The organism is Pseudoalteromonas rubra, from assembly GCF_001482385.1.
GTDB lineage: Bacteria > Pseudomonadota > Gammaproteobacteria > Enterobacterales > Alteromonadaceae > Pseudoalteromonas > Pseudoalteromonas ardens.
Genome location: NZ_CP013612.1, coordinates 634,385 through 865,070 on the forward strand (window position 1 = coordinate 634,385; position 230,686 = coordinate 865,070).

191 protein-coding genes and 2 pseudogenes (2 of these 193 cut by a window edge) are annotated in these 230,686 nt (G+C 46.0%); 102 read left to right on the top strand and 91 right to left on the bottom strand.

The features are described 5' to 3' along the window. From AT705_RS21850 to AT705_RS21865, 4 genes are all read right to left on the bottom strand, one after another. Positions 1-288, bottom strand: the 5' portion of a protein-coding gene (locus tag AT705_RS21850) for a DUF3192 domain-containing protein (RefSeq protein ID WP_058798457.1). Its footprint begins 99 nt before the window's first position; 288 of the gene's 387 nt are visible here — the first part of the coding sequence; the start codon lies at positions 286-288; its stop codon lies beyond the left edge, outside the window. A gap of 57 nt (positions 289-345) precedes the next feature. Beyond that, on the bottom strand, positions 346-1,125 hold the full coding sequence (xni, locus tag AT705_RS21855) for a flap endonuclease Xni (protein ID WP_058798458.1): 780 nt from the start codon (positions 1,123-1,125) through the stop codon (positions 346-348). A 69-nt stretch (positions 1,126-1,194) separates the two neighbouring features. Then, complete coding sequence (gene ppnN / locus AT705_RS21860) at positions 1,195-2,538, bottom strand: nucleotide 5'-monophosphate nucleosidase PpnN (RefSeq protein ID WP_058798459.1); 1,344 nt, start codon at positions 2,536-2,538, stop codon at positions 1,195-1,197. Between the two features lie 14 nt (positions 2,539-2,552). Beyond that, on the bottom strand, positions 2,553-4,085 hold the full coding sequence (locus AT705_RS21865) for a GGDEF domain-containing protein (RefSeq protein WP_058798460.1): 1,533 nt from the start codon (positions 4,083-4,085) through the stop codon (positions 2,553-2,555). Between the two features lie 183 nt (positions 4,086-4,268). Between AT705_RS21865 and AT705_RS21870 the strand changes: the two genes are divergently transcribed. Further along, positions 4,269-6,044, top strand: a complete 1,776-nt coding sequence (locus AT705_RS21870; protein WP_058798461.1) for a M61 family metallopeptidase — start codon at positions 4,269-4,271, stop codon at positions 6,042-6,044. A gap of 62 nt (positions 6,045-6,106) precedes the next feature. On the opposite strand, the gene AT705_RS21875 is transcribed toward AT705_RS21870, so the two are convergent. From AT705_RS21875 to hisG, 10 genes are all read right to left on the bottom strand, one after another. Continuing rightward, positions 6,107-6,658: a YkvA family protein gene (locus AT705_RS21875; protein ID WP_049865621.1), complete on the bottom strand. Its 552-nt coding sequence runs from the start codon at positions 6,656-6,658 to the stop codon at positions 6,107-6,109. Between the two features lie 212 nt (positions 6,659-6,870). Then, positions 6,871-7,425: a hypothetical protein gene (locus AT705_RS21880; protein WP_058798462.1), complete on the bottom strand. Its 555-nt coding sequence runs from the start codon at positions 7,423-7,425 to the stop codon at positions 6,871-6,873. A 36-nt stretch (positions 7,426-7,461) separates the two neighbouring features. Further along, positions 7,462-8,073: a bifunctional phosphoribosyl-AMP cyclohydrolase/phosphoribosyl-ATP diphosphatase HisIE gene (hisIE, locus tag AT705_RS21885; protein WP_058798463.1), complete on the bottom strand. Its 612-nt coding sequence runs from the start codon at positions 8,071-8,073 to the stop codon at positions 7,462-7,464. Then, a complete protein-coding gene (hisF, locus tag AT705_RS21890) occupies positions 8,070-8,843 on the bottom strand; it encodes an imidazole glycerol phosphate synthase subunit HisF (RefSeq protein WP_058798464.1) in 774 nt (257 codons plus the stop codon). The genes hisIE and hisF overlap by 4 nt, the downstream gene beginning before the upstream one ends. Beyond that, positions 8,825-9,559, bottom strand: coding sequence for a 1-(5-phosphoribosyl)-5-[(5-phosphoribosylamino)methylideneamino]imidazole-4-carboxamide isomerase (hisA, locus tag AT705_RS21895; RefSeq protein WP_058798465.1), 735 nt, complete (start codon positions 9,557-9,559; stop codon positions 8,825-8,827). The genes hisF and hisA overlap by 19 nt, the downstream gene beginning before the upstream one ends. Before the next feature lie 10 nt (positions 9,560-9,569). Then, positions 9,570-10,160, bottom strand: a complete 591-nt coding sequence (gene hisH / locus AT705_RS21900; protein ID WP_058798466.1) for an imidazole glycerol phosphate synthase subunit HisH — start codon at positions 10,158-10,160, stop codon at positions 9,570-9,572. Continuing rightward, positions 10,157-11,218 carry a bifunctional histidinol-phosphatase/imidazoleglycerol-phosphate dehydratase HisB gene (gene hisB, locus AT705_RS21905; protein WP_058798467.1) on the bottom strand — a complete coding sequence of 354 codons (1,062 nt, stop codon included), beginning with the start codon at positions 11,216-11,218 and terminating at the stop codon, positions 10,157-10,159. The genes hisH and hisB overlap by 4 nt, the downstream gene beginning before the upstream one ends. Before the next feature lie 2 nt (positions 11,219-11,220). After that, positions 11,221-12,279 (bottom strand): histidinol-phosphate transaminase, encoded by a 1,059-nt coding sequence (hisC, locus tag AT705_RS21910; RefSeq protein ID WP_058798468.1) that lies wholly within the window; start codon positions 12,277-12,279, stop codon positions 11,221-11,223. Next, a complete protein-coding gene (gene hisD, locus AT705_RS21915; protein WP_058798469.1) occupies positions 12,276-13,568 on the bottom strand; it encodes a histidinol dehydrogenase in 1,293 nt (430 codons plus the stop codon). Before hisD ends, hisC begins: the two co-directional genes overlap by 4 nt. 6 nt (positions 13,569-13,574) lie before the next feature. After that, positions 13,575-14,474, bottom strand: a complete 900-nt coding sequence (gene hisG / locus AT705_RS21920) for an ATP phosphoribosyltransferase (protein WP_049863375.1) — start codon at positions 14,472-14,474, stop codon at positions 13,575-13,577. A 348-nt stretch (positions 14,475-14,822) separates the two neighbouring features. Here hisG and AT705_RS21925 point away from each other — a divergent pair, with 348 nt between their 5' ends. Next, positions 14,823-15,050: a hypothetical protein gene (locus tag AT705_RS21925; protein WP_058798470.1), complete on the top strand. Its 228-nt coding sequence runs from the start codon at positions 14,823-14,825 to the stop codon at positions 15,048-15,050. Between the two features lie 50 nt (positions 15,051-15,100). Here the strand turns inward: AT705_RS21925 and AT705_RS21930 are convergent. Together AT705_RS21930 and AT705_RS21935 are read right to left on the bottom strand one after the other, a co-directional pair. Continuing rightward, positions 15,101-15,717, bottom strand: a pseudogene (locus AT705_RS21930) (2OG-Fe(II) oxygenase). Positions 15,718-16,034: 317 nt separating this feature from the next. Beyond that, positions 16,035-16,949, bottom strand: coding sequence for an IS5 family transposase (locus AT705_RS21935; RefSeq protein ID WP_058795759.1), 915 nt, complete (start codon positions 16,947-16,949; stop codon positions 16,035-16,037). A gap of 626 nt (positions 16,950-17,575) precedes the next feature. Here AT705_RS21935 and AT705_RS21940 point away from each other — a divergent pair. The 4 genes from AT705_RS21940 to AT705_RS21955 all read left to right on the top strand — a co-directional run bounded on the left by AT705_RS21940 (position 17,576) and on the right by AT705_RS21955 (position 22,717). Beyond that, positions 17,576-19,498, top strand: a complete 1,923-nt coding sequence (locus AT705_RS21940) for an ATP-dependent DNA helicase (protein ID WP_058798471.1) — start codon at positions 17,576-17,578, stop codon at positions 19,496-19,498. Then, positions 19,488-20,174 carry a tRNA (adenosine(37)-N6)-threonylcarbamoyltransferase complex dimerization subunit type 1 TsaB gene (tsaB, locus tag AT705_RS21945; protein ID WP_058798472.1) on the top strand — a complete coding sequence of 229 codons (687 nt, stop codon included), beginning with the start codon at positions 19,488-19,490 and terminating at the stop codon, positions 20,172-20,174. Before AT705_RS21940 ends, tsaB begins: the two co-directional genes overlap by 11 nt. 47 nt (positions 20,175-20,221) lie before the next feature. Beyond that, positions 20,222-20,509 carry a hypothetical protein gene (locus AT705_RS21950; RefSeq protein WP_058798473.1) on the top strand — a complete coding sequence of 96 codons (288 nt, stop codon included), beginning with the start codon at positions 20,222-20,224 and terminating at the stop codon, positions 20,507-20,509. Positions 20,510-20,671: 162 nt separating this feature from the next. Further along, positions 20,672-22,717 carry an EAL domain-containing protein gene (locus AT705_RS21955; protein WP_237113876.1) on the top strand — a complete coding sequence of 682 codons (2,046 nt, stop codon included), beginning with the start codon at positions 20,672-20,674 and terminating at the stop codon, positions 22,715-22,717. Between the two features lie 42 nt (positions 22,718-22,759). On the opposite strand, the gene AT705_RS21960 is transcribed toward AT705_RS21955, so the two are convergent. Then, positions 22,760-24,061 carry an alkaline phosphatase gene (locus tag AT705_RS21960; RefSeq protein ID WP_058798475.1) on the bottom strand — a complete coding sequence of 434 codons (1,302 nt, stop codon included), beginning with the start codon at positions 24,059-24,061 and terminating at the stop codon, positions 22,760-22,762. Between the two features lie 137 nt (positions 24,062-24,198). Between AT705_RS21960 and AT705_RS21965 the strand changes: the two genes are divergently transcribed. From AT705_RS21965 to rnd, 3 genes are all read left to right on the top strand, one after another. Beyond that, positions 24,199-25,083: an alpha/beta fold hydrolase gene (locus AT705_RS21965; RefSeq protein WP_058798476.1), complete on the top strand. Its 885-nt coding sequence runs from the start codon at positions 24,199-24,201 to the stop codon at positions 25,081-25,083. Positions 25,084-25,205: 122 nt separating this feature from the next. Then, entirely contained in the window at positions 25,206-26,855 is a 1,650-nt protein-coding gene (gene fadD / locus AT705_RS21970; RefSeq protein ID WP_058798477.1) for a long-chain-fatty-acid--CoA ligase FadD, read from the top strand. Positions 26,856-26,895: 40 nt separating this feature from the next. Continuing rightward, a complete protein-coding gene (gene rnd, locus AT705_RS21975; protein ID WP_058798478.1) occupies positions 26,896-28,029 on the top strand; it encodes a ribonuclease D in 1,134 nt (377 codons plus the stop codon). A gap of 51 nt (positions 28,030-28,080) precedes the next feature. On the opposite strand, the gene minE is transcribed toward rnd, so the two are convergent. The 3 genes from minE to minC are packed head-to-tail and all read right to left on the bottom strand — an operon-like array spanning position 28,081 to position 29,862. Next, entirely contained in the window at positions 28,081-28,344 is a 264-nt protein-coding gene (gene minE, locus AT705_RS21980; RefSeq protein WP_010381216.1) for a cell division topological specificity factor MinE, read from the bottom strand. A gap of 1 nt (position 28,345) precedes the next feature. Beyond that, a complete protein-coding gene (minD, locus tag AT705_RS21985; RefSeq protein ID WP_010381217.1) occupies positions 28,346-29,155 on the bottom strand; it encodes a septum site-determining protein MinD in 810 nt (269 codons plus the stop codon). A gap of 5 nt (positions 29,156-29,160) precedes the next feature. Continuing rightward, on the bottom strand, positions 29,161-29,862 hold the full coding sequence (gene minC, locus AT705_RS21990) for a septum site-determining protein MinC (protein ID WP_058798479.1): 702 nt from the start codon (positions 29,860-29,862) through the stop codon (positions 29,161-29,163). A 143-nt stretch (positions 29,863-30,005) separates the two neighbouring features. Here minC and AT705_RS21995 point away from each other — a divergent pair, with 143 nt between their 5' ends. After that, complete coding sequence (locus AT705_RS21995) at positions 30,006-30,287, top strand: YcgL domain-containing protein (protein WP_058798480.1); 282 nt, start codon at positions 30,006-30,008, stop codon at positions 30,285-30,287. After that, positions 30,280-31,299: a lytic murein transglycosylase gene (locus AT705_RS22000; RefSeq protein ID WP_058798481.1), complete on the top strand. Its 1,020-nt coding sequence runs from the start codon at positions 30,280-30,282 to the stop codon at positions 31,297-31,299. The genes AT705_RS21995 and AT705_RS22000 overlap by 8 nt, the downstream gene beginning before the upstream one ends. A gap of 74 nt (positions 31,300-31,373) precedes the next feature. Here the strand turns inward: AT705_RS22000 and AT705_RS22005 are convergent, their stop codons facing one another. The 4 genes from AT705_RS22005 to AT705_RS22020 form a co-directional block, all read right to left on the bottom strand. Continuing rightward, positions 31,374-32,372: a cytochrome d ubiquinol oxidase subunit II gene (locus AT705_RS22005; protein WP_058798482.1), complete on the bottom strand. Its 999-nt coding sequence runs from the start codon at positions 32,370-32,372 to the stop codon at positions 31,374-31,376. Next, positions 32,365-33,708: a cytochrome ubiquinol oxidase subunit I gene (locus tag AT705_RS22010; protein ID WP_058798483.1), complete on the bottom strand. Its 1,344-nt coding sequence runs from the start codon at positions 33,706-33,708 to the stop codon at positions 32,365-32,367. Before AT705_RS22010 ends, AT705_RS22005 begins: the two co-directional genes overlap by 8 nt. Positions 33,709-33,834: 126 nt before the next feature. Further along, positions 33,835-34,380: a GbsR/MarR family transcriptional regulator gene (locus AT705_RS22015; protein WP_046005214.1), complete on the bottom strand. Its 546-nt coding sequence runs from the start codon at positions 34,378-34,380 to the stop codon at positions 33,835-33,837. Between the two features lie 170 nt (positions 34,381-34,550). Further along, positions 34,551-35,141: a carboxymuconolactone decarboxylase family protein gene (locus AT705_RS22020; RefSeq protein ID WP_058798484.1), complete on the bottom strand. Its 591-nt coding sequence runs from the start codon at positions 35,139-35,141 to the stop codon at positions 34,551-34,553. Positions 35,142-35,222: 81 nt separating this feature from the next. Between AT705_RS22020 and AT705_RS22025 the strand changes: the two genes are divergently transcribed. Next, entirely contained in the window at positions 35,223-35,804 is a 582-nt protein-coding gene (locus AT705_RS22025; protein WP_237113841.1) for a MarR family winged helix-turn-helix transcriptional regulator, read from the top strand. A 7-nt stretch (positions 35,805-35,811) separates the two neighbouring features. On the opposite strand, the gene AT705_RS22030 is transcribed toward AT705_RS22025, so the two are convergent. Together AT705_RS22030 and AT705_RS22035 are read right to left on the bottom strand one after the other, a co-directional pair. Beyond that, positions 35,812-36,270, bottom strand: a complete 459-nt coding sequence (locus AT705_RS22030) for a nuclear transport factor 2 family protein (protein ID WP_058798486.1) — start codon at positions 36,268-36,270, stop codon at positions 35,812-35,814. A gap of 79 nt (positions 36,271-36,349) precedes the next feature. Continuing rightward, positions 36,350-36,547, bottom strand: a complete 198-nt coding sequence (locus tag AT705_RS22035) for a hypothetical protein (protein WP_208856786.1) — start codon at positions 36,545-36,547, stop codon at positions 36,350-36,352. A gap of 303 nt (positions 36,548-36,850) precedes the next feature. Between AT705_RS22035 and AT705_RS22040 the strand changes: the two genes are divergently transcribed. Both AT705_RS22040 and AT705_RS22045 read left to right on the top strand, forming a co-directional pair. Beyond that, the gene (locus AT705_RS22040) at positions 36,851-38,455 is read left to right on the top strand and encodes a sensor domain-containing diguanylate cyclase (RefSeq protein WP_058798488.1); all 1,605 of its coding nucleotides are present in this window, start codon (positions 36,851-36,853) and stop codon (positions 38,453-38,455) included. Positions 38,456-38,727: 272 nt separating this feature from the next. Continuing rightward, the gene (locus AT705_RS22045; protein WP_058798489.1) at positions 38,728-41,298 is read left to right on the top strand and encodes a putative bifunctional diguanylate cyclase/phosphodiesterase; all 2,571 of its coding nucleotides are present in this window, start codon (positions 38,728-38,730) and stop codon (positions 41,296-41,298) included. Between the two features lie 43 nt (positions 41,299-41,341). On the opposite strand, the gene hemH is transcribed toward AT705_RS22045, so the two are convergent. Continuing rightward, entirely contained in the window at positions 41,342-42,364 is a 1,023-nt protein-coding gene (hemH, locus tag AT705_RS22050; protein ID WP_058798490.1) for a ferrochelatase, read from the bottom strand. A gap of 219 nt (positions 42,365-42,583) precedes the next feature. On the opposite strand from hemH, the gene AT705_RS22055 reads away from it, so the two are divergent. Beyond that, positions 42,584-44,134: a methyl-accepting chemotaxis protein gene (locus AT705_RS22055; RefSeq protein ID WP_058798491.1), complete on the top strand. Its 1,551-nt coding sequence runs from the start codon at positions 42,584-42,586 to the stop codon at positions 44,132-44,134. Here AT705_RS22055 and AT705_RS22060 read toward each other — a convergent pair. Continuing rightward, complete coding sequence (locus AT705_RS22060; RefSeq protein ID WP_082669112.1) at positions 44,131-45,465, bottom strand: HD domain-containing phosphohydrolase; 1,335 nt, start codon at positions 45,463-45,465, stop codon at positions 44,131-44,133. The genes AT705_RS22055 and AT705_RS22060 overlap by 4 nt on opposite strands. Positions 45,466-45,574: 109 nt before the next feature. Between AT705_RS22060 and AT705_RS22065 the strand changes: the two genes are divergently transcribed. The 9 genes from AT705_RS22065 (at position 45,575) to AT705_RS22100 (ending at position 57,675) form a co-directional block, all read left to right on the top strand. After that, positions 45,575-46,117, top strand: coding sequence for a heme NO-binding domain-containing protein (locus tag AT705_RS22065; RefSeq protein ID WP_058798493.1), 543 nt, complete (start codon positions 45,575-45,577; stop codon positions 46,115-46,117). A gap of 96 nt (positions 46,118-46,213) precedes the next feature. Further along, a complete protein-coding gene (locus AT705_RS22070) occupies positions 46,214-47,182 on the top strand; it encodes a sensor histidine kinase (RefSeq protein WP_058798494.1) in 969 nt (322 codons plus the stop codon). A 98-nt stretch (positions 47,183-47,280) separates the two neighbouring features. Next, a complete protein-coding gene (locus AT705_RS25990; protein ID WP_082669113.1) occupies positions 47,281-47,466 on the top strand; it encodes an ATP-binding protein in 186 nt (61 codons plus the stop codon). Between the two features lie 512 nt (positions 47,467-47,978). Further along, entirely contained in the window at positions 47,979-51,104 is a 3,126-nt protein-coding gene (locus tag AT705_RS22075; RefSeq protein ID WP_058798495.1) for a glycosyl hydrolase family 18 protein, read from the top strand. A 52-nt stretch (positions 51,105-51,156) separates the two neighbouring features. Continuing rightward, entirely contained in the window at positions 51,157-52,593 is a 1,437-nt protein-coding gene (locus tag AT705_RS22080) for a lytic polysaccharide monooxygenase (protein ID WP_058798496.1), read from the top strand. A gap of 81 nt (positions 52,594-52,674) precedes the next feature. After that, positions 52,675-55,140: a glycosyl hydrolase family 18 protein gene (locus tag AT705_RS22085; RefSeq protein WP_058798497.1), complete on the top strand. Its 2,466-nt coding sequence runs from the start codon at positions 52,675-52,677 to the stop codon at positions 55,138-55,140. A 140-nt stretch (positions 55,141-55,280) separates the two neighbouring features. Then, entirely contained in the window at positions 55,281-56,078 is a 798-nt protein-coding gene (locus AT705_RS22090; protein WP_058798498.1) for a substrate-binding periplasmic protein, read from the top strand. Positions 56,079-56,081: 3 nt separating this feature from the next. Then, positions 56,082-56,504, top strand: coding sequence for a hypothetical protein (locus AT705_RS22095; RefSeq protein ID WP_058798499.1), 423 nt, complete (start codon positions 56,082-56,084; stop codon positions 56,502-56,504). A gap of 4 nt (positions 56,505-56,508) precedes the next feature. After that, a complete protein-coding gene (locus AT705_RS22100; RefSeq protein WP_058798500.1) occupies positions 56,509-57,675 on the top strand; it encodes an anhydro-N-acetylmuramic acid kinase in 1,167 nt (388 codons plus the stop codon). Here the strand turns inward: AT705_RS22100 and AT705_RS22105 are convergent. Next, positions 57,640-58,164, bottom strand: a complete 525-nt coding sequence (locus AT705_RS22105) for a hypothetical protein (protein ID WP_058798501.1) — start codon at positions 58,162-58,164, stop codon at positions 57,640-57,642. The two genes, AT705_RS22100 and AT705_RS22105, sit on opposite strands and share 36 nt — an antisense overlap. Positions 58,165-58,286: 122 nt before the next feature. Beyond that, the gene (locus AT705_RS22110; RefSeq protein WP_058798502.1) at positions 58,287-59,426 is read right to left on the bottom strand and encodes a Na/Pi symporter; all 1,140 of its coding nucleotides are present in this window, start codon (positions 59,424-59,426) and stop codon (positions 58,287-58,289) included. Between the two features lie 300 nt (positions 59,427-59,726). Between AT705_RS22110 and AT705_RS22115 the strand changes: the two genes are divergently transcribed. The 3 genes from AT705_RS22115 to AT705_RS22125 all read left to right on the top strand — a co-directional run bounded on the left by AT705_RS22115 (position 59,727) and on the right by AT705_RS22125 (position 64,193). Continuing rightward, positions 59,727-61,724, top strand: a complete 1,998-nt coding sequence (locus AT705_RS22115; RefSeq protein WP_237113842.1) for a sensor histidine kinase — start codon at positions 59,727-59,729, stop codon at positions 61,722-61,724. A 70-nt stretch (positions 61,725-61,794) separates the two neighbouring features. Continuing rightward, a complete protein-coding gene (locus tag AT705_RS22120; protein WP_058798504.1) occupies positions 61,795-63,597 on the top strand; it encodes a DUF885 domain-containing protein in 1,803 nt (600 codons plus the stop codon). An 89-nt stretch (positions 63,598-63,686) separates the two neighbouring features. Continuing rightward, a complete protein-coding gene (locus tag AT705_RS22125) occupies positions 63,687-64,193 on the top strand; it encodes a YcgN family cysteine cluster protein (protein ID WP_049864771.1) in 507 nt (168 codons plus the stop codon). Between the two features lie 19 nt (positions 64,194-64,212). Here the strand turns inward: AT705_RS22125 and AT705_RS22130 are convergent, their stop codons facing one another. Next, positions 64,213-65,298: an MBL fold metallo-hydrolase gene (locus AT705_RS22130; RefSeq protein ID WP_058798505.1), complete on the bottom strand. Its 1,086-nt coding sequence runs from the start codon at positions 65,296-65,298 to the stop codon at positions 64,213-64,215. 134 nt (positions 65,299-65,432) lie between these two features. Here AT705_RS22130 and AT705_RS22135 point away from each other — a divergent pair, with 134 nt between their 5' ends. Continuing rightward, positions 65,433-65,699, top strand: coding sequence for a hypothetical protein (locus AT705_RS22135; RefSeq protein ID WP_058798506.1), 267 nt, complete (start codon positions 65,433-65,435; stop codon positions 65,697-65,699). A 64-nt stretch (positions 65,700-65,763) separates the two neighbouring features. Here AT705_RS22135 and AT705_RS22140 read toward each other — a convergent pair whose 3' ends face one another. Together AT705_RS22140 and AT705_RS22145 are read right to left on the bottom strand one after the other, a co-directional pair. Then, positions 65,764-66,714 carry a carbohydrate kinase family protein gene (locus AT705_RS22140; protein WP_058798507.1) on the bottom strand — a complete coding sequence of 317 codons (951 nt, stop codon included), beginning with the start codon at positions 66,712-66,714 and terminating at the stop codon, positions 65,764-65,766. Next, positions 66,714-67,904, bottom strand: coding sequence for an AGE family epimerase/isomerase (locus AT705_RS22145; protein WP_058798508.1), 1,191 nt, complete (start codon positions 67,902-67,904; stop codon positions 66,714-66,716). The genes AT705_RS22140 and AT705_RS22145 overlap by 1 nt, the downstream gene beginning before the upstream one ends. A 170-nt stretch (positions 67,905-68,074) precedes the next feature. On the opposite strand from AT705_RS22145, the gene AT705_RS22150 reads away from it, so the two are divergent. The 16 genes from AT705_RS22150 (at position 68,075) to AT705_RS22230 (ending at position 88,457) form a co-directional block, all read left to right on the top strand. Then, positions 68,075-69,346: a sugar MFS transporter gene (locus AT705_RS22150; protein WP_058798509.1), complete on the top strand. Its 1,272-nt coding sequence runs from the start codon at positions 68,075-68,077 to the stop codon at positions 69,344-69,346. Between the two features lie 189 nt (positions 69,347-69,535). Next, positions 69,536-71,887, top strand: coding sequence for a GH92 family glycosyl hydrolase (locus AT705_RS22155; RefSeq protein WP_058798510.1), 2,352 nt, complete (start codon positions 69,536-69,538; stop codon positions 71,885-71,887). A 41-nt stretch (positions 71,888-71,928) separates the two neighbouring features. Further along, positions 71,929-72,639, top strand: a complete 711-nt coding sequence (locus AT705_RS22160) for a basic secretory protein-like protein (RefSeq protein ID WP_058798511.1) — start codon at positions 71,929-71,931, stop codon at positions 72,637-72,639. 223 nt (positions 72,640-72,862) lie between these two features. After that, positions 72,863-74,752: a methyl-accepting chemotaxis protein gene (locus tag AT705_RS22165; protein WP_058798512.1), complete on the top strand. Its 1,890-nt coding sequence runs from the start codon at positions 72,863-72,865 to the stop codon at positions 74,750-74,752. A 187-nt stretch (positions 74,753-74,939) separates the two neighbouring features. Then, positions 74,940-75,692 (top strand): DUF3450 domain-containing protein, encoded by a 753-nt coding sequence (locus AT705_RS22170; protein ID WP_058798513.1) that lies wholly within the window; start codon positions 74,940-74,942, stop codon positions 75,690-75,692. A 46-nt stretch (positions 75,693-75,738) separates the two neighbouring features. Continuing rightward, positions 75,739-77,073: a MotA/TolQ/ExbB proton channel family protein gene (locus AT705_RS22175; RefSeq protein ID WP_420492129.1), complete on the top strand. Its 1,335-nt coding sequence runs from the start codon at positions 75,739-75,741 to the stop codon at positions 77,071-77,073. Positions 77,074-77,075: 2 nt separating this feature from the next. Continuing rightward, complete coding sequence (locus AT705_RS22180) at positions 77,076-77,603, top strand: MotA/TolQ/ExbB proton channel family protein (protein ID WP_010381299.1); 528 nt, start codon at positions 77,076-77,078, stop codon at positions 77,601-77,603. Between the two features lie 21 nt (positions 77,604-77,624). Then, on the top strand, positions 77,625-78,035 hold the full coding sequence (locus tag AT705_RS22185; RefSeq protein WP_010381303.1) for an ExbD/TolR family protein: 411 nt from the start codon (positions 77,625-77,627) through the stop codon (positions 78,033-78,035). Between the two features lie 9 nt (positions 78,036-78,044). Beyond that, positions 78,045-78,650, top strand: coding sequence for an energy transducer TonB (locus AT705_RS22190; protein ID WP_010381305.1), 606 nt, complete (start codon positions 78,045-78,047; stop codon positions 78,648-78,650). A gap of 18 nt (positions 78,651-78,668) precedes the next feature. Beyond that, positions 78,669-79,973, top strand: coding sequence for a tetratricopeptide repeat protein (locus AT705_RS22195; protein ID WP_058798515.1), 1,305 nt, complete (start codon positions 78,669-78,671; stop codon positions 79,971-79,973). Positions 79,974-80,145: 172 nt separating this feature from the next. Continuing rightward, positions 80,146-81,873: a hypothetical protein gene (locus tag AT705_RS22200; RefSeq protein ID WP_058798516.1), complete on the top strand. Its 1,728-nt coding sequence runs from the start codon at positions 80,146-80,148 to the stop codon at positions 81,871-81,873. 90 nt (positions 81,874-81,963) lie between these two features. Beyond that, positions 81,964-84,651 (top strand): TonB-dependent receptor plug domain-containing protein, encoded by a 2,688-nt coding sequence (locus AT705_RS22205; RefSeq protein ID WP_058798517.1) that lies wholly within the window; start codon positions 81,964-81,966, stop codon positions 84,649-84,651. Between the two features lie 600 nt (positions 84,652-85,251). Further along, complete coding sequence (gene asd, locus AT705_RS22210; protein WP_058798518.1) at positions 85,252-86,364, top strand: aspartate-semialdehyde dehydrogenase; 1,113 nt, start codon at positions 85,252-85,254, stop codon at positions 86,362-86,364. Between the two features lie 485 nt (positions 86,365-86,849). Beyond that, on the top strand, positions 86,850-87,221 hold the full coding sequence (locus AT705_RS22215; RefSeq protein ID WP_058798519.1) for a hypothetical protein: 372 nt from the start codon (positions 86,850-86,852) through the stop codon (positions 87,219-87,221). Between the two features lie 664 nt (positions 87,222-87,885). Next, positions 87,886-88,092: a hypothetical protein gene (locus AT705_RS25430; RefSeq protein WP_157576951.1), complete on the top strand. Its 207-nt coding sequence runs from the start codon at positions 87,886-87,888 to the stop codon at positions 88,090-88,092. 68 nt (positions 88,093-88,160) lie between these two features. Then, complete coding sequence (locus tag AT705_RS22230) at positions 88,161-88,457, top strand: hypothetical protein (protein WP_058798522.1); 297 nt, start codon at positions 88,161-88,163, stop codon at positions 88,455-88,457. Between the two features lie 532 nt (positions 88,458-88,989). Here AT705_RS22230 and AT705_RS22235 read toward each other — a convergent pair. Further along, the gene (locus AT705_RS22235; protein ID WP_058798523.1) at positions 88,990-90,456 is read right to left on the bottom strand and encodes a KAP family P-loop NTPase fold protein; all 1,467 of its coding nucleotides are present in this window, start codon (positions 90,454-90,456) and stop codon (positions 88,990-88,992) included. Between the two features lie 511 nt (positions 90,457-90,967). On the opposite strand from AT705_RS22235, the gene AT705_RS22240 reads away from it, so the two are divergent. The 4 genes from AT705_RS22240 (at position 90,968) to AT705_RS22255 (ending at position 99,062) form a co-directional block, all read left to right on the top strand. Next, positions 90,968-94,153, top strand: a complete 3,186-nt coding sequence (locus AT705_RS22240) for a M43 family zinc metalloprotease (RefSeq protein ID WP_058798524.1) — start codon at positions 90,968-90,970, stop codon at positions 94,151-94,153. Positions 94,154-94,837: 684 nt separating this feature from the next. Beyond that, on the top strand, positions 94,838-96,631 hold the full coding sequence (locus AT705_RS22245; protein ID WP_058798525.1) for a S8 family peptidase: 1,794 nt from the start codon (positions 94,838-94,840) through the stop codon (positions 96,629-96,631). Positions 96,632-96,880: 249 nt separating this feature from the next. Next, on the top strand, positions 96,881-97,729 hold the full coding sequence (locus AT705_RS22250) for a DUF417 family protein (RefSeq protein ID WP_058798526.1): 849 nt from the start codon (positions 96,881-96,883) through the stop codon (positions 97,727-97,729). A 124-nt stretch (positions 97,730-97,853) separates the two neighbouring features. Further along, entirely contained in the window at positions 97,854-99,062 is a 1,209-nt protein-coding gene (locus AT705_RS22255) for a tyrosine-type recombinase/integrase (RefSeq protein ID WP_058798527.1), read from the top strand. 765 nt (positions 99,063-99,827) lie between these two features. Here the strand turns inward: AT705_RS22255 and ydiJ are convergent. Further along, complete coding sequence (ydiJ, locus tag AT705_RS22260; protein ID WP_058798528.1) at positions 99,828-102,878, bottom strand: D-2-hydroxyglutarate dehydrogenase YdiJ; 3,051 nt, start codon at positions 102,876-102,878, stop codon at positions 99,828-99,830. Between the two features lie 148 nt (positions 102,879-103,026). Between ydiJ and AT705_RS25070 the strand changes: the two genes are divergently transcribed. Next, complete coding sequence (locus tag AT705_RS25070; protein WP_082669116.1) at positions 103,027-103,233, top strand: PGPGW domain-containing protein; 207 nt, start codon at positions 103,027-103,029, stop codon at positions 103,231-103,233. A 51-nt stretch (positions 103,234-103,284) separates the two neighbouring features. Here the strand turns inward: AT705_RS25070 and ppsA are convergent, their stop codons facing one another. Further along, on the bottom strand, positions 103,285-105,660 hold the full coding sequence (gene ppsA, locus AT705_RS22265) for a phosphoenolpyruvate synthase (RefSeq protein WP_058798529.1): 2,376 nt from the start codon (positions 105,658-105,660) through the stop codon (positions 103,285-103,287). A gap of 140 nt (positions 105,661-105,800) precedes the next feature. Between ppsA and ppsR the strand changes: the two genes are divergently transcribed. Beyond that, entirely contained in the window at positions 105,801-106,610 is an 810-nt protein-coding gene (gene ppsR / locus AT705_RS22270; RefSeq protein ID WP_058798530.1) for a posphoenolpyruvate synthetase regulatory kinase/phosphorylase PpsR, read from the top strand. A 33-nt stretch (positions 106,611-106,643) separates the two neighbouring features. On the opposite strand, the gene AT705_RS22275 is transcribed toward ppsR, so the two are convergent. After that, positions 106,644-107,999 carry a class II 3-deoxy-7-phosphoheptulonate synthase gene (locus tag AT705_RS22275; protein WP_058798531.1) on the bottom strand — a complete coding sequence of 452 codons (1,356 nt, stop codon included), beginning with the start codon at positions 107,997-107,999 and terminating at the stop codon, positions 106,644-106,646. Between the two features lie 1,619 nt (positions 108,000-109,618). Here AT705_RS22275 and AT705_RS22280 point away from each other — a divergent pair. After that, on the top strand, positions 109,619-110,491 hold the full coding sequence (locus AT705_RS22280; protein WP_058798532.1) for a DNA replication terminus site-binding protein: 873 nt from the start codon (positions 109,619-109,621) through the stop codon (positions 110,489-110,491). Between the two features lie 3,427 nt (positions 110,492-113,918). On the opposite strand, the gene AT705_RS22285 is transcribed toward AT705_RS22280, so the two are convergent. Next, positions 113,919-115,133 (bottom strand): hypothetical protein, encoded by a 1,215-nt coding sequence (locus tag AT705_RS22285; RefSeq protein WP_049863272.1) that lies wholly within the window; start codon positions 115,131-115,133, stop codon positions 113,919-113,921. Between the two features lie 701 nt (positions 115,134-115,834). On the opposite strand from AT705_RS22285, the gene AT705_RS22290 reads away from it, so the two are divergent. The 7 genes from AT705_RS22290 (at position 115,835) to AT705_RS22320 (ending at position 124,456) form a co-directional block, all read left to right on the top strand. Next, on the top strand, positions 115,835-117,067 hold the full coding sequence (locus AT705_RS22290) for an AAA family ATPase (protein ID WP_058798533.1): 1,233 nt from the start codon (positions 115,835-115,837) through the stop codon (positions 117,065-117,067). 16 nt (positions 117,068-117,083) lie between these two features. After that, the gene (locus AT705_RS22295) at positions 117,084-118,046 is read left to right on the top strand and encodes a hypothetical protein (protein WP_058798534.1); all 963 of its coding nucleotides are present in this window, start codon (positions 117,084-117,086) and stop codon (positions 118,044-118,046) included. A 155-nt stretch (positions 118,047-118,201) separates the two neighbouring features. Then, positions 118,202-121,297: a DEAD/DEAH box helicase gene (locus AT705_RS22300; RefSeq protein ID WP_058798535.1), complete on the top strand. Its 3,096-nt coding sequence runs from the start codon at positions 118,202-118,204 to the stop codon at positions 121,295-121,297. Between the two features lie 240 nt (positions 121,298-121,537). After that, positions 121,538-121,744: a hypothetical protein gene (locus AT705_RS22305; protein WP_049863268.1), complete on the top strand. Its 207-nt coding sequence runs from the start codon at positions 121,538-121,540 to the stop codon at positions 121,742-121,744. Next, positions 121,745-122,437, top strand: coding sequence for a response regulator (locus tag AT705_RS22310; protein ID WP_058798536.1), 693 nt, complete (start codon positions 121,745-121,747; stop codon positions 122,435-122,437). Positions 122,438-122,555: 118 nt separating this feature from the next. Beyond that, on the top strand, positions 122,556-124,013 hold the full coding sequence (gene rmuC / locus AT705_RS22315) for a DNA recombination protein RmuC (protein ID WP_058798537.1): 1,458 nt from the start codon (positions 122,556-122,558) through the stop codon (positions 124,011-124,013). Positions 124,014-124,114: 101 nt separating this feature from the next. Beyond that, entirely contained in the window at positions 124,115-124,456 is a 342-nt protein-coding gene (locus AT705_RS22320; RefSeq protein ID WP_058798538.1) for a hypothetical protein, read from the top strand. A gap of 250 nt (positions 124,457-124,706) precedes the next feature. Here the strand turns inward: AT705_RS22320 and AT705_RS22325 are convergent, their stop codons facing one another. Beyond that, on the bottom strand, positions 124,707-125,186 hold the full coding sequence (locus AT705_RS22325; RefSeq protein ID WP_058798539.1) for a hypothetical protein: 480 nt from the start codon (positions 125,184-125,186) through the stop codon (positions 124,707-124,709). 609 nt (positions 125,187-125,795) lie between these two features. Between AT705_RS22325 and AT705_RS22330 the strand changes: the two genes are divergently transcribed. Continuing rightward, complete coding sequence (locus AT705_RS22330; RefSeq protein WP_058798540.1) at positions 125,796-126,068, top strand: hypothetical protein; 273 nt, start codon at positions 125,796-125,798, stop codon at positions 126,066-126,068. A gap of 184 nt (positions 126,069-126,252) precedes the next feature. Here the strand turns inward: AT705_RS22330 and AT705_RS22335 are convergent, their stop codons facing one another. Together AT705_RS22335 and AT705_RS22340 are read right to left on the bottom strand one after the other, a co-directional pair. Next, positions 126,253-128,349 carry a tetratricopeptide repeat protein gene (locus AT705_RS22335; RefSeq protein WP_058798541.1) on the bottom strand — a complete coding sequence of 699 codons (2,097 nt, stop codon included), beginning with the start codon at positions 128,347-128,349 and terminating at the stop codon, positions 126,253-126,255. Between the two features lie 549 nt (positions 128,350-128,898). Next, positions 128,899-130,503 (bottom strand): isocitrate lyase, encoded by a 1,605-nt coding sequence (locus AT705_RS22340; RefSeq protein WP_058798542.1) that lies wholly within the window; start codon positions 130,501-130,503, stop codon positions 128,899-128,901. A 232-nt stretch (positions 130,504-130,735) separates the two neighbouring features. Between AT705_RS22340 and AT705_RS22345 the strand changes: the two genes are divergently transcribed. The 3 genes from AT705_RS22345 (at position 130,736) to AT705_RS22355 (ending at position 134,635) form a co-directional block, all read left to right on the top strand. Continuing rightward, positions 130,736-132,907, top strand: a complete 2,172-nt coding sequence (locus tag AT705_RS22345; protein WP_058798543.1) for a malate synthase G — start codon at positions 130,736-130,738, stop codon at positions 132,905-132,907. A 156-nt stretch (positions 132,908-133,063) separates the two neighbouring features. After that, positions 133,064-133,456: a hypothetical protein gene (locus tag AT705_RS22350; protein WP_058798544.1), complete on the top strand. Its 393-nt coding sequence runs from the start codon at positions 133,064-133,066 to the stop codon at positions 133,454-133,456. A gap of 285 nt (positions 133,457-133,741) precedes the next feature. Beyond that, on the top strand, positions 133,742-134,635 hold the full coding sequence (locus AT705_RS22355) for an HvfC/BufC family peptide modification chaperone (protein WP_058798545.1): 894 nt from the start codon (positions 133,742-133,744) through the stop codon (positions 134,633-134,635). 11 nt (positions 134,636-134,646) lie between these two features. Here the strand turns inward: AT705_RS22355 and AT705_RS22360 are convergent, their stop codons facing one another. The 4 genes from AT705_RS22360 to AT705_RS22375 form a co-directional block, all read right to left on the bottom strand. Beyond that, positions 134,647-135,330, bottom strand: a complete 684-nt coding sequence (locus AT705_RS22360) for a DUF2971 domain-containing protein (RefSeq protein ID WP_237113844.1) — start codon at positions 135,328-135,330, stop codon at positions 134,647-134,649. Between the two features lie 36 nt (positions 135,331-135,366). Further along, the gene (locus AT705_RS25825; protein ID WP_237113845.1) at positions 135,367-135,519 is read right to left on the bottom strand and encodes a hypothetical protein; all 153 of its coding nucleotides are present in this window, start codon (positions 135,517-135,519) and stop codon (positions 135,367-135,369) included. Positions 135,520-136,040: 521 nt separating this feature from the next. Then, positions 136,041-136,487, bottom strand: coding sequence for an Hsp20 family protein (locus tag AT705_RS22370; RefSeq protein WP_010381388.1), 447 nt, complete (start codon positions 136,485-136,487; stop codon positions 136,041-136,043). A 618-nt stretch (positions 136,488-137,105) separates the two neighbouring features. Next, on the bottom strand, positions 137,106-138,683 hold the full coding sequence (locus AT705_RS22375) for an alkaline phosphatase D family protein (protein ID WP_058798547.1): 1,578 nt from the start codon (positions 138,681-138,683) through the stop codon (positions 137,106-137,108). A 202-nt stretch (positions 138,684-138,885) separates the two neighbouring features. Between AT705_RS22375 and AT705_RS22380 the strand changes: the two genes are divergently transcribed. Together AT705_RS22380 and AT705_RS22385 are read left to right on the top strand one after the other, a co-directional pair. Then, complete coding sequence (locus AT705_RS22380; protein WP_058798548.1) at positions 138,886-139,650, top strand: substrate-binding periplasmic protein; 765 nt, start codon at positions 138,886-138,888, stop codon at positions 139,648-139,650. A gap of 86 nt (positions 139,651-139,736) precedes the next feature. Continuing rightward, positions 139,737-141,188, top strand: coding sequence for a metallophosphoesterase (locus AT705_RS22385; protein ID WP_058798549.1), 1,452 nt, complete (start codon positions 139,737-139,739; stop codon positions 141,186-141,188). 45 nt (positions 141,189-141,233) lie between these two features. Here the strand turns inward: AT705_RS22385 and AT705_RS22390 are convergent, their stop codons facing one another. From AT705_RS22390 to AT705_RS22400, 3 genes are all read right to left on the bottom strand, one after another. Further along, positions 141,234-142,316: a hypothetical protein gene (locus tag AT705_RS22390; protein WP_058798550.1), complete on the bottom strand. Its 1,083-nt coding sequence runs from the start codon at positions 142,314-142,316 to the stop codon at positions 141,234-141,236. Positions 142,317-142,407: 91 nt separating this feature from the next. Continuing rightward, positions 142,408-145,929 (bottom strand): hypothetical protein, encoded by a 3,522-nt coding sequence (locus AT705_RS22395; RefSeq protein ID WP_058798551.1) that lies wholly within the window; start codon positions 145,927-145,929, stop codon positions 142,408-142,410. A gap of 304 nt (positions 145,930-146,233) precedes the next feature. Beyond that, positions 146,234-146,728 carry a DUF6702 family protein gene (locus AT705_RS22400; RefSeq protein WP_058798552.1) on the bottom strand — a complete coding sequence of 165 codons (495 nt, stop codon included), beginning with the start codon at positions 146,726-146,728 and terminating at the stop codon, positions 146,234-146,236. A gap of 435 nt (positions 146,729-147,163) precedes the next feature. Here AT705_RS22400 and AT705_RS22405 point away from each other — a divergent pair, with 435 nt between their 5' ends. From AT705_RS22405 to AT705_RS22420, 4 genes are read left to right on the top strand one after another with little or no spacing between them, the layout of a single operon-like run. Further along, on the top strand, positions 147,164-147,394 hold the full coding sequence (locus AT705_RS22405) for a hypothetical protein (RefSeq protein WP_058798553.1): 231 nt from the start codon (positions 147,164-147,166) through the stop codon (positions 147,392-147,394). Positions 147,395-147,447: 53 nt separating this feature from the next. Further along, positions 147,448-148,668 (top strand): exonuclease SbcCD subunit D C-terminal domain-containing protein, encoded by a 1,221-nt coding sequence (locus AT705_RS22410; protein WP_058798554.1) that lies wholly within the window; start codon positions 147,448-147,450, stop codon positions 148,666-148,668. Next, entirely contained in the window at positions 148,665-152,321 is a 3,657-nt protein-coding gene (locus AT705_RS22415; RefSeq protein ID WP_058798555.1) for an AAA family ATPase, read from the top strand. Before AT705_RS22410 ends, AT705_RS22415 begins: the two co-directional genes overlap by 4 nt. A 9-nt stretch (positions 152,322-152,330) precedes the next feature. Further along, a complete protein-coding gene (locus tag AT705_RS22420) occupies positions 152,331-152,996 on the top strand; it encodes a class I SAM-dependent methyltransferase (protein WP_058798556.1) in 666 nt (221 codons plus the stop codon). Position 152,997: 1 nt separating this feature from the next. On the opposite strand, the gene AT705_RS22425 is transcribed toward AT705_RS22420, so the two are convergent. Next, complete coding sequence (locus tag AT705_RS22425) at positions 152,998-153,576, bottom strand: DUF6942 family protein (protein ID WP_237113846.1); 579 nt, start codon at positions 153,574-153,576, stop codon at positions 152,998-153,000. A 206-nt stretch (positions 153,577-153,782) separates the two neighbouring features. Here AT705_RS22425 and AT705_RS22430 point away from each other — a divergent pair, with 206 nt between their 5' ends. Both AT705_RS22430 and AT705_RS22435 read left to right on the top strand, forming a co-directional pair. Continuing rightward, positions 153,783-155,705: an alkaline phosphatase PhoX gene (locus AT705_RS22430; RefSeq protein ID WP_058798557.1), complete on the top strand. Its 1,923-nt coding sequence runs from the start codon at positions 153,783-153,785 to the stop codon at positions 155,703-155,705. Positions 155,706-155,770: 65 nt separating this feature from the next. After that, positions 155,771-157,435: a hypothetical protein gene (locus AT705_RS22435; protein WP_058798927.1), complete on the top strand. Its 1,665-nt coding sequence runs from the start codon at positions 155,771-155,773 to the stop codon at positions 157,433-157,435. A gap of 769 nt (positions 157,436-158,204) precedes the next feature. Here AT705_RS22435 and AT705_RS22440 read toward each other — a convergent pair. The 5 genes from AT705_RS22440 to AT705_RS22460 all read right to left on the bottom strand — a co-directional run bounded on the left by AT705_RS22440 (position 158,205) and on the right by AT705_RS22460 (position 163,374). Continuing rightward, positions 158,205-158,801 carry a rod shape-determining protein gene (locus tag AT705_RS22440; RefSeq protein ID WP_157576953.1) on the bottom strand — a complete coding sequence of 199 codons (597 nt, stop codon included), beginning with the start codon at positions 158,799-158,801 and terminating at the stop codon, positions 158,205-158,207. A 167-nt stretch (positions 158,802-158,968) separates the two neighbouring features. Further along, complete coding sequence (locus AT705_RS22445; protein ID WP_208856787.1) at positions 158,969-159,826, bottom strand: SDR family NAD(P)-dependent oxidoreductase; 858 nt, start codon at positions 159,824-159,826, stop codon at positions 158,969-158,971. Between the two features lie 126 nt (positions 159,827-159,952). Beyond that, positions 159,953-160,807, bottom strand: coding sequence for an AraC family transcriptional regulator (locus AT705_RS22450; RefSeq protein ID WP_058798558.1), 855 nt, complete (start codon positions 160,805-160,807; stop codon positions 159,953-159,955). Positions 160,808-160,839: 32 nt separating this feature from the next. Further along, complete coding sequence (locus AT705_RS22455) at positions 160,840-161,337, bottom strand: SRPBCC family protein (protein ID WP_058798559.1); 498 nt, start codon at positions 161,335-161,337, stop codon at positions 160,840-160,842. 297 nt (positions 161,338-161,634) lie between these two features. After that, positions 161,635-163,374 carry a M12 family metallopeptidase gene (locus AT705_RS22460; RefSeq protein WP_058798560.1) on the bottom strand — a complete coding sequence of 580 codons (1,740 nt, stop codon included), beginning with the start codon at positions 163,372-163,374 and terminating at the stop codon, positions 161,635-161,637. Positions 163,375-163,919: 545 nt separating this feature from the next. On the opposite strand from AT705_RS22460, the gene AT705_RS22465 reads away from it, so the two are divergent. After that, entirely contained in the window at positions 163,920-164,282 is a 363-nt protein-coding gene (locus AT705_RS22465; RefSeq protein WP_237113847.1) for a hypothetical protein, read from the top strand. A gap of 13 nt (positions 164,283-164,295) precedes the next feature. Here AT705_RS22465 and AT705_RS22470 read toward each other — a convergent pair whose 3' ends face one another. The 3 genes from AT705_RS22470 to AT705_RS22475 form a co-directional block, all read right to left on the bottom strand. Further along, complete coding sequence (locus AT705_RS22470) at positions 164,296-164,730, bottom strand: hypothetical protein (RefSeq protein WP_058798562.1); 435 nt, start codon at positions 164,728-164,730, stop codon at positions 164,296-164,298. Further along, positions 164,720-164,893: a hypothetical protein gene (locus AT705_RS26040; protein ID WP_335339074.1), complete on the bottom strand. Its 174-nt coding sequence runs from the start codon at positions 164,891-164,893 to the stop codon at positions 164,720-164,722. The genes AT705_RS22470 and AT705_RS26040 overlap by 11 nt, the downstream gene beginning before the upstream one ends. 93 nt (positions 164,894-164,986) lie before the next feature. Further along, positions 164,987-166,840: a TonB-dependent receptor gene (locus AT705_RS22475; RefSeq protein ID WP_335339075.1), complete on the bottom strand. Its 1,854-nt coding sequence runs from the start codon at positions 166,838-166,840 to the stop codon at positions 164,987-164,989. Between the two features lie 188 nt (positions 166,841-167,028). Here AT705_RS22475 and AT705_RS22480 point away from each other — a divergent pair, with 188 nt between their 5' ends. Next, the gene (locus tag AT705_RS22480; protein WP_058798563.1) at positions 167,029-167,886 is read left to right on the top strand and encodes a LysR family transcriptional regulator; all 858 of its coding nucleotides are present in this window, start codon (positions 167,029-167,031) and stop codon (positions 167,884-167,886) included. A 182-nt stretch (positions 167,887-168,068) separates the two neighbouring features. On the opposite strand, the gene AT705_RS22485 is transcribed toward AT705_RS22480, so the two are convergent. The 3 genes from AT705_RS22485 to AT705_RS22495 all read right to left on the bottom strand — a co-directional run bounded on the left by AT705_RS22485 (position 168,069) and on the right by AT705_RS22495 (position 170,867). Further along, a complete protein-coding gene (locus AT705_RS22485; protein WP_157576954.1) occupies positions 168,069-168,548 on the bottom strand; it encodes a hypothetical protein in 480 nt (159 codons plus the stop codon). 109 nt (positions 168,549-168,657) lie between these two features. Beyond that, entirely contained in the window at positions 168,658-169,467 is an 810-nt protein-coding gene (locus AT705_RS22490; protein ID WP_058798565.1) for a hypothetical protein, read from the bottom strand. Between the two features lie 53 nt (positions 169,468-169,520). Further along, on the bottom strand, positions 169,521-170,867 hold the full coding sequence (locus AT705_RS22495) for an amidohydrolase family protein (protein ID WP_058798566.1): 1,347 nt from the start codon (positions 170,865-170,867) through the stop codon (positions 169,521-169,523). Positions 170,868-171,103: 236 nt separating this feature from the next. Here AT705_RS22495 and AT705_RS22500 point away from each other — a divergent pair, with 236 nt between their 5' ends. The 5 genes from AT705_RS22500 to AT705_RS22520 all read left to right on the top strand — a co-directional run bounded on the left by AT705_RS22500 (position 171,104) and on the right by AT705_RS22520 (position 174,122). Beyond that, positions 171,104-171,511, top strand: a complete 408-nt coding sequence (locus tag AT705_RS22500) for a GNAT family N-acetyltransferase (RefSeq protein WP_058798567.1) — start codon at positions 171,104-171,106, stop codon at positions 171,509-171,511. A 14-nt stretch (positions 171,512-171,525) separates the two neighbouring features. Then, a complete protein-coding gene (locus AT705_RS22505) occupies positions 171,526-171,948 on the top strand; it encodes a VOC family protein (RefSeq protein ID WP_058798568.1) in 423 nt (140 codons plus the stop codon). Between the two features lie 99 nt (positions 171,949-172,047). Continuing rightward, positions 172,048-172,650 carry a hypothetical protein gene (locus AT705_RS22510; protein ID WP_058798569.1) on the top strand — a complete coding sequence of 201 codons (603 nt, stop codon included), beginning with the start codon at positions 172,048-172,050 and terminating at the stop codon, positions 172,648-172,650. A 168-nt stretch (positions 172,651-172,818) separates the two neighbouring features. After that, entirely contained in the window at positions 172,819-173,208 is a 390-nt protein-coding gene (locus AT705_RS22515) for a disulfide bond formation protein B (protein WP_058798570.1), read from the top strand. Between the two features lie 107 nt (positions 173,209-173,315). Beyond that, complete coding sequence (locus AT705_RS22520) at positions 173,316-174,122, top strand: PhzF family phenazine biosynthesis protein (RefSeq protein WP_058798571.1); 807 nt, start codon at positions 173,316-173,318, stop codon at positions 174,120-174,122. A 38-nt stretch (positions 174,123-174,160) separates the two neighbouring features. On the opposite strand, the gene AT705_RS22525 is transcribed toward AT705_RS22520, so the two are convergent. Both AT705_RS22525 and AT705_RS22530 read right to left on the bottom strand, forming a co-directional pair. Further along, complete coding sequence (locus tag AT705_RS22525; RefSeq protein WP_058798572.1) at positions 174,161-177,289, bottom strand: efflux RND transporter permease subunit; 3,129 nt, start codon at positions 177,287-177,289, stop codon at positions 174,161-174,163. Next, the gene (locus AT705_RS22530) at positions 177,286-178,377 is read right to left on the bottom strand and encodes an efflux RND transporter periplasmic adaptor subunit (RefSeq protein WP_058798573.1); all 1,092 of its coding nucleotides are present in this window, start codon (positions 178,375-178,377) and stop codon (positions 177,286-177,288) included. Before AT705_RS22530 ends, AT705_RS22525 begins: the two co-directional genes overlap by 4 nt. Before the next feature lie 77 nt (positions 178,378-178,454). Between AT705_RS22530 and AT705_RS22535 the strand changes: the two genes are divergently transcribed. Further along, positions 178,455-178,757 carry a hypothetical protein gene (locus AT705_RS22535; RefSeq protein WP_157576955.1) on the top strand — a complete coding sequence of 101 codons (303 nt, stop codon included), beginning with the start codon at positions 178,455-178,457 and terminating at the stop codon, positions 178,755-178,757. 4 nt (positions 178,758-178,761) lie between these two features. On the opposite strand, the gene AT705_RS22540 is transcribed toward AT705_RS22535, so the two are convergent. The 4 genes from AT705_RS22540 to AT705_RS22560 form a co-directional block, all read right to left on the bottom strand. Beyond that, the gene (locus AT705_RS22540) at positions 178,762-179,469 is read right to left on the bottom strand and encodes an SDR family NAD(P)-dependent oxidoreductase (protein WP_058798575.1); all 708 of its coding nucleotides are present in this window, start codon (positions 179,467-179,469) and stop codon (positions 178,762-178,764) included. Positions 179,470-180,167: 698 nt separating this feature from the next. Next, positions 180,168-180,500 carry a DUF3325 domain-containing protein gene (locus AT705_RS22550; protein WP_058798577.1) on the bottom strand — a complete coding sequence of 111 codons (333 nt, stop codon included), beginning with the start codon at positions 180,498-180,500 and terminating at the stop codon, positions 180,168-180,170. After that, a complete protein-coding gene (locus AT705_RS22555; protein WP_058798578.1) occupies positions 180,497-182,068 on the bottom strand; it encodes a PepSY-associated TM helix domain-containing protein in 1,572 nt (523 codons plus the stop codon). The genes AT705_RS22550 and AT705_RS22555 overlap by 4 nt, the downstream gene beginning before the upstream one ends. A gap of 2 nt (positions 182,069-182,070) precedes the next feature. Further along, positions 182,071-182,367, bottom strand: coding sequence for a hypothetical protein (locus tag AT705_RS22560; RefSeq protein WP_058798579.1), 297 nt, complete (start codon positions 182,365-182,367; stop codon positions 182,071-182,073). A gap of 233 nt (positions 182,368-182,600) precedes the next feature. On the opposite strand from AT705_RS22560, the gene AT705_RS22565 reads away from it, so the two are divergent. From AT705_RS22565 to AT705_RS22585, 5 genes are all read left to right on the top strand, one after another. Beyond that, positions 182,601-183,170, top strand: coding sequence for a uracil-DNA glycosylase family protein (locus AT705_RS22565; protein WP_058798580.1), 570 nt, complete (start codon positions 182,601-182,603; stop codon positions 183,168-183,170). A 159-nt stretch (positions 183,171-183,329) separates the two neighbouring features. Further along, a complete protein-coding gene (locus tag AT705_RS22570) occupies positions 183,330-183,695 on the top strand; it encodes a hypothetical protein (RefSeq protein ID WP_010384455.1) in 366 nt (121 codons plus the stop codon). Between the two features lie 130 nt (positions 183,696-183,825). Next, a complete protein-coding gene (locus tag AT705_RS22575; RefSeq protein WP_058798581.1) occupies positions 183,826-184,116 on the top strand; it encodes a YciI family protein in 291 nt (96 codons plus the stop codon). Between the two features lie 254 nt (positions 184,117-184,370). Beyond that, complete coding sequence (locus AT705_RS22580) at positions 184,371-185,174, top strand: SDR family oxidoreductase (protein WP_058798582.1); 804 nt, start codon at positions 184,371-184,373, stop codon at positions 185,172-185,174. Between the two features lie 106 nt (positions 185,175-185,280). Continuing rightward, positions 185,281-185,769, top strand: coding sequence for a DUF2314 domain-containing protein (locus AT705_RS22585; protein ID WP_058798583.1), 489 nt, complete (start codon positions 185,281-185,283; stop codon positions 185,767-185,769). A 144-nt stretch (positions 185,770-185,913) separates the two neighbouring features. On the opposite strand, the gene AT705_RS22590 is transcribed toward AT705_RS22585, so the two are convergent. Continuing rightward, entirely contained in the window at positions 185,914-186,396 is a 483-nt protein-coding gene (locus tag AT705_RS22590; protein ID WP_058798584.1) for a GNAT family N-acetyltransferase, read from the bottom strand. Between the two features lie 101 nt (positions 186,397-186,497). Between AT705_RS22590 and AT705_RS22595 the strand changes: the two genes are divergently transcribed. Further along, the gene (locus AT705_RS22595) at positions 186,498-187,427 is read left to right on the top strand and encodes a LysR family transcriptional regulator (protein ID WP_058798585.1); all 930 of its coding nucleotides are present in this window, start codon (positions 186,498-186,500) and stop codon (positions 187,425-187,427) included. A gap of 84 nt (positions 187,428-187,511) precedes the next feature. On the opposite strand, the gene AT705_RS22600 is transcribed toward AT705_RS22595, so the two are convergent. Then, complete coding sequence (locus tag AT705_RS22600) at positions 187,512-188,447, bottom strand: LysR family transcriptional regulator (protein WP_058798586.1); 936 nt, start codon at positions 188,445-188,447, stop codon at positions 187,512-187,514. Positions 188,448-188,589: 142 nt separating this feature from the next. Between AT705_RS22600 and AT705_RS22605 the strand changes: the two genes are divergently transcribed. Further along, the gene (locus tag AT705_RS22605; RefSeq protein WP_058798587.1) at positions 188,590-189,213 is read left to right on the top strand and encodes an FMN-dependent NADH-azoreductase; all 624 of its coding nucleotides are present in this window, start codon (positions 188,590-188,592) and stop codon (positions 189,211-189,213) included. 68 nt (positions 189,214-189,281) lie between these two features. On the opposite strand, the gene def is transcribed toward AT705_RS22605, so the two are convergent. The 3 genes from def to AT705_RS22620 all read right to left on the bottom strand — a co-directional run bounded on the left by def (position 189,282) and on the right by AT705_RS22620 (position 191,413). Beyond that, positions 189,282-189,797 (bottom strand): peptide deformylase, encoded by a 516-nt coding sequence (def, locus tag AT705_RS22610; RefSeq protein WP_058798588.1) that lies wholly within the window; start codon positions 189,795-189,797, stop codon positions 189,282-189,284. A gap of 81 nt (positions 189,798-189,878) precedes the next feature. Next, complete coding sequence (locus AT705_RS22615) at positions 189,879-190,847, bottom strand: GlxA family transcriptional regulator (protein ID WP_058798589.1); 969 nt, start codon at positions 190,845-190,847, stop codon at positions 189,879-189,881. Positions 190,848-190,867: 20 nt separating this feature from the next. Next, positions 190,868-191,413, bottom strand: a complete 546-nt coding sequence (locus tag AT705_RS22620; protein ID WP_058798590.1) for an isochorismatase family protein — start codon at positions 191,411-191,413, stop codon at positions 190,868-190,870. A 235-nt stretch (positions 191,414-191,648) separates the two neighbouring features. Here AT705_RS22620 and AT705_RS22625 point away from each other — a divergent pair, with 235 nt between their 5' ends. Continuing rightward, positions 191,649-191,834, top strand: coding sequence for a hypothetical protein (locus AT705_RS22625; RefSeq protein WP_010384442.1), 186 nt, complete (start codon positions 191,649-191,651; stop codon positions 191,832-191,834). Positions 191,835-192,034: 200 nt separating this feature from the next. On the opposite strand, the gene AT705_RS25435 is transcribed toward AT705_RS22625, so the two are convergent. The 5 genes from AT705_RS25435 to AT705_RS22645 form a co-directional block, all read right to left on the bottom strand. Continuing rightward, positions 192,035-192,361, bottom strand: a complete 327-nt coding sequence (locus AT705_RS25435) for a hypothetical protein (RefSeq protein WP_157576956.1) — start codon at positions 192,359-192,361, stop codon at positions 192,035-192,037. 141 nt (positions 192,362-192,502) lie between these two features. Then, entirely contained in the window at positions 192,503-193,120 is a 618-nt protein-coding gene (locus AT705_RS22630; protein ID WP_058798591.1) for an SCO family protein, read from the bottom strand. Beyond that, the gene (locus AT705_RS22635) at positions 193,113-193,514 is read right to left on the bottom strand and encodes a hypothetical protein (RefSeq protein ID WP_058798592.1); all 402 of its coding nucleotides are present in this window, start codon (positions 193,512-193,514) and stop codon (positions 193,113-193,115) included. Before AT705_RS22635 ends, AT705_RS22630 begins: the two co-directional genes overlap by 8 nt. A gap of 4 nt (positions 193,515-193,518) precedes the next feature. Next, positions 193,519-194,076, bottom strand: coding sequence for a hypothetical protein (locus AT705_RS22640; protein WP_049865330.1), 558 nt, complete (start codon positions 194,074-194,076; stop codon positions 193,519-193,521). Further along, the gene (locus tag AT705_RS22645; RefSeq protein ID WP_058798593.1) at positions 194,073-195,281 is read right to left on the bottom strand and encodes an MFS transporter; all 1,209 of its coding nucleotides are present in this window, start codon (positions 195,279-195,281) and stop codon (positions 194,073-194,075) included. Before AT705_RS22645 ends, AT705_RS22640 begins: the two co-directional genes overlap by 4 nt. A gap of 159 nt (positions 195,282-195,440) precedes the next feature. Here AT705_RS22645 and AT705_RS22650 point away from each other — a divergent pair, with 159 nt between their 5' ends. Then, entirely contained in the window at positions 195,441-196,400 is a 960-nt protein-coding gene (locus tag AT705_RS22650) for a LysR family transcriptional regulator (RefSeq protein WP_058798594.1), read from the top strand. Here the strand turns inward: AT705_RS22650 and AT705_RS22655 are convergent, their stop codons facing one another. Next, the gene (locus tag AT705_RS22655) at positions 196,401-197,162 is read right to left on the bottom strand and encodes an isocitrate lyase/PEP mutase family protein (RefSeq protein WP_058798595.1); all 762 of its coding nucleotides are present in this window, start codon (positions 197,160-197,162) and stop codon (positions 196,401-196,403) included. Positions 197,163-197,302: 140 nt separating this feature from the next. Between AT705_RS22655 and AT705_RS22660 the strand changes: the two genes are divergently transcribed. The 3 genes from AT705_RS22660 (at position 197,303) to AT705_RS22675 (ending at position 200,861) form a co-directional block, all read left to right on the top strand. Continuing rightward, a complete protein-coding gene (locus AT705_RS22660) occupies positions 197,303-198,193 on the top strand; it encodes a LysR substrate-binding domain-containing protein (protein WP_058798928.1) in 891 nt (296 codons plus the stop codon). A gap of 344 nt (positions 198,194-198,537) precedes the next feature. Continuing rightward, positions 198,538-199,521 (top strand): permease, encoded by a 984-nt coding sequence (locus AT705_RS22670; RefSeq protein WP_058798597.1) that lies wholly within the window; start codon positions 198,538-198,540, stop codon positions 199,519-199,521. An 80-nt stretch (positions 199,522-199,601) separates the two neighbouring features. After that, entirely contained in the window at positions 199,602-200,861 is a 1,260-nt protein-coding gene (locus AT705_RS22675; protein WP_058798598.1) for an FAD-dependent oxidoreductase, read from the top strand. On the opposite strand, the gene AT705_RS22680 is transcribed toward AT705_RS22675, so the two are convergent. The 3 genes from AT705_RS22680 to AT705_RS22690 all read right to left on the bottom strand — a co-directional run bounded on the left by AT705_RS22680 (position 200,858) and on the right by AT705_RS22690 (position 207,960). Continuing rightward, the gene (locus tag AT705_RS22680) at positions 200,858-201,199 is read right to left on the bottom strand and encodes an ArsR/SmtB family transcription factor (protein WP_058798929.1); all 342 of its coding nucleotides are present in this window, start codon (positions 201,197-201,199) and stop codon (positions 200,858-200,860) included. The genes AT705_RS22675 and AT705_RS22680 overlap by 4 nt on opposite strands. Before the next feature lie 115 nt (positions 201,200-201,314). Further along, complete coding sequence (locus AT705_RS22685; protein WP_058798599.1) at positions 201,315-202,442, bottom strand: FAD-dependent oxidoreductase; 1,128 nt, start codon at positions 202,440-202,442, stop codon at positions 201,315-201,317. Between the two features lie 202 nt (positions 202,443-202,644). Next, positions 202,645-207,960: an alpha-2-macroglobulin family protein gene (locus AT705_RS22690; RefSeq protein ID WP_058798600.1), complete on the bottom strand. Its 5,316-nt coding sequence runs from the start codon at positions 207,958-207,960 to the stop codon at positions 202,645-202,647. Between the two features lie 176 nt (positions 207,961-208,136). On the opposite strand from AT705_RS22690, the gene AT705_RS25920 reads away from it, so the two are divergent. Both AT705_RS25920 and AT705_RS25925 read left to right on the top strand, forming a co-directional pair. Next, on the top strand, positions 208,137-208,550 hold the full coding sequence (locus tag AT705_RS25920) for a DUF4437 domain-containing protein (RefSeq protein WP_167552018.1): 414 nt from the start codon (positions 208,137-208,139) through the stop codon (positions 208,548-208,550). 31 nt (positions 208,551-208,581) lie between these two features. Then, a pseudogene (locus AT705_RS25925) lies at positions 208,582-208,962 on the top strand (DUF4437 domain-containing protein); the annotation flags it as partial. Positions 208,963-209,013: 51 nt separating this feature from the next. Here the strand turns inward: AT705_RS25925 and AT705_RS22700 are convergent. Next, positions 209,014-209,370 (bottom strand): RidA family protein, encoded by a 357-nt coding sequence (locus AT705_RS22700; protein ID WP_010384425.1) that lies wholly within the window; start codon positions 209,368-209,370, stop codon positions 209,014-209,016. 256 nt (positions 209,371-209,626) lie between these two features. Between AT705_RS22700 and AT705_RS25930 the strand changes: the two genes are divergently transcribed. From AT705_RS25930 to AT705_RS22720, 5 genes are all read left to right on the top strand, one after another. Then, positions 209,627-209,836: a DUF2589 domain-containing protein gene (locus tag AT705_RS25930; RefSeq protein WP_208856788.1), complete on the top strand. Its 210-nt coding sequence runs from the start codon at positions 209,627-209,629 to the stop codon at positions 209,834-209,836. Next, complete coding sequence (locus AT705_RS22705) at positions 209,818-210,249, top strand: DUF2589 domain-containing protein (protein ID WP_208856789.1); 432 nt, start codon at positions 209,818-209,820, stop codon at positions 210,247-210,249. The genes AT705_RS25930 and AT705_RS22705 overlap by 19 nt, the downstream gene beginning before the upstream one ends. A gap of 75 nt (positions 210,250-210,324) precedes the next feature. Further along, positions 210,325-210,825, top strand: a complete 501-nt coding sequence (locus AT705_RS22710) for a DUF2589 domain-containing protein (RefSeq protein WP_058798602.1) — start codon at positions 210,325-210,327, stop codon at positions 210,823-210,825. Positions 210,826-210,849: 24 nt separating this feature from the next. Further along, positions 210,850-211,455, top strand: a complete 606-nt coding sequence (locus AT705_RS22715; protein WP_058798603.1) for a DUF2589 domain-containing protein — start codon at positions 210,850-210,852, stop codon at positions 211,453-211,455. A gap of 3 nt (positions 211,456-211,458) precedes the next feature. Beyond that, on the top strand, positions 211,459-211,680 hold the full coding sequence (locus tag AT705_RS22720; RefSeq protein ID WP_058798604.1) for a hypothetical protein: 222 nt from the start codon (positions 211,459-211,461) through the stop codon (positions 211,678-211,680). A gap of 59 nt (positions 211,681-211,739) precedes the next feature. Here the strand turns inward: AT705_RS22720 and AT705_RS22725 are convergent, their stop codons facing one another. The 6 genes from AT705_RS22725 to AT705_RS22750 all read right to left on the bottom strand — a co-directional run bounded on the left by AT705_RS22725 (position 211,740) and on the right by AT705_RS22750 (position 219,379). Beyond that, positions 211,740-213,188: a dihydrolipoyl dehydrogenase gene (locus AT705_RS22725; protein ID WP_058798605.1), complete on the bottom strand. Its 1,449-nt coding sequence runs from the start codon at positions 213,186-213,188 to the stop codon at positions 211,740-211,742. A gap of 79 nt (positions 213,189-213,267) precedes the next feature. After that, complete coding sequence (locus AT705_RS22730; protein WP_058798606.1) at positions 213,268-213,996, bottom strand: glutathione peroxidase; 729 nt, start codon at positions 213,994-213,996, stop codon at positions 213,268-213,270. 196 nt (positions 213,997-214,192) lie between these two features. Continuing rightward, on the bottom strand, positions 214,193-216,373 hold the full coding sequence (locus AT705_RS22735) for an ATP-binding protein (RefSeq protein WP_157576958.1): 2,181 nt from the start codon (positions 216,371-216,373) through the stop codon (positions 214,193-214,195). A gap of 69 nt (positions 216,374-216,442) precedes the next feature. Next, complete coding sequence (locus AT705_RS22740; RefSeq protein WP_058798608.1) at positions 216,443-217,462, bottom strand: AraC family transcriptional regulator; 1,020 nt, start codon at positions 217,460-217,462, stop codon at positions 216,443-216,445. Further along, positions 217,462-218,241 carry an SDR family NAD(P)-dependent oxidoreductase gene (locus tag AT705_RS22745; protein WP_058798609.1) on the bottom strand — a complete coding sequence of 260 codons (780 nt, stop codon included), beginning with the start codon at positions 218,239-218,241 and terminating at the stop codon, positions 217,462-217,464. The genes AT705_RS22740 and AT705_RS22745 overlap by 1 nt, the downstream gene beginning before the upstream one ends. Before the next feature lie 109 nt (positions 218,242-218,350). Then, positions 218,351-219,379: a hypothetical protein gene (locus AT705_RS22750; RefSeq protein WP_058798610.1), complete on the bottom strand. Its 1,029-nt coding sequence runs from the start codon at positions 219,377-219,379 to the stop codon at positions 218,351-218,353. Positions 219,380-219,637: 258 nt separating this feature from the next. Between AT705_RS22750 and AT705_RS22755 the strand changes: the two genes are divergently transcribed. Further along, the gene (locus tag AT705_RS22755; protein WP_082669119.1) at positions 219,638-220,423 is read left to right on the top strand and encodes an MBL fold metallo-hydrolase; all 786 of its coding nucleotides are present in this window, start codon (positions 219,638-219,640) and stop codon (positions 220,421-220,423) included. Here AT705_RS22755 and AT705_RS26045 read toward each other — a convergent pair. Next, positions 220,420-221,328 (bottom strand): GNAT family N-acetyltransferase, encoded by a 909-nt coding sequence (locus tag AT705_RS26045; RefSeq protein ID WP_082669120.1) that lies wholly within the window; start codon positions 221,326-221,328, stop codon positions 220,420-220,422. The genes AT705_RS22755 and AT705_RS26045 overlap by 4 nt on opposite strands. Positions 221,329-221,967: 639 nt before the next feature. Here AT705_RS26045 and AT705_RS22765 point away from each other — a divergent pair. Further along, positions 221,968-222,438 carry a GNAT family N-acetyltransferase gene (locus tag AT705_RS22765; RefSeq protein ID WP_010384413.1) on the top strand — a complete coding sequence of 157 codons (471 nt, stop codon included), beginning with the start codon at positions 221,968-221,970 and terminating at the stop codon, positions 222,436-222,438. Positions 222,439-222,710: 272 nt separating this feature from the next. Next, on the top strand, positions 222,711-223,088 hold the full coding sequence (locus AT705_RS22770; protein WP_058798611.1) for a response regulator: 378 nt from the start codon (positions 222,711-222,713) through the stop codon (positions 223,086-223,088). A 64-nt stretch (positions 223,089-223,152) separates the two neighbouring features. Here the strand turns inward: AT705_RS22770 and AT705_RS22775 are convergent, their stop codons facing one another. Then, positions 223,153-225,321 carry a M3 family metallopeptidase gene (locus AT705_RS22775; protein WP_058798612.1) on the bottom strand — a complete coding sequence of 723 codons (2,169 nt, stop codon included), beginning with the start codon at positions 225,319-225,321 and terminating at the stop codon, positions 223,153-223,155. Between the two features lie 171 nt (positions 225,322-225,492). Here AT705_RS22775 and AT705_RS22780 point away from each other — a divergent pair, with 171 nt between their 5' ends. Next, positions 225,493-226,062 carry a DJ-1/PfpI family protein gene (locus AT705_RS22780; protein WP_058798613.1) on the top strand — a complete coding sequence of 190 codons (570 nt, stop codon included), beginning with the start codon at positions 225,493-225,495 and terminating at the stop codon, positions 226,060-226,062. Here the strand turns inward: AT705_RS22780 and AT705_RS22785 are convergent. Beyond that, the gene (locus tag AT705_RS22785) at positions 226,059-226,934 is read right to left on the bottom strand and encodes a LysR family transcriptional regulator (RefSeq protein WP_058798614.1); all 876 of its coding nucleotides are present in this window, start codon (positions 226,932-226,934) and stop codon (positions 226,059-226,061) included. The two genes, AT705_RS22780 and AT705_RS22785, sit on opposite strands and share 4 nt — an antisense overlap. Positions 226,935-227,032: 98 nt before the next feature. On the opposite strand from AT705_RS22785, the gene AT705_RS22790 reads away from it, so the two are divergent. Further along, positions 227,033-228,424 carry an MATE family efflux transporter gene (locus tag AT705_RS22790; RefSeq protein ID WP_058798615.1) on the top strand — a complete coding sequence of 464 codons (1,392 nt, stop codon included), beginning with the start codon at positions 227,033-227,035 and terminating at the stop codon, positions 228,422-228,424. A gap of 36 nt (positions 228,425-228,460) precedes the next feature. Here the strand turns inward: AT705_RS22790 and AT705_RS22795 are convergent, their stop codons facing one another. Next, positions 228,461-230,686, bottom strand: the 3' portion of a protein-coding gene (locus AT705_RS22795) for an ABC transporter permease (RefSeq protein ID WP_058798616.1). 162 nt of this gene lie beyond the right edge of the window; the window shows 2,226 of its 2,388 coding nt (coding positions 163-2,388); its start codon lies beyond the right edge, outside the window; it ends in the stop codon at positions 228,461-228,463.

Below are 230,686 nucleotides of genomic sequence, written 5' to 3' on the forward strand. Positions count from 1 at the left end.
AATCCCATCCGGTTTTACCAGCTGCGTCCTGTAAAACACTATCTGCACTACTTGTTCACCTTCTGACTTTACATAGGTCAGGTCCGGGCTTCCGAGTGTTTCTAATACCTCATCTAGCTCGACAGTCATGTCGGGCTTTAGCTTGCTGATATAACGTTTGTTAAAGGCTTCGCGGTCCTGCCAGATCATGGCTTGCGGATCATCTTTATAGAAATTAATGACCAGGTACACTATGACCCCATATACGGCGAGGCCAAGAAAAACGTATTGTAAAACCTTTTTAATCATTGAAATACACCAAAAACTCCCAAACCTAGCGTAACGGAAGCGTTGCAACACAACAAGCTATTTGCGCTCAATAACCCGGAGTTGACTTAAATTAAAGCCGAGATTGATGTCAGTTTGTAGTGAAACGAGCGTTTTGCTTAAAATAAAGTTATCTAAATCTTGTTCCAATTTACGTCGTGTTGCAGGTGCAAGCGTCGGGGCATTGAGTGCATGCTCAACCTGACCAAACTCTGAGATTAATTCAATAGCCGTTTTTTTCCCGATCCCTTTTACGCCAGGGATGTCATTGGTTTTATCGCCCATTAATGCCCACAGTTCGGTCAATGCGTTATACGGAACAGAGAACTTTTCTAAGATCTCACTGTGATCAAAGTAAGATTTTGAAAAGTAGTTATAAATTTCTATATTTTCCGAACTCAGAGGGAGAAAGCCTTTATCTGTCGAAACAATAACGGAATGCACTTTGTTGTGACTGGCCTTGCTAGCTAAGGTGGCAATGATGTCATCTGCTTCATCCTGATCGGGGAAAAAAGCGGTGACACCGCATTCCTTAAACCCCTCAGAAATTAGAGCGAGGTTTTGTCTAAGTGGCTCCGGCATGGGTTTTCTGCTGTGCTTGTAATTTGCATAATAATGATAGCGCCAGCTGCGCTCACCATCAAAAACCGCAATAGCATGGGTTGGCTCAATGCGTTTGAGCAGCTTTTTACAGGCGTTATGGACGCGCGCCTTGCATGATTGCATGATTTGCTTTTCACTCACGCCCTGTTGATCGACGTCAACTGCATAAATTCGGCGGATTAGGTTTAGCGCATCAATAAGAAGTAATTTTGCCATGGGTGTTGTTAGTGGTATTTCATTGAGGTTAAGAGAGCGGTAGGGTAAGGCTGCACCTTACCCTGTTAGTTAAGCTTTGATTTTATAGCAGGGCACATAGGTGCTGCCGGGTAATTTCATTCTGCCTTGTGCGACAAACGCGCGTAGTAGCTTGTCCATGTCCGTCATCAAAGAGGCATCGCCACTCAAAATATAAGGGCCTTGTTGCTTAATAGCTGTTATACCTTGCTCTTTGACATTGCCTGCCACAATACCAGAAAACGCTCTGCGCAAGTTGGCGGCGAGGTTCTGTTTTGGCTGGTCCAGATGAAGATCCAAATTTGCCATGTTTTTGTGCGTCGGTTCGAATGGCTGCTGGAACTGGTCTTCAATTTTCAGAGTCCAGTTAAAATAATAGGCATCGCCTTCGGCTTTGCGGTAGTCGCGGACTTTTTCCATACTCTGGCTTAGCTTCTTTGCAACCAGTTCGGGTTGATCTACCAGCACTTCGAATTTGCTCAGTGCTTCTTTACCCAGAGTTTTTTCAATAAAATTACACAATTCGTCAAAGTACGCTTTTGAAGAGCTTGGGCCTGTTAAAATGACCGGTAGCTGCTGCTTAGCGTTGTCTGGATGAAGCAAAATGCCAAGTAAATACAGTAGTTCCTCGGCTGTTCCCGCGCCACCTGGAAAAATAATAATGGCATGTGCGCTTCTGATAAATGCTTCCAAACGCTTTTCAATATCCGGCAGGATCACCAATTCATTGACTATGGGGTTAGGCGGCTCGGCGGCAATGATACTGGGTTCCGTCAGGCCGAGATAGCGGTTACTGGTGATCCGCTGTTTAGCATGTCCTATCGTGGCACCTTTCATTGGACCTTTCATGGCGCCAGGTCCACACCCTGTGCATATATTTAAGCCTCGTAAGCCAAGTTGGTAGCCGACTTCTTTGGTGTATTTGTATTCTTCTTCATTGATTGAGTGACCGCCCCAACACACCACCATATTCGGGTCTTTATTGACCTCAAGTGCGTCTGCGTTACGCAGTATGTCAAACACCATATGAGTAATGGCTCTGGGGTCCGTGATCTGCTCTTCGTGACGCTGGTAGATAAACAGAATGTCCCGGATAACCGAAAAAATATGTTCATGTATCCCGGCAATAATTTTTCCGTCGACAAATGCGGATTCCGGTGGGTTTGTTAGTTCTATCTTTATCCCACGCTCTCGGGCAAGTAGTGTGATATCAAAATCCTGATACTTGTTATAAATTTCATAGCTTGAGTCGGTATGACTGCCTACATTAAGTACTGCTAATACACAATTTCTAAATAGTCGGTATCTTTCTATGGTCGATGACTGTTGAAGCAGGTCAACTTCCAGTTTCGAGAGTAAGTTAAGTACACCTGTTGGATTTAACTGTACATGCATAGGCAATCTCCTTGTTATTCTCGCAAGCAAAGTTTGTCTCTGCCGCTGTTTTTAGCCTCATACAGAGCTTCATCGGCACGATCAAAGGCAGTCAGTTTTGAGTCACCTTCTTTCAGCTGGGTTGCCCCTAACGAGATAGTGATCCTCACTTCTTTGTCTTTAAAGCGAAATGGGATCGATTTAACGGTTGCGCGTATCTTCTCAAGCGGTGCATAAGCCGCTTCAATTGGCATTCCCGGCATAAGGATAACGAATTCCTCGCCACCGTAGCGCGCAATGAAATCGGTTTTTCTAATGGACTTTTTCAGCGCCCTGGCGATAACTTGAAGTGTTTTATCTCCTGCACTGTGGCCGTATTTGTCATTAATCGATTTAAAGTGATCGACGTCCACTACAACCAAAGTAACGTCGTTGCTTTGGATTTCAAATAAATGGAACTCCTGACTGTAACGATCGTCAAATGCCGAGCGATTAGGGAGCTTGGTCAGTCCGTCTAACAAGCTTTTGAATCTCTGTTCATTCAGTCGCTTTTTATACGTGTTTACTTTGTTTTCGAGTACATTGATGCGGCTGTTAATGGCATCAAAGCTTTCCAGTAAGGCTTGCTTATCGCGACGCTCAATGGTTTCTCTTTCCACCAAATCTTTGCTTATTTGGGCAAGCTCATCATCGACTAACCCCTTGAGCTCAGAAATTGAGGACGCCTTTTGGGTGTTTTCGGTGAGGCGCTTTATCTTCGACTCGATGCGTACGTTTAATGCATTGAGCTCTTTATTGATCGACTTGGAATGACTGGTGGTATCGACAATTGACTTGTGTAGCTCTTCCAGAGTCTGGTTTAACGAGACCAAGAAACCCTGGGCTGATTGTCTTTCCCGCGCGATTGACTTGGCAAAAATGCGGATCACCGCAATGGCGTTTTCCAGTAAAGAATCTATGCTCGAATCTGTTGAAATACGCTGCTTTATCGCTTTTACTTCATCGGCTACATCATCTTCAAACACCAGTTCGTTAGTTAGGCCTAATAATTCTGTGGCCAATTCCGGGTCATTATGTTGTGTCGAGGTATCAATGTCATATTTAGCATCGAAGACTTGAAGGTAGAACTGCAGTAACTTGTCAAGCAAAGGTACGAATTCTGGGATAGCGTCAATATCACCCAATTCATTATCCAGCAAACTGCGCAGCTTCCTGCGAGTGTCTTCTGGCACCCCACGCAGCTTCTGTAACTGCTTTCCTGCGGTTTGTATGTGGGTTACTAAACTACGATGGTTGGCAGAGTTGGTGCTATCAAGCTGTTTTAATTGTGCACTGGTGTTTTCAATAAGCGGGGCCAGATGCTCAAAGTCCATCCCCTTTGCCAACGCACTGCGATATTTTGCCAGTAAGTTGTCGAGAGACACATCCTGTCCTTTACAACCTAGTGTCAGTTTGGATGCAAATTCTGTCAGGGTATCGACCTGCTGCTTTCTCGCTTCTTCCAACGCCTTTCTAGCTTCAATCGCTTGTGATAGTTTTTTCTCTAATCGCGCAGTTTTATCAGTCACAGAAACCTAATATCTTTTTGTTTTAACCTACTCATTAGCAAGTTTACATCAAATTACTGATAAATGTGGAAGATTTTAGGGCATAGAACCACCTATTTTGGCTGTTGACTCATCGTTTTTGATGGCCTGATATCAGACTTATTTGTTAGTTTTACACCCTATTAGTCATTTTATTGAATCATTATGAAAAAAACCTGTTCCCTGCTCATTGCGTTGAGCACCTTACCAGCCTTCGCTGACGTTGAATACACGCTGAAAATAACTCAGCCAGAGCATCACCTTGGTGAAGTAGAAGTGACCTTTCCCAAAAGTGCCCAGGCGCACATGGATATTAAGTTAGCGGACTGGCGGACAGGACGATATCAAATCCTAAATTTGGCTAATGGGATCCGTGCATTTGATGCGACTGATGCGCAAGGACGTGAACTGGAATGGCATAAAGTAGATAAAAGTACCTGGCGAGTACATCTTGACAGCCCGACACAAGTGACAGTCAATTACCAGGTGTATGCAAATGAACTCGGACTCAGAGCGAGGCATATTGACGACAGTCATGCTTTTGTTGATGCGTCCGGCTTTTTTATGTTCAGCGAGTCATTCCGTGATGAACCTCTGACCGTTGAGATGAAGGTACCGGACCAATGGCGTTCTGTGTCGGGTATGGATTTCGCGGGTAATAAGCATCGTTTTAAAGCTGCCAACTTTGATGTGCTGGTGGATTCGCCAATAGAGTCGGGCTTGAATCAGCTTCATAAATTCCGGGTAGATGGCCGCGACTATGAGCTGGTTATCTGGGGGGAAGGCAATTATGACGTTGATCTGATGCTCAGCGATCTTAAGAAGTTAGTGAAAACGGGTACTCTGATCTGGCAGGATTACCCGTATGAACGCTACGTTTTTATGGTGCATGCGACCAGTGGTGCACGAGGCGCAACTGAGCATCTGAACTCTACTATCATTCAGCGCCACAGAGATGCATTTGCCAAACGCGATGATTACATCGGCTTTATTTCGACTGCGGCACACGAATTTATTCATACCTGGAATGTTAAAAACTATCGTCCGGCTGGATTGGTGCCTTACGACTATATAAACCCTAATTACAGTGATTTACTTTGGCTGGCAGAAGGGTCAACCAGTTACCTCGAAGACTTCCTGCTGCTAAGTGCCGGGATCATTACTCATGAAGAGTATTATAAAGGGCTGACTAAGCGTATTAATCGTCACCTGAACACCCCAGGCAGAGAGATACAGAGCGTTGCTCAAACCAGCTTCGACAAGTGGATAAATCAGGGCGGCGACCATGGTAAAAACTTCAGTACCAACATTTACTCAGAAGGTGCGTTAATTTCCATGATGCTGGATATTAAGTTGCTGGATGACAGTGAAGGGGAGGTGAGTTACCGTGATGTCCATACCTTACTGGCTAAGCGTCATGAGTTACCCAAGTCATTTGACAGCCAGGATGTGATCAATATCCTCAATGAGATCAGTGGTCAGGATTATAGTGCGTGGTGGAAACACAACGTCGACACGCCATTTGTGCTGGAAGTTGACGCGTTGCTAGACAAAGTGGGGCTGACTTATCGTCATCCTGTTTCCAGTGAGGAAGTGGCTGGCTTTGACGGTCAGGCAGTACCTAAAGGTCAACTACTCGAATTACAGCATGTTGCCAGAAGTGGTAATGCCTGGCAGGCAGGGTTAACCAGCGGTGACAAGCTGGTGGCATTTAACAAACACCAGGTACGAGATACATTAGATAACACATTAGCGCTGTTCGCGCCCAAAGAGAAAGTTACTGTTCACTTTATACGTCGTCACAAACTGATGTCGACAGAAATTACGCTCAGTGCCGCACAATCGAAGCCAAAGCAGGTTGCTGCGGTATTGCAGCCGACAAAACGTCAACAGCAGCTATATTTGGCTTGGATGGGGGTACCGCACCCGAATGCACAGTAGTTGATATAGTTTGACTAGACACAAAAAAGGGAGCATGTGCTCCCTTTTTCGTTTCGGTATAATTACATGATGCGAGAAAAGAAGCGTGACTTCTTGGTGTTAGAGCGATTACGGCGCATTGAAGAGCGAATTTGAGAACGAGTACCCGCTAACCAGCTTTCGCGGTCAACTTTAGCGGCATCGCCCCGGCGTGCTTCTTCTGTAGCGCGGAAACCACAGAATTGGCGGTAAGCACTCAAATCTAAAGACAGTTCCTGTAAAACCAGCTCGATCATGATGGCATCGTCGATATATCCAAGTACTGGTACATTGTCCGGGACTATATCTTCAGGTTCACTGAAATAAGCCAGAGACAACATGATTTCGCGCTTTTCATCTTCAGGCATTTGCCATTCTTCGTCTTGCACCGCGTCAATCAGTGCGGCAAGTGACATCATACGCGTACGCACAAACTCAGGTAGTTTTGATTTTTCCATGTTGTTGACCAAGTCTTTGGCCTTGCTGATGATTTCGTCGTCGCTTAAACCCTGGCTCTTTTCGATGGTCGCATGCATCATGCTACGAAAGTGCGCCAGGTCGGCATCGGATAATTCAAAGTTGATTTCAATTGACACTGGATTCTCCCTGAGGGTTTTGATTTTTATTGTGATGTCTGAAGTTAGGTGCTTATTACTAAGTTGTCAACTCACCTGAACTGCTAACAACACTATGCCACTTTAGGTACTAATATTTAAGACCTAGGCAAAGATTTATTAAAGAATGAAGCGTGTTTGTTGTCAAATTAGACAATACCTGGGCAGATGATAAACACCTGCCTCATGTGTTGCTACCTGGAGATTTCCAATGCAATAACCCAGGGGGTTTTGCGGTCCAAGCCTTTACCTCGTCTGAGCGTGATTTTTGCTTCAGAGGCGTCACTGGTATAATGCAGGGTATTGTTTTTTTCTTCTGTATTTTGCCATGTTGCGCCCAGGCAGCTGTTTAACTGTTGTGCTACGTTATCAAATAATGTTGCAGCATCAGTCTCGGTGCTGAATGACTTAGTACATTCGTAGGCGACATTGCCGTTGTTGTACTGGTTTATCTGGCAGCTGTTGGCGATTAAATGTGCCTTGGGTTGCCATGCGCTCATTAAGGGGGAGTCGACTTTGCTGCCTTTTAGCTGAGCAAAATCATTCTGAGTGCTTTGTGTTAACGCAAGTACTTTTTCACACTCGTTCATGGTGTCAACGTGCTGCTGAACATCATCAGGAAGTTGCTGGCATGCAGCGAGTGAAAGTAGTGCGACAGGGAGAATAAGATGGCGATTGACCATGGCTATGTCCTTCATTTTAATTTTCGAGCCAGCTGAAACAAAAAGTGCATCAGCTGGCTTGAGCATATCATGAACTCATAGCAGGTCGAGCAAAACTCAGCTTTATTTATGACGTTCGTTCAGTGTCTCTATAACCTGCTCAAGTGATAAGCCGCTGCGTTGCAATAATACTATCAGGTGATAGAGCAGATCAGCAGATTCATTGCGTAATTCATCCTGATCTTGTTTCATGGCAGCCAATGCCACTTCAACTCCTTCTTCACCGACTTTTTGACAGCTTCGGCTGAGATCTTTCGAAAACAAAGCTGCTGTATAGCTTTGCGCAGGATCGGCGTCCTTTCGTTCGCAAATGACGCGTTCAAGCTCTGAAAGAAAAGCGATGGCGGGGCGAGCTTCGTCAAAGCAGCTTTGTGTGCCCAGGTGGCATGTTGGCCCGGCAGGATCAGCAAGTAACAGCAAGCTGTCGCGGTCGCAGTCGGTATACGCTGAGACCAGTTTTAACACATTGCCTGACTCTTCACCTTTGGTCCATAAGCGCTGTTTAGAGCGGGAGTAAAAGGTAACCAGACCTTTTTCGAATGTTGTACTGAGTGCGGTCTGATCCATAAAGCCCTGCATCAGAATAACACCGCTTTGTGCGTCCTGGACAATGGCCGGAATTAGAGACATTTTGTCGAAGTCCAACGTATTTAAGTTATCTGGAGTGAGTTTCATAGTCTGCTCGCTACCTTGTTATCTACTAAATATTGTTTGAGCGCATCAATTTCAATGACCTGCTTGTGAAAAACGCTGGCTGCCAGCGCCCCGTCTACATTCGCCTGTTGAAAAACATCAACGAAATCCTGCATTGAACCTGCACCGCCAGACGCAATCAAAGGGAAATCACATTGTTTGCGAATATTACTTAGCTGCTCAATGTCATAGCCTTTTCTGACTCCATCCTGATTCATGCAATTCAGCACTATTTCTCCTGCGCCCAGCTCCTGCACACGCTGTACCCACTCACTGGTTTTATATCGAGTCTGGCTAGCGCTGTTGGGGTCGCCCGTTAACTGATAAACCAGATACTCTCCTGAACTGGCTTCGTAAAAGCTATCTATACCAACCACTACGCACTGCTTGCCAAACTCGTCGTGCAGCTCTTTGATAAGCTCCGGCCTGGCGATTGCCGGGCTGTTGATAGAGACCTTATCAGCGCCTTGCTCGAGCACTTTAGCCGCATCTTCCACAGACTTAATGCCACCTGCAACGCAAAAAGGAATGTCGATGTGGCGCGCGATATCTCGAACCCAGTTTACATCCAGTAAGCGCTTTTCAACGCTGGCACTGATCTCATAAAATACCAGTTCATCGGCGCCGGCCTGGCTATAAAGCGATGCAAGCTCCAGAATTTCACCGACTATTTCGTGCTGTTTGAATTTAACGCCTTTGACGACCTGGCCATTTTTTACATCGAGGCAGGGAATTATGCGCTTTGATAGCATGCGATTGCCTCCTCAACAGTAAATGCACCATCAAGCAGAGATTTGCCTAAGATGATCCCACTCACGCCCAGTTCAATGAGTTGACGAATATCTTCAAGGCTACTGACCCCACCAGATGCCTGAACTCTGACACTTGGACTATGAGCGACTATTTCTTGATAAAGCGTAAAAGACGGACCTGTCATCGTGCCATCTTTACTGATGTCCGTACATAGAAAGTCGTACACACCCAGCGCCAGGTAAAAATCAATGAGTTCAAACAGGCTCAACTGAGATTCTTCAAGCCAGCCGTGAGTCGCAACAGCCCATCCCGAAGCGCTACGTTTGACATCGAGTGCAATGACAAAACGCTCTGCACCAAACTCTTCAATCCAGGCGGCAACTTCTTCTTTACTGTCGACCGCCATGGAGCCAATGACAACTTGTTGCGCACCGGCTTTAAGCCATTGCTTTACATCATCATACCGGCGTATGCCGCCGCCTACCTGGTAAGGGGCGGATAACGCAGCAGTGGCCTGTTGGATCTGTTGCCATTGTTTTTTTTGTGGATCGCGGGCACCTTCCAGGTCCACAAGGTGAAGCTTAGCAGCGCCTGAGTCCTGGTATTCTTTTAAACGCTCAGCCAACTCAAAAGGGTAAAACTGTGCGGTGTCATACTTGCCCTGATACAGGCGTACAATTTGGTTTTGTAATACATCTAATGCAGGAATGATCATAGTCTTATCCTTATAATTGCCAGTTCAGGAAGTTATTGAGTAATTTAGCACCCACTTTGGCACTTTTTTCCGGGTGAAACTGCATGCCTGCATAGTTATCTTTGGCAACGACTGCAGAGAAGCGTGTACCATATTCACTTGCAACCAAGGTATTGGCATTGCAACTATGCGCAAAGCTATGCACAAAGTAGACTTGATCGTCCGGGGTGAGCCCTTGCGTTAATGGGTGTGTCTTGACCAAAGACAGCGTATTCCAGCCCATATGAGGACTGGTTAATTGCCCTGTTTCAAGATGACGCACTTCCCCGGGAATACGGCCCAGGCATTTAACATGGCCTTCTTCGGTTTGTTCGCAAAGTAGCTGCATACCAAGGCAAATCCCCATAAGTGGCTTTTGGTAGTCAGCGATAGCCTGATCCCAACCTTGATCACGCAGGCGTTTCATCGCGACAGAGGCATGTCCGACACCAGGTAAGACTGCACGCTCAAATTGCTTTAGTTGCGCCGGGTCGCGGATCACTTCCGGGTTAACACCGAGCCGCTCAAAGGCAAATCGGACCGAGTTAATATTGGCACACCCTGTGTTGATAATGGCAATCATAAGCACCCCTTAGAACTGGCGGTTTGCTGGCTGGTATCTTTTGCGATGGCCATGCGCAGCGCGCGTGCAAAGACCTTAAATAGGCCCTCGACCTGGTGGTGACAATTTCCTTCGCTCACTGACAGGATCAGGCTGATGTTGGCATTATCGGCGAGTGATTTAAAGAAATGCTCGACCATTTGTACATCCAGGTCGCCGACTTTTTCGCGGCTAAAGTCAGCATTTAACACGAATGAAGCTCGACCAGACAAGTCAAGCTGACACTCGGCTTTGCATTCATCCATTGGCAGCGCGAATCCGTAGCGCGCAATTTGCGATTTAGTGCCCAGTGCTTGTTTGAGTGCTTGTCCTAGCGCAATGCCGATATCTTCTACCAGGTGGTGCTCATCGATGTGCAGATCACCACTTGCTGATATAGTCAGACCTATATTTGAGTGAGTGCGGATCTGATCCAACATGTGGTCAAAAAAGCCAAGGCCTGTACTGATAGAGCCGGTACTGTTTTGATCAAGATTAAGCGCCAGGCTGATCTGTGTTTCTTTGGTGTTGCGCTGCACCGCTGCCTGACGGTTCTGTGTCGTCAGACGGGTGACAATTTCTGGCCAGTTATCGTCGTATAGAATGCCTTCTATACACAGGTTGTTGGCCAGTTGAATGTCAGTTTGTCTGTCACCAATCACATAGGAGTTGGCCAAATCAACTTTTCCAGAGCGCATCAGATTGGTTAACAACCCTGTTTTAGGCTTTCGGCATTCACAGTTGTCTTCGTCAAAGTGCGGACAAATTAAAACCTCGTCGAAGCGGATCCCCTGACTGGTAAAAATCGCCATCATTTGATTGTGCGGCAGGGCGAAATCTTCCTCTGGAAAACTCTCTGTACCCAGTCCATCCTGATTTGAGACCATGACCAGCTTATAACCGGCAGCCTGAAGTGAGAGTAGGGCCGGGATGACGTTTGGCAGCAGTGCCAGCTTTTCCAGACTGTCTACCTGTTTATCAGTAACCGGCTCCTCAATTAGGGTGCCGTCTCGGTCGATGAATAAATATGGAGTACTCATTGTTATTGTTCTGCCTGTGGTTGTGTCAGCCAGCGTCTGACTTGTTCTAATTCCTGCTCGCTACCAATTGAAATACGTAGCCAATTATTTTCCTCGAAGAGGGTAAAAGGGCGCATGATCAAACCCGATTGCATTGCCTGGTCAATATCGCTTTTTTGACGAACCTGGACGGTGATGAAATTGCCTTCACCAATCATCACTTTGGCAATTTTGTCAGAGCCTCCAAGTAGTTCAGTGAGCTTTTCTTTGGCTTTATTTAGAATGCTCACCTGGCGACGCATCTGGGTAATTGCATCTGGGGTTAGTGCTTCTTGTGCGATTTGAGCGACAACTGCCGACACTGGATAAGGTGCGATAACCTTGCGAACAGGTGCAAGGACCTCCTGTGAGGCAAGCATAAAGCCGGTTCTGAGCCCGGCAAGGGCAAATGCTTTTGACAAGGTACGTAGTACCACCAGGTTATCGAAATCAGATAACAGATTCACGGCAGTTAACTGTTCGCAAAACTCAATATATGCTTCATCTACCACAACTAGTGCTCTATTTTTCAAAGCCGCCGCAATTGCAGCGATTTTATCTGTGCCTATTGTTGCGCCCGTCGGGTTATTGGGATTACAGATGAAAACCAGTTTTGCGTTGCCTACAGCGCCTGCAATCTCTGCGGCGCTACCTTGTTGCAGAAGGGTTTGTTCAAGTGCAGTAATGCCGACATTGTGTGTATCCGCCGTTACCTTATACATACCATAAGTGGGCAAGAATAAGGCAATAGAGTCCTGGCCCGGTGTGCAATAAGTGCGTACTAATAGCTCGATACCCTCATCAGCGCCGCGTGTCATTAACACTTGTTCCGGACTCAGCCCACAATAGCTTGCATAAGCGTTGATCACGGCCACTGGCTGCGGGTCCGGATAACGGTTAAGCGCATCAAAGTTGAGGCTCACGCGTCGTGAATACGGACTTTCGTTGGCATTCAGCCAGGTTGTGCCGGTGAGCTTTTCACTCTTTGCCGAACTATATGCATTCAGCGCAGCAATGTTCTCTGGTAATTCAATTTGACTCATGCGTTATTCTCCAGCCTGATTTTTACAGCATTGGCGTGGGCATCCAGACCTTCGGCCTGCGCCAGGGGTAAGATGGCTTTGCTCAGTTTCTGTAAACCCCCTTTACTGATTGTCTGTTGCGTATAAGTACGATAAAAGTCGAGCAGGTTAAGGCTTGAGTAGCAACGACTGTAGCCATAAGTCGGTAACACATGGTTCGTGCCCGACGCATAATCACCCGCAGACTCAGGTGTATAATCTCCGACAAATACCGAGCCTGCATTTTTGACTAACGGTAAATAAGGCTCTGGTTCGCCGAGCTGCAAGATAAGGTGCTCAGGACCATACTCAGCACTCACCGCAAATGCTTGTTCCATATCAGCGACTAAAATCAGGGTACTGTTGTCCAATGCTTGTTTTGTGATATCGGCACGGCTGAGCTGAGATAGCTGTCGGTTCAGCTCGCCCTGTACTTCAATGATAAGTTTTTCACTGTTGCTGAGCAGGAGCACCTGTGAGTCGGGCCCGTGCTCAGCTTGTGATAACAGATCAGCTGCAACATAGGCTGGGTTCGCGCGTTCATCGGCGATAACCAACACCTCTGACGGACCTGCTGGCATATCAATCGCGAACCCGGGTAAAGACTGTGATAGCAATTGTTTGGCCATAGTGACAAACGCATTTCCAGGGCCAAACACTTTATCTACCTTTGGCACACTTGACGTGCCAAGTGCCATCGCCGCAACAGCTCCGGCACCACCGCTTTCGATGATTGTGCTTATCCCGCATTTTTTAGCCGCATACAAAATTGCCGGATCAATTTGTTGAACACCGTTGACTGGGGTACACAGTACAATAGTTTGTGCACCTGCCAGTTGCGCACACACACCTTGCATCAGCACAGAAGAGGGGAGTGGTGCGCTGCCTCCCGGCACGTATAAACCAACTGCGTCGATAGGCTGATACTTCAGCTCACAAATAACGCCAGGCTGTGTTTCGAGACGCTTCTCTGTTGGCACTTGCAATGCGTGAAATGCACGAATATTGCTGTATGCCTGATCGATTGCCTGCTTTAGTTCCGGCGAAATTGCATCTTCACTGGATTGTATTGCTTCAGCTGATACCAGCAACCTGGGCTGCGTGCGTTTATCGAACTTGCGGGCGTATTCAAGCAGTGCTTCATCCCCATTTAGTTCGACATCTGCAATGATTTCGGTTACCACTTGCTGAAGTTCGTCACTGATTGTCACTGCCGGACGGGCGAGTGCTGCCTGTTGCTGTGCCCGGTTAGCCTCATTCCAGATCAACATGCGTTGTTACTCCATCATTTTTTCGATTGGCATTACAAGAATGGAGTTAGCACCCAGGGATTTAAGCTCTTCCATGGTTTCCCAAAACAATGTTTCACTGCTGACCATGTGCAGGGCAACATAGTCCTCGCTACCGGCGAGTGCTAACAGAGTTGGCTGACCTGTACCAGGGAGCAAAGCACAAATTTCATCCAGGCGCGCTTTTGGTGCGTGTAGCATGATGTATTTGCTCTCTTTTGCCTGCTTTACACCACGCAGGCGAGGCATGAGTTTGTTGATGAGCGACAGTTTGTCATCGTCATTGAGATTAGCGTTTTGGATCAGGCAGGCATTTGACTCCAAAATGGTGTCTCCCTGCATCAGGCCGTTAGCTTCCAGTGTGGCACCGGTAGAGACCAGATCGCAAATGGCGTCTGCCAAGCCCGCACGTGGTGCAACCTCAACAGATCCTGTTAGCATCACCACGCTGGCTTCAATTTGCTCTTTTTCCAGGTACTGCTTAAGAATTTCGGGATAGGTGGTGGCGATGCGTTTGCCATTGAACCAATCTTTGTCTTGTATGCCCAGTTCCTGAGGCCATGCCAATGCCAGGCGACAATAGCCAAAGTCGAGTTTCGCCAGTTTAGTCACTTCGCTGGGTTGCTGGTTACGCTGGCGCTCAGCCTGAGTTTCTACCAGCACGTTTTCACCGACAATACCCAAATCACAGACTCCGTCCATGACCAACCCCGGAATATCATCATCTCGGACCCTCAGTACATCGATTGGCATATTGGTTGAGTGGGCGATCAAACGCTGCTCACGCAGATTTAGTTTAATCCCGAGTTGTTTAAGCAGTGACTGGCAGTCTTTGGAAAGTCGGCCAGATTTTTGAATGGCAATTCGTAAACGGTTGTTGGTGTTCATAATTTATTTCCTAAGTTTAAAAACTAAAAGCCCCGAGGGAACCTCAGGGCGAAAATAAATTATGTTGAGTGCTTGTTCGCCGGAGGTTCCTTGAAGGAATAACCCACCAGCGAAATACCTGACAGGTTATCCCGGTGTATGATGGTGATGATGGATAGCTGTCAGTGTAAATAGCATGTCAAATTCTCTTACTGTTTGTATAAAACGTGATGCGCATTGAGCGCTCAAAATGTATTTATAGATAAACACAGGTAACGAATTGCACGCAAGTACTTTTTTGCATAAATTAAAGAATAAATTATAACTGTCGATAATAAAGGCATGAAATACCACATAAAGAGGTGGGTTATGGATGCATTTAAACCATTTCTGGCACCGATTGTCAGATTGCAGGTGAGCCACGATGGACCGTTTAAAGTTGCAGGTGTGCTCGACAACCGGGCTGAAAAAATTAAACGTAAAAAGCACTTAATTGAGATGGAACGGCAGAAGCACAAAGAAGAAGATGCACGCAATAAAGACGAAGATCAGAGTGAAGTCGACGACGAAGAGCAGCATTTGGATACCTGGGCCTAACAATATTTAATGCCCGGTTAAGGTGTTTCCGCCGGGCTTAGAGCATGTTTTTATTTTGGAGGGTCTATTTTTCCTGCAATGGAGGTATTTACCCTGAACCATCCCGCGACAGAATATCTGTCTCGGTTTGCCGGGAGCACTTCTTGAGGAAACTCTCCACTTAGAAACAGCACCAGAGTACCATGCAATGGAACCACCTTGCTCCCCTCAAGGTCACTTTCTTTCCAATAGAGTACCATATTCTCCAGCATCATCAGGGCCCCAGCCCGAGTTAAGATAAGTAACCAGTGACAACACTCGGTTCGTCTCCCCTTGAAATGCGTCTTAATGGCGTTTGTAATAACTGCCGCTGGCGTAATGGGCAAAATGACTTTCAAACGAAAACCGTCCCATGAATAGCGACGGTTCAGGAACTGTTGTAGGTGACTGGTCCAGTCCAGCCACCGCTGGCCGGTCTCAGACTCACCTTTTATCCAGCAAATTTCGTCTGTCCGCACAAAGTCATTGTGTAAAAAGTAATCGCCCGGCCTATGCCTGCTTGTTCATATTTCTGGGTACTTATGCTGTGCTGATAGGCCAGTAAATCGTCCACCAGATCGCAAGGTATCGCACCTGGGCGAATACTATAACCCTGGCTTATCAGATCATTGGCTACGAGTGAAAACAATGTTTCATCTGTTGGAGAGTCGTCGTGTTTGGCACGAAGATCGGCTTAAGCGGACAACCTAGTTTCCTATAATGGTCGTAGCAAATTTCAATAGAGTGTCATAAAGCGAAATAGAAGACAGTGTCTTAACTTCAATGGCTCTGGGCTCTTGGCTTGCTGCCTGCTTTGTTGCGCGCATCTTAACGATCTTTTACTTGCTGGCAAGTAAAAGATCTCTGCCTGAGTATAAAGGGGTATAATATGTCGAAAATAGGGAGAATTGTTATGAGCGTGGGCCTTGTTGATCAAATCCAGATAACTTAGGTAACACCGAGATTTCAACTGCTTCCCTGATATTCAGGCATACCTAGCCCAGTCATTCTATTGAGTACTTTCACTTTGATCATCGCTTCAGTGTGTTGCTGATTGAATCCACGACTGACCAGCTTGTCACCCATTAGCTGTTTGTATCGGTACATTGCCGTTTCCGCCAGTGAACGTTGGTGGTAGTTCACACATTTTTTCCACTCACTGCTGCCTATATGCTTTGTTAAAATGACCGCGCTGTTGCGAGCATGTCCACCCTCCCACAACTGCGCGTTACTCCTTGGTGGGATCACTGCTTCGGCCTTTTTAGCTGCTACTTCGGCATAACAGCCTCTGGTATCATAAGCACCATCTGCTTTAACTGAGCTGATCTTCCTGCGCAATGGTCTGAGTAGGTCACCCAAAACTTCTGAATCAGCTACAGACACTGTGGACAACTCAGCGCCTACGATTTGGTGTGTATCTGGATCAACTGCCAGGTGTAGCTTTCGCCATGTTCGGCGCTTGTTTGCACCATGTTTTCTTGCGTGCCACTCACCATTTCCGTACACCTTCAAACCAGTGCTATCAACCACAATATCAATGCCTCCGGATGCACTGGAGTGTGGCCTATAGCGAACTGCCAGCTCTGCACTACGCTTGCACAAACAGCTATAAGTTGGCGTATCCAAATCAAGCTTCATCATTGATATTAATGAGGAAACAAAACCCTGTGCAGCTCGAAGAGACAAGCGAAATACAGCCCGTAAAGTCAGGCAGGTCTCAATCGCCAGCTCTGAGAAATGATTAGCTCGGCCTTTACCGCCGTGATGTTGCGTGTTGTTCCACTGTTCAATCGCATCCTCGGAAAACCAAAGTTGGATGTTACCTCTGGCGATAAGGGCTTTGTTATATTCGCGCCAGTTGATGATACGCTTTTCTTTCAAAGTTCAGTCTCGGTGTTTGCTTTTGAGATCTGATCACACAAGGCTAAATTAGTTCAATGATTTAGGAAACAACGCCGCTGAATTAGGAAAAAGTTATGACACTATCATTATTGAATCAAATGTCCCGCTAAAAGAAGTTGTAATTGGTTGGGCTAATTCTAAATGAAACTTATAGCGCTTAATATGTTCTTTTACCTGGAACTATATCTCAGTTAAAATTTCGGAATATTTATTGCCTAAAGCCAGCAGTAGCTGGTTTTTTTATGTTAAAATCATAGGGTTTATAACCTGAGATACTAAGCTTGCCTAGTGAAATTCTCCTTTCAAGGAATTAGGTCTTGCTTCAACCTATTGTAAAACTTGGCTATCTCAAAGGCGAAAAGCCACCTGGGTCATAAAAGTGAATTGGCGCCGTATATTGACAGAACTCAACTATTCTAGGGCTGTAGAGCCAGGTACCTCTTTTCTCGGAGTACGTGTAATGTGGTATAACAACACTCCAGGTGCACCAGAGAATACAGAACTTAAAGAATCTGACGGACCACGATACACAACCATGCCTACTTGCGCTTGCCCCTTATCCACCATAGAATTGCCTCGCCCAGTCATTAAGCAGCGCATTAATTTTGTCTATCACTCAGTATTTTTCAGAAAATGGTCCCCTGGCACACCACTTTAACGGTTATCAGCCAAGACAACCTCAAATCGATATGGCCGAAGCCATAGATCAGGTGGTCAAAGAGGGTGGACAGTGTGTGGTGGAAGCGGGCACCGGGACAGGTAAGACATTTGCTTATCTGGTTCCTGCACTTCTGAACGATAAAAAGGTGATCATCTCAACCGGCTCAAAAGCTCTGCAGGAGCAGCTGTATCATAGAGATTTGCCGGAGCTACTTAATGCGCTTGGCAAAGGCCGTAAGGTTGCTTTGTTAAAGGGTAGAGCGAATTATCTGTGTACTTATCGGCTGAATGAACATGTGGCCCATGTGCCAAGTGACGACCCCGATGTGATGCACCAGCTGGCCATGGTTGCTAAGTTTGCTACTGAAACACAAAGCGGCGACCTCGCAGACTGTGTGGGTATTGAAGAAGACGCCAAAGTACTGCCTTATGTTAACTCGACTGCGGACAACTGCTTAGGTAAGGATTGTCCGGATTTTGCCGACTGTTATATACGTAAAGCCCGATTAAAAGCGACGGAGGCCGATCTGGTTGTGATTAATCACCATTTGTTTTTTGCTGACATGTCGGTGAAAGAATCGGGGTTTGCAGAGTTAATGCCAACCGCAGATACCTACATTTTTGATGAGGCGCATCAGCTTGGTGAAATTGCATCTGATTACTTTGGTGAGTCAATCAGTACTAAACAGCTACAGGCGCTCATTAATGATTTAAGGTTGATTTACCGAAGTGACATTCCGGATATGTTGCAACTGGGCAAAACGCTGAATAAGTTGGAGACCAGTGTAGCTGATCTGCGACTTGTGTTTGGGGGGGATGGTGCAAGGGGAGACTGGCGAGAAAAGTTGCAGGACAAAGTGATCTGCGATGCGCTGCACAGGGTTATCAGTAATCTGGACTTTTTATATCAGGTGCTTAAGTTGTGCCTCGACCGCTCTGATAAGATAGAACATCCGCTGGAGCGGGTTTTGTCGTTTAAAGGACAACTCGACCGGGCCTTTGATGTTACTCAGTCGGGCTTTAGTTATTGGTTCGAAACCACCCGTCGTTTCCTGACAATTCATATCACGCCGTTGGATGTTTCTAATCGATTTAAAGACATGATGGCTAAAAGCGAAGCGAGCTTTGTGTTTACCTCTGCAACTTTATCGGTGGACAATAGCCTCGCGCACTTTAACGCCAGTTTGGGCCTGGCACCAGATCATCAGGCCATCGTCGACAGCCCGTTTGACTATGAATCGCAGGCCATGCTTTGTCTGCCCCGTTATCTGCCTGAAACCAAAGATGAAATGATGCCGCATGCGTTGGTTAAAATCGCTAAGCAAGTGATCAATGCAGCCCAGGGTCGTACGTTTTTGCTTTTTACCAGTTATCGAGTGATGCACTTGGTTTATGAAGGACTGAGTACTGCGACAGAATACCCGGTGTTTATGCAAGGGCAAGCATCAAAGCGGATTATTCTGGAGCAATTTGTCCGCCATGGTAATGCGGTTTTAATGGGCACTGCGTCTTTTTGGGAAGGGGTTGATGTACGTGGTGATACGCTGAGTTGTGTGCTTATAGACAAGCTGCCGTTTACTTCGCCGGATGATCCGTTATTGCAGGCTCGGATGAAAGACGCCCAATTGCAGGATAAGGAACCATTTGATGAAATTCAGCTGCCTCTGGCTGTTATTGCGCTAAAGCAGGGGGTTGGGCGCCTGATCCGTGATAAGACAGACAAAGGTGTACTAATTATTTGCGATAATCGTCTGGTTACGCGAAAATACGGTGAAACCTTTATTAAAAGTTTGCCTCCCATGTCACGTACTCGCGATTTGGATAAGGCGTTGTCATTTTTAGAGAATATTGACCAGCATGAAATATAATTTGCTTGCCCTGGATGCTTCAACGGAAGCTCTTAGCCTGGCGTTGTCGTACAACGGCAACCTGTATCGCCACTTTGAAGAGTGCCCTCAGCAACATAGTCAGAAAATATTGCCTTTAGTCGAGCAACTGTTTACTGAAGCAGGTTGTCAGCTTAAAGATCTGGATGGTCTGGTATTTGGCCGTGGACCAGGCAGTTTTACTGGGGTACGTATCGGAGTCGCTGTTGCCCAGGGGTTAGCGTATTCCGGAAACTTGCAACTGGCAGGTGTTTCGACGCTTCAGGCAATGGCACAACAGGCATTTGCGCAAACCCAAGCAAAGCAGGTTTTGGTTGCGATTGACGCGCGTATGGGTGAGGTTTATCTTTGTCATTATACCCGTTCGGATAATAATCAGGCGATTGCCTTGGGTGAAGAAAGAGTGATTAAGCCTGAGCTTATTGACGGTGAATTTGAAGGCGTACTTGCAGTCGGCACTGGCTGGCAGACCTATTCGGATGTCGCTGAAAAGCTCGGTCTCGAAGTACATAATGATATTACGCTGCCGCATGCTGAATATATGTTAGATACCGGCATTGCGCAGTTTGAAGCCGGTAAGGTTGTTAATGCTGCAGACGCTCAGCCCCGGTATGTTAGGGATACAGTGACGTGGAAGAAGTTGCCCGGACGCGAGTAACGGGCTAACCTTATACTGGTGCATTGGGTTTTTGGTGATATAGACTGATGAAAATCAACCAGCTTGTTCAAAATCAGGATACTTATCAACTGAGACAGTCGGTTGTTAAACCTGCTGTGAGCGACACCCAAGCACCAGTTCGGCAAGCTGCTAAACTCAAATACTCCGATGCGGGTGTCGCACTGGCCCAGCAGTATACTGATGACAAAAGAGATGTCATCTATGATCAGCCTAACTTTAAAACCAGTGTTGCTATACAATCCTATAGTGCAATTCAAAACCAAGAACGGCGAAGCGAAGTTCAGTCACTACTTGGAGTCAGCATTTACGCCTGACATTTTACCTAATCGTTCATAATTACTCTTTGTCTTAATAAGTGCCTCTCTGCGGCCCGTTTCTCGGCTTGAATATTTTTCAGCAAAAATTTAGTCAATTCATTTGTTTTAATCTGCTTTTGGAGTAATGTTAAAAGAAAATAACAATTTATGGTCACGCGTTTGCTGAACAGATTTAACCAGTTTGCACTCAAGCTTTCTTCAAATACGGTTGTTTTGTCGTTGCGCGAAGGTTATATCGCGCTCATCCCATTTTTTATTGTTGCATCAGTAATTACTCTTCTAAACCAGTGGCTTGGAGATGACCTAAGTAAATTAAAGTATCAAGCGCTTGGTGACTTTAATACGCTGGTGTGGGGGATTTTCCCGTTACTTACACTCATTTCTTTCAGTTACTATCTGTCGAAGAACCTTAAAATACACACCATCGCTGGGCCTGTCTTAGTGCTGGCTTGTTTCACAGCGACGACAGGTTACATTGAGATCAGTCAGGGAGCGCTCAATATAGTGCACCGTAATGGTATGCTATATTCTCTACTAATGCCGGTTCTGTGTTGTTACCTGCTGGCTTATATTGAGCGGATCCGCTGGTTAAGATTGGTAGGGATTAGCTCGATTAGTCTGTTTTTGCGTAAACACCTTAATTTGATCATTCCTTATATTCTCGTCACCGCGATCATTTTGTTAGTTATTCCTCTATTCGATCATTTCACCGGTCAGCTTCATAGTACCTTGAAACTGCTTAATCCTACCTGGAGTGTATTCGAGAAAATTTCGGCGCAGCTGATCTTTTCACATTTACTGTGGTTTATTGGTGTTCATGGCGATAACACATACCATTTGTTGGTGTCGGGCGAGTTAACCGATTATCTGGTGTTACCTCAACTTTCGAGCTACGACTTCTATACCTGCTTCGTTATTATTGGTGGTACGGGCTGTATCTGGGGCCTGATCATTGCGTCTTTGCTACTTAAAAATGCACGTCATGAGCGAAGCATAGCAATGATTGCTTCGCCGCTTGCGTTGTTTAACATCAGTGAGGTGATGCTCTATGCTTTGCCTATTGTCTTTAATCCTTATCTGCTTATCCCATTTTTGCTGAGCCCTTTATTAAATGCGTTAATTTCCTATGTGTGTATTTCAACTGGCGTTATCACACTGGCACCTGCAATGGATATTCCCTGGTTTACGCCTGTGTTTATCAGTGGCTGGTTATTGACGCAAAGTATCAGTGGGGTTGTACTTCAAATCCTATTAATTGCACTCAATGCTGTTTTGTATTATCCATTTTTAAAATTTAACCGGGATCACAACTTGTCCGGTAAGGCGTTGGATGTGTTACTTAAGCGATTTACGACTGGCAGATTGATAGAGGCGGGGGCAGAAAGCCTATACACTCGCTCGCAACGTGAAGAGCAAATCAATGTACACAGCTTGAAGGAAGTGACGGATGCGCTTAACCGGGGAGAATTGATGTTGTTCTATCAGCCAAAAATAAATCCTTACACGAAGGAAGTTGTTGGCTTTGAAGCCTTGTTGAGGTTAAAAGAGGCGGATGGACAGATTCAGGGCCCCTGGTTTTTAGCAACGCTGGAGCAACACTCGCTGCTACATATCATAGATAACTTTGTTATCGATCAGCTTGAAGTAGACCTTGAGCAGTTTGCCAGAGCAGGGTTCAGGCCCAAAGTCAGTTTTAACATCTCGCCTCAAAATCTGCTAACCGGCGGGTATAAACGCATCGTGAAGGCATTTGCGGATTATCCAGGTCAGATTGAGGTTGAATTACTTGAGTCCAGTTACATCGAGGATTTTAACAGGACGGTTGATGTGGTTAATTTGCTTCGTGAGCATAAGATAGCGTGCGCTATGGATGATTTTGGCACGGGCTACTCTTGTCTATCCGTTTTATCAAAACTCAATATTGATACGATTAAACTAGACCGAAGTTTGTTGCCCGAGAGCTATAACTGTAAATCTGTATCTTTATACACCAATCTTTCGGAGATGATCGCTAAACTCGGCTTCCAGCTGGTGGCTGAAGGCGTAGAGACAAAAGAAGAGGAAAATCTGGTTAAACAGTCGCAGGTAGACTGTGTGCAGGGATTCCTATATTACAAAGCTATGCCTATAGAGGATGCTATGGGGCTGCTAAATACCCAGGCTAACGGCAACGAACATGAAATGATTCGTGATCCCACAACTTGAGTAAGCGGATCAGTGATGATGATCCGCTTGACCGTATGCTTGTTATTTCTCTATGTAGGAGATCAGCTTATCGGCAATTTGCGTGTTGTTCAGAGAACCAATGAATGCATCGCGTCCTTCGCCATAGGCAAATACCTGTACATCGATTGCTGTGTGCCCCTTGGTTGTCCAGCCAGTATAGCTGGCATCATTGATGATTTTATTTGCTGCTTTATATAAGGCCTCTTTTGAGTCCTTTTGTGCTTTGATAAGCGCCTTCTTGGTGTCTTCGTCAAAGGGCAAACCGGTCAGCTGAGTCCAGAACTTGGCCATTTGCTTAGGTTTCGCCTCTGAAATAGTATTGGTAAGCTCTTTCACTGAGGCTTTCGCTTTTGCAACAACATTTGTCTTCCATTGATATACGCCATTGCTCCCCAGCGTCAGGCCGCCGGTAGAGTGATCAGCAGTCACAACCAATATTGTGTCAGGATTTTTGTCTATATAGGCCTTAGCTGCGGTGATTGCGCCAGCGAAATCGTCCATTTCTTTCATCGCACAAGCGATGTCATTTGCATGTCCACACCAGTCGATCTGACTGCCTTCAATCATAACAAAGAAGCCTTTTTCATTGTTTTTGTCTAACAAATCCAGGGCTTTATTAGTCATTGTGGTCAGTCGCTTAGGTTCCTCACTGTCTATTGCATGAGGAAAAGCAACCTCTGCGAATAAACCCAGTGCCGGAAGGCGGCTGAGTGAATCAAGCTTGTCAAACGCGTCAGCATACTGGTAACCGGCTTCTTTGAATTCGCTGACCAGGTTTCTGTCATCACGAATAAAGTACTTGGTACCACCACCTAGCAGCAAGTCGACGGGTAATTTACCAGCAATTTTGTTGTCAATATAATCATCTGCAATTTCGTCATAGTTACGTCTTGATTCATTGTGTGCCGCGAAACTTGCTGGTGTGGCGTGGTTTATCTGGGATGTTGCCACGAGTGCTGTTGTCATGCCTTGCTCTTTGGCAATTTCCAACATAGTTTTAAGAGATTGCTTATGTGTATCTACCGCAATTGCTCCGTTGTAGCTTTTTTCGGCTGTACTGAGCGCCGTTGCGCCAGCTGCGCTGTCTGTCACCACGGTATCGTCGTCTGGATAGGTATGCGCCATGCCCACCAGGATAGAGTCAAATACAGTCGGTTCAACGAATTTGGTCGCTTTATCGTCCTGCATATAACGATAGGCTGTAGTGAAGGCTGGCCCCATACCATCACCAATCATATAAATGATATTCTTTGGTGCAGCAAATACTGAGTTTGATAAGGTACAGCCCAGGGCAAACGCCAGAGCGCTAATGTTGCGTGTCATAAATGATCCTTAATGTTCCCGTATTTTTGCTCGTATTGGCAATGAGTCAACCATTGTGAGGACAGTGATTAGTACTTTGCACGCGAGCTATAATGCGTAGAATATTAATGTAATACGCTCAATAAGAATATGAATTTATGTTGATTACTATTAAAAACAAGATAAAACAAGGACGGGTGGGTGGGTTCGCCTACCAGGAAGTGGGAGAGGGGGAGCAAGTTGTCCTGATGTTGCATGGCTGGCAGGATAACAGCAACAGCTTTTTGCCGTTGTTAGATAAGTTGCCACACCGTGCGCTAGAGGCGTTTAAGTTTATTGCGTTAGATTTCCCGGGTCATGGTAGTTCGGACTGGCGAAGTGCCGACGCGCATTATTATTTTGTAGAATATGTTTATGATGTTTTGGCTTTTCTTCGCGCTAAGCATATTGAGTGTTGCCATATCGTCGGGCATTCGATGGGGGCTTTGGTTGGTGGTTTGTTCACCAGCCTGTATCCTGAAAAAGTAAATACACTGACATTGATAGACGGTATTGGACTATTATATCAAAGTGATAAAAACGCTAAGCAACAGTTGCTTGATGCATTTGCAGCACGGCAGGTAGTTGAGCAAGTTAACGAGACAACTTTGCGCCTGTTTGCTGACAAACAAGCTATCATCAAAGCACGGCTTAAAGTTAGCGATTTCAACGAAGAAATTGCTGCTATATTAATGGAGCGAAACATTGAAGAGCTTGAGGAGGGCGCGCGCTTAACGACGGACCCAAAATTAAAGCTACCTTCTACAACGCGTTTTTCACGTGCTCAGGCGCTATCGCTGTTGCAAGGTGTGAAAACGCCCGCTTTGGCAATTATGGGGGCGTCTGGGTACGCACAAATGAAGCATAGCTTAGGGCAGTTTTCTGAATGCTTTGAAGCGTTTACATGTATAGAGGTTGCAGGTGGACACCACTGTCACATGGAGAATCCGGAACAAGTGTTAGAACAGGTTTTAACACATATAAAACATCCCGGCGTTTCCTGATTGTATAATTGTGTCAAATGTGGGACTATCTGAGCTTTAGAGTATTTACTCAATTGTTTGTGTGCCTTAATTGTATTAAGGTAAGACCAATATAAAAAATAACGAGAACACAGGAGCTTAGAGTGGAAAAAATCTGGCTAAAGCGCTACCCCGAAGGGGTGCCGGAAACAATCGACCCAGAACACTACAACTCGCTGCTTGAACTATTCGACAAAAGTTTTAGAGAGTTTGCCCAGTTACCGGCTTTCAGTAACATGGGTAAAACAATGACTTACCAACAAGTTGATGAGGCTACCAAGGCAGTTGCCAGTTATATTCAAAATACCCTTAAATTAGGTAAAGGGGACAAAATAGCGGTGATGATGCCAAACCTGCTGCAAACCCCCATCACCATTTTGGGGGTGTTACGAGCTGGTTGTACGGTGGTCAATGTGAACCCCTTGTACACAGTGCGAGAGCTTGAGCATCAGCTTAATGACTCAGAAACAAAAGCAATCTTCATATTGGCAAACTTTGCACATACACTCGAAAAGGCACTGCCAACGACGGGCGTCAAACATATAGTGGTGACGCAAATTGGCGACATGCTAGGTGGCATCAAGAAGCACTTAGTCAATTTTGTGGTTAAAAAGTTTAAGAAAATGGTGCCTGATTATGACTTGCCGGACGTAAAGCCTTTTGCACAAGCGATAAGTGCTGACCCCAGCCAATATAAAGTACCTGAGGTGGCACTAACAGACTTGGCATTTCTCCAGTATACGGGTGGTACGACCGGAGTTTCCAAAGGTGCAATGCTGACTCACGGCAATATGGTTGCGAATTTGGAGCAGGTTTCTGGTTGTCTTGATAAAGTACTGGATAAGGGTCGCGAAGTAGTCGTGACTGCGTTACCGCTTTATCATATTTTTGCACTGACAGCGAACTGCCTTACCTTCATGAAGTATGGTGGCCACAACCTATTGATCACAAACCCGAGGGATATGCCTGGCTTTGTTAAAGAGTTATCAAAATACCCCTTCACCGTCATGACTGGCGTAAATACTTTGTTTAACGGTTTACTTAACACGCCAGGGTTTTCCGACCTGGACTTTTCAACACTGAAGGTGTCGCTTGGTGGTGGTATGGCTGTGCAGCGACCAGTTGCTGAGCGGTGGCAAAATGTGACAAAGAGCAAGCTTATGGAAGGCTATGGCCTGACAGAGTGTGCGCCTTTGGTTACTATTTGTCCATGGGACATTGATGGCTATAATGGTTCAATTGGATTACCGGCACCCAGTACGGATCTGAAAATCATTAATGATCAGGGTGAAGAGATGCCGCTGGGCGAGCCAGGAGAGCTTTGTGTTAAAGGTCCTCAGGTCATGGCTGGCTACTATAATCGTCCGGACGCAACAGCTGAATGTTTGCAGGATGGCTGGTTCGCAACAGGTGATATTGCTATTTATGATGAAGAAGGCTTTTTCTACATCGTAGATCGTAAAAAAGATATGATTTTGGTCTCTGGTTTTAACGTGTTCCCTAATGAGATTGAAGAAGTCGTTGCAATGCACGATGGTGTGTTGGAAGTGGCAGCTGTCGGTGTGCCGCATGAAGTCAGTGGCGAACAGGTGAAAGTTTTTGTTGTGAGAAAGGATCCATCTTTGACAGAAAAAGATATAATAAGTCATTGTCGCGACAAGCTAACCAATTATAAAGTCCCTAAATTGGTCGAATTCAGAGATGAATTACCGAAGACCAATGTCGGCAAAATATTGCGTAGGGCATTAAAGTAAAGAGAAACCGGCGAAAGCCGGTTTTTTATAGGGAGTAAATGTGCAGTATCAATTTATCCAACATCAAACTGAGCTTGATGCTTTTACAGCGAAACTGACAGATAGCGATGTGCTTGCGATAGACACAGAGTTTATGCGCCGAAGAACTTTGTATCCAGAAATCGCGTTGATCCAGGTTTATAACGGTGAGCATCTTGCCCTGATAGACCCATTAAGTGAGCTCGATTTTTCAGGGTTATGGCATTTACTTCGGGATGAACAGATCGTAAAAGTACTTCATTCTCCCTCTGAAGATATCGAGGTATTCCAGAAGTTTGCAGGATTTGTACCCGCACCACTGTTTGATACGCAGTTTGCATTGCAGCTGCTTGGAGAGGGGAATTGTGTCGGATTCGCCAATATGGTGAAAATGATGCTGGATGTTGAACTTGATAAGAGTATGTCCAGAACTGACTGGCTCAAACGTCCATTACAGGCAAGCCAGCTTGAGTATGCTGCGGCGGATGTATTTTACCTGCTCCCTTGCTATGAAAGTCTCAGCAAAAAGGTCGCTGAGAAAGGGTTGTCGGATATCGTGACCTCTGAGTCCCAACTGATTGCCCAAAAGCGTGCTTTCAGGACGCCGGACGCTTATCTATATTTAAGTGTAAAAAATGTCTGGCAATTAAAACCTCGGGACCTGGCTGTATTACGTGAGCTTGCAAGTTGGCGACAAAATAAAGCCGAGAAGAAAAACCTGGCACTTAACTTTGTACTTAAAGAACAAAATATGGTTGAGATTGCAAAACGTCGGCCATGCTCGCTGAACAGCCTTCGTAATGTACCTGGTGTGGAACAAATGGAAGTAAACCGCTCTGGTAAGGAAATTCTGGCGTGTATTGAAGCTGGTAAAGCTGTACCAGAAGCTGATTTACCAAAACGGGTGCAACGATTGATTGATTTCCCCGGTTATAAGGGGGCTGCTAAAGAAATAAAACAATCGATAGCTGAAGTTGCTAAACAACAGGGGATCCCGCTGGATGTATTTGCTTCTAAGAAGCAAATTAATCAGGTGATAGGGTGGAACTGGAAACTAGATGATGCGCAAAGAAATAAGTTTATGAAGCCAGATTTGTTTTTGGGCTGGCGTGATAGTCAGTTAAAAGATGCACTTTCTAAATGGCAGGTTGAGTAGAGATTTAAGATACAAAAACGCCGCACATTGTGCGGCGTTTTTGTATGCGTGTTACTTTTGTTCGTCATCCGGAAGCGTTACATTAAGCTCTAATACAGCTAAATCGTCTTCGTTTTGCTCAAACTGAACATTGACCGCATCCGAGTCAACTTTGACATACTTACGGATAACTTCGAGTATGTCTTGCTTTAACTGAGGCAGATAATCGGGGGTGCCACGCTTGGAGCGTTCATGGGCAACGATTATTTGTAGCCGCTCTTTAGCCAGCGAAGCGCTGGACTTTTTCTCGGATCGAAAATAATCAAGTAAAGACACATTAACCTCCAAAAATCCGCTTTAACAGTCCTTTCTTTTCAACGTTCAAAAATCTGAAGTCGATGATTTCACCCAATAAGCGATTGATAGCATCGCTGTATGCCTGTCCTGCATCTGATTCTGTATCTAGGATAACAGGTTGTCCCGAGTTAGATGCATTTAAAACGGCTTTAGACTCTGGGATCACACCGAGTAAGTCGATTGCCAGGATCTCCTGAACATCTTCCACCGACAACATGTCGCCGCTTTCAACACGCTCTGGATTATAGCGGGTAAGTAGTAGGTGCTCTTTTACTGGTTCCAGACCATCTTCTGCGCGTTTTGATTTGCTTTGTAAAATCCCAAGAATGCGATCAGAGTCTCGAACGGAAGAAACTTCTGGGTTAGTTGTTACAATCGCTTCATCGGCAAAGTACAGTGCCATCATCGCACCGGCTTCGATGCCTGCAGGGGAGTCGCAGATAATAAAATCAAAGTCTTCCGACATTTCTTTTAATACACGTTCAACGCCTTCTTTTGTCAGGGCATCTTTGTCGCGAGTTTGTGACGCAGGTAAGATATAGAGTTTTTCAACGCGTTTATCTTTGATCAGCGCCTGATTAAGGTTTGCCTCACCATTTATGACGTTTACAAAATCATAGACGACGCGACGTTCGCAGCCCATGATGAGATCTAAGTTACGCAGGCCAATATCAAAGTCGATAATGGCTGTTTTGTATCCTTTAAGCGCAAGACCTGTGCCGATCGCTGCACTTGATGTGGTTTTACCTACACCACCTTTACCTGAAGTTACGACAATAATCTTTGCCATCTGAATTATCCTTTGACCAATGCTGTTAATTCTAATGATTCGTTATTTTGTGAAATCTGGCAGGCCTTGCTCCAGTGCTCACCCTGAAGAGAGTCACTGATCCAATAACTGCCGCCGACTGAAACAAGCTCTGCTTCAAGTTTCTGACAGTAGATACTCGCCTCATGATTTCCTTGCGCACCAGCGATAGCACGGCCTCTGAGCGTGCCATAGATGTGAATATTGCCATCGGCAATGACCTCTGCACCGTGGCTGACTGCGCCAAGTACAATGAGATCCCGGTCCTTCGCGTAAATTTGTTGCCCGGAGCGTACTGTGCCATTAATGACCTGAGCACCAAGATAGACTTCTTTTTCGACTATTTGTGTGTCTTGGCTATCCTGGGTAACAGGTTTAACATCTTTAGTATAGTTTAATACAGATAAGCCAATTTCTTTGGCTTCTGCATTGTGCTGTTCTGTACCGTTACAAATACCAACCGGGTTTAATGCTAACGCCGCAAGAATACGTTTCAAATCGCTGAGCACTATGCTCTGCTCCCGGACGTCTGCAAGATTGATTACGATGGGTGCTCCTTTAAAAAACTTAGGAGCTTGGGAAATTTTATCACTCAGTTGCTGTTTTACATTACCAAGGTCGGCATCGAAGAGGTGTAAAACTGAGAGAGTAAACAGGTTTCCCTTCAATTCAAAAGACTGTGTAGACATAAGCGCTCAATACCAGTGCGAACTCTGATTAATATTGTTCTGACCCCGTACTCTGTACGTTTGAGAGTCGCAAAACTTTCCAAATATTATATAGGTCATGGTATAGTGCTGCTCTCAGATTAGCAAGATTTTATAGGGTTATAATGCTAGCCGCAGTATATAAAAGTAGTAAAAAAGCCGATACCTATCTTTTTATTGAAAAACGAGACGATTTTAGCAAAGTCCCTGACCCTTTAATGGCTACTTTTGGTACGCCAATATTTGTAATCATTGTGGATTTAGCAAAACGCAAGAAACTCGGTACTGCTGATTTAAGTAACGTTAAGCAGAAATTAATCGAAGATGGGTTTTATTTGCAGCTGCCACCTCCACAAGAAAATCTTCTGGACGAATTAAAAAGACAAAACGGAGTAAAAAGTGACTAAAACACTATCCGCATTATTAGTATCTTTATGTCTGGCATCGCAAACCGTTAAAGCGGATGAACAGGCGCGTTTCGACAGTTATGTAGAAGTTTTAAAGGCTGAAGCGCTTGAGCGTGGTTACACACCCGCGCTGATAGAAGCGGCGTTCAGCACAGTCAAATTCAAAAAGAAAGTCATTAAACAAGATAAGAACCAGCCAGAGATTGTTGAAACGCTGGAAACTTATCTGCCTAAGCGCGTACCAGATTGGAAAGTCAAGCGTGCACGTAAGCTGTATAAAGAAAACAAAGAGCTGCTGGATAGGATCAGCAAAGACTTTGGTGTGCAGGGGCGCTTTATCGTTGCACTGTGGGGTCTTGAAAGTAGCTTTGGCCGGGTTCAGGGCGGCTATCCAGTGATCAGCTCACTGGTTACATTGGCATTTGATGGTCGCCGAGAAGCGCTGTATAAACGACAGTTATGGGCTGCACTGGACATTCTTAAAGATGGCCATGTAAATGTTGACAATTTCAAAGGCTCCTGGGCTGGTGCAATGGGGCAATCGCAGTTTATGCCAACGTCATTCAACTCTTATGCCGTTGACTACAACAAAGATGGCAAGAAAGACATCTGGACAAGCAAAGAAGATGCTCTGGCATCCATAGCAAATTACCTGAAGAGTGTTGGTTGGAATGACAGTCTGACCTGGGGCCGGCAGGTAAAGTTGCCGGAGGACTTCCCTAGCCAGTACGTCCTCAAGCGAGGTTCAAAAAATCACAAGCAATGGCTTGAGTTTTGGCGAGACTCTGAACGCTCACTACAAGAGTGGCAAAGTCTGGGCGTCAGACGTGCTGATGGCACAGATTTACCAAAAGTGAATATTAGCGCAGCTTTGGTGATGCCTGATGACATGAATGGCCGTATGTATTTGGCGTATAATAATTACAAAGCACTGATGAACTGGAACCGCAGTTATTACTTTGCCACCAGTGTAGGGTATTTATCAGACCGCATTGGCTATCCGAAAATTTAGTTTTTAATTAAACGAGCCAAATAAAAAAGGCAGCGTGCGGGCTGCCTTTTTGGTTGGGCTAATGCAAGTGAAAATCAGTAGTAGCTCAGGTCCTGTGTCTTTCCCCAGAAAACCCGATAAGAGAATAGTGTGTAGCCAATTATCGCCGGTACCACTAGTACGACGCCGTATAGCATAAAGGTAAGTGCAGACGGGTCAGCAAGTGCCTTATATATGGTTAATTCACCTGGGACGACATACGGGAAAAAGCTGTAGAGTAGACCAAAAAAGCACAGCAAAAATATCACCACCGTGATAGCAAAGGGCAACCAGCACCCTTGGTTTGGTGTATGTTTGAGCTTGACCAGAACCCTGTCCTGAAGCACAAAAAGTACCATGCAGATAAGAGGCAGTGGCAATAGTAACAGGCTTATTTCGGTGCCAAACCAGCGCGTCTGAACGTAAGTGTTAATAAGTGGGTTTACCACAGAGACTGCTAATACGCCCAGTAAAGCAATGAGATTACTCACCCGGCACCACCGGATAGCCGAGTTTTGTATCTCACCTTCGCATTTCATGATCAACCAAGCGGCACCTATTAAGGTATAAGCTGCTATGACACCAACCCCGCTTAGTGCTGCAAATAGATGGCTTGCCAGACTGTGTTCAAACGACATCACATACAGACCCAGCATATATCCTTGTGAAAATGCGGTGATCAGGCTGCCCAGTTTGAAGCAGCGATCCCAAGTTTCACGGTAGCGTGTTTTGGCCTTGGCACGAAAGTCGAACGCGACGCCCCTTAAAATCAAACCCAGCAACATAAAAGCGATAGGCAGATACAGTGCCTGCAGTATAATTGAATGTGCGGTAGGGAAGGCGATGAGCGCCAGGCCGACAGCCAGTACCAACCAGGTTTCGTTGGCGTCCCAAAATGGGCCAATAGAGGCGATCATCGTATCGGCAGCGGGTTTATTTTTACCCGGTAACAATATACCAACGCCCAAATCATAGCCGTCGAGCACAGCGTACACTATGATGGCAAGGGCCATGAGTGCGCTGTAAAACAAAGCAAGATAGTCAGCACTATACATATTGACCTCCCTGAACTGGTGTTGTCTGGTACTCTTCAACTTCCACGGCATTGCGTGCTGTATAGAACAAGGTTTTAATATACGCTGTGAGTAGCACAGCATAGACAGTGAGATAACCCACTAATGTAAGCAGCACATGCTCTCCAGGGACACTAGTGACTAATTCTTCAATTTTTACTAGTCCATTGACCATAAAAGGTTGGCGTCCTATTTCTGTGACGTACCAGCCTGCTAAAGTTGCAATCCAGCCGGAGAACGTCATAGCAACTAGTATTTTTAGTTGCCAATCTGGCAGCGTTGAACGCCGCCACAATGTGTAGCGGGCCACGGCAGCGACAAGGATCATGAGTACGCCAATCCCTACCATTATCCGAAATCCAAAAAAGACAGGCTTAACCGGTGGGTGTTCACCTTTAAACTCGTTCAGGCCTTTAATTTCACCATCCAACTCATGAGTCAGAATCAAACTCGCCAGGTTAGGAATAGCCACTTCGAAATGGTTCGTTCGGGCAGTTTCATCAGGTATTGCAAATAGCAGTAAAGGCGCGCCTTGTTCTGTCTCCCAGACCCCTTCCATTGCGGCAACTTTTTGGGGCTGATGTTCAAAGGTGTTCAGTCCATGAAGGTCACCAACAAACATCTGCAGTGGTGCCAGCAGTGCAGCAACGCTTAGTGCAACCTTCAAAGTCAGTTTGGGTGCATGTTTGTGATCGTTTTTTAACAGCCGATAGGCGCTAATGCCTGCTACGAGAAATGATGCTGTAAGTCCGCTGGCCAGGAGCATATGAGAAAAGCGATAACCAAATGATGGGTTAAAGATGATCTCAAACCAGCTCTGGGGGTAGAACACCCCATCTACCAGTGTGTATCCAGTGGGCGTTTGTAACCAACTGTTTAAAGAGAGTATCCAGAATGCAGACAGGGTGGTGCCTACCGCCACAATGAGAGTCGAAAAGGTATGCAGACGCGGGCTTACGCGTTTCATACCAAACAACATTATGCCCAGAAAGGTGGCTTCCATAAAAAAGGCGGTGAGCACTTCATAGCCAAGTAAAGGCCCGGCTATATTGCCTATGCGTTCCATAAATCCGGGCCAGTTAGTACCAAATTGGAAAGACATAGTAATGCCGCTCACCACGCCCAGTGCGAAAGTGAGGGCAAAAATTTTAACCCAAAATCGATAGGCTCTGAGCCACACCTGTTCGCCGGTTCGATCGTAACGGAATTTAAAGAAAACCAGGAACCAGGCTAAGGCTATGGTTATGGTTGGAAAAAGAATATGAAAGCTAATATTTGCCGCAAATTGAATACGCGACAACAGTAGGGTATCAAGCATGACGCACCTCGCATATTATATCAGCGCATGCTACGCCTGGGTTAGGCAAAGCAGCCTGGCCGACACGACTGTGTTGCGCGGGGACGAGCCGCGCATTGTAAAGAAATCCTTTTCAAAGCTACTCAGTCAGGATTTTCTGAGTAGCTTATCCTTCAAATCAATCACTTTGCTAACAGATGAACCCAGTTTCATTAAGGATTGCAGTTGTTCAGGCGTAAGCCGTTGCAATTCGGCTGACCACTTTGTCACTGTCTCTAGCAGGTCATGGATAGACTGCATTTGCTCCTGAGCGTATTTTTCTTCTGGTGAATTTGCGCTGTCCAGGATCTGGTCACGCAACAAGGTCAGGGTAGGGTCAATCTCGCGCTTGCGGCGCTCTTCAAAAACTCGGTTTGCCAGGTCCCAGATACTGCCGTTAGGCGAGTAATACTCTTTTCGGTCTCCTGGGATATGGTGGACTTTAACCAGTTGCCATGATTGCAGCTCTTTGATACCCATACTGACATTGCCACGGGAAATCTTGAGCGCTTCTGCAATTTCATTAGCAGTTAGAGGCTTTTCATTGATAACCAGCAAGCCAACCATTTGGCCAATGGTACGATTGAAGCCCCAGCGGCTTCCCATCTCTCCGCAATGGAGAACGAAGTTTTCGATTTTAGGTGATAGCTGCATTTTTAAAGTTTCAGTAATTATTGAAACTTTAATATATAGTGCGTTTTGATTTGGATCAACCCAAATATTCAACTAATTTAATTGCAGTAGAGGCAGGTAAAAATGGGAAGCAGACATACGCTGCTTTCCCATCGGTTGAAGGATGTTCGTTTTAATCCTGAACTGGAGGGCTATTTGGTGTGTTTGCCTGTTTCCCAGCGTTCATTAAGTAGCGTTTCTCCGGCATCAATGGCGCCGGCTTCCAGCGTAGTCGCCATAGAATCATTCCAACGATTGAGATAGCCAAATAGGGCGATAACACCCAATATTTCGACGATTTCACCATCATCCCAGTGCGCCTGCATCGCAGATTCAATGTTCTCATCGACTGCATTAGGAACACTGGAGGCAGCCAGTGCAAACTCAAAAGCGGCTTTTTCAGCGTCATTAAACACATCACTTTCCCTGAATTGCCAAATCTGAGCCAGCCTTTCATCGCTGCCGCCGTAGCGTTGTGCCGCTAAGATAGTATGGGCTTCGCAGTAACGGCATCCTGTGTTGGCGCTGGTGATATAGCCAACCAGTCTTTTTAACTCTGAGGTGACCCGGCCATGGTTTTCCATGACGGCTTTATTCAGATTAATGAATGAACGGGCAATTGCCGGGCGGATTTGCATGGTCAACACGCTGTTAGGACAAAAACCAAGCGTTTCGTTGAAAAACTTGGCTAATTCTGCTACTTCCTGATCGTGCTCTTGTGACAAAGGCTTAACTAAAGGCATACTGGTCTCCTGTAAATGTTCATTATGTTGCATATGCAACAACTATATGTGTAGAGGTACAAATTGTCCAGTGACAATGATATGAAAAATGCCATTGCTAACAGAAAACGTGCGTTGGCAGTAACAAATCCACATAAAGAAGCACTTGATCTGGTTGAGCATGTGCCATTTCAGGTGGCGGTAGTTAGTAACCTGTTATCACTCGATAGGGACCCTGTGATCCGTTCTTTGACTGAGCTGAATACCAGAGAGTTGCGAGTACTGTTGAACGTTGGCTCTTACGGGCCTATCACAGCAGCCGAAGTGAGCTATCAGTCCCGGCTGGACCCCTACTCAGTAACGCGTGCTGTCAATGCCTTACTAAAGCTTGAATTGGTGTGCGCAATGGAACTAACTGGCAAAAGTAAACCCGTAGTATTGACGCAAGCAGGTGAAAAAATCTATCGGGAAGTTACGGTTCATGTGCAGAAAAGAGAAGCAATGCTTACCGAGCATATGTCCGATGATGAAAAGGCACAATTAAGTGCCTTACTGATGAAGTTAGAACTAACCGCAGAAGAAATACTCGCCAATGAAGTCACCGAAATGGAAGCCAAGGGACAAGCAGTGACTCGTGATCATAAGGAAATGCAACGCTGGTATAAACGCAGCAGACAGAGCTAGCTTATTGCTACAAGATATCCATACGGTCGATTTCGACTCTTCGGCTGCTAAAGCGACATTGGCTTGTGTCGTAATCAAATTTATCTAAGTAACGGCCGCTGATGATTTTTGTTGTCGTCGGCTGTGCATTATTTTTTAGTAGTAAAATAAAGTGAGATTCCCCGGCAAGTGTATCGTTTTGGCGAAACTGACGAGAAGAAGTCATCATATGAACGGTTCGTGTGTTACTGCGCGCTTTATTGAAACGGTCGACAATTTCAGTCTTGTTGCCGAGTGAAATATTAAGTTTCTCGACGGTAAAGCGTGCATTATCTGTGAAAAGTGCAGCATATTGACCCTCGTTTCCTTTATCGCGTACTTCCGGGTAGCTATAGACGAGGTCCTGACAGGTTTTTACGTGGGTGGGTTGCTCATAAGTGGTGCATCCACCCAGTAAAAAAAGTATTAGCAGCGAGCGACGATACATGTACAAGGTCCTGTTATAAAATTGTGACTGGATGATTACACAGTTTTATTCAGACGCCAAGTGCTGGGGTAAAAGAGGGTTAATGTTTTTTGTGAGCGGCTTTGCTGGTATTCTTTAATGCCTCGCGTGCTGCAATCATGCGATACCCAAGTGCGCATGCTATATAGGCAAGTACTAATGCACTGCCGGTAAGCAGAGCGTCTTTATCCTGAACAAACATCCACAGCATAGCTAAGGCAATACTTGCGAAAGTAAAGTGTGTGACGAGTGGGTTCATTCGGGTTTTCTTTTTCATTTCGGTAAAACTGAGTTGCTTAAATATCGAACATATTATAAAGCACAGTGCTTAAACATGATAGTAATTTACGTTTTTTATTTCCCTCTATAGTCAAAAAGTGCTGTTTGTTCGCTCGTTTCTCATCCTTTGAGCGATCTACGTTTATGTGCTCAGCTTGTCTGTTGTGATTAAAGGTATGTGTAAGTGGTTTAGGCACAGAGTTTGACCCAGAATAAGTTCTTGCTCCTGCAATATTTTACAATGATGTACGTAGTCATGTTCGTGCTGAAGTTGGAGGGAATAGTGAAAATCATCCGTCGCTGGAAGTTAGACCTGAAACAGCTCATATTATTGCTGGTCAGTGCCGGTATCGCGTTAGCTGTATATAGTGCATTGATGGCTAGCTATCGTGTGCACGAACGAGCTTTTATTAAAGACACACTTGCCGCGAATCAGGCATACGCAAAAAAGCTGGCTACGGTTACAGAGCTATTTTTGCAGTCACTTAATAGTCAGTTGCGCGTTAGTGCTGGCCACATTGCCAATCATTTTGACGATAGCCATGCTATCGATGTTGAGCTTGCGCGCTTGCTAACCCAAACTAACAGTTTTGATTCCCTGGTTGTTATTAATGCACAGCGTAAGATCATTTCGGCTCAGCCATCGAGCCTGGCGCTCAAAGGCCTAACATTAGACCCTTCGCTGTCTTTGCCGATTGAGCTGCAGCAACCCCATATTCTTGATCCTTTCGTCTCGCCTGCCGGCAACTTGTTGGTGAGCCCAACATTTCCGATTTTTAGCTCTGATGGTACCTATCTCGGTTTTATTGCAGGGGGAATTTACTTGCAAGGTGATACCATATTAAATCAATTACTGGGTACTCATCATGCTTCTGAGCACTCTTATGTTTATGTGGTAGATAAAAATAAAAGGCTGATCTATCACAAAGATAATAATCGAGTAGGGGAGCATATTCAGGGTAATGTCGCGATCAATGCTGTACTGAGTGGTCAATCAGGTGCCGTTGAGGCGCTAAATAGTCAAGGCGTGGACATGCTCGCAGGGTTTGCACCCGTATCCACCACAGGGTGGGGAATAATCAGCCAACGTGCTCTTACTAGTATCGTTGCTGAGTTAGATTTGACCCACACTAACGTATTGTATTCCACTTTGCCGTTTGCGTTGGCTATTTTCGTAGTGACCTTGTGTGCCGGGTTCCTTATTGCCAGGCCTTTGGCGCAGCTCGCACAAAATGTTAGCTCACTGAGTCCCGGGAATCTGCGTTGTATCGATGAAACACCGGCCTGGTACTTTGAGGCAGCAAACCTAAAATCCGCGATCCTGAACAGCTCTGAGTTGTTGGGGCAGGAGATCAGGGAATTGGAAGAAGACAGAAAAATGGATCCGCTCACTAAACTCAATAACCGACTGGCAATGCAATTATGGTTGGATAATGTTAAAAGCATGCATTATCAATTTTCAGTTATGGCACTGGATGTTGATCATTTTAAGTCAGTCAATGATGAGTTTGGCCATGCTGTAGGAGATGAGGTTCTGTGTGCTTTGGCCGGTGTGATGAAAAAAAATGCGCGCAGTCATGATTTTGTTTGTCGAAGTGGGGGAGAAGAATTTTTGATCTTTATGCCATTTGTAGACGCAAATCGCGCATTTAGCATAGCAGAGCGGTTACGTATTGCGATAAGCGAACACGCCATGCCTTTGTCCAGACCTGTGACAGTGTCGATTGGCATTGCTTGTTGGCCTGCACACAGTAAAAGCATAGATGAAACACTTAAAATGGCAGATAAAGCACTTTATCAGGCTAAAAACAAAGGCCGCAATCAAACTTGTCAGGCCAAGCTCACACCACATGCCGCGAACCATGATGTCGCGCGTCACGCAGTTTAGCGCTTATTTTTGTAAACATTATTCGGTTTTACTAAGGAGTGTTTGAACCTGATCCCGTGTTGTGGTATGAATAATATCATACAGCTGGTCAGACTAGGTTTGTGACTAATCCTTATTTGACTTTGTAGAGCACAGGGATAGACGATGCTAAGAAATAAGTTCGATTTATTGATCTGTATCGAGAACAAGTCTTGCTTTTAATTCTATCATTGCAATTTGTTAAAATACCTGTTGATATTGAAAACAATAAAATATAAGAACTTAGCCGAACAATGACTTTTTCATTTAGTACATTTTACAATTTGTGTAGTAGTGAGGCGCGATATGAATTAGCGCTCGATTTGATCTATGAGAAGTTCAAGCCAGCTCATTGTTTGATTGGCAAATTCATTGATGCCGATACGCGGGTCAAAACGGTTGCCTATTCTGTTGATGGTAATCGCTCAAACGATATTATCTACGACCTCGAAGGAACGCCCTGTAATGACGCTAAAACCAGTCAGGGGGTATGTTCTATCAGCTGCAATCTTCAGCAAATGTACGCAGAAGACGAAATCCTAAAGATTTTTAATATTGATGGATATCTCGGCGTGACGTTGCGGGCACTGGATCATAAGCCAATTGGTATTATGGTTTGTCTTTTTGATGAAAAAGTGACCGTTAGCGACGAAGATAAGCATTGGTTCCGCGAGCTCAGTTTACTTGTAGGGGCTGAGTTAAATCACAACCTTGAAATTGCGGCCCAGCAAATACTCGTTAAACAACTGGCAAAGGGAGAGCGGATCGCTAAGCTCAGCTCCTGGAGCTGGAATATTAGCCGGGATAAGCACATATTCAGCCATGAAATGCGTCGCCTTTTGCAGCATCGTGAAGAAACATTAACCCTTGATGACTTTACGAACTGTTTAACAGAGGCCGATCAAAAGCGACTGAGAGTCATTATACAAAAGCTCAGAACGGGTCACCTTGATTACATTGACGTTAATGTGGCGCACAAGAAGCGTACTAATTTACGTGGGCTGTATCGCATTATCGGTCGCGTCGAGCAGTGTGATGAGCAACGTGATGAGCGTGTTTTTAGCGCTACGGTCCAGGACGTTTCTTATATTTATTCATTGAACAAACAGCTTGAACTGACCAACGTGGTATTTGAACACGCCACTGAAGCCATCATGATCACTGACGGTGAAAACAAAATCATAATGGTAAACCGTGCCTTTGAGCGCCTGACCGGGTATACCGGTCATGAGTTGATGGGGCGTGACCCTTCAGTACTGTCCTCAGGGCAACATGGTGACGATTTCTATCATCAGATGTGGAATAGCCTGATGAGTGCAGGTTGCTGGAAGGGCGAGATATTTAACCGCCGTAAAAACGGTCAGATCTTTCCAGAAGAACTGACGCTTAGTCTGGTGAAGGATGAGCAAGGAGAGATAGTCAATTATGTTGCGATTTTCCGTGACATCACCGAGTGGAAGCGCAACGAAGCACAACTTATGTTTTACGCTAATCACGAGCCTTTGACTGCGCTGCTCAATCGTCGCTGTTTTATTGATATTGTTGAAGAGAAAATTTCAGCCAGTCGTAGCCTGCACACACCCTGTTCTTTGTTGTTTATCGGTCTGGATCATTTTAAAGAAGTGAATGATATTTATGGTCCGGAAATAGGGGATAAAGTGCTGGTGTCAGTGGCAAAAAGGTTACGAAATGGGATCAGAGAAAATGACACAATTTCTCGCTATGGCGGAGATGAGTTTGCTATTTTACTCGACAACACAGACGTTAAAAGTGCATTACAGGTTGCCAAAAAGCTCAGCGATAAGATAAAACAGCCCTATGTCTTTAACGACTTGACGGTAGAGCTCAGTGCGAGCACTGGCATAGCGCAGTTGGAAAACCGGGGCCGGATCACGGCAGCTAAGTTTATTCGTAATGCTGCCCATGCGCTGGAAAGTGCCAAGAAAACACATCGCGGGCACGTCGCACTTCACAATGCCGCAATTCAAAATGCCTATCTGAATAAAATTAAGCTCAAAGATAAACTCAAAGCGGCGCTTAAAGCCAATTTACTGACTGTCTATTACCAACCCATTGTTGATGTGCAGCGCGGTAAAATTGTCAAATTTGAAGCGCTTGTCAGATGGTTTGATGATGAGCAGGGCATGGTCTCACCGGGCACCTTTATTCCGATTGCTGAAGAGTTCGGTTTGATTCATCTCATAGGCCAGTTTGTGCTTGAACAAGCTTGTCAGGATTTAAAAGCGATACATTCACAAGGCTATGATGAAGTCAGTATTTCGATTAACCGCTCTGTTAATGAATTCAAAACCAGTAACGATCAGTTTAAGCTGGTGACAGAAGCGATTGAAAAAGCGCAAGTACCCTATGACAAAGTGACGCTGGAAGTGACAGAGTCTATGGCAACGAATCGTTATACCTGGGAACTGTTATCGAAACTGAGAGCGCAAGGCGTCAAAATTGCGCTAGACGATTTTTGTACAGGCTACTCTTCGCTGAGCCACTTGGTAGAAAATCAAGTTGATTATCTCAAAATAGACAAGTCTTTTGTCGACAGCCTGATGGCAGACAGAAATAAGAAGGTGATGATAAGTTGTTTGCTGAATTTAGCTCAGGAGTTAGGCATTAAAGTCATTGCGGAGGGCGTTGAGTCTCAGAGTCAGCTTGTCATGCTGGAGCAGTTAGGGTGTAACCATATCCAGGGCTTTTATTACAGCCCGGCTCAGCCACTATCCGCTTGCTTACGCCTGCTACAGGAATTCAACTCAGGTCAGGTATTCAATGACGAGCTTATCTATATAAGTAAATCATCACAACAGCATTAAAAAATAAGGGGCCAAATCGGGCCCCTTTTTTTTATGCATTTTTCTATCTAATATATGGTTTTAGGATATCAAACAAAGCCGCTAAGTGATCGTCTCTGTCATTGAGTGCTGGAATATAGTGGTAAGTTTCACCACCCGCTTCGATGAAGTACTCTCGGTTTTCTTCTTCAAGTTCTTCAAGTGTTTCCAGGCAGTCCGCACTAAATGCAGGACTGAGAATAGCAATTTCTTTGACACCCTGAGAAGCCAGTTCTTTCAATGTCACGTCCGTATAGGGCTGTAGCCATTCCTCCCGGCCAAACCGGCTTTGGAAAGTCGTCATTACTTTGTCTTTGTCTAACTTGAGCTGCTCGCACACAAGTCGAGTGGTTTGCTGACAAAAGCAATGGTAAGGATCGCCGTTATTGAGGAATCGTTTCGGTGTGCCATGATAAGAAAAAAGTAGCTTCTCTGGCAGGCCATGTTTGTCTATATGTTCTTGTACTGAGTTCGCCAAGGCGGTGATATAACTTGGTTGTTTATGATAGCCATTGATAAAGCTCAGACTCGGAACCCAACGCCAGGTCTTCAATACGTTCGCAACCGCGTCGAACGTTGAGCCTGTCGTTGCACTGCTGTATTGTGGGTAAAGCGGGAACACAACGATGTTAGTGATCCCTTTTGAACGCAGTGCTTCAAGGCCGCTCTGAATAGACGGATTACCATAGCGCATTGCCATGACCACCTCGACATTGTCGTAGTTTTGCTCTTTTAGTAGTGCGCTGAGTTTATTACACTGATCTTGTGTAATTTGCACCAGAGGTGAGCCGTTTTCGGTCCAAATACTGGCATAGGCCTTAGCGGATCTGCTGGGTCTGACTCTTAAGATGACGCCGTGCAGTATTAACCACCATAGCGCTCTGGGCAGCTCTACGATACGAGGATCAGATAAAAACTCTCGAAGATAATTTCTTAGTGCAGGTGCATTTGGTGCATCCGGGCTGCCCAAATTGGTTACCAGAACGCCGATTTTTTCGTTAAATCTGTTCTCGTGTGGATTATCAGTAATGGCAGAAAGCTTTGGCACTCACGGCTCCTTTGGTGTGTTCTGTTAGCCTTGCTATTTTACATAAAAGGCTAGAGTGAAAAAACGATTTTCGGTTATACGTACTTGGCGTTGCTTTGGATCTAGTTATTTTTTCCTAAAAAAACGGCAAAATATAGATTTGTTGTTGCAAAAACAGCGCATTAGTCGTATTTTCTCGCTTCGCAGAAACAATTGATAGCATAGAATTCGAGTTTAAAGATGCGATTAAATCACCCCGTCACCAATCAGGAAAAACGCTTTTCCGCTGACACCCGACTAATTTCAGTGACCGATCTGAAAGGCACAATACTTGACTGCAATGAGCATTTTGTTGAAGTCAGTGGGTATGCCAAAGATGAACTAATTGGCCAACCACATAATTTGGTTCGCCACCCGGATATGCCCGAAATCGCCTTTAAGACCATGTGGGATCAATTAAAGGCGGGTAAACCCTGGATGGGGCTGGTTAAGAACCGTTGTAAGAATGGCGACCATTATTGGGTGAATGCGTATGTCACGCCAATGACGGAAGGTGGAAAAATTATTGGCTACGAATCTGTCCGAAGTTGCCCGGACCGTGAGTCTGTCACTAGAGCCGAAGCACTCTACAAACGGGTAAAATCAGGTCAACGTGATAAAGTGAAATTGCCAAAACTGCGTGCAATTTGGCCTTCACTGGCAGTACTCACTGCACTCTTTTTATATCTGTCTGTGAGTGAAATGCTTGGATTTGGCTGGCTAATGGCTAACACTCTAGCTTTGTTTGCCTATAACACATACCGCGATAACGAGCAGTTGGGCAGGATTGATAAAGTGATGTCACACAGTTTTTGTGATGATATTGCCACTCAGGTTTATTCTCCCTGGAGTGGTAAAATGGCTCAACTACACGTCAAGCTGCTTAGTGAGCGCGCGCACCTGGATACTATTATTACGCGTATTGAATTCGCGGCTAAGGGGGTCGCTGGTGGTGCAAAAGAGAGTAACAGCAAAAGTATTGAAACCTCTCAATGCCTGGCAAAGCAGCAACTCGAAACTGAGCTGGTTGCAACTGCGATGAATGAAATGGCAACTACCATCAATGAAGTCTCGCATAGTGTCCAGGCAAGTTCAGAAGATGCTAAAGGAGTACTCGTATTAGCCCAGGAAAGTGCACGCAGCTCTGAGGAGACCCGCGCTTCAATAGAAAGTTTGGGAGCAACCGTTGTAGATATCAAGGACTCAGTGTTAGGTGTGGCAAAACAAACATCTAAAATTGCTGAAGCGGCACAGATCATTGAGCAAATTGCTGAACAAACTAATTTGTTGGCTCTGAATGCTGCAATCGAGGCGGCAAGAGCCGGGGAGCAAGGTAGGGGCTTTGCTGTAGTTGCCGATGAAGTACGTCATTTAGCGCAAAGGACGCAGGAGTCGACAAAAGAAATCCATGCAATCATCGAACAGCTGACACAAAGTACTCAAAGTGCCGAATTTATTGCAAAGCGGGGAGAAGATGAATCTCACCAGGGCATTGAGCAGCTTTCACACTCTTCTCAAAAGTTAGAGGGGATTTATCAACTGATAGAGAAAATTAGCGCGAGTAGCATGCAAATTGCCACTGCTGTGGAAGAGCAAGCAACGGTATCTGAGGATATTAATCAGCAAGTGGTGAGCATTGCAACACTCGCCAACACAAGCGTAAATAGTTCAAATGAAATGCATGTGATCAGCGAAGAGCTGACCACAGTAGCAAATGATATGTATGAACTTGTTGTCAGATTTAAACGCTAGTTTTTAATCAGAATTCTAAATGGGGTTGGTTTTTGTGATTCAAGCTGCTGCAGTTTAGTGGCCGTTGCAGCGGTAAAAACATGCCCCTTAGGTAACAGCATTATGCCTTTGTGGCTATGGATGGCCAGGCCCAGTTCCATGCCTGGCTTGAGTTTTTTCGCATCAATGATATTCATTGACCCTACCTGCTCTGTGCCTGCTCCGTCAGTTTGAACAGATTGCTCTAATGCTGCGACTACCTTAGGGTGGTAAAAAGAGCCACTGTACATTTTTATCATTTCCAATGCATGAGCGTGCTGTTCTTGTTCTGGGTTCTTGGTTTTTAGCAGGTGTTCTACGTAATCCCTGACTGCCGCAAGAATGTGGGCGCCGATGGGGATTTCCTTGCCTTTTAAGCCTTTCGGGATGCCTTGCCCGTTATACTTTTCATACTGATGATAGATAGCTTCGCCAACATCACTCAGATGCTGTGCCGGCATTAGCATCAGCTGCGCGGTTGCAGGGTGCGTGAAGAATAATTTTCGTTGCTGGGGACTTAACTGTTCGACAGGCTGATTATAAAGGGCTGGATCCATTGCCAGCAGTCCTACTTGCGCCAAGTAACCAGCCATCTTAGTCAGTTGTATGACTTTCTCACTAAGCCCAAGTTTATGGGCAACCAGGCCACAAAGGTGTGCAATGTGTTTTGCCAAGTCGGCATTGATATAGGGATTAGCATTTATAAAATTGTACAGCAGTTCTACGGTAGCTTTATGTTCATCTTGTTCTCGTTTGTTAGCCGTTTCAAGTTGGCGAAGTACTGTTCTGATCTGCGCGGTGCGCTTTTCTACTAACTCTTCGAGATTACCATTAAGCATCCTCAGTTGATCGTTTTGTTTGCTAACCTCTTCCTGAAGAGCGAGGTTGTATTGTTTAAGGCGATATTTCTCGGCCGCATCTTTAATAACATGGATAAGGGCTTCATTCTGCCAGGGCTTTTGTAGAAAGTTATGGATCCCGCCTTCATTTATGGCTGCGATCGTCGAGTCCATATCTGCGTAACCGGACAATAAGATACGTTGTGACTGGGGCGACACCTCCCTCGCTTTGGTCAGGAATTCAACGCCATCCATTTTCGGCATTCTCATGTCTGAGATGATCACTTCAAATTCATTATCCTCAAGTGCTTTAAGCGCGAGTTCTCCGCATTCGAATATGGCCACTTGCATACCTGCCATACCCAGTGTTCTTCTAAGTACTTTAAGTACGCCCGGCTCATCATCCAGGCACAAAACTCGTATGGGCCCGGACGGAGGCTTAGCAATTTCAGGTTTTTGGCTGTGTTCCATCATAAATCAATGACGTAAAGCAATAGGTAATATAAAAATTAGTCTAAACTTTGTTTTATAACAATTCCAGCAGCGAGTTTGGTGTTAATTCATTTGGAGTAAGGAGTGAACAATGAAAGGCATAATATTCCGTAGTTTAGAAGAACTGGTCATCGAAAACCTGGGTATGAGTGCTTGGAATGCACTGTTGGACGAGCACAGTCCGGCACATCGTAGTTATGTTTCTGCTGTCTCTTATCCGGATGAAGAATTGTACGCGCTGGCAAATGGCGTTGCAGAAAAAATGGCCTTACCTTTGCCTGATGTATTAAGTGTATTCGGGCGCTTTTTGTTTGGTTCATTGGCTGCCAAACATACCGCAGTGCTTGCCGAGCTGGATACATTTGAGAAGTTGATTATGGCAATAGACAGTGTGATCCATGTAGAGGTCGCTAAGTTATATGATGAGCCGAATCTGCCAAAGATTGAAGCGACGATTGTAAATGATTCAGAGATATTAGTAGATTACCGTTCACCCCGGAAGCTTGGATTCTGTGCCGAAGGGCTGATTTATGGTGCGGCAGATTACTTTAACAAGCAAATAGAAATATCGCATAATCGATCTGTTACGCAAAGCGGTGAACATACCCAGTTTGTGGTGAAAATTCTAGCGTGAGAACTAAAGGTATGATTTGGTGTATGGGTCAGTTCTGGCTTTTCCTGCTACACAATTGCTGCAGGGAGCTCCCACGGTAGAGTAAAAGAGGTGAATATGTCGCAAAGTGACAACGAATATTATAAGGCGTACCACAGAGAAAAGCAGGCCCGTGATGAGCTTGAAACGCTATTAGAGGACAAAACGCGCTCTCTATATCTTGCCAATCAAGAGTTAGAAGCTAATCTGACGCAGTTAAAACGACAGCACGCAGCTATTTTACAGAGTGAGAAGATGGCGACGCTCGGTGTTATGTCTGCGGGCGTTGCGCACGAAATCAATAACCCTCTGGCTTATGTTAACAGTAATGTGGCTACACTGGGGCAAGTCGCTAAAGGCGTTGCGGAGCTGATTAATACAAGTCAGCAATTTTCAGACAATGCCATTGAGCAAGAGGCGTTCAAAGAAGCATTTATGAAACTTGAAGCACAATATCAATTGGGTTTCTTTGCTGAAGATGCAGAAGATCTCATCGAAGATTGCCAGGACGGTTGTCGGCGTATCGCAACCATCGTCGGTAGTTTATTGGATTTCGCCCGGCCCAAAAACAATGAATTTGTTATGGCTGATATGACTGAAGCGATAGACAGTGCGCTCGGCCTGCTTGCCAATCAGCTTAAGCATATCGAACTCATTGTAGAAAAAGTTGATATCCCGCTTAGTTATTGCAATCTTGCCGCGTTAAATCAGGTGATCATCAATTTATTGATGAATGCTAAATACGCTTGTGAGCAAGGGAAAGCGCAGGGTAACTGTCCAAGCCCTCAAATCAAATTGGTCGTCAGGCCTGCGACAGAGAAGATCCTGATCGAAATTATAGATAACGGTACCGGCATAGAAGAAGACAAACTGCCGCATATCTTCGAACCCTTTTTTACCACTAAGCCAGTCGGACAGGGTACTGGTATGGGTCTGGCAGTGGTGTATGGGATTATCTCAGAGCACAAAGGCACCATTAATATTGAAAGTAAACGTAATGAAGGCGCCAAAGTCACACTGACACTGCCAGTCATCATCGCCAGTTAATCACGCAAATTGTCCAAGTCCCTAAATCAAACTGGTCTTCAGGCCTGTGACAGAGCAGAGCCTAATCGAAATTATTGATAATGGTACTGGCATAGAGGATGACAAATTACTGCATATCTTCGAACCCTTTTTTTACCACTAATCCTGTCGGGCAGGGTACTGGTATGGGTCTGGCTGTTGTGTATGGGATTATCTCTGAGCACAAGGGCACTATTAATATTGAAAGTAGGCTTAATGAAGGCACCAAAGTCACACTGACACTGCCAGTCATCATCGCCAGTTAATCACGCGCATAGTCTCACCATACGGTTTCTATCCCTTCAAATGTGTTCTGAACACTTCTTTGTACCCTATTGAGGGCTAAATCATGCCTTTGTTACTGTGTTAACGTTGACGTTAACGTGATGTTATTGGTCCGACCTGGGGAGTTTCTTATATAACCATTGGTTATAAGTTATGCTCAAACATGATCTTCAGATTTTCATCAAAAAGATAAGAAAAACTTATCCGAACACATAAGTTTTTCTTTTCAATGTTTCTGATTTATTTCTAACTGATTGTTCTTTATGCAATAGCAATGAATATACGGACTGTAATATATGAATTTAACTCATTTAATGGAGGTCGGGTCAAAATGAGAAAAAGTCCATTCATTTGAATAATTGCTAGGTAAAAAGGATGGTTTACGAGGTTTTGTTGGTTAAAAAGTAGTCGTGCTTACGTTGACGTACTTCATTTCTATGTTAGCTTTACTTTAAAAATGTTAATCACTAAAACAGTAAAGGTTGAAGAAAGTATGAAAACGAGAAACAAATTCAAGATGGCACTGCAGCTCAGCGCAATCGCTATTGCTATAGGCTCAACACATGCTAATGCGTATGACTGTACTGGTCTAAATCCATGGCAATCTGGTAATGCCTATACCGGTGGTCAGCAGGTCGAGCAAAATAATAATGCTTATGAAGCCAACTGGTGGACGCGTTCTGAGCCTGCAACGAACTCTGGTGACTGGCAGGAGTGGACTTGGCTGGGTTTGTGTGACAACGCTGTCGAAAATAAACCACCAGTAGCCAGTAACTTACAGCCAGTTTCCGGCACTGAATTCGTTGCTAATGACAGCGTTGCCATTAGTGTGAAAGCGGTAGATTCAGATGGTACTGTGAGTAAGGTTGAGTTTTTCGTTGACGGCAGCCTGATTGCCACTGACGTAAGCGGCACCGCAGATATGTTTGATGCGCAATGGAACGCCAGTGTGGGTACGCATGATATCAGCGCAACAGCTTATGATGATAAAGGTGCAGCATCAAACGTATTGACCAGCCAGGTGGTTGTAAAACCAGCCGATACTGGTAACAAAGCACCAGAAGCACAGCTTGTTATTAAGAGTCAGCCAGCGGAATTGACTGTGGGTTCTCAGGTCGTATTTGGCTTGTCTGGCAGCGATACGGACGGTCAGGTGACCAAGTTGACGTTTACGGTAGATGGTGTTGATGTTGTAACTACCAACGGCAGTGCAACGGACCACACATGGACAGCGCAGCAACTGGGTCCGGTTTCATTTACTCTGACAGTGACAGATGATAAAGGAGCAACGGCAAGTGTTTCTCAATCTCTGACCGTTGTTGAGCAGGGGCAGGGGGGACGCGACGACTGTAAACCTGAAGGTTTGTTCCAAACACCTGGTGTGAATACACCTTACTGTACTATCTATGATGTCGATGGCCGTGAAAAAATGGGTACAGACCACCCTCGTCGGGTAATCGGTTACTTCACGAGCTGGAGAAACGGTGCCAATGGCCAGCCTTCTTACCTGGTGAATGATATTCCATGGGACAAAATAACCCATATTAATTACGCTTTTGCTCATGTCGACGCGAACAACAAGGTTTCAATTGGCGACCCAGCCGCACCAGGCAACCCGGCTACAAATATGGAATGGCCAGGCGAAGCGGGTGCTGAGATGGACCCGGCCTTACCTTATAAAGGTCACTTCAACTTACTTAACAAATATAAGAAACAACATCCGGATGTTAAAACACTCATCTCTGTAGGTGGTTGGGCGGAAACCGGTGGCTACTTTGGTACCGATGGCAAGCGCGTTAACAGTGGTGGCTTCTACACTATGACTACCAATTCTGATGGAAGTGTTAATCAGGCTGGTATCGATGCGTTCGCGGCAAGTGCAGTTGAGTTCATTCGCACCTATGGCTTCGACGGTGTCGACATTGACTATGAATACCCGACTTCAATGAACGACGCAGGTCACCCAGATGACTTCCCAATTTCTAATGCACTACGTGCAGGGCTAAATGCCTCATATCAGGTATTGATGAAGCGTTTACGTGAAGAGTTAGACAAAGCCGGTCAGCAGGATGGCAAACACTATATGCTAACCATTGCATCACCTTCTTCTGGTTATTTGCTGCGTGGTATGGAGACCTTCCAGGTTACTAAGTATCTGGATTACGTCAACATTATGTCTTATGACCTGCATGGTGCTTGGAACCAACACGTAGGCCACAATGCTTCTTTGTTCGATACTGGTGAAGATTCAGAACTTAAAGCATGGAACGTTTACGGCACTGCTGAGTTTGAAGGCATCGGTTACCTGAATACTGATTGGGCTGTTAAGTACTTCCGTGGTGCGCTATCGGGCGGTCGTATTAACATCGGTATTCCTTACTATACGCGTGGTTTCAAAGATGTTCAGGGTGGTACTAATGGACTGTGGGGTCAGGCTGCATTCCCTGATCAGGCAAACTGTCCTCCGGGCACCGGCAAAGGTGAGAAGAATAAGTGCGGTAATGGTGCTGTGGGTATCGATAACCTTTGGCATGACAAGAATGACGTAGGCCTGGAAGTACCTGCCGGATCTAACCCGCTGTGGCATGTTAAGAACCTGCAGTCTGGTGTATTGGGAAGCTACCTTGCTGACTATGGTCTGAACCCAGTTACAGACCCTGAAGACGCATTGACTGGCACATATGCGCGTCATTATGACTCTGTTGCTGTGGCGCCTTGGTTGTGGAACGCAGAGAAAAAAGTGTTCTTGTCTATTGAAGACGAAGAGTCGATGGGTACCAAAGTTGACTACGTTATCAACAATGGCCTGGGCGGGATTATGTTCTGGGAACTTGCTGGTGACTTTGACTACGATGCCGCGAAAGGTGAGTACTTCATGGGGTCGAGCCTGACAACGCTTGCATACAACAAGTTTAACCAGTCTGGTGCGCCTTACGATATTCATCCGGGGAATGTGAACTTTCAGGTTCCTGCGGAATCTGTTGATGTCACCTTCACTGCCAAAGATTTTCCTCTAGGGGATGATAACTATCCAATTGCACCAACGTTTGCGTTTACCAACAACTCTGCCATTGACTTGTCAGGCGCGAAGATCACCTTTGATGTTCCAGTTGCAACATCGGCAATCTTTAAGTCGAACTGGAATGCGCAAGAGAAACTGGGTATGGCAGTTGAAGCGAATGCCTCTAACGCTGCCGGCAACAACATTGGTGGATTTGAAAATGAGTTCCACCGTTTCTCAATAACTCTGGTAGACGAGTGGGGCAACATTCCGAAGTCGTTCGCACCGGGTGAAACGGTCAATGCACAGGTAATGTACTACATGCCTATCACAGGTCCTGTTAACTTTGTTGCCGAGAAAGATGGTAAACGTTACGCATTTAAGTTCGAGTATCCGAAATTGCCAGATGCAAAACCAGGTGATGGTAATGGCGGTCCAATCACAAGCTGTGAAGGTGTGCCTATCTCTCAGATTAAAGTATACCCAGAGTTTCCTAAGGGAACTCATGCTGCTCAGGGTGACTTAATCATCGATGGAAATGGTGTTTACAAAGCGAAGTGGTGGAGCAATAAACAGCCATCGGTCAGTTCGGATTACACCAAGGTTTGTAGTTTGTAACCAACCCAATTTCAAAGGACAGGGGCTTCGGCCCCTATGATAGAGGCAAACTATGAAAACGTATAAATTATTATCACAACAGAGCGCAATCAGTGCATTGGTATTATCAGCTCTGTGCTATAGCGACCTGGCTGCAAGCCATGGTTACATGGATTTCCCGCTTGCAAGGCAGGCAATTTGTGAAGACCAGGGAGGGTACTGGTGGCCAGAAGATGGTTCAAATATCCCCAATGCTGCGTGTCGGGCAGCTTACCTGGAGTCTGGCTACGTACAGTTTATTCAGGAACACGAATTCGCCGTCAATACGCCTGATTACAACAACCAACAGGCAGTAGAGAAGAACATACCAGACGGCACGCTCTGTGCGGCAGGTTCACATGAAAAGCGCGGTATGAACTTACCGTCAGCCGATTGGCAAAAGACAGATGTTCGTCCTAATGCAAATGGAGAGCTGGCGATTCGCTTTCATGCGACGACACCGCATAACCCCAGCTTTTGGAAGTTTTATCTGACCAAGCCTGGGTTTAACCCGGCGACGGATGTCATGACCTGGGGCAGTATCGACCTGATCACAGAGATCGGCAACGTGGATTTCGTGAAAGATCCGGATGGTAAACGTATTTACGAAATGACCATTCAGATACCTCAAGGTCGCAGTGGCGACGCGATTTTGTATACGCGTTGGCAGCGCAATGATGTCGTTGGAGAAGGCTTTTACAACTGTAGCGACATCAACATAGTTTCTGATTCGCAGCCTACCGACTGGTACGCAGCTGGCTATTTTGTCAGCCGGGGTCAGACGGCTAACGCTGGCGACCTTGTCTGGGCGCGCGTTTTTGACCAAAACGGCCAGGAAATTGTCAAACATTCCTTAGCGGTAACGGCGCAAAACCAGGCCAACTGGGAGAGCGTATTGGCAGGGCAGCTGAATGCAACCTATGCCAATGATGTTCAGGTGGGTGTCAAACAGGCTAATGGCGACGTGTTATTTGATGAAGCGAATTTGCTCAGTAATCAAGTGTTCGTAACGGATGCGGCGTACACCTATAACCTCACTATCGTACCTAAGGCGCCAAACACGCCGCCTACGGTTCATCAACCAGACCCGGTTGTGATGGATGAGAATGCCCAAGTACAGGTACATGTGCATGCCTTTGATGATGAGCAGACCGAGCTAGTCTACAACTGGACACTGCCAGCCGGGCTCTCGATGGCAGGCAGCGGCGCAACTATCTCGATACAAAGTGGCGAAGTGTCAGCAGACACGCAATACACAGTGTCGGTTGCTGTATCAGATGGTGAATTAGTTACTTCCATAGACTTCACTGTCACGGTTAAGGATGTACCCGTATCAACTTTTCCTCAGTGGAAGGCCTCTAAAACTTACGTAGGTGGCGATAAAGTCTCTCATGGTAATAAAAATTACGAAGCCAAATGGTGGACGCGTGGAGAAGAACCAGGAAAAGCACAAGTCTGGAAAGCACTCTAGTCAGACAAAAAAGTTTTAAGCAGTACCAATAACTCACCCCTCGGGGTTTGGATATAACATGTAAATAAGGTTGAGAAAGTAATGAAAATTAAACAGATAAGTACAGCGATAGGCTTAGCACTCATGAGCGGTTCAGTGTTGGCTGCACCTTCAACACCTAGCTTGAGCTGGGAGCCACAAGTGTATTCATTTGTAGATGTTGTACTCGATGGAAACGGGTCATACAAAGACTTGGTAACTGCTAAAGATAAAGTCGATATTCAGATTAAATGGAATGCCTGGAGTGGTACAGGTGGTGATAGCTATAAAGTCTACTTTGACAATCAGCTTGTAAATGAAGGTACGTTAACTGCCGGCACTAAGAGCGGTACTATCACTTTCCCTTATATGCAATCTGGTCGCCACACCCTGTATGTTGAATTGTGTGATAGCACGGGCTGTGCAAGAAGTGCTGGTAAAGAGATAGTGATTGCCGATACAGACGGTGGTCACCTTGAGCCACTACCTATGGATGTTAACCCGAATAACCGTAATAACGGTACAATCCCGGGTAAAGTAACAGGTGCTTACTTTGTAGAGTGGGGAATCTACGGCCGTGACTTTGACGTTACCAACATTCCTGCTCAAAACCTGAGTCACCTGCTGTATGGATTTATTCCAATCTGTGGTGCGAACGAGTCGCTGAAAGAAATTGAAAATGGTAACAGCTGGCGCGCATTGCAAAAGGCTTGTGCTGGGACAGCAGATTATGAAGTCGTCATTCACGATCCTTGGGCTGCTGTGCAGAAAACACTGCCTGGAGTGAATCAAAACGACCCGATCCGTGGTACATATGCTCAGCTGATGGCACTAAAACAGCGTTACCCTGATCTGAAGATTTTGCCTTCCGTTGGTGGTTGGACGCTTTCGGACCCGTTCCACGGTTTTACAACTAAAGCAAACCGTGACGTTTTCGTTGCTTCAATGAAGAAATTCCTGAAAACCTGGAAATTCTATGACGGCGTAGACATTGACTGGGAATTCCCAGGTGGTGACGGTCCAAACCCTGATTTGGGCGACCCGGTCAATGATGGTCCTGCATATATTGCGTTGATGGCTGAGCTACGTGCCATGCTTGACGAGCTGGAAGCCGAAACTGGCCGTACCTATGAATTGACATCTGCAATCGGTTCAGGTTACGACAAAATCGAAGATGTCGACTATCAGGCTGCTCAGCAGTACATGGATTACATCTTTGCAATGACGTATGACTTTTACGGCGGCTGGAACAATGTTACAGGTCACCAGACTGGACTATATTGTGGTTCGCACCTGAGCCAGGACGAATGTAATGGCACTGGTTTAGATGATAATGGTGAGCCGCGTAAGGGCCCAGCTTATACAGCCCACAATGCGGTACAACTGTTGCTTCAACAGGGGGTTAATTCCAAGAAAATTGTTATGGGTGCTGCAATGTATGGCCGTGGCTGGGAAGGTGTGCTAGACCAGAATACCACTATCCCAGGTAACCCAATGACTGCACCTGGCAATGGTAAATACGCTGGTTCAACCTCTGAGGGAGTTTGGGAACCAGGTATCATGGATTATAAAGCCATTGCTGCTAACCTGGTTGGTCCAAATGGTACAGGTCTGAATGGATTTGAAGTAGGCTATGACGATCAAGCCGAAGCGGCTTACGTGTGGAATCGCAGCAATGGTAAATTGCTGACGTTCGATAGCGCGCGTTCTGTCGAAGCGAAAGGCCGCTACGTTAACTTGTATGACCTGGGAGGTTTGTTTGCCTGGGAAATTGACGCAGATAATGGTGATATTCTAAATGCAATGTACGATGGCCTGACTGGTGGCGTGCCAGTTAATAAGCCGCCAGTTGTATCTGTAGACAGCAATGTTGTTGTGCAATCAGGTGGCTCAATCACAGTGACTGCAACTGCGTCTGACCCAGATAACCAGCCTCTGACTTACGCATGGAGTGCGCCAAGTGCTCTAACGCTGACTAACGCAACGACTACTTCAGTCGGTGTAGCGGCGCCAGTGGTTACGCAAGATACCGAGTATACTTTAACGATTGCTGTATCTGATGGCGAAGCGACTACAACGCGCAATGTTACTGTGTTGGTTAAAGCGCCTTCAACAGGTAACGATGCGCCAGTTGTGTCTCCAATCGCAGCAGTATCACTTGCGGAAAACACCAGCACATCAGTACAGGTAAGTGCAACGGATCCAAATGGTGATGCACTCACCTACACTTGGTCTGCAAGCAATGGCCTGACTGTCAGCGGTCAGGGTGCGAACGCCACAATTACAGCTCCTGAAGTAACGCAGGATACAACTTACCAAGTGACCGTTGCTGTATCTGACGGAACTGCGACGACTACCGCGTCATTTGATGTCACCGTGACTGATTCTTCAGTAGGTGCAGATCCTTGGGATAGAAATAAAGTCTATGTCGGAGGCGACCGCGTTAGCTACCAGGGTAACTTGTACGAAGCCAAGTGGTGGACTCGTGGTGAAGAGCCTGGTAAAGCGATGGTGTGGAAAGCACTATAAGTATGTTGATATCAGAGGCCGGGTTTGGCTCTGATTGACCAAGGGATTGGCCAACAATAACCAATAAAGGCGCTTCGGCGCCTTTGTTTTCTTCCAGATATCCTTCATAATCTAGCTAATATTAATGATAGTTAGACATTGTGCATTTATTTTTGTTCTTGTTTTTCCTGCCCATCATTGCTTTTGCCAGTGAGCAATGCGATACACGTTACAAGGTCGGTGTTGGTACCAGTTGGCCACCCTACGTGATGTATCGCGACACAGTGCCTTATGGTCTGGATGTAGATATCACTCGAAAGGTGTTCAGCAAAGCCAAGTTATGTATCGATTTTGTCCAGTTACCGTCATCCGCCCGGGGGATCACTGAGTTATCCAAGGGGTTCATTGATATCTTGCCTTCCGCCAGCTTTAATACGCAAAGGGCTGAACTGGCTTTTTTTAGCCAGGCCTACCGTCGTGAGAGAATGCGCTTGTTCACCCGCAAGGAACAGGTTAAAGAAGTGAGAAGTTTAACTGAACTATTCGCTTCAGAGCACACCTTTGTGTCTAATCCCGGTGCTTACTACGGTAAAGAGCTCGAGCAAATTTTAAAAATTGCCTGGTACAGAGAGCGTTTGCTTGAGGTACCGAGTATCAATCAGCGCATGCAACTGGTCAATCGCAGGCGTGTCGACTTTATGATAGAAGATGAGTTTTCGGGTTTTTACTACATAGAGAAGCTCGGTTTTGAGCAGATGCGAATACATCCTTATGTAGTAAACGACAATGCGATTCATTTTATGTTAAGCCGAAAATCATTTAATAAGCAACAAATAGATGAAATTAATGCTGCTATCGAGGCCCTGAAAGACGAGATAGCTGATTTAATTGGACAATACGGCATCAATACAGAGGCTCGACCAAAAAGTGCGAGCCTTGAGTCATTTTACGGAGTGTAATGTATGCACAAAACTGGCTTGATAATGAGTTTAATGATGATGGTTTCGGCCTCGGTTTATGCCAGTGATCTTAAACCTTATCGTTTTGACAGCATGCAAATGAACCTTGGCGCTTTATTTTTTGACCGGGCAGATCGCATGAAGCCGGCAAAAAGTGACTTTAAGGTTAACCGCAGTGTGGCAATGTCGAACGACGATGGACACCGTGCTGTGATACTCAGCCTTGAAAATCTTTCATCGGGCAGACGTATCCTCGAACCTGAACAGCTTATGGTGATTTATGCTGATGGTACTGCATTGCGGGTTAATACATTGCCGAAAAAAATTCTGCTCGAGGGCTATGAAAAACGTAATTTTACACTGGAATTGGGCGTCAATGATTATCCTGTCGTGGCAGTAGTGGCCGCCAATAACGAAGGATATTAATGTCATGGGACTTAAACAAATTAGTCAGCTCCACGCAATCTCAACCAAACCTGTGCGCAGAATTCTGGGGTTGATGAGCGGCACTTCCCTCGACGGCCTGGATCTGGCCTTGTGTGAGGTGACTGGCTCAGGTACAGAAACACAATGTAAGCTGCTAAAATTCGAAACCTACTCCTACGGCAGCGAATTTAAAAACAAGGTTCGGGCAGTTTTTGCCAAAGAAACCATTAACCTAGAATACCTCACCTTACTTAATCCCTGGATAGGGCAATATCACGCAAAATTAATCAACAAAACTTTGTCACAGTGGCAAGTAGACAGGTCAGAGATAGATTTAATAGCCAGCCATGGCCAGACCATATTTCATTGCCCACATCACCAGCATGGACATGTTGATTTTGCGGACGGGACTTTGCAGTTAGGAGACGGAGATCAGGTTGCAACGCATACACAGCTCATAACAGTATCAGACTTCAGGCAAAAGCATATTGCAAAGGGGGGCGAGGGTGCGCCACTGGCACAATATGGCGACTACTTGTTATATCAAAGTGCGCAAGTACACCGGGTTTTATTAAACCTTGGTGGAATAGCAAATTTCACTGTGCTGCCAAGAGGTGGCCAGGTTCACGATGTGCAATGTTCAGACATTGGGCCGGGCAATACGCTTATGGACGCGTTTTGTCAGCGTCATTTTGATGTGCCTTTCGATGAAGACGGACGGTTAGCCGCAAAGGGAGAAGTCTGCGTAAGTTTACTCGATTTGCTAAAAACCATACCTTTTTTTCATTTCAACACCCCAAAGACAACCGGGCCTGAGGTGTTTAATCTTACCATGCTGGAAGACATACGGGCCAAATGCCCTGAGCGACTGTCTTCTTATGACGTGCTCGCTACACTCAATGAGTTAACTGTCTGGTGTGTGCTGGAACATATACAGCGTCTTAAGTTGGATGGTCCCGTGCAACTGATAGTCAGTGGTGGTGGTGCACACAATACACTTCTTATCAGTAAGGTTAGGTCTGGACTATCGGGTGATTATGAGGTGTCTGAGCTGTCGCAAGACGGAGTGTGTGTTGACTCCAAAGAAGCGGCATTATTTGCGGTCCTGGCTAATGAATGCGTGGCTGGTAGTGGATCATTTTCGTTCGGTAAGATAAGCCTGCCTGGTTGAGCCTAGCAGGTTATTAAATTCTGTACGCAGATATTGGATGAAAACCTGAAACACTCCGCCTGCATGCCTTGCGTTGTTTGCCGTAACCTGGTCTTGATTTTCATTCGGATGTATTTCACGGGGTAGGTACGCCATGTAATCCATGCTGTTTTTTACGCGTTGTTTGTAGCCCAGTAAACTCAATTGCAGATTATACGAGCCACTTTTTCCAGCCCCGCTCAGGCGTATTTCAATGGTACCAGTCATAATATCTTTTTCTTTAAGCTTTACCATGCCTACAAAGTCTACGTCACGGTTGCCCTGGTGATTAGCCGTAATGCGGATCTGATTGCCTGACACTGCATCCTGTGGTAGCTGACACGACACGACCAATTGGTCCTGCTCGATGTAAAACTCAAGTTGATCGAATGGTGAGCCTTGCTCAAGGAAAAACAGCTGTTGGGCTTGGTCCTGTATATCAAAAGTCAAAGACCGTTTACGTGTATTCATGATTCTGCCGAAAGATTAAACCGTTGCTATTATGCCGGGGTTATATGTCAAAAATATTAAAAAGGGCTCGTACGTGAGCCCTTTTTACGAGTAACGAATTACTCGTTGCTTTGTCTGCTAGGTTATTTGATTGCAAGCATCAACAGGCCAGGCAAGACAAAGAAGGAACCTAGTACATAACCAAATGCCGCAGATTTATTACGTGTTCCAATGCGTGCCAGTTTCTCGGCCAATTGCAGCGGGATTTCACGAAGCAGTGGCAAGCCGTATATCAGGCCAACAGCAAATACGTTAAACATAACGTGAACCAATGCAATCGTCAGTGCAACTTCTGCATTCGGACCCGTGATAGACGTAGCAGCAAGTAATGCTGTGATAGTAGTACCAATGTTTGCACCCAGTGTGAATGGGTAGATTTGACGCGTGGTGAATACACCGCTACCTGCCAGAGGGATCATCAGGCTAGTTGTGGTTGATGAAGACTGAACCATCACGGTTACAGCTGCACCTGAACTGATGCCCGCGATTGGACCACGACCAATTGCACTGTGCAGAAGCTCTTTTGCACGGCCAACAAGTGCTTTCTTAAGTAGTTTACCCAGGGTGGTTACTGCGAATAAGATCATGGCAATACCAACTACAACCATTGCAATACCTACAGCTTTACCGTCAAGGAAACTTACTGCGTCTTTAACCAGGCCAACTGCAGGCTTTACAAGCGGTTTGATGAAGTTATAGCTTTTCAGAGATAAGTCTGCGTCACCAACGAACAGGTGCGACAGTGCTGCTGAGAATTTTTCCAGCAGACCAAACATAATTTCCAGCGGCAGGAAAATCGCGACTGCAAACAAGTTAAAGAAGTCATGCACTGTTGATGCGGCAAATGCACGTTGGAACTCTTCTTTATCACGAATATGACCAATTGAGACCAGTGTGTTAGTTATAGTGGTACCAATGTTAGCACCCATGATCATAGGAATGGCGATGCCCAATGGCAGACCACCTGCAACCAGACCGACAATAACTGAAGTAACAGTAGACGAAGACTGAACGAGCGCGGTGGCAAATGCACCCAGCATTAGCGCGACAAATGGGTTCGTTGCGAATGCGAAGATTTCTTTAGCACCTTCTGTGCCGCCTGAAGCTAATTTGAAACCACCACTTACGGTGCCAACAGCAACTAAAACAAGATAGACCAGTAATGCAATTGCGGTCCAATTTAAGATCTTTGCAACAAGAGAGGTTTGATTTTGTTCACTCATGATTTTACTCAGTTATGTCTGGCCAAACTATGTGGCACTTTGATGACGTTTTTATTTCAGGGCGGATTAAAACAAAGTTATATGACAGAAATATTTCAATGCGATTGCCATTTAACCAGGTACACAAAGTTAAAGGCGACAGTTTGACACTTTGTCTATGAAGAATTTATAGATTTTTTTTTAAGTTTCTAATAATTGGTGCTATTTTGGATTTCGTAATAGTGTTACATTAGTTTACATTAATCGCAGGGCGATACGTAAATTCGTCCTGACTCCACATTTCATACACGATTTAGACCTATGATAGTTACAAATGGTTACCGAGTCTTGTTCATGCATTTTATCTCAATGCTTTTAATAGCGAGCTTTTTGTTTGTAGGTCATGCCACTAGCGCAGAACACCAGCAAAGATTTGTCATTGACGACACTACCACACAGATCACTTTGAATAACGCCACCTTTTTTTATGATTATGACAGGCAAATTAAAGCGCCTGGCGATATATCCGAGTTTCTCCCGCAATTTGTCCCCCTGAACAAGATTGATAAGCGGCCTCAACATAAACTCTATTCTAAATGGGTGTCGCTGAAACTCGACAATCAATCAAGTTCAGCGGATTGGGTACTCTCATTTGGTTTTGCCAGATTGCCCAAACTGGTGGTTTATCAGGTGGACGGGGGGGAGTTTGAGCAGGTGCTGTCACAGGATGAAGACGCGAAGTTTGATGAACGGCCAGTTCAGGACCCGCAAATGTACTTACCATTAGACTTGAAACCGGGTCACAGCGAATTCTTGATTGAGTACCAAACGTTTGCAAATGCACCAGCTAATTTGCGTTTACACTCCAATGCTAACTATTTATCCACGTCACAACTCAGCATACTTACCAATGCCAGCCTGGCCGGTGTCGTTGCTGCCATTTTGCTAATCGTCATTGTTAACCTGGCCTTCAACCGCAATACAACCAATGTCTTCTATGCTATGTGGACTTTGTTATTTTTGCTTATTGTGATTGATATGGCGGGCTTCTCATTTCAGTATTTTTGGCCCAATCATGGCTTTTTCAGTGGCCAATTCTCAATAGCACTGATGGCAATAGTTCCCATATTTCACCTGTTGTTCGTACGTGGCTTTTTACAGCTAAAACACTATCACCCGACGCTTAATACTGTTTACGTCTTGGGAACATGGCTTTATATCATTCTGGTACCCACCGCTTTGTATCTTGAAAGTGTGTATTACAACTTACTCGCCAGTACCTTTGTTATCCCACTGTTTGTGTATACCTGCATATGGAGTTTCAGACAAAAAGGGCCCGGAATGCGCACCTTTACATATAGTCTGATTAATCACCTGCTATTTCTAAATGTGCTTACCATAGTTGGGGCGAGTTATGGAAATCTGATTGACGTGTTTGAGATCACGTCCTTCATTAAAGTGGGCTATCTAATAGAAGTGCTGTTATTTACTGTCGCTCTTGCATTGCAACATAAATCACTTCAGGGACAGTTAGTCAAACATCTGGAGCAACAGGTTAATGCCCTCAACCGCACCGTTGATAGTGAAAGGCAGGTGGTGAATGAGCAGGTGAATCAGCTAAAAGCCAAAGAAGAACAACTTTTCACCGACCTGTCGCATGAATTACGTACACCACTAACAGTGATGAAAATCCAGGTAGAGTCTTTGCAATACAATATTGTCGAAAATGTCGAAGATTCTTATGCCAAATTAATGACAAAAATAGACGAGCTTCACAAGTTTATCGATCAGTTGATGCTGGTGACGGGCGATAGAGACGTTGCGAGTATTCTCAATAAAGAACAAGTAAAAGTGGCGCACTTTATCAATGAAACCTTCCAAACCTGTATGACCTATGTGGATCCCAAAAAAGCGCGACTTGAAGTGGTAAATAGGCTCGACCCACACTTTACGATGCAGTTTGATAAACGCTCTATCGGCAACGCCATTTTGGAAGTCGTGAAAAATGCGCTGAAGTATGGTGGTGAAGGTGTAGACATTAAAATGAGCGCGATGGTCACAGAGCAAAATCTGGTACTTAGAATTGAAGATTCGGGTATGCCCTTGTCCTATGATGCACACAGGCAGTTGTTTCAGCCTTTGTTCCGGGAAGAGGCGTCACGAAGCTCGCTGAGTGGGGGTAAAGGCATGGGCTTGGCGGTGTGCAAGAAAATTGTAGAGTGTCATGGTGGTAAAATTGATTCGCACAATAGCCTGCTGGGAGGATTGTGTATTGAAATTATCCTGCCTACCGCAGAGACAGACATGGCTTTGGTATAGAAAATAGTTGTAATCTGCTTTATGTCTGGCAGACTGCGCTGCGATATAGACTAAGAGTAAGGTTACAGACATGATAAAAAAAACCCTGATAGCGCTCATCGTTGGTTTTGCACTGACTGGATGCGAAGTAACATCCGTTAATGTGCAGTCTCAACAACATAGTGTTGAGCAAGCCGAAGCGAATACGCAGATGATGACGCTTGCACAGGCCTACTTCGATGAAAGCATAACGCTCAGCCCGTTATCAGCCACTTTTTTTGGTATGTCTGAGTACAACGATAAGTTTGAGCTACCGCTTGGACCTGATAGTTTAGCGCAGTCACGCGCATTCACGGCTCGATATCTTGCTCGGCTGGAGTCGCTTGACCGAAGTAAACTCAGCGGCCAGGCAAAACTATCCTACGATATTCTCCATTATGAGCTGGTGCAAAGCAAAGCAGCTGAACAGTTTGATGATCAGTTTATGCCCATTGACCAAATGTACGGTCCACATCATGTATTTGCAGCCATGGGATCTGGTGAAAGTGCGCAGCCTTTTAAAACGGTTGATGATTATAGCAATTTTCTTAAACGCGCAGACGGCTTTGTTATCTGGTTGCAGTCTGTGCAGGCTATGATGATTCAGGGTATTGAGCGTAAGGTTGTATTACCACGTGCCATTACGGCCAAAGTTATCCCCCAGTTTAGCACACATGTTGTCGATAGAGCGGAAGACACGGTTTTCTGGGGACCAATAAAGAATCTCCCTGAATCATTTTCTGATGAAGAAAAACGTCAAATTACGCAATCCTACAAACATTACATCGAGCGCACTCTGATACCGGCGTATCAAGACATGGTGAGTTTTTTAGAGACAACTTATTTGCCTGCATCCAGAACGTCAGTGGGTTATAGCGATTTACCGAATGGTCAGGCCTGGTATCAGCACTATATTAAAGAAAATACCACGCTTGACATGACCGCAACCGAAATCCACCAGCTGGGTCTGAGCGAAGTTAAGCGTATTCGCGACGAGATGAGCAGTGTTAAAGAGCAAGTGGGTTTCGAGGGAGACCTTCAGGCATTTTTTGAGCATCTGCGGAACAGTGAAGAGTTCTATTTTCAGTCTGAGGCCGAGTTAATAAAGGCATATGAAGACGTGAAAAAGAAAATCGATGCACGCGTTCCTTTATTGTTTGATATTAAGCCAAAGGCTGATTATGTCGTTAAGCCTGTTGAAGCTTTCCGTGCAGCGTCTGCCGCTGGGGCATCCTATGAGAGTCCTGCTCCGGATGGCTCAAGACCCGGTGTTTTTTATATAAATAGCCACAATTTAAAGGCACAACCTAAGTTTATAGTTGAGACGTTATCCATCCATGAAGCAGCACCTGGGCACCATTTTCAATTGGCGTTGCAGCAGGAAATTGATGATTTGCCAGAGTTTCGTAAATTCGGTGGCTCAACGGTGTTTGTCGAAGGCTGGGCATTGTATGCTGAAAGTCTGGGTAAAGAGCTGGGATTGTTTACCGACCCGTACCAGTGGTACGGACGATTGTCTGACGAACAGTTGAGAGCGATGAGGCTTGTGGTGGATACAGGTTTGCATGCCAAAGGCTGGACACGTGCTCAGGCCATTGATTTTATGCTTGATAACTCTTCGATGGCGAAAAGTGATGTAGAAGCAGAGGTAGAGCGTTATATCGCCTGGCCCGGGCAGGCCGTGTCTTACAAAGTAGGCCAGTTTAAGATCAGACAGCTCAGAGAGTACGCCGAGCAAGAGTTAGGTGAACGGTTTGATATTCGTGCCTTTCATAATCAGGTTCTGATTGATGGCGCTGTCCCTATGCCTGTTTTAGAAGCCAAAATTCAGCGCTGGGTTGAATCCCAGAAGTAGTCCCTCCGGGCAGAAACAGGGCAGTTTTGCGCTGGCCTGTTTCTTCTAGTACAATTTGCGGCCCTTAAATATGTGGCAAGTTCAGCGTTATGAATACAACTCCTTTTTGGATAGAAAAATCACTTGAAGAAATGAACCAGCAGGAGTGGGAAGCCATTTGTGATGGTTGTGGTAAGTGCTGTCTGCATTCCTTTATAGATTCAGACGAAGAAGAGGAAGAACAATTTAGTAGCACTGACGTACTTAGGGAAGGGGAAGAGCTACTTTACACCGATGTGGTGTGTCAATACAGTGATGCAAATACGTGCGCCTGTACGCGATATACTGAGCGTCAGACACTGGTACCATCTTGCGTGCAGTTAACCAAAGATAACCTTAAGGACATCTTTTTTATGCCACAATCTTGTAGCTACCGTAGGTTGCACGAAGGACGTGGTCTCGCAAGCTGGCATCCATTGCTTCACAATGGCTCAAAACAGGCAATGCATGACGCCGGGATTAGTATCCTGGGCAAAGCCATTAGTGAGAATGACGTAGATCTTGAAAATGATTTCGAAGATCACATCGTTACCTGGCCTGAGCAGGATACAGATTAATACCTGTTTGTGACTTTGGCTAGAAAGTCACACTCTCTCCTTCATTGAGTATGTAGATAGGGCGCGTTGGTGCCAGCGTTTGTTTTACGTGAAGTAGCCGAAACAGCGCAGAGTGGGAGGTTAAATCTCCCATTTTCCAGCTCATATTGCCATATCCCCAGGGCACCACCTGCTTACAGTTAAGATCATCGGCGGCTGCTAACATATCTTCCGGCGTTAGGTGAACATTTCTATACCAATTACCATATTCCTCATGGTGATACGACGCGATTGGCAGCAGACAAACATCAATATCCCCATATTTCTTTTGTATGTCTTTGAAGTGAGCAGAGTAGCCAGTATCTCCTGCGTAGAACAATGTTTTTCCCTGATACTCGAATAGCCAGCCACCCCACAATGTTGCGTCGTTGTCTTCGGTTAGGTAGGGGACAATCACCCGGCTGCTAAAATGGTGTGCAGGCACAAAGTGCACGGTGAGCGCATTTTGCTGAGCACTTGCATACCATGCCATCTCGTTAATCTTGTATCCGCCATCAGCAAAGTAATCGGCAAATCCGAGTGGGGTATAGTAGGTTGGCTGAGTTCCTAAGGCTGCTATATCTGCTTTATTGAAGTGATCGTAATGTATGTGGGAATATACCACACCTGTTAGATTGTCCAACTCAGAGCTCACCGGCCACTCTGGCTCAGTGCGATAAAATCCCCCGGTTAACTTAAAACCTAGGTCAATTGGCCAATCAAACTGTTCACTCACAGGGTCTACGAGTATTTGCTGTCCATCAGGCATAGTTAGCAAAAAACTCGCATGTCCCAGCCATTTGACCTGAAAGCCGTACTTACTTTCGACATTAGGTTGCTCACCTACGTAGGCACATTGCTCCATATTGTCCTGGCATTCAATGAATGGGGTGTCAGGGTAACAGGATTCTTCACAAGTATAGGGGTAGTTTTCTGGCTGTTTATAGAGATTGGCAAATCGGTCTGTATATCCTTCCGTGGTTTTATATTTGACCACTGTGTGTTCTGATTGCGTGATCTCAACCTGATTTGCGATACAGGCGCTCAGGCAGATAGTCAAAGGAAGCACTACATAGGTTTTGTTCATGAATCGGTTCTTTTCTTATTTTTTTACTGTGATACGCTTGCGCCTAGCATAGCATAATTGATCAGCACTAAATCAAACGCTTAGATGTAAGCAGGTATGAATGTACCTGTGCTTTTTGTCGACGAGAGTAGAGAATGGACAGAGTTGCGCCAGAAACCTGGTATGCGGTTGGGTTATTTTTTTCGCTTATTTTGGGACCTTTTATTGTTGGCTGGGGTGTAATGAAGATATATCGCCGATATCGCCCAAAAACACCATCAATGCAGGATCAAAGTTATGTGTCTGTGGTTGCTCAGCTGAGTGCGCAGCGGGATGGTTTTTTTAGACTCTATCTGGTTGGCCTTATAATTTGCTCACCACTTTTCTACTATGTTTACACCGAATATCTGATCCACATTTGAAGTCCAGGTGTCAGGTTAGTACATATGAATAAAGGTGCTTCCATGCACCTACTCTCACAAATCTTTATGTAACATCTTTATGCCCAGGTAAAGAATTGAACGCCCCGTAACGGGTCACTGCATAAGCACCGCAGCGGCTGGCATATTCGACAGCTGAGTTTACGATGTCCGGATCGCCCAGCAATGAATTGATGGCCTGGTTTTGTTGCTGGCGAATGAGCGTTGCCAGTAACCCTCCTACGAATGCATCTCCTGCTGCCGTGGTGTCGACCGCTGTGACATCAGGGACATTGACACTTCCTTCAAATGAGCGTCCATAAAATCGAATCGGATTGCCGCCATCTGTAATGACGAGCAATTTTACGTTTGCAGCCATAATCGCGTCGATGGTATGCGACTGTGGTAGGCTCGTATGACTTTGGGTATTTAAAAACTCGAGCTCTTCAAGTGACAGTTTCACAATATCTGCGTTGGAAATAACATGCCAGACACGCTTTGAGCAATGTGCCAGGGAAGCCCACAGGTTTTCTCTCAGGTTCATGTCAAAGCTGGTGGCCATTCCTTTTGCGCGTGCCTGAGTCAAGGCAGATATGGTTGTTTTGTAGATGTTGCTTTCAGTCAGGCTATTACTACAGACATGTAACAATGAATGGGTGTCAAACATCTTGCTGTCAAAGTCATCCGCGCGAAATAGCAGATCAGCCGCTGGCGGGCGATAGAAGCTGAAGCTCCTTTCTCCGGAATTATCCAAAGAAACAAACGCAAGTGCGGTTTTTGCTTTATCTGTGCTGATCAGGTAATCACAATTTACCTGATTATGCTGCAATTCACGTTTGATAAACTTGCCAAACATATCATCACCAACCATACCACAGAAGCTCGCTGAAACCCCCTGACGAGCTACGGCCACTGCGACATTTGCAGGCGCTCCGCCTGCATATTTAGTAAAAGATTCAGGCTCTTTACCATCAGACAGAAAATCTATCAGGGCTTCACCAAAACAGACTAAACTCATTATTTCTCCTGCCCAAGCTGCTTAGCTCTCAGTACTTCGTAACAAGCCCCCATGGTGTGATAGTCGGTTTTGCCAGCAGGACTTTTTTCGTTGCTGTACTTCTCGTTACGACTGTTCAGGATCCTGTACCAGGCACCATGTTCATGGTCTATCATATTGTCCCAGCAATACTGCCATATTTTGTCGTACCACTGCCAGTAGCAATCTTCGCCCGTAGCGTGAGCAAGCAGAGCGGCGGCGGCAAAGCTCTCAGCCTGAACCCAAAAATACTTGTCAGCGTCGCAGATACTCTTGTCTGGCGCAAATCCATAGAATATTCCGCCATGCTCTTTGTCCCAGGCTGTTTCTAGTGCGGCGTCAAACAGGTAGCGTGCACGCTCTATCATCCAGTCTTGTGGCATGTGCCTATGCAGGATTAGGAGTAACTTGCTCCACTCGGTCTGGTGGCCTGGTTGAAACCCCCAGGGGCGAAAAAGGTGTTTGGGATTATCCAGGTTATATTCCCAGTCGATCTGCCAGTTCTCAGTGTAGTGTTCCCAAATAAGGCCATCAGCCAACTCTGCCTGTTTTACTGTCATTGTGAATGCCAGGGTGTGAGCGCGTTCGAGAAATTTGTTGTCATTAGTGGCCTCAAAACACATTAATAGCGCTTCGCACATGTGCATATTGGCATTCTGACCACGATAAGGGTCTGCAATACTGAAGTCGCCGTTATACTCGTCGAGGTATAGCTGGTAATCGCTTTGAAAGTATTTCTCTTCTAACAAACACCAGACGGACTCAATGGTGTCTGTGGCTGACTCAATTCCCGCCTTAAGTGCGACGGCATTAGCAAGCAGCACAAAGGCAAGGCCATAACAATGATTGGTGGTGTCTTCAGCCTGTTTTTTATTGATGACCCAAGCATATCCACCATTTGGTTGCTTATGCACCGTCTCCAGAAAATCCAGACCGTTACGTACCTGATTCAGATATTCAGGCTCTTGGGTCTGCAAAAAGGCCATCGCATAATTGAAGACAAACCGGGTACTGGAAACCAGATGACGAGCATGCTGATTGTAAACGGTGCCATCGTCCAGAAAATAGTGGAAGAAGCCACCACTGGGGTTGATACATTGAGGGTGGTAAAAGTCCATTGTCCGGTTAATATGCTTAAGTAAGAAATCGTCGTTTTTGAAATTTATAGACATAACCTTTCCAGTCTGTGGTTATTCTGCCTGAGTCTAGTGACTTGGCGGTACTCTCTTTGCATCTTACTTTAGCACCATCAAAAATAAATTGGAACGGTCCAATAAAACATTTGTGATTTTTCTGTAACAGTGTGTAGAATCACTGAATCCTTTAACACGGAGTATTCCAAGTGAGCGAAATCAACACTAACCAAAGTTATGTTGCCAGTGGAGATGCAAAGAACAACAACTATTTGTTACCACTGACCGCAATGACCACCCTGTTTTTTCTATGGGGATTCATAACCGTACTTAATGATGTACTGATCCCGCGTCTCAAAGCGGTGTTTGACCTGAGTTATACCGAAGCCATGCTTGTTCAGTTTTGCTTCTTTAGCGCCTATTTTATTGTCTCTTTACCAGCTGGTGCTTTTCTAAAACGGTATGGCTACAAAAATGGTGTATTAACCGGCCTTGTTGTTGCAGCGGCTGGCTGTCTTTTGTTTTATCCAGCGGTTGTCGTACATGAATACTGGTTATTCCTGACTGCTTTATTTGTATTGGCTTCAGGTATTACGGTTTTGCAGGTGTCTGCAAACCCATATGTTGCAGCACTAGGCCCGGAAAAAACCGCGTCCAGTCGATTAAATTTGGCGCAAGCGCTGAATTCTCTGGGTACTACGGTCGGTCCGGCTGTTGGCGGTATGCTGTTGTTTGGTGCCGGCGCGAGCATGGCGACAGATGCGAGTGCTGACTCTGTTAAAGTCCCTTATCTGATACTGGCAGGAGCCTTGTTGCTGATAGCCGCAGTATTTGCATTTCTTAAACTACCAACAATTGAAGCGCACACAGAAGAGGGGGATTGTAAAGCACGTGGTCACAAGTTAACTGAAGCACCCCATCTGGTTATGGGTGTGGCTGCCATATTTTGTTATGTTGGTGCTGAAGTTGCGATTGGTAGCTTCCTGGTTAACTATTTTGCAGAGCCTTCGATCGCCGGTATGGAAGAGCATACCGCAGCAAAATATATATCTTATTACTGGGGTGGTGCTATGGTTGGCCGCTTTATTGGCTCTGCCGCTTTGCAGAAAATCTCTCCTTCTAAAGCGCTGATGTTTAATGCTATTGCAATCATTGCGCTGTTGCTGCTCACTATGTCAACCGATGGTAAACTGGCTATGTTTGCAGTACTTGCGGTGGGTTTGTTCAACTCAATCATGTTCCCGACTATTTTTTCTATTGCCATCGAGGGACTCGGGTCACTAACCAGCAAAGGTTCAGGTTGGTTGTGTCTGGCGATTGTAGGTGGAGCGTTGGTTCCTCTGGCTCAGGGTCTGGTTGCAGACAGCGCTGGTATACAGATCAGCTTTGTTGTTCCTATGGTTTGCTACGTATTTATTGCATGGTATGGCCTGAACGTGGTGTCTCTATACAAACAGTGGCAGCAAAAAGTCGATTGCTAACCATCACCTTTTTAAGCCGGCCTCAGTGCTGGCTTTTCACCTTCTCAGCTCATCATTTTTAACTTCTCACTTTTTATCTTCGCAATTATTTCTTATCCTGTTTCTATTGAATACGTATTCATTTGCGGTGTAAGATAGTGCTAATTGGAACGGTCCAAATAATTACAATTAGGTATTAAGGAGAGGTGCATGTATCGCATCGTATCAGTAGCGACTATGGCTACTTTGATATCTGTCTCATCACTGGGGATGGCAAAAGAGTCAAACACGCAGTGGGTAGACCCATTTATAGGCACCGGCGGAGACGGTCATACGTTTCCTGGTGCGGTTGTCCCTTTTGGTATGGTTCAGCTCAGCCCTGACACGGATAACCCTATGCGTGGGGTATCACCGCAGCCCGAGATTTACAAGCGGTGCGCAGGTTACCACTATGATGACACCACCATAGTTGGTTTTTCTCATACGCACTTTTCTGGCACGGGCCATTCGGATCTTGGTGATTTGCTGGTTATGCCTATCAGCGGGGAGGTTAAAACTGATCCTGGCACCGCAGAAAACCCAGATGCGGGCTATCGTTCACGATTTTCGCACGATCAGGAATGGGCTGAGGCAGGTTACTATGGGGTAGAGCTGCAAGATTATAATATCAAGGCCGAATTAACGGCCAGCCCCCGTGTAGGCATGCACCAGTACACCTTCAAAAATGGTGGCGAGGGTCATGTTCTGTTTGACCTGACCAGTGCAATATATAATTTTGAAAACAAAGTGATTTGGAGTGATATTCGCAAGATCAATGACACCACACTGGTTGCTTATCGGGCAACTAACGGGTGGGCGCGCAATCGCCAGATGTACTTTGCTATTGAGTTTTCTCAGCCAATAGATAGCTACCGTTTCATCAATGAAGACAACATGCGCTATCGTTGTATGGGTTGCCTTGGTAAGGAAAAGCACTCAACGATTGAAAACAAAGCAGTTAAAATGACAGCAGGCAAAGCGGTTAAATTCGTAGCCAGTTTTGACAATGTAGAGAGCAAACCGCTGCAAATCAAAGTGGCGTTATCTGCTGTCAGTCGTAGTAATGCACTCGAAAACCTGACGGCGGAGATCCCGCACTGGGACTTCAACAAAGTTCGCAAAGCCGCCAGTGCGCAATGGGCATCGTATTTAGATAAAGTCGACGTTGAAGGCACTCGCTCTGAAAAGCGTCAATTTTATACCGCACTTTACCACGCATTGCAGGCACCTAGTCTTTATCAGGACGTGAATGGGCAATATCGCGGTGTAGATGGCGAAATCCATGATGGTAAGGATTTCGAACATTACACGCTTTACTCGTTGTGGGATACCTATCGTGCGTTACATCCGCTGCTGACCTACATAGATCCAAACAGGGTCTCGGGTATGATCCAGTCAATGCTGGTGCACTATCAGCAAAGCTACGAAAAAATGTTACCTATCTGGTCATTCCACGCACACGAGACCTGGACCATGATTGGTTATCACGCTGTTTCTGTTATTGCTGATGCTTATCTTAAGGGGATCCGCGATTACGATGTTGAACTGGCTGTAGAGGCCATCATTAACACTGCAAACAACCCGGTTTATGATGCGATCCCGGAATATAAAAAGTACGGCTATGTGCCTATGGATGTGTTGCCTGAATCCGTTTCTATTACGCTGGAATACGCCTATGACGACTTTGCTATTGCCAGAATGTTCGAGGCAATGGGTAAAAGTGAGCAGGCTAAGCACTACTACGCCCGAGCAATGAGCTATAAGAATGTTTTTGACCCAAAAAGTGGCTTTATGCGCGGTCGTGATAGCCAGGGCCGCTGGGATCCTGAATTTAATGCATTTAAAGCTAAGTACATGGGACCATTTACAGAAGGTAACGCAATGCAGTACAGCTTTTATGTGCCTCAGGACGTTGCCGGTCTTATTGAATTAATGGGCGGGGATGAGGCATTCACGCAGCGACTGGATGAATTGTTCGATACGCCGCTGTCACATGACATGATTAAAGAGCACGAGGACATTGCGGGCCTTATCGGTAATTACGCACACGGCAATGAGCCTAGCCATCACATCGCTTATTTATATAACTATGCGGGCAAGCCATGGAAAACCCAGGAACGTATCCGCCAGATCATGGATACACTGAGTTCAGACAAGCCTGACGGACTTGCCGGGAATGACGACGTTGGTCAAATGTCTGCCTGGTATATTTTCTCTGCAATGGGCTTTTATCCTGTAGCGCCGGGCGACCTTGCTTACGCGATTGGTGCGCCTCAGACGCCTAAGGTCACTCTGAAGCTGGCAAATGGCAAGCAATTCACGACCACAGCAGTGGGTTTGAGCGACACCAATAAGTACATTCAGTCAGTCACTCTCAATGGCAAAGCGCTGCAACGCAGTTACCTGACTCATGACGATATCATGGCTGGGGGAGAGCTTAAATATGTTATGGGTGACAAACCGAATAAACAATGGGGCAAGACTGATACAGCCAGACCGCCTTCTTTGTCAGAGTATAAATAATGAAAGCGTTTAGGATATGTCAGATAGCCTGTGCACTATTCATGTCGGCGTCACTCTGTGCTTCTGAGATAAACACTCAGCTAAAGCCGCTTGCTTTTGATGCTGATATCGCATGGCAGCGGTTTAGGCTGCCTAATGTGACAATCAGAAATTTCAGCGAATCAAGCCCCGCGATTTGGCAGTATGTTGATATCAGGTTGGTAAGTCAGATTTCATATAATGTTGCGAGGCTACTTTATAAGGATATGTCTGTTGCACCTCAGCTGCCTGAAATTGAAATCATCCTGGAAGACATGAAAGGGGTTGCGTACAAAGAGGGGGATTTTAATGGTGCAAAAATACACATCAGCGCTCAATACCTTGCGAAATTTGCCGAAGGTAAGTCGCAACAAGCATTGTATGATGAGTTGATTGGTGTGTTGTACCATGAGATAGCACATGCTTACCAATTTGATGATAACAACTACAAAGAAATAGGTCCCGTGATAGAGGGAATTGCTGATGTGGTCCGTATGAAGGCAGGGTACGTTGATCCGAGCTTTCGTAATGCAGGCGGTAACTTTGACTCAGGATACAAAACCACCGCGTTTTTTATTCACTGGCTAGAAACAACCGGCCATCCGCATCTGTTGGTTGATTTGAATGGACAGCTAGACCCTAATGATGACAAACAGTGGAGCTGGGAGACGTTCTCTGAGCACTCAGGGATTGATTTGTCGCTTAGCTGGAAGGCGTATCAATCAGAGCTTTAGCACTTTTTGATAATTATTGTGTGTCATACAAAGGTGAGAAATATCTCACCTTTTTTCGTTCCCGACGTTGACACTTGTTTAATAACCGCTCAACTGAAAAATAAATCGCGAAAACAAGTGTATAATTGACTTAAGGCAGCAAAAGTTTCGCCGATAAGGTAAGACAAACTCGTTAAGATTTGGTAAAACAAATTTGTATTAGCAGAATTAACACAGGATCCCCATGTTTAGTGCGCTTAAATTTACAACTAAAATAACACTGGCCGCTTCATTGGTGCTGGTGATCGTGCTCTCCCTTTTTACGGTGAACAACTTTATTCTGATGCGCTCGCAAACTCAGGCTCAGCTGACTCTGGTATTGCAGGAAATCTCCGAGTCCGTGTCGCAAAATATTGCAAACTGGCTGAATGACAGGCTGGATATTGTCAGTTCAGTAGCCAGCGGTCATCGTCGTGATGATTCAACCGCAGATATATTGCGCCGGGTTCAAACTGCACATGAAGCCGGACACTTTAAAAATACCTTTATTGGTACGCCAGACGGCCAGTTCGTCCTGAACGATACAACGGTGGTGTTACCAAGCGACTTTGATGCCACTCAAAGGCCCTGGTATAAACTGGCAGAACGTAAAAGAGATACCGCATTTACGACCCCTTATATAGATGTAACCAGTAATGAGCTGACCATTACGGCTGTGGTGCCTATTATGAACAATGGTCGCTTCTCTGGTGTTGCCGGTGGCGACATAGATATGGTCACCATCACTGATATCGTCAATGAAATTGATTTTCTTGGTTATGGATATGGCTTTTTGCTAGACGCCGAAGGGCGGATCCTGAGCCATCCAGACACGCAGCTGAATGACAAACCAATGGTGGATTTATTCGGTACTAAATTGCCGCTCACTGAAGCGTTCGCAGAATTAGAAATCGACGGAAAAGAAAAGCTCGTTTCCTTTGTGGCCATGCGCGGCATTAACAATGTTGATTGGTATTTAGGCGTAGTGATAGACAAAGAGATTGCTTATAGCTCTGTTGCATCATTTCGCAATATGGCGCTAATTTACATGCTGGTCGGTGTTGTGGTGATAGTGGTGATGTTACAACTGTTGCTTAAATACCTGATGCGACCTATGGTTCACCTGAATGAAGCAATTAAAGACATAGCACAGGGTGAAGGTGATCTGACACGTCGGCTGGATGTAGAAAACAACGATGAATTTGGTGAGCTATCGAATTATTTCAATCTGTTTGTAGATAAAATTCACGAGAGTATCTCCAAAGTCAAAGAAACCACACTGGCACTTGAGCAGGTTATGGCAGGGTTGCAATCCCAAACTCAGGGGGCGCTGGACATTTATACTGAGCAAACCAAGCGTACCGATAGTGTCGCTACTGCAATTAACCAACTGTCATCCAGTGCGGTTGAGATTTCTAATAGTGCCAAGCATGCGTCTGAACTTGCCACTGAAGCAAACAGTCTGTCGAGTCAGGGTCAGGTTGCGTTAAATGCCAACATTGAAGAAATTGGTTCTCTCAGCGCTAAAATGCAAAAAGCGCAATCCACAATCGATGGTCTGGATAAACTGACCGCAAGCATAGGTCAGGTCTTAGAAGTCATCAAAGGGGTCAGTGAGCAAACTAACCTGCTGGCACTCAATGCAGCGATAGAAGCGGCACGTGCGGGTGAGGCTGGCCGAGGCTTTGCTGTGGTCGCAGACGAAGTCAGGCAGCTTGCTCAGCGTACCCAAGAGTCGACACAGGAAATTGAAAATACTATCGGCGAGCTTCAACAGGGTTCTGCTTCTGCCGTTGCCGTGATGAAATCAAGTATTGATGATTCTAGTAATAGTGCAGAACAGGCCCAGTCTGCCGGGACTAAGATGCAGGAAGTTACTCACGCTATTGACTCTATTGATGGTGTGAATCATGCCGTTGCAAGCGCTACACAAGAGCAAAATGCGGTGATCCAGTCCCTCGACAGTGATATTCATGGGATAAGTGATTTATGTGTTCAGGGCAGTGACAGTCTGACAAAAACATTGCAAGAATGCCATACGCTAAAATTGCAATTTGATGAACTCGAAAATATGCTCGCCAAATTTAAAGTATAATCCTTTCAAAGGCTGCATGATCGCAGCCTTTTTTATTTGTTGCGTTAAAATAAACAATCCCCTCCATGAACTAAATATGACATCTGTAACCTAACTGTATTGTTAGCGCAACATGGATGTCATTTAGGCACATTAGACTGCACGCAATTCCAATATAGCAACAAGCAAATATTAAAAGGTGTATGCGATGAAGTGCGTTAACCACTTGCTATTAGCAGGTATGGTCGCTGTTGCGGCTAATGCTCAGGCAAATGATCTGAACAAAGTCATTGACTCAAGTTCGGCAATCAATCAGTCCGCTCAACAGTCTCAAAATAAAATCAACTCGATTGCAGACGATATGCAGTCAAGATTACAAAAATTCAGAACACTGAATAAAGAGATCGATGGCCTGGTAGTGTATAACGGCCAACTCGATAAGCAGATAAAAAATCAATTAGAAGAAATGGCTGCTATCAATGAGTCAATGGATCAGGTATCTGTGATTGAGCGTCAAATCACCCCTCTGATGATGCGTATGATCACAGGTCTTGATCAATTTGTTTCTCTGGATGTGCCGTTTTTGAAAGAAGAGCGTGCAGAGCGTATTGCTAAACTACAGGCAATGATGGACCGCGCAGACGTGTCTTCCAGTGAAAAGTTCCGTCGTGTTTTAGAAGCCTATCAGGTAGAAGTTGAATATGGTCGTACGATTGAAGCGTATTCAGCTCTGTTAACTGTTGACGGTCAGGAACGCGAAGTTGATATGCTGCGAATCGGACGCCTTGAACTTCTTTATGTAACAAAAGACGGCAGTAAAGCTGGTAGCTGGAACAAAGACAGCAAGTCATTCACAGCACTGCCAGACACCAATATCAGTCAAATCAACAAAGGTATCCGCATTGCACGTAAGCAACTTGCCCCGGATATGTTAACTCTGCCAATTCAGGCTGCAGAATAAGAGGTATATGATGAACTTTTTTAAATCTTTCAGCCTAAAAACCGTTATGGCAGCGACACTGGCGCTGTCGAGCTCCGCATTTGCAGCTGAGCAGGCAATGGACCTGGATACGCTGTTGAAGCAACTTGAGCAAGGCCAGAGTGCACAAAATGCACAAAACGCCCAACGTGAAGCTCAGTTCAAAGCACAGCAGAGTGAACAGGTAAGAATGCTTCGTGAGTTAACGTCTAACCGCGATGGTGAGCTAAATCGTTCAGAGCGTCTCGAAACTCAGTTTGAAGAAAACGAAATTAAACTTGGTAACCTGAGCGATACGCTTTCAAAGCGCATGGGTTCACTAAAAGAGTTGTTTGGTGTTCTACAGCAGGTTGCTGGCGACTCAAGCAACAAGTTCCGTACTTCAGTTGTCTCTGCAGAAATTCCTAACCGTAGCGCCTTTATGGACGATATGGCGAAACGTATGGGCTCAAGCACAAAGCTCGCTTCAATCGAAGATATCGAGAAGGTATGGGTAGAGCTGCAGCGTGAAATGACAGAGCAGGGTAAAGTATCTCGTTATACCTCAGACGTAATTGTTGCTGGTGGTACTAAAACGCAAAAAGAAGTACTTCGTGTTGGTGCATTTAACCTGATTGCAGACGGTAAATACCTGTCTTACAACCCTGAAACTAACACATTGTCTGAACTAACGCGTCAGCCTACAGCGCGTTTCACACAAAGCGCTGCTGAGCTTCAGAGTACACAATCTGGCATTGTTGATTTTGCACTTGACCCGACTGGTGGTTCAATCCTGGGTCTGTTGGTTCAGGCGCCAAACACCAAAGAGCAGGTTGAGCAAGGTGGTGCAGTAGGTTATGTCATCCTTGGTGTTGGTCTGCTGGCATTATTGATTGCGCTAGAGCGTTTCATTTCACTGATGATTATGGGTGCTAAGATCAATCGCCAGCTGAAAGACTCTGTTGCACGTGAAGACAACCCGCTGGGTCGTGTGATGAAAGTTAAAGAGCAGTATCCTGATGTTGCATACGACACGCTTGAGCTGAAACTAAGCGAAGCAATTCTGCGTGAAATGCCAAAAATTACCCGTAACCTGACTCTGATTAAAATCATTTCAGTAGTTGCGCCACTATTGGGCCTGTTAGGTACCGTAACCGGTATGATTAACACCTTCCAGGCAATCACACTTTTCGGTACAGGTGACCCGAAACTGATGGCGGGTGGTATCTCTACGGCGCTAGTAACAACGGTTCTTGGTCTGGTTGTGGCTATCCCGACGGTATTCCTTTACACCCTGCTTAACACTCGCTCTCGTAATCTGCTGCTTATCTTGCAAGAGCAAAGCGCCGGTATCATCGCTGAACGTAGCGAGAAAGGAGCGTAATTGTGGTTCTTTTAGTAGATGCAATTAATGCGCTACGTGAGTTCCTAGATACAGGTGGCCAGGTTCTCCTGGTCATCGGACTGGTCACTTTTCTGATGTGGCTGTTGATCCTCGAACGTTTTATGTTTGTTTTCGGCAAATTCAGAACTTATCGCAAAGATCTGCTGAATAGCTGGAGCAGCCGAGAGGAGAGAAACAGCTGGAATGCAGAGCAGATACGCCAGGCCATGATCTCACGAGCCGGTATTCAGCTTAACAGTAATCTGCCTTATATCAACGTGATGGTTGCCTTATGTCCGCTATTGGGCCTGCTAGGTACGGTTACAGGTATGATTGAAGTATTTAATGTGATGGCAATCACAGGTTCCGGCAGTGCGCGTTCGATGGCAGCCGGTGTGTCTAAAGCCACTATCCCAACAATGGCGGGAATGGTTGGCGCGCTTTCCGGGGTGTTTGCCTCGACTTTCTTACAACGTAAGGCCAAGCGCGAAGTAGAACTGTTGGAAGACAAGCTGTTGCTTGACCACTAGAAAAGATTTTGAGGAAACATAATGAGAGCTCCATTAGCTAAGGTTTTTCAGGAAGAAGAAGCCGAAGAAATTAACATGACACCCATGCTGGACGTTGTATTTATCATGCTTATCTTCTTCATTGTAACGGCGTCATTCGTTAAAGAAGCGGGTATCGATGTGAACCGCCCGGAAGCCGCAACAGCAGTTAAAAAGCAGCGTGCCAACATCCTGGTTGCGATTTCTGACAAAGGTGAGATTTGGATTAACAAACGTCAGGTTGATATTCGCGCTGTACAGGCAAATATCGAACGTCTGAAAGCTGAAAATCCACAGGGCAGCGTTGTTATTCAGGCTGATAAAAAAGCAACGACCGACACCTTAATCAAGGTAATGGATGCATCTCGTGCCGCGGGCGCGTTTGATGTCTCGATTGCTGCACAGGAATCATAGGATTAGAAAATGCGTTACTTACTAGCACTCGTTATTGCAGGTATTGTGACTTTTTTCTTGTTTCTCGGTATGCAAGCACTGATCACAGGCGGCGAAGGCAAGATGGACGAGCCGGTAAAAGGCAACGTTCTTGACTTTGTACGCCTGAAAAAAGAAGAAACAGTCCAGAAAAAAGAACGCAAACCACAAAAGCCGCCAACACCAAAAGAGCCGCCTCCGCCAATGGATGCACCGCAGATGCAAAGTAATAATCTCGATGCAGCTGGTGCTGACTTCAATTTCAGCGCAGATGTGGCGGCCGATGTGGATCTCGCAGGGGGGTTAGCACTTGAATCCAGCGATGGCGAATATTTGCCTATCGTTAAAGTGGCACCTGTTTATCCAAGGCGTGCACTGTCTCGCGGAATTGAAGGCTATGTCATCGTTGAGTTTATTGTAACTAAACAAGGCACAGTGAGAGATCCGGTTGTCGTCAAAGCCGAGCCCGAGAATATTTTTGAACGTGCAGCAATGGATGCAGCGTTGAAGTTTAAGTACAAGCCTCGTGTTGTGAACGGTGAAGCGGTTGAAGTGGCCGGAGTTCAGAACAAGATCTCATTCCAGATAAACGGCTAACAGACAAAAGGTGCGATTATGAAACTATTTAAAAAAGCCCTGTTGGTAAGTGCACTAAGTTGTGCTGGTCTGGTGGCGCCAAGCCTTGTCTCGGTGTTACCCGGCGTAGACCTGGCTGTAGCTCATGCTGAAACTAAAACCAAGCGAGTTCCGGCACTGCGCGAGAAGGTATACAGCCAGCTTGCACGTGCACAAAAATTGGCTGATGACGGTGATGTAAAAGCTGGCCTTGAGGTGCTCGACTCCATCAAGGAACGTTCAGGAAGTATGAACTCTTACGAAATTGCCATGATGCACAATTTCTATGGGTTCATCTACTACAACGAAAATCAGCTTGATAAAGCTATCGGTTCTTTTGAGCTGGTTGTCGCTGAGGAAGCGATCCCGGAATCATTGAGATTATCGACAACCTTCAGTCTGGCGCAGCTGGCGATGGCAAATGGTGATTACAAGGCAACGGTTGATTATTTAGATAGATGGAAGAAAATAAATACTCAACCAATTAAAAGTAATTACTATGTATTAAAAGCACAGGCTTTATACCAGGGTAAAGATTATAAATCAGCGGTAGAGAATATCAATATAGCTATATCGTTAACAGAGGGTGAGGGAAATGTACCTAAGGAAAACTGGTTAGTTTTACAAAGGGCATTATATTACTCATTAAGTCAGCCAGAAAAGGTGGCTGATGTGCTCGAGAAAATGATCAAGCTGTTTGATAAGCCTGAATACTGGGTTCAGTTAGCTGGTATGTATGGCGAATTAGGCGAGGAGAAAAAGCAATTGGCTTTGCTGGAAACAGCTAAGCAGAGAGGCTTTATTCAAAAACGCAGTGACATTATTCAGCTCGCTCAGGTTTATCTGTTTAATGGTTTACCATACAAAGCCGCGGTAGCTTTGGACGAGGGCATAAAAAAAGGCGTAGTTGAAGGAAATGCTAAAAACTATGCTTTTATCGCTGAGGCTTATGTACAGTCTAAAGACGAGAGCAAATCGATAGACTATTTTGTTAAGGCTGACAAAGATGTTAGCCATGGCAACTATTTGCAGCGTATAGCCGAAGTGTACATCAACCTGGAAAAGTTTGACGAAGCAGCAGATGCAGCCCGTAGCGCACTGGACAAAGGGGACCTGACCTTTGAATCGAACGCCTATGTTGCGCTGGGAATGGCACAGTATAATTTGAAAAACTTTGATGCCTCTATACTGGCATTTGAACAGGCAGAAAAGCATAAAAAGTCGGCTAATCTTGCCAAGCAGTGGATAAAATACGTTAAGCGAGAAAAAATTCACGCCGAAACGTTAAAGCAAGCTCTGTTATGATTTTATAATCGCAACACCAAAGCCGCCTTCGGGCGGTTTTTTTATGCCTGAAAAATAAAAGCTCTTACCCTAAATGGATACTTTCATTTTTTTGAAAATAAACAGACACACAAATGAAATATATGGTTTATATGATAACGCTAGCTCAAATAAACACTCAACGGAGAATAAAATGAAACTTACTGGGTTATTCAAAGTAAGCCTTGTTACATCTGCACTTGTACTAGCTGGTTGTGGCGGTGACATCGAAGTAACACCGACTGTAAATGATACAAGCGTTACAGATTCTAATAATACAACAACAACTACTAATAATGGCACAGACAATAATTCCGGTGGTGATAACGGTAATGGTGGCGACAACGGTGATGGTAAAGAACCTGGTGTTACTAATCCATGTGTAAGCCGTACAGTGGCTGGCACTGAAGTTCAGGGTGACTACCGCAATAACAAGCATTGTTACTATGATACTTCGTTCGCAAGCAAAGCATTAGAAATCACAGAAAACATTACATTCGATGCATTACCAGATGGTGGCGCACACGTATTCGCTGGCGCACTGCTAATTGGTGAAAACTGTGACACTAGCACAGGTTGTACAGTACCAGAGACTGGTCCTACTCTAACAGTAAAACCTGGTGCAACTATGGCATTTGCTTCAGGTGAAGCGATTGTTCGCATCGCTCGTAGCGCTAAAATCATGGCTGAAGGTACTGCTGACGCACCTATTACGTTTACATCAGCAAACGACATTGAAGAATTTGACATTACTGGTTTTGGCCCACAGTTTGCGGACTGGGGTGGTATCATGATCAATGGTAAAGGCCTGACTAACCAGTGTAAGAACGAAGAGCGTGCAGCAGGTCTGTGTAACGCCAAAACAGAAGGTATCACTAGTCACTTCGGTGGTAGCGACAATGCAGACAGCAGCGGTAACATCAAGTATGCTAAAATTTTCTACGCAGGGTCGGGTCCTCGTGAAGGCGGTGTAGGTGATGACCTTAACTCTCTGACATTGAATGGTGTTGGTTCAGGTTCTAGCTTTGAGTTCCTTCACATTCACCAGGGCTTCGATGATGGTATTGAGTTCTTTGGTGGTGCAGCGAACCTTAAGAACATTGTAGTTACAGATACCCAGGACGACTCTATCGATATCGATGCAGGCTGGCAGGGTAAAGCCCAGTTCATCTACATCAAACACGGTACTATTAAAACCAAGAAAGACGTGAACTACACCGGCGAAGATGAAGATAAAAACAAGGTTGTTAAAACTATCGAAGCTGGCACCGAAGGCTTCATGGGTAACAATGGTTTCGAAACTGACGGTGAGAAAAACAAGGGAGAAGAGTACAACGACGTAACTCCTTCTAACCCAACTATCGCAAACGTTACTGTAGTAACGACTGACGGTAAGTCAATCCGTGATAATGACCCTTCACAGGCTGCAACTTTTGACGATGCAATTCGTGGTCAGTACTACAACACACTGTTTGTTAAAGAAGAAAATGCAACAAATGCAACAGCTTGTCTTCACTTTAAAGACAGCGACGCAGCACAAAACGCTGTTGATAACGTACTAAACTTCCACAATTCAGCATTGGCTTGTGTGACTAACTTCACTGAGGGAAGTAAAGATCTTCCTGGTGAAACGCACACCGCTTGGTGGGATAACGATGGTGCTAGCATCATTCTTGACAAAAAAGGTGATGTACTGGCAGCTGATGGTTTCTCTACAAACGTAGATTCTGCGGATATCACGATTGAAGCAAATGACCTGAAATCTCTAAATGATGATTTCTTCGAAGAAGTTGACTATGTAGGCGCAGTTTCAAGCGCAGATACGTCAAGCGCTTGGTACAAGTGGGTTGAAGAAGCTCTTGAACTAGCTGACAAAGATTAATCTCTAAGATTACTTTGTTTTTAACTCAATAAGTATTTCGAACTAGGCGCATTGATTGCGCCTTTTTTACGAGTTTTATCAGGATTGCAAATGAATACGCAGATAAAATTAAGAAAAGTAGCTTTGGCAGTAGGTGCTTCTTTGTCCGTCGGTATGACTGCGCCTGTATTTGCTGAAGAAGCGCAGGAAATTGAAGAAGTTGTTGCAGTCGGCTCACGTCTACAAGGTAGTGCTGCGGCTGTTATTGAAGAGCGTAAAAATCAGGCATTTGTTGCAGATATACTGGGCGCCGAGCAATTGTCACGCACCGGTGATAGTGATGTAGCGTCTGCTCTGCGCCGTGTAACTGGCCTAACGCTTGTCGATGGTAAGTTCATTTATGTACGCGGTCTCGGTGAGCGTTACTCAAGTGCTCGATTAAATGGAGCAGCGGTACCTAGCCCGGATCTAACCCGAAACGTTATTCCCCTGGATATATTTCCATCGAGCATCATAGAGAGTCTGGCTGTTCAAAAAGCATATTCTCCTTCTATGCCTGCTGCTTTTGGTGGTGGTAACATCGACATCCGGACCAAATCGGTACCGAGTGAATTTGTAGCAAATATTGAAGTGGGTGTTGGTCAAAACCTCAATTCGCAAGATGGCTATACCTATAACCGTAATGAAAAAGGTATCCCTGTTGCAGTTCAAACTGCCGTAGTACGCTATCGTGGCGATCTGTCTTTACGCGGTATAGTAGAGAGAGAAAGGTTTGAAAACACTGATACTCTAAGTGCTGCAGATCAAGCTTTGGTGATCAACAAGTCTCTGGTACGTGAGCTGCCGCGGGACATTCGGGTACAAGAAGAGTCTTTGGATCCGAACTACGATATAAAGGCAAGTATTGGTAATAGCTTTGACGAGGACTGGCTGGGGGGCACTATCGGTGTGCTTGCGGCTGTGTCTTATGACAATGACTGGAAGTATTCAGAGCGCATGAGCGCGGTATTGGATCAGTCATTTGAAGAAAGCTGTACGACGAGATTAGAGACTGAAGAAGACGCGGTTAACTCTTGTTACGTTACGATGAAAGACTCTAAAGTAACAACTCAGACTGAGAAAATGAGTGGCGTGTTTAACCTTGGATATAAGTACGAGCAACACAACGTATCTTATTCTAAGATATATCTTGAAGACACTGAAGACGAGTCGGAACTGTCTATCTCTCAGAGCCCCAATGGCAGTACTGTTAGAACGATAGCTGCAACAGGACAGGCATATCGTAATTACGACTTTAACTACGAAGAGCGCGTTCTGGACATCGACCAGGTTGTTGGCCAACATACATTTATGGATTACATGGGGATCGGTGTTGACTGGCAGTATACAGAGTCAAAAGCTGAAACTAAAATCCCCACCAATATCGATTATGATTTCATAGATAACTATGGCGATGATGGCGCGTATGTAGACTCTATCGTAACGGGTGATGATAACCGTATCCTCTACTCTTACACAGAAATGGAAGACAATGTAAAGTCGTACAGCGGTAACCTTACATTGCCATTATATCTGGAGAACATAGAGCTCACCTTTAAAGCGGGTTATGACTTCGTTGACCGGGCGCGTGTTTATTCAACATCAAGCTTTGCGATACACAATGAGACAAATATCTCTATCCCAGTTAACACGGGTTCAGACGGCATTAATGACATTACAGCCTATTTGAATGACGACTTTGTCTCTAGTAATGATTTTTTATTGGCCTTCAATGAACCGACTGCGCCTAGTGCAGACGATTACATTGCGGCCCAGAAAATTGATGCAGGCTACTTTGAGTTCGACGCGATTTTTGATAACACATGGCGCCTAAGTGGTGGTATCCGATACGAGGATTTTAAACAAGTCTCTATAGGTACTTCTAGTCTTATCTTTGATCGCATTACCCATAGCACAATCTACTCAGAAGAAAGGATCCTAGCGGGAACAGTCAATGAAGATGACTTCTACAACGCGCTTTCCATGACTTATCTGGGTGGTGAAAAGTACCAAATAAGGTTTGGTTACGGTGAAACAGTTGTTCGTCCTGACTTACGTGAGTTAGTACCTGTTTCGTATTTTGATCCATTGACAGACATTCGTACATTCGGTGTTGCAGGCCTCAAGAGCAGCGAGCTGCAAAACTATGATGCACGTTTCGAATACTACATGGACAACGGTGATAACTTCTCGGTAGGTGCATTCTTTAAAGATATTACCTCACCAATTGAGACTGTGCTGCAAGTAGGTGACGAGGATTACACAGCTACTTTCGTTAACGGTGAAACCGGTGAGGTATATGGTGTTGAAGCCGAGTGGCTTTACGACTTATCAGGTGTAGTCAGTGGGTTCTTTACATCGGGTAACGTAACATTGAGTGACTCTGAAGTTGAGATTGATCCTGCTAAGTCTGGTAACTTAACAAACCCAACTAAGCGCATGACCGGACACTCTAAGTATGTAGTTAACTTACAGCTTAACTACGATTCGGCAGATGGTCAGCACAGTAGTTCACTTGTTTACAATGTGTTCGGTGAACGCATTCTGGCATCTGGTATTGGTGGTCGCGAAGACGCGTTTGAGCAGCCATTCCACTCACTGGACTTTGTTTATACCTGGTACCCGGACTTCAATTCACAAGTTAAGTTCAAGGTTCAAAACTTACTTGATGAAGAACAAGAAGTTACTCAGTCTGACTACATAGTACGTCAGAAAGAGGCTGGCACTAGCGTAAGCTTGAGCTACAAGTACGAATTCTAAGTTCGTTTTTTAGAAATCCAAAAGCCTTCGGTCCGTTGAGTCCCGAAGGCTTTTTTTATTCAAGTTCCCCCTTGGAAACTCGCCAATACTTTTGCGTAAAACTGAATGTCATAAGAGTGTGCTCACCAAAAGAAGGGTACAAATGAAAGTGATGACTGTTTGAGCCTTTCGTTGTGTTCGTAAATTTGCTCTAAGTCAATTTCTATAGGTTAAGATGGTGATAAGGTTAAGCTTATGTGACATTTCTGGTTTTGCCAAGGTGGGAAAATATTTTCTTAGTTTTCAGATCGTTGTAATCAAAATTTCTTGAACCCTTGTTAGAATTAAGCCATACTTTGTTCTCAAATACAAAATCAGAATTTTGGCAATTAGAATGAGTTTCTGATCGCTAACTACCTAGTTCTAAACTGTTGCTTAGGCGGCAGTATGGGACACAACCTTTACATGTTGTATCCAAACCCCGCTTATGCGGGGTTTTTTATAATTTATGTACAAGTTTAACGTTAAAAGTATAGTTTCTTCGGATAATGTTTGCTATTTTTAGACGTCTAGACATACCTCTCACGCAAAGTACTCAATGATTCAAAAAAAGGTAATACCATGAAAAAAGTAGGACTAATTGGTTGGCGTGGAATGGTCGGCTCTGTATTGATGCAACGTATGCACGAAGAAAATGACTTTTCTGATATTGAAGCTTATTTCTTCACCACATCTCAAGCCGGGCAGGCCGGACCGGAAGTTAACGGCGAGGCTAAAGCACTATTAGATGCCTATGATCTCGACAGCCTGTCGCAAATGGACATTATTTTGTCCTGCCAAGGCGGTGATTACACCAAGTCGGTATACAGTGACTTAAGAGGCAAAGACTGGAATGGCTACTGGATAGATGCAGCATCCGCATTAAGAATGTCATCCGACAGTATTATAGTGCTGGATCCGGTGAACAAAGATGTTATTAAGCAAGGCCTGGAGCAGGGCGTTAAGACCTTTGTTGGCGGAAACTGTACGGTCTCTTTGATGTTGCTGGCACTGGGCGGCTTATTCGAGCAAGACTTGATAGAATGGGTGAGCCCGATGACCTATCAGGCGGCATCCGGTGCCGGCGCGCGTAACATGAAAGAGCTGATCGCCCAGATGGGTGACATACATGATTCAGTCAAGGCACAATTGGAAGACCCAGGTGCGGCAATACTGGAAATAGATAAATTGGTCGCCGAAAAGTTAAAATCCGACAGCCTGCCAACTGATCAGTTTGGTGTCCCGCTTGCCGGCAGCTTAATTCCCTGGATCGATGTACCAATGGAAAGTGGGCAAAGTAAAGAAGAGTGGAAAGCTCAGGTCGAAGCGAATAAGATTCTGGGATCGAGTAAACAACCGATCCCTGTTGATGGGATCTGCGTTCGAATTGGCGCAATGCGCTGTCATGCTCAGGCGATGACGATTAAACTTCGCGAAGATATCCCAGTCGAAAGAATCGAAGAAATTCTGGCATCACATAACGAATGGGTAAAGGTGATCCCGAATGATCGTAATATTACGGAGCAGGAACTTACCCCTGTAAAAGTGACCGGTACGCTGAGCATTCCAGTCGGAAGAATTCGTAAACTAACCATGGGGCCGCAATATATCAGTGCATTCACTGTGGGTGATCAGTTGTTATGGGGTGCCGCAGAGCCATTACGGCGTATGCTTAGAATTATTGTTGAACAATAAAGCATACCAAAACTTCAGAGACACCAGATAAAATCGCACACGAGCGATTTTATCTGGTGTAAATGTATTGAGTGATTTCTGAAAATTAGGTGTTCAGGCGTCTATCTAATTTATCGGAACTGATTAGCTTAAGACTAAATAAGATAACGCCATTCGTTGGAGCTAAGAGTACAAGATTCTTTAATGCCTCTTAACCAAGCATTCGCACACACTCAAACGCCTTATTTAACATCCTATAATTTCGGATCAGCATTATGTTGAGAAAGGCCCCAGCCAGAATAGTTATTGGCTGGGGCCTTGTGGTTTGTGCGAGGGATAATAGTTATACCCGAGCACCGCAAGGCCGTTCCGCAGCGCCCGACACATAGTGTTGTATTATGGGATGATTGCCCCGCCTAACATGAAATTCGTAACACAATTCAAGCTTGACCAAATTGCTTAGCAAAGCTAGTCTATCTAGAAAAGCGTAACGGGAATCAAGTTTTATGGATATCAAAAAGAGAAAGTTGTCAGATTCGGTCATCGTTTTCAGTGATTCGTCAGGCAAAAGAGCAACCTACAATACTGATTTTTCAGAAGTTTCAATTGTCGGCTCTGTCGATTTCAATCCCCAGACTGTAAATTCAGAAGACGAAGCCGAGCAATATTTTTGTGATTACCTTTCGGCTTTGGCCAGTAGCGATGACAAAGAACCTGAGCAACGTCGACCACATGGTGGCAGACGTAAGGGTTCTGGTCGTAAAAAGTCTGATGACCCGAAATCACCAATGCGGGTAACAGAATCTGAAAAGGCTGTTATCGAGTGGTTGCGAGATAACCCGTTGGAGATGGACGCCATCAGAATGAAGATGTTTTAGTTAGGGCCGTAGGCCGATTAACATTCCAGTGGCTTGACGGTTGTAATAGTCGGGCATCAAAAAACCCTGATGGTTATCAGGGTTCGTCATCACTCAAGTTGCCAGGCGCAAATCGCGCCCCGATTCTGACCTGCTCAGAAAAGTAAATCGCCTTCCTGACAAGCCCATCTTTTTTTCAGTCAGTGCCTTTGTATCAGAATGGGCACAGTCTGAGAGTCCACATACTTTAATAGTGGACTCTAGTCCCATTTTGACAGTCTTGTTTTTTGTGTTTTTATTTAACCGTTTGTTTTTATTGTCTTTTTTCATGTTTTTTTGTTTTATATTGGTGTCAACAAGGTATCAACTCAGTCAACACTAAATAAACCCAAGGTATACTAAAGTAAACACATTTTTCTTGATTTATCGGTTTTCTCTGATATTGTGTGTTTACCTTGTGTGTTCTTTTGGGAGATAATGGATGTCTAAAGAGGTCGTTTTGTGCCGATTTAGGGTCAATTCTAAGCTTAAAAGTGACTTCTCGGCGCTCTGCAAGTCCAATCATGTGACTCCTAGCTTCGAGCTTAGAGACTTTATGAGCCGATCTTTGGGGTTGGGAAGGCTTGATTACCAATCGAGGGCTTTACACGCTCCCTCGACGCCTCAGGACTCTATAAACAATATTTTGAAGTTTAGGAGGGCTTCGGGGCAGGAGACTGTTGAACCTAAGCCTGAGCTTCCGGATTATCAGGAAGACTTCGATTTGGACACGACTTTCAACTTTAAGCTTGACCCTCAGTTGAAAGAAATGTTCTCTGAGAAGTTTAGTGATTTACCCTTGAGTTCTGAACTCAAGCGTTACATGAGCTATGTTGTTCGCAAGAATAGCTAACCAGTTGGCCATAGGGGTGCGGCAACACCCCTAAAGGCCTTACACATTAAAAATAGGAAGTCTTTAATATGCAAACCAATTCTACCACTTTAAGCCCAGTAATGAACTCTGATGCTGCTGTATCGGATTTTATCCATAAAATAATTTCATGCGAAAAAGTTACAGAGCTGGCTACCATGCACTGTGAACTGTCTCATGGCCTGTTTGCTTCGCTGAACGGTGGCGCAGATGTTTCTGATGTTTTGCCGTTGCTGGAGCGCTTAGTTGACCAGTCAGAAGAAATCGCGTCTCTTTTGAATCAGCGTAAGGCGTTTGAAGCTGAACAGCTTGTTTCAGGCTCGGGCATTCTTGTTTGTGGCGATTAACATGGGTTTTAAAAGGGGGTCACTGGTGACCACCAAAACCGAACGCAATTCGGCTTGCCGAATTCCGTCGGTTGGTGTGGTCATCTGGATTTCCTTCAATCTTGTCGCTTTAAGTGCTGTAACAGGTCGAAAAAATAGAGTGATTTTCCACTAAATCAAACATCCCATAATTTATATTATGTTAAATTGCCTTGTTCTCTGGTTTAAGCGCTCAGAGTACCTGTGTAATCTAGCCTATACCGGTATCGACAATGGCTAGCCTCTTACTTAAAGGTATAAATTGGCATTCAATTTTGCTAACGATGCTTATCCGTAATTCGCCAGCTCTGATGTTTATGGTTATTAAACTTCCTACTCGGCGCTAGAAGAACCTTTCGTAATATCGTTCTATCGTCAATTATCAATGCTGTCGGTGGTCGATTTTGGTAATGGTGACTTTTAGTAAAGTAAAGACCGATACTAACCAGTATCGGTCTTTAACCTTGTGCAAAACTGAATTGCTTAATATTAATCACTGTCATTTCATAGAATGCTATTCAAAGTTAGCAGCGAGTTCCACATATCTAAAGTAGTCTTCAAATTGCATCGTGTTTAATTGAGCTTTTTCGGTAAACAGCTGGTAATAGCCAACTGTAACGAAAGCTTCAGGTTCGTTAATTGGAGCAACTTGATTCAGTTTCCTCCATTGAGTGTCATCTTTTGATGCCTCAGAAATTGTCGCCCTCCTAACGCCAGCTGACTCTGAATGCAAGATAAAGATATAGGCGAATAAGTCAGCGATATATAAATAATCTTTGCTTTCTTTTCTAACCTTTTTTGCATAGCCGGCAGAACCTTCCTTACCATAAGACCTCTTTTGCTGATATTTAACAAGCAGCTTCTCATCAACTGTGTCCCTTTTACTAAGCTTTTTTTCTAGATAAGAATACATGTATTCAGGGTGATCATGTTCGCAAAGTAATTGGAGCATTAGATGACAGTCACAATAAGTGTTCGTACCGATGTAACTTATTATGGATTCAAATTTTGCAAACAATTGCTCCATTCTTCTCAATGAAAGCTGATATATCGTCCCAATACATGCCAGAATATTACTTATGTGCACAAAGGGAGTTTCTTTCTCAAGCTTGAGCGGCAGTTGAAGTTCTTCCAACATTTGAGCTATTTGCGAGGACTCAACAAGGTATTTGCTAAAAGTAAATTTGTCTGGCTCTGGCAGCTTTGCACTGCGGTTAAAAAATCTAGAGAGATACTCTTGGCCGTTGAAATCAGCTCCATATATGGCTTTTATCGAGTGTCCCAACTGCTCAGTATCTGTGGCGACTACAAACATGTAGCCAGGCATTTCAAAAAAGTGCTTTATGGTTTCAAGTAACTCAATCGCATAATTAGGTCTGCACCGGTCAAGTTCATCTACTATGACAACTATTTGCTTCTTGTTAATTACTTCTGCATATTCACTTAGGAACGCTTTTAGACTTTTAACGGCCCCTCTTTGCTTTGGATACAGTGACTGTAAGCTATGCTCTTTGTCACTAGCTGTGTTGGCAGTTAGCAGGTCTTTTGCTGGCGTATATATAGGACCCAAGCCAGAAAGAGCCGCCGCGCAACCGCCTATCTCTAACATCGAATTCCATATCTTTTTAACGGTTTCGTTCACCTTTTGCTCATATTCATGTGCCCTGTAGCCTTCGTGTTGTGCTACCAATTGTGAAGTTATTTCACTGACTATAACGAGTAATGGATCTTTTGAGAAATCAGATTCCCAGGCATTGATATATACAACAGGTGCTTCATCTATGTATCTTAATTGTGTATAGAGCTGGCGAAGGAAATGTGTTTTACCTATGCCCCAAGTACCATTGATGTTCAGAGTAAAGGGCCTTTTTTGTGCCTTTATGTAAGAACTTATGAATCTTCCATACTGTTCATTTCCAAGTTTACAGTGTTCCCAACTGTAGTGCTTTTTCCATCCATCAAATTCGTTAGCGCCTGCCATAAAGTAGTTTCCTTGCAATCTCCCAATCATTTTAACTTTTACTATTTTAATGTGTTCCCACAAAGCATCAAACTCAAATAATAGAGCGATTGTTACGCGTACCAGGCTTTAATTCAGTTAAACAAACCATAGAAAATTGGGCAAAGTCATGCCATTCACCTCCTCTATCTGACCAACCAACATAAGCACTAAAAACAACCCATTAGCTCATTTTATTGCAGACCTGCCTTACCTCACCAAAATAACAATTATGCAAAATGTTAAATTATACTGTATACAATATAATTTCATTCATGTAAGTTACAAAAAGCTTTCATGACGTACAGAAATCCACCAGCTGTTGAGGTGTTATAGTCAGGTGTCTGATATGAATGCACTTTTGTAAAGTTTCATAAAATCAACAGAGTACTGAATACGGTAAAAATAATAACACTACAAGTTGCTTGGTGAATAAGAGAACACGCATTGCTCATCACCTTGTTAACAAATATATCTACAACAGGAGAATACTATGCCTTTTGCTAAACAGGTATTGGCAAAGACACCGGCCAGAAATAAACTTAGCCATGCTATGTTAATAGCGCTGTCGACGCTGACGTGTGGATCGGCTCTGGCCGGTCAATCTTTAGAGCCAAACTTGGCTGCATCTAAAGACTCACTGCTTTTAAGTACAACTTCGACCAAAGGTCATACCCATGAAGGCCAGATTTGTGGGACGGACCACAATTCACAGGATTGGTCATCTATCCAAAAAGAAAATATCAGACAGCAGTTGATTAGCTCCAGTTTCGCGACGCAAATTATGTCATCTCTGGCTAATCAGGAAGATTTGGCGGCAGAAAACGGCAATGGTATTCCCGGGCGCTATTACATCCCCGTGGTCGTGCATATTTATGGCGACAGGTACAACTGTGAGTCAGGTACCTATTGTTTAACCGAGCAAAAAGTGATTGATGGACTGAATAAATCCAATCAGGATTTTCTGGGTCTGATCACCGATGACGGTCCTATCGCGGCAGAATTTCAGGCGATACGCGAAAATCTGAATATTGAATTTGTGCTCGCTAAAAAAGATCCAAATGGTCAGCCTACCAATGGCATCGTGCGCCATCCGCAAAAAGCAGGCTACGGTAAAGGCAGCGGTGTTGACGAGCAGATTGCCGCCGATGCCTGGGATAACTTTAAGTACATGAATATTTATATTCAGCAAGACTTATATGATGATGGTTCAACCAACAACTCAGGTGTTGCCTGGTACCCTCAGTTAAGCATGTCGCAAGATGGGCTTTCTCGTGTTGTTTATAACGGGGACTATGTCGGCGCTAATACCAATGAAAACTTCCGCTCTGTGCTAACTCACGAGTTTGGTCATTGGTTAAACCTGCCCCACACGTTTGACGGCAATGTATGTACAATCCATTCTGAGGCATTCTGTAACGCGACAGGTGATGGATCATGTGATACACCACAAATGAGTAGCAGCATATTACAAAATAATGCAAAGAATTGCCTGGATCAGCCAACAAACACCGAAAACTTTATGCATTATTCGGATAATTATGCCATGTTCACACAGGACCAAGTGGATAGAATGACCGCTGCGCTTCATGGTCCGGCCAGGGCAACGCTATGGTCCAATGCAAACCTGATCGCAACAGGCCTTGAAGAATATACCAGTAATGCAGACCACCCCTGGGATGGTACTTCTGGCGCAGTATTACCGCCTAAGGGGGATGTGATCCAGTCATTTTCTAATCTTTCTGGTCAAAAAGGTGATGTTGACAATTACGAGATCACGGTTCCGGCAGGCACTCAGGCTGTCGCTTTTTACCTGGATGGTTATGATGAAGACCCGGATATGTATGTCTCTAAAGGTAAAGCGCCGGTAAAAAATGGAGATAACTGGGACGCTGATTTTATCTCATTCAGAAGTGCTGGCTCACCTGAGCTGGTCACAATCTCTGCCCCTTCAAGTAAGGAGTCTTACCATGCGGCCGTCGATGCATTTAGCGCATACTCTAATGCGACGCTCAGCGTAATTTCTGGTACAGATGATACACTGTGTAATGGATGTGAGCGCGTGTTTTTAGCTGAAGTAACAGGTCTAAGCTCTGCGAAAGGCGCGGAACCAAAAACCTATCAATTTGATATTCCATCAGATGCTTTGCGCACTGTTGCGGTCATGCCGGGTGGCTACCAGGGAGATCCGGACGCATACGTTAGTTTAAATTCTATTCCTACTGCGGATAATCATGACTGCGGTCCTTTCAGTGCACCAAGGCACAGCGAATATTGCGAATTTGACGCAGGTGGCGGTAAGCTGAACATTATGATAGATCCTTTCCTTGAGTATAGCGACGCATCATTGGTTGTTTATTATGAACGAGCGGCAAACTCTGAGTTACCAATCGCCGAAGCAAATGGACCCTACAGTACCATTATTGGCGAAGCAATTCAGTTTAGCGCCTCAGGCTCAAATGATGCGAATGGCAGCATAGCTAGGCATTTATGGGAATTTGGTGACGGTAATACATCGACTTCGCCGAATCCGATACACACTTATCAAAATACAGACGTGTATACAGTTAAGTTAACCGTCACAGATAATGACGGAAATACCTCAACGGATACTACCACGGCTGAAGTTAAATCAGATCGCGTTGCACCTACTGCTAAGGCCAATGGCCCCTACTCTGCTATGAATGGTCAGTCTGTTACATTCAGTAGTGCTGGTTCAGAAGATACCGACGGTAATATCGTCAGCTACCTGTGGCAGTTTGGAGATGGTAATTCAAGCAATGATGCCAATCCAACGCATACCTATGCTCAGGCAGGAAATTATACTGCCACGTTAAAAGTGACTGATAACGATGGGCTAAGCCATAGTGCACAAGCGGTAGTCGACATTACAGGTATCGAATATTGCTCTGCCAGTGGTAATACCCGCTATGAATGGATTGCAAATGTTCAAAGTGGCACATTTAGTAACCCTTCACAGGCGAATGGATACAGCGATTTTTCAGCACAGACCATCAAACTGACAGAGGGTGACAACCAGTTTACCTTCACACCGGGTGGTAACTACACTGAACACTGGGTAGCCTGGATAGATTTCAACAATAACGGTCAGTTTGAACAATCTGAGCAGGTTTTAACAGATGTTTCAGGCAAAGGTGAAGTAACAGGAACAATTAATGTCCCCGCAAATATGGCTGGCGCTAAAGCCAGGTTACGTATTGCCATGAAGTATAATGGCGCGGCTCAAAGTGCTTGCGGCACTATTGGCGACGGGGAAGTAGAGGATTATACCGTCGAGATAATGCCTAAAGATACGAGTGGCACGGTACCTGATGCATGTGCGACGCAGCAACCGGTAAGTGGAGGTCGCCTGGATGCTGGTAAAGCTGAATGCCTTGGCGGAGATGGCACCGTTTGGTTATCGATCGGCGATGTGTCATCTGCACAAAATGTGGCAATCACGACGGCGCATGGCACGAGTAACTTACATATACTGTATAAAAATGGCGGCTGGCCAAGTGATAATGATAAAGATGCAGAGTCGAATTCAGGTACCACAACTGAGTGTATTCAAATTGCATCAGGCAGTGAGTACTGGTCTTATCTTAAGATCTCTGGTGACACTGCTAATACCAGCATCATAGTCGACTTTGATGCCCAGCAATGCCGAGGATTATAAAGAGGTCTTAATCTTTATTTAATTTTGAGGCGGTATCAAATCTTGATGCTGCCTTGTTTTAAAAACCATTAATTAATGGGGCTTAGTGAAAGTGAGCCTTATCTAAGCGCAGTGAAATTTCCCCTTCCCTGATAAGTGTCAGTTAATTTTTATCCTGGCTTCTCTTAGCAGAGCAAAAATATACGTATATCTATGTATTTAATATAACTCTGTAACTATAAAAGGTATGCGCATTTTGACAAACTCCTGTTTACTTTATGCTCGGATTTCTGCGTGTTACAGGCGATAACACGCATCAGCGGGAAGCGCGTTCGACTCAGGATCTTGGTTTATGACAAGAGTGAAATCCGCTTGACTGTGAAATTTGGAACTCAGCTTAAAAAGGCAATCTTAGCTGTATTACGCTGAAATGTTCGACATTAAAATGTTCAAAATGCTAATGAAATATTACTATGCATTTATATTTGTTTACATGAAGAATATATCACAATCAATCTCTAGTATGGCGATAAAATATTACAAAACAATGAGGTAAGTGAAATTAAGTCATGTCTTATAACCCGAATTGCACTTTATATAGCCAAAAGTAATTTAAAGTGATGGTAACCATGTGTTTACAGTTGTGAATCTTCTGTACTTGATTATGAATAGAAGGAACAACAACTAATCTAGGGAAAAACTATTATGACAACTAATAATTTAAAAATTGGAGCCATCGCGCTGGCTGTTTCAGGTATGTTCGCTACAACCCATGCATTCGCAAATGACGTTGAAGCAATCTACTCCATTGCAAACATGACGCAACTGAGCCAGAAAATTGAAGGTCAGAATACAGCTGGTACTCAATTTATCATCAAGTATAAAGATAACAGCAACCAACTCATGTCTATTTCAGATGCGGATATGTCGCCAGCAATGATGAACGCGAGAGCTCAGAGTTTTGTGAAGACCTTTAAAAGTAAAAAGAAAGCTTCACTGCAAACCAAGTATGTTCGTAAGATGGCATTAAGCAACCACCATGTTATGCGCGTTAATAAGACATTGACAGCGGCAGAAGCACAAAGCCTGATGCGGGAAATAGCATCAACAGGCAATATCGAATATATTGAAATCGACCAAATGCTTCTGCCGTTCGCAACGCCTAACGATCCGCGCTATTCAGATCAATGGCACTACTTCGAATCTGCTGGTGGCATTAACGCACCAGCAGCTTGGGACAAATCAACTGGCAATGGCGTGGTAGTAGCTGTTCTGGACACTGGTTATCGCCCTCACACTGACCTGAATCCAAATATTTTGCAAGGCTATGACATGATCTCTAATTTGTCTGTGGCTAATGATGGCGGCGGTCGTGATAGTGATGCACGCGATCCTGGTGATGCCGTTTCTGCAAACGAGTGTGGTTATACTCACAGCGCGCGCAGCTCAAGCTGGCATGGCACACACGTAGCAGGCACTGTCGCGGCTGTGTCAAATAATGGTGAAGGTGTCGCGGGCGTAGCATACGATGCGAAAGTAGTACCTGTTCGAGTACTTGGCAAATGTGGCGGTCTGACCTCTGATATTGCTGATGGTATCATCTGGGCATCAGGTGGCTCAGTATCTGGCGTGCCGGTAAACGCGAACCCGGCGGATGTCATTAATATGAGTTTGGGTGGTCAGGGGGCTTGTAGTTCTACCACACAGAGTGCGATTAATACCGCGCGTGCAAATGGTGCAACTATTGTTATCGCGGCGGGTAATAGCAACGCAAATTCTGCAAACTTCAATCCGGGTAACTGTTCAGGCATTATCAATGTTGCTTCTGTAAGTCGTAATGGCGGCCGAGCTTATTACTCTAACTACGGATCAAATATCGATGTAGCAGCACCAGGTGGCGCGCAGAGTTTTGCTAATGATCCAGAAGGTATTCTGTCAACTTATAACACCGGCAGCAATACACCTTCCAGTGACAGCTATGCATATTCTCAGGGTACATCTATGGCAGCACCGCATGTTGCAGGTGTCGCTGCGCTGATCAAGCAAGCCAAACCATCAGCATCGCCGGACGAAGTTGAAAGTATTTTGAAAAGTACAACACGCAGTTTCCCAGCTACATGTAGCAGTTGTGGTACGGGTATCATTGATGCTTCTGCAGCTGTAGATGCAGCGCTCAATGGTGGCGGTGGTAATGAACTACAAGATGGCGTTGCAAAAACTAGCCTGAGCGGTGGATCAGGTAGTGAAACTTTCTACACGTTTAACGTAAGCAATGGCGTAAGCAAAGTAACCTTTACCATGAGCGGTGGCTCAGGTGACGCTGATTTGTATGTACGCGCAAATGCGCAACCTACTCGCACGACCTATGATTGTCGCCCTTACAAAAATGGTAACAATGAAGAGTGTACTGTGAATAACCCTTCTGCAGGTACCTATCACATCATGCTGCGCGGCTATTCATCATACAATGGTGTTAGCCTGGAGGCACAAACAAACTAACAAATACCTCAAAGAGGTTTGCATTTAAGCAGGGCAATGAGTTGCCCTGCTTTCTTGTTAAGATAAGTGGGGGTGAGCTGCTGGTCCTCAGGTGGTTGCCCGCTCTGTGTTTATGTGAACTCAAAGAGTCAAAAGAACTTCGATGTATATTTTACTCATCTCAGTAGGCTAAAAGACTAATTTGAGAGCTCGTGAAATAAATATTGTCTTTACCGGTCTCCTAAGGACAATCAATACTTCAGGAACACTATGTCTCACTCAAATAATTTCAAGCTAATCGCTTTTGTCATTGCGGCCAGTCTGGTTGTGATTGGCAGTTCTTTTATGCTCGGAGGTCATTCTGGATATGTAGAAAAGGCGTTAGGCTTTTATTCGCTAACTGATATATATTCTACGTCAAATCTTGGCCTATTTTTAGGCGTGTTGTTTTTAGCCACGGGGATCACCTTGACTTCATCGCCAATATTACCTTCTTTTCGTAGACCACAATTTTTCTTACTCATTATCGTAAGTGTTATTATGCTATTAACCTTATTCGATTCAAGCCGATGGATAGCAGAGCACGGTGGTTTTCCTGTAATCGGATCGGGCCAGGGTATTATTAAGTATTTTGCGCTTTTGCCTTTGGCATTCTATTTGTGCTTTGGCACACGTGTAGATATCCGTACCCATGTATTACTGAACTACATTCCAGTTGCGATTGTTTTATTCTGGATTGGTGGTATGAAGTTTTTAGAACTTGAAGCAAAAGCAATCGTGCCCCTTGTTGAAACTTCGCCTTTCATGGGCTGGTTATATACCTTGTTTAGCGTACAGCAGGCATCTGACTTAATAGGTATTTATGACCTGGTTTTTGCCATTGTTCTTGGGTTGGGAGTATGGCTCAACAAGCGTATTGTTATGCTGGCTGGTCTGGCCGGAACCGGTGCGGTATTCGTTATGACTCAGACATTCTTGTTTACCGCTGACGGGGGATTTTCCGATGCAACAGTGATAGATGGACTGGGCTTGTTTATTATCAAAGATTTATGGTTCATCTGTAATCTTCTCATCATTCTGGAGTACGTTAAGCAGTCGGATAGAAAGGTCGCGGTGTAATTGCCCGAACAGAACCAGTCAATGGGTGGGTAATTTTCCTTTTAGTGGGATAAGACCGTTGCAATCTCCAAATGCTTAGGTCAGAATAAACCACTGTTTAAATAATCAGTGTTATACACACCTTATGACGCCTCTCGTTGACACACTCAGGCAGCTTAGATATTTAGTTGCGCATCTTGAAGACAATACACTGGCAACTGAGTACCCTGATATTGACCACTTTTTGAAAAATGACGTGTTTGATCCCGAACGGTGTAAAGGTGATCTAGCATTTCTTTATCAGTTTTTGTACGTATATGGTCGTAAATCAGAAGCCACTTTTAATCGCTTTCGCAATGAGATTGAGCGCTTTTATCTGTGGTCCTGGTGTATTCAACAGACTTCGGTATTCGATTTGAAACGAGAGGACATTGAGGGCTATGTTGAGTTTGTTGTTGAAACAAAAGATGAGTGGGTAGCAGATTCAGTACAATGGCGATTTAAGGATATTGAAGGCTTTAGACGAGTTAATCCAAACTGGCGTCCCTTTGTTTACAAGGCTAATGGAGTTAGTCAGCAAACACTTGCATCTATGTTTACAGCGCTCAATGTGTTTTATAAATTTGCAATTTTGGAAGAGAGAACTTTTACAAATTTTGTTCCTGTGGTTAAAAAGAACAGTCCCTATCTGGTGGTCCAGTCACAGATTAAGCTGCCTGACACGCTTAGTGATTTACAGTGGGAATATGTGTTCGGCGTTACAAAAGATCGTTGCGAAAAGGACCCCAAGCTTGAGCGTAACCTGTTTACCCTCGCATGTTTAAAGGGATTGTACCTGCGTATATCCGAACTGTCTGAACGACCGCAATGGGCACCGGTAATGAGTCATTTTTGGCAAGATCAGGATGGGTTTTGGTTTTTACGTATTATGGGAAAAGGCAATAAGCTCAGGGATGTTACATTGAGCGAAGATTTTATTGATTACCTTAAACGTTATCGCCTGAGCCGTGGTTTGAGCTCCCTCCCCCGTGTTGATGAGCCACATCCCATTATTCATAAGCTGAGAGGAAGCGGGGGAATGAATGTAAGACAAATTCGTCGCATCGTTCAGGAGAGCTTTGATCTTGCGATAAAAAAACTGAATGAAGATGGTTTTCAGGAAGAGTCAGAAAATCTCCAGGCTGCGACTTCTCATTGGTTAAGGCATACAGGTGCAACTCATGATGCGCAGCACAGGCCTTTGAAACACTTGTCTGAAGATTTGGGCCACTCTAAAATCGCAACGACTGACCAGATTTATATCCAAACCAATATTAAAGAAAGAGCTAAGTCGGGTATAAATCGCAAACTATAACTTAATCTTGCTATTTTTAATTGTAATTCTTTAAGTAAAATCTATTTTAAATAGCAATCTAATTATTCTGATTTATAAAGCTAATTTCAATCTTGCTTTATAATTGAAAGGCGTTAAAATTTTCATATTTTGCTATGATAACGGCGTGCACATGTCAGTATTGATAGTTTTATTTAATGTTGTCCATCAATCTATTTGAATATTATTCTTATTTAATGTTAAAAAGTTTTTTATTTCTTCCATTTAAAATATGTAGTTTCTCAGTGGCTTTTAATGAAAATATCTCATTACAATATGAGGTTTACTTCACTAAAACTGGATTAAACCTCGGTTTTTATCAAATTAGAATGTCAAATAATATGCCCGGTATAAATACTTAAAAAATACCAGAAAGGTTCTTCCAGCATGTTACCCTACCTCCCTCGTATGACTTGCGTCCTACTTTTAGATAGTTTTTGTCTTGAACATCGCTACAACAATCACTCCACTTTCGTGTTTAATTATCTTTCGATTGCCTAGCCCCTAACTCACTTGGCAATTTGAACGGAAGTAGAAAGCCAGAAAAAGAACACATCATACAAATAATTTGCTCGAGTTTAACTCAGCAATATATTTAATTCGATAAAAAAGTAATCAAAAAGCAAACACCATGCGGTATATTTATTATGTTAAATATAGGTATTATCGGGTAAACGAAGGGAATAGATAGAAAGAAAACAGCATAGCAACAGAAGTGAGACTGAGACTGTTACTATGCTGATAATGTTAGAGGTTATTTGCTATAAATTCAATTGGATGCATGGGCTTTTGATTTTCGAACCGTTTAACCTGGCAGCGGCAAGAGAACCCGGTTGCCAAAATCGTTTCTGAGCCCATCTTTTTCGTATGATGCTGCCAGGACATTTCATACAGGCTTCTTGAATTTTCCTGATGATCCGTTTCATGTCCATAGGTACCTGCCATACCACAGCAACCTGTTGCTGGAGTATCCAGATTAATACCTAGCTGACTGAATATCGTCTTCCAGACATTCTTACTTTCTGGCATCGCGCTGGTTTCAGTGCAGTGACTTAATAATTTCACTTTGTTTGAGTTAGCTTTTGCTTGTTGGCCTAGTACATCCCAGTTCTGAGTAGCGAGCCATTCATGCGCCAGCTGCACTTGAAATGCCAGTTTATCTTTCTCAAGGATCTTAAGATACTCATCCCGATAGCAAAGGACTAACGAAGCATCTAACCCAATCATTGGTCTACCAAATTCCGCGACGCGAGAAAGAAACTCGTTTGCAGAAGATGCGGTTGACTTGAACTCTTTTAGAAATCCTTTTACATGTTGCGCCTTGCCGTTTGGTACGAAAGGCAAGAGGATCGCTTGTTTTCCAAGTTTACCAATTAACTTAATGAGCGCTTCTACCAGCTCGGCTTCGTAATAGCTGGTAAAAGGGTCTTGAACGATAAACACAATATCGGACATTGCTTCTTTTGATAAAGCAGCCAATTTATTTTCGTCGTATAACTGTACGCTTTTAACTCTTGAAGTTAATGTTGGAACACTTAGCTTGGGCGTATCGACATAACCAATGATTTTTCTCAAAGCCAATTTTACGGGAGGAAGATTGACAAAAAGGTTTGTCGTTCTTGGTAGTTTTGCCATCAGAGGTGTGGTTTTTTCAACATTAGCAACCAAGTGATCTTTGAGCGGTCGATTGTACTTACTGTAGTAAAGATTCATAAACCTTGCACGGAAACTTGGCACGTCTACTTTAATAGGACACGCTGTTGTACAGGCTTTACAAGCTAAGCACTCATCCATAGACTCTTTCACTTCATGCGAGAAATCATAAAAGCCTTTTTGTTTTTTCTGATTGTTTCGAAAACGCTCCCACCAGGTTGTATCATTTTCTTTTGAGATTAAGGTTCTTTCCACCGCTAATAGATCAACCCCCTGCTCTTCTTGTAGTCGGAACCATTCGCGGATCAGAGAGGCTCGGCCTTTAGGTGAATGACGACGATCTTTAGTCACTTTGTAAGATGGACACATTGGCGACTTTTCATCATAGTTGAAACAGAGTCCGTTACCATTGCAGTTCATCGCATTTTCAAAACTTTCTCTGACTTCTATATTGATAGACTTATCAAACCATGCGCGTTTTTGATCGTCGACACTTACAAGGCGTTCGGTACTATCAATAGGTGTACAGATCTTGCCGGGGTTCAGGCGGTTATTTTTATCGAATGCTGTTTTAATTTTTCTCAGTTCATTAAACAGTGTATCGCCAAAAAACTCCGGGCCGTATTCACTTCTATATCCTTTACCATGTTCACCCCACATAAGCCCGCGATATTTGGCTGTCAGCGAAACTACCTGATCTGAAATTTCTCGAAGTAATTTCTCTTGTTCCGGGTCACACATATCCAGAGCCGGACGAACATGGAGTACACCAGCATCAACGTGGCCAAACATACCATAGTGTAAACCCTTGCTATCCAATAGCGCTCGAAATTCTAATATAAAATCAGCGAGGTTTTCGGGTGGTACGGCAGTATCTTCCGCAAACGCCAGTGGCTTTTGTTTACCTTTAGTATTACCAAGTAAACCAACCGCCTTTTTGCGCATCGCGTAAATTTTAAGAATATCGGACTTATCATTGGTGAGCTGATAACCGACAACCCCTGCTTCTTTATTATTAATGAGTAGGTCTAGTTGTTTACACAGTGAAGATACTTTATGTTCGATTTCTTCCGGTGTTTCTCCGTTGAACTCAACCATGTTGAGCCCCTGAACGTCAACACCAGGTACATCGGATATTAAGTCCGATACTGAATGCCAGATGATATCCTGCTTCGCAAGATTAAGGACCTTACTGTCAACCGTTTCAACTGAAGTGGCATTCGCAGCGACTAAAAATGGTGAATTTCTGAGTGCGGACTCGAACGAATCGTATTTAATATTGATAAGTGTTTTAAACGGCTGAATACGAGTTACATTTAACTTGGCTTCAGTGACAATACCAAGTGATCCCTCAGAACCTGTGATCACTCGACTCAGATCGAAGGTTGTCATTTGATCGTCGAAAACGTTTTCCAAATCGTAGCCGGTTAAAAATCGATTGAGCCTGGGAAATTTCTCCAGTACGAGCTCTCGGTTTTCTTTGCAGCTATTTAGAACTACATTATAGATTTCACCAACCCGATTAGTTTGTTCAGCGAGTATCTGTGCTTTTTTAACTTCAAGCTTGCTGGTATTGAGCTCCGTACCATCGACAAGGATTGTCTTGAGCTCAAGTACGTGATCACTCGTTTTCCCATAAACAAGCGAACCCTGTCCAGAAGCATCTGTATTTATCATTCCACCTATGGTTGCGCGGTTACTGGTGGATAGATCGGGCGCAAAAAAGAAGCCATACGGTCTTAGAAAATCATTGAGCTGATCTTTGATTACGCCGGTTTGAACTTTTACCCAGCCCTCTTCTTCGTTGATCTCAAGAATCTCGCGCATGTAACGAGATAAATCAACAACGATACCGGGTGTAAGTGACTGGCCATTGGTACCTGTACCACCGCCTCGAGGGCCGAAACTTAGAGAAAGAAAAGGGTCCAGTGATGCAACTTGCATCGCAACCTGTACATCCTTCGAATTACGTGGATAGATAACAGCCTGGGGAATTTCTTGATAAATACTGTTATCAGTGGCAGTGACTATCCTAGTTGCGTAACTTGTATCGGTATCTCCGCTAAAGCCCTGGCCTGTGATTTTTTTGATGTAGTCAATTAGTAATGTAGTGGCAGAATCCTGCTGGGTAATTTCGGCAATCATGACGGTAATAAATTATTGCTTTGACAGCATTGTATCATGTTGAGTGCCATTACAAATCCGGAATTTTTCGTTTTGTTACATTTAGAAAAAGATTGTATTTGGAATATGAAGTACGCTTGTAGTTAACTATATAACCCACGAGGTTGGTATGAATAAGTTACTTTTGAATGTGTTAGCTGTAGTTTGTGCCTTGTTAGCTTTACTATTTGTTGTTGTGCCAGGCCCTTCCATTGTTTTTTTGTTAGCCGGCCTACTTTGTTTGTCGTTTAATTACTCTTGGGCTAGGGATTACTTGAAAAAAGCGCAGGTTGGATTTAAGGCAATGTGCGTGCAACTGGATAAAAGATTAAGGTAATCTGAAAACAAAAAGGCCTGCAAAGACAGGCCTCTTAACTAACTAATTCTATTAAGCTTTATTTTGCTCTGCAAGGTATAGCCAGGTTTCAAGCACTGTGTCAGGGTTAAGTGATACAGAGTCGATACCCTGGTCGACCAACCAAGCTGCAAAGTCTTCATGATCCGACGGACCCTGGCCACAAATACCAACGTATTTGCCTTTTGCTTTGGCAGTCTGAATAGCCATAGAAAGCAGCTTTTTGATAGCCGGGTTACGCTCATCGAACAAGTGTGCAATCAGACCTGAATCTCGGTCTAGGCCCAAAGTTAACTGAGTAAGGTCATTTGAACCGATTGAGAATCCATCAAAATATTCAAGGAATTCTTCAGCCAAAAGTGCATTTGAAGGTAATTCACACATCATGATTACTTTCAGGCCATTTTCGCCACGCTTAAGGCCGTGTTCTTCAAGAAGCTGAATAACCTGAGCCGCTTCTTCAAGTGTACGTACGAACGGAATCATAATCTCGACGTTGTCCAGACCCATTCCGTTACGAACGCGCTTGATTGCTTCACATTCAAGCGCGAAACATTCACGGAAATCTTCCGAAATGTAGCGTGATGCACCGCGGAAACCAATCATTGGGTTTTCTTCTTCCGGCTCGTATTGTTGACCGCCAACTAAGTTCGCGTACTCGTTTGACTTGAAGTCAGACATACGAACAATAACTCGTTCTGGAGCAAACGCTGCACCAAGCGTAGAAATACCTTCGACCAGTTTGGCGATATAGAATTCGACTGGAGACTCATATCCTGCAATGATATCTTTAATTTCAGCTTGAAGATCTGCCGGCTGCGTATCAAAGTTAATAAGTGCTTTGGGGTGCACACCAATCATACGGTTAATGATGAATTCTAGACGAGCAAGACCAATACCTGCATGTGGCAGTTTAGCGAAGTCGAATGCGCGGTCTGGATTGCCCACGTTCATCATTATCTTCATCGGAATTTCAGGCATTGAGTCAATGCGTGATGAAATGACTTCAAAGTCTAGCTTACCCTGGTAGATGTAACCTGTATCACCCTCTGCACAGGAAACGGTTACTTCGTCTCCATGCTTGATGGTATCCGTTGCGTTACCACAACCTACTACAGCAGGAATACCCAACTCACGAGCAATAATTGCAGCATGACAAGTACGTCCACCACGATTAGTAACGATCGCAGCGGCGCGCTTCATGATAGGTTCCCAATCAGGGTCTGTCATATCTGTCACAAGGATGTCGCCCTGCTCAACTTTATCCATTTCATCGATTGAGTTAAGTACACGTACTACACCGCTACCAATTTTATGGCCAATTGCGCGACCTTCGCAAACTACGTTTGACTTTTCTTTAAGCTGATAGCGTTCCATAACGTTGGCGTCTTCATTAGAACGCACAGTTTCTGGACGAGCCTGTACGATATAAAGCTTACCATCGTTGCCATCTTTAGCCCATTCAATGTCCATTGGACGGCCATAGTGCTTTTCAATGATCACAGCTTGCTTAGCAAGTTCTTCTACTTCGCTATCTGTGATGGAGAATCGTTTAGATAGTTCTGGCTCCATATCAACGATCTCAACTTGCTTGCCGTGAGATTCGTCGTTTGAATACACCATTTGAATTGCTTTGGAACCAATATTACGTCTGACAACTGCTGGTAGGCCTTTAGCCAAAGTTGGTTTATGGACATAAAATTCATCCGGGTTCACAGCACCCTGTACTACCATTTCACCAAGGCCATAGCTCGAAGTGACAAATACTACATCTTCAAAACCTGATTCTGTATCAATGGTGAACATAACACCTGAAGATGCCTTGTCAGAGCGGACCATGCGTTGAATACCGGCAGAAAGCGCAACACCCCGGTGGTCGTAACCCTGGTGAACTCGATAAGAAATAGCGCGATCGTTAAACAGAGATGCAAACACGTGTTTGATGGCAACCATCACTGCGTCTATGCCTTTTACGTTCAGGAAAGTTTCTTGCTGTCCGGCAAAAGATGCGTCTGGCATATCTTCTGCGGTGGCTGAAGAACGCACTGCGAAGGAGACATCGTTGTTTTCATCACCGTGGAGCGACGCGTAAGCTTCACGAATAGCTTGGTCTAATTCTGACTGGAATGGTGTGTCGATTACCCATTGTCTGATTTGGGCGCCGACTTTGGCAAGTTCGTTGACGTCGTCAACATCGAGAGTATCTAGAATGGTGTGAATCTTTTCATTGAGCCCTGATTGCTCAAGGAATTCATTAAAGGCGTCTGCCGTCGTCGCGAATCCACCGGGTACTTGTACACCAGCATTGGCAAGGTTAGATATCATTTCACCCAGAGAAGCATTTTTACCACCAACTCTAGGTACGTCTTGCATACCTAACTCTTGATACCAGAGAACGTAGTCTTGCACGGAACTGTCTCCAAAACAAATTGTATTTAATGTGAGAGAAAAATTGACCTTCCTATAGGTCAAAGGCATTCTACAACTTAAAGCATAGCGACGTAAACCGCGACGCGAAAAAATACTAAAAAAGTAATTTAAAGGTTAAAATGAGAACTGCATTTTATATATCAGACGGGACGGCGATTACATCAGAAGTGTTCGGTCATGCTACCCTATCCATGTTTCCTGTGGACTTTAATCATAAAACTATTCCATTTGTTGAAACGGTTGATAAAGCTGAAAAGATCAAAGACTTAATTAACGAGACTGCCATAACGAGTGGTGAAAAACCGCTGGTATTTTTCACTTTTGTAAACCCTATATTGTCTGACATTATTTTGACATCTGACGGTGTTTGCTATGACTTTCTCTCTTATTCAAGTGAGATAGTAAAAAGAGAGTTGAAAGTAGCACCTGTGCCAAAAATCCACAGAACACACAGCATTCACGAAGCCACTTACGACTTCAGAATTGATGCAGTCAATTATGCTCTTGCAAATGACGATGGCGCAAATGTAAAAGATTATGAGAAAGCAGATATCATATTGGTTGGGGTGAGTCGTAGTGGAAAAACACCGACTAGTCTTTATCTTGCATTACAATATGGCATTAAAGCCGCGAATTATCCAATGACCGAAGATGACCTTGAAAAAGGCGCCCTACCTAGGTGTCTCATGCCGTTTAAACACAAAATATTTGGATTAACGATCGACCCTGAACGTCTATCAGCAATTAGGCAAGAGCGTATGGCCAATTCACGTTACGCTTCTATTAGACAATGCAGAATTGAAGTGAGGGAAGTAGAGATGTTGTTTAAAAAGCATAGGATACCCTACCTTAATTCAACAAAGTTTTCTGTTGAAGAAATTTCTGCAAAGATCATGTCAGAAACAAACTTGGAAAGACGTAAGTGCTAACACAAAAGGCCCCTTAGGGCCTTTCTTATTGATTTAGACGCGATTTCTTGCGTCTTTAAGTAAGTCTGCGACCAGGAAACCTAGTTCGAGGACTTGATCTGCATTCAAGCGCGGATCACACTGGGTGCGGTAGCGTTGAGCTAAGTCCTCGTCTGAAAGACCGTAAGCACCGCCAATACACTCAGTAACGTGCTGGCCTGTCATTTCCAGGTGCACACCACCCGGATAAGAGCCCTCTGACTTGTGTACTGCGAAGAACTGACTGATTTCACGCAGTATATTATTAAAGCTACGAGTTTTGTATCCAGTGCTGGCTTTTTCTGTATTGCCATGCATAGGATCTGAACTCCAGACCACCTTACGACCTTCTTCTTGAACTTTTCTGACCAGTGCTGGTAGTTTTTCGGGCAAGATGTCTGCACCCATTCGAGTTATTAAGGTCAATCGACCTGGGATATTCTCAGGGTTAAGCGCGTCGATAAGTTGGATAAGCTCGTCTGGTTTCATACCTGGGCCTACCTTCACGCCAATCGGATTCTTAATACCTCTGAAAAACTCGATATGTGCGTGGTCTAGCTGCCTTGTTCTTTCACCAATCCAGACGAAATGCGCTGAACAATCGTACCAATCGCCACTGAGGTGATCACGGCGAGTAAGTGCCTGTTCATACCCTAACAGCAACGCTTCGTGAGACGTATATAAATGCGTTTCTTTAAGGCTTGGCGCGACGGTCGCATCGATGCCACATACTTCCATAAACTCTAAAGCTTCCTGGATCCGGTTTGCGAGCTGTTGAAACTTTTCTTTCATTGGGTTCGCTGCAACGAAGCTCATATTCCAACGGCTAACTTGATGCAAATCCGCAAGACCGCCTTGTGCAAATGCTCGCAACAGGTTCAGTGTAGATGCGCTGTGATGGTATGCAGTCAGCAATCTTTTAGGATCTGGTATACGCGCTTCTTCTGTAAATTCGAAGCTATTGACGATGTCACCGCGGTATGACGGTAAAGCAACGCCATTGATAGTCTCAAAATCTGAAGACCGTGGCTTAGCATATTGACCAGCCATTCTTGCTATTTTGACAACCGGGCATTTTCCGCCATATGTAAGAACGACCGCCATCTGTAAGAGTGTTTTAAACGTGTCTCTGATATTAGTGGCGCTAAAGTCAGCAAAGGACTCTGCACAATCGCCACCTTGTAGTAAGAAGGCTTTACCTTCACATACGTCCGCCAGGCTTTTATAAAGGCTACGTGTTTCCTCAGCAAACACCAAAGGTGGAGCAGCATTAATTTGCTTCTCTACTGACTCTAGTTCAATTTTATCCGGGTATTCAGGTTGCTGAACTATCGGGTGATCTCTCCAGCTATCTGGACTCCAAGGCTTCATATTTTTTCCTCATTCCTCATTAGTTACCTCAAGGGCAAGGTACCTTATAGACGCTGATGCTTCAAGGATCTTTCGAAGAATTTAAAGGATAATTCAAAATACTAAGAACACATCATACCCAAAGGAAAGATAATTGTTGCTCAGCAACTACATATTTAAAAAACAAGCCTCCAGAAAGCTTAGTTTTCATCTCCTTTGTTCTTAACCTCGGAAATATCCGACACCAAAAATAGAACATTGTAATTATGTTAAATATGCATTACTTTCTGATAGGTCTCCAAGATTAGTAAGCTATAAAAAAGTAGTGCTATATGATTAATACTAGGAGCATATGCATAAGACAAATGACGGAAATTTGCGGCCTTACTCGTCAAATCCAGATAGCTACTGATAACACTGCTATTGTCAGCTTTTTATCTGGTATAAAAAGCCATACTATTGAGTAGCTTCTCTATGGCCATCGCTTCAATGTAGTGCTAAAATCAAGTAGCTGTTTTTATAGATTTTTGGCCGCTTACTCCAGTAAAAACCATCAGGTTTAATAGAGCTAATCTCGCTATACATTGATTCAATCGTTAAGACACCAGGAACTCCTGAATCCGCGACAGAAATTTTTGGCAACTCAGCGCCTACGAGTTTACGTTGTTGACCAGATATTCCCTTCCTCAGTTACGGCATTTATTCGTGCTTACATAGCACGCGCCGTTTTCGAAGGCTCTTAACCGATACTATCAACTACAATTCAATACCTGTAATTCACAGGACGAAGGTCAGAAGGGAACTGCCAGAGCTTGGAGAATTAATTTTTTCGCCCTTTACAGGAGTGGTGCCGTGTGCTTTACACTGTTCAATTGCGTCTCAGAAAAAGTTCAGTGTTGCTTATCGCGATGAGAGCTTTGTTATAATAGCTCTAGTTGGTGGTACGCTTGTTTTAAAAGTTCAACCTCGGCTTATGCATTTGAAATCTGATCGTTTAAGGTTAAGTTAGTCTGATGTTCTAAGAAAAAACACCATATAAAGTTAAACAACAACGACGAATACGGTACAACGTTAAAAATTTTAGCTTTGCTTAAAGTTTTACCTACGTAACATTTAATGAGAAAGCCTTTTATCAGTATTTTGATTATTATTGAAACTGTTGAAAAATATAGAGAACTCGTAAACTCAATAATTTCTATATCGTTAAGAATAACTAAACTTAAAATACAGTGTTTTGCTCATTACAATATCTCAGTAAAGTTTCTACTTAGATACATCACAATCATATTTTTATGTATCTATACTTCCCCTTACTATAAAACCAGATATATATCTCAAGCTAAGTATCTGCCAATTCATATATTAACCTTACTCCCTGTACTACTTGGACAAAATTTAGCTAGTCGAATTAGTGTTAAATGATGGACATAGATGAGAGGTAATAAAGATGGACTAATATTGCTTAAGTGACCAATTATGTTTATTATAAAAAAGGAACACATCACACATATAGATTTTAACCATGTAACTTCAACAAATTAGTAAAACTAGAAAAACGCATGCCAAAATCACATGTTCATTAAGTTTTCTACTAACAAAGTGTATAATGCTCATCTATCCTAAAAATCAGGCTCTAAATTATGAAAAGCAAGCTTTCTATACGCTCTCATTTTGATTACCTTTTTGAGCAAATCTCTTTATTTTGTGAAGAAATTAAACAAGCAGACGTGACACAAGCTTACTATTTCAAATTGCCTCCAGTACAAAAAAAAGACGAGCTCTCGGCACCAGATAGTATCCATGTGGAAAAATTAACAGGCCAGGATGCATCCAACCACAGCATCTCTTCTTATAAAGATCTTTTTCTTGATAAAAAAGAAAGTGGCAAAGTTCTCACAAGACATCCCGGGATACTTCTGGTTAATGATCCCAAAAATGAGATACGGAATAGATTGGTTGAAATAAATTTAGCAAAGGATGCCTTCAAAGAACTGATTCTCGAAATTACAAATAACGATGCAAGATTTGAAGCTGTGCACAGTGCCGTTCCCAGTTTAGTCACACTCGCTGCATATAGAAAAATACATTTCGAGGAAGCTGTTCCCTATTCAGTTCGATTCACCTGGATGACCAAACATTCTACCAAAACACTTTCAAAAAAAGCTGCTCTAGATATACTTCAAAGGTCTTCCCAGTACACGAACCCAAGAGCAATTGATCAAAATAATTGGCAGTCAATTGTAGAGCAAGAACGTGTTAGAGTTTCCAGCCTCCCTGATTCTGCAAAGTTGAGGATCAGACGTCCTACAAGAGTTAGCCCGGAAGTAAATGTCCGTTTTAGCGCCAAAAATAGATATCACGTTAGCGGCGCATTACCTTTTGTTTTGCTAAACCCTCAAAACGAAACTAAGATTGGGGATTTAAAAAACTATAGTCGTGACAGCAACGATCCCAGAAAAAAGGAATACAATTATCTGATAGAAAGAATCTATTTGGAAACGATTAATAGTTAACTTTATTTTAATTCTGTATAAGAGCTGAGCACTTCATTGTGATCATCTGGATAACGTAATCAGTAGTTAGAGTGTTTTGAAAAAAATAAAAATTTATCTCAGTTCGATAAAGATCGCTTTGGTTAACTGTGTTGGCAAGGTGTGATTTTTATAGATAGATTCAGTATAATTATTATCTTTTGATTAGATATTTACAGTAATATAAAAGTATAATCCAATACGCTTGTAGGCAAACACATACCTCTTTTTCATGTATGTAAGTGCAAACTTACTTGTGGCATTTAGTGTGAAATGTGCTCGTTCTTTACTACATTAACAACAATAACTTGGCCTTGCATAGATGAGTTTGATCCGTACAGGATACTATTCAACTTTAGAAGTCGAACTAATGGAATCAAGCTTTTAAGTAAGTACTTGCTAATACAAGTTTGAAATAGCCACTTATCAATACACAAATTTCTCACACCGGATGACATTTCATGGTTATTAATGCCGCACATAGATAAGCAACTACTAAATAAAACACATCACTATTGGAAACAACATACCTGTTTTCACCGCATTTACCCCTGTACGTTTCTCCTTCCTAAAAGTTACCCAAGATACAAGGGCTGTTGATCCTGCCAAAAAACCAAAATAGTGACAGTCAATCTCGCCAGGTTTCGCCACCTAAAGAACACATCATATAAATATGTAACAAGTACATTCTTAACGCATACCCCTGCACCTTGCTCCCTCCTAAAAATTAGCCAAGATACGAACTGTTGGTCCTAACAGAAAAGCCAATACAGTGATGCTCATTGTCACGAGGTTCCGTCCCCTTCGCCTAGCAAGGGATATCCAGCCCACAAAGAACACATCATAGGAATAAGTAGCTAGAACAATCTTAACGCGTACCCCTCCACCTTACTCCCTCCTAGAAATTAGCCAAGGTACAGACTAGTGATCCTATCAGAAAAGTCAAAGCAGTGATGGTCAATTTCGCCGGATTCAGTCCCTTGCGGCATGGCTAAGGATATCCAGCAACCTTTCAGGAACACATCATATATTTGAGTAATATAATTTTTTTCAACGCGCCCCCTACAAATTATTGATCCTGTCAAAGAACCAAAATAGTGACTGTCATTCTCACAGGCTACGGTTCCTTGCGGCCTGGCTAAGGATATCCAGCAACCTTTTAGGAACACATCATAGATTTGAGTAATGTAATTCTTTTCAACACGCCCCCTGCAGCTTCTTCCCGTCTAAAAGTAACCCAAGATACAAGGACTGTTGATCCTGTCAAATAACCAAAATAGTGACTGTCAATCTCACCGGCTACGGTTCCTTGTAGCCTGACTATGGATATCCAGCAACCTTAAAAGAACACATCATATAAATGAGTAATGCAGTTCTTTTAAACACGCCCCCTGCAGCTTCCTCCCGCCTAAGAGTTACCCAAGATACAAAGGTTGTTGGTCCTATCAGAAAAGCCAAAGCAGTGATGGTCAATTTCGCCGAATTCAGTCCCTTGCAGCCTGGCTAAGGATATCCAGCAACTTTTTAAGAACACATCATAGAGTTGAGTAATGTAATTCTTTTCAACGCACCCCCTCCAGCTCCTTCCCATCTAAAAGTTACCCAAGATACAAGGACTGTTGATCCTGTCAAATAACCAAAATAGTGACTGTCAATCTCACCGGCTACGGTTCCTTGTAGCCTGACTATGGATATCCAGCAACCTTAAAAGAACACATCATAGAGTTGAGTAATGCAGTTCTTTTAAACACGCCCCCTGCAGCTTTCTCCCGCCTAAGAGTTACCCAAGATACAAAGGTTGTTGATCCTGTCAAATAACCAAAATAGTGACTGTCAATCTCACCGGCTACGGTTCCTTGTAGCCTGACTATGGATATCCAGCAACCTTAAAAGAACACATCATAGAGTTGAGTAATGCAGTTCTTTTAAACACGCCCCCTGCAGCTTTCTCCCGCCTAAGAGTTACCCAAGATACAAAGGTTGTTGGTCCTATCGGAAAAGCCAAAGCAGTGATGGTCAATTTCGCCGAATTCAGTCCCTTGCGGCCTGGCTAAGGATATCCAGCAACTTTTTAAGAACACATCATAGAGTTGAGTAATGTAATTCTTTTCAACGCACCCCCTCCAGCTTCCTCCCACCTAAAAGTTACCCAAGATACAAAGGCTGTTGATCCTGTCAAAGAACCAAAATAGTGACTGTCATTCTCACCGGCTACGGTTCCTTGCGGCCTGACTAAGGATATCCAGCAACCTTAAAGGAACACATCATATTTATGAGTAATGTAATTCTTTTCAACTCACCCCTGCAGCTTCCTCCCACCTAAAAGTTACCCAAGATACAAAGGTTGTTGGTCCTGTCAAAGAACCAAAATAGTGACTGTCATTCTCACCGGCTACGGTTCCTTGCGGCCTGACTAAGGATATCCAGCAACCTTAAAAGAACACATCATATTTATGAGTAATGTAGTTCTTTTCAACTCACCCCCTGCAGCTTCCTCCCACCTAAAAGTTACCCAAGATACAAAGGTTGTTGGTCCTGTCAAAGAACCAAAATAGTGACTGTCATTCTCACCGGCTACGGTTCCTTGCGGCCTGACTAAGGATATCCAGCAACCTTAAAAGAACACATCATATTTATGAGTAATGTAATTCTTTTCAACTCACCCCTGCAGCTTCCTCCCGCCTAAAAGTTACCCAAGATACAAAGGTTGTTGGTCCTGTCAAAGAACCAAAATAGTGACTGTCATTCTCACCGGCTACGGTTCCTTTTAGCCTGACTATGGATATCCAGCAACCTTAAAAGAACACATCATATTTATGAGTAATGTAATTCTTTTCAACTCACCCCCTGCAGCTTCCTCCCGCCTAAAAGTTACCCAAGATACAAAGGTTGTTGGTCCTGTCAAAGAACCAAAATAGTGACTGTCATTCTCACCGGCTACGGTTCCTTGCGGCCTGACTAAGGATATCCAGCGACCTTAAAGGAACACATCATATTTATGAGTAATGTAATTCTTTTCAACTCACCCCCTGCAGCTTACTCCCACCTAAAAGTTACCCAAGATACAAAGGTTGTTGGTCCTGTCAAAAAAGCCTAAATAGTGGTGCTCATTTTCGCCGGATTCAGTCCCATGCTAACAAAAGCAAAGGGATATCCAGCAACCACGAAAGAACACATCATAAACTAGTAAAAATACTATACTGCCTACAAACTTTTCTATTGATTAGAATGAAAAATAGACACAGTTTAATATGTTTAATCAAAAAAACCTTTTGATAAGCAGAAAAATGATACATTGTGTACAATCTTTTGAGGGAATTGTATAAATATAAAACAAAACCTCTCTATTTAACATAATCAAGCGTTCTTTATAGATCAAGCCTAGCTAGAAGCTTACTTTATCTACAGGCTATTTTTTAACTATTTCTTCAAGGGTATCTTCATCGATGATTTCTGCATTTTCAACAATGCGCTTACCACCTTGAATTTCAATACGCTTATTATGTTTATTTAATGCTAATATCTCATCACAGAACTGTGCTGATGGATGCATTTCGTACACATAATCGATGATTTTGCCGCTTTTATCATCTTTTACATTTGAAATATGGTACTCAGATATCGCCCCTTTTTCGATTAGGTCTTTCATCGTTGTAGTCATATCTCTACGTAAAGCTTTCAATTTATTGTCGGTTATTTCATCATCTGGATAGATAGAACCATACTTTTCCATAATAGATAAAAGTCGAAAATGGTACGTTTTACCAGGCGCTGCATATCTCCACAAATGATATAGGCGTAGCATCATCCAACGTGATAGACCACGTTTAAGCTCTTGTGCGCTGTTGAAGTAGTAGCCTTTATATTCCAAATTATCGATCATGTTATGAACGAAAGCATTCAGACAGGCTACACATTTTACATTTCCGCCCTGACCTTTCTTTCCACTAAAATGCAAAGAAGACAAAAAGTTCATATTTGACTCGTAAAAAGAGTCATCAATATCTGTACTTTTAGTATCCGTAGCCCGATATTTGAACGAAAGTTTAGACCCTTGAAGCGCCTCTAATGACTCTTTGATCTGTGGGTAAGGCATTGATTGACCTACAGCTTTTAGCTCTTGGGCCAACTCATTCATGGAAAAAATTACCGCATATTGAATACCGGACTTAAAATTTATTTTGACTATCTTACCTTTCGAAGCAAGACGAATTAATGCCCGTTCAACCTTCTCTTCTCTGTCCGATGGCCAGACTAAGAACTCAGCTTCTTCGCCATCTTTTTTACTACTCACAACCGCAGGAGTGATTTTTAATTCACCGTCATACAGTATGCCATCGACCTTTTCAGAAATACGCCTGGAAATAATTGTTTTCTTTGGAGCCTCTTCTAGAGGTAATTTTTTGTAACCAGAGCGGACAAAGCGCCCCCAAAGATCGTAGTGATTAAAGGTGTTAGAGTAAGCTCGCAAACCATGGTTAGGACTTTCCAGCGAAACACGTACATCTTTGTTATCAGTGAACAGCGCTAAACTTTCATTATCAGTTGCACTTTCAACACCATGGATCTGACCTCTAAGGGAATCAGGTAAATTATCAACGGAGATGTTTACCTTGCGGCTCATTTTATTACTTCCAGAATTCTGTGACAGTTAATGACAACACATTCACGATCAAAAGTTAATTGTTTAAGTTAGTAAAAAAGTGATCTAGGCAAAAAAACCAAGATGAGATCAATTTTTTACTAACTGATGCATAACTTGAGATCCATATTATACTAACTGTCGCTCTAAATCCCCTTAGTACCCCTCGGTTTCATGTTCAATTCCGGCAAATATGGCCTTATCTCTTAGTAGTTGTGGATAAAACACTATGCAGCTAGTAAGGATCCGATCTATTCCAAGTAGAGATCTGATCTATATCAATTAAAACATCTGAGGGATCCTATAAAAGTGTATAACTCTATGAAATAACTTAGTAAAATATAGATCTATGCACCTTAAAAAGTGGATAACGCTGTGTATAAGCTGTGATAACAATAGTTTTTATGAAGCAGGTTGGTAAAAACACGATCTACGAGTACTCAAAGATCTGATCTTAACTAAGTATTATCTTGATCCAATCAACTCGGTATATATTCAATAAAAACAATTAGATAGGATTTATGGTAAGTCTCTTAGCCTTTAATACCTAAAGATCTAACCAATTCTAATCTTATTTATTTATTCTTTAAGCAAACTATCAATATAGATGTCTTTGTTTTTTTATGTTTACTGCAAAAGTAATGGACATTATAATAATAACCATCTTTTGAAGGAAATAACGTATGTCTATCAATAGCAACGCGCTCTCTACGTACCGGCTGCTGAAAGCAACCGCTGAAGTCGCTGAAAAATCCCTTGAAGGTCGAATTCAACATTATCGTGCGCACCTAAAAAGTGAAGATAAAGAACTTCGCACCTATACACAAAAAGCAGCGGCAGACTTACTTGGTGTAAATAACAGAACACTAAAAAGACGCCATGATCAAGGTGACTTCGACCATCTCGCAATTCAAAAAGGCGCAAACGGTCATTATGCCTATACATTAGCAAATATCTTCTCAATGGCTGAAATTTTAGGGATCCAGGCTGATCATAGAAAATCTGAAGACAAACTTCAGGTTATTGTAATCAATAGTTTAAAAGGTGGGTGTGGGAAGACTACTAGCCTCGTAAATATTGCAGCAGCGCTTGCAACAACGAATATTAAACGTTATCGCATTGGGATCATTGATTTGGATCCTCAAGGATCATCATCGAGCTTTTTTCCTTCACAAGATCCAGAACCGATTACTGTCGGTGATCTAATGCGGGATTGTATTGAACTTGATGAAGGTGAAACATGGGATCAATTAGTTTCCGATGCTTTCAGAGAAACACATATACCAAATATTCGTGTATTACCATCAGGAATGGACGATTTTTATTTTGAGCATGAGACAGCCACTGAACTAAAAGAGTCCTCAAGCTATGCTCAAACCCGTCACTACCATAGGTTAAAGGAAAAGGTCATAGAGCCAGTTTCAGAGCAATTTGATATTATCCTGATAGATACAGCCCCTTCTCTTAATTTCATGTTCTACAACGCATTGATGGCGTCTACAGCGATGCTAATACCTGTACACCCAGAAGCAGTCGATTTTGATGCAAATAATAAATACCTCAAGCGACTGGGCGAAATTTACCATACGGTGGCAGCACTCGGACATGAAGGCTGGGACTTTATGCAATTCCTGGTAACTAACTATGTGAAAGGTAACCATTCTCAACGAGACATAGTCAAAGACGTACGCAGCGCCTTTGGCCGTCAGGTAATGAGTTATCCGATTAACCACAGCTCTGCGATTACGGCGAGCTCTTCTTCGTTTAATACAATATTCGATCAAAAAACGTCAGATTCATTGGCAAGTCGTGAGTCGTTGATCAAATCTCAAGAAAATATTAAAGACGTGGTTGATGAACTCGAAATGTTGATCCGTTCAAATTGGCCTTCAACTCAGTCATCACTCGATCAGTAAGCAGGTAAACTATTTCATGGCTAGAAAACGTAAAAACGACACTCGTATCGACCCATTTGCAACACCCGTTGAAGGAAGTAGCCTGGATGATCTTTTAGATCAGGCCAAAGTAGGCGATGTGATCACAATGCCGGCTCCTAGCGATCCAAATAGAACGATCACTTTGATCTGTAAGGTGATCAAACATAATGAGATCACTCAGAGCACCCGGGTTTATGGTGATAACCGACGTGACCAAACATTACTGAATGAACGTTCAGTTGCTGATATTTTACCTGCGATCAAATCTGATAAGCGCAATTTGCATCCTGCTTTGTGTTGGGAAAAAGGTCCTGTGCATGAGGTTTTATCGGGTTCCAGGCGTAGAAAAGCCTGTTTATTAGGTGACGCTGATTATGTAATTTTGACTTCTGCGGATTTCACTGATGAAGACGCAAAAGTACTGTCTGTGTCTTCAGACCAGTATATTGCGCCTAGTTTATGGGAGCAGGGCAAAGCTTTTTCTCAGACAAAGCAGGCTCTTATCCAGCAAGGAAAAAAAGGCTCATATCGTGAAATTGCGGCAATCGAAGGCTTATCACACACAGCCATTGCAGATTCTTTAAAAGCTTATGAGCAGATCCCTGTTGACGTAGTGGGCCTGTATCCGACAGCAAACCATTTAGGTCGGGAAGCCGCTAAAAAGCTAATTGCTGCGATCCAGGATCATAACGATGCGTTTAAACAGAAAGTGGCTGAATACAATCCTGAGCAACTCACCGCAGATCCGGTAAGTGACGAGAAGCGTGCGGTATTGCTCACTAACTATCTGACGACCTTTTCTAAGGCTGAAGCCAGAAATATCGCATTACTCGAAAATGACTATGTCAAAGTGCAAAAGAACATTAAAAGTGGCGCCATTACGGTAAAAATAGATGATCGCGTCATGACAGAAAAGCGCCTGGAGCAATTAGAGAAATTACTCGCAAGTTTTAATTAATCACTAACGGCCGGATTTATCGGCCGTTTTTCGTACTTTCCCACGTCAGTTGTCATCCAACCAGTCATTTTTTCCCAATTTATCGCCATTTTTCCCTTTAGCTCAAATACGTAATTTCATATACTGCTCTTTTACGTCTTTTTTATTGTAAACGAATGTCTTCGCAGTTATCTAAAGAGCAACTTCTAGCACTATTTGAGGAAATTAAGCAGGAACAGTCGACTCAGTTTCCTTTGTCAGAGCGATTTCTCAAACAGTATTTTAATGCTGCCTTGTTAAGCAAGGCTAAACAGTATTTGCACGACGAGCAGATCTGCTTTTTGGAGCACTCTGAAGATTTTACGAAAATAGATGCCCAGGTCATGGGCAACTTTGGTAACACCTTTACTCAGCATATCAAGATTGATCAAGTTAAAGGCACCCCATCCGTTGAGGCACAATGTACTTGTTCAAATAATCCAAAGTGCCGTCATATCGCAGCGGTGTTGCTTAAACTAAAAATCGAACATTCCGGTGGCTTCGGTGAATCCTACTTGGTCAACGATTGGTTTAATGAGCTGGCTCAATTGCAACAGGTCAATGATCTGGACGTGACCAATGTATTGCTATTCGTGCTTGAATCACGTGGTAATGAGTTACTGGTTAATCCTAAAACCACACCGCAAAAGCCAGATGGAGTATATCCGTTGGGTCGTGCATTAACGGAGCATCAACTTAATAGCCAAGTGCCGCCAAAAGATATATTAGAGAGCGATTTCAGGCTATTTTCCTGGATCCGTTCGCAAAATACACCCGGCCACTTTGAACTTTCCGGGAGTTGGGGCTTTTCTGCTTTACAACAGTTGGTGCAGAGCAAACGTTGTTTTTATCAGAGCAGTCGCAAGCCTCTTGCATTTGGTCATAAGCAGCATCTGGAATTTGGCTGGGAACAGGAGCGAGATGAATATCGGCTCACCAGTTATTTAACCGGAGTGGAGCAATGGCAACTGATTAAAACAGATCCCCCTGTTTATCTTGACACTGAGAATATGGTGTTAGGCCGGATTGAATCTGAGTTAAGTGCTCAGGAGATTGCGCATCTGCATACCATGCCACTTATCAACGCGACGAAGATTGAAGCGGTGATAAAACGCTTTCAGGATGTTTTTGCCGATAACATAGTCCCACCGCCTCAGGGACACGAGCATTTGGTGAACAAAGATAAGTTGGTGGCTAAGTTAAGCATAGAGCCTGGCGCCCCTTTGAAACTGGCATTGTCCCTACTCGATAAAGAAGGCCGTCACTCAAAAGCCAAACAACTTAATCGTTGTGAAAAAATGCTAAATGGGCTTGGGTTTTCCGCACAGCAAAATCACTTTGTACTGCCGCATGATGATGATGTGACATATCATTGGTTCAATAGCGAAGTCCGCCCTTACTTGCAAAGCAAGCTATGGCAGGTTGACGAGCTACAAGGTGGTCGTCCGGTATTAACTCCTAAAGTTACCCTGGTACTTAAGCGGGATAAAAAACATCATGTCATTGGTCGTGTGTTGTTTGATGATAAGCTGGTTACGCTTGATTGGGATAAAGTACCGTCTCATGAAGTGAATTCTCTGGCCAATGTATACCAGTACATAAACATCGCAGAGCAATTCTACGCTATCCCAAAGGCGGTGTATGATGAGTTATTGCATCTTAAAGCCCGGTTTAGTTATTATCTTTCAAGCTCGCAGTTCAAGTTCCCGCTCTCCTATGCTAGTAAGTTATTTGATCTTGGAGCAGTTGAAAGTGTTTCTGACGACCCTCGCCTGCTAGATTATCTGGAAGAGCTAAGTAAACCGGACGCCGCGGATGCTATGGGCGTATCCAGTACGGGTGAACATTTCACGCTACGTGATTATCAGGTGCAGGGAGTGGATTGGCTAAGATTCCTGAACCGTCATCAGCTGGGCGGGATCCTCGCCGACGACATGGGCCTGGGTAAAACCCTTCAGGTGATCGCTTATTTCATTTCCCAGCATAACACTCTGGTGACAAAGCCATCTTTGATAGTGTGCCCAACCAGTCTGGTTGGGAACTGGCAGAACGAATTCCGCCGCTTTGCGCCACATCTTCCCTTGTTGACGGTTCATGGTGCTCAGCGTGACAAGCAACTCAATCAGGTGGCTAATGCACGGTTTATCATTACCACTTACCCTTTACTAAAACGCGACCTGGCGCACTATTCCGAGCTGGAGTTTGACTCTATTGTGCTCGACGAAGCGCAGTACATCAAAAATGAGACTGCGCAAATTTCCAAGTGTGTTAAACAGCTATCAGCGGAATTTAAGTTGTGCCTAAGTGGTACTCCTGTAGAGAATAATTTGCTTGAACTTAAATCGCTGCTCGATTTTGTAATGCCTGATGTACTGGGTACAAAACAACAGTTTAAGCATTATTTTCAGCACCCCATTGAGAAAGAAAACGATACCCGGCGCGCTAAAGAGTTACAGTCTTTGATTGCGCCTTTTATTCTGCGTCGAACCAAGTCAGAGGTTGTACGGGAGCTACCAGCGAAAACGGAGTTGGTTAAGAAGCTTGAATTCAGCGGTGATCAGGCAGACATGTATAACCAGGTTCAGGCTAAGGTTGAATCAAGCCTGCTTGATTTATTCAAAGAGCAGGGTGTTGAGCGTAGCAAGCTGGCCTTTTTGGATGCCTTGTTAAAGCTACGTCAGATTTGTTGCCATCCTAGTCTGGTGGACAAAACGCGGGCATTTAACAGCGCTAAGTTTGATTGGTTGTCTAGTCACTTACCGATCTTCCTCGAAGAAGGTCGTAAGGTGATTATTTTCAGCCAGTTCACCAGTGTACTCGATATGATAGCCAGCCATTGCGATGGGTTAAATATCCCATTCACCATGCTTACGGGGCAAACGCGCCAGCGGGACAAGGTGATTGCAAAGTTCACTGAAGGAGAGGTCGATGTTTTTCTGATCAGCCTTAAAGCGGGTGGAACGGGTTTGAATCTGACCCAGGCTGACACAGTGATCCATTTTGATCCCTGGTGGAACCCCGCCGTTGAGAATCAGGCAACAGACAGAGCCTATCGAATTGGCCAGGATAAGCCTGTATTCGTCTACAAGCTGATCATTGCTAACTCGATTGAGCAGAAGGTCTATCAAATGCAAAAAGACAAGCAGGCGCTGGTCGATGCATTATTTGCCGATGCAGGAGTGAATTTGACCCAGTTCAATGAAGCGCAAATGCTCGAAATGATAAAAAACTAATTTTTTTCTGAACTTTTTAGAACCCGGTGAGGTCTATCATTATGCTTGTTGTTAACGCCTAGTGTGTAGTAAGCATATTGTTGATTTCCCCCTATTAAATACAAGTATTGTATCGAGCCGGTTAACAGTTAACCGGCTTTTTTTTTGTGCATTTTTTAGCTGTTCCATATTTGATCCACATTGTTTTACTTTAATGACCATATTGGCGAATTAGGACGTGATGGACTCAAGGGGCGAGCTATGTTGTGCTACGAAAATACAATTTCACAGTTAAACTTTATTGAACCTCAGTCACAGTGTGATTATGATCTACTGAATGAGGTAGCCAGTTCAGAAGATCTGGCGAGTATTCTGACCATGCTGCTGTTTGACGAAACACTGTCGGATAAATTAAAAGGTCAGGTTAAAAGGCAGCTTTCACAACTTAAGGCTAAATCGAGAGGCTAAATGACTTCAAAGCACCATATTCTTATCGTTGAGGATGATTACGATATTGCAGAGCAGGTAATGCTGTTTTTTAAAGCTTCTGGATTCGAAATTTCTCATATTGCTGATGGTGCTCTGGTGGTCGACTGGGTGAGAGCAAATAACCCTGAAGCCATTCTAATGGATATCATGCTGCCAAATCAGGATGGTGTTGAATGCATGCGACAGATCCGCGAGTTTTCTATGGTTCCTATCGTCATGCTCACAGCTAAGGTATCTGAGGCTGACCGTTTGAAAGGGTTGGAGTTTGGTGCCGATGATTACGTCTGTAAGCCATTCAGTGCCGCTGAGCTCGTCATGCGCATCAAAGCGATACTACGTCGTTGTCAGGGCGCTCCTAGCGCCTCTCAGGAAGCCGCAATCGTGGTCGATGTTGAACAGCTTATTGTGGCTATCAAAGGTAACACATTGTCTCTGACTAAAGTTGAGTTTGATGTCTTTGCTATGTTGTACCAGTCTCCGAACCGGGTGTTTTCGCGTCAGCAGATCCTGGACCATATTCAGCCTGATAACTTTGATATCTCCGATCGCGTTATCGATAGCCACATTAAAAATATTCGAAAAAAGATAAAGCAAATCGATTGTTCGCCCAAGATAGTTGAGTCAGTTTATGGCGCAGGCTATCGCTTCAATGAGCAACAGCTCGATGCATAAATGACGGCGCGCATGCGCCGCATCTTGTCAAAACTAATTTCTGGAAAAACACAATATAATAGGCATTTAGGCTGTGTAATTGATATTATCTAAGCATAGTCACATCAAGAGAATGCCTATGTTTTGGTCTAGTTTAGTCTCCCTCTCTCCCGCTCATATTTTTACTTTACTTGGTACAGGTGCTGTACTTGCTTCATGTATTTTTGCTCCGCTCTTTTTTTTGATTCGGCAAAGAAGTGCGACATGCCGGCAACAGCTCGAGATGCAAAACGAGCAGTTACAGGCGCAGCTCGTGCTGCGCAGTGATGAGCTAAAACAGGCACAGACTCAACACTGGCAACTACACGGTGACTGCCAGCAGCTTCAAGCAAGACTGGCTGAAAAACAAAGCCAGGCCAACGAATTACAGACGCGCTGGCAAAAAGCTGAAGACATGGCGCAGGATACTCAAGCATATGCCCATCGCCTTGAGCTTGAACTAACTGATGTCAAAACCACGCTGGTACAGAAACAGCAGTCTTTTGATGCGCAGCTGGCACAGCTGGAGCAGTCTAAGTTAGTTCTTAAACAGGAGTTCGAAAACCTGGCCACACAGATTTTTGAAGATAAAAGTGAAAAGTTTGCTCGCCACAGTCAGGACAAAATTTCTCAGTTATTACAACCCGTTCAGGGAGAGCTCAAAGGCTTTCGGGATAAAATGGAGGCTATTCATAGCGAAGAGCTGAAACAAAGAGCGGCGTTACGTACCGAGTTATTGCACTTGCAGGCAAACAATCAGGCCATTACCGAGCAGGCTAGTAAACTCACCAATGCGCTCCAGGGACAAAAGAAAACCCAGGGTAACTGGGGCGAACTGATGTTAGAGAACGTACTGGACAGCGCAGGTTTGCGCCCGGGCAATGACTATCAGCGCGAAGTGAGTTTTTCTACCGAAGAAGGTAAATATCGTCCCGATGTGATTGTTTACCTTCCACAACAGCGTCATTTGGTTGTCGACGCTAAAACGTCTTTGAATGCTTATACCCGTTATGTAAACGCAGAGCGAGATAGCGACGCCAATCAGGCCATTGTGGCACATGTTGAAGCGGTGAAAGCCCGGGTTAAAGAGCTTGGGGATAAATCTTATGAACGATTGCCGGGTTTGAACTCGCCAGAAGTGGTCATTATGTTTATTCCGGTTGAATCTGCTTTTGTTGAAGCCATCAAGTATGCACCCGATTTATATCAATATGCGTTAGAGAATAAAGTGCTGATTGCTACCCCGACGACTTTACTGACGAGTCTGAATATCGTCAAACAGTTATGGCGTTTTGAAGAACAGAGTAAACACAGTAAAGAGCTGGCCTTGCGAGCAGAAAAATTTTATAGCAAACTGAATGCGTTTTTGCATAGTTTAGAAGGGGTTGGAAAACAGCTTGATAAGGCTCGTGAAGGGTACGATAAAGCAATGGCTCAGCTCTACAGCGGAAAAGGGAATTTGATTAAACAGGCTTCGGAGTTTAAAGAACTGGGTGTTTCAGTGTCTCGCGAGCTACCGAGCGAGTTAACTGAAAAAGCAAAGCTTGAGTTGGAGTAATAGACAATAAAGTGACAACAGCAGCTTTAATTTTGCGTACCTATCATGGTTTCGGTATTCTTCTTGCTGGTTTTTATTGATAATGTAAATAAGGGACAATTTTGAAAAAAGTAATTTTTGGCGCTTTATTGGCTGCAACCAGTTTTAACGCGCTGTCAGCTGCGGGATGGGTAACAAAAGATAGAAGTGCACGTGTCGACTTTATAAATTCAGAGCCCATGGGAGTGAGGGTTTATTTTTCAGCAAACGATGCCAACAGCATAGGCTGTGCTCAAAAACAAATTGTCTGGATAGATACCAGTACGGAAGGTGGAAAGAGGCATTATTCAACGTTACTTGCCGCGTTTATGGCCGGTAAAAATGTTGCGATATACGGAAACGGTTGCTTTTCGGGCTTTGGAACGAGTTACCCGAAAGTTCAGGCTATCAACGTTTATCGTTAAATAAGCAGATAGCACTTTCAGTATCAGGTAATTTAATAAGCTGTGTAATGCGTCCAGTCTTAAGCGCTATTTCTGTTCAACTTTTCCACTTGTTGCCTTTGTTTTTGTCTGGGAACACGTTCTGTTGATATAGAGTGTCTTTCAATACAGCTGTAATTATATGGCTTTATTTTTGAGTTGATAATCGACGTTAACCTGATATTTAAGACAATAAAAAGGGGCCATCAGGCCCCTTGTTATTTGCGTATGATCAGCTATTACACAAAGCGTATTTACCCCTGCGAGGCATATCTGTATATAAATAAATATACATGTCGTTATTTTGCACATCTTGCCATACTCGACTGTTAGCAGCAGGGCATAATGAGTTGCGGATATATTCTTTAACTTCACTTTCAGACATCGCCAGTTTGGTTGGGATCTGAATGAATACATTTAGCTCGCCGCTTTTAAAATCAATATTATTGAATTTCCAGCTGCCCATCATGAACTGCTTAGAAAAGTAGCGCGTAATACGTTTTTGGGCGCTTGAATCAATCGCTGCGATCTGAACTTCTTCAGATGAGCTATCAACAAAATAAGACCATGCAGCAGAAAGAATGATAAAGCCACCCAGTAACATAGACCAGATCGGTAATGTGGTTTTTACTGTCGTGTTTTGCTTTTTTTGACGATGTCTGGATTCAACAATTTTTACCCATTCATTGTGTTTCATAGTACGCTGTGTCATAGACTATTCCTCCCGTGTATATTGCTTATTAAAACCAATCATTGTGGAAAGAAAATGGAGGCCATCTTTTGTTCTCTCTGATCGGAGCAGTTAAGAAAAGATTAAATAGATTGGTTTATGTGGTGGATAAGAAATAAGCACCAGCTTTTTTGATGACGATTATCGACCGTGTGCTGTTTGCGCTTAAATATTACAGGCACTATTGCCGCCTGGTAACAAATTAAAACAAACACTTGTATGCGGATGGTGTGCCTTTCCCTTAAACGTCAGGCTGTATTCTGTACGACTCTACATAATGTAATTGAGGGAACTAATGAACGATAATAATGATTTTAGTCGTCGTCGCTTCATCGCGTCGGCTGGACTTGTAGGGCTGGAGCCTCTGGCGCTGTGTCTGCAAGCTCTGGGGAGGTTGTTGTTCCTAGCAAAACTTCGCCTTCGGTAACGGAAGGTGAGAAAGTTTGGTATGTGAACACACTCACGGGCAGTGATAATAATGATGGATCAATGGACGCCCTTTGCGACTCCGCAAGCTGCCTGATGTCATTCTGCATCAGCAAACCATAGAACTTGCCGAAGGTATTTACAATACATCATCACGTCCATCTAATGACTGCCAGTCAATTTGGCCGACCCGCTTTACTGATGTGTAACGGAAAAACGATCTTAAGCCGCACTACTCGTACTGGCAACACTACGTCTGGTGGCGTAGTGATCCGTGCTGCGTTAAATGCACAAGTGGTGTTGTATTTTGCTGTAGGTTATTCAACCGCGGTTGTTTATGTAACGGGTCAGTCCGCACAGGTGGCCTTTCAGGATTTAACCCTGAGAGCCAGTTCACAGCCAGTCTCTGAGCTGATAGCGGCGCACCGGGGGGCTTAGTTTGTTGGTGGTCAGCATATGTACCTTAACAATCCACTCAATATCGATAATGGACAGAGTTACTACTCTGGTGCGACATTTGTCAAAGTTAATGGCAAGCTGAGGCTTGTTGCTGTCGGTCAGTTAAATTAGATCCCTACAAGGTCGGGTCGTCAGGTATCTGACGACCTGAATTATCACGAGATCAAACATTTACCTGACTGTTACTGTGCTTTTTAGCAGGTAACTCAGACGTTACTTGACGCAATGTCACCCGAATAGATAGACCCCCTAGTCTGCTATCCCTGAGTTCAATTTCACCTGACATGGATTCCACCAGGCTTTTACATAAGGATAGCCCAAGGCCTGACCCACCTGTTGCACGACTTCGCGAGCTTTCTACCCGGTATAAGCGTTCGAATAAGCGCGGTTTCTCATTGTCTGATACGCCTGGCGATGAGTCTTCCAGCTGAATGATCAACCCTTCGCAGTTTTGTCGGATTTTTACTCGTACCTGGCCTGGTTTGTCTGTGTACAGGCAGGCATTTTTTGCCAGGTTATCTATGACTCTGTCCAGTTTGGGTTTGTCTATTAATACACTGGCATCTGTGGGGATCGAAATATCGGCACTAAAATGCAGCCCATTGCTTTTCACCAGTCGCTTAATGTCATAACAGTAACTGTCGGCAAGTGTTCGGGTGCAATAAGGTTGGTTGTTGACAACCATGGCCTGGTTATCAGCCTGAGAAAGTTGATAAACGTCTGAGATCAGGTGATTAAGCTGGGATATTTTCTCATTGATTTTACTATATGCCAGGGTATCGTCATCAAGCAGGTTATATTCCAAAGCCTCAATATGCAGTTTGAGTACACTCAACGGGGTTCTGAGTTCGTGAGAAATGTCGGCCAGCATTTGATCTTTTTGTTTGAGGTTTTGCTGATACAGGTTGGCTTTCAGGCGTGCGGTCTTATTTTTACTGTATAAGATATAACTGATCAAAATACCCAATAATAAGCAGGTCAGGGCAACAAATAGCCACATACGCTGCATGAGCTGCGCATTGCGCAACAGGCTTTCCGTCAGCTTACGGTGGTGTTCTGAGTCATCCAGGCGTTGCTGCTGCATCACAGTATCTATGGTGCGCTTGTGGGTAAGTGCTTGCTCTGAGTTGGCTTTTTCAATCGTTTGAGCAAAAAAAGTATTTGCCTGACTCAGGGCTTCATACGCTTCCTGGTGGCGACCTTGTTGAAAGTCAAACTTGGCTTTCAGGTTGTAGTAAAGCTGAGATGTGTAGGAATTCTCTTCTTCTTCGTCCATAAAGCGTGTCAGCCACTCGTAGTGTGGACGTGCGAGCTTAGATTTTTGCAAGTATAAGTAGGCTCTGGCCATAGTCACATGTGCGTGAAAATTCTGGATCTGATCATCACTTTGAGAGGCGTAGTGCATTGATAACTTTGCGTGCTCTTCGGCTTTCTCGCCTTTTTCCAGCTTCAGATAAGCGCCACTGATCAGCTGATGGGCACGAGCCAGACTGACATTGGCCGGGATTTGTTCCAATAGTTCAATTGCTTCGGTGGCTTTTTCAACTGCCTGTAAGTAGTTTTTTCGTTTCGCTGTAACCTGAGCCAGTCTCAGTGCCGTGCCGGCAATATGACTTAATTCACCTGCTTTCTTATCTGCTATCAGGGCTTTGGTAAAAAAAAATTCAGCTTGCTCCAGGTCATTGAAGCGTATTGCCATATCACCCAGATTATAAAAGTTGTTTGCGACTACCCCGTGGAGCTGGCTGCCTTTAAGTGCATCTCTGGCCTTGAGCTGGAACTGCATAGCCTTTGCCAATTCGTTCTTATAGTCATACAAGGTGCCTAAGTTTGAATAACTTTGACCTATTAAGTCACTATTATTCATGGCTTTAGCTGTATTTAATGCCTGTTTGTAGTTAGTTTCAGCTTCATCCAGCTTACCCATGCGTCGGTAATTGATCCCCAGCTCTTTATAAAGCTGAAACTGATTATCGATATCCAGCTGAAACTTTTCTGATAGCCTGCCCAGCGCATCAATGGCTTGCTGGTGTTTGCCCTGTTTGCGATAGATTTTCGCTTCAACAAAGCGTGCATTTAATTGCTGCAGGTGATCCGAGTGATTGTAAAATGGGGTCAGACTGCTCAGTGCCTGCTCGTAGTTGCCTGATAGTTCAAGCTTTTTTATTTCCGGCAAGGTAATTGTCGAGCTAGTAGCCTGAGCATTCACAGAGACTATACTGAGTAACGCAAAAGCTGATTGAAGCAGTATTTTTTTCATAATTTTTTAGTGGCACATAAGACTTTATTCAGAGTATGAAATAATTGTGGGTCAAATATGGAGTTGTAAAGGGGGTTTACAGTTTGCTGAGTTGGTAAAAAGATGATTTGTTGTTTGTCTAGTTAGTAAAATTTTGTTTTATCTTGAGGCTGACTTAGTAAAAATTTGATTTATGGACACCGGAGTTAGTAAAAATGTGGCCTGAGACGTATTTATTATTGCGTCTAGTCGAATTTTTCAGCTAAAAAGGTACTGTTTTTTCCTATTTTTTGACTAAAACAGGGGGCATAGCCTGCTTCTTCGTTATTCCCGTTCGATAAAACTTCCAAATAACGCTCTGCTGATAAAATTCTGATCTCGATTGCCCGCGCAGGTAAAATGTTGATCCGTCATTTATCCGGCTGATAATAATAGAACTCAGCTCGCTGAGCATTGACACTCGGTGTGGGGAGTTGGGTGCATAGGCAACCATGACGCCCCCAAGCTGGTAAAAACGTGATCTAAAAAAGGGCCCGAAGGCCCTTGCTTGATTAAGGAACTTTATGACAATTAAAACTGGTTCATGGTGTTGGCTTCGCCACCGGCTTTCAGCGCATTCTCACCGCTGAAGTACTCTTTGTGCGTATCACCTATATTAGAGCCTGCCAGATCCTGATGCTTCACTGACGCCTGTTCGCGGCGGATCTCTTGTCTTTGAACATCGCGGACGTATGCAAGCATACCCAGGTCGCCAAAATAGCCTTCTGCAAGAATGTCGGTACTCAGTGCCGCTGTGTGATACGTAGGTAAAGTGATCAGGTGGTGGAAAATACCTGCCTGAGCAGCCCCATCACGCTGGAAGGTACGTACTTTTGTATCCGCTTCCGCTGCCAGTTCTGACTGATCCAGCTCTGGTGCCATTAACGCTTTAGGATCTTGGCTGGGATCCGGATAAGCAGACAAGTCTTTACCCTGTGCCTGCCATTCTGCATAAACCTGTTCACGGAATTTCAGGGTCCAGTTGAATGACGGCGAATTGTTATAAACCAGTTTGGCGTTCGGTACTTGTTCACGCACGCGGTTAACCAGCTCAGCAATTTGCTCTACATTGGGCTTTTCGGTTTCAATCCACAACAGATCGGCGCCTGATTGTAAGCTGGTAACGCAATCAAGTACCACGCGGTCTTTTTCGGTGCCTTCTTTGAATTGGTACAGGCCATTGTCGAGACGCACCGGCTTACGCAGTTCACCTTCCTGCTTAATCACCATATCTCCTTCTTCAAGGTCGGCTGCGCTTGAGATCACTGTGGTATCCAGAAACGCATTGTACTGGCTCGCCAGATCGCCAGGCGTTTTCGAGACCGGAATTTTCTGAGTCAGACTGGCACCTAAAGAATCAGTGCGGGCGACAATAATACCATCTTCTACGCCCAGCTCGAGGAAGGCATAACGTACCGCATTAATTTTTGCCAGGAAGTCTTCATGAGGTACTGTGACTTTACCTGCCTGGTGACCACACTGTTTGGCATCCGATACCTGGTTCTCAATCTGGATGGCACAGGCACCTGCTTCAATCATTTGTTTGGCCAGCAGGTAAGTGGCTTCTTCGTTACCAAAACCAGCATCGATATCTGCAATGATAGGCACCACATGGGTTTCAAAATTATCGATTTGTGCTGTGATTGCCTGTACATCACCGCCCTGTGCTTTGGCCTCATCCAGTGCTTTATAGAGATGGTCGAGTTCACGTGCATCGGCTTGCTTTAAGAAGGTGTAGATCTCTTCAATCAGTTTAGGCACCGCGGTTTTTTCATGCATACTCTGATCTGGCAGCGGACCGAACTCAGAGCGAAGCGCGGCGACCATCCAGCCACTCAGGTATACATAAGAGCGCTTAGTGGTTTTATTGTGACGTTTGATGGCCATCATCATTTGTTGAGCAGTAAAGCCATGCCAGCAGCCCAGAGACTGCGTATACTGGCTGCTGTCTGCGTCATAAGCTGCCATGTCTTCGCGCATGATTTTTGCGGTATATTTAGCGATATCCAGACCCGTTTTAAAGCGGTTTTGTAAATGCATGCGGGTTGCAAATTCAGGGTTAATACCTTGCCATGCACTGCCCTGAGACTGGCATAGTGTTGTAAGACGATCAATTTGAGAGGTATAACTGCTCATAACAAAATTCCTTCGAACGGGTTTAAGCTAACTGGTTTATGTATGTTCGCCAGGTTGCGAATGTGAGAGTGCTTGCTGGCGTTTAAATAAACACTAGACCGACCAGTGAAATTTTTTAAATTTATAGTTGTTATTGCCAGTATATTTATTGTGAATGGTAAAAGGGGTTTGTTTTTACCGAATTTGGCTTATTTTAAAGTGACCCGTTCAAACCCGATCAAGGATCACTCACATGAGCTCTCATATTTTACAGGCCGGTTTACGCATCGATTCGCGTCTGTTTGACTTTGTCGATCAGGCGCTATTGCCTGGCACCCGGATTAACGCAGACGACTTCTGGTCTGGCTTTGCCAATATTATTCGTACGCTCACCCCCAAAAACCGTGCACTGCTGGAAAAGCGCGATAGCTTGCAAAAGCAAATTGATGACTACCATTTATCCAACCCTGGCTGGAATGCTGAAAAATATCGGACATTTCTGACTAAAATAGGCTATCTGGTGCCTGCAATTGAAGCACAAAGCATTACCACTGCGCAGGTTGAACCCGAAATAGCCCGTATCGCGGGTCCACAGCTGGTGGTGCCTGTGAGTAATGCACGCTTTGCATTGAATGCGGCAAATGCCCGCTGGGGCTCTCTATACGATGCGCTTTACGGTACCGATGTGCTATCCGAAGAAGATGGCGCCGAGCGCGCGAGTGCATACAACCCGGTACGCGGTTTTAAAGTAATGGCTTATGGCCGTCAGTTGCTGGATCGTATGTTGCCGCTTGCGCATGGCTCTCATATTGAAAGTACCAACTACGCAGTGGTCCAGGGTGAGCTGATCATCACGCTCAATGACTCCAGTCAGGTTAAGTTGACGGAGCCCGCACAGTTTGTCGGATATAACGGACAGCCACAGAATCCGACGGCACTGTTGTTTAAGCATAATGATCTGCATTTTGAGATCTTGATCGATCCTCAGGATCCGATCGGAGAGGCTGACAAGGCCGGGATCAAAGACATTATTCTGGAATCGGCCCTGACTACCATTATGGATTGTGAAGATTCCGTGGCCGCGGTAGACGCCGAAGATAAAGTGCAGGTTTACCGCAACTGGCTGGGCCTGATGCAGGGCACGCTCAAAGAGGAGTTTGTAAAGGGTGGTCAATCCGTTGTGCGCTCGCTAAACGCAGATAAAACATACCTGACGCCTGATGGGGGATCGCTTACGCTCAAAGGCCGGGCGATGATGTTTGTGCGTAACGTGGGTCACCTGATGACCACGCCTGCGATTTTAGATGAGCAAGGTGAAGAAGTCTTTGAGGGCATGGTCGACGCGGTGATCACCGCAACAGCAGCACTGCATGATCTGCACGGCGATGGTGTACTGAAAAACTCCAGTGCGCAAAGTGTCAATATCGTTAAACCCAAAATGCATGGCCCCGAAGAAGTTGCCTTAACCGGTGAGCTGTTCGATGCCGTTGAAGAGTTGTTGGGTTTGCCCGCTAATACCCTGAAAATGGGGATCATGGATGAGGAGCGCCGTACTTCGGTTAATTTGCAGGCCTGCATCAATGCAGCACAATCCCGTGTGGTGTTTATCAATACCGGGTTTTTAGACAGAACCGGCGACGAAATTCACACTTCGATGCTCGCAGGTCCGGTATTGCCTAAAGGCGAAATAAAAGCACAACCCTGGATAGCAGCCTATGAGGACCGCAACGTAGATATAGGTCTGGCATCAGGGTTTGCCGGTAAGGCGCAAATAGGCAAAGGTATGTGGCCGATGCCTGACAAAATGGCGCTGATGATGGAGCAAAAGCTGGCTCATCCTAAGTCCGGCGCGAATACCGCCTGGGTGCCCTCACCCACAGCTGCCACTTTGCATGCGATGCACTATCACGATGTGAAGGTGGCCACATTACAACAGCAAATTGCACAGCGCCAGATGGCGAGCCTGGACGACTTGCTTACACCGCCATTGCTGGGCGAGCGCCAGTTAAGCGAAGAGGATATTCAGACTGAGCTAGACAACAATGCGCAGGGCATTCTGGGTTATGTGGTGCGCTGGATTGAGCAGGGCATTGGCTGTTCTAAAGTCCCTGACATTAATCACATCGGCCTGATGGAAGACAGAGCGACTCTGCGTATTTCCAGTCAGCACATTGCAAACTGGCTGCATCATGGCATTTGCACCGAAGAACAGGTTAAGCGCACGTTTGTACGTATGGCGACAATTGTTGATGAGCAAAATAGTCATGATCCTCACTACGTGCCTATGAGTGGCGACAATATGACGGATAACCTGGCGTTTTCAGCTGCTCTGGCGTTAGTGCTTGACGGCAAGGCACAACCGAATGGTTACACTGAACCTCTGTTACACGCGTATCGACGTCAATATAAGCAACTTGCTCAGTAGGATATATGGCTGGTTTGGGTAACAGAGTGTAAAGGGGCTTTACGCTCTGTTGCCCGGTAAAATGTCAGCAGATGTAAGATTGCGTCAGATTTATGTTATAACCCATTGTATTATTTTAGTGCAGTGCATACTCTTACCTGAAAGAGATAAATACGGATGATGATGACTATGCTGTCAGGGAAATATACCTTTGCAGGAATTAGTGCTGTGTTTTTGTCGGGCTGTGTTTTTGTGCCGCATACCGAGGTGAGTTTTGATGAGTATTGTGGTGTGTACAAAGAATCTACCAGTATCAAAATGGCGCCGCGTGCTGCCAGTAATCTGGTGTTTCACGAACTCGAACTGGCTGGTGGTTTGGCACTGGCTATGTCCAACGGTGTGGTTAACGCACAAGAACGCCAGGCTTACAAAGAGGCCTGCCTGGCAAATGGCATTGATATAGACGCTGAGCGCAAGCTGAGTGCTGATACTTCTGTGCCTCAATCAAAGCAGCAACAAGCGTGCGATGCGCACGCGTCTGATTTATGCGAGATTGAACGACGTCGCTGATCCGGTTTTTTTATTGCTGCCTGTCAAAGTCATTGCCGTGACTTTTTCCTTCCGATTCTTCTTTAGCGCCACCAGCTTATTTTGACGTCTGGCGTATCGGTGTGACTGATATCAAGCGCCAATAACCCGCCGTTTTACTGGCTTGAACTTTAAGAAAAAGAGACGCAAAGACCAGAACCCTTTGATAGTTATGGGTTAGTGAATATTGGTGCTATTTTATACGCTCGTGGTATGAGAAATGCATCAACACTCAGACCTAGCACATAGTTTAAAACCGGTAGCAAAATGACGTACTCAACCCCGGAGCTCAGCCAGTTGCAGTACTGGTTGTCTCATGTTTCAAATTCTCATGGTGATGTGTCACAAAAGTGCCTCACATCTGACCTGTCTTTAAAACAAGGCGCTAAAGCAGCGTCTCATTTAGCCGAAGAGCATCAGCAGAAAACGTATTCCGCAGCGCATGTAAAGCGGTTGAAGGCGTGTCTGAAAGGTGAATTTAGTTTGCTGTGTGCCTTGATGGGCGAAGATGTTTTTGACGTGTTCGCTAAGGAATGCGTGATGGCTTTACCATCTAAGGCTTTGACCTTTCATACTTTGGGCAAAGCGTTTGTACGGTTTTTGGCTAATTCCTGGCCGCAAGGTAAATTTAACACCAGCCAAAGTGCGCTGTTTGAGGTGTATGTGGAGCTGGGCCGTTTTGAACGTGCCAAAGCCGAAGTGCTGGCTGCCAAAGGGTCAGAGCAAATGCCACCAGCTGAGTTCGCATTGAACGAGTTCGAACTGCTGGGCGGCGGTGCATCACTGAACATTATGGTGCCTGATTGTGTGCGTTTGCTGATGAGTGAATACGACATATTCCCGCTGCTGTCTCAGCTGGAAAATCGCCAAACGAAAGGCGGCGAATCGCCTGCCATGCCAGCCAGAGAAACCCGTTACATAGCTCTGACCCAGCAAAACGGCCAGCTGACCACTCAACCTTTGACTCACTGGCAGGCAGATCTGTTAAGTCACTGCAATCAGGCGACCTCGTTTGAACAGGCACTGGCAAACAGCGCTCGTCGTCAGGGTATGGAGCCTGCGGTACTCAGGGCGCGTCTGGCCATTTGGCTGCCAGCCGCCGTCGCCAGTGGCCTGTTGTTGGTTGCGGAAACGGCAAAACGCCCAACAGCAACCACCTAGAAGATCTTGTACTACTTATAAGCGCAGCGCGAGGGGCGAATATCCAGTTTTGCAGAAAATCTGCTGGCTAATTGGTGGCGCCAGTACGGTGCCATCATCTCTTTGTTAGGCGCTTTAGGACCAAGCGTGACATACTCAATAGGGGCCAGATGATCGTCTCTGTGTAGCTCCAGATATAAACGCGGGGCAGTGCCCTGAGCAAAATCAGGAGCTGCACTTTGGATCTCTTTTGCGCCATAGTCTAAGTGTGTGACGATCACCCTGTGTTCTCGTTCATCTTTGTAGTTGGCGTCTTTTAATAAATAAGGCAATGGGCCGAGCAGCCAGGCAAGCGTTTGTAGCTTTTCGGGTGTTGGGTTCTTGCCGACAAACTTATCGACTTCTTTTTTGAGATCTTTGAAGTAAGATTGCAACTTGGTTGCACCCTGACCCAGTAGTTTAAAATTATCTTTTAGATACATAACCCGATAGAATGCAGCGCTTTCCTGAGGCGACCGGCCAGTATTGGCAAATGAAGGTTTTCGTCGCTCTTGCTCTGTGTGGTTGTTCTGCTCAGCCATTAAACGATAGTCAAAAAAGCCTTCTGTATTAAAAGTAATGGCGCAGCCACAGGCATCGTCATTAAAATGGTTTTTACTGTAGAAGCGCCACATATTCAGGCTGTCGCTGTCCGGTAAAAAGCAGCCAATAAACACCGGGTTGCCCTCTTCCGGCTCGTAGCCTAATTCTTGCTATAGCAACTTCCCCTCATTGGGGTCGTTGACTGCGTTAATATGTCCCAGTCTGAAGGGGCTTTTCTCCAGTAAAATGGCCTGACCCACGTCGAATGAAGTGTAGTGAGTCATCGAGAGGTTTTTACTGACTTTTAGATGAGTGAGTATCATCTCTCTTAACTTACTTATTGATTCTGATAATTTATAACGTTTTATTTGGTCATAGAGCTCGTAGGCTTGAAAATAGTGTTCTGGATGGTTAAAGGCTTGCTGACGTGATCTTAGTGGTCGTCAGCTTCACAACTCCCTACGCAAAAATCAATCTAAGTTCCGGGTATCTACCCTGACTATGTCCTACATCAAAATAGCAACAGAAATGCGCCATGGGATGGGTTTTATAGTATGAATTTACCGTATTTATAAGCAGTTATACTCGAAGTGTTATGGATCCGAATGGCCCCAAAAAAGCGGGTGAATATTGGCGTTTATTCGGTGATGGCCAGGGCTGCATTAATTTGGGTGCTACTCTGGATTGGTTTTAGAATTGAAAAAGCCGCATGTCGGGCTGACTTTTACCGATTTGGCGTTACGAGGTGTCATAAGCATAAAAAAGCCGCCCTTTCGGACGGCTGGTGGGAATTCAACAATGTAATACAAGGAAAAGGGAGTGAGTAGTTACTACTCTTAAGGCATCAGCCCTCAATCAGCTTACCGGTGCCAATTTCAATTTTTCTTGGCTTTAACGCTTCCGGTACTTCGCGTTCCAGGTCAATTAATAACAAACCGTTTTCAAGCGAAGCACCAATCACTTTTACATGGTCGCCCAGCTGGAATTTGCGCTCAAAGTTGCGCTCGGCAATGCCCTGGTGAATAAATTTTCGGTCGGTTTTGTCTTCTTTATTTTGCTTCTCGCCCTTGACGCTCAGCGTGTTGTTTTCCGACTCCAGCGACAACTCCTGCTCCGTAAAGCCGGCCACCGCCATGGTAATTTGGTACTTGTCTTCAGCTAACGCTTCGATGTTGTAAGGCGGGTAGCTGGGCTGTTTTTCGCTGCTACGCTGCGCCGCATCCATCATAGATGCAAGGTGATCGAAACCGATGAATGAACGGTAAAGGGGTGATAAATCTACTGTACGCATAATCGTATCCTCATAAAGCGATAATTAAGCCATTTACTCTTTACAATAAACCAGTAAATAGCGGGTTTCTAACTCTAACATTACTTAAATAAAGGCTTTTAAAACAAAGTCTTAGTTCGGTTTGGGACCCTATCGGCGTCCTCACAAATCTATCTATGGCCGGGGCCAATACTTTTCAAGGAAGTTTTTTGAATAAAGTTTGAGGTTTATTTTATGTTTTTGATATTTAATGGCTTTTATTTTTAGTTGTTTGCTATGGATCTTTGCTCAGGTCAGCCACCGTTTTGCTGCCAGTGGTTACCGGCTCAAGGCCAGGATGACGGAGGCAAAGCCGGGAGAGTGAAAATATAAATTTGCCAGAGGTTTAATAAAGTCTAACTAAAGACATAGTTGCCGTTTAGTAAACGAACGGAATTAAGCGAGTAACGCACAAACTAGCAAACACAACCTGTCATTCCGTACTCGATGCGGGATCTACTTGAATACACTGCAATACCAGTAGATGGGCCATTAAGCATGCGTCGCTTGTTAGGGTATGACTCAGGTGTTGAGCCGGGTAAGGCTAAAACGTGGCGCTGATGCGACCAGGTGATGCAAAAGTGCCACGTGTGTTTGTTATTAAACCAGTTTGGCTTTGCCTGCCTCAACGGTAAAACGTTTGCCAATGTGCGACTGGTCATTCTTAAAGCCGACGAATGGCACATGATGCCAGCTGGCATTCAGTTCATCCTGAGTGATTTCCAGGGTCACAAAACCGCGATTGGCCAGATCGACATAACGGATGTGAGGATTCTCCGGGATCAGTATTTTACCAACATCACCTACCAACTGCTGCAAACCTGGTACCGGGATCGAGGGTGATGTCACCGAAGAAGTCACGATTTCTACCGCGATGGCCCCTTCGTGGGTGAAGCGATTGTATTCGTGCCAGTCATAGGGGTTTTTACAGATGTTTGCGGCCCAGGAAGAGTGTACGTCACCAGTTAAGAACACTACGTTATCTATCTGGTTTTGTTCGATAAAGTCTAACAGGCGATGACGTGCGGCCGGGTAACCGTCCCAGGCATCACCATTAATTGGTTTACCCAGCATCTGAATTTGCATCATCTGCACTTGCTGACCCAATAATTTCCACTGCACGCCATTTTGCTTAGCCTCAAACAGGTTGTCGTATAACCATTGCTCCTGCGCATAACCCAGTAAAGTTCGCGATTCATCAAGTCGGGCAGGATTTTTGATCTCAACTTGCTGATCACGGCCGATCAGGCGGGTGTCGAGCATATTCAGATCCAGCAAAGATCCAAACTGGAAGCGGCGGTAAGATCGTTCCCGGTTGTTATCGCTGGGTTCACGGATCGGCATCCATTCATAATAGGCTTTAATAGCAGCCGCTTTACGGGTATGCCAGTCGCCCTCACCGTCATTGTGGTTCTCTGCCCCGCCCGACCAGGTATCGTTGGTGAATTCGTGGTCATCCCAGATACAGATCATCGGGTGGGTCTGATGCAGGGTTTGCAAGTCTTCGTCAGTTTTATAACAGGCATGACGAACCCGATAGTCATCCAGGGTCACCATTTCGTGGGCGGGCTGAACTTTACGATTCCATAAGAACGGGTTGCGATACACATCTTTGTTGCCGTATTCGTACAGGTAATCACCAAGGTGCAGCACCGCATCCAGATCATCAATTTCGGCGATACGTGCATACACATTAAAGTAGCCATAGCTAAAGTGCGAGCAGGACGTCATGGCGAGTTTTACCTGGCTGACCTCGTAGGCTGGCAGCGTTTTTGTACGGCCTGTTGGCGAGATAATTGGCTCATCCAGCTCATCAATGATAAAGCGATAAAAATACCGGGTATTAGGTGCAAGCCCGGTTGCATCGACCTTAACGGTAAAGTCGCGTTGTCCGTCGGTGATCTCATAGCCCTCAGCAACCAGCGCTGAAAATTGTGGATCTGTAGAAACCTGCCAGAGTACTTTGGCACTGAGTGTATTTATATCGACCCGCTGTTGCACTTCAGGTGGAATGGTAATTCGGGTCCATAAGATCACCCGATCATCCAGTGGATCGCCACTGGCAACGCCATGGCTGAACGGGCTCTGAGAAAAAGTACAGCCGCTCAGCCCTAAAGTAAGCGGAACGGTTGACAGCATTAGGCTGGTTTTAAAGAAATCGCGACGGGATAGACTCATAAGTAAATACTCTAATTATCATTTTTGGGCCGTATTTAAACGTGTCCATGTTAATTTTATATAACAATAATATTACATTTGACCAATAAGGTGGCCAATCTGACATCTTTGATTTAAAACTGACGCGATAATGGCTATAACTAAAAGATACAGGTCAGAGAATAAGCAGGTGAGAGTGGTTGGTATCAGGTTGTATCTCAGAATGTGGTGTTTTTTTATTGCCGGTGCTTTTTTTTATGGTTCACAAGTCAGTGCACAGCAATCGTGTACCGGCGAAGTTAAAATTGGCGTTGTTGCTGACTGGCCGCCGCTGACAGCCGTTGATGAGCGCGGGGCGTATGGGTTGGATGTGGAGATAGCCCGTAAGGTGTTCGCACAGCTGAATATGTGTCCACGATTTTTGCGCCTGCCTACCTCTGCCCGCAGTTTAGATCAGCTGGGTAAAGGAACGGTCGATGCGTTATTGATGGTCAGTTACGTACGGGAACGCGCAGAGTTGGGGGTGTTTTCAGCGCCCTATCGCTGGGAGAAAATGCGACTTTTTTCATTGCGCCAGCCGCGCATGGCCATAGACTTAAAAGCCTTGTTGCGGCTGGGCTATCGTATAGGCCTGAGCATAGGTTCTTATTATGGTGAGGAACTCAAAAACCTTGCCGAAAACCCCAGTTTTGGCCATCTATTGGTGGGCATTTCCGGCAGCCCTCAGCGCATTGAGATGTTGGCAAAAAAACGGGTCGATTTTATCATTGAAGACGAGATCCTCGGGCGTTTCATGGCGCGCAAGCTGGGCATTAAAAACTTTTATATTTGGGACTATCCGGTCCACAACAACCAGGTGCACTTTTTATTGCGTAAAGGGCTGTTCGATGCTGCTCAACTGGCGCGTTTTAATGACATAATAGAGCGCCTTCGTCCAGATATTGATGAGTTGGTTGAGCGCTATACCCATCACAGCGTGCCACGCTGAGCTTTGTGAAATGTGGGGTAATATCAACACCGCTTTATTGTGGTCTACACTAAGGAAGCTAATGGAGCTGCAAACAAGGAATAACCATGCGCAAACATTTGCTTCCTCTCGTTGTTTTACTCTCAGGTTGCACGGGCACTGCCGATAGTGCAGCGAATGATCCACTCGTCCATGCCGCTTATACCATGCTGGCCCCCACACAGGACGGGGGTGTGCAAGTCTATGCCAGAGCCATTGTCGACGGCGCACATATCAATGATCAGCAATGTCCTCAGCTAATAAACGCGGGTGAACAGGCGATAAAAACCCAGGCCAGACGATTAAATCCGGATCCTGATAATTTTCCGGTCACAGTGTGTGAAGCCGTGATCCGTCCAGATACTCTGTATCGTCTTTCTTATGGTGGGATTGAACTGGCACCTGTCACCCTGGCACCTGAGCAAATTCAGGTCTTTGGAGACTCCGGATGTAAGAGTTCAGTATGTGAAGGGGCAAGTGCAGCGCAACCGTTTGCTCAACTGGCGGACCTGGGTGCCAAACAAAGCAAGCAGCTGATCCTGCATATGGGAGATTTCAATTATCGCGGTACGTCGGGCAGCATCAGTAAAGATATTTACGCTTATGATGCGGGAGATGGCGGCTACGGTGGTCCGTCATGTGGTCTAACAGAGACCTATTACTCGCAAAATGCCAGCGGGAGTCCAAAACCCGATACCTGGCAGAGCTGGCAGGCTGATTTGTTTGCACCAGCTAAATCTTTGCTGGCTAGTGCGCCTTGGGTATTTGCCCGCGGTAATCATGAGTTGTGTAGCCGTGCGGGTCCGGGCTGGTTTTATTTTCTGGGACCCGGCTCTGACTTACCTGGGGGCGTTGCACAGCAGTCATGCCCTTATCAGGGCGAATTCAGTCAGCCACCCAGCGAAGCAAGCGACTACATTGTAATGCTAGACCCCTATTTGCTTGAACTAGAGTCTCTGGCATTGTGGGTGATGGATTCGGCCAATGCCTGCGACTCACGCTCACCACAAACACTCACGCGCCAGTATCGTGACCAGTATACTCAGTTGCAGCGGCTGGCTTCTCGGGTAAAAACCCCGTTATGGATGATGACCCACAGACCTATTTGGGGACAAAGCGGGCCGGTTGGCACACCTTCAATCACAGATATGCTGCAAACGGCGCTGAAGACGACTCTGTCGCAGCAGTTACCGTCTGAGGTCAGTTTGTCCTTATCTGGCCATATGCATATTTACCAGTCGCTGGCTTTTGGTAAGGGCAGTGATCGTCCGCCTCAACTGGTGGTTGGTAACAGTGGTGTCAGCCTGAGTTCAACCGGTGCAAACAGCGGGTTCAGTACTCAAATTGATGGCAAACGCGCGCAGGGTAATGCTCAGGGGGAATTTGGTTATATCTCCATTAAGCTGGAGAAGGACCACCAATGGCAGGGGCAATTTTACAACACCCAGGGCCAGGTGTTCCTCGATTGTGGTAGCAAGCAGGCTGAGCAAGGAAAAGCTCTGTGCCAGATAGCGCGATGAGCGGACAAGTCGCCACCTGAGTATAGGTGGCGACAATGGCCCTGATTACCAGGCCAGCTGCCAGCTGAAGTTCAGCCTGAGTGTCAGCGCCTTGTTGGGGTTGATGTGATCCAGTGCGGTGGTAACTGACCAGGTTTCACCCTGATAAGCCAGTTCGGGTGCCAGGTTGAGCGGATCCAGCATCATACGCCAGTCTCCAAGTTGCATGCCCAGCTGTGCAAAGTGCTGGTCGCCCTGACGACGCACACTGGCCAGGTAGCGGAAATCCTGGTATTGATATTGTCCTTGCAGGTAAACCTGTCTGGGTAAATAAAAGTCATGATTTTGAGCTGTTTCTCGGCCTTTTAACAGGGGCCGAAAACTACTAAATCCCGCGTTGTCGACAAAACTGCCTTTGGTGTTGATGTCCGCTTCGGTGAAGCCTGCCTGGTCAAATTCAAATTGGTTGTACAGATCGATCACTTTGCCTGAAAGCGCAAAGTGTTCTGTCACTTGCCAGTCGAAGTGCACATCCAGTGATAAACCCTCTCCGCGAGTGCGCCAGGCGTTATCCGTGTTAGGACGCTTTAAAAAGTTGTTATCGCTGTAAAACTCGCTAAATTGCAGCGCGCCGCGTAATTGCGCATTGTCGCTGCCTGAGAGTGCGCCGCTTAGCTGCGAGTCTCTGAGGTAGTTGAGTTGCCAGTAATTGGCCTGCACGGTGACTGTTAATGCATCAAAATGGTGCTGATAAGCCAGCCCAAGGCCTTTGCTGCGTGCCCCGGTCAGCGTTAGCCTGGTGTCGTAGCTGTCATAGCTGGTCAGAGGCTGATCATTTTGCTCCTGATAGTAACCCAGCGCCGTATGAGCATTGGTCTCAATCAGATAATCAACGCGTTGCATTGTATGTAGTTGCCAGTTTGCCAGTGCAGTATGACGATAGGCCACGCCAAAACGGGACTGAGAAAAGCCAAATGAGGCATCCGACTCAGGGCGCTGGTCCCATTTGTCACGGGCTATTTTTAATACTGGGGCAATATTCGTCTGACTGTTGCTGTCGAGATACACTGTTACTTCATGGGTGTTTGCCATCGTGCCTGTTGACACCAACAGGCTGGCAGACAAACCTAAAAACCATTGTTTGTTCATAGCTTTCCAGAAAAAGGGCCAGCGTTAGCTGACCCCGAATGAGGTGTTACCCGCCAGACCAGGTGACAGCCTGGCCTGTTTTACACGGATATTAGAGAGTTTCGATTTGCTCGTTGGCATAAATGATGAATACACCCGCATCTCGTTTCACGATTTTTGCGGCCTGCTCGTCACCCACCATAATGGTGCCCAGCGTTTGCTCACCTTCATTGTCATCGGAGTTTGTCTCGGCCAACTCCAAAGTGACATCTTCGGCATTATTGGCTGAAAGTTGCGCTGTTTCTGTGTTGTAGAAGACAGTGAAACTACGCTTTAACTCTGAACCGGGCACCTGGTAGTCAACTTCCAGCTCCAGTTCGCCCGCTTTAAAGTCGGTACGCTGGCCTACCAGAGACAGGTCAACATGGTACTCACCCAGCTTAACATTGACATTCATAGCTGCGCTGATGTCCAGGTAGTTAGTTTCGGTCTCAATTTGGTAGGTGTTTTTGGGCTTACCAAAAGTGCTATGGCCTTCATAACCTTGCTCGTTGACGGACATGTAATAGACAACTTCGACCTGACCATAGCCCGGATAATTGAGTGTGTATCCCTGGTATAGCTTATTTTCAAATGCTTGTCGTGCGTAGCCCTGGCTGCCTATCATCAGCTCGGTACCGCTAATATCCTGTACCGCCGACAGATAGCTGTCATAGTTCATAGTCCATTCTGCATGCTTGACTGGGTCGAGGTAATTCCCACTTTCGTCTACTGGCATACCTTTTTCATCCAGATCATGTGGCTGAATAAAGTAGGCGGTATATCCCTCTTTTGAAGTGTCAGGCTGAAGGTACGCAGCAACGCTGTTGTCAATGGCATGGAACTGATCAAAAGAGCTCGTGCTGATCATCAGCGCATTCTGATCGTTTTGTTGTGTCAGCGCATTGATGAATACTGAACTATATTCAAGGGCCACCCCGTTATTTGACACTATATATTGGTAGCTTGCCGTGGTGCTATCGTCACCAGACGAACTCCAGGATTGCTGAAGTTCTCCGAGTGTTGAAACGATGATATCTCCGTCTGCGGATGTTTTGACCTCAGGGGTATTGTCAATGTTTGGAAACATATACCGTGCCGATAGGTCATAGCTTTGACCGACCTGATAGTCCTGTTCTAAAAACTGAAAGTTGACGTAAATACCATCTACAACCGCAACGTAAAAGGTGCCCGAATGAGCTGGAGTCAATAAGGTTTGGACATCTTTGATGCTGGCATAGTCAACCGGGAAGCGGCGTAATTTTTGCGCGTCTACTTTGTTGTCTGCATAGAGCCATGTTCCCCAGTTCAGTTGGTCAACAGGCACCTGTTCACCAGACTCAAATGTCACCAGTCCATTAGCATAATGAGTGGTGCTGTCTTGCGGATAACGAAAATACTGTAATTTAAATTCATCAGTACCTTCTGGCACGATCCGTTCGAGTCGTTTAGTGACAAAGTTGTCTCCATAGTCACTGGTCACTTCAACATAGTCTACGCCCTGATAGGTGCTGATCTTTCTTGTATGAATAGGAGTTGTGTTTTCATCGTCTATATATTGAGTGATAACAGTCGCAATGCCCTGCTGATTAATCGGTTGGAATTCAATCAGCAATGACTCGCCGTTTTTGCTGGTGATTTTGGCCTTTGAGTCAGACTCAATGGTCAGCGTGCCTGCATCAGGAATAAGGCGGCCAAAATGTTCAAATCCGGCAGGGTTAAACTCACTGAGGTTATCCAGTTTTACTGTCAAGCTTGCACCGAACTGACTACCCAGGGGGGCACTGAACGCGCCGCTAAGCGATAGCATACCTGGTACAAATATCGTATCGGGGCGTATTGAGTATTCGTGCCAACCTGCAGCGCCCTCAAACCTTGAAACATGTTCTAATTTTTCAATATGTTTTGCAGTTAGTTCAGCACTGAGCATGCCTTTAAAGCTGACCGGGTTTTGAACCGTGTCTGTCGCTTTCTGTGCTATAGTCACATCCAGTGTCAGGCTACCGTGGCGGCCATCAAAAGCGGGAGCCGTCCCTTCTTTAAGTTGCTCTGTGGTGACAGGCTGATTCAGCACTACCTGAACCTGGCTATTCGGGAGAAGCATCAATGCGGCGGCATTATTCTCCACTTTACCAGACACACTCAGTGTATAGGTTTGATTGTCTTCAGCGACGGTGAGCTTAGCGTTAGCCTCCAGTTGCTCCTCGCCCGCAGATGCGGTCACAGAGAACACTAAACCCGTTTCGTCAATCACGGCTACACCGGTTGCGCCAGCTAGTTCCAGATAGTCGTCGAGTTTAATCGGTTGATTGTTATTAGGCAGCTGACCGGCACGACGCGCGCTGTCGATTAAAGCCAGTGCTTCAGAGACATCTGCGAGCAGCTTATAAGAGTTGGCCTGATCACGCACCATGTCTGTGGCATCGTCGATCAGGGCAACAAACTCATCACCTTGTGTGCGGACTTCTTTACCGTGTGTGTCTGCAACATCAAACAGGTTCGCAAATACCCGAATATCCTGCACCATTGCTGCGGCTTTAGCGACGGCATCGTCACTGCTTTGCTGCTGTGCCTGCCCTTTTACGCGATCTGTGTTCTGTGTATCAGCACTGAGCATTTCATTGTGCAGGCTAGTCGATAGCTTTTCCAATTCACTGAGATTATCGAGTTTGTCAGCCAGTGCAGGATCGGCCTTGATAAGTGTGATGAGCTGTTGGCTGGCAAGTTCTGCACCCGCAAGAATGTCGCTGAGGTTAAACTCAAAGCTGGCATCATCATCATGTGCAGAGTTAGCCAAAAACGCGCCATCTGTGGCTTGAATATCGGTTATGGCTTCGGCCAGGCGTGTGCTCAATGCGTTGTTCTCATCACTCAGATCCGAGAACAAGGCATGTGCAATCCCTGCGTTGATCAGGGCATAACGGAGGTCTTCACTGTTGTTGCCATCAACCAGCGACGCACTGTCTTCGATCATTGCTGGTTTCATCTGGTGCAATGCACCTACCAGGCCAAATAGGTCGGCAATCTCAGAGTGTGCAGTGGCAATTGAATCAGAGGTTACTTCGCCACGCTGCTGCGCAATTGCTGCGGCAAAGTGTGTCAACGGGGTGATATTCGCGGTGCTTGGCTGCTCAGTGACGTTAACAAATGTGCTCAGTACCAGATCGGGCGCGACCTCGGTCAGATTAACGCGTTCACCGAATGCAACTTTATTATTGGTATCATTTTGGCCGCATCCAGCTGGCGCATCACAAATCATATAGGTAGGATTTTTTGCATCCTGGCTGACGCTGATCTGTGCTTTGACTATGCCCTGTGCATTGCTAACTGTGGCGTTAAACTGGCCTTTTTCATCCGTTACAACGCTGGTCTGGCTATCGAGCTGGACAGGTTCACCGTTTTCATATTTAAAGAAAGTAACCGGTGCATTGATCAATGTACCTTTTGCCGCTACACCCTTAATTTCATTGGTCGTAACCTGTGTTCCGGGTGCGGGGTCTTGCGTTGTATTGGTCTGATTGTCATTGCTATCAGAGCCACAGCCACTGAGAACGGATAGAACGCCTAACGCGAGTAGAGTTTTTTTAAATTCCATATTGATTCGCCATTTTTAGCTCGTAGCTTACTGCACGGGTCTGGCCCGTGGTTGTATTGGGAGAAGGGATAAAGATGTTATGGGTTAGCTTGGAACGCCATATCCTTGATATGTACATACTTCATCCTGATGCAGTATTTGCTATGTTGTTTTGATTATTGCGGATGGTATTGTAATCGGATGAGCTGATTTATCAACAATCATTATGGTAATTTAGTTACTATGTTGATTTTTATGACTTTAATTTTTTGTTTGTTTCGTGAATGAAGTTTTAAACCCAACTTTTGTTGTCTTTTACTGGATTTTAATCTGCAAACTTCACCCACAGCCAGCTATCGTTGCCGTTAAAATGCAGCGTCTGAACGGTTTGCTGAGTTTTAAAGTTGACCATATTGACCTGAGTTGGCCAGATATCTCTGAGTGCATCATGGCGCATCTGTAAGCGGCTCAATTTAGCTGGCATAGGGGCGCGCTGGATAACCCAGAAAAATTGCCCGTCAATACTGCCACTATATAGCGTCAATGGGATGGCTTGACCGGTTTCATCCTTTAGCTCCACTGTGTTATGCACATATTTTGCAAAACGGTTTCTGTCTGACTCGTTTTGAAACAGGTCGCTGTCTTCGCCAAACAGATCTTCTACTGCATGCTCGGTGTCGTGTAGATAAAATCGGTGCATTAATTCGATCTGCTCGTTACTTGAGTCAACCAGTACCGTTGTCATTGCTGCCTTGACTTGGTGTGCCGTTGCAGTGTTTATCCACATTAGTGCCAGTGCGGCAATCAGCCGATCCCTCATGTCGTACCCCTTGGTTGTGTTCGGGTCTTATCATACCGTGAATTGAGCGGAATTATTGTTATTTTACTGCTGAACATGTTATCTGGATTAAAATAATCGGTGCGCAGTGAGTACGTTTTGTTTTTGAGGGATTTGCATATATGGGCATTTTGCCTCATTTGTCTATATTGTCACGAAACGTAACTAACCCCGTGTTTTGGACGTAACAAAGTGAGTATAGTGATGATGTCAAAATGACAATAAATTTCCGTGCCAAGTTCCCATTTTGCAAATTTATTGTCTCTATTTTACAAATAAATTAAAAAAGCCAAATTCAATGGTTGAAATCGGAACTAAATTCCCAGTAAAATCGCGGACTTTTCAATCGGCGAGTAAAACTGGCGTTGGTTTTGCTCTGTACAAAGTGCCCGTTTAGCAAAAAATGTGGTGAGCAGTATGGATTTCTACATACTAAAAAAACAAGAGAAACTCGTTGCCATACCGGCGGACGAACAGAACTGTAAAGAGTATCTGGATAACGGCTACTTTTATGTTGATAAAGTAGCTGCGTGTAACGAGAAATCGGCACTGAAACGCCTTAATGGCAGACAGAACCGTTATCTTCGTGCGTTGTGGTTGCTTGTGATCCCGGTGATGATTTTCGCCTGGCGTAAACTCAGCCATTAACCTATTCAGCTAAGCAGTGTATATTAACCGGCATTAAGGTTAAGGAACGCTGCATGAAGGTTTTACACACATCCGACTGGCATCTGGGTCAACAGTTTTACGAGCACAGCCGTCATGCTGAACATCAGCATTTTCTCGACTGGCTGTGCGTCACACTCACTTCTCATCAAATTAATGTACTGATAGTCAGTGGCGACATTTATCACAGTGCCACCCCTTCGGCGATGGCTGAGCAGCAGCTGTATGCCTTTATCAGGCGTGCAAAAGCCGATAATCCAGACTTACACATTGTTATCACTGCAGGCAATCATGATTCAGCCAATCGAATAGAAACGGCTAAACCACTGTTGAGTCAATTCGACACCCATGTTGTCGGCCGGTTTGATAAGCATAATCCCCAGGATGTGGTAAAAACCCTCAATACTGGCCTTGGCACTTTGCAGGTTGTGGCCATGCCGTTTTTACGCAGCGCCGATCTGGATACTCAAGCCGATGATCCTTTGGCCTATCAACGTGGCGTTGAACGTGCGTACCAGGCTGCTTACCAGGGGTTAGATGCACAACTTCCGGTGCTGGCTATGGGTCATTTACATGCCAAAGGTGGCAGTATTTCCGGCGATTCAGAGCGCAATATTACCATTGGCGGATTTGATGCCATTACTGCGGATGTGTTTGGGGAACGTCCCGATTACGTTGCGCTTGGACACTTACATAAAGCGCAAAAAGTCGCTGGCAGCGAGGCTATTCGCTATTGCGGTACACCTCTGCCGATGTCGTTTTCTGAGCGTAATTATCGTCATCAGGTACTGCTGGTGGAATTTTCCGACAACGAGCTTTGCAGTGTAAAGCCCCTTGACGTGCCGCGCCTTAAACCGGTGATTTTACTGCCCGAACGCGGTGGGGCGACGTTGGATGAGCTCATTGCTTTGCTCAACGAACTCGACTTATCGCAATACCAGAATCAGGGTACAGCAACACCTTACTTGAGGCTGCGGCTCAACGCCAGTGATACCGACAGTCAGTTTCGCACTAAGATTGAACAGGCACTGGCGAATAAACAAGTGCACTTCTGTGGCATTGAGCGTGTGCGTAATACGCAACAGAGTACAGACATGCCGCATTTTGAAGACCTGGGACAGGTTGAGAAACTGGAACCTATGAGTTTATTGGAACTGGCGTATCGGGCACAGATAGATAGTGAACAAGCCGTGCCACAAGCTTTGCAGGATTGCCTGATGCAAGTGCTGGCCAGTGTACAGGAACAGGAAGCATGAAACTACTAGGGATCCAGGTGCAGAATCTGGCGTCACTGGCGGATGCCGACATTGATTTTACCCAGCCACCGTTAAAAGACACCGGCCTGTTTGCCATCACTGGCGATACTGGCGCGGGCAAAAGCACCTTGCTTGATGCAATATGTCTGGCACTGTACGGTAAAACCGCACGACTCAAGGCCGACGCAAAAAACAAAGTGATGCTCAACGGCGATGAGCTGAAACTCAATGATCCCCGAAACTTGCTGCGTCGTGGCTGTGTCAGCGCCCGTGCCGAGGTAACATTTTGTGGTCAGGATGGCAGTCAATACCGTGCCAGCTGGCGCGTCGGTCGCGCCCGTAACAAGCTGGATGGCCGTATTAAAGAAGCTGAGCATCAGGTCGTACGCCTTGCTGATGATACGGTACTGACAACTAAAACCACCGAGGCCAAGCAGCTGCTGGAACAGTTACTGGGTCTGAACTTTGAACAGTTTTCTCGTGCGGTGCTTCTCGCACAGCATGAATTTGCTGCATTTTTGAAAGCCAATAGTGATGAGCGGGCACAATTACTCGAAACCCTTACCGGCACGGCTAAGTTTAGCGTGATAGGTAAAGCCATATTTGAGCATCACAAAGCAAAGCAAGATGCGCTGGAACAGCGTAAGCAATCACTGAACCATGTGAATCTACTGAGTGATGAAGCACTGGCCGAAAATCAACACACCGCAGCGGGTTTGACGGCAGCCATTGCCACGGCTCGTGATGAAGAAAAGCATCTGGAGCAAGGCATTTTCTGGCATCAGGCTTGTAACAAGCTGGCTGAGCAATGTCATCAGGCTGAGCTGGAACAGGCCGATTGCCAGCAGCGACTGACTACGCAAGCGCATGACTTTGACAAAGCGAGACGCGCCAAAGCTGTAGAGGTGATCGCAGATAACCGGGCCCAGGCTCGGGATATGACTGCCCAGCTTAAACAATTAGAGCTTGATATCAGCCAGTTGCAACAGCAGGACTTCGCGCCGCAGATCCGGATCGCGCAAGATGAACTCCAAGCCGCTCAGACACGACTCAGTGAGGCAAAAAACCAGTTGCAGATCAGTACCCCTGCCCTTCAATCATTACGCGAGCTGGACCAGCAGCGCGAAGCCAACAAACAGCTGCTGGCACAAAACAGTGCAGAACATAACGAGCAACGTGAGCAGCATGAAGCATTGCAACAGCGCAGTGAAACACTGGGGGCTCAGCTACAAAAGGATGGTCAGCAGGTTGCCCGGTTGCAGCAAAAGTGCCAGGCAGATCCGGACCTGACGCGTGTGAGTGAGCAGTGGTCACAGGTAAGCGGTGCATTAAAGCACTGGCAGGCATGTCAGGCACAGCTCGGTAAACTGGCCCAAGAGCAACAGCACACAAAAGCCAGTGCAGACAAAGACACGCAAACACAACAGGCGCTGCAACCCAGGCTGACAGAATTACATCAACAGTTGGCCGGTATTGAGCAAAACCTGAGCGTGACTCAGTCGCAGCTGAGCGAATTGGATTATGAGACCTTACAATTTCAGCGTACCCAGTTAATTCAGGCGCAGCAAAATCAGTCACAGCATGCCCAGCTGCAACAGGAGCAGGGCGAGCACCGACTTCACATTGATCGTTTGCGGCATCAACATCACAGCCTGCAACAGCAACTTAAAGACACTGAGCAGCAAGATGAACTGACCAGACAGCGAGTTTTGCTGACTCAGGAAAATTTGCAGCAAGTCCGCTTTCGGGCCAGTGACAGTGTTAGTAAACTGAGAACGCAGCTGGTTGCGGGCCAGGAGTGCATGGTGTGTGGCTCGACGGAGCACCCTTATGGTGTAGATCACATCGACAGTCACTGGCAAACCCTGATTGCTGATTTTGAATCGCAATATCAGGCTGCTGAACAAGCCCGCGCGCAGACGCAGCAACGTTACCATGACCTGGTTGGTCAGGCTGAGCAATGCAATGGTCAGTTACAGGCGGCACTGCAACATGAAGCACAACTCAATAGCAAGCTTGCGCAAATTGCCGAATTACTGGCGCAGTTGCCTGTTGAGTTTCGCAATATCGCGGACCCTCAGGCGTTGCTGGCTCAGTTGGATCACAAGCTACAAACCTACAGCCAGCTGAGTAAAACACAGCAACAGCTTTGGCAGCAACAGCAGACAGCTCAGCGCGACATACAGCAACTGGAACAACAAAACCAACAGTTACAAAGTCAGCTCGAACGTGCCGCCCAGGCAATGGCTTATGCCCAAACCAGGCAAACAGAGCTTGCGACGGAGCAGCAAGAAACCCTGTCGCAGATCCGGCAGGTATATTCAACCTCTGCGTGGTGGCACGCGTTTGAGCAATCACCCGAGCAGGCGATCACTCAACTGGGCGAGCAAGTGCATGTCAGACAGCAGCAACTGCAACAGCTCAGTGAATTACAGCAAAAGATTGACGAAGGTGAACAGCAGGCTAAATTGCTACGCCAGCAAAGTCAGGATAAGCAGGCACAGCTTGATAAAACGGCCCATGCCCGTCAGACACTGACTGATAAAGGGGACGTACTGACCCGTGAACGAACGGCGATTCAGCCACTTGAGATTAGCGCAGACAACTGGCATCAGTCTTTACTGGATGAACAACAGCACGCTGAAAGCACCCAGGCTCAGGCAACGCAGCGTGTTGCAGATCTGCGTCAGGCGCAGGAATCACAGGCACTGACGCTGGCACATAAGCAGCAATCACAACAGCAACTGCAAGAATCGCTGGCAAAAGTTCAGAGCCGTTACCAGAGCTGGCTGGTGGAGCTGCAAACTCAGTTCGACACGCTTAGCGAAGCGGATGTTGAGGCGCTGTTACAGTGGGATAAGTCGCAGTGGCAAGCCTTGCTGGCCGAATATGAGGCTGTGAGCAAAGCTCTACACACTGCGCAGAATAAACACATTCATCTGCATGAAGAACTGGCATCTTTACGGGCTAAGCCTGTGACTGAGCAAGGCCAGGCGCAGCTTACTGAGCGACTGGCTCAGTTGCAACAAGCGCGCGATGCCAATCAGGCACAACTGATCAGTGTAAATACAGTACTGAAACAGCATGAAGACAACCAGGCTTATCTGGCCGAGCAATATGAGGCACTTCAGGCGCAGCAGGCTGAATACGAGCACTGGCACCTGTTAAATCGCTTGTTGGGTGATGCCACGGGTAAAACCATGCGTAACTTGGCTCAAACACAGACACTCAGGATCTTGTTGCAATATGCCAATCACCACCTCAGCAGTCTGAGTCATCGTTACCGCCTGACCGTCATCGGCCAGTCGCTGGAGATCGCCATTATTGACCGTGATATGGCCGATGAGCAGCGCAGTGTAAACACTTTGTCCGGTGGTGAGTCCTTCCTGGTTTCCTTGGCGCTGGCATTGGGCCTCGCGTCTCTGTCTTCTAACCAGGTGCAGATCAATTCGTTGTTTATCGACGAAGGGTTCGGCACTTTGGATCCACAAACGCTCAGCGTGGCACTGGACGCACTCGATGCATTGCAGTCACAAGGGCGCAAAGTGGGCGTGATCTCTCATGTGGCCGAAATGACCGAGCGGGTAGCCACGCAAATTAAAGTACAGAAACAGGCTGGCGGCTTTTCGTCGGTTACCATCAGTGAACGATAAGGAGACATCATGCCCAGTTTTACACAGGATGAAGCAGCCCATTACGACAGCCGTATTGAGCGCCTGGTGCCTGGTTATCAGCTGCTCCATGAATTGATGCAGGCACAAGTACAGACTGTGCTCCCTGAGGAGGCGCAAATTTTGATCGTGGGAGCTGGCACGGGCAAAGAAGTATTACAGCTGGCCCACAGCAATCCGCACTGGACCTTCATCGTACAAGATGTGTCTGACGACATGTTGGCCATCGCAGATCAAAATTTTACTAACTCTGGGCTCTCGGAGCGTGTAACCATACATTACGGGCCACTGGAGTCCGGGCAATATCAGGCTGATGTCGCATTGTGCCTGCTGGTGATGCATTTTGTGCCGGATAATGGCGCTAAGCTGGCACTACTAGCGTCAATTCACAGTAACCTCAAGCCTGGTAAACAGCTGCTACTGGCAGACTTGATGAAGCCCGAAACCCAGTTTGAGCGCGAGTCTCAGCTTAAGCACTGTCGCGCTATGGGGCTGACTGCGGTTGGTGAAGAACGTATGCGATACAATCTGGAGCACGAATTTTACCCACTCGACAGGATCCGGCTGGCAGAGCTGTTAGATGAAAGTGGCTTTTCGTCCGCGCATATGTTCTTTAAAGCCCTTGGATTCAGTGGCTTAACTTGCGTCAGGCAATAAGTCAGGCATGGCCTGTATTGAGCAACTCAACTAATTTTGAGATCTTAATATTACTAAGCTGGCGATAATCCAAATACGGGCAGATCAGTAAGTTATTGATGGGATCAATGGCAAACTCCTCATCCAGCCAATGCAGAGAGTTAGTAAAAATATGATCCCGGAGCAATGTCTTTGCATAGGTGCGACCCGCTATGATGTGCCAGTCATAGCGATTTGCTGCCAAGTCTGGCGCAGAAAACAGCAATGCCTCCTGACATCCCCTCTGTAACAGTCGCTTATCCCGGTATTTTTGCCAGCTTGGATAATGTTCTGGTTGGTTAGTAAAATCGTGATCTGGGTGACTGAGCTCAGCTATAAACTTGGCATACACATTAAACACTTTGCGCCAGCCATTGCCGCATTGCTGGTTGATATAATCAATTTCTCCATCCTGTAAGGCTATGACTTTATTTAACTTTTGATATTCTGAAAGTTTTGGTGGGTGCTCGACATAAATGGCCAATAACCCCTGCTCTGCGCCAAATCCGTAAGTTGGTAAATTCATGATCTCTGAAAAGGTGTATTCAATTGCTGAGCACATTATACCTGTTTTTGTTATTCAATCCTGTGTAAACCCCCTTTACATCTAAAGGTAGCAATAAATTATTCCCCTTGTCTTTTCTTTGACTTATAACTGACTGAAAACCTTAATATTTAAGCAATGTATCTGTAACCGGTTCACCCCAACCTATTGTGCGCTTTATAACAATAACTGTAGCAATCGTAGCAACTAACTCGGAGTAACTAATGAAGCGCATAGCATATTCGTTGATCGCCGCTGCCGTCACAGTGGCATTGACCGCCTGTGATGGTGATGATGGTAAACAAGGCCCTCAGGGCGAGCAAGGTGTTCAGGGTGAGCAAGGTACTAACGGTACTAACGGTACTAACGGTACTAACGGTACTAACGGTACTAACGGTACTAACGGTACTAACGGTACTAACGGTACTAACGGCACTGATGGTGTTGCAGGCAAAGATGGTCAAAATGGTGGTTCAGGCTTGATCCGTATCGCCACTGTGCCAGCAGGTGCTGAGGTCACAGGTTTGTTCCTGAGCGAGCAAGGCGATCTGTTCTTCAATGTACAGCACCCCAGCGATGCGAATACATTGGTAGATGGTAATCAGCGCCCGTATAACGGCGGTACTGTGGGTGTACTAACCGGTGTTAACTTCAATGAGTTGCCACGTAATATTGTGAGCTCACCCGTTCCAGCGACAGAGTTTGAGATGCAAACGGTTGTGACTGCGATTGGTCAATATCAGATCCTGGGTCAGACTGGTGATGTGTATGCCGAGCTGGGCGAAAAAGGCCTGGCCGGTGGCTTAGGTGTACACTACGGTATCACTTCTGGTGATAAGATCATTGAAAATGATAACCCGGACTTCAATGGCTTTATCCCAAGTGCTGACGAAGAAAATACAGGTTACCTGTTTACTAACTGGGAATCATACCCAGGTGGCATGAGCCGTCTTAAAATGAGCAAGAGCGACGCAGGTACATGGAGCATCGAAGAAGCCATGATGCTCGATTTTGATGCTGTGCAAGGCACCGCGGCAAACTGTTTTGGTTCTGTTTCTCCGTGGGGTACGCCGTTGACGTCTGAAGAGTGGATCGTAAGATCTAAAGTTGATACTACTCAAAATCCAGAATGGAATGACCCGGCCTTTACAAAAATCAACAGAATGAAAGAGCTGGTTGCACCTGAATTCCCTAACCCTTACCGCTACGGTTATATTGCTGAAGTGCAAAATCCACTTTCTGATACACCAGATGTTGTGAAACATTTCACCATTGGTCGTTACGAGCATGAAAACTCCTTAGTTATGCCTGATGAACGCACAGTGTACTCCTCTCAGGATGATACCGGCGGTGTACTGTTTAAGTTTATTGCGGATCAACCTAAAGATCTTAGTTCAGGTACGCTTTATGGTGCGAAATTGACGCAGGACAAAGGCCTGAATGATCCGGCTGTGACTGGCTTTGATGTGACCTGGGTTGAAATTGCATCGGGCACCAATGCCGAAATTGAAGCCTGGATTGCTGAGTACGATGAGATCGACACTGAAGACTTCGTTGAAGGCCAGACAAGCTATCTTTCTGTGGCTGACGTAAAAGCATGGGCAGACGGTGCAGAAACTTACCCAACACTGGCGCAAGGTGGTGGCTTGGTTACGGCGGGCAAGCCAATGGATAACCGTTCAGCATTCCTGGAGTCTCGTCAGGCGGCAAGGCAATTGGGCGCAACGGCAGAATGGCGCAAACTGGAAGGGATCAGCATCAACTACGATCGCGTAGTAGAAGCCGTAACTGGTCAGGACATGGTTCCAGGCGAAGTGGTTGAACAGGCATACATGTATATCGGTGTTGCCGACATTGACGACACGATGACTGGTGATGAGGGCGATATCCGATTGTCTGCGCGTGTTAAAGATTGTGGTGGTGTTTACCGTGCCCACATCGATAACAACTACAACCTGACTCGTATTGAGCCTGTGGTTATGGGTGGTACGCACCGCTCTAGCCTGACTGGCGCACAAGAGTGTGATGTCAATCAGCTATCTCAGCCTGATAACGTGATTGTTATGCAGGACGGCCGCATCATCATTGGTGAAGACGGTATCCAGGAAAACAACACCTTGTGGTTGTACGATCCTAACTCTAAGTAATTGTAAGACTCGCGGTGCCCGTTCGTGGCACCGCATTTTTTTATCCAAAAATGGGCGTCATAAAAATGAAATACCAAGTAATCGGCCTGGCGGTACTCACTGGCCTGGCATTGACTGGCTGCGAAGAATCACAACATCATACTCAAGCTGCTGAACTAATCGCCTCGCAGTCAGTGCATAAAGCTGCACCGTACAAACCGGGTGATGATATTCCGGCAACCGCTTACATGGAACACGATGAGGTCTATAACCCCGAGTCGGTGATCCCACCTCAGTGTTACACTAAAACTGATGGTGTAAATAACCCGTGTTATGCCTGCCATCAGTCTTATCAGAAAGAGCCAGAAAGGCCCAACGCCATGCGCGATGGGCATTTGCAGGGCGTCTATGAATTCTCTGACTTGGGCCTGAAAAACCACTGGAAAAACCTCTTTGTTGACAGGACAGATTTGATTGCAGGTGTGCCAGACAAAGAGATCATGGCGTGGATCAATCAGGATAATTACACCCCGTTTATCGAAAAGCTGAAACAAGACAAGCAATGGCGCGGTGAAATAACTCCGCTGGAAAATCTGGCCTATCCGGAAAAAGCCTTTGATGAGATGGGGTTTGCCAGAGATGGCAGCGGCTGGGTGGCGTTTAACTACAAGCCTTTCCCGTCGACGTTTTGGCCCACCAACGGATCCACGGGTGATGTGATGATCCGTTTGCCCGAAGCGTTTCGCTCAAAAGGCGGCGTGTACAATAAGGACGTGTACCTGGCAAACCTGAGTCTGGTTGAACTGGCATTAAAAGGCTTAGATAAGATTTCAACACCCACAATCTCGGAGCAACGTATTGGCCAGGATTTAAATGGCGATAATCAGCTTACCAAAATCAGCGAGATAACGAGGCAATCACATTATGTGGGTGATGCCACAGATGCACTGGCGCATATGCTGTACCCCCAGGAAACGGAGTTCCTGCACACCGTACGTTACATTGGTGTAGACGAAAATGGTGGTATTTACAACGCGCCGCGTATGAAAGAAGTACGCTACATGAAAAAGCACAGGTTTAAGACTCGCCAGTCACTGAATTCTTCATATCACCGTGAAGAAAAAGAAAAAGAATTCGAAAATCTGCCGCAAACCCTGTATCTGGGCGATCAGGGTATCAACAACACCTTTGGTTGGACCATCAATGGTTATATTGAGGACAAACAAGGTAACCTGAGACCACAGCATAAGCAGGAGCTGGCATTTTGTAATGGCTGTCACAAAACCATCGGCTCAACTTACGACCAGACGTTCTCATTCGCCCGCAAAGTAGAAGGCGCACGCGGCTGGGGCTATATCAACCTCAAAGAAATGAAAGATGTGCCCAACAAAGGTGAAACACTCGGCGAGTTCCTGACTTACATGAACCGGGTCGGTGGTGGCGACGAATTCCGCCAGAACCGCGAGATGCTGCAAAAGTGGTTCAAAGCAGATGGCACGGTCGACAAAGAAAAAGTGGAGTCCGCAGATAACCTGTACGAGTTGATCACCCCGTCAAAAGAGCGCGCACTGGCACTCAACAAAGCGTACAGAACCATAGTGGAAGAGCAAAGCTACCTGTTCGGCCGCGACGCAACACTGGTGGAGGCAAGCAACGTACTGCAACAAGTAGACGACTCCCAAGCCCCGTTGAAAAAGGAAAACCAACACCAATGGGACATGCAACTTGATTGGGTGAGCAGCGACCGATGATTAATTATCATCGCAGCGCTGCGAACGCTTTTCATGGATGAAAAGCCGGGAGCCCCCTACAGGGACGTATTGCCACTCGTACGTTATGAGAACGACGATTGATAATCGTCGCAGCTCACTTAGCGCTTTTCATGGATGAAAAGCCGGAAGCCCCCTACAGGGACGTATTGCCACTCGTACCTCATGCGACCGATGATTAATTATCATCGCAGACTCGGCGTCCCCGCGCTGCGAACGCTTTTCATGGATGAAAAGCCGGAAGCCCCCTACAGGGACGTATTGCCACTCGTACCTTACGCGACCGATGATTAAGAATCATCGCAGACTCGGCGTCCCCGCGCTGCGAACGCTTTTCATGGATGAAAAGCCGGAAGCCCTTCACATGGACGTGTGCCCACTCGTGCTTTAAGCGACCGATGATTAATTATCATCGCAGACTTGGCGTCACCGCGCTGCGAACGCTTTTCATTGATGTGTCTTGCAAAGTCGTGCTTTAGCGTGGTCCTTGCGCAAGGTGAAATGAGCCGTTTTAGCTGGACTTACAGTGTACTCTTTCCTGTAATTCACCTGTCTGAATGTCGACATTCTGTACACGACATGGGATCTATTATCATGCAACTCGAATTTAGCAATAACTTCGAAATTGAATACGCCAGATCCGCTGCTCAGCACAAATGAGTGATTGTTGCACAGATAAGTTGTCAATCAGGTTGTTCTCCATAGTTAGCAGGCTGAGTATAAAGTTTAATGACTGAATTATTCACCCTGTTCAGTGTAACCCTAAATACACTGCGGCCAGGATAAATAGAGCAACCCCCAGTAATGGCCATAACCCGATATCATCGCTGCTTTTAAGTCTCGCTTGAGAGGGGTTAATGCCGCCAATGTCTTCAACTTTGTCAAAGTCAAACTGGGTAATTGATAAAGGGCATCCGACATGAATTTTGCTATCGGCAGAGCCAGCCCCAAGTGCTACTTCTCTGAATGCCCTGACTTCAATCATAGTAAGCCCCCCTTCTGTTTTTTCCATTGGGTGCATAACTGTTTTCGGCGTCAGTTTCAGAAATTTACCTTTGTAGAATGTGGAAAACGCATGCTGCAATATTTTTTCTCCAACATGGAAGTCGGAAAATAACAGCCTGGGATGAGAAAATGGGTTAATGACCTGAATGTCAGGTGACGTGAGCTCATTTGCCTCTTTACCAATGGCTGCAATCACTTTTTTGCCTGATTTTGTCGATTGTAATGCCAGTAAGGGGACATCCTCGTAGATTTGCTTCGTTTTGATATCGGTGATTTTTAACTTGCCTTCCCAAATTTGCACGTATAAAACCGGTGCAAACTTTTTTTGAATCCATTTCAGCATATTGAAACCTTCGTAGAGCAAAGTCTCAATATTATCACCAAAATAGATTTTAGGGGGGTCGTACCAAGCTAAAGCAAACCTGTGCCAGGTAAGAGCGCCGCTGTGTATCTGGTGCTATACAAAGCGTTGAATTGCCTGGTAGGCATTGTCCTGATACTGCTGATTGTTCAGGTCTTCAAATAGCTCTGCCTGATCCCCGATAGGGCCGTTAACCCTTTCTGACTGGCGTAAAATGTACCACTTTTTAACTCTTCATCAAACAACCCGATCAGATAGCGTTTCGCCCCCTCTTCAACTTTATGGACTTTGCCAAGCCACAGCATAACCTGCATCATGCTCTTCATAACATATTGTTTTACAAAGGAGAGAGAGTTAAAGCCATCAGTGCCCGTTGTCGCACCTGGGCTCATGGTGATGAATTTCAGCTGTGGATGGCGTCTGGCCATTGCCGACATCCATAATGCCCCCATATATTTGATTGGCCCGTAAGGTATGGTCGCATCTGTGGTGGAGCCATAGAACGACCCGTCACAAACAGAAGCAAACTCCTCGACCGATGAGGTGCTTAGCTCCGGACGCTTCATGCCCATTTCCTTCACGCCCCGGGCGGCTTCTGAGCCTGCATAGAGGGCAACCTGAGTAAGTTTCTGCGCCTTAATTAGCTCTTCTGTCAGTACACTGTGCCCCAGCAGATTAACTACAAATATCTCGGTGACGCCCTGTTCATTCAGTTTGTTAAACTGTTTACCGCCCGTGCCTCCGGCATTCATGATCAGGGCATCAATACTTTCTGGTAGATGTTGTACGGCAGAACGCACCGAACTTAAATCGCTGACATCGAGCTGGATAATCTCAAAAATACGCTTGCCTGTCTGTTGTTCCAGTGCCATCTTCGCAGCTTCAGCTTTGTCACGGTTGCGACATCCCAGGTAGATCTTTCCAATGTCCGGATACGCAGCAATCTGCTTTGCTGCCTCTTTACCTAAGCCTGCATTTGCGCCAGTGATTAATACGCGGGTGATCATAATGTGCCTCTTTCTAAATTCGGGTGTTGAGTTTATGAGGCCAGAATAGCGAAAAGCGGCTGGCTGCTTTTGATATTTCTTGCGGTATTGAATGTGTATTGTCGGGTTATAAAAAAGCCCGATAGTTCAGGCTTTTAGTGTTACAGGAATATTTAGGTACACTTTATTGTTGGGGTCCGCGTCATTAAAGCCGCCTGGCAATAACTCGAAATCGGGCTTGTCAGCGTACTCATAACTGCTTTTTGGCAGCCAGCTGCCCCAAATATACCTTAGGGTTTCTTCCAGGTTTGCGATGGGCCCTGTATGTGTAAACCTGGCATAAGTTTGTGCAGCCAGTTCTCGTGTGATCAGGCCATCCGGCACGTCATCAAAATTTTCAACCTGGGCTGAGCAAATATAAACAAATCGAGTGGTATCTCCGTCTTCCTGATAGTTTTCATAGATACCAAAGAAGTGATCGCCTACCCGATTGGGGATTTTGTCACGATAGGGGCGAAAGCCTGACCAAAGCTTAGGCAGGCTGAGATCTCCATCTTCGTATACATTGGCAATCCCCACAATTTTCATCGCCGGTTGTTCAATGATCTCGGGTTCCATACTGATGTTGTTTTGCAAAAATGCCAGATCGTCAGGACTAAATGGCTTTTTGTACAATAAACGAAATGGTTCGTTTATTTTTCGATATTGTGCGGGTGTCATATCGAATAGTGCCTTAAACGCCCGAGTGAATGCTTCTTGAGAATCAAACTGACAGTCCATGGCCAGGGTTAATATGCTCACATCCTCTGTTAACAGTCGTTTTGCAGCTAAGGTTAACCTGCGTTTGCGAAGATACTCTTTTGGGGTGTCGCCTACCAATGCTTTGAAAATCCTACTGTAGTGATATGTCGAATAGTGGGATGCCGCAGCGATTTCATGCACGCTGATTTTGTCATGCAAATGCGCTTCAATGTAGTCGATACTTTTAAAAAAACGATCCATCCCTTAGTCCTCTTTCATCTTAACGGGTATAGTCACACGCTGACCGGTGCCGATTGAACAAGGTTAGCTTCCGCGTACCGCTTTAACCCTGTTAACAGTTTGCCAAAGGCGATGGGAAACACCAGCCGAAGCAGTGGGTAAAACAGATAGGCAAACCATTTCAGTTGCGGTGAGGCAGTCCAGATCACCTTACTTTGGTTTTTGCCAACCGGTTGCACTGACATCATAACGTGGTTCTGTCGGATAGGCACAATGGCCGGGTTATTAACTGGCAGCACATTAAAAGCGATGGTCTTGTCTGTTTCACTGAATTCGGTAATGATCTCTTTGACTTTCGCACCACCTGGATTGTCACTTAAATTGCAAACGCGCCCTTCCATTGGTGCGCCTAAGCGGCTGCTACCTTTACCGAGTGCCTCAGAGTAGGGTATTGGGCCCATCCATAAATGTGCTTTATCAAATTGATGGGCGACTAATTCCCAAACTTGCTCAGCCGATTTATTAATGATGATTGATTTGGTGATCTTCATGATTAGCTCCAGGGGTTGATATTGAAGCCAGTGTAAAAGATTGCATGTGTGAGTTTTTGATATTTCTTGCTACGTTTGATGAAAGCAGAGCGATCGTTACCTCTTATTTAGTTGCTTTGTAGCCATACGTCTTATTATGCACGGTGAAATGAGTTGCTTTAGTTACCCTCTAAAGTTGAAAAAATAGCCCGGGAAGCCACTTTTCAAATTGCTTCCCAGACTATTCATCGCTGGATGTACATGACACTAAGCACCATTGTGATTAAATTTAGCGCTCTTTGTTACGCTATTTAAAGCTTAAAAGTCATGCCAGACTTCAACCATTCTTGTAGACGTAGGGCCGCATCCGTTGACATTGCATGCGGTAATGGATACTTGATACATTCCCTCAGGCGCCTTTTTGCCTGGAAGACCCTGGTAGCCGCCGTCTGTGTCTTGATAAGGAGTTTCGATACTCCCTGTGTATACTAAACCTTGCCCAGATATACGGAAGCGATACTCAGTTGCGCGAGCAACTCTGTAAAATCCAAACTCAGCAACATGGTCCCAATTAGAGTCAATAAGGTCATCAATACGTGGGGATGAAGTTGGCACGCCTTCGATCGTAACTGTATGTTTATGTGTTAGCGTTGCTTCGTCACTGCACCCTCGAGCGTTACATGCCTGAATTTCATACTTGTAGGTGCCGGAAGGCAGCGATTGTTTGAGTGAATTGCCTGTGATCTGTCCCAAGTATGAACCATTGCGGTAGACTTTGAAGTATTGTGCTTGTGGCTGGCTGTTCCAGCGAACATAGAACTCTTTGTCAGTCGAAGTATTATCCTCAATGTATGGTTCTGGTTCACGAGTATGTTGTAAAACGGAGAACGTTTGGGCCGCAGATTCGTTTGAACATGCACCGTTATCCCAGCATGCCTCTACTGTGAAACGGTAGCGGTACCCATTCCTTTTTTCGGGAAGGCGATCTCCAAAGTAAACCTCAAACACATCTCTCCAATAGTTCGAAGCGTCGATACGGTACGTCTTAGGCGTACCCACATCCAATCTACCATTTCGGTTGATGTCAATGAACTCTTCAGATGTTTCATTCACTCTGAAGTAGTCAGGGAAATCGTGAACTTGATACCAGATCACTGAAATACGTAAGCTTGTTTTCTCTTTGTGGCTCGACCCCATAAATACAGGCGCTTGCGATCGGTCACGACCATACCCATCGCGTAACGACTGTAGATCACCATTTGACATGCGAAAATTTCCTAGGGTGTTTATTGCTGCCCCTGTGTCGAGATTTTGATAGCTGAAGGCCTTTCCTGTGTCGCCTGAGGTGCACCCTGTTCTGTCGCTATTACTGTAATGCATGATGGATTCAAAATCATATGGCCGCGAGCGTGATACCAGGGATGATGTTCTGAATGCACTTTGCAAAGTACAAGGTACGTAGCGGTCATTCACTGTAAGGGAGTAGCGCTGACCCTCTCGTGTGTGATAATCGCGGTCGGTACGCTGGTGCTCATGGCGATAACCCAGAATATGCAATAACTCGTGAATGGCAGTGCCTACGCTACAGTAGCTGGGGATCCATGCCTGGCGGCGACCGCCATTTGCATAACCGATATTCGCAGAGCAGATCTTGTTTTTTTCCCTCTCATCATCAAGCGCATGGCCATAAATAGTGAGATAGTTAGAATGGCTTGACGTTTTATGAACGAAATTCACCCGAGAAGCGCGTTCTATCGTCTCCATTGCCTCAAGAATGTTTTTTTCATTTTGACTGCCGCTGGCGATACCCACTAGCTGGAATGGGACTACGCCGTTTGGCCAGCCAACAGCGCTGTCTAACCCGGATGTGTTGGTCGCGCGATTGGCAGAAAAGGTGTGAAATTTACTTACACTATCCAATACCATATCGCCATCTATCAGGTACTCTGGGGTACCGGCATTTTCAGGCTGAAATTTGTTGAGAGAGGCTGTAGAGGCTACCGACAATGTGGGTATGAATATGGCACCGAGTAAGAAAAGTTTTGTATTTATAATCATTTTTTTAGTGAACCTTGATTGTTAACGAAAGCTAAGTTTTTGGTCGGAAATATGACAGATTAACGCAACTTTATAGACCAAATTGATGGTTGCATTTCAGAACAATTTCCTTTTTCTAATTTTTTAAGTTTGTTTTAACCCTTTTTTCTTCTTGTTTTCGTAAATAGTTATGTAACTATCACCGAACAAGATTTGCTTAGTCTTTTATTATTACTGCTCCTTTTTTATACTGTTTTTAAGCGCCATTACCTTACTTGGGTAATATGAAATATTGACTACGGGATAGGGTTTTTCTTGATGGAGGCGTCTCCAGAAATTGTTTGGCATTGCACGTTCAACTGTTTGTCTTAGAAGGCATAGTTCACCTGCTATGGCGCGGACAGTCACAATTTTACTGTTTCCATTTGACCCCGGTTTAAAGTAAATAATAATTACTTTCATCACAGGGAAATATAATAAATGTGTTGATGTGGGGAGGTTTATTCTCATTGTCATCTTCAGTATTTTCAGAGACTCAAGTTGGCTCACACTGCCAGCGGAGCAAAGTGAACCAGTATTTCGATGCGTTGGATACGGTTTCCTATAAAGGCTCTACGGTTTCGGATATTGATGACCTGACTGACCTGATGTACGACGAGGTTAAATATAAGCATGTGGAATATCTGGCTAATTTTGATAAACCCGCCTGGTGGCGCGCATTCTTACGTAACCATGAAAGTGGCCGGTACGATAGTGCAACCAACCGTGAGATCCGGGGACTACGAACTATTCCGGGTAAAAATTACGTTGCTGTAGAGTATGCTTATGGTTTCAACCAAGCTGATGGCAGCTGGCAACAGCAAGAACCTATGCTGGCCATATTTGGTTTTAAAGAAGGTAAAATCAGCCTGTTCATGGAGCTGTGGTAGCAAGGCTGCGGGTTTACTGGATTGCCGGGCAACTATTGACGATGAGCACTTGATTAAAATACCGGGTGATTTTGTCATACCCGGCTGGTGCAAGGTGACTATGACCCGCACTTTGGACACTGATGTTGGCGATCTGAATATCAAGGGTGAAGGTACTGCCATCCATGCGCCCCTCGCTAAAGTAACGGGGCTGCCAGCTCTGAATATCCAGCGTTTTGAAAAAGGCCAATGTGTGGCTGAGTGTTTCCGCGGAAATGCGTTTATTACACACAGAGATGGTTTTGCCTGAGTCGACTTTACTCAGGCTCAACGTTTGGCGTTCGTAATACAATACCGATTTGTTTCTGTATGAACCAGTTTCAAATTTGACGTGCTCTGCCGCGAGCGGCCCTGATGTGAGTAACATCAGGGTGCAGGTGGGTGCCGTGTATCTGAGGCTAGAAGTCATAGCTGATCCCGACATATGCCGTACGTGGCATGCCGGGTTGAATTCGGGTTCTGCCAAAGCGCTCCTCGTTTTGCAGCGCATAGGTTTTGTCGGTGAGGTTTGCTATCCGGGCGTGGAGCTTCACATGTTTGTTGAGCCGGTAGTTGGCCTTAAGGTTAAACACGGTATAGCCCGAGTAAGTATCGGTGTTTTCTACGCTTAGGTAATAGTCGCCGATACTCTTGGCTTCAGCGGTGAGCCTGAGTCCTTTGATGGCCTAGCTAGTGTAGTTGAGCCTGAAATTGGCAACATATTCCGGCGCCATGTGCAGGTTGTTACCCGACAAATCTTGCTCCATCGATTCGCCTGTCTCACGGTGAACTCGTCCCTCATCGCGAATGTAGTGACGGAACTCATGGTCGGACTGGCTGTAGGCCAACGCGGCAGAAAATGCGCGGTTAAACTGGTAGTTCAGCCCAAGCTCAAAGCCTTGATGTCTGACACTGGAAGCGTTTACCCGGTACGAGGCACCCAGATCGCTGAATGCCGTGACAATGGCGTCGTCTACATCCATCAGGTAATACGCCAGTTCAATCGACAGTGTATCCAGATTTGCTTTGTAGCCCAGCTCATAGGTATCGGACGTTTCTTCTTTCAAACTGCCCAGTTGCGCACTGCTTTGGCGACTTTTGAGGTGGTACATTTCAGGTGCGGTAGGTAATCGCATTGCATTGGCGAAGCGTGCGTAGACACTCGACTGATCGTTAAGCAAGTAGTTCAGGCTCAGCTTAGGGCTGAGGTGGCTAAAGGTATCTTTACGTGAGGCAATGGAGCGATTGCCAAAGCCATCGTCTTTGTATTTGGGCAGTGCATTGTCAAACTCGTATTCACTGTGGTCAAAACGTGCGCCCAGGGTATAGTTAAGTGCATCAGTAATATAGCCCCGGTGCTGGATGTAAGGTGATACGCTTTTGAAAGTGGTGGTGTCGTCGTAGAACACATGCCCTTGTGGGTAAGTTGCGGCACCATGCCCGGTAGTGATCCGGGTGGTGGGCTGAAATGAATAGGTGTCTCCGGAAGTATGCTCCAAATCAATGCCCAGGGTTGTCTGAGCACCGTTTTGGTGAGACCAGCTGGTCAGAGCCAGCAAGCCGAATGTGGTGACTTCCGTTTCTTCTACCGGCATATTGGGTTGCCAGGTGGCAAGGTGTTCCAACGTGCGGTGACGCGCGTATGGGATAAGGGATACGCTCAGGTTTTTGTCTTCATACAGATATTCAGTGCTGAGGCGCAGATAATCTGTGGTTCTGCGGGGATCTAAAGCGATCACCTCGTCAGGCAGACCAGACTGAGATGAGTTCTGTTCAAATTGCTCAATGCTCAGTGTGTTCAGGATCTGCTGATCAAGTGATGAGGCAATCAATGAGGTGGTCAGGCTTTGCTTGTCGTCCAGCTGATATTCATGGCGCACGTCCAGCTCGACTTTTTCAACAGCGTTATGGTCTCGCCATCCGTCATTATCCATATAGGCCGCCGATACGCGCAATCCACCCTGATTGTCGTCCAGCCAGGTGGTGCTGCCGTTAATGCGTGAATAGCCATGCTCACCCAGTGTGAGACCGAGTGAATTTTTGTTGGCTGTCACTGGCTTTGATAATACGTTGACGGTTGCTGCAACGGCACCTGCGCCATGTAAACTGGTACCTGCACCTCGCAGTACTTCGAGGCGTGACAGACCAATGTTACTAGTTGTCCACCATAATGCGTTATGGGTGTAAAAGGCAGCAGATTGCAGCGGAATATTATCCTGCAAATACAAGGTATAGCCGTCAAAGTTTATCGGCATACGCACAGCTGCGTTGTGTCCTTGTCCGCCTGATAACTGATTGATCAAAACGCCCGGTATGGTTTGCAATGACTCTGAGATATGTTGTGCGTTGTCGTCAGCAATGGTTTGTTCGGATACCTGACCCACACTCAGCGCCAGATCGGTATTTGCTCTGGCTGTACGGGTTGATGTGACCGTGATTTTTTCAATCTGGTCGGCACCTGCTGTGTCAGCAGCAACCTGTACTGAATAGGCCTGTAGCAAGGCTAACGTTAATGCAGAAACAGTCAAACCGGGTTTCATGAACACCTCTTTATTCGTTGAAGGAGCTGGATAATAATCCTGCCATGCAAAAATGTACAAATTATGCGGTCAGTATACGGTGGTGTCTTTATTGTCGCTCTTTGCCTGACGGAGTAAACCAAGCTGGGTACATTGGTAAAAAATGTGTTAACTTTTGTCTGTAAATGATGACTTGTTGACTATGAGCTATGCCCCATACGCCGAATTTTGAGGATATACGCTACTTTATTGAAGTTGCCAGTACGAGAAACTTGTCTCGTGCGTCTGAGCGCCTGGGGATCACCCAGCCCAGCGTGAGTGCAGCGATGAAACGCCTTGAGCAGAGCTTTGGCACCGATTTGCTGGTTCGGCATAAAAGTGGTGTGGTACTGACCAAAGCAGGTGAAGTGTTGCAAGCACAGGGGCTGCGCTTTATGGCGGATTGGGCAAAGTTGAAGTCGAATGTCTGCCAGGCAAACAGTGAAATGGCTGGCACATTCACATTGGGGTGCCACCCTTCGGTCGCATTATATACTTTGCCCCATATACTGGGACCTTTGAAAACTAAGTTCCCCTGTATGGTATTCAATCTGGTTCATGACTTGTCGAGAAAAGTCACAGAACAAGTGATCAGTAATGAAATTGACTTTGCACTGGTGATTAACCCGGTCAGACACCCAGAGCTGGTGATTCAAAGCTTGTTGTTTGACAATGTCACCATTTGGTGCGCTGAATCCGTTGATTGCACTGAGCAGGAAACGTTACCTTTGTATTGCGATCCTAACCTGAAGCAAACACAGCAATTGTTGTCGTCTACTAGTGACTTCTCCCAGCAAATGATTGCATCTAATAATCTTGAAGTGATCTCTACTTTAGTGGCTAACGGGCTGGGTTTAGGTCTCTTACCTGAGCGAGTTGCCAGACGCGCACCTGCGCCTCTGGCAATTTACAATTCAGAGATCAAGCCTGTTCAGGATGAACTGTGTTTTATCTATCGGGCAGATAAGCAAAACCATGTTGTTAGCGTGCAGTTGCATCGTGAAATAAAACGGCTGTTAGATAGCTGATCGTTGCCGTGCGGGTTTTTTATACCAATTTGCTTAATTAAGTGGTCTATTTTGAGGCGAGAAAATAGGGTCGATAACAAGGCAAAAATTTTGCTATTTAGTTGTTCTAAATAAGAAATTTTTAACGCCGTTAGCGTCCTATTTGCTCCTTCAAATAGACCAGGTATTAAGTGAAATTGGTGTTATAATTGATCGCAATCAATGGCGCTCACGATGGCGTGTACGTCCGGGTTATTTGACAGCTTTTCAAACAGTTCGCCAAAGGTCTCACCCCCTTTCGTACGTATTGTGACAACGGTGCCGTAATAGTATGTTGTCAGATCAAATGTGTAAGTCATCCCGGCGCGTGTTTGCGTGCCCAAAGCAAGTTCTGTGGAGCCATTACTGTCAGGAAAGTAATTATCTATTATCAGGTTATCGGCCAAAATCTGATAATTGCTGGTGTAGCTGTTACGACTGTTTAGTGCTATACCAATCCCGCAGTTGCGATCATGTAGTTGTGGGTAGACAACAAATAGTTCGGCTGTATTGGTGTCTTTTTGTAAAGTTGCAAAATCGCCACTGCGTTTTATCCAGTCGCCCGCATCTGCATGGGCATAAGATACTAAGGTCAAGGCGGTTAATGTCAGCGTGCGCAAGATGTATTTGATTGTCTGCTTCATTGTGTGAACTCCTGTTTTGTTAGTTTTCCCAACTTTAAAAAAGCCAGCTAAATTAATAAAATAGAAGTCATCAATGTGTGTGATAGACAAACCTAATGGTTCAATGATCTCATTCGTGATGCTGTAACTCATTGGCCAATTGTTGTGCCCGAGTAATTTCATCGAGTGTCATACGCTGTTCCAGGTGCTGCCTTGTCCACTCAACGCGACTATACACCTCACTGTCCTGGCGGGTTTGCAAAAAGTAATGGCTGTAGGCCAGCGCCTGAATATAGTCTTGTCCGCCTGTATCAGGGTCCAGATATTGATAGCCACGGATCAGCTGTAGGATCGCTTTTTCTCCACCTAGCAATGCGACTTGCTCAGTCACTTGATACTTTTGCGCGGTGAATGCTTTCATGCGGGCAACCTGCTCATCTCTGGTAAGTGTGCTGAATTTCAGTGCCTGATGCACTTCTTTTGGGGCAAGTCGCCAAAGTACATCGGCCGCTTCATCAGAGCCCATTTGGGCTGCTTGCATCAGTTTCTCTACATAGTTTTCATCACGGCTGGTGTTGCCCAGACAGCGTTGATATCGAGCTTTCATAGTTTCGACTATCTCGTGTACTTCATCGCGCGATAATGCCTCATCGAGCCATTGATTGAACGCTTTGTCGGTACGCGGTACGCTGCGACATTGGCGTACTTGTACGGCCTCCATAAACAGTGCTTCAGGTGACACGGCCTGCACTTGTTTCTGCTCGGATAGCTGAGGTGTCGTGTTGAGGGGTTGATTTGCTCGGTCCGGGTGGAGATCCTGTTCGACAATGGGCTCTGAAACTTTGATATTTTCGGCGCTATTGTGTTCTTTTGGGTAAAACACCACAGTACAAATAGAAAGGCAAAGGCCTGCAAGCAGGCCAATATGTGTACGACGCATTAAAAGATTACCTGTTGATGAAAGGCGCCGCATCATTGAAGCGGCACCTGGGATTAAAATCCGTTTTTAAGTGCCTGAACTCGGTCTACGACTTTGCCCTGATGGATCACCGCATGTATTTTTTGGGTGTTCTGAATATTTTCAATCGGTGAGGCATCCAGTATCACAAAGCTTGCCTGAGCCCCTGGTTTTAGGCTGTTGTCTATTCCCAAAAAGGTACCTGCCCGTGTGGTTGTCGCTGCCAGCGTTTGCCAGTTCGACATGCCCGCCTGGGTCAGTTTAAGCATTTCTCTGTGCACTGAATAACCCTGAATGGTGCCGTAATTACCAGCATCTGTTCCGTTTAAAATAGTGACGCCAGCTTTAATTAGCTCGGCCAGGTTGGCGGTTCTTTGCGCATCCTGCTTACGCCACTTTGCTTCTCTGTCTCCCCACCTCTTCATTGTTTCTTCGCTCTGGTAGCCTGCAATGATGGCTGGGGTGGTCATAGCCTGAAGCAGCTCAGAGGCGATCACTGTCTTGTCGAACAGAAAGTCTGTTAGATCGGTATGCACTGTCATGGTTGGGATCACCACCATTTTTGCCGCGGCAATTTTATCTGCCAGTCCTGGCGGGATCGGCGTGCCGGGCATGTGTGTGAACGCTGTAGCTCCTACGTCGATGGCATCGATGACGTCCTGCCAGGTTTTAAGGTGGACGATGGTTTTGATCCCGAGTTTGTTGCTCTGTTGGACGATGGCAGCAAAGGTGGCCTTATCAATCGAAGGCTGGTCGTCACTGGGCTGATATACCACTTTAATCACATCGGGTTTGGCTTTGGCCAGGCTCTGCACCTGAGCGATAGCTTCTTCTGGGGTCGACATAGTGCGCGTTTCCAGACCGTATTCTGTGCAATGACCTTTTGGTGCAGTCAGACAAGATAAACTGCTGTAGATGTCAGCACCAAAAAAGGTGCCTGCTCTTTGCTTTTCTCGTACGGCTATCAGATCTTGCTCATCGCCAAATAAGTCTACAAATCCGGTTACACCTGCATACAGCGCGCGTTGGGAGATTTTTTCAGTTCCTGCAAAGTCTGATTTGGCGTGAGGAGCTCGATTGCCAAACGCATGAACATGCATATCGATCAGCCCCGGGATAAGCCAGCGGTTATTCAGGTTGAGTGTCCGTCCTTTAAAATTGGCCGGAGGCGCTGGGTATTCAGCGGCTATTTTACCTTGTTCAATCAGCAAAGCACTGCGACGGATCTCTTGTTGTTCGACATCGACAATCTGAACCTGAGTAAGTAGTAATGCATCGGATGACATGGCCTGTGTTTCAGCTGCGTAGCTGAATTGTGCACTTAAACACATGCTGATGGCGCCACCGAGTAAGCCTGTGAGTTTTGGAATTATTGTTTTCATTATCAGGCTCCTTGAGCAGAAAATTGTTTTTTATTAGTGTTATATCCAACACCATAGTGTGCCGATGTAACAGATAGTGTGCAACGTTAAATATTCTGAATTACCTAATGTAAAGGGGGTTGACGCAAACTAAGCAGGTGCCGGCGCACACTCAGTATGACCGACTTTGTTTTTTTAACTGTTTTTATATACAGTATTTTGTGGTTTACTATGCACCTTAATAGGAGACCAATACGATGCTAGAATTAATAAAACAGGTACCTTCTGCCCAGGAATATTGCGATATGCGCGTTAAGGCCGGGCTGTCGCCAAAGTCGCTGGAAGCAGCTGAAATTGGCTTACCTAATACACTGTATGGTGTGTCGATCCGCGATGGCGAAAAGTTGATTGCGATGGGCCGGGTAGTCGGTGATGGTGCCTGTAATTTTGAGGTTGTCGATGTGGCAGTCGACCCTGCTTATCAGGGACAAGGATTGGGTCGTCGTGTGATGGAATCGATTGATGCATATTTGTCGTCTGTAGCATTGCCCGGGTCTTATGTGTCAATGATTGCCGATGAGCCGGTATTTTATGAAAAACTGGGTTATAGGCTGGTTGCACCAAAGAGCCAGGGCATGACCAAGAAGTTTCAGCCCCACAAATAAGCTTAAGGGTTACTATGAAACAGAATATTGCGCACGTTGCGCTGGTGGTTAACGACTACGACGAAGCGCTCGACTTTTATGTGGGTAAACTCGGATTTGAGTTGATAGAAGATAGCTACCAGGCTGAGCAGGATAAACGCTGGGTCGTAGTGGCTCCCCCGAATTCTCATGGCATGGCTTTATTGTTGGCAAAGGCCTCTAAACCCCGACAAAAACCTTTTATCGGTGATCAGGCTGGCGGTCGTGTGTTTTTGTTTTTAAGTACCGATGACTTTTGGCGGGATTACGAATGGATGAAAGCCAAGGGGATACAGTTTGTGCGTGAGCCCGCTACGCAGGACTATGGCACTGTCGCTGTGTTTGAAGATCTCTATGGCAATTTATGGGATCTGATCCAATATGTCGATGGCCATCCCATGTCGGCCAGGTGTCGTTAGTTGCTGCGGGAATGGCGAACAATACTTGCTGCTGAACACGGGTAAATAGCGTACACTCGCGCAATCATCCAATGTTGTATCTTTTTGGGTTATATAACAATGATAAAAGTTGATTACTCTCAGTATACTCAGGCTGAACTCCACGAAGCGCTGCAACAAATCACACCTGACTCAGAGCACTATTTAGCCCTGCTCGCCGAGATAGATGCTCGTCAGGGGGAAGCCGAATTGCACGAACAACAGCAAGCAAAAAAATCACCTCACACTACTGAAAGGCGTGTGAAAGTCATAGGATATATACAGCTGCTGGCCGCATTTGTGATGACCGTCGGGCTGATATTCGGCCCCCTTAGTTCATGGCTGTCTCTTGTTAGTGTGCCTTTTATTTTGCTCAGTGCTGCTGCGGGTTATACGGCGGTTAAAGAGCAGGTAAAGTGGTATTGGTTATCGATACTGAATCAGGGGCTACAGATTGTCAGTTTCTCTTTTGGCGTACTTAATTACAAGTATACGGGGCTTGGGGGCATTCAAATCGGTTTTACCTGGTTGAAAGACTTTGAACTGTCTTTTGGTATTTTATTTTCTTCCACCGTCCGCCTGACAGGACACTCCGGCGCGTTTTCTTTGAATGCAGTTCAGATAGACATGTTCGCGCTGGTATTGATGATTGCGCTGCTTACTCTGCGGTCTCGTCAGCAATAAGTCAGCCCTAAAGTGGCTGTTCAGGCCACTAATTTGTTGTATGTTACCCCTCTTATTCTCAAATCATCTTATTTATTCCTTTAATGAATATGTGATATTATATCTTAATTGTGCAGTATGAGCTGTTGGCATAATCTAAATAGCTCGTTGAGTAAGAAAGGTAAATGTATGTTATTTGAGTTAGAAACCTATACTCGCCACGCCAAGTGGCTGGGCCTCGTTGCCATTGGAGTCTCTATCTTAGCCTGGACGGTTGAGCTAATGGGCGTGGTTTATGTCTGCCCTTATTGCCGTGTACAACGTACCGTGATTGGTCTGCTAGGTTTGATGTTGTTCACCGGTGCCGGGCGTCATTGGATGGGCAAGTATGCGGCTATGGTCATGGGCTTTTTTGGCGCTGTTGTTGCTGCGAACCAGCATTTTATGGGCTGGAAAAAGATTTCGGCTGGTAAGTTTGAGTTTCATGAAACCCTGATTGTTGATCCCTTCTTGCTGTCGGGCTTCGCAATGACGGCAATCATCGGCCTGGTTTGGTTGATAACCCGACAACAAAAGTGATTGTTTCCTCCTCCATTGTGTTTACTATGAATCACAATGAAGTGATTTAATTGAGTGTACTGGCGCGGCCATTTGAGTGTCAGTATGCTCTTTGTTAAGGAAGCATGATGAAGTATGACATATACATAGTAGATGCCTTTACCCAGGCTCAATTCAAAGGCAATTCGGCCGCCGTAGTCCCTGTTAACCTATGGCCGGAAGACACCACAATGCAGCAGATTGCTGCTGAAAACAACCTCTCTGAAACCGCTTTCATTCGCTCTATTGAGACAGGATCAGGTCATCACTTTGAGATCCGATGGTTTTCTCCGCTGACAGAAATCGCTTTTTGTGGTCATGCAACACTCGCTGCGTCGTTTGTGATTTTTAATCATTTAGGTGCCAAGGGCGAGATTACCTTCCTTACCCGCGAGGTGGGCCCTTTAACTGTTAATCAGTTGCCGGATCAGCGAATAGAAATGAGCTTTCCGAACCAGCAGCCTGAGCCTGTCGAGCAAGCGCCAGCTGCGTTACTGGAGGGCTTGTCTGAGCAGCCTGCACAGGTGCTTAAAAATCGTCAGGCTTACTTTGCTGTGTTCGATCAAGCCGCTTCGGTAGAGCAATTGACATACCATAGTGATTTACTCAAACAGCTGGCTCCACTGGACGTGGTAGCAACAGCACGAGCTGACAATTATGACTTCATTTCTCGCTATTTTTGGCCTGCCAATGGTGGCGATGAAGATCCTGTTACCGGTTCCATTCATGCAGGGCTGGCCCCATACTGGGCAGTGATATTGGGTCGCGATGAATTGGTGGCCTATCAGGCCTCGCAGCGTGGTGGTGTATTACATTGTCAGGTAGCAGGCGAGCGAGTTTTGGTATCCGGGTTTGGGGTGTTGTATTTGCAGGGTACTATTTTCGTTGCTGATTAAACAAAGCCCGAAGCATTGTGCTTCGGGCCAAGATGTTTTTAGGCTGGCTTTTCATCCTTCATCACCGCCACCAGAAGTGCCGGCAAAAAGGTCAGGCTGAGTAGCGTCGAAACCAGAATACCACTGAGTACGATAATGCCTACGCCACGATATAGCTCGGTACCCTCACCCGGTATAAGCACCAGAGGCGCAAGACCAAAGATGGTGGTGGTGGTTGACATCAGTATCGGTCTGAGGCGTTTTGCAACAGCCTGTTGAACCGCTTCTTTAACCTTCAGTCCCTGTTCCATGACGTAGCGTCGGGTCTGATCGACAATCAGGATTGGGTTGTTCACCACAGTACCCAGTAAGATCAAAAAGCCCAGCATAGTGATCATGTCAAATGGCTGGTGGAAGGCACTGAGGCCCATTGCAGACAAGGTGTTGTTGATGCCATTGACGGTCACTAACCCTAACAATCCCCCTGCCATACCCAAAGGCACAGTGGCCAGAATAAACAGTGGATAGCGCCAGTGTGTGAAAATAGCCACAAGCAGCAGGTAACTCAGCACCAGCGCAATGACAAAGTTGCCAGAGAGCGACGATTTGGTTGCTTCCAGCTGGTCCGCTGCGCCACTGATGTTAACCTTAATGCCCTGAGCAATCTTGCCCTGTTGCCAGAGATTAGGTAACAGTTGCTGACGCACTATTTGCTCGGCTGTTTCCAGCGCGATGTCTCTCGGTGGAATGATGTAAACAGTGACGGTTCGGTTGCCATCAACGCGACGCACCGAATTACTGTTTTTACTTTCTACCAGATCGGCCAGCGCGTTAAGCGGCAGTACTTGTCCGTTAGGCGTGATGATCGGTGTTGTCGATAGCTGCTCTATGGTTTGGCGATTGCCAGCGCCACTGAACAGGAACATGTCAACTTTGTCATCATTGAGGATGAACTCATCAACATACGCACCATCACTCATTGCGGCCACCGCATAACCAAAGTCGCGGTTATCGAGCTCCAGTTCAGCCAGGCGTGCCCAGCGGGGCTGGATCTCTATCAGTGGCTGGTCGAGCGTCAGTGATCTGGGGTCTGAGTTAATTTGTGGCTTGTCGAACAGCTTGTCTGCTTCTGCATATACTGCTTCTGCGGCGCTGTACAAGTCTGTGATATTTGCACCGGCAATATCCACAGCCACGGCCCGTGTACCGCCGTCATTGCTGGAAATGATAGACCCTCTGGCCGAGAAAGCGCGCATGCCTTCGTAGCTTCTGAACTTGTCTGTGATAGCACTCATCATCTGATTAATGTGTTCCGGCTGTACCGGTGCACTTAAGAACCAGATCCGTCCAACCGATACTGACATGGCGTAGTATTCAAGCGGTGGCATGTCCGTATTACCCGCCAGAAAATCACTGCTGTCTGCCTGCACATAGTCATCAAAATAGGCGCGCAGTTCAGTACCAATCTTTTCCATTTCGGTCAGGTTATAATTGGGCGGCGCTATCATCATAGAGAAGGCTTTAGGCTCCTCTCCTTCTGGCAAATATTCGGCTGCTGGCATCAAGGTAGTTGCCAGACCCATGATCACGATAATGAAAGCGGCACTGGCAATGCGTGCCTGGGTGGTGCTGCGGGTAAATAACTGCGACAACTTGAGCCAATAGCTGCCCAGTTCAACCTGGCGCTTTTCTTCCAGATCCTGTTTTTTACCAAAATTCGCCAGTGCGACGGGCACCACAAAAATGGCCACAAGCATAGAGGCTATGATGGCACCTGAAATGGCAATCGCAATGTCAGAGTAGAGCTGACCGGCTTCTTGTTGCACAAATAAAATAGGCGCGAATACCAACACAGTGGTTGCGGTTGAAGCCAATACCGCTGGCCAGACTTCTTTTACACCATTAATCGCGGCTAAACGTCGGCTGATCCCTTCACGTTTGGCCTGAACGATAGACTCTAACACTACAATGGTGTTGTCTACTGTCATCCCGATGGCAAAGGCAACCCCAGCCAGAGAGATCACATTGATGGTACGGCCAAAGCTCATCAGGGCAAAAAACGCGGCGATGGTACACAGTGGGATCCCCATTACACCAACCAGGGTTGCCCGTCCTGAGCGCAGGAAGAAGTACATGACCAGAGTAGCCAGCAGTGCACCTAACGCCAGGTTAGCCCAGACATTTTCAAGTGAGCTTTTCACATAGCGTACATCGTCGCTAAGCAAGGTCAGCTCTAGACCGTTTTGTGCCAGTAATTGTTGGTTAATCTCTGCAACGACCGGGAGCATCTGCTCTTTGATGTCGAGCACATTTGAGCCGCTTTCGCGACGTACCGACAAGCGCAAAGTACGCTCGCCATTTGAATAAGACACACCGCGGGTTTCGAAGTGATCCAGCGTTACATTGGCAACATCTTTAAGCAATACATTGGCGTTGCCATCGCGTTTTATGATGAGGTTTTCCAGTTCACTGAGCTGCTCAAAACGGCCAATTACACGCAGCAGATAGCGGCTTTCACCACTCTCTATGTCACCGCCTGAGGTATCTCTGTTACGGTCGCGGATCACGGTTCTGACATCGCTCAGGCTTATACCACGCTGTGCCAGACGTGCAGCATCAACCTTAATCTGGATCTGTCGTTGTGCACCGCCACCAATGCGCACCTCGGAGACGCCAGTGACACTTTCCATACGAGGCCGGATATAGTCCTCTGCGTAGTCCCGCAGTAGATCCATGTCTAACTGTAATGGGTTACCTGGTTGTGGCTTGAGCAGGAAAAACATAAAGGCATTGCTGGAAAAGGAGCTGGAAAATAGCCTTGGCTGATCGACGTTTTCCGGATAGGCGGGTACCTGGCTGAGCGCATTGTTTACCCGAATAAGGGCATCATTGACCTCAACACCAAAGGGGAACTCCAGCTCTATGGTGGCTTCGCCCATTTCGGCAAATGAGATCATGCGTTGCAGGTTCGGTAAACTGCGCAGATAGCGCTCCTGCTCTATCAGGATCTCTTTCTCCACATCTTGTGGCGTTGCACCAGGCCAGCCCGTTTGTACTGTAATTGTTCTGACTTCCAGGTCCGGGATCATCTGCACGGGGATGTTGAGCGCTGAAACCAGGCCTAAAATGGTGGTGATCAGCACCACCACGGCCACTAAAGTGCCGCGTTTTACCGCTGATTCTATCATTGTAAGTTACCTGCCCTGGCGCTGATTTGCAGTTGTGTGCCTTCTTTTAACAGCTCAATGCCTGTGGTGATCACCGACTCATTACCTGCCAGGCCGGTTACTGCAACATAGTCTGGTCGTGAATCCGTGATAGTGACCATTCTACGTTTTGCCGTATTGTTATCGGCAATAAACACACTGCTGCCGCCATCCGGATGTTGCTTTACGGCCTTTTTGGGGATCCAGACCGCACCGTCTTGTGCGCTCAGCAACAGATCTGCCTGGGCCGACATGCCTGGGGTAAATTGAGCATGGACCGCCATGGTATCGGTCAAATCTATATGTGCCGTAAAGGTTCTGCTGGACGGATCTGTGACAGCAACAATGCGGCTGATCTCTGCCTTGATGGACTTAGCTGCGTTGATATCGGGCGTGACCATAACCGGAAGGTTAGGCGTTGAGCGCAACAGCGGGAAGTACTCCTGTGGCACATTAACCACAATCCGTAAGTCCGATTCTGCGACCAGAGTAAAGAGCTGATTGCCTGGTGTGACCCATTCGCCCATGTCCACAGAGCGTTGCCCAATCACACCTGTAAAGGGGGCATACAGGGTGTGACGACTGAGTCTTTCCTGGGCCAGCGCCACCAGAGCCTGTTGTTTGATTTCTTCTGCCTTGGCATTGGCCAGTGCGGCGGTGCGCTCGCCAATCAGCGTTTGTGCGACACTTTGCTTTTTGGAAAGGGCTTCCACTTCATCGAGTAATCGCTGTGCTTCCTGAACCGATATTTTTGCCGCCTGTGCCCCCGCTCGTGCCTGCGCCAGGTTCAGTTCGGCCAGTGTGGCATCCAGTTTTAACAGTGGCTCGCCCTGAGTGACGTTGTGGCCAACGTCAACGAGCAAAGTTTGCACCAGCCCAGACTCTTGGCTGGCCAGTTGTGCATGGTGTCTGGCTTCTACAGAGCCACTGAGGGTCATCACCCTGGGTTGCTTTGTTGCACTGGGTGTGTAAACCTCAACTTGTGTGGTTTGCGCTGTGCCTGAGTGGCTGTAGAACAACATGGTGGTGAGCAGTATAACGCTTGCGATAACGCGTGCGGAAATATGCATATAAGCCTCTAATGATAATAGTTTTCATTTAATTCTATGGGTCTTTTAACCAACAAGCATGTGATTTGCGATTAAACATGAGATTTTTGCTATTTATGGGGTTACTTGCCTCCTTTGCGGGTTTAGCAGGTATGGCAGACTGCTCCGATGCTGATAAACGGTTTGTCCATGAGCTGGTCAGTAGCCCTACATTTGAAGAAACAAAAACAAACAGAATGTATAAAGTGAAGCACGGACAAGTGTGTGTTGTGGGTAATGCATTGGCGACTGACGGTATGCGTTATTATTTGTATAAGATTGGGCCCTCTGCTCGTTATATCGCTGTGCATAACGGGCTGAGCGGACACGTGCAGATACACGGCCCGTTTAAACCTGAGTGATCTACTACCAGGTAATCGCAGAACCATCATAACTATAAAACCCCCCGCTGTCTGATGCCTGTTTGCTCTGTATTAGATCTGTCAGGCTCTGTGCCACAAAATCGGCAGAAAAAAGCTTGCCGGGTGGCACATTTTTCTGAAAAGGCACGGATAAGGCGGTATCGGTTGTACCTGGGTGGAAAGCCAGGACGCAGCAATTAGGCAGTTTATAACGCCACTCAATACTGATGGTTTTAAGCGCCATGTTCAGTGCCGCTTTGGCGCTGCGGTAACTGATCCATCCACCCAGCTGATTATCTGAAATGCTACCGATCCGGGCTGACAGAGCAACGAAGTAAGTCGGGTGTTTTGCTTTCAGTGCTTTTGCAAAGTGCTTGGCCAATAACAGCGTTGGGAGCGTATTGGCTTTGAGGTTGTCGTTGAAAAAGTCAGGGTCAAATTCCTGAATAGATTTCTCTGGGAGCTTGTTGGGCGTGTGTAGCAGTCCGGTGGCATTTATGAGCACATCGACTTCAGGCAGCTGCGCAGCCAAAGCTCTGACGTTGTCTTCCTGGCTTACATCGAGGTGGAACCATTGGACGTTTTGCGGTGTTATTTCGGGTCTGGAGGTTCGGTAGGTCGCGTATATGTGGGCTTCGGGTTGCTCACTGGCATAGTGATTAACCAGTGCTCTCCCTATGCCGCCTGATCCGCCTACAATCAGTATGATCATTTGCTTTCCCCTGCGCTGATTACTCTAATTTATTGCTTTTATTAAACGGGCATTCCCGAGAATTGGATCTGTTCAGTGAGATCGAGTTTTTACTAACTCAGTCAGTATGGCTGTTATCCGTAACGCTTGTGAGTCTTCAGATCGTTATTTTACTAACTGGAGTGTTCTACTGGATCACGTATTAACTAACGTTATCGTCATCCAGATCAAAGTATTACTAACTTACCCCTGCTCAGATCACGAATTTACTAACAGTGAAGGCATTTTGGCAGGTTTCTGGCCACTGGGTCGTTATTGTTGGCTGTTGTGGCTATATTTAGGTGCTCAGATGGCGAGTAAACCAAGTTTATGGTAGCCATAGATCATCATTTTACTAACTACTTGATAAAGTGAACAGCCTTTAGATCAGTAATTTACTAAGTGATTTTGTCTTCAGATCGTAATTTTACTAACTGAGAAGCGCTATTTGGGGTCAGAGATCATCATTTTACTAACACTTGAAGTACACAGCGTCATACAGAGCAGGTTTTTTACTAAGAGTCGGGTGAATCTAAAGTGGGTGAGAGAGATATGAGCGGGATCTTTAATCAAGTTGGTAAATTTTTGCTCCAATAGGTTGGAAAATATACCGAGTTGTTGTATCTATGTGTTTGATTTATCGATTTAATAGGGGCTGAACTTGGCTCAGCCCCTGACTATTATAAAGTGGCAAGCACAACCGCAATAAGTGTGGTTGCGGGGAGTAGGTAAAATAATGATCTCACCCAGTTAGGCCGGAAGGACAGTACGATTGCCAGCAGTAAAACGGCGAGGGCCATCTGGCCGCAGAACATCAGACTGCCGTAACCAACGGCCTGGCTAATATCGACAGCCAGAGTTAGTAAAAGCATGATCCATGCTGCAAGCAGATATCGTTTACTCTGAATCTGATCGGGTCTTGTCCCAAATACCGCTTTATAGTGCGGTGTTTTAGCCAGCGCGAAGGCCGTAAAGCTGGACAGGCACAGTAAGGTTGCAATCAGATACATCATGCAGCACGCTCCCTGCGGGCACGTTGTGGCCGAGCCTGCCGGGCAGGCTGAAGTTTTTTACTTTGCCAGAAGAACACCGCAGCGGCTAACAGAGCCAGTATGTCGAACATGGCCAATGGCCACTGAGCGTTGCTAATGTAACGGATTAAATTCCCTTGTGTTGTAAGTGCATTACACAGAGGCAGCATGAGCCAGGCACAGGCATTGGCGAGTGCCAGGGTGCGCCACCCTTGGGCATTTCGCCATTTAGCGGCAACCAGCGTTGTAGCAGCCCAGGTCAGGAAAAATGCCAGCACTTCCTGGTCGGCACGACCGCTGTTGCTGACAGGCAGTAGTCGATTGGCGTAGAAGAATGCCGCTGTAGCCAGTGGCAGGCCCATAATGGCAGCTAGGTTGAGTGATTCGACTAGCTTAAGACCAAAACTGGCTGGCTGAGTGGGTTTTTGGCGTTCTCGGATCCGTTTGGCCCACATAACGCAGCCACTGGCAATCATAGCGCAGCCTGCCAGTCCACACAGAAAGTACAACCAACGCAAGCCGGGGGAAGCCAGGCGCCCGGTGTGCATGGCAATCATACCGCCATATAATTGCGCCGCAGTGCTGTCTTCGAGGTGCACAGTATTCAGTAGTTCACCCGTTTGGCCTGAATACAGCCAGACGGCTTGCTCGTCTTTTATTTCACTGCGGTTAGCACCGTAAATTTTCATTACTGCCGCTGCATCCTGAGGGTGATCTATGATGATGCGCGAAATGGGTTGCTCTGGCCAGTTAGTAAAAAAGTGATCTAGTGACTGTGCGAAAGCCGGATCGGTCAGTGTCTGATGGCTTAGCTGAGGACGCTGTCGTTCCGGATAAAACGCTTTTCTGAATTCTTTTACCCCATCATCATACACCGTTTGCGCAGGATACGGGAAAAGCGTAAAAATAAGCGTGATCAGTCCAGTGTAGGTGATCATCAGATGAAATGGCAAAGCCAGCACTGAGCTTAGGTTATGTCCATCCAGCCAACTGCGGCTGCCCTTGCCAGCCCTGAACTGGAACATATCCTTGAAAATACGTTTGTGGATCACAATGCCTGAAACCAGCGCAACCAGCATAAACAGGCTGGCCAGACACACTATCCAGCGTGCCGTCGTACGGTCCATATAATGTAAGTCAAAATGCAAACGATAAAAGAAGCTCCCGCCTTTTGATTCTCTCGGTGTCACCGGTGTTTTGCTATCGGCCGCCAGGTTATGGCTGACCCAACTGGCTTTTTCGCCTGGCTCCGCATAGGGCAGGTGCGAGACGCGCAGTAGCGAGTTGCGCTCAGACGGTAGACTAATCCACCACCTTGCTGCGTCAGGCGCTTCTGTGTTCAGGCGTTCAAAGCCGTAGTCCAGTAGCGCTTGTTGTGAGCTCTGAACTTCAATGCTGTGGGGGTGCAGCTCAGGCTTGCTCCACAATGTAATTTCCTGACGGAAAAAGCTTAATGTGCCTGCAAAAAACACCAGCCACAACAGCCAGCAAAAAAGTAACCCGACCCAGGTATGGAGCCAGGTCATAGAACGAAAAAAACTGTCTTTCATTATTATCCTCTTAACATCAGGATCAGCAGCCATTGCACTGTTGCAAGCAGCAGCAAACCACCACAGAGGAAGCGGAGTGATTTTGTTGCGAATACAGCGATAAAAATAAGGCAGTGAATGAGTACACTCAGGCATACGCTAAATAGCACGGCATCCACTTTTGACACTGGTAACAACAAACTCATCAGGCTGATAGAAAGCGCGGTGCATGCATACCCTCCGAAAATAGCGAGAGCAAACCGGGTGATAACGTTTATGCGATAGGCTGTAAAGTAAGCAAAGTAGGGCGATAGCGACATACTTGTTCTTTGATCAAAAATAGGGAGGCGAATTATCACTGAATCGCGCTATAAATAACAGTAATTATCATTAGCAAATGCGTTAAATGTACAATTATTAATGCCAAAAGGAATATCAAATTCCTGTTGGATTAAGCTCTGGATATTTAGTGACCGCACTCGTGCACTCTTTTATTGGGCTACAGGCTGATATACTTACCTGGGTTTATTGCGTTGTGAGGAGAAGTATAAACGTGGATATCATTGAGCGTGTCCGGCGATGCACTCTATGTCGGGGACAATTGCCTTTCGAACCCAGACCTGTGATCCAGGGATTGCCAGCTGCGAAAATTCTGATTGCCGGTCAGGCCCCCAGCTTGAGTGTGCAAAAAACCGGTAAGCCGTTTAACGATGCCAGTGGTAAACGGCTTAGAGAATGGTTAGGGGTCACAGAGGCTCAGTTTTATGATCCGACTTTATTCGCGATTATACCTATGGCTTTTTGTTACCCTGGTAAGGGTAAATCTGGCGACTTACCACCACCCAAAATCTGCGCGCAGACATGGCGGGTGTCTTTGCTTGAGGTATTCAATAACATTGAGTTAACTATCTTGATTGGCCAATATGCACAAAGCTATCATATAGCTGATTTTGTTAGTGTGTCTCAAGCGGTGACCGAATGGAGGACTGGCTTACCGGGGCAAATCGCATTGCCACATCCCAGCCCACGTAATCAATTATGGGTTCGAAAACGTCCCTGGTTTGAGGCTGAAGTGTTACCTGTATTAAGAACTCGAGTTCGGGAGGTGTTGTTGTCTTTTTAAACCGTCGAACTCCAGTGTTTATAAGCCCTAAGACAGCATTATGTAAATAATTAGAAAATGAATTAACTCATATGGGTTGCTATTTGGTACTGTATCGCTCATAATTTGGGGTGAGTTAGAATTACAAATTTTAACAAATTACATTCAAAGGATTTGAACATGTTATATCGAATTTCGGGTTGGTCAGCTATCGTTCTCTCCCTGCTGGCATTATACCCAAGCTATCAAACGGGTGCTCTGTCCGTTATCGGATTTTACCTTGGTTTATTCGCACTGATCCTCTCCTCTTTTGCCAGTCATACCGGAAACCTCTTTTATTACCGCAGTGTATTTGTATTTTCTGTGTTAAACGTTTTCTTTGTAAATGATGGCACGTGTGTGATGTTATTAGCTGAGAATAATGACTGGGTGTATATCGGTTCTATGTATGGGATCTTCATTGTCATAAGTAGTATATGTGGTTTCCTGGTTAATAAAGACAGCTTTTTGGTGAATATGGCGCCTAAAGTCAAGCGCGTACGGTAACGCATCTGGTAACACAAGCAATAATTACTTAATACAGCGTTGGTTTACAAAACGATCGAAGACTTATACACTTGTGGTGGTTTTTAAAACAGCTGCACTGATAATACAAATTCGCAAGGAGCGGTGAAGAGTGTTTGTCGTAAATATCACGTACACCGTTGAACTTGAACAAGTCGATGCGCATTTACCTGCTCATATACAGTTTTTACAGCAATATTATCAGCAAGGTGCGTTTTTAGCGTCTGGCAGAAAGGTTCCCAGAACTGGGGGAATGATTTTCGCTACCGCAAAAAACCAAACTGAGTTAGAAGCAATTCTACACAACGACCCTTTTTACCTCGCCGGACTGGCGAACTACGAGATCACAGAAATTGAAGTAAGCAAGACTGCCAGTGGTTTATCACAACTGCTAACCCTTTGAATCAGCATTATTGTAATGCTGAATATACACTATGACTGAACGTCCATTGAGGATGTGCATTCGTGGTGGTATAGCAGAGTGACCGCGCGCCAGTTTTGATGCTTTGATATCAATTCAAGCTTACGTATTCTTTCTACTCTGCATGATATCGCAGCGGCTTTTTATGTCAGCCTGACTTTGAGTGCGTTTTGGTTACTCTGTTTATAACTGCCACTTTGCTGCAATTTAACGGATTGCTATAAACGGAGAATATTATGCCCAGACTAAACAATAAAATTGCCCTGATCACAGGTGCTGCACGTGGTATTGGCGCTGCGGTTGCGACCTGCTTTATTGAGCAAGGTGCGACAGTGATCATTACAGACAAAAATGCCGAAGAGGCTCAAAAACTGTGCGACACACTCGGCGATCGCGCGTATTTCCATCTGCTCGATGTATCTGAGGAGTCGCATTGGCAAGCCGTTGAAGCCTTTGTACAAACCGAGTTCGGTCGGCTGGATATTTTGGTGAATAATGCAGGTATAACGGGATTTTTGGAAACCGTGGGACCTCATGACCCTGAACATTTAGACTTAGCAAGCTGGCATACTGTGCAACGCACCAACAGTGATGGCGTTGCGCTTGGTTGCAAATATGGGATCCGACTTATGAAAGCATCTCAGGCTGCGAGTATCGTCAATATCTCCTCTCGTTCCGGTTTGGTAGGGATCCCGGCCGCAGCAGCTTATGCAGCGAGTAAGGCTGCAGTACGTAATCACAGTAAATCGGTAGCCCTGTATTGTGCTCAACAAGGTTACCCTATTCGTTGTAACTCTGTTCATCCGGGCGCCATTTTAACACCTATGTGGGATGCCATGTTGGGTGAAGGGGAAGCTCGGGAAGCGGCAATTGCTGGTATTGCTGCCGATATTCCGGTTGGACACATGGGCAATGCTATGGATGTAGCCTATGCGGTGCTTTATCTGGCCTCAGATGAGTCCGCTTATGTGACAGGAATTGAACTGAATATTGATGGTGGGATCCTGGCCGGCAGCAGTGCCGCGCCTAAATCAAGTTAAGTTATATCAAACCTGGCCGGTATAATCCTGATACCGGCTTTTGTCCGGCGGATTAGTTTGCTAAGCTCAAATGAACAGATGTCGCAATTACAAGGAGTTTGAGCCTATGTATTGGGGTTTAATTGTTGTCTTTATTGTGCTGGCTTTTTGGCTTCACAACCGCTATAGCTCTAGTTCTGAGGATTATCCAGCACTGGAGACTGACCCAAATGATCCTTTGCTGCTCCAGGCTGTGGCAGATGCCAAAGCGTCATTAGAGGAATTCAAATCCCTGTATCGCCAGTTTCCTAAGGACGCTTTTGTTAAACTCGACTTTGAAAGCGATTGTGGTGTTTCTGAACACCTTGGTGCACACGTTGAAGGGATAAAAGGCGATGAGATCAGTGTCTTTCTGGTCACGCCACCTGTCACGCATCAGGGTAAGCTTGCGCACAATTACACCTGCCACTTCGATGACATAGAGGACTGGCAGATCACAGATAAAGAGGGCAACATTTATGGCGGATTTACGCAGCGCGCCATGTTTGCGATCGCTGAACGTGAAGGCGTGGAGTTGCCCCGTGAGCTACAGGAAATGCAGGGAAAATATGTTTAACGTTGCGCCCTGGCGCTATTACTAGCGTGTCATTCAAAAAGCACTCACTCCTTTAAGGCTGTTTCCATCACTGTCTTTTACGTGAGTGATGGCGATGGAAACAACTATTTGATGTAGTTATATAGAGCACTTTTGTACGTTGAATTAAGGTTGTTCGGCAAATGCTCTTAGCTCGTCACCTGTCAGACGATAAATGATCCACTCGTCCTGAGGTTTGGCACCAATGCTGTTGTAGAAGTCGATCGCTGGCTTGTTCCAGTCGAGCACGACCCATTCAAAACGACCACAGTCTTTTTTTATGGCCAGTTGTGCCAGAAACTTCATCAATGCTTTACCTGCACCCTGCCCGCGCTGATCCTGAGCAACATACAGATCTTCCAGGTACAGACCGTATTTACCAAGCCAGGTCGAATAATTAAAGAAATACACGGCAAAACCAATGGCCTCGCCCTCTTGCTCGCAGATCAGGGCGTGGGCACGTACATCGTCGCCAAATAGTTTTTGCTCTATATCCGCGACTGTATTGAGGACTGCGTCTGGCTCTTTCTCATAGATGGCTAATTCATTGATAAAATGTAATATTGTTGCTGCATCGCCTTTTTGTGCGTGGCGGATCGTGATACTCATCGACTGTTTATTTCCAAAGTTGACATGATGGTTGCTCAGTGTAAGCTCAATCTATAAATGAATAAAGTGCATAGATTGCACGTACTAAATGTATATTATTAATGAAACATTTGCCTAATTTGGATCTTAATCTGCTTAAACTGTTTGCTGTTTTGTATCAGAATGGCTCAGTTACGCTCTCTGCCGAGCAGCTGAATCTCAGTCAGTCTGCATGTAGTCACGCACTGACCCGGCTCCGGGAGCGCCTGGGTGATGAACTGTTTGTGCGGGTGAATAATCGTATGTTGGCAACCGCGCATGCACATCGACTGGCAAAGACCGTGTTGCCAGCGTTGCAGATGCTGGAGGGAGGCCTGCAAGAAGCCAGCCCGTTTGATGCAAATGAACCTCATACGCTGACGATTGCGGTAACGGATTATACTGCCTGGTGTCTGCGGCCTTTTGTAGCTCATTTGGTTAGCCTGTTTGAAAATCTGGATATCCGTTTTGTTCAGCTTGAAGAACGCATTGCAGAGCAAGCTCTGAAAGAGGAAAGTCTGGATCTGGTATGCGGGTTTGCACATCAGCAGGAGTTTTCTGAGAGCCTGACCCAGCTTAGCTGGTTTGAGGATGCCTACGTGACAGTGCGTTGTCAGTCTCACCCATGCAAAAAACAAATAGATCTGAGTACTTTTATTGCATATCCGCATATTTTGATTGCGCCATGGAACGAGCGTCGGGGAATAGTTGACAGAGCACTGGCAAAAATTAAGAAATCCAGAACCATTGCAGTGACAACCCCACATGTGTTGGTGGCACCAACGTTGCTACCAGAGAGTGATATGTTGCTGACTATGCCCAGGCGTTATGCCTTGCAGGTGTGTGACAGATTACACCTTCAGTTACAGCCACCGCCGCTTCCGGTGCCTGATTACCAGCTGAAGTTGTACTGGCACCGGACGCGCAAGCGCGATCCTAAGATTGGCTGGTTTATTACTCAGTTCTGCGACTTTCATGAGCTAGAACATGACGAGGCCAAGTTAGTAAAATAGTGATCTGTTAACTGACGCCGTGAATACAGATATGCTCGCTGAAATGTCTAATTTAGTTTATATAATTCAATGTTTTAATTTAGATCAGAATTTTACCATATCGACAGCATGAGCACGCATATAGTCACAAATAAAGTCGACGCTGAGTTTAATATTCGGGAGCTGATATTTGGCGTGTTGATATACCAGATTTATTTCTACTGTGTGTGTTTTACCGGGTGACAATTTAAGGTGCTGTGCAACGGGTGTTACCACGCTTTTTAGGTGTGCGGGGAGTAGCCAGTCGGGGGCTAGCAACAGGCCCTCGCCCTGAGCGAGCGCATCCAGTAAGGTAGTACTGTCATTGCTGATCAGAACGGGTTGAGTAGACACCGGCTGCCAGTTGTCTTGTTCGTGCACCCACCATGGGACGAGGGCCGTTTTACTGCGAAACATGATTGTCGGACAAAGACAGAGCTGATCAACAGACCAATTGGTGGTGCCAAATTGAGTATTTAATCGATCAGCCAGTTGGGTATGCGCCCACAGTGTAAAGCCACTGCGAATGAGCGGTTTGGCAATAAGACGGGCATCGTCGATCGGCCCGCCCCTGATTGCCAGGTCGACAGAGTCTTGCCCGAAGAGCGCATATTCATTGGTATAGTCGAGGTCGAGTAAAATGTTTGGAAATTGCTGGCGAAAACGCCGGAATAAGGGCACCAGCAGCGCCTTTGACAGGCCGGGAGGTGCACTGACTTTTAGCGTGCCGCTCGGGTTATCAAAGCTCTGTGAGATCAGTTCATCGGCGTAGGTCAGCTTAGTGAGGATCTCATCAATATGTTGGTAGTAGATCTGCCCTAATTCAGTAATACTGACGTGGCGAGTCGTTCGTTTGATCAGCTCGATCCCTAGCGACGCTTCGAGATCTTTAATACGCCTTGATACGGAAGAAGCAGGCACCGAGAATTCCTCGGCAACAGCGCTGAAACTATTCAATTCAACAACACGCTTGAAATAGCGCAGTGCTCTGAGTTTATCCATTGTGATCCAAGATGCTTTTTATCTCAGATAATCTAGTTTATTTTTGTCAAAAAGACAAAACTGATTTGTGGCTGATGTACTTTTTAGTATGCCACCTTCGCGTAATAATATCTGAAATTTTCAAAGGTATTTAGTTATTACAATGACAAAGCAAGTGCTTATTATAAAATCGAGTCCGGCGAACGAATTTTCTGTATCCAGTGAGATAGCTGATTATTTGCAATCACAATTGCAAAATAAGAATGAAAGCTTGGCTTTCACAGTGCGCGATCTGAGCCAGACGCCTGCCCCAGTGTATGATAATCAAATCCTCAATAGCTTTTATGGTGATCAGGATGCACTCACAGCAGAGCAAACTGCGGTTGCACAGCCATCATTGCTTTATATTGATGAACTAAAACAGGCTGACATCATTGTCTTTGCATCTCCCATGCATAATTTCAGTGTGACGAGTTTGATGAAAAATTACATCGATCAGATCTGTCGTTTTGGTTTGACCTTTTCTTATTCAGAGCAGGGTCCGCAAGGCTTGTTAGAGGGTAAACAGGCCGTCATTATTGCCAGTGCGGGAGCTGATATGTCGATACCAGAAATGCATGCCATTGACTTTCAGGTACCCTATCTCAAACAGGTGCTCGGCTTTATTGGTATTGCAGACATTGATGTGATCACCGCATATGGGATCAGTATGCCGCATATTGGCAGTGAGGTGGCGACCAGGCAGGCGAAAGCTCAGGTGGACCACTGGGTAAATGCTATCGCCTGAATCTATATAAGCCAGCAATAATTATGTTAAATTAAACATTATTGGCTTATATCTGAGCAATGCTTGGTTTAAGCGTTTTGTTTGTTTTGTGCTTTGACGTATTTTTTTACTTTTTTCATGGCCATTTGACGCTTGAGTGGCGACAGGTAATCGATAAACAAATTGCCTGATAAGTGATCGATTTCGTGTTGCATAACAATGGCCAGAAACTCATCGCTATGCACAGTAACAGACTCTCCATTGCGGTCGAGCGCTGAGACAGTGACGTCAGTGTAGCGTTCAACATTGGCAAAATAATCAGGTACAGATAAACACCCCTCCTGCCCCATTGCTTTGTTAGTACCACTTACTACTTCAGGATTGATGAGGATCAGTGGATCGTTGCGTTCGTCTGATATGTCAATGATCACAATCGCTTCTTCGCGGCCAACCTGAGTTGCTGCCAGTCCTATACCGTTGCTGGTTGCGTACAGGGTGTCGAGCATGTCGTCGATCAGGGTTTGAACTGACGCGATGTCGGTTACCGGTTTAGCTGTTACGCGTAATCTGGGATCAGGTGTGGTTAGAATTTCTAAAATTGCCATCTTGTTATTGTTATATCTCTATGAAAAGTATAAGTTTAATACTTAATGCAAGGCAAAGCCAGCGAAACGCATACGTTTCGCTCACTGTTGATGAGCCTGGCGATATTGCGAAGGAGACAGAGTTTCAAACTGGTTCCAGATGCGACGAAAATGACGTGCACTGCTGTATCCACAGGCATCAGCGATGGCCTCTATTTGGGTATTGCTCCTAGACAGGAGTGCTTTAGCATGGGCAACTTTAATTCCACTTACATATTCACCGGGGGTAATCCCGAGGTTTTGCTTGAACAACCTGCTTAGCTGGCGAACTGACAGATGGGCCGCACTTGCCAGTGTTTGCAAGCTGTGTGGGCTGCTTATCTGGCCGCACACTAAATCTTGTACCTGATGTAAAGCTCGGTGCATATGGTTACGATGGCAGAGCCAGGGGCTGAGCTGAGGATCTTGTCCACTGCGACGAAAGTACACCAGCATCTCTCTGGCAACCCGGGCTGCAATGTGTTCTCCGAATAACACGGAGACAAAGTGCAGTGTCATATCGATACCGGAGCTTATGCCTGCACTGCTGAATAGCTTACCATCCTGGACAAAAATGCGATTCTCAGCAACTTTACAGGCCCGAAATGCACTACGAAAACGCTCAATGAGCGCGAAGTGTGTGGTGCAGGCTTTGTTCTCCATTAACCCGGCTTTGGCTGCCAGCACAGCCCCTGAGCAAATAGACAAGATATATGGGTCATATCTGGCCTGAGCTTTTAGCCATTTCTGGGTACGCAAGCCAGCCGGGTTGTTGTAGGTTACAAAGGCATCATTGCAGCCTGGTAAAATGACCACGTCGGTTGCATTCAGCTTGGCAGGTAAGGGCCTGAGTTGATGCAATCTCAGGCCACCATCCATAATTTGTGCATCTTCGGCACTGACATAATGTATGTCGATAGCCTGCCCTGCGCGCTGTGCTTCAAGCAGTACTTGTAATGGCCCTGCCAGATCAAGGGGCAAGGTGTCATTGAGCAGCACAAAATAAAATTGTCTGGGTGTTGGCATGGTCATGTGTGTTTTTCCCGGTGGTATTATGCCAGATAGTCGCGTGTTCGATGAACGGTTGCAAACCGTTCCGCCAGCACCAGTTCTGTCCGGGTTTTTATGTCTACCGAACTAATGAGTTTCCCACTGGGCTTATGTTGCATATCAAAGGTTAACGTGGCGTCAGTCACAAATTCAACGTCAAATCCCAGATCGCTGGCTATACGTGCCGTTGTTTCGCAGCACTGTTCTGTTCGAATACCTGAAATGACGACGCAGTCTATCTTAGCTCGCTTCAGCCACGTAGCCAATCCCGTATCGGTAAAGGCATTATGTACCGATTTATAAAAAGTTTTATCAAACTGAGTTTCCAAAAATGCCATAGGTTTAACAAATCCCGACGCCGGATTGAAGGGACTGTCAGCGAGGTCTTCCCGACTATGAAGAATTTTGACTACTTTCCCCTGATTGCGCTGGAATGCGCCAATCAACTGGGTCAAATTATGCTGAAAATCGGGGATATCACGCACAGACCAGTAAGGTGTGTGATAGAAGGAATCCTGAGTGTCGATAACCAGTAGTGCTTTATTCATAGATTGTTTTCCTGTTTGTGTATTGAGTGTGTTTGTTGAGGTTAGTGTAGGGGGTTGGCGCGCAGGAAAAGAGACGAATTACAGACATAGATGGGACCTATCTGGCCTTTAGCGGATGGGGTATCTGCCCAGGAGGCTGAACAAAAAAAGAGTCCAGTGTTGACAGGTGTTTAAAATGTATATACGTTGTATATACACAAGGGCTTCAGAGATGCCCTCTTGCAGGAAGCAAAGCATGGCAAACAACAAAGATGCACAATTGATTGTGCGTATTAATAAAGCGCAAAGAGATGAGTTTGTTGCCCTGTGCAATGAGCTGGATACATCTTCTTCCCGCGAAATTAGAAAGTTTATTAAGCGGTTTGTGAAAAAACACAAGCCAGAGCAAGAGAAACCGGTCAAAGGAGATCAGGATGGCTAAGAAAGTTGATGTTAAAAAGCTAAAGAAAGAAGTACAGAAACGTACTGGTAAAATCGCAAAACATGAAGCGAAAATCAAAAAGCTGAAAAAAGCGATCAAAAAAGCGAATTAATCGCGAAAAAAGGCAACCACAGGTTGCCTTTTTCTTTTCAGAGTTTGGCCTTACTTCTTAATCTGTAAAGCCCCTTTACAAACTGACATTAAAAGCGGCAATAACCTCGTGCATTGTCATGGAATACCCACCTTCTCTTTGCTTCCCAGATACAGTGATTAGGATTCTGAACAGCCCGTGTTTTAGTGGTATGCTCGGTGCGATCCAGATCCCACCATAAGTAAGATGCGGGGCAAGCGACATGGCCATCATAGCTGGTAGTGACGCTGTTCGGTGCCCCCTGATTTGGATAATCGGTATAAAAATGGCAAATGGTCACGGGGTAAGTTTGTTCAACCGAACAGTTCTTTACATAGTAGGTCTCCCAATAGCCGCATTCATCTGCGGCGCTTACTGTGCCAGATAGAATAAACATGGCGAGAGGTATTAGTACTTTTTCATAACTTTGTCCTTTATTTTCCTTGAAAGAATCTTTCCTGCTAAGGTACCGCTCGATCCCTAATAGAAAGTCCGGCGTATCAATGATATGAATGCCCTCAGTAGAGCGTCTGTGAGGTTAAGTTGTTTGCCTCCTTGCTCCGTTTATGAAACTGTTAAGTTGGTAAGCGAGTTCAGCCAGATCAGTATCAATATTAAAACGCCCGCGCAGTTTGCCTTCTGGCCCAATTAAATAAAGCATGGTGGAATGGGTAATCTGGTAATTGCCCGAATTTGCGGTAACCTGAAATTGCGCACCGACACTGCGAGCCAGCAATTTCAGTTGTTCTGTATGGCCCGTAACCCCTATAAAAGAGTCGCTAAAATAGCGTACATACTTGTGTAGTTCAGGTGCTGGATCTCGTTTCGGGTCGACGGATACAAACACATACGCCAATGTTCCTTCGGTGGAGCGTGTTGTTAAGTGTGTTTCCAGAGACGCTAGCCGAGACAGTGCCGTTGGGCAAATATCCGGACAATGTGTGAACCCGAATATGACGATTGTCCATTGCCCGAGTAGTGCGTGTTGATCAAATGTGCCGTGTACACTGTGTAACTCAAAAGGGCTCAGGTGTCGCTTTGTTTTTTGCATGATTTGCTGCGTGACGACAGATTGAGCTGGTTGGGCGACCGGGAGCAGCATACCTAACCCTAAGCCGAACAACAGCGCCGACAGTACTGCGTACTTGCTATGCATCAACTTGCTCCTTTCTTACCTGCCAGCACAGCCATAGTCCCAGCAAAGCGGGCAAAGTGACGCCCGCAAAATCAATGAGCAGAAAAATGGGCCCGCAGATCCCGACCAGCACTTCCCAAAAGTGAAATAACGCATGACAGCTTAACCACAAGGTAGGAAACAGCCATATCTGAAAACGGTAGCGAGTATAAAAAGCGCCGTAGCTAAATGCCCCGCCAATCAGCATATACAACATACCGATATCGCGAATAAAATGCTGATTATAAAAGCCCCGATCGGGCACACCGGGCACACTCCAGTACCACTGCTGTGGATAGAAGAGCATAAATATGCCATTTGCCAGCGCCGCCAGCCCCAGCAAAACAGCAATGGATGTAGTGACTTTTTTGCGCATAACATTACCCTGTGACTGCACTGTTTTTATCTGTTGGAGTCAGGGTTTGCTCGTTCACGACGACACGGCTGCACGCTTTACCATGCCCCAGAGTATATTTTAGTGCCGGGTAGACACGACATGAGCTGATGCTAAAGGCAATGGCGATCAGCCCCTTATCTCCCCACTTTGAACGGATATGTGGACGAATATCATCAGCACCGGGATTGTGGGCCAGAACTAGGTCGGTAAACTCCACGATTTGCGCCAGTTCATCAGGCAGTGCTGCAAGGTCCTTATTGATAATTGCACTGACCTGAGTGGCGGGCACGCCGGCTTCCAGTGCCATATTGACCAGCAGTTGAGTGCAGGGGCCGCAGTCGTCCCACAAAATGGCGCGCAATTTGGCTGCATACAAGGGGGCGGCAGGTAAACCGCCACGATAATCAGCCATGGACTGAAATTTCAGATATTTAAAAAAAGCGCTCAGATCCGCAGACAGCACATCCTGCATGTAGGTGACGTCGTAGTCGTACTTTTTCTGCATCGAAATGAGCATTTTGTTCAGTATGTATTTGATCATCGGATACTCCTTGTGGCTTGGTAATCTTGTTCAGGCGTTGTGGTTAGTTGAGATTGCGCGAGTCTTGGGGCTTTTAGTGGCCCGAGCAGCATTCCCAGGCTGAGGGCTAGCAGTGCAGCAAAGGTGCTCAACATCGTGGTGAAGACATCGTTGTTGAGTAATGCGGAACCGAGCAGCGGCCCGGATGCCACTCCGACACTGGATACTACCGCTGCGAAGGAAGAGAGTTGACCTGAGCTGTCCAGCCCTGCCGTCACTGCAAGCAGATAGGCATGTACCGCCGGCCAGGCAAAAAATAGCAGGGCCAGTGCAAGCGTGTAGATCAAGTCAAAGTGTGCAAAACAAAGCAATAAGGCTGCTATGGCTGAAAGTGAAATACCGCCACTTAAGCACACAGCGCGGTGGGCCTTGTTTGGATTGAGTATGGGTAACAGCGCGCCACCTAGCCCCAGTAAGCCCGTCATTGCAATTGTCTGGCTGGTCTGTTGTTGTGACATCCCTGCCGCCAGCCCTATTTGGCCAGCATAGGCCCAGATCCCACTCGCTGCAACCAGATAGAGCAGCATCGCCAGCAGTAATTGGCTGCTCTTGGCTGATAGCTGCAAGCGTTTTGTCTGCTGCTTGGTGTCAGTTTGGGCTGGTAATGCGGGTAACAAGGGCAAACATATCAGGGCCAGGCACACCAAACCCGCCATGGTGTAAAACACCGCGTAGTCACCCAGCAAGGCTTCAAGCAGCGGTATGGCATAGATAATCATTGAGCCGATACTAAACTGAATCAACAATAATGCGCCGAACGCTCTGTCGGGGTTACTTAAACGCGCGAGTGTGGCAAATGACACACCTACGCTAAACCCGCCCAGTACACCGGCGATAAATCGCCAGACCAATAAACTAGTGTACGTGCTCCATGCAGCGGTACAGAGTTCCATAATGCACAATGCGAGGAAGGTGATGAGTAAAGCTTGCTTCCAGGCAATATGGCGAACCACAAAGATGGCGCAGATACTGCCCAGTAATGCACCGTAGCCGTTGCTGGCTACCAGTGTGCCGGCTTGCTGTGGGGAAAAACCAATGCCGCCTGCCAGCGCGTCCACGACCGCAGGTAAAAAATTAAGGTAGGCCAGCCCGGCCATGGCAACGAATGCCAGGCAAAAATAACTGACCCATGAGTTTGCTGCACTGTTTGCAGTACGATTTAACATAGTCTGTCGCCTCCTGAGTATCTTTGCGGATACTTTAAGTGGCTGCGAGAGGTTGAAAAACCTCAGTTCTGGCCATTTAGTCGTGAATACTATTCATGAATAATTGCTGATATAGTGCCAATATCTAAGGTGTTTACCCAAATCACAGGACTGACTATCATGGATAAACTGAGATCGCTAACCTTGTTTCTGGCAACCTGTGAAGAGCAGAGCTTTGCGGCCGCGGCACGAGTTTGCAATACTGACCCCTCCACCATCAGTAAAGCCGTGAGCCGGCTGGAAGCTGAGCTCGGGGTGACTTTATTCCAGCGCTCTACCCGTCAACTGAAGATCACGGCGGCCGGGCGTCACTATGCACAAACCGTGCGTTCGAGCATTCAGGCACTGTCCAGCTGTGAAGACGAACTTAGGCAGCTAAATGATGCCCCCAGAGGGCGGTTACGCGTCAATTCTGCGGTGTGTTATGGTCATTTGTATCTACGCCCCTTGCTTAAAGCGTTTTGTCAGCGTTACCCGGAGATCACACTGGAACTATCCCTTGATGATATGCATGTGGATATTATCGAGCAGGACATTGATGTGGCATTACGCACCGGCTTTGTTAAAGACAGCCGTCTGGTTGCGCGTTGTCTGAGCCCGATGGATTTTGTGGTTTGTGCGTCACCGGATTATCTTAATCAGCATGGCATGCCTGTTCATTTGGACGATTTCAACGGACATGCCTGGATAGGCTTTAAGATAAAGGAAACGCAGCAGCTGCAACCGATTTTTTTGCCAGATGCGGACGGTGTTTATCAACTCTGTGAGCTACATCGCACGCATATTACGGATGATGGTGAAGCCATGGCCCAATTGTGTGCCGATGGCTTTGGATTCGCTCAGTTGCCGCACTTTCTCGCTAAAGCAGGACTCAAAAGCGGGGCTTTGGTATCGCTTTACCCCGCGTTCAGAGCACCTATGCCAGACAGCGGGGTGTTTGCGATTTATCCAAAACGTGCGTATTTGCCTGCCAGAGTACGGGTATTTCTGGATTTCCTGGTCACCGCTTTGGAAGCACAGCAAGAAACACCAACCCATACCTGGGCACAGCACTGGCCGCCGCGTGTGCAATTTGATTGATCAGCCGAATAAAGGTGCACAGTTGCCCTGCGAGCGGATCTCCTGGAGTTGCTGGGTTAGATGGGTGCACATCCCTTCAAAGGCAAAATTGCCCATACTGATCCGTTTCACCCCGAGCGCACCAAGCGTGTCAAAATCGGCCAGATCTGGCATTGCCATGACATTCAGGGGTAATTGACAAGTCTCTGTGATGGCCTGAATATCTGCTTGTTGGGTAATACAGGGTAAGAACAAACCATCGGCGCCCGCTTGCTGGTATGTAGATGCCCGATGCATTGCTTCCTCGCGCGCGTTGTCGAGACCCAGCAAGAAAGCGTCGCAGCGCACATTAATAAAGATGTCGATCTGCTGAGCGGCTAACTCATGACGTACGGCTTTTAACCGTGCCGCAAATTCATTAGCATCGAATAAGGTGCGGGTTGTGTTTACCAGGCTGTCTTCGAGATTAACTCCGACCACACCCAGTTGCGCAAGTTGTTGAATGTGCTTTGCTATTGTCTGTGGATCACGGCTGTAACCGGATTCGATATCAACACTTAAAGGTAAGTCGGTGGCATGGCTGATCCGAGTGACCATAAAAAATAGTTCGTCGAAAGACATGTGTTCGCCGTCGTCGTAGCCCAGTACGCTGGCAACGGCTGCGCTGGAAGTCCCCAGCGCCTGATATCCCGCTTGCTGTGCTGCTTTGGCACTGGCGGCGTCCCAGACATTGGCTAGTAAAAACGGGCTTGTTTGTTGATGTAATTGTTTGAATGCTTGCATATTATCTCGCTGATATTATCACTGTTTTGTGGTCACTATAGTGCGGTTACCCGGTTCCAAAGACCAACGATATAAATCGACTTGTACTATAAGCTCAGCTTATAATGTTTTTTGTCCTGGAATTCGGAAGTGCCCCTATCGTGTTCAAAAATATCAATTTGCTGGTGACATTTGAGTGTGCGGCAAGACATCAGAGTTATAGTCTGGCCGCCTCCGAGTTGTGTATTTCGCAGGCCGCAGTCAGTCAGCAGATGAGGATGCTGGAGCGACAGCTGGGGCAAAGGTTATTTGTACGAGTTGGCCGTCAAATGCAGTTGACTCAGGCCGGGTGTACGTTGGCAGAGCATACCGGACCGGCCTTAACGATGATCGGTCAAGGCATTAATAGCCTGCGTCAGGAAGAATTAGCGGGAGAGCTCAGCATTAGTTCTACACAGGCATTTAATACCTTGTGGCTGATGCCCAGATTGCAGGAGTTCGCAAGCTTGTATCCACAGATCCGCATTCGTCTGCACTCTTCCGCGAGTTTTGAAGACTTGAGACACGCTCGCATTGATCTGGCAATTCGTTTCTGCACACAGGTCGAAAAGCACACCCCAACCTCGCTGGCTTGTGAGTATTTTGGCGCTTCACCTGTGTTACCCGTATGCTCCGCGCAGCTGGCTGCATCTTTACCGCTCAAAACCCCGGCCGATCTGCTGGCTACCTGGCTGGTAACGTTGGAGCAACCCGGTGCATATGACTGGCCAAGCTGGTTTGAGGCGCAACAGGTCGTAGATTATGTCGATCACCCACACTGGACCTATGTTAATAGCACGGATATGGCACTCAGCGCTGTGGCCAACGGCCATGGTGTTACCCTGGCTGTACCATATCTGTTTCGCCGTCAGCTCGATAACGGTGAACTCGTTATTCCGTTCCAACTGCCCCACCCTAATCCGGTGAAACGCTATCTGGTTTACGACCCTAACTCCGCCCGGATAGCGCGCTTACAAACGTTTATGAACTGGTTAAAAGCGCAGGAGATATAGCGTTGTATGGGCTTGCGCCCAAGTAAAAATTGGCCATTTGCAGCCAGGTTTGAGCATATTAAAGCTACGGCTGTGATTGACTTGGGCTTAACGCATATGTTTTTTGATTCTCTGATACAACGACCAGCCTTGGTGGCATGCGTATGTCCAAGGCGGACCACCGTCTATCTTTTTTATGACAAATACATTTTAATTTCAAAAGTTTATTGGCTTTAATCTATCGTTGTCCGGGTGACAAGCATGTAGATTTTCTGTAATTTATTTCCATATTTATAGAAATATAGATTGATCTGATTTTATATTTCCATGATACTAGAAATATAAAATTAGATCAGGAGAGATGTATGTCACCAGAAATGCAGGTCATGCTTAAAGAAGCGGCCGATATGTTTGTGTTCCTTGCGCTGGAGTTAACCGTGTTATTTCTTGTCGTAAGCTATTTGGTGGGTGTGCTGCAGGAGTACATTACGCCTGAAAAAGTGAGGGAAAATCTGAGTGCCCGTAAAGGTAAGGGTTATATGATTGCGGCGTTGCTGGGAGCAATCACCCCATTTTGTTCCTGCTCAACGATCCCGTTCTTAAAAGGACTGTTGCAGGCACGGGCCGGGTTTGGGCCCGTCACCGTATTCTTATTTTCCAGCCCACTGTTAAACCCTATTGTTATTGGGTTATTGATTGTGACGTTCGGCCTGGATGTGGCGTTGTTTTATTTTGCCGTTGCTTTGATCACATCAGTCGTATCGGGCTACTTATTGGAGCGACTGGGGTTTGAGCGTTTTGTTCGGGATGAAGCCTATCAGGCTGCGGTCAGTCAGTCGGGTTGCAACGCCGGTCAGACGAGCAAAGAGACGCCGCTTAACCCGGAAAGTAGCCAATGTGGGGATAGAAAAAACCCCGCTACAGGCACAAAGCAGGCAGAAAATCGCTGGTTGCGAATTTGGCGAACAACCTGGAAAGACTTCCTCACTACCCTGCCCTATTTATTGCTTGGTATCACCGTAGGGTCATTTATATACGGGTTTGTACCGACAGAGCTCATTGTTGACTATGCCGGTGAAAACAAATGGTATGCCATTCCACTTGCCGCCGTCATTGGTATTCCTCTTTATGTTCGAGCTTCTGCGGTGATCCCTCTGAGTGCCGGTTTGGTGCAAAAAGGTATGGCACTGGGGTCGGTCATGGCGCTGATCATTGGCAGTGCTGGTGCCAGCCTGACCGAAGTTATCCTGCTTAAATCCATTTTCAAAACGCAGATGATCCTGGCATTTCTGGGTGTGGTACTCGGGATGGCGATGACTGCCGGGTACTTATATACCCTTATTTTTTAGCCGTTTATTTGTTTTTTTAGAGGTTGGCAGGCTAAGCCGACCGCCTGAGTTAGATACTATTAATCAAGAGGTAACCCGATATGAAACCAATCAAAGAAGTCATTATTATTGGTGCCGGACCCATCGGCCTGGCTGCGGCTGCAAGACTGCTGGAAAAAGGGATCCGCCCCACTATTATTGAAAAAGGTGACACCGCTGGGGCTGCAATGTTGCAATGGGGACACGTTAGCTTGTTTACGCCCTGGTCCTATATGCTGGATGAGGCTGTGGTAAACCTGCTGACTGAGCATGGCTGGCCCGGCGTAGATGCCGATGTAACTCCTACTGGTCGGGAAGTCGTCGAACACTACTTGCAACCTGCGGCCAAATTACCCGAATTGGCGGAGCATATTCGCTATGGCACAGAGGTCTTTGGTGTATCTAAAGCTGGGGTCAGTAAGCATACAACGCAAGGTCGTGACAGCGCACGTTTTGTTGTGCATTGTCGAAATGAGCTAGGGAGCCAGATGCTGCACAGTGATGCTGTAATAGATGCGTCCGGGACCTGGTCGAGTCCAAATCCGCTGGGGCTTGATGGTTTGCCTGTGCCTGGTGAGTTGGCCAATCAGCAGAGTGTTTATTATGGCATCCCGGACATTCTGGGCAGTCAGCGAAGCGATTTTGCGAGAAAACGCAACTTGGTGGTGGGTGCCGGCCACTCAGCAATGAATATCGCACTGGATTTGCTAAAACTGCAAGTGGCAGAGCCCGGTACCGAAGTGATTTGGGGCATGCGTAAAAACAACATCGATAAGCTGCTGGGCAAAGGCATCAACGACAAAGTGCCTGCGCGCCGGCAGCTCGGGTTGGCGGCCAAAAAGGCTATAGAAAATGATACGTTAAAGCTGGTTTCTCACTTAGAGATCAAAGAGATTATCCGGGCCGGGCATGGGCTGGATATCCGCGCTTTGGCGGGTGGGGCACCTATCGGGATGCAGGTCGATAACATTATCGTTGCGACCGGCTTCAGGCCTGACCTGGAGATGTTGCGAGAATTAAGGCTGGATTTGGATCATATTGTCGAAGCACCAACGCGGCTTGCACCATTGATTGACCCAAATTTGCATAGTTGTGGTTCAGTGCGTGCACACGGAGTCGATGAGTTGTCTCATGATGATGCGCACTTTTACATTGCGGGTATGAAATCCTATGGACGTGCCCCGACTTTCTTAATGCTCACCGGGTATGAGCAGGTGCGCTCGATTGTCGAATCTCTGGCGGGTAATACAGAGGCCGCTCGCTCGTCTCAGTTGAGATTTCCTGGTGCACCAAAGGCGCAACAGGGCGCATGTTGTGGCTAGCTTGGCTCGCCCTGAGCGGTATTACATGTGCTATCGCAGCTGGGGTCGTCTGACTGGTTGACACAACACTCTTCTTGCAAGAATCCGATCAGCCCTATTAGTGCATCGTATTGAGGCACGCAGTAAAGTGTGCGGCTTTCTCGCCTTTGCTTGACCAGCCCCACTTTTACCAGCCGATTAATATGATGAGACAAAGTCGAACCCGGCACATCTAGCGCAGCCTGTATTTCGCCAACGGGTACGCCATGCGTGCCCCCTTTCACTAAATATCGAAAAATACTTAATCGGGTGGTGTGTCCCAGTTCGGCGAGTTTATCTGCCGCAGATGCCAGTTCCATATCTTGCTCCTCAATCATATAATTCCATAATACTGGAAATATACGAATGAGGCAAAAAGGCTTTGTCAGAGCTTGCTCTTTGCCTTATCACTCAGCAGCACAGGTCTGTAAGACGTTACTTGAGCACCAATTTGTCTGCCAGTCTTGCATGACCCGTGAGCATGTCTTGTGTAAGTTGGGTATTCGGTATTGTACTGTAAGCCCCCTTTACAGCAGTGCCGCCAATCACAATTGAGCCCTTACGAGGGAACATATAAAGCCAGCCTTCAGCTGCGGGAACCACATAGGAGTAGCTGACCTCTGGTTGTGGCATGAGATGAGTGAGCTGGCCCTGTACAGGATACATGCTATCGTCACCGAACAGCGTTTTTGACCCCAGGCCCGTGCAGTTCACAATCACACGTTCTTTGAGTGTCAGGATATGGGCTAGTGAGTCAAAGCGTACCTGTGTGAGGCTTGCCCCCGCCATCTGAGCATCACGCAACAGGCTTGGCAGATAGAGCATGGGGTCTATCATCAATGCTCGCATGAAGCGCTGGTAGGGGTAACCGAACAGGTTATCTTGCGTGCTGGATGACAAGTCCGGATAGAGATCATCACCACCTGGCAGGGCGCGGCTTACTTTTGGCTGCTGATTGAGCAGTAAGTGATAATTATGCCAATACACACCGTAACCCGGACGGTTGATATAGGGCAAGAAACGCTTAAAAGCTTGGCGTATTATCTGTCGGTCTTGCTTGATGAACTCAGAAGAGACAAGCTTCCGATCAAAATAGCTGCTGGGCAACCACAGCGCAGCCGCGATGTCTGATGTGGTGTTTGGGGGGAATGAGTCAGCATAGAGGGTGACATTGAATCCTTTTTGCGCTAGCAGTAAGGCGGTTGTGATCCCCATTACACCAGAACCGAGGATAGCAATATCCTTATGTTTAGCCTGACTGGCCAGCTCTGCGGCGATGTGGGATGTGCCCCAAGATAGGCTAATGCCGCCGCCCCCATGGCCATAATTATGCACCAGGGTTTTATCCCCCATCATCTCTTTGTCTAATCTGTACCCTGCTGGTCTGAACGGCCTCAATCCAACCACAGTGTTTAATACGCTGTCCGCCGTTGCGTTTACTTGCTGGTAGTCTGCATATCGGCTGCCAGAGCGTAAAGCCGCTGTAGACAAACCCGCACAAGAAGTCAGACCCAGTAATCCCAGGCAGCTCCCGGCACCTTGTAGTAATTCACGCCTGTTCATGCTCTCTCCCTTTTTATTATTGATATGTGATAATGTTGCATTTGCAGTGTGGTGTTACAACAAAATAGGGACAAAGCGGCATAATTATCAGCTCAGTATCAGTTTTATTTGGATTGAATTTCTTTATATTAAGAGGCTTAAAGTATGAACTCGCGGGGTGAGTTTTCAGCCCGCGAGTGTGTGGTGCTGGAATGCACAAAGCTTAGGGTAAGGTGGCTATAGAGATCGTCTCCGCATTACTATTGCCTGCAATGTCTGGCTGGTACATCATTTCAGCTCTGGCTGGCGGTGCAAGATAAAGGCCACTGGCGCGCACTTGTGCCAGATATTCAAATATGGTGGTGCCGGCGCTGAGGTGGGCCTGATAAAAGGTGGCCTGCTGTAAACCCTGTATGGTTTGTTGCAGATGTAGTCCGATATCCGCGTAATCTGTCTTTAACCAGTTTTTGTACTGGGTATAACGGTGTTCAGGGTTAAGTGCATGCAATCCGCCAGCCAGAGTATCGGTTAACAGCACATGTGCCCGGTCTTCGGCCGAAAAGACCTCCAGCGACACTTTGATCAGGTCCCCGGGGTTGAGTGTTTGTCCTGCAAATGGCTGCCAGCGATTGTTATCGTAAACCTGATAACGACGTGTCACATCAAGTCCGCCATTTACCACTGTGGGAGACGCCAGTGGTTGGCGGCTCTGCACTGTTAGCCAATATGCTGCTTTCAGAGGTGAGTCAATATGATAGCTTTGCTCATTGTCCTGAGAGGAGTTGTGCTGTGTAAATGTCACGGGAACTGAAGCACTTTGGCGGTGGCCTTTCAGGGCGAGTGAGCAGATCCCATCTGTCAGTGTATTGCCAAAATGCCCTTGTCTATGTTGACGACTGATGGCCAGCTTGCTGAGCTGCGCGGTTAATGTCTCGCGCTCTGTAAGCATTAATGCAAGACACTGCTCCTGTGGTCCGGAGAGTGCGCTGAGGGTTTGATCCTGAAAGCCTTCATCCAGCAGCCGTGCAAGGGCTTTTTCCAGTTCAGGCTGGTTATAACCAGCGGCTTTCATTGCTAAGAGTTGTAGTAAATTACTGCGGGTACCTGATACGCCGAACATCTGTCGCCAGCTCAAAATTTGCGCGAGTGTCACCTGACCCTTCTGTGCCAGAGCCCACCACTGCCAGTCAGCACTGTCATCAATGAAATTGCGTCGATTGTGTGGGGCCCTTTGCAATGCTTTAAGTAGGTTAGCTGCCATCGATTCAAGAGTTTCTTTGTTGGTGTTGAGGTCGAAGTCGCTGCCACTCAGCCAGTGACTGACGAGCAGAGTGTACGCGCTTAGCATCGGGTCAGCGTTACGGTTCGGATAATAGGCATACCCAATGTCATGATGCCAACTTAAATTCTCCGTTTCCCCTTTCGTTAAAGCGTGTTGCAGGGACGCTTTGCCATCAGGCCAAAGTTGACTGGCAAGGGGGTTTACACTGTAGCTTAAAGCTCTGGATAAGGTTTGCTCCCAGCATTGATGCGGGTAATGCTGATGGTGTTGTATCAAGGCTGACCAATTAGGCGCAAGCTGCTTAATGGGGTGTGCTTCAGCAGAGACAAGCGTTGCATCATCTGCCAGCGAAATGGTGTTTTGACGAGCCGGGTCGAGTAGCCAGCTTGCCTGAACTATACGACTATTGTCACTCACTTTAAAGGTCGAGAACCGAGGCTTGTTTAGGCGCCTGCTGTAAAGTTTCAGCGCGTATTCGCCGGGGCCTAATTCGGGGAGCGGCACATGCATGACTTGCTCCCCCTGACTGTTTAGCACAATACTTTGGCCAATGAGTGTTTGACCGTTCAGTGTGAGTTGTACTGTATCCTTTTGTGCTGTATTCGTTCGGTTTGCTGCTCTGACAGTGATGATGGCCTGATCGCCCTGAATGAAATGTGTCGCATGTGTCACATGATACTCCAGCTGAGCATGGCTGGTCAGGGTACCCGTATATGTCTGAGTATCCTGCGCATTCAGTGCAACAGCAAAGACACGCCAACGCCCGAGCAGCTGGGGCAACGCCAGTGTGACGGTTTTTTCCTTGTTAGCATTCAGTGATATAACAGGTTGCCATACTGACTGTGCAAGCGCATATGCTTGTGAATTATTGTCGGCCATACTAGAGCCGGTCATTCTCAGTGCCTCGTATTTAGCACTCAGACTAGTCTGTTCCAGTTGCTGGGTTAGTTGGGGGTCAACCAGCCAGTTGTTCAGATTGTAGTTGCTGACAATGCGCTGGTGATAGCGGCTCTGGTTAAACAAATCCGCCAGATGTATATCTGTGACCTCGTCATACGCGATGTTGAACAACGCATCATTGACCAGCCAGAGCTGAATGTCTGCATCCTGATTGCTAGACAGGGTGATGTCTAGTTGACCGCTGGCCGGTACTGCATCCGGGTGCGTTACTTCAAGTGATAAACTTTGGGCTGGCAAAACGGTCACTGTGAGTCTGGCGAATTGGCCATGGGTGTCTGGTTTATTTGGCAGTGCAGGTGCAGAGCTCGCCAGCGTAAAGCGAGGCTGAGCTTGCCACTCGCTCAATGCTTGATTGGCCTGGTTTTGCCATTGCTGGCGTAATGCGGCTCTTTGTTTGTCTGTATGTGGCATGACTGCTTTCATCTCAAAGCCGGGACGCCAGCTATGTGGTATTGACAATGTTAAGTCGTTGTTGCCCTGTGTGACAGCGAAGGAGTGTAATGCCTGATGCTCACCCGCAGTGACGAAAACCAGGGCTTCACCGTCTTGTGGAGCATCAAGTGAGAAAGCATACTCCTGTCCGGCAAGGACTTGTTTGTCACCAGATAAGGTGAGTTTATGTGCTGACGTATGCTCATCGTTTGAGGGGCCGTGCCTGAATAGGTAACGTTGCCATAAGTAATTTTGTTTTCCGCTGCGGATATCCAGCGAATAATAGCCAGACTCATCGTCTGGCAAGTCGCAGTATGCAGGCGTTTGCACTTTACATAGCAAAACTTGCTCCGTGCGCTCTTTTCCGTTTTCACTGGTCGATACTTCCACATAGACGGCTGCCGGTACCGATAGTTGCGCACCGCCCTGGTCAACAGCGATGATATGGACTTTATCGTCTGATTCTTTTAAGCCAATGTAATGTGCCCGCGATAGGTAGGTCAGTGCCTGATCGAAAAAGTGCATTTCGCCCTGTTCAGTGACCACTCTGCCAGACAATGCGAGTCGAACTAGCGGCATGGTCTCAGTGGGAGTAAAACCTGCAGATGCTCTTGGGCCGTTGGCACTTAATGCAACAGCTTGTTGATGCTGGTTTTCCGGGGCTTCTCTGCTGCTGCTAAATTCGTAATCTTGTGGCCAGCTGCTAGGCAGGTCTGAATAGCCAAAGCGGATAAACTGGTATTTTAATTCGCCACTGAGGTTGTCTGCTGTATAGCCATTCATTGTTTTACCACTGACTGAGATGGTCATTGGTTGGTCTTTATATGCCATGTCCGGGTGTTGCCAGCTCAATTCTACTTCAGGCGGAATGAACTCAAAGACAAGGAGGTCACCTAACGAATATGCCTCTCCTGCTACCTCGGCGCTTACCTGATAAATGCTGGCTTTGTCTAACCCCTTCGCGAGGTGAAATTGTCGTATGCCAAATTCAGATATCGACCTCTGCTCCAGTTGAACCGTATGGTCAGTGTCTCTGTCTCGTAGGATCAGGTCGACATTATCTAGCAGAGGTTGCAGGCCATTTGGGGTGTGCTGATACAGCACAACGCTTAAATCAATGGCAGAGCCTGGCTGGTAAATAGGCTGACTATTGAGCAGACTACCCGTGATGGCACTGGCAGGTTTTGGGGTGATTGTGATCATGGCATGTGCCTCGCCTTTGCTGGCCCATAACCAGCAGTCAACGTCACTGTGTGGTAGTAATGATTGCCATGTACCATAACTGAGCGTCAACAAGCCATTAGAATTACTCTTTCCCAGCTGTTTAGGGGTGACGAATGACGAACAGGCGAGATAAACCTCAACGTCTGTCATTGGGACATCCGTATTAAATTCGCTGCTGCGAAGTGTGATGCCGGGTCCCTGATGTACTGTCAGGTTAAAATCGGAGGCGGCCAGCGTGTGCTGATGCTGGCGCATTTCAACGTCGCTCGCATAAATGGAGGCTGTACTCGCACCTCGTATATCGTAAAACAGGACCCCACTTTGGTCATTTAACCGGGCACTGACGGGCAAACGCGTTTGGTGCAACTGATTGTCCATATGGCGTGATACATTGGGCACTTTGGTGAGCAGTGTGGTTTTGTTTTTTGTAGTAAGCCAGTGATGTAATTGCGTCAGAGTTTTTGCCGGGTAAAACTGAATTGAGAGATCTTGCGTATTGCGTGTCATCAGTGGTAACTCGGCGTGCGTATGCGCTGGGTATGCTTCGCCAGATTGGTCACTTATCTGCCAATATGGACTATTGGGGGCTGTGTGAAAATGCAGCGTACCAGCCCCTGAGAAGGCTTGTTTGGTTGAGTCAGAACGCAATGCTCTGAAGTTGAGTTGGTAGTCGGTATCTCCTTTGAGCGCAACCGGGTAGTAGTAGAGATCGTCATCTGGATTTTTACGGGCACTGCCTGTGATGATAATCGGCTGGGTCGAAACGGATGGTGAAATCACAGACTCCATGAGCCAGAACTTTTCTACCTCATGATTAAATCCGAATGCCAGAGACTCAGGTGTACAAGTGGCGATGTCGTCCGGGGAGAGTGGATAGTAGGTCTTGTACCAGAAGGAATCAGACGGATAAGATTGTTCACAAAAAATACCCATAAATTTGGCTTCTACAGGAGGCTGCGAGGTCTGAACCAGGAATGGGATCGGTTGTGGCGCAGGTAAAGCTAGATGCGCTTCTGTTGGCCGAAAACCGGCAGGCAAGGTGACTTCCACGCTGCCAGGTTGCAGTGATGCTGCAAAATCAAAGGTGAGCAAATAACCGCGATTATCACTGTACTCGTCATAGTGCCGTTTGCTTGGTGTCACTGGTTGACCATCGAGTGTAAAGGTCAGGGAGTTTGTGATGTCCCACACTGCACGTTTGTCTGCGTCGGAGAAAGCACGGTATTTCAGCTGAAGCTGTTGTTCGTGGGACTCATCAATATAAAGGGGCCAATGTGCGCTATACCACTGTGTTGTATAGTCTTTTTGTAATTGAGCGTGCAGACCGGGGAATTTTGCTTCAATGCGTACTTCTAACGGTACATAGGCGCTAATATTGGCATACAAATCACAGCTGAGTTTATTCAGCGATACAAAGCGCCAGCGGCATTGTTGTTTATACTTATCCGAAAGCCTGATCCGAGATAGCTGAGCATGGCTGGGTACCTGGCCCGGCTGGGCAACCTCTTCGTTAAACTGGATCAGGATTTGGGTCAGCTTGTTTTTGTGAGTATTAAAGCGGACATTCTCTACCTCCAGTGCCTGCACCTGAAAAAAGCAGATGACGAGGGTAAGCAACAGCAGCGCGCTTCTTTGCAACATGTGTATTCCTTATTCTGAGTAGCTGGCAACTTGATCAAACCAATAACGCCTGCCTGCAGGAATAGGGGTGAAAAAGTGCATTTTTAGAGTGATTATCAATCAAACCTTGATAATCTTTCAACCCGTAGCCAATTTTATCTTTTGTCTCCAAGGGCTTAAACTGATGTGCATTCACTTTGTCGTTTTCACACGAGACTTATCTTCGTGGCAAAATCCAGTTTACTCAGTGCTTTAATTATTTCGGCGTGTTTTTTCTCCCACTCTCTAAGGCTCAGGATACGAGCCTGGGTAGTAATGAGGTAACGATTATCAGCACCGAGCAAATTGAATGGGGTCATCTGAACCCGGCTTGGGTGATAAGAGCCCGAGGGCTGCGAACTTGTGGAGAGACAGAAATGTTGGTGAGATTTGAACCGGGCTTTTCGTCACCGCCTCATATTCATAATGTGTCTTATCGCGGTATTGTGATAGAAGGCCCGCTGCATAACGACGACCCTCAGGCAAAAGCGATGTGGATGCCACCGGATCTTACTGGACTCAAGCGGCTGAGGAAGATCACATTACATCCGCCAATGTGCAGGGCAATATGATTTACCTTGAAATTGACCTGGGCCTCTATCTGTTAAGCCCTCTGCACAGCAATTTGATAATGGTGAGCGGCCCGTCAATCTCCTGACCTGGTTGGATCAGCATACGTCAACGCAGCTCAGGGGCGCAGGTATTCGACTGACAAACTTATGCCAGCAAGCACCGCTGACAGGTGCGTTGGTGAAGTTACCGGCAAAGACAAAGGTGACCTTGTCCAGCACGGGCACAGAGTTTAAAGCGATGGTGATCCAGGGGTCCATTAATGTCTTGCAGGCAAACACTCAGAAAAGCCCGGAGTTAAGACCTGGCAGTTATCTGGCCGTTCAGGACGTCGTAAAGCTGGCGTTGAGTACCAAGGCACCTACCCTACTTTACGTGAGGACAAATCAGGCATTTCAAATAGCACGAGAATAGTTTGAGGAGTGCTGGAAAATCAGCCCGGCACAACAAACCGGGCTGATTGTATTAAGCTGGGTTGATCTCAGCTGCAATCACTGAAATTTCTACTAGTAAGGTGTCTCTTGCCATAGCCGCCTCTACACAAGCGCGGGCAGGTGCGTGGCCTTCAGGCACCCAGGCATCCCATACTTCGTTCATTTCACTAAAATACTGCATGTCTTTGATATAGATTGTGGCAGACAAGATATGCTCACGATCACTGCCAGCCTGAAGCAACAGCTCGTCGACTTTCTCAAGCATAGTGGCGGTTTGTTCCTTAATGCCCTGCTCTGCGTCTTTACACACCTGACCGCATAAATAGATGGTGCCGTTGTGTTTGACGATGCGGCTCATGCGTTGTTTGGTATCAATTCTCTGTATCACGGGGGGTCCTTTATTGAATAAATAGTGGAACACATAACAGGCTTCGATGGTATCACTGCCTGTTGCTCTGTGTAAGTGCTTTTGTCCCTTTATTCTCCAGCTTATCTTTGCCAGATGTCCCCGAATTATTGCCCTAAAGCGCCGATTGTTATTTCCGCCTGACGCCTAACATGGCATCCAACGTTGACCTGATAGTGAACGTTATCCGAGGCGGCATGATGTCGCGAATTTAAGAGTAATTTTTGAGGAGAATTTTATGTCTGGACTGGTATCTATGGCGCAGCAATTCAGTGGCTTACCTATGAAGTCGCTTATCGGTGGCCCACTGAAAGCTGCAACAGATGCAAATGGCATGATGGCACGTACGCAAACGCAGTTTATGCTCAGTACCTGCTTTGATAAATCAACCGGGGGGCTCAGGGGAGTTCAAGTCAGCTCAAGCCAATTATGGTCGAGTTCACGCTGAGTCGCCCGGTGATCAAAGGCACAGCGACGTCAGAAGCGAATATCACACTGAAGCTACCTCTGTTGACGTTGATCCCGCTGAACTCTCTGGCGGTTGATGACGTGAAAGTGCACTTTGAAATGGAAGTGTCCAGCTCAATGTCCAAGGACAATGAAAAGCAGTCTGAGCAGGAAACCGCGGCCAAAGCCGACATCACGGCAAAATACAATGCCGGCTTGTTCTCGGTAGAAGTCCATGGTTCTGTATCACACAGCAGCAAATCCAGTTCGAAGCAACGTGAGCACTATGAGGCGTCGAATAAAGCCAAGTATGAAGTGGACGTTCATGCAGGCCAGTTACCGCTGCCAACCGGTGTAACCACCATCATCAATGCCTTTACGAAGAACATCGACCCGATTATCGAAAAAGAGTAATCACCTGTAATAGCACCCAACCAGGGGAAGCCGTGTGCTTCCCTTTATTAACCGGATAAATACAAAGAGAATATCATGATCGAATTCCAATCACTCATGAAAGCGATCCACAAAGGTGTCAAAGATGCTGCTAAATCGGTTGAAGGCGAAACGCTGGATTTTGTAAAACGCTTTTTTGATGAACAAGATAATGGCAAAGGGAAAGCACCCAGCTACTCACCCAAAACTTGCGCAATGGAGTTTCCCAGCCGTACGGAGCATGGCATAGACACAGTAAGTGCGGAGGTGCCTTTATTAGCGCTGGTGCCTATTTCTTCACCTCGTATCTCTGAAGTGAAATTTATTGCCGAGCTGGAGATCAGCAACAATGATCAAGAGCAGCTGATGGTCGCGTTTGCCCGCAGTAATGCCAAACCTGGTGGGCTGCGCAAAAAGCTAATGGGTCAGCAGGATACTACTGAGAGCACGGCTAATGCGAGCCTGGAGATCACCTTGACCGGCAACGAACCGCCAGAAGGTCTGCAAAAGCTGATTGAAGGATATGAGCGTGCACTCAGGGCGCAAATTCCAGGCTAAGCCACACAGTGTGAGGACTAAAGTATGAACAACAATATTGCGTCTCAATTTGCCGGTTTGCCCATGAAAGCACTGATTGGTGCACCGCTCAAAGCAGCCACAGATGCCAATGCGATGATAGCAAATGCGCAAACTCAGTTTATTTTATCGACCTGCTTTGAAAAAGATAGCCATAACCATGGTCACCTGACGCCGGTGATGGTGACATTTACGCTGTCCCGTTCAGTACTGGAGAAAGACGGCAGTATCAGTAAAACCCCTTATGAAATGGAGATCTCAATCCCGTTGATGACGCTGATCCCGATCAACTCGCTGGCGATAGAAAAACTAAAAGTATCTTTTAGTATGGAAGTGAAAAGCTCCAGAGAAATAAAAAAGCAGACATCACAGGAAAGTAAACAGAGTCGCTCTCAGACTCGACAGCCCGAGCACGCGCATGAATTTGAAACCGAGTTGCATGGTGCTTTGGCGAAATCTGGCAATCAGAGCCAGCAACAATCCGGCTCGGCACATGCGAATTATGAAGTGATGCTCGAAGCGGGGCAACTACCTCTGCCACGTGGAATTACCACAATACTGGATATTTTCGCGAAAAGCCTGACTCCTTTACCCCGTAAAAATGAGGATTAAACGATGAGTATAAAATCTAAAATTGACTGCCCTGAATGCGGCGTGCCTATCCATTTTGAATCCAGCCTCCTGCTGGCTGGACAAGCGTTTTCCTGCTCTAACCCAAGTTGTGGGGTGACTATTTCACTGACTGCGACGGATAAAGAGGTGGTGTCTGATGCGTTTGATAAGTTTGAGCAAATGCGTAACGAAGCGACGCACCAGGCAGGTCGATACGATGCCTGAGCGGCGCGACTGTGACTAGCCCGGCAGTGTATTAACACGCCCGGGCTATGGCATAGCTGTTAAGCGCCCGGACCACATTCCATACAATGCTGGATGATATCCGGACCAAATTTGAGTTTTGCGTTGAGGTTTCTCAATGCAGTACGCAGGCCTTCTTCGATTACCGGGTGGTAAAAGGGCATATCCAGCATCTGAGGTACCGTCATTTTATTTTGTACAGCCCAGGCCAGCAGGTGCGCCATATGTTCAGCTGAGGGACCGATGAACTCTGCACCCAGGAACAGACCACTGCCCTGCTCTGCATACAAGTGCATATACCCTTTGTTTTTGAGCATCACTCGGCTACGACCCTGATTCTCAAAGCTTACTTCACCAATCGCAAAGCATCCACACTTACCATATCGCTCATTGAGTTGTTTAAAACTCTCACCGACCATGGCGATTTGCGGATCACTGAATACGGCCGCAATGGGCGCACGTCTCAGGCCATTACGCACATCCGGGAACCGTCCGGCATTTTGACCGGCAATGGTGCCCTGATCGGCCGCTTCATGTAACAATGGGATCTGATTGCTGGCATCACCGGCGATAAAAATATGGCTGTCGCCACATTGCATCGTATAGGGGTCGGCAAGTGGTACGCCGCGTTCGTCCAGTTCAATGCCGGTGTTTTCAAGGCCCAGTTTATCAACATTGGGTACCCTGCCCGTTGCTGCCAGTACGAAGTCAAACTGCTCCGTTTGTGGTTTACCCTCGCGGTCAATATAAGTCAGCTGTGCCTTATCGCCAACCTGCTTCATATCAGAGACTTTGGCATCGCTGTCGACATAAAACTCTTCTGCAAAAACGGTATTGGCATAGTCCTGGATCTGCGGATCAGTCAATGGTCCAATATTGCCGCCCACGCCAAATAGCTTCACATTGACGCCCAAACGGTGTAGTGCCTGTCCTAATTCGAGGCCGATTACGCCCGGACCAAACACGGCCACAGATTCAGGTAAATCCTGCCAGTCGAATACGTCATCATTGATGATCAGTTTGTCGCCAAATGCCTGAAAGAATCCGGGGACATTGGGCCTTGAACCGGTAGCGATGACAAACCGTTTCGCAGTGACCACGGTATGGTCGTCGATTTGAATTCGGTTGGCATCTAAAAAGCGCGCATACCCTTTGATACGGTCTTGCTCAGGCAGCTCATCCACGGCTTCCAGTACAAAACCTACAAACCGGTCACGTTCGCTACGTACCCGTGCCATCACGGCTTTACCATCTATTTCAGGTACTGTGGTATTAACCCCGAACTTGGGTGCTTCGGTGACACTGTGTGCGGCTTCCGCCGCAGCAATCAACAACTTGCTGGGCATGCAGCCGACCCGTGCGCAAGTGGTGCCATATGCACCGGCTTCGATCATTAACACTTTGTCAGTAGATTGTTTGGCATTTCGATAGGCGCTGAGCCCGGCAGTGCCCGCACCAATGACGACGACGTCAGTTTCAAGTTGTTTCATGTTTTACCTCTGAGCAAGGGGAGTTGTGGGGCTGTTAAGCCCCTTTACACTGATATTGGCCTAATGGCTGCTACGGGTATTAAGCGAAGTGTGCAGCCAGGTCGTCTGAGCCGCCAATGTGTTTACCGCCAATGAACACCTGCGGCACAGTTTCACGACCGGATAGTGCTTTAAGGCTGGTCAGTGTGGCTTGTTGACCTAACACCAGTTCTTCATAAACCAGACCTTTCTCATCCAGCAGTGCTTTCGCTTTAGCGCAGAAAGGACAACCAGGTTTAGTGATGATTGAAACAGGCTGAGGCTTAACCTGCTCCGGGTTGATGTATTCAAGCATAGTATCGGCATCTGATACTTCAAACGGGTCGCCTGGTACGTCTGGTTCAATGAACATTTTTTCAATAACGCCATCTTTAACCAGCATAGAGTAACGCCAGCTGCGTTTACCAAAGCCTAAGTCTTTTTTGTCAACCAACATGCCCATGCCTTCAGAAAACTCGCCGTTTCCGTCCGGGATAAGTGTCACATTCTCAGCTTCCTGATCTTTGGCCCAGGCGTTCATGACAAAGGTGTCATTTACAGAGATACAGACGATGTCGTCGACACCATTTTGTTTAAATACGCCGGCCAGCTCGTTGTAACGTGGCAGGTGTGTAGATGAACAGGTTGGCGTAAAGGCGCCTGGTAGCGAGAAAAGCACCACTGTTTTACCTTTGAACAGGTCATCTGTGCTGATGTTTTTCCATTCGTCGTTTTCACGTACCGGGAAAGTTACCTGAGGAATTGTCTGACCTTCGATATTGTTTAACATACTGTTTGTCTCCTTTGATTTCGATGTAGCCATTATCAGGCGAATCGATTCATTTGTATAATGGGTTAAATTAATCAGTTCAATTGGAAAAATAGAATGAAATGATCGCTCAGTGCAATGCACTCAGGCGATGGTGTTTTTAGCCTAGTTCGAATTACTCTAAAGTAAAACTGTAAAAAGGGGAAGGCAGCCGGGTTTAGTCGGCTGAGGGCGTGCGTGCTGCGAGCGGCAGTGTCAGCGTGACCCGCAGACCGCCTAACTGACTGTGAGACAGGGACAGCTGTCCCTGATGTAATTCTGTGAGTTTCTGACAGATTGACAGGCCCAGACCTGAGCCGCCTAAATCACGACTGCGGGATTTATCGCAGCGATAAAGTCGCTCGGTGAGACGAGGCAAATCTTCGTCACTGACACCCGGGCTGGAATCTTCAAAGTGACACACCAGCTGCTCATCTTGTTGGGCAATGGTGACACTGACCTGACCGGGTTTGTTACTGTAATGGCAGCTGTTGCGTGCCAGGTTGTTGAAGATCTGATGCATCCGGTTAATATCGCAGGTAATCTCCAGTGTGTCTGACAGCGTGTTTTGTGTACTGAGTGTCAGGTCGTTTTGCGCGACTAATGGCTGGATTGCACTGAGTAACTCATCAAACAGTGCTTTGGCAGGTCGGGTGTGCAAATCCAGTTGCAGACTATGTGTGTCTGCCTGCGCTAACTCGTAAATATCAGCAATAAGCGTATTTAACATTGATAAACGGCTTTGCATCAGGGTGTAAGTGGCGTCCGGATCGGTAATGAGATTGTGTTGGAGTGCTTCGATATTCAGTTTGAGTACGGTCAGAGGCGTTCTCAGTTCATGAGAGACATCCGCTAATAACTGCTGTTTGAGTGTCAACGCCTGGTTTAGTACTGCAGCCTCTTTTTCCATGACTTTGCGTTTTTTCAGATGGTACAGGTAAAACATCAGGAAAAAGTTCAGCAGCACGATAATCGCAGCTGCCAGGATAACACTTTGTAGTTTGTTCTGGCGTTTTTGTTCATCCAGTCCGCTTTGCAACTGATTTACCTTGAGCGTTTCTAAATGGAGTTCAGCGTCACGTTTTTTGGCTTCCAGGCGAGTCAGCCGCGACTGTTCTGTCTGCTGCTCGAGTAATTCAGTGGCCTGCGCCTGATAGCGCAGTGCTGATGCAAAGTCTCGTTGTTGCTGATAGGCAAATGCGAGCACTTTAGCGGCTTCCACCATAGTATCGGTCGGCTCGGCTTTGAAAAAAGGCATTAACTGTTCGATGGCCTGTTCCGGGTTCATGTGACTCAATGCTCTGGCATACCAGACAAGGTGTTGGCTGTGGAGTAGCTGGTTGTGAACCGGGTTGATTAAAGTCAGACCCTGGCCGATGAGATTCGCGGCCTGAGAGTAGTTACCTTTGCTCAACTCAACACGGCCCAGCCCGGCAATGGCCCAGCCCAGATTACGCTTATGGTCGATTGATTCACTGAAGGTTTTTGCCTGTCCATAGGCCTTATCTGCGGCAGTTAAATCTCCGAGTTGGAGATGTTGCTCGGCGATCCTGATCTGGTTTTGTGCCATATAGAGACGATCATTGACCTGCTCGTCATAGCGATATGATTGCATGAAGGCGTCGAGCGCGGCCTGATGGTCACCAAAATCGACAAAAATGTCTGCCAGACCATAATAAGTTGCGGATAACATGGCCTCGTCCGGCACATTTTGTTGCTGAAGCCAGTTAAGCTGGGCCTGACGGCTTTCCAGTGCCCTGTCTAACTGGCCAAAGAGTTTGTATATTCTGGCTTCTGTATCAAAGGCCGCGTTGTGCAACGGGATGTTATTGTCCAGTTCAGCATAGTGCTTTGCCAAAGCAATGTGCTCAATGGCGTTTAGGTCTGGACTGCCTTTTGCGACGGCATTGGCGGCCATCCGATAGGCATGGCTGAGCATGCGCCAGTCCTGAGTGCGGGAGAAAAACTCGCTGGCCTTGAGAAAGTGGTTTTGGGCACTTTGGTTGTGGCCCAGGCGAAAGGCCAGGTCACCGTTTACCCAGTGATATTTGCCTTGCATAGAATCGTCTGGGTGCGCGCTCAAATGCGTCGCGAGTGCATCAAGCCTGTGTTGTGCGCGGTCATACTCCCCCAGTCGAACCAAATGCAAAGCCGTACGATGTAGCACAAAGGTTCGCTGTTGCGCTGTGAGTGTTGATCGCGTGAGTAACGCCTCCCCTTCTTCCAGTGCAGCGCGAAATGTCTTTTTCCCCTTAAGTGGGAATTGCTGCTCATAGGTGGCAAAATCTGCGCTGTGTGAGACCGAAGGCCAAAGTACACAGAGTTGGGTTGCAAAGGTTAAGGCGAGTATATTTTTCAAAGTCAGCGTCCAAAAGTATGACACTAAATTTTATGTGTATTGAGAATAAACGCCTATCCAACTTTTATATTAAATTGAATAATCCTTGTCTGCACTGTGTGCATTCTGGTTTCGGAAGTGGCCGGGAGGCACCCCATTCCACTGGTTAAACGCACGAATAAAGGTATTGGCATCACTAAAGCCCAGCAGAAAGGCGATTTCCTGCAAAGACATGCTAGAACGTCGCAGGTACTGCCGGGCAAGGTCAGATCGTAGCGCACTCAGCAGCGACTGAAAGCTTGCTGATTCCCCATCAAGTTTACGTTGCAATGTACGTTTACTTATAGCCAGCTTGGCCGCTACTTGTTCTGCGCTCACTTGTCCTGAGGGCAGTAATTCCATCAGCAGCGCTTTGACTTTTTGCGTCATGCTGGCGCTGGCATCGAGTTCAGCCAGACGCTGGGCCAGATCATTTTCAAAAAAAGACCACATGGCGGCGTTTTCAGTCATAAAGGGTCGCTGTGTGTCCGCTTGATGAAAACGTATCGCCACCTGATTGCTGAGGGTCAGAGTGGTGCCAAAATAGTCTTCAAAATCAGTCATATTGTCCGGAAGTTGTGTCACATACAGGGTTTTTGGTATCACCTGTGTACGGGTTGCCAGGCGAGCGAGCTGGGTAAAAAAGGCGAGTTCGCACAGACCCAGCGATTTTGGCAGGGGTTTATCGTAGCCATAACAGTCCAGGCTGAGTAACAGGCCTTGCTGATCTTCTCTTACGTGCAGGGTTAGCGGACCGATCAATGGTTTGTAGCTGCTAAGGCGGCGCATAGCGGCACTCAGGTTGGCGCTGCACAAGCAGGCAAAAATGGCAGGATCGAAGGCCTCGATATTAAGATGTTGTGCCAATTTCAACGGTAATGTTTCACCAAGCTGCGCTTCCATCGCATGCCACAGGTCAAAATACTGGGCCGCCGTTACTGAGGTGGGCAAGCTATGCCACAGATCAGCGGGTAGCTTTGCCTGTTTTAACAGCAACGCCTGATTCAGGCCGAGATCTTTGAATAAGATCAGGCAATGTGGTGACAAGGAGAATTTTGCTGCTCGCTTCATTATTTTTCCATCGTACGGCGTGACAGTGCAAGTACCAGCCGACGTGGTAGCAAAGGCACTATCCAGTTGAGCATAAAGTTTAGCATAGGGTCGTTAAAGGCCAGTAGTTTACCTTTTTGCATGGCCTGATAACCACATCTGGCAACGGATTCAGGGCTTTTTCCTTGTTTAAAGACCGCGAGTTCTTCCAGGTTACCGGTTTTGGCAAACTCGGTGGCAACCGGACCCGGACATAGCGCCGTGACACTGATCCCGTGATCGCGCAGCTCTTCGGCCAGTGCCTGAGAAAAAGAAGTCACAAATGCTTTGGTCGCGTAGTAAGTTGCCTGCAATGGACCCGGTAGCAAGGAGGCGGTGGACGAGACATTCAGGATTTTACCACGTTTACGGGTGGCCATATCCTGTACAAAGAGGTGCGTGAGCGCAGTAAGACTGCTGATATTGACTTGTATCATGTCCAGATCGGCCTGCAATTCACGTTCATGAAAAAAGCCATGACCCCCAAATCCGGCATTATTGATCAGGATATTAATCTCAATGCCCTGGCGTTTTGTTTCGTTGTAGATGGTCTGCGCCGATGCCGGATCGGTGAGATCGGCGGTGATCACACAAGCGTTGACATCATGGGATTGTTCCAGCTCTTTTTTCAGGGCATTGAGCTTGTTTTCGGAGCGGGCGACCAGAACCAGGTCACCGCCCTGCTGTGCGTGTAAGCGCGCCAGTTCTAAACCAATACCTGAAGATGCGCCTGTGATCAGGGCTGTGTTTGCGTAAGTCATGATATCACCTTGTTACCAGAAGTTATGCGCTCATTGTAGAAGCTGAGCGCACAAAACTCACTCGCAAAAGGTGACACTTTGCTTGCAAAAGGTGTCGTTGTGGGAGCGGTTAATCTCGAATATTGACTTCGCCACGGATCTTTTCAATACGCTGACCGCCGGAGGAATCACCGGTGATGGTAAGGCCACCCGCCTGAATGACTTCGATATCGCCGGAATCATCGTCAATAGTCACATGACCTTTGATGTTTTGTAGCACCAGATTGCCACTGCCATCATTGACCTTAGCGTTACCCTGTAAGTCCTGAACCCGGATAAACCCTGAGTCGTCGCGTAAATCAAGTGAATTACCGCCGCGGATTTCGAGGTTACCAGAGCCATCCACAATGGTCAGGTCGCCGCTCATGTCGGTCAGGCTGATGTTGCCTGATTCATCATCCAGGGTAAGCGAACGGCCGCCAATAATTTGGATATCGCCGGAGCCGTCTTCAATATCCAGATCCCCACGCACGTCGGTAATATATACTTGGCCCGACGCGTCATCGAGCTTCAACTGGTTGCCGCCCTGAATGGTAATGTCTCCTGAGCCATCTTCGATATCCAGTATGCCGCTGACGCCGCGGATAAGCATTTGCCCTGAACCATCATCAATTTTAACATTCGCCGCACCATTGATGCTGATATCGCCCGAGCCGTCCTCCAGCTCTATGTCTCCTGTCATGCCTTTGATAGCAATGTCGCCTGAGCTATCGTCAATATCCAGTGCAAGACTGTTGGGTACGCGGACAGTCAGATCGATTCTGGGGCTATTACCGCTGTACCAGACGATACCAACCCGGGCATTGTGTTTTGCGATCAGTCGTGCGTTGTTGCCGTCCTGTTCAAGCGTAAGCTGATAACTGTGATCTTTGTCTGTCAGTATTTTTGCATCAACTTCTATTTGTGTGAGGGTGTCATCACCGATGATATCCAGTGAGCCTGAACTGGTATCTGCCATCAGACTGTTCAAATTTGTGGCGTCCAGCGTCAGGGTTTTATGCAGCTCCACGTCTGCTACTGTTTTACTGTGGCCATCAATATGAACCACACAACCGCTGAGTGCGAGTGCTGCGAATAAGGGAGAAAGTTTTTTGATCATGGCGCAATTCCAATTTGTTATTTTTTTCATATGACTGGAATATAGCAAAACAGATGCCAAAAAGGATATTTAATATATATCAGTATCTTATGTTTTTTTGATGATTGGTAGGCTGGATGTAAATTGACTCAATTTAGCGAAATTAACTAAATGTTGGTGTAACTATCTATTCGTTTAATATCGCCCTGTCACGGGAATGTCAATTATTGTATCTAGCATTGGGTTTGTACCGAGTGGCGAATATTGACGAGCAGACTGATGTTAGATTCGATAGTGGCCCGGCCAACACAAGATCAACCGCATCGCACCCATCGACAGGTGCCAGTGCCTGATTGTGCGGTGTTTCTGGGCGTTGGTGGGGCCAGTGCGGCTGAGCTTGGTAATGCAGCCTGTGTAATCTGTTGCGAAGACACCCCCTGGTTACTGATTGATTGTGGCCACGACACACTGGCACGATTTAAACGTACTTTTGGCAACCAATCTTTGCCTCAGGCAGTATTTATCACTCACCTGCACTACGACCATGTTGGTGGCCTGGAACAGCTGTATTTTAAGGCGGCATTAGGCGGACAGAAAGTGCGTTTATATGTACCAGTTCAGCTAATTCAATCTCTGTGTGCAATGTTGGCATACACCGGACTGGCAGAGTTACGCGAAGATATCTGGCATACTTTTGAGTTGCACCCCGTTGGTGAGCACTTTTTCCATCAACAGCTCCGGCTAAACTGCTATCCGGTTCGCCACCAGGCGCCCGGTAGTGCATTTTCTTTGCATCTTCCCGGACGGTTTTTTTACAGCGGTGATACCCGCCCTATACCCGAGTTATTGATCCATCAAGTGACTCAGGGAGAAATCATTTTTCATGACTGTGTGGTGTCTGGTAATCCCAGCCATGCCGGGTTGGATGACCTGTTACGAGAGTATCCGCCAGCGATTTTAAACAGGTTGTGTGTATACCATTATCATTCACAGGAGGATGTACAGGCGTTTGATGATGCCGGTATTCGTTACGCTAAACCACAGCAACTTATTCCTTTGTGTTAAGCCCCTTTACAGTGGTCTAATCTGATCTCAGCGAGCATTTCTTCTTCCTCTTCATCGAAGCCCGTTTCTACAAAGCCAAAACTGCCATAAAAGCCTTTAGCGATCGGGTTGTCTGGTACATAGCAGATGGCGATTTCTGTCACCTCTGGCAGGCTACGGATCTCTTCCAGTGCCGCTTGCAGCGCTTGTCTGCCTATGCCCTGCTGTTGATAGGCTTTATCAATCATCAAGCGCCAAATTGAAATGCGATGCGGTTTTTCAGGGACCCACATCAGTAACCCGACTTGTTTATCCTGGTAGTTGATCGCACGCACTTCATACCCGGGATTATAGGCCGCTTCCAGCAAAGTCCATTCGTTTGGGGCCACCAACGGCTGCTGCGGTTTATGTAGAGTAAGGTCACCCAAATGTTCGAAGTTTTTTTGCCACACTGTGCTGAGGTATACCTCTGGCAGAGGTACGTCACGATGCCACTCCATCAGATAAGCTGTGTCTCCCCAGCGGCCTTTAAACTCAAAAGACATGTCACTGAGTAAACTGCGCATTCTTTCATTGCCCTCTACATAGACGGCAGAAATTACCTGACAATCAGACTTGGCTCTGAGCTGTGTGAGTAACTGTTTCAGGGCTTGTCTGGCAAATCCCTGACGACGGAAGCGCTTGTCTATTGTCAGCTGTGTGATGGTATATTCATGTTTTGTGCCCTCAGGTTCCATGGGGTGATACTGTATAAACCCGACCAGCGTTTGATGATGGTAGATAAGCAGATTTCGGTAGTAAGGAAAAAACGCTGATTCTGCCAGTGTTTCAGCTGGTGACGCTATAAAGTTCAGGTCTTCAGGCAACAATTGTAGCGCAAATACATCACTGTAATTGTCTTTATGGGCTGCTTTTAATGTGATCATGACACCTCCTTTTTTCCTTATATAGGTCCATGCTAGTGAAAACCCAATCTTTCTGTGTGTTTTTTGCACAAAACAACAGGTTTTTTTAAGTTGTTGTATTGTATAAAGTTGCACGTAAAAATCGGACTATTAGCCTAGTTTTTAGGATAATATTTACACTATTTTCTGGTGTTCTGGGTATTTTTTTGCTATCAATGTTACTACTTTTGGTTGTAGTGCATTCTCCTTTATTAATACTTTTGTGGGTTTTACGTTGGGGGAAGCATAGGGGAGTTGTTTATGTTGTTTTCACAATCAGACCGTACTGGCCAGAATCAGTGTTCACTGCTTTTTACCACGATTGCCACCATACTGTTGCTTGCTATCACGCTTTGGCTAGCCTGAATGGTAAGATGCCATGGAGGGTATGAATGGCTATTTATCCGACAGGCGTGACACCGTCTGACATTCAACGTTAATCACATGCTGCAACATGTTTCCTTACCATTTAATCTGAATATATTTAGTTATATTTCCCGCAAAGTACGTTAAAATGCCCTTTTAGTTTGTCGCACCAGTCATTACGCTTAACCTGATTACGTGTCGTGTAAATGGGGGCTGGCTGGGCCCGGAAAGTAACTGTCAGTTGAAAGGAAAATTATGCAACTAGTTGATTTAAAGCCAGATGATCAAAGTGTTAGAGAACTATTTGCAGAAATTGACCGCTTGATGAATACCCTCTACCCCATTGCCAGTGATCAGTCTTTGGCACTGGAAGAGCTTAATCAACCTAATGTACGTGCTGTGGGGCTACGCAACGAAGAGGGCATAGTGGCATGTGGCGCCATCGTTAAACAATTCGATAAAACCTTATACGGTGAAATAAAGCGTTTGTATGTCAAACCTCAGTATCGGGGAAAAGGGCTGTCTAAGCGTATCATGCAAATCTTGTTGCATTACGCGGGCGATGCACAAATTCCATTGATCCGCCTTGAAACTGGTGTGAAGCAGGAACAGGCAATTAACCTGTATGAAAGCCTTGGTTTTGACCGTTGTGAACGCTTCGGTCTGTACCGTGACAATCCACTCAGTGTGTTTATGTCTTTGTCACTGAATAAAGAGTCAAACTAGGAATTCTCCTAAACCTTACGAGTAAAGTCGACTTTGCTGATATCTTGGTCTAATTTTTATTCTTATTATCGGTGAGATTATACCAATTTGCTTAATAAAGCGTTCTATTTTGAGGCGAGAAAATAGGGTCGATAACCAGGCAAAAATTTGTGAACCTATGTCTTAGGTATAAGGTCCTAAATGAGGAATTTTTAACGCCGTTAGCGTCATATTTGCTCCGTCAAAATGAACTCGGATTAAGTGATATTGGTATTACTATTAAGGAGAGACAGGTGAAGATACTGGTTGTTGATGACATGGGGTCAATGCGGCATGTGATGATAGGTATGCTCCGTCGGCTTGGTTTTACTGACATAGATGAAGCAACAGACGGCAAACGAGCACTTGAGCTGCTCGAGGAAAAACCCTACCAGCTGGTGATTTCCGACCTGAATATGCCACACATAGATGGACTGGCCTTACTTCACGAAATTCGTACCAGACCGGCACTAAAAAATCTCAAACTGGTGATGGTGACCTGTGAAAACGGTCGTGAGCGAGTACAGCAGGTGTTACTAGAAAAAGTAGATGGGTTTATTATTAAGCCTTTCAGTATGGCAACGTTGGAAAAGCAATTTAAAAAGCTGCACTTACTAGAGCTCATAGAGTAGCGCTTTAAATACGCCGTTTGTAAAGAAAAAGCCCTGTTATAACAGGGCTTTTTTGGTTTTATGGTTACTTGTCTGCATTAACCGGGAAGCCGCGATCTAACATCAGAGCTTCTACCGCTGCATCACGACCACGGAACTTGCGGTATGCCTCTGCCGGGTCCATTGCGTTACGCACTGAGAACAGGTAGTTCACCAGGCGATCTGCTACTTCTTCGTCATAAAAACCACCTGGTGCACTGGCAAATGCCTGTGCTGCATCTGATGTCAGCACTTCGGCCCACAGGTAGCCGTAATAGCCGGCTGAATAGCCTTCACCTGAGAAAACGTGACCAAAGTGTGTGGTGCGGTGACGCATGACGATCTCTGATGGCATACCAATGGCAGTCAGTTGAGATTTTTCAAATTCAACCGGGTCGCCAATCTGAGCTGGATCTGTGGTATGGAACTTCATATCCATAATGGCTGATGCCAGGTATTCAGTGGTGGCGAAGCCCTGGTTGAAGTTGGCAGCTTGCTTGATTTTATTCACCAGTGCTTTCGGCATAGGTTGACCTGTTTCATGGTGAACCAGGAAACGATTGATGACTTCATCGGTGACCAGCCAACGCTCAAGCAACTGTGACTGGAATTCTGTGTAGTCACGTACGCCAGAGTTGGAACCTGGGTATTTCACTTTAGAAGACAGAGAGTGCAATGCATGACCGAACTCATGGAAATAGGTCTCAGCATCGTTCCACGAGATCAGACTGGCCTGTCCTGCTGGTGCTTTTACGAAGTTTGAGTTGTTCGAGCTCAATACGTTGGTTTTGCCATCAAAGGTGGTGTGGCCACGGTATGAAGTTGCCCATGCACCTGAGCGCTTACCCTGACGGGCAAATGGGTCTAAGTACCATAAGCCAATATGCTCACCGCTGGTTTTATCGGTGACTTCCCATACGCGTACGTCTTCGTGGAAGACTGGCACTGAGCCTTCTGGTACTTCGGTAAACTCAAAGTTAAACAGGCGACCCGCGACATAGAACATGGCGTCACGTAGTTTGTCCAGCTGGAGATATTGTTTAACTTCGTTTGAGTCCAGGTCGTACTTGGCTTTACGGACTTTTTCAGAGTAAAAGCGATAATCCCATGGCTCAATCTTGATATTGGCGCCTTCTTTATCTGCCAGTGCTTGCATGTCTGCCACTTCTTCTTTTACGCGGGCAATTGCGGCTGGCCAGACTTTATCCATCAGCTCCATCGCATTTTTTGGATCTTTAGCCATGCGATCTTCAAGACGCCACTGGGCGTAGTTTTCATAACCCAGCAGCTGTACCCGCTCGTGACGTAATGTCAGAATTTCATTGATGATGGCTTTGTTGTTGTGCTCACCTGCGTTGTTACCACGGCTGTAGTAGTTCTGCCATACTTGCTTACGTAGCTCACGTTCAGTGGAGTACATCAGGAATGGGGCCATGGAAGAGCGGGTGTTGGTAACAGCATACATACCTGGTTTGCCACGCTCCTCAGCCGCAGCCGCCGCAGAAGTAATGTAGGACTGAGGCAGACCAGAAAGCTGATCTTTGGTCAGGTAAACGACATAGCCTTCTTCGTCGGCCAGTACATTATTGGCAAAGTCTGCGTGTAGCTTTGATAAAGCCAGGTTAATTTCGGCGTAACGTTCAGCGGCTTCACCTTCCAGTGTCGCACCGTTACGAGCAAAGCTGTTGTACTGTAGCCAGGTGATACGCTGTTCTTCAGCACTCAGTTGCTTAAACTCTTGGCTGTCGTACACTGTTTTAACACGCTCAAATAACGCCTTGTTTTGCGTGATTTTAGAACGGTATTGAGCGTACTTTGCCATCAGGCCGCCTTGCATTTGGCGAAATTCAGGTGATGAATTGTTGGCGCTCCAGATACCAAAGTAGGTAAAAAGGCGATCCAGTGCCTGACCTGAACGTTCCATCGCAACGATAGTATTGTCGAATGTCGCCGGTGCGGTGTTGTTTGCAATCAGATCAATTTCGCTTAAGTGGTCAGCCAGTGCGATGTCCAGTGCGGGCTCAAGATCTTTCAGTTGTACTTTATCGAATTGAGGCACACCCTGATAAGGGCCAGTAAAAGGCTGTAACAGTGGGTTCTGGTATTGCTTTTCCGCAACGGTTGGTGTGGTTGTGCTGCTTTGCTGTGTGCTGCTACAACCTGCCAGACCGATTATAACGGCGGCGCTGAGTAGTGTTAGTTTGATTTTCAACATAGTTGGTTTTCGCTTGTTGGCATTTTGTTGCCAAGCATACTAAAAGACAAGTTCATGAAAGTGCAATCAGATCTCGATTAATCGCCAAAATCAAAGTGTAAATAGATATGAATGGCTAAGATCTGCGCTACACTAAGGGAGCTCAAAAACTTCCTTATTCTGGATCATTCAATGGAAATCGGTATTTTTATTTACGATGGCGTTGAAGTCTTGGACTTTAGCGGCCCATTTGAAGTGTTCAGCACGGCTGCCCGTTTTGTTGACGAGCCCGTAAATGTAAGCCTGATTGCACCCAGTCATGCACCCGTTAGTTGCCGAGGTGGCTTGTCTGTAAATCCGCATTACAGTATTCATGGTCATCCCAGATTTGATTTGCTGATTGTTGCAGGCGGACAACATCAGCACGTACTCAGTAATACCTCAGTGTTAGCCTGGCTGGCTGAAACGGCGACTCATACCCGTCGTTGTGCATCTGTGTGCACCGGGGTCTTTTTGTTTGCCGAAGCTGGGTTAATTGACGGTAAATCAGTGACCACCCATTGGGATGACCTGGCGCGGCTGCAAACCAATTACCCGCACCTCAAAGTGTTTGAGGATAAACGGTTTGTAATGGATCAGAATTTTACCAGCTCGGCAGGTGTGTCAGCGGGTATCGACATGAGCCTTGAGCTGGTAAAGCTGCACTTTGGTAAATCACTGGCGATTAAAACGGCCCGTCAAATGGACTACAACTGGCACTAAAGTGCCATTGATAAAGCGGTGTCGTAAATCCAGTGAATGACGGGCCCTGTGGCTTTGTCTCTGCGCCTGACCAGGCCCATGTCTACGGTCAGAGAGCCGGGAATATGTCGAGTGGAAAGCGTGATAACGGCCTCATTAAACCAGTGAGACTTTACGACATGTTCCGGTACCAGAGCCCAGCCAACCCCTCTTAACACCAGGCCTGCGATATAGTAGTAGCTGTCTACATGCCAGTGAAAAGAAGAAATCGCCTGAGATTGGCTGTTGCCAATGCGGTCTCGGATCACCAGCTGCCGATGCTGATTTAATTGCTTTACGGTTGGGTGTGAGTGTGATGCCAGCGGGTGATCGGGGGCGACTATCAGACGCTGCTCAAAGCTGCCCAGCGGCGTAAAATCGAGATTTAGTGAAAGTGGCTTTTGGTGAAATAAAATGCCCAAATCTGCTTTTTGTTCATCAACCCAGCCTGCAATATCGTCCTGTGAGCCGTTTAATATAGATAGCTTCAGGAGAGGAAACTGATGTGACAGCTGCTCGAACAGGGTTTCAAACGCATTAATGGGCACAGCCTCATCCATGGCAACGGTCAGTGATACTTCCTCACCGCAACTCAAAGACAGCGCTCTTGATTGCAACCTCTGGCATTGCATGAGTACTGCTTCTGCCTCCGCGAACAGGTCATGCCCGGCGGCATTTAACACTGGTAACCGGGCTGTGCGGTCAAATAACTCAAAACCCAGATCGGTTTCCAGGTTGGCAATGGCTGTGCTGACACGGGACTGGGCTTTACCCAGCTTGCGGGCGGCAGCAGAAAATGACCCCGTTCTGGCGGCAGTCACAAAGGCTTCCAGTTGATCGAGTGTCCAGTGCATAGCAGGCTCCAATGTATCCGAAAAGCGGATAGAAACTAACTTTCTTTCATCCGATAGTTAAGCATAATAGCGGGTATTCGCAATGAGCGGGGAGTTTTATGCAAACGCATGATGTTGAGCTGACGGAGCTCAGTCAAAATCAAAAAGATCCGGCAGATAAGCAGAGTGATTCGGTTGCCCGAACATTTTGGCGTTACACTATACCGGCTGTTGCCGCCATGATGGTGAACGGACTGTATCAGGTTGTTGATGGTGTCTTTGTTGGTCATTTTATAGGGGCAGATGGCCTGGCTGCGGTGAATATCGCCTGGCCTGTAGTTGGCCTGATAGCGGGCCTCGGCACTTTGGTAGGCATAGGAGCCGGGAGCCTGTTGTCGTTGTTTCGCGGTGCCAAAGACAGCGAGCAGGCGCATGCTGTGCTGGCAACCAGTATCTGGTTGCTGCTGATACTGGCAATGATAACCAGTCTGGGTTTGTATGCCAGTGGTAGCCTGTTGCTTGATGTGCAGGGGGCCAGTGGTGAGGTGCTGAGGTTTGGCTACAGTTATTTGTCGGTATTTGGCTGGGGGACGTTAGCAACAATGGCAGCAGGCGCGTTGCCTATGCTGATCCGTAATGATGGCAGTCCGGGCGTGGCGACGCGGTTACTGATCCTGGGTGCGCTGACCAATATTGTTCTGGATTATGTGTTTATCGTGTTGTTGCAATGGCAGCTGGCAGGCGCAGCCTGGGCCAGCGTGGTATCGCAGTCCCTGGTGGGCATATTGGCACTGAGTTATTTTTGCTCTTCAAAAGCGGGTATCGGACTGAGCTTAAGCAGGCTGACTTTTTCTCAGAAACTGGCGGGGCGCACCTTAGTTCAGGGCGCATCCGGGCTTGTAATGTTTTTGTACTTTGCTTTTATTACTGCGTTGCACAACAAGCAGTTACTGACTTATGGTGAATCATTGCACGTCGCTGCTTTCGCGCTCATAGGTTATATTGGGGTAATCTATTACTTTTTTGCTGAAGGGGTTGCCAGTGGTATGCAGCCACCGGTGAGCTATTATTATGGCGCGGGGCAAATAGAGAAAATCCGCGCGACCCTCAAGCTGGCATGTCAGGTTAGCTTGTCGGTTGGTCTTGTGATTGTACTGTGCCTGAACGTGTTTCCCGAAGCGATCGTATCCTTCTTTACTCAGGACCAGGCACTGCTTAATGAGGCGCAACATGGTGCACGTCTGCATTTGTCTATGGTGTTTCTGGATGGGTTTATTTTTCTTGCCGCCATGTATTATGTGGCACTGGATCAGGGAGGAAAATCTTTGCTGATCTCGCTGGGTAACATGGTCATTCAGATGCCATTTTTATACTTGCTGCCAGAACAGTTTGGGGTAGATGGAGTATGGTTGTCGGTGCCTGTGTCTAACCTGGTACTAACCTTGATTGTGGCACCTCTGCTGTGGCGTGATTTATCGCGATTAAAACAAGTCGCAGAGGTTCGCGGTTAGTATTTAAAAAAAGGGAGTGGAAACCCCCTTTACACATCATAACAACCGCTTGGTGGGAACATATTGGCGGGCTGTGATGAGGCTGATAACCACCAAGATCATAATCACACCAGCGATGCTTGCTGCAATGAGTGTCAGACTCGGAGAAAATACCATGAAGGTGTCGAGCCAGGGCCAGCTCAAGCTTATCGCAATCACTGCAAATGCAAGACTTATCAATGCAGGCTGTAAAAATGCACGGATCCTTGCCAACAATACCTGACGACGTTTTGCTCCCACCATCAAATGGACTTTGATTACACTTTGTTGAAGATAAGCTGCGTAGCTTTGCAGGCTGTATACGCCATAGGCGGTAATGATTAGGATCAGTAGATTAACGAGGGCCAACAGCCAGGTTGTGATCCGTCGGTATTGATGAGCATGGGCAACTTCTTCTTCCAATGCGCGCCACTGGGTCAGCACAAATTGTGGGTGTTGCTGTTTTAACCGCGTACTGAGCTGTGCTTTGCTCAGGGTTGCCCCGGGAGCAAGTTTAATCAGCAGGTAAGTCGCCGAGCCTAAGTTCGGCAGGTAAAAGCGCGCCGGTGGAATGGGTTTACCGGGCAGTCGCAGGTCGTCGATGACTGCTATGATACGTTGTGCGTTCACCCCATCAATATTCAGCGTTTTATCCAGCACTTCACCGCCCAACTGACGGGCAAATGTGCGGTTGACGATTACCACAGGGCGTTGTTCCTCAATGTCCTGTGCGGTGAAGGTTCGCCCTGCAATAAGACGCTGTGCCAGTACAGTAAAGTAGTCTTGATCCACATTGCGATGAAATGGCAGATAGCGGGTATCACTCCACGATGCGGTGACATTGAACTGAAAGTCATCTTTAAGCGGAGTACGGGCGAAACTGGCTGCTATTACACCTGGCTCTTGCAGCAAAGACTGTCTAAACGCTTTAGCCATTGGTGCGTAAGCTGACCACCCCTGCCAGTCAAGAGTGGCGACATTGAACTCCAGTTCATAGACTTGTTGGGTATCGAAGCCCAGCGGGTGACTCAGCTGCTTGAGGTTGTCCCAAACAAGTTGAGTACAAGCCAAAATGGCCAGGGAAACCAATAATACCTGAGAGGCAACGAAGCGCCTTATGGTTGTCTGCGATAGCTGCGCAGCCTGGCCCTTGCCGCTGCGATTGAGGCTGTTCAGTAATTTTTCTGGCTGGCAATGTTTGTGGCTTAAGCTCATGAACAAAGACAGGATTCCCGTCCCTAGCAGGCATGCCAGCGATACGATCTGCCAGTTAACGGTCAATTGTTCACTTTGATAAATGAACTGTGATATCCATTTGCTGCTGTAATTTAGCGCGAGATGCGTTAGTCCGAGGGCGAACGCCAGTGCAGGGGCTATTAATAAAGTCAGCTGACACAGCAAGGTATTGCGCAAAGTTGTGTATTTTGCACCGACCACAGATCGCACAGCCAGCTGATGCCGGCTTTGCAGCAACTGGAGTAAAAACAATTGTGCTAGATTCAGACTGGCTAGCAAAAATAGTGCTAGCGTACAGGTAAAGACAATAAAAATAACTGGATGCTCACCACGCAATGCAGCGGTCAGAGGATGTCCGGTCAAACGGGTTTGCCAGTCTCTGAGTTGCGCTGGTGCATGCAAGGCTGCTGATTCATTGGCTCTCGCTTGTAAGTCCGCAAGTTGTGCTTGAGGTGTCGGCGTGCGCAGCAGGACGCGAATGTGCGGATCGGGGTTTTGCCAGTACCCTTTATAATCCGAGTTGTTAAACCGCCAGGGTAGCCAGAGCTCTGGTTGCCAGCCGGGTTTTAATAGTTCGGGTGGATGGTAACCAGGGCTAACCACACCCTGAATAGGATGACGTACCCCGTTGATATTAAGGTGATGTTTTAAGATGTCAGGTGTACCACCGAAAGCGGTTTGCCACAGCGCATGGCTGATCACAGCTCCTTGTGGTTGAGTGTCTGGTGCGGCTAAAAAGGCATTACTATGACCATGAATGAGTTCAGCCCCCAGCATAGTCTGCCAGTCGCCACTGACATATGCGGTTTTTATTTTCTCCTGGTAGAGCGTGTCCAGAGGGACCTCTTCGGCATAGTAGTGAGCCAGTAATGTGTGTTTACCCGGCGCTGATAACAGCTGAGTAAGTGCCGGGTAAGGCCAACCCTGATCATTTAGCTCAGCGGCACTCCCCTGACGGTGGTGGTCTAGTAGATGGAGATGCTGTGGCTGAGGGTAGGGGAGTGGCTT

Excerpts from the sequence above, each read along its gene's own strand:
- AT705_RS22420 (WP_058798556.1), top strand. The coding sequence starts at position 152,331 with ATGCCCAGTTTTACACAGGATGAAGCAGCCCATTACGACAGCCGTATT.
- hisB (WP_058798467.1), bottom strand. The coding sequence starts at position 11,218 with ATGAGTACTCCATATTTATTCATCGACCGAGACGGCACCCTAATTGAG.
- AT705_RS22705 (WP_208856789.1), top strand. The coding sequence starts at position 209,818 with ATGGTCGAGTTCACGCTGAGTCGCCCGGTGATCAAAGGCACAGCGACG.
- hisC (WP_058798468.1), bottom strand. The coding sequence starts at position 12,279 with ATGAGTCAAATTGAATTACCAGAGAACATTGCTGCGCTGAATGCATAT.
- asd (WP_058798518.1), top strand. The coding sequence starts at position 85,252 with ATGAAAAAAGTAGGACTAATTGGTTGGCGTGGAATGGTCGGCTCTGTA.
- AT705_RS22410 (WP_058798554.1), top strand. The coding sequence starts at position 147,448 with ATGAAGGTTTTACACACATCCGACTGGCATCTGGGTCAACAGTTTTAC.
- AT705_RS22680 (WP_058798929.1), bottom strand. The coding sequence starts at position 201,199 with ATGGAACTGGCATCTGCGGCAGATAAACTCGCCGAACTGGGACACACC.
- AT705_RS22515 (WP_058798570.1), top strand. The coding sequence starts at position 172,819 with ATGTTATTTGAGTTAGAAACCTATACTCGCCACGCCAAGTGGCTGGGC.
- AT705_RS22415 (WP_058798555.1), top strand. The coding sequence starts at position 148,665 with ATGAAACTACTAGGGATCCAGGTGCAGAATCTGGCGTCACTGGCGGAT.
- AT705_RS22390 (WP_058798550.1), bottom strand. The coding sequence starts at position 142,316 with ATGAACAAACAATGGTTTTTAGGTTTGTCTGCCAGCCTGTTGGTGTCA.
- AT705_RS22450 (WP_058798558.1), bottom strand. The coding sequence starts at position 160,807 with ATGGATCGTTTTTTTAAAAGTATCGACTACATTGAAGCGCATTTGCAT.
- AT705_RS22295 (WP_058798534.1), top strand. The coding sequence starts at position 117,084 with ATGGCTAGAAAACGTAAAAACGACACTCGTATCGACCCATTTGCAACA.
- AT705_RS22230 (WP_058798522.1), top strand. The coding sequence starts at position 88,161 with ATGCAAACCAATTCTACCACTTTAAGCCCAGTAATGAACTCTGATGCT.
- AT705_RS22595 (WP_058798585.1), top strand. The coding sequence starts at position 186,498 with ATGAAACATTTGCCTAATTTGGATCTTAATCTGCTTAAACTGTTTGCT.
- AT705_RS22655 (WP_058798595.1), bottom strand. The coding sequence starts at position 197,162 with ATGCAAGCATTCAAACAATTACATCAACAAACAAGCCCGTTTTTACTA.
- AT705_RS22345 (WP_058798543.1), top strand. The coding sequence starts at position 130,736 with ATGAGCTCTCATATTTTACAGGCCGGTTTACGCATCGATTCGCGTCTG.
- AT705_RS22780 (WP_058798613.1), top strand. The coding sequence starts at position 225,493 with ATGGAAATCGGTATTTTTATTTACGATGGCGTTGAAGTCTTGGACTTT.
- AT705_RS26045 (WP_082669120.1), bottom strand. The coding sequence starts at position 221,328 with ATGATCACATTAAAAGCAGCCCATAAAGACAATTACAGTGATGTATTT.
- AT705_RS22300 (WP_058798535.1), top strand. The coding sequence starts at position 118,202 with ATGTCTTCGCAGTTATCTAAAGAGCAACTTCTAGCACTATTTGAGGAA.
- AT705_RS22375 (WP_058798547.1), bottom strand. The coding sequence starts at position 138,683 with ATGAGTCTATCCCGTCGCGATTTCTTTAAAACCAGCCTAATGCTGTCA.
- AT705_RS22125 (WP_049864771.1), top strand. The coding sequence starts at position 63,687 with ATGAATACAACTCCTTTTTGGATAGAAAAATCACTTGAAGAAATGAAC.
- AT705_RS22590 (WP_058798584.1), bottom strand. The coding sequence starts at position 186,396 with ATGAGTATCACGATCCGCCACGCACAAAAAGGCGATGCAGCAACAATA.
- minD (WP_010381217.1), bottom strand. The coding sequence starts at position 29,155 with ATGGCAAAGATTATTGTCGTAACTTCAGGTAAAGGTGGTGTAGGTAAA.
- hisA (WP_058798465.1), bottom strand. The coding sequence starts at position 9,559 with ATGATCATTCCTGCATTAGATGTATTACAAAACCAAATTGTACGCCTG.
- AT705_RS22395 (WP_058798551.1), bottom strand. The coding sequence starts at position 145,929 with ATGGAATTTAAAAAAACTCTACTCGCGTTAGGCGTTCTATCCGTTCTC.
- AT705_RS22255 (WP_058798527.1), top strand. The coding sequence starts at position 97,854 with ATGACGCCTCTCGTTGACACACTCAGGCAGCTTAGATATTTAGTTGCG.
- AT705_RS22670 (WP_058798597.1), top strand. The coding sequence starts at position 198,538 with ATGTCACCAGAAATGCAGGTCATGCTTAAAGAAGCGGCCGATATGTTT.
- AT705_RS22385 (WP_058798549.1), top strand. The coding sequence starts at position 139,737 with ATGCGCAAACATTTGCTTCCTCTCGTTGTTTTACTCTCAGGTTGCACG.
- hisG (WP_049863375.1), bottom strand. The coding sequence starts at position 14,474 with ATGAACACCAACAACCGTTTACGAATTGCCATTCAAAAATCTGGCCGA.
- AT705_RS25825 (WP_237113845.1), bottom strand. The coding sequence starts at position 135,519 with ATGATACTCACTCATCTAAAAGTCAGTAAAAACCTCTCGATGACTCAC.
- AT705_RS22095 (WP_058798499.1), top strand. The coding sequence starts at position 56,082 with ATGCACAAAACTGGCTTGATAATGAGTTTAATGATGATGGTTTCGGCC.
- AT705_RS22135 (WP_058798506.1), top strand. The coding sequence starts at position 65,433 with ATGGACAGAGTTGCGCCAGAAACCTGGTATGCGGTTGGGTTATTTTTT.
- AT705_RS22245 (WP_058798525.1), top strand. The coding sequence starts at position 94,838 with ATGACAACTAATAATTTAAAAATTGGAGCCATCGCGCTGGCTGTTTCA.
- hisIE (WP_058798463.1), bottom strand. The coding sequence starts at position 8,073 with ATGAAACTCACTCCAGATAACTTAAATACGTTGGACTTCGACAAAATG.
- AT705_RS22740 (WP_058798608.1), bottom strand. The coding sequence starts at position 217,462 with ATGAAGCGAGCAGCAAAATTCTCCTTGTCACCACATTGCCTGATCTTA.
- AT705_RS22755 (WP_082669119.1), top strand. The coding sequence starts at position 219,638 with ATGTTAGATTCGATAGTGGCCCGGCCAACACAAGATCAACCGCATCGC.
- AT705_RS22405 (WP_058798553.1), top strand. The coding sequence starts at position 147,164 with ATGGATTTCTACATACTAAAAAAACAAGAGAAACTCGTTGCCATACCG.
- AT705_RS22325 (WP_058798539.1), bottom strand. The coding sequence starts at position 125,186 with ATGACACAGCGTACTATGAAACACAATGAATGGGTAAAAATTGTTGAA.
- AT705_RS22495 (WP_058798566.1), bottom strand. The coding sequence starts at position 170,867 with ATGAAAACAATAATTCCAAAACTCACAGGCTTACTCGGTGGCGCCATC.
- AT705_RS22100 (WP_058798500.1), top strand. The coding sequence starts at position 56,509 with ATGGGACTTAAACAAATTAGTCAGCTCCACGCAATCTCAACCAAACCT.
- AT705_RS22435 (WP_058798927.1), top strand. The coding sequence starts at position 155,771 with ATGAAATACCAAGTAATCGGCCTGGCGGTACTCACTGGCCTGGCATTG.
- AT705_RS22505 (WP_058798568.1), top strand. The coding sequence starts at position 171,526 with ATGAAACAGAATATTGCGCACGTTGCGCTGGTGGTTAACGACTACGAC.
- hisD (WP_058798469.1), bottom strand. The coding sequence starts at position 13,568 with ATGTTGATCTGGAATGAGGCTAACCGGGCACAGCAACAGGCAGCACTC.
- AT705_RS22485 (WP_157576954.1), bottom strand. The coding sequence starts at position 168,548 with ATGAAGCAGACAATCAAATACATCTTGCGCACGCTGACATTAACCGCC.
- AT705_RS22605 (WP_058798587.1), top strand. The coding sequence starts at position 188,590 with ATGACAAAGCAAGTGCTTATTATAAAATCGAGTCCGGCGAACGAATTT.
- AT705_RS22470 (WP_058798562.1), bottom strand. The coding sequence starts at position 164,730 with ATGACTTCTAGCCTCAGATACACGGCACCCACCTGCACCCTGATGTTA.
- AT705_RS22305 (WP_049863268.1), top strand. The coding sequence starts at position 121,538 with ATGTTGTGCTACGAAAATACAATTTCACAGTTAAACTTTATTGAACCT.
- AT705_RS22035 (WP_208856786.1), bottom strand. The coding sequence starts at position 36,547 with ATGAACCCACTCGTCACACACTTTACTTTCGCAAGTATTGCCTTAGCT.
- AT705_RS22025 (WP_237113841.1), top strand. The coding sequence starts at position 35,223 with ATGAAAAATGCCATTGCTAACAGAAAACGTGCGTTGGCAGTAACAAAT.
- AT705_RS22175 (WP_420492129.1), top strand. The coding sequence starts at position 75,739 with ATGGCAGCGACACTGGCGCTGTCGAGCTCCGCATTTGCAGCTGAGCAG.
- AT705_RS22720 (WP_058798604.1), top strand. The coding sequence starts at position 211,459 with ATGAGTATAAAATCTAAAATTGACTGCCCTGAATGCGGCGTGCCTATC.
- hisF (WP_058798464.1), bottom strand. The coding sequence starts at position 8,843 with ATGCTATCAAAGCGCATAATTCCCTGCCTCGATGTAAAAAATGGCCAG.
- AT705_RS22120 (WP_058798504.1), top strand. The coding sequence starts at position 61,795 with ATGATAAAAAAAACCCTGATAGCGCTCATCGTTGGTTTTGCACTGACT.
- AT705_RS25435 (WP_157576956.1), bottom strand. The coding sequence starts at position 192,361 with ATGTTTATTCTATCTGGCACAGTAAGCGCCGCAGATGAATGCGGCTAT.
- AT705_RS22055 (WP_058798491.1), top strand. The coding sequence starts at position 42,584 with ATGCGATTAAATCACCCCGTCACCAATCAGGAAAAACGCTTTTCCGCT.
- AT705_RS21880 (WP_058798462.1), bottom strand. The coding sequence starts at position 7,425 with ATGCTCAAGCCAGCTGATGCACTTTTTGTTTCAGCTGGCTCGAAAATT.
- AT705_RS22675 (WP_058798598.1), top strand. The coding sequence starts at position 199,602 with ATGAAACCAATCAAAGAAGTCATTATTATTGGTGCCGGACCCATCGGC.
- hisH (WP_058798466.1), bottom strand. The coding sequence starts at position 10,160 with ATGATTGCCATTATCAACACAGGGTGTGCCAATATTAACTCGGTCCGA.
- AT705_RS22550 (WP_058798577.1), bottom strand. The coding sequence starts at position 180,500 with ATGATGTATCTGATTGCAACCTTACTGTGCCTGTCCAGCTTTACGGCC.
- AT705_RS22425 (WP_237113846.1), bottom strand. The coding sequence starts at position 153,576 with ATGTGCTCAGCAATTGAATACACCTTTTCAGAGATCATGAATTTACCA.
- AT705_RS22530 (WP_058798573.1), bottom strand. The coding sequence starts at position 178,377 with ATGCATATTTCCGCACGCGTTATCGCAAGCGTTATACTGCTCACCACC.
- AT705_RS22130 (WP_058798505.1), bottom strand. The coding sequence starts at position 65,298 with ATGAACAAAACCTATGTAGTGCTTCCTTTGACTATCTGCCTGAGCGCC.
- AT705_RS22380 (WP_058798548.1), top strand. The coding sequence starts at position 138,886 with ATGTGGTGTTTTTTTATTGCCGGTGCTTTTTTTTATGGTTCACAAGTC.
- AT705_RS22010 (WP_058798483.1), bottom strand. The coding sequence starts at position 33,708 with ATGCTTGATACCCTACTGTTGTCGCGTATTCAATTTGCGGCAAATATT.
- AT705_RS22725 (WP_058798605.1), bottom strand. The coding sequence starts at position 213,188 with ATGAAACAACTTGAAACTGACGTCGTCGTCATTGGTGCGGGCACTGCC.
- AT705_RS22070 (WP_058798494.1), top strand. The coding sequence starts at position 46,214 with ATGTCGCAAAGTGACAACGAATATTATAAGGCGTACCACAGAGAAAAG.
- AT705_RS22370 (WP_010381388.1), bottom strand. The coding sequence starts at position 136,487 with ATGCGTACAGTAGATTTATCACCCCTTTACCGTTCATTCATCGGTTTC.
- AT705_RS22625 (WP_010384442.1), top strand. The coding sequence starts at position 191,649 with ATGGCAAACAACAAAGATGCACAATTGATTGTGCGTATTAATAAAGCG.
- AT705_RS22285 (WP_049863272.1), bottom strand. The coding sequence starts at position 115,133 with ATGAGCCGCAAGGTAAACATCTCCGTTGATAATTTACCTGATTCCCTT.
- AT705_RS22685 (WP_058798599.1), bottom strand. The coding sequence starts at position 202,442 with ATGAACAGGCGTGAATTACTACAAGGTGCCGGGAGCTGCCTGGGATTA.
- AT705_RS22145 (WP_058798508.1), bottom strand. The coding sequence starts at position 67,904 with ATGTCTATAAATTTCAAAAACGACGATTTCTTACTTAAGCATATTAAC.
- AT705_RS22190 (WP_010381305.1), top strand. The coding sequence starts at position 78,045 with ATGCGTTACTTACTAGCACTCGTTATTGCAGGTATTGTGACTTTTTTC.
- AT705_RS22155 (WP_058798510.1), top strand. The coding sequence starts at position 69,536 with ATGTATCGCATCGTATCAGTAGCGACTATGGCTACTTTGATATCTGTC.
- AT705_RS22520 (WP_058798571.1), top strand. The coding sequence starts at position 173,316 with ATGAAGTATGACATATACATAGTAGATGCCTTTACCCAGGCTCAATTC.
- AT705_RS21995 (WP_058798480.1), top strand. The coding sequence starts at position 30,006 with ATGCTAGCCGCAGTATATAAAAGTAGTAAAAAAGCCGATACCTATCTT.
- AT705_RS22540 (WP_058798575.1), bottom strand. The coding sequence starts at position 179,469 with ATGATCATACTGATTGTAGGCGGATCAGGCGGCATAGGGAGAGCACTG.
- AT705_RS22690 (WP_058798600.1), bottom strand. The coding sequence starts at position 207,960 with ATGTTGCAAAGAAGCGCGCTGCTGTTGCTTACCCTCGTCATCTGCTTT.
- AT705_RS22640 (WP_049865330.1), bottom strand. The coding sequence starts at position 194,076 with ATGATCAAATACATACTGAACAAAATGCTCATTTCGATGCAGAAAAAG.
- AT705_RS22600 (WP_058798586.1), bottom strand. The coding sequence starts at position 188,447 with ATGGATAAACTCAGAGCACTGCGCTATTTCAAGCGTGTTGTTGAATTG.
- AT705_RS22005 (WP_058798482.1), bottom strand. The coding sequence starts at position 32,372 with ATGTATAGTGCTGACTATCTTGCTTTGTTTTACAGCGCACTCATGGCC.
- AT705_RS22205 (WP_058798517.1), top strand. The coding sequence starts at position 81,964 with ATGAATACGCAGATAAAATTAAGAAAAGTAGCTTTGGCAGTAGGTGCT.
- ppsR (WP_058798530.1), top strand. The coding sequence starts at position 105,801 with ATGAGAACTGCATTTTATATATCAGACGGGACGGCGATTACATCAGAA.
- AT705_RS22350 (WP_058798544.1), top strand. The coding sequence starts at position 133,064 with ATGATGATGACTATGCTGTCAGGGAAATATACCTTTGCAGGAATTAGT.
- AT705_RS22455 (WP_058798559.1), bottom strand. The coding sequence starts at position 161,337 with ATGAAGATCACCAAATCAATCATCATTAATAAATCGGCTGAGCAAGTT.
- AT705_RS22555 (WP_058798578.1), bottom strand. The coding sequence starts at position 182,068 with ATGAAAGACAGTTTTTTTCGTTCTATGACCTGGCTCCATACCTGGGTC.
- AT705_RS22275 (WP_058798531.1), bottom strand. The coding sequence starts at position 107,999 with ATGAAGCCTTGGAGTCCAGATAGCTGGAGAGATCACCCGATAGTTCAG.
- AT705_RS22215 (WP_058798519.1), top strand. The coding sequence starts at position 86,850 with ATGGATATCAAAAAGAGAAAGTTGTCAGATTCGGTCATCGTTTTCAGT.
- AT705_RS22045 (WP_058798489.1), top strand. The coding sequence starts at position 38,728 with ATGACTTTTTCATTTAGTACATTTTACAATTTGTGTAGTAGTGAGGCG.
- AT705_RS22065 (WP_058798493.1), top strand. The coding sequence starts at position 45,575 with ATGAAAGGCATAATATTCCGTAGTTTAGAAGAACTGGTCATCGAAAAC.
- AT705_RS22075 (WP_058798495.1), top strand. The coding sequence starts at position 47,979 with ATGAAAACGAGAAACAAATTCAAGATGGCACTGCAGCTCAGCGCAATC.
- AT705_RS22105 (WP_058798501.1), bottom strand. The coding sequence starts at position 58,164 with ATGAATACACGTAAACGGTCTTTGACTTTTGATATACAGGACCAAGCC.
- AT705_RS22560 (WP_058798579.1), bottom strand. The coding sequence starts at position 182,367 with ATGTCGCTATCGCCCTACTTTGCTTACTTTACAGCCTATCGCATAAAC.
- AT705_RS22535 (WP_157576955.1), top strand. The coding sequence starts at position 178,455 with ATGAGATTTTTGCTATTTATGGGGTTACTTGCCTCCTTTGCGGGTTTA.
- AT705_RS22290 (WP_058798533.1), top strand. The coding sequence starts at position 115,835 with ATGTCTATCAATAGCAACGCGCTCTCTACGTACCGGCTGCTGAAAGCA.
- AT705_RS22330 (WP_058798540.1), top strand. The coding sequence starts at position 125,796 with ATGACTGCCAGTCAATTTGGCCGACCCGCTTTACTGATGTGTAACGGA.
- AT705_RS22585 (WP_058798583.1), top strand. The coding sequence starts at position 185,281 with ATGTATTGGGGTTTAATTGTTGTCTTTATTGTGCTGGCTTTTTGGCTT.
- AT705_RS22580 (WP_058798582.1), top strand. The coding sequence starts at position 184,371 with ATGCCCAGACTAAACAATAAAATTGCCCTGATCACAGGTGCTGCACGT.
- AT705_RS22110 (WP_058798502.1), bottom strand. The coding sequence starts at position 59,426 with ATGAGTGAACAAAATCAAACCTCTCTTGTTGCAAAGATCTTAAATTGG.
- AT705_RS22085 (WP_058798497.1), top strand. The coding sequence starts at position 52,675 with ATGAAAATTAAACAGATAAGTACAGCGATAGGCTTAGCACTCATGAGC.
- AT705_RS22475 (WP_335339075.1), bottom strand. The coding sequence starts at position 166,840 with ATGAAACCCGGTTTGACTGTTTCTGCATTAACGTTAGCCTTGCTACAG.
- AT705_RS22510 (WP_058798569.1), top strand. The coding sequence starts at position 172,048 with ATGATAAAAGTTGATTACTCTCAGTATACTCAGGCTGAACTCCACGAA.
- AT705_RS22635 (WP_058798592.1), bottom strand. The coding sequence starts at position 193,514 with ATGCGCAAAAAAGTCACTACATCCATTGCTGTTTTGCTGGGGCTGGCG.
- AT705_RS22340 (WP_058798542.1), bottom strand. The coding sequence starts at position 130,503 with ATGAGCAGTTATACCTCTCAAATTGATCGTCTTACAACACTATGCCAG.
- tsaB (WP_058798472.1), top strand. The coding sequence starts at position 19,488 with ATGAAATATAATTTGCTTGCCCTGGATGCTTCAACGGAAGCTCTTAGC.
- AT705_RS22645 (WP_058798593.1), bottom strand. The coding sequence starts at position 195,281 with ATGTTAAATCGTACTGCAAACAGTGCAGCAAACTCATGGGTCAGTTAT.
- xni (WP_058798458.1), bottom strand. The coding sequence starts at position 1,125 with ATGGCAAAATTACTTCTTATTGATGCGCTAAACCTAATCCGCCGAATT.
- AT705_RS22115 (WP_237113842.1), top strand. The coding sequence starts at position 59,727 with ATGATAGTTACAAATGGTTACCGAGTCTTGTTCATGCATTTTATCTCA.
- AT705_RS22165 (WP_058798512.1), top strand. The coding sequence starts at position 72,863 with ATGTTTAGTGCGCTTAAATTTACAACTAAAATAACACTGGCCGCTTCA.
- AT705_RS22335 (WP_058798541.1), bottom strand. The coding sequence starts at position 128,349 with ATGAAAAAAATACTGCTTCAATCAGCTTTTGCGTTACTCAGTATAGTC.
- AT705_RS22490 (WP_058798565.1), bottom strand. The coding sequence starts at position 169,467 with ATGCGTCGTACACATATTGGCCTGCTTGCAGGCCTTTGCCTTTCTATT.
- AT705_RS22715 (WP_058798603.1), top strand. The coding sequence starts at position 210,850 with ATGAACAACAATATTGCGTCTCAATTTGCCGGTTTGCCCATGAAAGCA.
- AT705_RS22525 (WP_058798572.1), bottom strand. The coding sequence starts at position 177,289 with ATGATAGAATCAGCGGTAAAACGCGGCACTTTAGTGGCCGTGGTGGTG.
- AT705_RS22480 (WP_058798563.1), top strand. The coding sequence starts at position 167,029 with ATGCCCCATACGCCGAATTTTGAGGATATACGCTACTTTATTGAAGTT.
- AT705_RS22460 (WP_058798560.1), bottom strand. The coding sequence starts at position 163,374 with ATGATTATAAATACAAAACTTTTCTTACTCGGTGCCATATTCATACCC.
- AT705_RS21870 (WP_058798461.1), top strand. The coding sequence starts at position 4,269 with ATGAAAAAAACCTGTTCCCTGCTCATTGCGTTGAGCACCTTACCAGCC.
- AT705_RS22030 (WP_058798486.1), bottom strand. The coding sequence starts at position 36,270 with ATGTATCGTCGCTCGCTGCTAATACTTTTTTTACTGGGTGGATGCACC.
- AT705_RS22445 (WP_208856787.1), bottom strand. The coding sequence starts at position 159,826 with ATGATCACCCGCGTATTAATCACTGGCGCAAATGCAGGCTTAGGTAAA.
- AT705_RS25990 (WP_082669113.1), top strand. The coding sequence starts at position 47,281 with ATGACAAATTACTGCATATCTTCGAACCCTTTTTTTACCACTAATCCT.
- AT705_RS22060 (WP_082669112.1), bottom strand. The coding sequence starts at position 45,465 with ATGATGGAACACAGCCAAAAACCTGAAATTGCTAAGCCTCCGTCCGGG.
- AT705_RS22710 (WP_058798602.1), top strand. The coding sequence starts at position 210,325 with ATGATCGAATTCCAATCACTCATGAAAGCGATCCACAAAGGTGTCAAA.
- AT705_RS22020 (WP_058798484.1), bottom strand. The coding sequence starts at position 35,141 with ATGCCTTTAGTTAAGCCTTTGTCACAAGAGCACGATCAGGAAGTAGCA.
- AT705_RS22570 (WP_010384455.1), top strand. The coding sequence starts at position 183,330 with ATGTTATATCGAATTTCGGGTTGGTCAGCTATCGTTCTCTCCCTGCTG.
- AT705_RS22790 (WP_058798615.1), top strand. The coding sequence starts at position 227,033 with ATGCAAACGCATGATGTTGAGCTGACGGAGCTCAGTCAAAATCAAAAA.
- AT705_RS22140 (WP_058798507.1), bottom strand. The coding sequence starts at position 66,714 with ATGAGTTTAGTCTGTTTTGGTGAAGCCCTGATAGATTTTCTGTCTGAT.
- ppnN (WP_058798459.1), bottom strand. The coding sequence starts at position 2,538 with ATGCATGTACAGTTAAATCCAACAGGTGTACTTAACTTACTCTCGAAA.
- AT705_RS22170 (WP_058798513.1), top strand. The coding sequence starts at position 74,940 with ATGAAGTGCGTTAACCACTTGCTATTAGCAGGTATGGTCGCTGTTGCG.
- AT705_RS21960 (WP_058798475.1), bottom strand. The coding sequence starts at position 24,061 with ATGACACGCAACATTAGCGCTCTGGCGTTTGCCCTGGGCTGTACCTTA.
- AT705_RS22430 (WP_058798557.1), top strand. The coding sequence starts at position 153,783 with ATGAAGCGCATAGCATATTCGTTGATCGCCGCTGCCGTCACAGTGGCA.
- AT705_RS22280 (WP_058798532.1), top strand. The coding sequence starts at position 109,619 with ATGAAAAGCAAGCTTTCTATACGCTCTCATTTTGATTACCTTTTTGAG.
- AT705_RS25070 (WP_082669116.1), top strand. The coding sequence starts at position 103,027 with ATGAATAAGTTACTTTTGAATGTGTTAGCTGTAGTTTGTGCCTTGTTA.
- AT705_RS22440 (WP_157576953.1), bottom strand. The coding sequence starts at position 158,801 with ATGCTGAAATGGATTCAAAAAAAGTTTGCACCGGTTTTATACGTGCAA.
- AT705_RS22630 (WP_058798591.1), bottom strand. The coding sequence starts at position 193,120 with ATGCATAGCAAGTACGCAGTACTGTCGGCGCTGTTGTTCGGCTTAGGG.
- AT705_RS25930 (WP_208856788.1), top strand. The coding sequence starts at position 209,627 with ATGTCTGGACTGGTATCTATGGCGCAGCAATTCAGTGGCTTACCTATG.
- AT705_RS22235 (WP_058798523.1), bottom strand. The coding sequence starts at position 90,456 with ATGGCAGGCGCTAACGAATTTGATGGATGGAAAAAGCACTACAGTTGG.
- AT705_RS22620 (WP_058798590.1), bottom strand. The coding sequence starts at position 191,413 with ATGAATAAAGCACTACTGGTTATCGACACTCAGGATTCCTTCTATCAC.
- AT705_RS21965 (WP_058798476.1), top strand. The coding sequence starts at position 24,199 with ATGTTGATTACTATTAAAAACAAGATAAAACAAGGACGGGTGGGTGGG.
- rmuC (WP_058798537.1), top strand. The coding sequence starts at position 122,556 with ATGTTTTGGTCTAGTTTAGTCTCCCTCTCTCCCGCTCATATTTTTACT.
- AT705_RS22015 (WP_046005214.1), bottom strand. The coding sequence starts at position 34,380 with ATGCAGCTATCACCTAAAATCGAAAACTTCGTTCTCCATTGCGGAGAG.
- AT705_RS21950 (WP_058798473.1), top strand. The coding sequence starts at position 20,222 with ATGAAAATCAACCAGCTTGTTCAAAATCAGGATACTTATCAACTGAGA.
- def (WP_058798588.1), bottom strand. The coding sequence starts at position 189,797 with ATGGCAATTTTAGAAATTCTAACCACACCTGATCCCAGATTACGCGTA.
- AT705_RS21925 (WP_058798470.1), top strand. The coding sequence starts at position 14,823 with ATGGATGCATTTAAACCATTTCTGGCACCGATTGTCAGATTGCAGGTG.
- AT705_RS22195 (WP_058798515.1), top strand. The coding sequence starts at position 78,669 with ATGAAACTATTTAAAAAAGCCCTGTTGGTAAGTGCACTAAGTTGTGCT.
- AT705_RS22185 (WP_010381303.1), top strand. The coding sequence starts at position 77,625 with ATGAGAGCTCCATTAGCTAAGGTTTTTCAGGAAGAAGAAGCCGAAGAA.
- minC (WP_058798479.1), bottom strand. The coding sequence starts at position 29,862 with ATGTCTACACAGTCTTTTGAATTGAAGGGAAACCTGTTTACTCTCTCA.
- AT705_RS22250 (WP_058798526.1), top strand. The coding sequence starts at position 96,881 with ATGTCTCACTCAAATAATTTCAAGCTAATCGCTTTTGTCATTGCGGCC.
- AT705_RS22240 (WP_058798524.1), top strand. The coding sequence starts at position 90,968 with ATGCCTTTTGCTAAACAGGTATTGGCAAAGACACCGGCCAGAAATAAA.
- AT705_RS22650 (WP_058798594.1), top strand. The coding sequence starts at position 195,441 with ATGGATAAACTGAGATCGCTAACCTTGTTTCTGGCAACCTGTGAAGAG.
- AT705_RS22765 (WP_010384413.1), top strand. The coding sequence starts at position 221,968 with ATGCAACTAGTTGATTTAAAGCCAGATGATCAAAGTGTTAGAGAACTA.
- AT705_RS22730 (WP_058798606.1), bottom strand. The coding sequence starts at position 213,996 with ATGTTAAACAATATCGAAGGTCAGACAATTCCTCAGGTAACTTTCCCG.
- AT705_RS22200 (WP_058798516.1), top strand. The coding sequence starts at position 80,146 with ATGAAACTTACTGGGTTATTCAAAGTAAGCCTTGTTACATCTGCACTT.
- AT705_RS22745 (WP_058798609.1), bottom strand. The coding sequence starts at position 218,241 with ATGACTTACGCAAACACAGCCCTGATCACAGGCGCATCTTCAGGTATT.
- AT705_RS22080 (WP_058798496.1), top strand. The coding sequence starts at position 51,157 with ATGAAAACGTATAAATTATTATCACAACAGAGCGCAATCAGTGCATTG.
- AT705_RS22310 (WP_058798536.1), top strand. The coding sequence starts at position 121,745 with ATGACTTCAAAGCACCATATTCTTATCGTTGAGGATGATTACGATATT.
- ydiJ (WP_058798528.1), bottom strand. The coding sequence starts at position 102,878 with ATGATTGCCGAAATTACCCAGCAGGATTCTGCCACTACATTACTAATT.
- AT705_RS22160 (WP_058798511.1), top strand. The coding sequence starts at position 71,929 with ATGTCGGCGTCACTCTGTGCTTCTGAGATAAACACTCAGCTAAAGCCG.
- AT705_RS22500 (WP_058798567.1), top strand. The coding sequence starts at position 171,104 with ATGCTAGAATTAATAAAACAGGTACCTTCTGCCCAGGAATATTGCGAT.
- AT705_RS22615 (WP_058798589.1), bottom strand. The coding sequence starts at position 190,847 with ATGACCATGCCAACACCCAGACAATTTTATTTTGTGCTGCTCAATGAC.
- AT705_RS22400 (WP_058798552.1), bottom strand. The coding sequence starts at position 146,728 with ATGAGGGATCGGCTGATTGCCGCACTGGCACTAATGTGGATAAACACT.
- AT705_RS22785 (WP_058798614.1), bottom strand. The coding sequence starts at position 226,934 with ATGCACTGGACACTCGATCAACTGGAAGCCTTTGTGACTGCCGCCAGA.
- AT705_RS22750 (WP_058798610.1), bottom strand. The coding sequence starts at position 219,379 with ATGATCAAAAAACTTTCTCCCTTATTCGCAGCACTCGCACTCAGCGGT.
- AT705_RS22775 (WP_058798612.1), bottom strand. The coding sequence starts at position 225,321 with ATGTTGAAAATCAAACTAACACTACTCAGCGCCGCCGTTATAATCGGT.
- AT705_RS22355 (WP_058798545.1), top strand. The coding sequence starts at position 133,742 with ATGACGTACTCAACCCCGGAGCTCAGCCAGTTGCAGTACTGGTTGTCT.